Genomic DNA, 205,000 nt, shown 5'->3' with positions numbered 1-205,000 from the left:
GGGCTGTTCGCCCATTAAAGCGGTACGCGAGCTGGGTTCAGAACGTCGTGAGACAGTTCGGTCCCTATCCGTCGTGGGCGTAGGAAATTTGAGAGGAGCTGTCCTTAGTACGAGAGGACCGGGATGGACGCACCGCTGGTGTACCAGTTGTTCTGCCAAGGGCATAGCTGGGTAGCTATGTGCGGAAGGGATAAGTGCTGAAAGCATCTAAGCATGAAGCCCCCCTCAAGATGAGATTTCCCATAGCGTAAGCTAGTAAGATCCCTGAAAGATGATCAGGTTGATAGGTTCGAGGTGGAAGCATGGTGACATGTGGAGCTGACGAATACTAATAGATCGAGGACTTAACCATATAATATGTAGCAATGTTATCTAGTTTTGAGAGAACATAAAAAACTTATTGACTTTTAAAGTAAATGAGTTATAATAATGATTGTCTCAAAAGAATAATGTCTGGTAATGATGGCAGAGAGGTCACACCCGTTCCCATACCGAACACGGAAGTTAAGCTCTCTAGCGCCGATGGTAGTTGGGACCTTGTCCCTGTGAGAGTAGGACGTTGCCAGGCAATATTATTCCGCAGTAGCTCAGCGGTAGAGCTATCGGCTGTTAACCGATCGGTCGTAGGTTCGATTCCTACCTGCGGAGCCATTGGAGAGCTGTCCGAGTTGGCCGAAGGAGCACGATTGGAAATCGTGTATACGTCACAAGCGTATCAAGGGTTCGAATCCCTTGCTCTCCGCCATAGGATTTATAATATTTGGCCCGTTGGTCAAGTGGTTAAGACACCGCCCTTTCACGGCGGTAACACGGGTTCGAATCCCGTACGGGTCACCACTTTGGAGGATTAGCTCAGCTGGGAGAGCACCTGCCTTACAAGCAGGGGGTCGGCGGTTCGATCCCGTCATCCTCCACCATATAAATTTTATATGAATAGTATTATCGCGGGGTGGAGCAGCACGGTAGCTCGTCGGGCTCATAACCCGAAGGTCGCAGGTTCAAATCCTGTCCCCGCAACCAAATGGTCCCGTGGTGTAGTGGTTAACATGCCTGCCTGTCACGCAGGAGATCGCCGGTTCGACCCCGGTCGGGACCGCCATTTTAATAAGGCTCGGTAGCTCAGTCGGTAGAGCAGAGGACTGAAAATCCTCGTGTCGGCGGTTCGATTCCGTCCCGAGCCACCATTTATTTTAATAAAATACGCCGGCTTAGCTCAATTGGTAGAGCAACTGACTTGTAATCAGTAGGTTGGGGGTTCAAGTCCTCTAGCCGGCACCATGTAAGTTTCGGAGGGGTAGCGAAGTGGCTAAACGCGGCGGACTGTAAATCCGCTCCTTCGGGTTCGGCAGTTCGAATCTGCCCCCCTCCACCATTTACATAGGGGCATAGTTTAAAGGTAGAACTGAGGTCTCCAAAACCTCCAGTGTGGGTTCGATTCCTACTGCCCCTGCCAAATATATTTACAAAACATGGCGGTTGTGGCGAAGTGGTTAACGCACCGGATTGTGGCTCCGGCATTCGTGGGTTCGATTCCCATCAGTCGCCCCATTTTTATTTTAAAAATTACAAATAATCTAATGGATACTTACATATAATTAAGTAAGAATTCGATGGGCTATAGCCAAGCGGTAAGGCAACGGACTTTGACTCCGTCATGCGCTGGTTCGAATCCAGCTAGCCCAGCCATTTTTGCGGAAGTAGTTCAGTGGTAGAATACAACCTTGCCAAGGTTGGGGTCGCGGGTTCGAATCCCGTCTTCCGCTCCAATAAAATTTAATATGGCGGCATAGCCAAGTGGTAAGGCAGAGGTCTGCAAAACCTTTATCACCGGTTCAAATCCGGTTGCCGCCTTTTCTTTTGTGCCGATGTGGCGGAATTGGCAGACGCGCACGACTCAAAATCGTGTTCCTTCGGGAGTGTCGGTTCGACCCCGACCATCGGTATCATGAACGGCGTAATAAAAGACTCTACACCAAATGTGTAGAGTCTTTTTATGTTTTCATCACACTATAAAATAAGCAAAAATGGTGTGTTGGTGAAATGGTTATAAATGATTAAGGTAAACTATTCATTTAGTACATGCGATACAGTTGGGGAAAACTACAAAACAATAAAGGGATAAATTTTTATCCCTTTATATAATTTCATTATTTTATAGAGAATTTCTCCAACCTGGTGACATGAAGTTAAATCCGACGCCACCAGTAGATATTAGTACATGATCAGCTGTTAATTTCGTAATTTCTAAGAACTTCTTTTCAAACTCTTCTCTGTTGTATTTGTACATAGTTGAGTGGCATGACCACATGTGCGTTGAAGTACTCAACCAGTCTCCTAATTCCTTTAATTCAGAAAACGACTCAAATCGAATTGGTTCATCTAATTTCATGAATCTCACTTGATAGATAGTTGGGTTTAATTTTTCTCTAATTCCTTTAAAAGCATGTGATTTTTTGTCTTTTGAATGTGTCATAATTCACCCTCCATCTTTTCTTTAAATTTTTTCCTGTTTTTATTATACAACAATAGAAAACAATTATGGGAATAATATGGAAATCGTTATTGGCAATATAAAAAGACTCTAACAGAAATGTTAGAGTCTTTTTGTTAAATTATACTATGTGCTTCTAAAATTCGTAATAAACGTAGGAATTCATGTATAATATAACTTGTCGAAAGAACAAAATGATAGTGATTTATATTATGTCTGTAATATGAATCAAAAATGAACTTTTTATATTTCTTTTAAAAATGTGTTGAACACACAATATATTTCATATTAATATTTTTATGTAGATTTAAAACGGGAAAGAGAGTGGAAAGTATGGGCCGTAAATGGAACAATATTAAAGACAAAAAAGCATCAAAAGATGCAAATACAAGCCGTATATACGCGAAATTTGGGCGTGAAATTTATGTGGCAGCAAAACAAGGCGAGCCAGATCCAGAATCAAACCAAGCACTAAGAGTTGTATTAGAGCGTGCGAAAACATACAATGTTCCAAGAACAATTATTGATCGTGCAGTTGAAAAAGCAAAAGGCGGTTCAGAAGAAAATTATGACGAGCTTCGTTATGAAGGATTCGGACCAAATGGAGCTATGGTTATTGTAGATACACTTACAAATAACGTAAACCGTACTGCAGCAGATGTACGAGCTGCATTTAGCAAAAACAGTGGTAATATGGGTGTGAACGGTTCTGTAGCTTACATGTTTGATGCGACAGCTGTTATCGGCCTTGAAGGTAAAACATCAGATGAAGTTCTTGAAATTTTAATGGAAGCAGATGTAGATGCACGTGACATTCTAGAAGAAGAAGATTCTGTTATCGTGTATGCTGAACCAGATCAATTCCATGCAGTACAATCTGCACTTAAAGGTGCTGGCGTTGAGGAGTTTACAGTTGCAGAATTAACAATGCTTGCACAAAGTGATGTAACACTTCCTGAAGATGCTCAAGCACAATTTGAGAAAATGGTTGATGCATTAGAAGATTTAGAAGATGTTCAACAAGTTTATCACAACGTAGACTTAGGAGAGTAATACGATAGATGACCCTTTTCGCTTAGCGGATAGGGTCTTTTTTATGAAGTTAATTAAGGTGATGAAGTATTAAAGGTATTTTGTTGTAGGTAGGGAATATGATTATAGGGATATATAAAATATTCATTATCTCTAGGAGGCTTAATATGGAACATAAGACACCAAAGCATATCGTTGCTGTAGCAGGTTATTTAACAAATGAAAAAAATGAAGTGTTATTAACAAAAGTGCACTGGCGAGCTGATACGTGGGAGTTGCCAGGAGGACAGGTAGAAGAAGGCGAAGCGCTCGATCAAGCTGTCTGTAGGGAAATAAAAGAGGAAACAGGGTTAACGGTGAAGCCTATCGGAATTACAGGCGTTTATTATAATACTTCTATGCATATTCTAGCTGTTGTTTTTAAAGTAGCATATATAAGTGGTGAAATAAAAATTCAACCTGAAGAAATACAAGAGGCTAAATTTGTTGATTTAAATGAAGAAAACATAGATGAGTATATAACGCGTCCTCATATGAAATCTAGAACGCTTGATGCAATGAGAGCAACACAGTTTATTCCGTATGAAACGTGGGAAGTACAGCCTTATAATTTAATAGGAAGATTGTAAAGAAAAGAGTAGCCGATTTGAGATACATTCGAATCACTACTCTTTTTTTGTATACTGTTTAAGAAAAAGGTCAAAATAATAATAGCACTAGTATTGATTTGTAGAACGCTTGTTCTGTATAATAAATCTATATGTTATATACATTTAGATTACTAGATAGTCAAAAGTATATATATTTGTAGATGATATAATTAAAGTGTAAAGTGAAAATATAATAGTCTTAAGGGTTTCTCTTTTATTGGTTATTCGTGCTTTAACATAACCTATATTCAATATTTCAGATGAATAGTAGATAAAAAAATACTGTGATACAATACTTTTTTATCCCACTATTTGCTGGGCAGTAAGCCTGATTGATGAGGGCTCATTAAAGTTTCACTTTATACCTTACAATGATGTAAGGTACGTGTAAGAGAAATCGATGGGATATTTTTTTACAACAATGTATTCTTAAAGTAAGAGTTATATGCTGTGTGGAAAAGAGGTGTTCAAGATGAAAGAACGAGTATTATCTAGGGTGAACTATCATCAAAAAGTTGCATTAAATCCAATGACTAAACTTTTTTATAAAGCCATTATATTATTATTATTGTTAAGTTGTACGTTATTATTCATTGGAAATGTAATGATTGAGAAAAGTGATATTAGTAAATTACATGTACCGGCTAAGTTAGAGGTGCCAGAATCATTAACACATGCATTTATTGCGACAGAAGATAAAAGATTTTATCATCATAACGGTTTAGATTATATAGCAATTATTAGAGCCTCAGTTGAGAATATAAAGGCTGGTGGTGTCGTGCAAGGAGGAAGCACGATTACACAACAGCTATCTAAAAATGCCTTTTTAACAAATGAACGTACATTTTCTCGTAAGTGGAAAGAGATTTTTTATACGAAAAAAATTGAACGCACATTTACGAAGGATGAAATTTTAAAATTATATGTAAGTAATATTTATTATGGAGAAGGAGCGTGGGGAATTGAAAAAGCAGCAAACCTTTACTTCGGTAAAAAGGTGAACCAATTAACGTTGGCTGAAAGTGCAATGATGGCTGCTGTAGTAAAAGCACCTGCTTATTACTCACCTGCCCAAAACTATGATAAAGCAGTAGAGAGACGAAATGTCGTTTTGAGACTAATGGAGAAAGAAGGCTATATAAGCCATGATGAGTATGTTCAAGCAGTTAGTGAGAAATTAGTAATTCGTCATGATATAAAAATAGAGCAGTCGATGTTAAATAGCGCGCGTAAAAAAGCAGTAAGTTAAGAGAAGTTCCTACAGAGGAGCTTCTTTTTTTTGAATAAATTGTGACAAATTGTGACACAATATCGTCACAATTATTGTGTTTTTGTAATTTATGTGAGCGTGTTCATTGCGTGACGTATATAAGTGTTGATATTATGTGTATTGTGTACAATGCTGTATACAGAATATGAATTTAAAGAGGAATGTATATGAAATCAAATAAACTCATGGCTCTTGGTATAGTTTTTTCTATCGCAGTATTGATTGTAATTGGAACAATTGCGTATAGCATCATAAATGACAAAAAAGATAAAGGGAATGAGATGTTTGCTTATTCTACGCAACAATCTTTAGGGAAAGATGATGCTCCAGTTAAGGTAGTTGAATTTGGAGACTTTAAATGTCCTGCTTGTCGTACTTGGGATGTAACAGTATTACCTCGATTAAAAGAAGAGTATATTGATAAAGGCAAAGTGCAGTTATATTTTATTAACTTCCCATTTATCGGAAAAGACTCGGATTTAGGTGCAGCAGCTGGTGAAGCAATTTATAAACAAGATAAAGATTCATTCTGGATTTTCTATGATGAGATTTATCAAAATCAAAAGAAAGATACGGAAGAATGGATTACAGAAGATTTGCTTCTTAGCATTGTGAAAGAGAAACTTCCAAAAGTTGATGTAGAGCAATTTAAGAAAGATTTACACAGTAAAGACATTAAAGAAAAAGTACGTAAAGATTCAGATCGTGCTCAAAAATTAAAAGTTCAAGGTGCTCCTTCTGTATATATAAACGGAAATCTTGCAAACCCTGATTTCGATAGTATGAAGAAGGCAATTGATAAAGAATTGAAAAAGTGATGAGGTCTCTCATCACTTTTTCGACTTTTTTCGATAAAATTCTTGCCTCTACTTTTTTTACATGCTATACTACTTTACATAAGTTATTCTAATATCTTATATGTAATTCATATTTGCGGGTGTAGTTTAGTGGTAAAACAAGAGCCTTCCAAGCTCTGGTCGAGAGTTCGATTCTCTTCACCCGCTCCAAATTTTATTAAATGTTTTTCTATAAATTGTGATCAACGCAGTGTTTCGTTTCCGAGATAAACGAGGCATTGCGTTTTTTAATGTTTGAAAAACCTAATTACATGCGAAAATAGAAGTAAATAATAGTATTCCAAAAGTGAATTACTAACCAATAGAGTCGTTACATAAGGGATGGATTCATCTGAGGAGGCGATTAAGAGTGGATTTTGAACAATTAAAGCAAGATGTAATTGCGTATAGTAAAACAATTGGTATAGATAAAATAGGCTTTGCGAGTGCTTCTCCTTTTGAGGAATTAAAGCAGCGCTTAATCCAGCAACAACAATTAAATTATCAATCTGGATTTGAAGAGCCTGATATAGAGAAGAGAACGAATCCGCAACTGTTATTACCGGGTGCTAAATCAATTATTGCGATTGCTTTAGCATATCCTTCAAAATTAAAAAATGCACCATTAAGTAAGCGTGGAGAACGCCGTGGGATTTTTTGTCGTGCTTCTTGGGGACAAGATTATCATCTTGTTTTACGAGATCGTTTGCAAAAATTAGAAGCATATTTAATTGAAAAACTTCCGGATATAGAAGTGAAGTCCATGGTTGATACAGGTGAATTAAGTGATCGAGCTGTATCAGAGCGTGCAGGCATTGGATGGAGCGGTAAAAACTGCTCTATTATTACACCTGAATTTGGTTCGTACGTATACTTAGGGGAAATGATTACAAATGTTCCATTCCCGCCAGATAAGCCGATAGAAGATCAATGCGGGGGCTGTACGAAATGTATCGATATTTGTCCTACCGGTGCTTTAATACAGGGGGGACAGTTAGATTCGAAGAAGTGCATTGCGTTTTTAACACAGACGAAAGGATTCCTACCTGAAGAATATCGCGATAAAATAGGAAATCGTATATATGGATGTGATACGTGTCAGACTGTTTGCCCGAAAAACAAAGGAATGGATTTTCATAATCATCCTGAGATGGAGCCGGATCCTGAGCTAGTTAAACCATTATTAACGCCACTTTTAACAATTAGTAATCGTGATTTTAAAGAGAAATATGGGATTATGTCAGGGTCATGGAGAGGGAAAAAGCCACTGCAAAGAAATGCGATTTTAGCATTAGCACATTTTAAAGAAACATCGGCAATTCCTGATTTAATTGGTGTTATGAAAGATGACCCAAGACCAGTACTACGCGGAACGGCAGCATGGGCACTTGGGAAAATTGGCGGAGATGGAGTAGGCGAAGCGATTGAGAAAGCGATGGAACGTGAGAAAGATGAAGAAGTGCTTCATGAAATGAATCGCGGGCTTGAATTGTTAGCACAGAAAAAAGAGTAGATAATATTTCCCTTTTTCATATTGTAATATGGGAGGGAGACAGAATGGTTGTAAAAACGAAGATTGAAAACCAAGTACAACAATTTTTAGCATATATAACGGAGAAAAGAACGAATGTGGATGGTATTGCTGAGGATTTACTACAAATGGCAATGAGAAAGAAACAATTGTTTCAAAGACGTAGTGCACATATAGTGAAAGCAACTGCGGATGTTTCTTTCATTAGACAATTAAATAGTAATGACCATCAAGAAATTGATTATCAAATACATTTTAAATATTTAATTAAGCATAAAGAATTATTTTATATTGAAGAGGAACAATTAAAACGAAGAGTTTGTTTAAATAATAGTCGGATTATAGGCGATTATGCTATTGAAGTGTCAGAAGAAATTAGAATGGGTGAGACATTAGAAAGGGAAATTACGAAAGAGAAGTACGGTTCTTATCAGTATAATCGTTTAGAGGCAGTGAAATATGCAGAGCGTTGGTGGGATGACCGAAATCCTATGTATCGTAATTTCCCTGATAATTGTACGAATTTCATTTCTCAATGTCTTCATACTGGAGAAGTACCTATGAGCGGATATCCTAATATTCGTAAAGGATGGTGGCAAAGGGAGAATCAGTGGAGCTGGAGCTGGGCTGTTGCACATTCTTTTTATTGGTATTTGTCAGGTGCTACAACAGGACTTCGAGCAGAGGCGGTAGAGAGGCCAGAAGAACTTATTCTTGGAGATGTCATTGCTTATGATTTCGAGGATGACGGAAGATGGAATCATACGACGATTGTAGTAGCAAAAGATGCAGATGGTATGCCGCTTGTAAATGCACATTCAGCGAATAGCCGTCGACGTTATTGGAACTATGAAGACTCTAGTAAATATACACCACAAATGAAATATAAATTCTTTCATATTATTAATGGGTAGAGATTTTTCGCTCAAGTGGTATAATACGTAGTAGACAAAAAACAGAGGTGAATATCGCGTGGGAGTACATGTTGTTTTATATCAGCCAGAAATTCCAGCAAATACAGGGAATATTGCTCGTACTTGTGCAGCAACTGGAACAGAATTACATTTGATTAGACCGCTTGGATTTTCAACGGATGATAAAATGTTAAAGCGTGCAGGATTAGATTATTGGCAGCACGTAAAAATTACGTACTATGATTCAATTGAAGAATTTTATGAAAAAAATAAAGACGGTGAATTCTTCTATTTAACAAAGTATGGCGAGAAAGCTCATACAGCGTTTGACTATAGCAAGCGCGAGAAGGATTACTATTTTGTATTTGGAAGAGAAACAAACGGCTTACCAGCTAATGTAATCGAAGAAAACTTTGATCATTGTTTACGTATTCCAATGACAGATAAAGTACGTTCATTAAATTTATCTAATACAGCAGCAATTTTAATTTATGAAGCGTTCCGTCAACAAAATTACCCTGGATTAGATTTAGAAATCGTTTATTAAAAGTCGCCATATGGCGACTTTTTTTTATAAAATAAAAATAATATATAATCATACATTTAAAAGAGGGGACATAATCATATAGAATGGGATATATGATTAAAAATGGATAAGACGGGTTGAGATAAATATGAAGGAAGAATATAGTAATCAAAATACCTTTTTAAGTATGATAGATATGGATTTAATTAGACAAGGATTATTACATGCTATTCAAGATTTAGTATTCATATTGAAAGTTATTGATAATGAAACGTTTCAATATATGTATGTGAATAAAATAGGAATGGATTATGCTAGGTTAAGCGAAGAGTGCTATGGAAAAACCTTTGCAGAAGTATTACCAAAAGATATAGCGGGGATATTGCAAAGGCAATATGCAAAAGTAGTGAGAGAAGCGAAAGCACACACCTTTTGTGATGTAGTCAATTTACCAAAAGGTGAGATACACTATGAATCTTCACTTAATCCTGTCTGCGACGAAGAAGGAATATGTCAATTTGTTATTTGTATTACAAGAGATATTACAGCTCAAATTGAGGAGAAGACAGAGATAGAGGAAAAACAAATGTTATTTAAGTCGTTACTGGAATATAATAATGACTCAATTATATCTATAGATTCTATAGGGAGAGTTACATATGCAAATCCGGCAACGTATGAAATATTTGGATACCGGTATGAGGAATTAAATAATAAATTTATTTTTGAATTCATTAATAAAGAATATGAAAAAGATTTTCAAATTATATTTAAGGGATCGATGCAAGGAAAAGCAAAACAAATTGTTTCAAAGAAATATGTTCATAAAGAAGGGTACGAGCTATATATTTCTTTGAGAACTATCCCGATTATTGTGAACGGTGAAATTGTTGGGATTTATATTGTTACAAGAGATGTTACAAGGCAAGTATTAAACGAAATGCGAACAGAATATTTAGCTTACTATGACCAGTTAACGGGATTAATGAATAGAATTTCATGTACAAATAAGTTAAATACTTTTTTAAATGAGAGTGTAAATTTTGCACTTGTATTTATAGATTTAGATGAGTTTCATCGTATTAATGATACATTTGGTCATAAAGAGGGAGATAAAGTATTACAAAAAGTTACAGAATGTTTAAGCAATCTAAAAATAGAAGATATGCACTTATTTAGAGAACACGATGATCAATTTGTTATGTTGATAGAAAATATAACGAAAGAATATGTAGAGGAAGTTGCAAAAAGCATATTAAAAAACATTAGTGAATATTTTGTAATCGAAGAAGAAGATGTATATTTAAGCGCGTCAATTGGAATTGTAATGGCTCCAGCAGATGGAGAAGATGAAAAAATACTATTTCAGAGAGTCGATGCTGCTTTAGAAAAAGCAAAAGAAAAAGGAAAAGGACATTATCATTTTTATTGTAGTGGATTAGACTGTGAGCGTGAACAAAGGTTTATAATAGAAAATCAATTACATCGTGCTATAGAAAAAAATGAATTTTTCTTATATTATCAGCCACAAATTAATATTGAAACGAAAAAAATAGCTAGTATGGAAGCTTTAATAAGGTGGGAGAATAAGGAATTAGGATTTGTTTCTCCAAACCAATTTATTCCGTTGGCAGAAAGAACAGGATTTATTATTAAGCTGGATGAATGGGTAGTAAATCAAGTGTGTCAGCAATTGCGCGAATGGTTAAATAAAGGGTATGATGTGGTCCCAATTGCAGTTAATATTTCAGCTAGACACTTTCGTTCTATTACATTAATAGAGATGATTACACGGGCTTTAAATAAGTACAATGTACCAACTCATTTATTAGCGATAGAGGTTACAGAAGGAGCTCTTATACATAAAGATATATCGAAGAGAGTGTTACTACAATTAAAAGAGCAAAATTTAAAGATTCATTTAGATGATTTTGGAACGGGCTATTCATCTTTAAGTTATTTAAAAACATATCCAATTGATACTTTAAAAATTGATCGTTCTTTTATGGAAGGTATACATATAGATGAACGTGATACGAATATTACAGCTGCAATTATTCATTTAGCTCATACTTTAGAATTAAATGTAATTGCAGAAGGAGTAGAAAAAAAGGAGCAAATACAGTTTTTGAAAGAAAAGAATGTGAAGCTTGTACAAGGTTATTATTATAGCCGACCACTATCCAAATATGATATGGAAAATATGTATTATAAATAAAAAAAATGATGTGCTAAAAGCACATCATTTTTTATGTGTACCTGGTTTGTCATTGTAACCGGATGTAAAAATAGCTGTAAGAAATGTGAGTGATACACCTAAAATTAATAATAATTTCATACTAATATCCTCCTTACTTTTTTCGGTTCATGAGTTTTATTTATTACCCAAAATGTATGTAAGGTTCTTAGAAGAAAAGAATTTATTTATAATGAATAGCAGTGTAAAAACGTTAATACCTATATTATACAGAATTTTCTTTGAATTTTGGAGAGAATTTTAGTGTGCTATTATATATTTCGTTTTGATTTAAAGAATGTTTAAGGACATCCTAGCATACCTTTTATAATAATCCGATTGAACAAGGAGATGGGGGAGGAGCTATAATGGATATTCTAAAAAAGATTGAACAGCATCGAGCAGCAGAAGAACGTTTACAATGGGAAGGTACGTTTGCGGAGTATTTGGAGCTTGTGAAAGAAAGACCATGGGTGGCTCAAACAGCACACTCTCGCATTTACAATATGATAAAAGATGCTGGAATTGAAGAAGTTGATGGTAGAAGAAAGTATAACTTCTTTAGTAATCAGCTCTTTGGATTAGAGGATGCTCTAGAACGTCTTGTAGAGGAATATTTTCATCCATCTGCAAAACGATTAGATGTTAGAAAAAGAATTTTATTATTAATGGGTCCTGTTAGTGGAGGGAAATCAACGTTAGTTACAATGTTGAAACGAGGATTAGAAACATATTCAAGAACAGATCGCGGAGCAATTTTTGCAATTAAAGGATGCCCAATGCACGAGGATCCACTGCATTTAATTCCACATCATTTACGAGATGATTTCTTTGATGAGTATGGGGTTAGAATTGAAGGGAATTTATCACCACTAAATGTCATGCGTTTAGAGCAAGAATACGGATCAAGAATTGAGGATGTAGTTGTAGAGCGTATTTTCTTCTCTGAAGATCGTCGTACAGGGATTGGTACATTTAGCCCGTCTGATCCAAAATCACAAGATATTGCAGATTTAACAGGTAGTCTGGACTTTTCTACGATTGCAGAATATGGTTCAGAATCAGATCCGCGTGCGTATCGATTTGATGGAGAATTAAATAAGGCAAACCGAGGAATGATGGAGTTCCAAGAGATGTTAAAATGCGATGAGAAGTTTTTATGGCACTTATTATCGCTTACGCAAGAAGGGAATTTCAAAGCGGGAAGATTTGCGCTTATTTCAGCAGATGAATTAATTGTAGCGCATACGAATGAAACAGAGTATCGCTCATTTATAGCAAATAAGAAAAATGAAGCATTGCACTCAAGAATTATTGTAATGCCAGTTCCTTATAATTTACGAGTAAGTGAAGAAGAACATATTTATGAAAAAATGATTCGTGAAAGTGATGTATCGAATGTTCACATTGCACCACACACACTTCGCGTTGCAGCAATGTTCACCATTTTAACTCGTTTAAAAGATCCGAAGCGTCCGGATATTGATTTAATTAAAAAAATGCGTTTGTATGATGGAGAAACGGTAGAAGGTTATAATGCGATTGATGTAGAAGAATTACAACGCGAATATCAAGATGAAGGTATGAAGGGTATTGATCCTCGTTATGTCATTAACCGAATTTCGTCTACAATCATTCGAAAAGAGGTACCATCTATTAACGCGTTAGATGTACTTAGATCTTTAAAAGATGGGCTAGATCAGCATCCATCCATTAGTAATGAAGACCGTGAACGTTACATGAACTTCATCTCATTAGCGAGAAAAGAATACGATGAAATCGCGAAGAAAGAAGTACAAAAAGCGTTTGTTTATTCATATGAAGAATCAGCTAAGACGCTTATGGATAATTACTTAGATAACGTCGAGGCGTACTGCAATAAATCGAAATTACGTGATCCGTTAACAGGAGAAGAAATGAGTCCAGATGAAAAATTAATGCGCTCAATTGAAGAGCAAATTGGAATTTCAGAAAATGCTAAGAAAGCGTTCCGTGAAGAGATTTTAATTCGCATTTCTGCTTATGCCCGTAAAGGAAAACGTTTTGATTATAATTCACATGAACGTCTTCGTGAAGCGATTCAGAAAAAACTATTTGCTGATTTAAAAGATATAGTGAAAATTACAACGTCAACGAAAACGCCGGACGAAAATCAGCTTAAGAAAATCAATGATGTTGTTGCGCGTTTAATTGATGAGCATGGCTATAATTCTTCTTCAGCAAATGAATTACTACGCTATGTAGGTAGCTTGTTAAACAGATAGTTTGATAACAAAACGCTGTCTCTTGTATTTTGCGGGACAGCGTTTTATTATCCGTTCATATGTGTATAAAGTGTCATACCTTGTCCAAATGTAATAAATTAAGATGCAATTTTATGAATTTATTGTCAATTATTTTTACAATATGCATATGATAGAGTAACCAACCATTCATACGAAAAAAGCCAACACAATACAATATGTTGCAAAGTAAAAATATGTGCAACAATGCATTGTGTTTCTTTCTTATCAGTGGCTGAATATTTCTTTCTATTATGTGAGTGGCAAAATTTTGTTTAGGATGCTCGGGGTATTGTATGAAAAACGTTATAAATGTTTATGGGATGATTTTCTGTGGGCAGTTACCTTTCAAACATTCTAGCTTGCACATTACAGAACAAAATTTATAGATTGCTGTTCATACAGGAAGACAATTACAGTAAGGAGGGAAAGGAATGGGCGAAGAAAATCAACCAAATTATACGATTTCACAGGAAAACTGGTCCCTCCATCGCAAAGGATATGACGACCAACAGCGCCATCAAGAAAAAGTACAAGAGGCAATTAAGAATAATTTACCCGATCTTGTAACAGAAGAAAGTATAGTTATGTCTAATGGCAAGGATGTTGTAAAAATACCAATTCGTTCTCTAGATGAATATAAGATTAGATACAATTATGATAAAAATAAACATGTTGGGCAAGGAAACGGTGACAGCAAAGTTGGTGATGTCGTTGCGAGAGATGGATCAGGTGGTCAAAAACAAAAAGGGCCAGGAAAAGGGCAAGGAGCAGGAGATGCAGCTGGGGAAGATTACTATGAAGCTGAAGTCTCTATTTTAGAATTAGAGCAAGCGTTTTTCAGAGAGTTAGAACTGCCTAATTTAAAGAGAAAAGAAATGGATGAAAACCGGATTGAACATGTTGAATTTAATGACATTAGAAAAACAGGATTATGGGGAAATATCGATAAGAAACGAACAATGATATCCGCATATAAACGAAATGCAATGAGTGGTAAAGCATCTTTTCATCCAATTCATCAAGAAGACTTAAAGTTCCGCACTTGGAATGAAGTATTAAAGCCAGATTCAAAAGCTGTTGTATTAGCGATGATGGATACGAGTGGATCGATGGGAATATGGGAGAAATATATGGCACGTAGCTTCTTTTTCTGGATGACAAGATTTTTACGCACAAAGTATGAAACAGTTGATATTGAATTTATTGCTCATCATACAGAAGCGAAAGTCGTTACAGAAGAAGAATTTTTCTCAAAAGGAGAAAGTGGCGGAACAATATGTTCCTCCGTATATAAAAAAGCATTAGAACTTATCGATAATAAATATTCACCAGACCGCTATAATATTTATCCATTCCATTTTTCAGATGGTGATAATTTAACATCAGATAATGCTAGATGTGTAAAGCTTGTTGAAGAGCTAATGAAGAAGTGTAATATGTTTGGGTATGGGGAAGTGAACCAGTATAACCGCCATAGTACACTCATGTCAGCCTATAAAAATATTAAAGATGATAATTTCAGATATTATATTTTAAAGCAAAAAGCAGACGTATTTCATGCGATGAAAAGCTTTTTTAGAGAAGAATCAGGTGAGAAAATGGCATAACCTCTTTTAAAGAGGTTCTTTTTTTGTAAACTTTTTATTTTTTCAGTTGACAATGATAATGAAAATCATTATCATTTATTCGAGAAATGATTACATTTCGAATTATATATTTCGGAGGAGATGTAAAGTTGAAACAAAATAAAAGAAAACGTATAAATGCAATGATTATAGCGGCGGCGTTATCACTTCCGTTTGCTGTGTATTCAACACCTGCTTTAGCGGCAGTAGCAATTGAGGCGAATAAAACTGGACAAGGTTTAGAAGATGGTACATATGACGCTGTTATTAAAGCGTATAAAGATAAAACGAATGAAGAGTCTATGGCAGCTGTTTATATAAAGGATCCGAAATTAACAATTGAGAATGGAAAGAAAATTGTAACAGCAACATTAAGTGATAGTGATTTCTTTCAATACTTGAAAACAGAGGATATTCATACTCCAGGTGTGTTTCATGATGTGAAAGTAATATCAGAAGACAAAAAGAAAAATGGAACGAAAGTGATTCAGTTTGAAGTAGGGGAATTAGGAAAAAGGTATAATATGCGAATGCATATTTATATTCCAACAATGGCCTATGACAATAAGTACCAAGTACAGTTTGAAGTAAATACATTGAATTTAGATAAAGATGTTCCAGAAGCACAAAAGGAAAATAAAGAGGATAAAGTGGATCAACAAGATGCGAATGTAATAGTAGATAAGCAATTACAAAGGCATATTAATAAATATAACTTGAATAGAGAGAATCTAGATACTCCAATAACTAAGGAAGATTTATTAAAAGTTAAATCCTTAATAGTCGTTGAAGCTAAAAGTAAAGGAATAAAAGACGTAAGTGGTCTAGAATATATGACGAACTTAGAAAACTTAACGTTGGAAGAAGTTAAGTTAAAAAATATAAAATTTATCTCGGACTTGAGACAATTGAAATCATTAAGTATAACCTATGGTGAACTTGAAGATATTGGGCCTTTGGCTAAGTTAGAGCATATTGAGTTTTTAACTTTGAGAAACAATAAAATCTCAGATTTAAGCCCATTAAGCCAAATGAAGAAGATTAAAATGCTAGATTTAAATAGTAATTATATAAAAGATATTAAACCATTATTTACAGTGAAATCTTTAAGGACTTTGACTGTAGCAAATAATCAAATTAGTAATGATAACCTTGCTGGAATTGAGCAATTGAAAAATGTAAAAAACTTATCTTTAAGTAACAATGGACTTACGAATATTGAACATATTACATCAATGAAAAAATTAGTAGAGTTAGATCTTGCTAAAAATGAACTAGAAAACATCGAACCTTTATCAAGATTATCTACTGTACAATCACTTAATTTAGAAGAAAACTATATTTCAGATATAACGCCACTTAGTCACTTAACAGACTTATATGATTTAAAGCTAGGTTCAAATGAAATTCGTGATGTTAGACCTGTTCAAGAGCTAGGAAAAAGAATATATATCGATATTCAAAGACAAAAAATCTTTTTAGATAATGTAGAAAAAGATAAGGAAGTTAAAATACCTATCTATAATTTACAAGGAGAGCCAATTGATACTATTCAATTGAAGAGTGAAGATGGGATAGTTAATAATGGTTCTGTTAAATGGGGGACTACTGGTGAAAAAATATACGAATTTAAGTTGGATATAAAGCCAGAAGAGAATCGTATTAAGTTTAATGGAACAGTAATTCAAAATGTTGTTGAAAGATTAGACGAAATCAAGGAAACAATAAAAGAGGATAATGAACAAAAGGAAAATGTAATTCTCGATAAAACTTTACAACAACATATTAATAAAGAGAATTTAGGTAGAGAGAATGTAAACGCTCCTATCACAAAAGAAGATTTATTACAGATTAAAAAACTAGAGATACTTAAAGAAAAAGGAAATGAGATAAAAAATATAACAGGTTTAGAGTACATGACGAACTTAGAAAACCTCACTTTAGAAGGAGTAGGCCTGAGAAATATTGAGTTCATCTCAAACTTGAAACAATTGAATAATGTGAATGTATCTCATAATCAAATTGAAGATATAACACCACTATCTTCATTGGAAAATTTACAGTGGTTAAATCTTGCGGACAATCATATTAAAGATGTAACGGTTATTGGTTCCATGCTAAACTTACTTAGTTTAAAATTAGCTGAAAATGAGATTCGTGATGTAAGGCCATTAATACAATTAGGTCAGTGGATAACAATTGATGTTAGAAGACAAAAGGTCATTTTGGATGATGCAGAAATAAATAAAGAAGTGAAAATTTCTGTATATGATTTAGAGGGAGAGCCAATTGAAAAGATTACACTAAAGAGTGAAGGTGGAACGCTTACTGATGAGGGAATCATTTGGCGTACTTTAGGAGAAAAAATATATGAATTTGATTTAGATGCAGATCATTATGAGACTGGCATATTATATAGTGGCATTGTAATGCAGAATATAGTAGAAAAATTAATACCAAAAGAAGAAGTAAAAGAGCCAACAAAAAAAGTTGAAGAAGAGAAAGAAGAAGTAAAAGAGCCAACAAAAGAAGTTGAAGAAGAGAAAGAAGAAGTAAAAGAGCCAACAAAAGAAGTTGAAGAAGAGAAAGAAGAAGTAAAAGAGCCAACAAAAGAAGTTGAAGAAGAGAAAGAAGAAGTAAAAGAGCCAACAAAAGAAGTTGAAGAAGAGAAAGAAGAAGTAAAAGAGCCAACAAAAGAAGTTGAAGAAGAGAAAGAAGAAGTAAAAGAGCCAACAAAAGAAGTTGAAGAAGAGAAAGAAGAAGTAAAAGAACCAACAAAAGAAGTTAAAGAAGAGAAAGAAGAAGTAAAAGAGCCAACAAAAGAAGTCGAAGAAGAGAAAGAAGAAGTAAAAGAGCCAACAAAAGAAGTTGAAGAAGAGAAAGAAGAAGTAAAAGAGCCAACAACAGGAGTTGAAGAAGAGAAAGAAGAAGTAAAAGAGCCAACAACAGGAGTTGAAGGATCGAAAGCGAAGGTAAAAGAAACAGGAAAAGAAATTGAAGGTTCAAAAGACGCGGTAAATCAATCAGCAGTAGTCCAAGAACAAAACGTGAATAATCAAGTTGTGAAAGAAAATAAACCAGCTGTTAATAAGCAAGAAGAAAATAAGAAAGCATTAGGAGCAACAGGTGGACAAGAGAATACATCAATATTACTTTCAGGCATAGCGTTAGTTCTTTCAGCGATGATTATGCTTGTATTTAGAAAGAGATTATTTAAGAAATAAAAAACGTTTTATCTTATTATAACGTAAGATGATTATATGAGTTTTTGAGAAGACATTATCATGGCGATTTCATTTTGAAATATGCTTATGGTGATGTCTTTTTTAGAAGGAGATAAATGGAAAAGGTGTGAATATATTAGAGAAGGAGGAGAGATTATGTATGTTAGTTCAATTTCAAAAGTTGAAGACGCAGCATCATTTATTGCGAATATGAATAAAGATGCTATTCATCATGTTGGTTATTGCGGAGATGAGAAAAAGGAGGTGTTACATACGATTCTTCATGATTTTTCTGATATAGGCTGGGAGAAATCTTTCGTTGTTACTTATGAGGACAATAAAATAATTGGCGTATTAGGGTTTGATGTGGATGAAGTAAAGAGATGTGCAGAAATTTGGGGGCCGTTTATTAAAGCAGAGAATTGGGAAGAAGTTGCTTTACATATGTGGAAGGAACTTATAGAAAAGGGGCCTTTTCATATTGAAAAATTTTATGGTTTTTATCATGTAGAAAATAATAATTGTGCCCGTTTAATGAAGAATTTATATGCAAAAGAACAAGATCAACATAGTATTTTCAGTTTAAGTCATAATATTGTGGAAGAACGTAGTATATGCAATGTAGAAGAGGCTTTACCAAAAGTATTCGAGCAGTTTATCTCTTTACACAATCATACTTTTCCTAATGCATATTATCAAGGAAATGAAATTATCGAACATTTAAGTGATACGAATAAATTATTTGTAAGTATGAAGAATGGTAAATTAGAGGGTTACGTATATGTTGAAGTAAATCCGGAGTTTCAAGAAGCGAATATCGAATTTATTGCAACCGCTGAAAATAGTAGAAGAAAAGGTGTCGGAGAGCAGTTATTACAAGGGGCAATTCAGTATATTTTCTCCTTCCAAGAGATGAAAGAGATAGAACTATGTTTGAATACGAATAATGATCGTGCGATGGAGTTGTACAAGAAAGTAGGGTTTGAGGAGAAGGCATGTTTACAACACTATATAATAGAGTAAAAACCCATTCGTATGAAGATTATATTTCATACGAATGGGTTTTATTTCATTTACTTTGCCGCCCTCGGTAATAACAGATTCAGGACTAATTTGAGGGCCGAATTCTTCTTGTATAAGAGGTGATAATCGTTACATAACCTTTTTTATTTTTTTCGGGATTTCTTTCGTTTGCGAATTAACATCTTCTTTTTTTAGCTCTTTAAAAAGAGAAGTGACCATAAGAACGACTACAATAGAAAATGGTAGCGCAGCAATTATAGCTGCGATTTGTAGTGCATTTAATCCTCCAGCTTGTAATAAAATAGCGGCAATTATCGCGATTGTTAATCCCCATATAAGTTTTAAACTATTTTTCGGTGATAAGCTTCCGTTACTCGTTTGCATTGAAACAACAAATGTTGCTGAATCGGCAGAAGTAACGAAAAATGTGGCTACTAAAATTAACCCGATAATCGTTAAAAATGTAGAGAATGGTAGATGTGAAATAACAGCAAATAATCCAATCTCTGTACCATTTTTTGCAATTTCATCAGCTATTCCAAGCGATTGGAACATTTCCATATGAATTGCGGTACCACCAAATACTGCAAACCAAAATGTACAGATAAGAGTTGGGACTAATACAACTCCAAAAATAAATTCTTTTATTGTGCGTCCTTTAGAAATACGTGCGATAAATGTGCCGACGAATGGAGACCAAGAGATCCACCACCCCCAATAGAAAATAGTCCAGTTTTCAATCCAAGAAGAAGATTTTTCACTAAATGCTCCTAAATTTAATCCCATACTAGGTAAAGCGCCGATATAAGAACCGAGTGTAGATGTGAAATATTTCATAATAAATACAGTTGGTCCTAAAAGTAAGAAAGAGATGAGTAAAATGCCTGCAAGAGAGAAATTCAAGTTGCTCAAATATTTAATCCCACGATCTAAGCCAGTTTGTGCACTTGTTAAATATAAAACAGCGAATATAGCTATAAGTACGAGCTGAGTAAGTAAAGTGTTATGAATGGAAGGGAATAAATAGCTTAATCCTCCAGCAATTTGTTGAGCACCAATCCCAACAGATGGTACAATGCCAAATACTGTGGCTAAAACAGCTAGAATATCAACTGTTTTTCCAATACGAGAATTTTTCGATCGATTAAATAATGGAGTAACTGTAGCCCCGATAGTGCTACCTTTTTGTTTGCGGAATGTGAAATATGCAATTGTTAAAGCGACCATTGCGTATAGTGACCACGGAAAGAGTCCCCAGTGGAAAAATGAATATTGCATAGCGAGTTTGGCGCTTTCTTCTGTACCTGCTTTTCCTGTTAACGGATCTGTAAAATGTGAAATCGGTTCAGCGATTCCATAAAAGAGGAGTCCAATTCCCATTCCTGCCCCAAACAACATGGATAGCCAAGATGGATAATTATATTTTGGCTTTTCTCCATCTTTACCAAGACGAATAGAACCGTACTTGGAAAATGCTAAATAAGCAGCCAAAATAATCATTGTAGTCATAAGTAGAGAGTAAAACCATCCAAATTTATTGAGGATAAATGAGTTTAAAGAAGATGTAACACTTTGTAAATCGTAGCCTTGTATCCAACTTGCTGGGGTAATTCCCCATATAATGAATAATGTTGTTAGCAAGAAGGAGATATAAAATACACTATTTTCTTTTTTTATCATAGAATCCCACCCTTATTTAATAAAGTTAACAATTATAATAATCATAACAATTAAGTTTTTAATTGTCAAAAAATTCCCTTTTTATAATGTGAAAGGATGCAATTTGTTTTAGAGAGGTAAAGAGCAATGCGTTCACGATATGTACAAATTATAGGAAGAAATAATATGAAATATTGCATTTTATATTGTTACATCCAGATTTTATGTTAAATTCTTGAATGGAATATTAAAATAGGGGGCAAGGATATGAACAAGAAATCAAAGATCAATAAAGTGATGCTTAGCATTAGTACAATGGCTTTATCGTTAGGCGCACTTCAAACTCATGCAGCAGCGGAAGAAAAAGTACCGTATAACGTGTTAAAAACGAAACCGGTTGGAATTGAAAAGTCGGTAGATGAAGTTGGACATATTTCAAAAGTTGATGAAACTTTATCATTTCAAGAACGTTTAAAAGTAGGAGATTTTTCACAGCGACCAGCATCTATTACGAAGAAAACTGCAGTAAAGCAGGTTAAAGAAAGCTATTCAATGGCTGATTTAAACAAAATGAATGACCAAGAATTAGTTGAAACGTTAGGCAGTATTAAATGGCACCAAATTACAGACTTATTCCAGTTTAATGAAGATGCAAAGGCTTTTTATAAAGATAAAGGAAAAATGCAAGTCATTATAGATGAATTAGCTCATAGAGGTAGTACATTTACGAAAGATGATTCAAGAGGAATTCAAACGTTTACTGAAGTGCTGCGTTCAGCTTTTTATCTTGCATTTTATAATAGTGAATTAAGCGACTTAAATGAAAGAAGCTTCCAGGATAAATGTTTACCTGCTTTAAAAGCAATCGCAAAAAATCCAAACTTTAAGCTTGGTACAGTTGAACAAGATACAGTCGTATCTGCGTACGGTAAATTAATTAGTAATGCTTCAAGCGATGTTGAAACGGTTCAATATGCATCGAATATTTTAAAGCAATACAATGATAATTATACTACTTATGTAAATGATCGAATGAAGGGACAAGCAATATACGATATTATGCAAGGTATTGACTATGATATGCAGTCGTACTTAACTGAGGCTCGTAAAGAAGCGAATGAAACGATGTGGTATGGAAAAGTAGATGGGTTTATTAATGAAATAAATCGTATTGCTCTTCTAAATGAAGTAACGCCAGAAAATAAATGGCTCGTTAATAATGGCATTTATTTTGCTAGCCGTTTAGGGAAGTTTCATAGCAATCCAAATAAAGGATTAGAGGTTGTTACACAAGCAATGCATATGTACCCGCGCTTAAGTGAACCGTATTTTGTTGCGGTAGAACAAATTACAACAAATTATAATGGTAAAGATTATAGCGGGAATACAGTAGATTTAGAGAAAATACGTAAAGAAGGAAAAGAGCAATACCTACCAAAAACGTATACATTCGACGATGGATCAATTGTGTTCAAAACAGGAGATAAAGTATCAGAAGAAAAAATTAAGAGACTATATTGGGCTGCGAAGGAAGTAAAGGCACAGTATCACCGTGTAATTGGAAATGACAAAGCGTTAGAGCCAGGAAATGCGGATGATGTATTAACGATCGTAATTTATAATAGTCCAGATGAATATCAGTTAAATAGACAATTGTATGGATATGAAACAAACAACGGTGGAATTTATATTGAAGAGACAGGTACATTCTTTACATATGAGCGTACACCAGAGCAAAGTATTTATAGTTTAGAAGAGTTATTCCGTCATGAATTTACTCATTATCTGCAAGGGAGATATGAAGTTCCTGGTTTATTTGGAAGAGGAGATATGTATCAAAATGAAAGGCTAACTTGGTTCCAAGAAGGAAATGCAGAGTTTTTCGCAGGATCTACTCGTACGAATAACGTTGTACCAAGAAAGAGTATAATTAGCGGATTATCATCTGATCCTGCAAGCCGTTATACAGCAGAGCGTACACTATTTGCTAAATACGGTTCTTGGGATTTCTATAATTACTCGTTCGCATTGCAGTCTTACTTATATACGCATCAGTTTGAAACATTTGATAAAATTCAAGATTTGATTCGTGCGAATGACGTGAAAAATTATGATGCATATCGTGAAAATCTAAGTAAAGATCCTAAGTTAAATAAAGAGTATCAAGAGTATATGCAGCAGTTAATTGATAATCAAGATAAATATAATGTACCGGAAGTAGCAGATGATTATTTAGCTGAACATGCACCGAAATCGTTAACTGAAGTGAAAAAAGAAATTAGTGATACGTTGCCTATGAAAGATACAAAAATGACAAAACATAATTCTCAATTCTTTAATACATTTACATTAGAAGGTACGTATACAGGTAGTGTCACAAAAGGTGAATCAGAAGATTGGAAAGCAATGAGTAAAAGAGTAAATGAATCTTTAGAACAATTGGCGCAAAAAGAATGGAGTGGCTACAAAACTGTTACAGCATACTTCGTCAATTATCGTGTGAATAGCTCAAATGAATTTGAATATGATGTAGTCTTCCATGGAATCGCAAAAGATGATGGAGAAAATAAAGCTCCAACGGTTAATATAAATGGCCCTTATAGTGGTCTTGTAAAAGAGGGAATTCAATTTAAAAGTGATGGCTCAAACGATGAAGATGGAAAAATTGTTTCTTATTTATGGGAATTTGGAGATGGAAGCACAAGTGTAGAAGTGAATCCAGTACATGTATATGAAAGAGAAGGTTCTTATAAAGTATCGTTAAGAGTAAAAGATGATAAAGGCAAAGAGAGTAGAAGCGAAACAACTGTTACGATTAAAGATGGAAGTTTAACAGAATCAGAACCAAATAATCGTCCAGAGGAAGCAAATCGTATCGGGCTAAATAGTACGATAAAAGGTAATCTTATTGGCGGGGACCACACTGATGTTTATACATTTAATGTAGCATCAGCGAAAGATATCGACATTTCTGTTTTAAATGAGTATGGAATTGGGATGACATGGGTACTTCACCATGAATCAGATATGCAAAATTATGCAGCTTACGGTCAAGCCAATGGGAATCATATAGAAGCGAAATTTAATGCAAAACCAGGCAAGTATTACTTGTATGTATATAAATATGATAATGGCGATGGAACGTACTCATTATCAGTAAAGTGAAACTTTAATCATTCATCCTCCAATGATTATTAGCCCACACCAATCGGGGGAAAATAAGCACTTTTCCAATGTATGTTTAACTTTACTTTTTGTGGAAAATAGTATATTATATAGATATATAATATATCGGTTATTTTCTAGGAGGAGCCTGTCACAATAGGTTTCTCCTGTTCTTTTTTAGGGGCCTGTTTTACAGGCTTTTCTTTAAAGAGTAAATAACTGAAAATTAAGAACTATAATCTTTGAAAGAGGTGGGGCATACACATAACAAAAAAGGGATTGTTTAAGAAAGGGGGATAAGAAATGGTCTTGTTTGGTTATCCACTTGAAACAATTTATTTATATGGATTTATTATTGCTACTATACTCACTGTTATTTATATCTTCTTTGGAGATATATTTGAATCGATATTTAGTTTTGGGGGCGGATCTGTATCCGTTGTTACTTTATTACTTAGTTTCTTCGCCATGTTATGTGGGCTTAGTTATATAGGAGAGTACTTATTTTCCTTTAATAGTATTACTATTTTCGGGGCTGCATTTGCTATATCTTTTATCGGTGTTTTCATCATGAAAATACTAATTTTAAAACCGATTGCAGAAGCAGAACAAAATACGATGCAACGTATGGATGAATTTATCGGTTGCAAAGGAGAAGTCATTACGACAATTCCTACAGAAGGATTTGGTGAAGTATTAATTTTATCCCAATTTGGAAGTAATGCAATCCCAGCTAAAACTGTTGGAAAAAAAGATATTTCGCAAGGAACAGAGGTTATTATCGAGGGAGTCCAAGATGGTGTTTTACTTGTACAAAACATCGCTTATTCTTTAAAAAAACCAAAATTATAAGGGGGAATTTACATGACGATTCCATTAATTATCGGTGGAGTTTTACTGGCAATTTTAATTCTACTCATTTTAGTATTCATTACGAAGTATCGTACGGTTGGTCCAGATGAAGCGTTAATTGTTACAGGGAACTGGCTTGGTGGAGGAAAGAATGTTGTTACCACTGATGATGGAAAGAAGATTAAGATTATCCGCGGGGGCGGTACTTTCGTAGTTCCAATTATGCAAAGAGCAGAGCCTTTAAGCCTATTAAACTACAAATTAGAAGTTGGTACACGTGATACGTATACGAAGCAAGGTGTTCCAGTTACAGTAAATGGTGTTTCTATTATTAAAGTAGGTTCTACAATTGAAGAAGTATCTACTGCAGCTGAGCAATATTTAGGAAAAGAAACAGAAGAGTTAAAAGTAGAAGCAAAAGAGGTTTTAGAAGGTCACTTACGTGCAATCTTATCTTCTATGACAGTAGAGGATGCGTATAGTAATAGAGAGCAATTTGCTCAAAAGGTACATGAAGTAGCTTCTACAGATTTAAAGAAGATGGGACTTCGCATTGTTTCTTTCACAATTAAAGAAATAATGGATAAAAACGGATACTTAGATGCGCTTGGTCAGCCGCAAATTGCGACAGTTAAGCGTGATGCAACAATTGCAAATGCAGAGCGTGAAAAAGAAGCACGTATTGAAAAAGCACGTGCTGAAAAAGAGGCAAAAGAAGCAGAATATCAACGTGATGCACAAATCGCTGAAGCTGAAAAACATAAAGAATTAAAAGTACAGTCCTATAAGAGAGAACAAGAGCAAGCGCGTGCAGATGCGGATCTTTCTTACGAATTACAACAAGCGAAAGCGCAACAAGGTGTTACAGAAGAGCAAATGCGCGTTAAAATCATTGAGCGTGAGAAACAAATTGAATTAGAAGAAAAAGAGATTGCGCGTCGTGAAAAGCAATACGATGCAGAAGTAAAGAAAAAAGCAGATGCAGATCGCTATGCTGTTGAGCAATCAGCGGAAGCAGAAAAAGTAAAACAAATTAAAAAGGCAGATGCGGATCAATATAAGATTGAGGCTGAAGCGAGAGCGCGTGCGGAAGAAGTACGTGTGGAAGGTTTAGCGAAGGCGGAAATCGAAAAAGCGCAAGGTCAAGCAAAAGCGGAAGTACAAAAAGCACAAGGTACGGCAGAAGCCGATGTTATTAGGTTAAAAGGTTTAGCAGAAGCAGAAGCGAAACAAAAAATTGCAGAGGCATTTGAGTTATATGGCCAAGCGGCAATTATGGATATGGTACTTAAAATGCTTCCAAGTTATGCGAAGGAAGTTGCAAGTCCGCTTAGTAATATTGATAAAATCACAGTTGTCGATACAGGCGGCGGTGGTAAAAATAGCGGGGCCGGAAAAGTTGCGGGCTATGCGACTGATTTAATGGCAACGATGCAAGAAACGTTAAAGGCTTCTTCTGGAATTGACTTAAAAGAGCTATTAGAAGGATTTGCAGGAAAAGGAGCAGTACAACAATTATCAAGTGATAAACCTGTTGTATCTGTAGTAGAAGATGAGAAAAAAGAAGTAGAAAAAGATAAAGAATAATAAGGTGGAAAGAACCTCTAGTAAGTGAAATACTAGAGGTTCTTCTGTGAATTATAATATTTCGAATAATATACATTTTTATATATTGTTTTAATTATTTAATTTATATAGAATGAAAAAGATATGTATCAATTCTTTATGATGTAGAAAAAGATAGAGAGTCTCATCGATACATTTAAATCGTATTATTTTTATAGAAAGATTAAATGTTAATTAATTACATTTAAAACGGTATGGAGGGGTAGAAGTATGTTTCAAGGGAAATTAAGGAGTAGTAGTTTAAAAACAAAGTTACTTGTATCATTTATTATTATTTTAGTTCTTCCAAGTATTGTAATTGGTTGGACGTCTTATCAACAGGCGAAGACGAATTTTAATGAAACGATTTTAAACTCGGCGAAAGATAATATAAAAATTTTGGATAATGTAATTAATAAAGAATTGGATAGTAAAAAAGTAGATGCAACTTATTTTACGAAATTATTCACACAATCAAGTTACCAAGCAGATCAAATTCAAAACATACAAAATAAACTAGAAGAATACAATAAACTGCATCCAGAAATGGAAGCAATCTATACAGGATCTAGTAATGGACAGTTCATTCAATCACCAGCTATTCAGATGCCAGATGGATATAATCCTACAGAAAGAGATTGGTATAAAGAGGCCGTGAAGAAAAGTGGAGAGGTAATTGTAACTGCTCCATATAAGTCAAAAACGACAGGGAATATTGTTATTACACTAGCAAAACAAAACGAGGATAAAAGTGGAGTTCTTGGGATTGACTTAATCATTAATAATATTGTTACTACTTCCAAGATGGTTAATATCGGTAAGGAAGGATATGTAGCGATATTTGATCAAGATAAAAATGTAGTAGCGCACCCGAAAATGAAGCCAGGAGAGAAATTAGAAGAGAAACTTAGTAAAGAATTGTATAAACAGGAAGCTGGGGATTTTCATTATTCATTAGATGGTGAAGATCGCAATATCACTTTTAAAACGAATAAGAAAACTGGGTGGAAAATAGCAGGAATTATGCCTTCCAAAGAAATTATTGAAGCGGCTGAACCTATTTTCTATAAAACAGTAACTGTTCTTGGAATTTCACTAATAATCGGTGGGATTGTAATTTACTTCATAATTGCGTCTATTATTAAACCGTTAAAACAACTTGTCATATCATCGAAGAAGATTAGTGAAGGTGATTTAACAGAATCAATTACAGTTCATTCTAAAGATGAAATTGGACGGCTAGGAGAAAGTTTTAACGAGATGGCTGCATCGTTACAAAGTGTCATTTCCAATATAAACACTTCAGCAAGTCATGTAGCGGCATCTTCAGAAGAATTAACAGCTAGTATGAAGCAGACAAGCGAAGCGACGGAACAAATTACACAGGCGATAGAGCAAGTATCAAGTGGTGCAGAAATACAAACGAAAGAAGTTGAAGAAGGAGCAACATTGTTAGAAGAAGTTACAGAAGGAATTCAGCGTGTTGCAGATAGTTCTTCATTAGTATCTACAGCCTCTATGTATACGAAGAAAAAAGCTGAAAATGGTGGGAAGTTAGTTGAACAAACTGTGAATCAAATGCAATTAATTCATGAGTCTGTTTCACAGTCAGACAAAATCATTGGTTTGTTAGACGATAAGTCGAAACAAATTGGAGCAATCCTTGAAGTGATTCAACATATTGCAGAACAGACAAATTTATTAGCGTTAAATGCGGCAATTGAGGCTGCGAGAGCTGGAGAGCAAGGAAGAGGATTTGCAATTGTAGCAGATGAAGTGCGAAAGCTAGCAGAACAATCAGGACAGTCTTCTACGGAAATTGGGAAACTAGTGAAAGAGATTCAATTTGATATAAAAGAAACAGTAAGCTCTATGAATCAAGTTGGAGCAGAAGTACAATCAGGACTTGTAGTTGCAAATGAAACGAAGCAAAGCTTTGCCGAAATATTGAAGTCTACAAATGATACAGTTGTACAAATTGATAGCATGGTAGATGTAGCAAAACAAATGACGGTAGATGCAAAACAAGTAAGTGCATCTATTAATGAAATTGCAGCCACAATTGAAGAAAATGCAGCAAGCGTTCAAAATATTGCTGGTTCCTCTGAGGAACAATTAGCTTCAGTAGATGAAATAAATGCAGCAGCAGTCCATTTATCACAAATGGCAGAAGAATTACAAGAGATGATTAGTAAGTTTAAAGTGTAATAACGAATGTTAAGAAACGAGGTAGTAATTTTACTTCGTTTCTTTTTTTATGAAGAGAAAAAGAAAGAAATATAGAGTAACCGTGTTATGATTAAGTATAATTAAAGAGACTGTATATTCTTTAAATTCTATCTTTAATCATGTTAGGGGAATGGTTTTGAAATTAAAAAAATTAAAACTCCAACCGAGAATTACATTAACTATTAGTACACTTATTTTAGTAGTACTTCTGCTAACGAGTTATTTATTTTATTACATATTATCTGAAACGGTAGAAGAGCAAATTGGGAAACGGGCTTTGCATGTTGCGAAAACAGTTGCCGCGATACCAGAAATTCAGGAAGCTTTTCAAAAAGAAAATCCAGCTTCTATTATTCAGCCAATCGCAGAAAAAATTCGAATGGATACAGAGGCTGACTTCATTGTAGTTGGAAACAAAGAGGGGATTCGTTATGCGCATCCTGAGCGAGATAAAATAGGAGAAAAAATGGTTGGCGGAGATAATAAAGGCGTTTTATTAGAAGGAAAATCATATGTTTCGAAAGCAACTGGATCATTAGGCCCTTCATTACGCGGAAAAGTTCCAATCCGTAATCAGGAAAATGAAATCATTGGTGTGGTGTCTGTTGGATTTTCAATGGCTGATATTCATGGAGCGGTAGAAGTGTATGGAAAGCGTGTATTTTGGATTACAATAATAGGGCTATTAATTGGAGTAATCGGCTCTATATATTTAGCGGCAAGTATAAAAAGAATGATGTTCGGGATGGAACCAGAAGAAATTTCATCTTTATATGAAGAGCATAGTACAGTGATTCAATCTGTACGTGAAGGGATTATTGTAATCGATAAAAATGGCATGATTAGTTTAGTCAATCAAGCAGCTTATGATATTCTTTCGCTAGATAAACAACAAAATATTATTGGGGAATTTATTTTAAATGTAATTCCTAATTCAACGATACTAGATGTACTTCAAACTGGTGAAGAACAGTTTGATCGCCAATTAAATATAAAAGGACAGGCTGTTATTGCGAACCGTCTACCTATTAAAGTAAAGAATAAAGTAACTGGCGTTGTATCGAGCTTACGTTTGAAATCTGAAATGGATCAGTTAACAGCAGAATTATCTCAGACGAAGCAATATACAGAGGCATTACGAGCGCAAGCGCACGAATATAACAATTTATTGTATACGCTTTCAGGTCTTATTCAATTAGAATCATACGAAGATGCTTTAGAGCTTATTCATAAGGAAACAGCGGTATATCAAGATTTTGTTCAATTTATTATGAAGCGGATTCAAAATCCATGGCTAGGTGGAATTTTAATTGGATTTTATAATAGAGCACGAGAGTTGAAGATTGATTTTATGCTAGATAGAGAAAGTGGTTTAGAAAAATTAAGTCCACATATTGAGAGTAATTATGTCGTTTCTATTTTAGGAAATTTAATTATGAATGCATTTGAAGCAATTGAAAAAAATGAAGAGAATGATAAGAAAGTAAGGATGTTTGTAACTGATATTGGAGAAGAAATATTAATTGAAGTGGAAGATTCAGGACAAGGGATTCATGATGAAATAATTACTAGCATATTCTATAAAGGCTTTTCGACGAAAGAAGGAGGAGAGCGAGGATATGGATTAGCAAAAGTGAAAGAGTTAGTAGAAGATTTAAATGGAAGTATTGCAATTGAAAAAGGGGATTTAGGTGGTGCGTTATTTATTATTGCACTACCGAAAGAGAGAGGCGAATAGTAATGGGTGAGGAGATTGAAGTATTAATTGTAGAAGATGATATTCGGATTGCTGACATTCATCGTCGTTTTACTGAGAAAATTGAGGGATTTAAAGTAATTGGAACGGCAACGACTGGAGAACAAGCGAAAGAATGGCTAGAGCTTGTGAAGCCACAGCTTGTTTTATTAGATGTGTACTTACCTGATATGCAAGGAACGGAACTTGTCACATATATTAGGCATCATTTGCACGATACAGATATTATTATGATTACAGCGGCATCGGAAACAGATGTAGTGAGGCACGCCCTGCGGGGCGGAGTAACAGATTATATCGTAAAGCCACTAATGTTTGACCGATTTAAAGCAAGTCTGGAAGGCTATCAAAAAAAGATTATACAGTTAAAGAAAAATAATCAATTATCTACGGAGCAAATTGAATATTTATGGTCTCAAAGAGGGGTGAAGGGAGATCAAATAGAATATGCCCCGAAAGGGATAGATCCTTTAACTTTAGCGAAAATAAAAAAGCATATGTTAACAGTTAATGAAGAAGGGATTACAGCAGAGGTGCTAAGTTCAATGGTAGGCGTAAGCCGATCAACTGCAAGGCGTTATTTAGAGTATTTGATATCTGGGAAGAAAGTCCACGCAGAGCTAATATATGGAAGTGTTGGGAGACCGGAGAGACGTTATTTTCTTGTTTCTTCATAATAAAAAACAGTAGAGGATTTTATTCCTTCTACTGTTTTTTTTTGCATCTTATATTGGAATAATCCCAATTACAATTCCGGTAATTAACATAACCATTGTCGTTCCAACGGCCCATAATAAAGTGAAGCGTTGATGTTCACCGAAATCAACTTTTGCCATTCCGACCAATAAATAAGTGGAAGCGACAAGAGGACTTAATAAGTGAACGGGTTGCCCAAGTAAGGAAGCACGCCCCATTTCAGCTGCACTAATTCCGTAAGTCGCAGCAGCTTTCGTCAAAATAGGTAATACCCCGAAGTAAAATGCATCATTAGACATGAAAAATGTGAATGGCATACTGAGAAGTGCTGTAATAATTGGCAATTGTGGTCCAAGTGCATCTGGTATAAGAGTTACTACACTGTTAGCCATTGCATCTACCATTTTTGTTCCAGATAAAATACCAGTGAAAATACCGGCAGCAAATACGAGAGAAACAACTGCTAATACATTCCCAGCATGAGAAGCAATACGTTCTTTCTGTTGCTCTAAGTTTGGATAGTTAATCATAACAGCGATAGCAAAAGCGACTGTAAATAAAACAGGTAACGGCATAACTTCTAGTATGAGACAGACAAGTAATGTAGCGGTTAATAAAAAGTTAATCCATAGAAGTTTAGGACGTTTATGCACTGCGGCTTCGACAGTTGCAGCTTGCTCATCCATTGTTTGCATTTGTTTTAAATACTGTACATCCATAATTCCTAAACGTTTTCTTTCTTTTTTTCCAAGATAGTAGGCAACGAAAACAACCCAAATTGCACCAGCAATCATTCCTGGAATAAGAGGTGTAAATAATTCAGAAGCCTCAAGTCCAAGTGCGCTCATAACACGAGCTGTGGGTCCACCCCAAGGTGTAAGATTTGTTACCCCCGCCCCTAACATAACAATTCCAGCTAATATGAGGGGGTTCATTCCAAGGCGCTTATATAGTGGATACATTGCGGAAACTGTAATCATGTATGTTGTTGTACCGTCACCATCTAGAGAGACGATAATAGTCAATATAGCCGTTCCGACAACGATTTTTAAAGGATCTCCTTTTACAAATTTTAAAATCTTACTAATGACAGGATCGAATAAACCGCTATCAATCATAATCCCAAAATATAAAATAGCGAACATAAGCATAATACCAGTAGGTGCTAACTTTTGAATCCCCTCTAACATCATAGGCCCCATATTGGCATAGAATCCGCCAATTAATGCAAAAACACTCGGAATTAATATTAATGCTACTAGCGCTGACATACGTTTCGTCATAATTAAAAACATAAAGACAAATACCATCGCAAATCCAAGTAGTGCTAACATGTAATTTCCCCCTCAAAAGAATGATTGCGCTTTCAAAATAGAATAAAAATTCAGAAAAAGGTTTTTTATTTATAATAAAAGCATCTATTCAAATGGTAAATAATTTGAAAAATAACATCATTAGAAGCATAATTTTTATTTTGTTCATTTTGTTCACGGTAGTTAATTTGAATTTTTAAAAAGTAAGCTGCTCCTCGTAAGAATGGTAGAATAAGATGAAAATAGTGAAGTGTGAAATAGGGAGTAGATGTTATATGAAAACGAGAATTGAAGAGATTTATAGCTCTTATGAAGGAAAAGTAGAGGAGATTTTTATTAATGAATCTTCTTACGTATATGAATGGGAAAAATTATTGATGATTCGAAAAAATGACGGTGAGCTTAAAAAAATCGCAGTCGGTATTAGTGGAAATATAAGATTGGTAAATGTAGAAGTTGGACAGGAAATTAGTGCGGATACATTATTAGTTAAGTTAGAAGATGATTTATTAATTACAGGTTGCGAGTGATGAGAGATGTGTAGAAATAACTACACATCTTTTTTTGTTTCCTATATTACAAAAAGCACATTGTTTTTTCACAAATCTCACACAACCTTTTGGTATTCTTTTCGTGGAGTATACGGTTTCTAGGGAGGAATATTGATGAAAGTAAAATATGTCGTACTTGCTATATGTTTATGTTTCGTATTTACGGTAGTCGGGTGTGGGAAAAAGGAAACAGCAGCTGTTGCCATTGATGAGAAACATGATAAATGTGATATTTGCCAAATTGGGGTAACAGATAATCAATTTGCAACAGAAATTATTTTAGAAAATGGAAAAGCGTTAAAGTTTGATGATATCGGTTGTATGTATAAATGGATGGAGATCAATTCAGGTGAAAAGACGAAAGAGAAATTTGTCCGAGATTATGATTCGAAAGATTGGATTTCGTTAGAAGAGGCTACTTACGTATATGATAAAACAATAACGACACCGATGGCTTATAATGTCATTTCATTTAAAAATAAAAAAGATGCAGAGAGCTTTGTATCTAACTATAAGGGGAAAGTTCTTTCGTATAAAGAGCTAGCAGAGCATAAATGGGAAATGAATAAAGAGATGATGGGGAAACCGAAGGCAGGAAATCATGGTGGACATCATTAATAATAGAAAAAGACAACTATATAGTTGTCTTTTTCTATTATTACTCAGGTGCAAATATAGAAAAGGTGTAAAATTTTTAGAAGAACGGTTACAATGGAATATAGTAACCTAAAGCAATCATTTATCCCGCATTAACGGGCGGTAAGATCCCCACCTCAAAATTTAGTGAAAGCAAAGAAGTTAGGTGGAGTCGGGCTGCCCGTAAAAGCCCAACTGGTGTGGGCTAATAATTAGTGGTGGATGAACAAAACCCCCACTAATTAAAGTTTCACTTTATGTACTTTTTAGAAATGTATACAAATGCGGTAAAAACGTGCTAAACTAATTGCTTCATAATGTTAATGATGGGGCCATCAGGCGTATCATTTCAATAGGTTGAGAAACATAGTATAAGCTTAAGATAATCCGATTAAAGAAGGAATCTAAAGGGCTTATGGATAAATGTACTCAAGAAGAGTTATTGTATGTGATGGAGGAATGGTTAAGAAAACATTATCTTTCATAGGAGCTGTAGTTGTGAGAAAACAAAAAATTTTATTATGTATTTTATTAGGACTTTTAATGACGGTAGTGGCTTGCGATAAGCAAGAAGAACCAGAATCGAAACCGGTTCATGTGAAAAATGAGAAGAAAAAAGAGAAGCATAAAGAACAGGAAGAATCTAAAGAAGAGAAAAGTATAAATTTAATGGACAAACAGTTGTTACTTTCAGCTACTCTTGGAGACACAGAGACAGCTATGAAGTTGATTCAGGATGGAGCGAATATAAACGTAGAAGGTGACAACGGAGAAACGCCTGTCCTTGCAGCGACGTACCAAAATCATGTAGAGACAGTTAAAGCATTAATTGGTGCAGGTGCTAATATTGAAATTAAAGATGAGAAAAAAAGTAATCCACTTCTTTATGCAAGTAGAGAAGGATATACGGATATTGTAAAAGTATTAATTAATGCAGGAGTTAATACGAAAGAAACGACTAGGTCAGGTGGGACAGCACTTATTTCTGCATCTGAGCGTGGCCATGTAGAGGTTGTTAAAGAATTATTAGAGCATACAGATATTGATGTGAATTATAAAAATGAACGTGGTGGAACAGCGTTATTAGAAGCAATTGTATTAGGAAATGGTAGTGAAAACCATAAGAAAGTAATTCAATTACTTATTGATCACGGTGCAGATGTAAACATGGCTAACAAGGAACATCTGACACCACTGCAATACGCTGAAAAAAGAGGTTTTAAAGATATTGTAAATATGTTGAGGGTAGCTGGAGCGAATGAAGTAGTACAGCCACAACAACCAGTAGAGTAAAAAACGGAAAATAATCCCATTTAGATAGACAGAATGAAGAAATCAGTTAGTATGATGGATTCAGTAATGTGTATTTGAATGGGATTTTTATTTTGAACATGAAAAATAGATTATGAATGGATGGTAAATGGAGTAAATAAGGAGGCAACCTTATTTGGCAATTGTAAAAAATGAAAAAGTAGTTTCTGTTTGTTGCAGTGCCAGAAGTACGCCCGTAGCTGCTGAGGCAAGTGTGGAAACTTTAGCTGAGTTTCAAGGGAACGGATATGGTACTGATGTTGTTACAGCCTAGGCCATATCAATACAAGAGAAAAGGCGCATTCCACTTTATAGTACTGCTTGGGATAACTTTAGTTTGCAAGCAGTGGCAAGCAAACTAAAAATCATTAACTATGGAATGAATTTACATATTGATTGAATTTTAAGTATTGTTTCGTTCTATTTATTTATATTTTAATATCTAGATTAATGTAAATAATGATATGGTGAATATTAACATTTGATTAACACCTAATTAACAATCTATCAAAACTGACTTAATAAATGCGTAATATAGTAAAGGTAACAAAATAACTAGGGTAGAGAACATTTGAGAACACCCACTTACATATAATGTGCCACTTTCTTAGGTGTGCTCTATTCCCTAGAGTTCAAATAAGGAGAAAGGCGTTCTATGTAAGTAGGTGTTTTTAGTTTGGATAAAAATAGAACAGTTAGGTGGAATAAATGTTTAAAGAACCTTATATTACGATGATAAAGGATTGGAAAGGATACAAAGCATACAAAAAATTGCCGAAAACAGTTTTTCTTATGACTGGTTCAATGCTGGAATTACCAGAGCGTGTATATGAATTGCAGAAACATGGACATGATGTATTTCTTCATTGTGATTTTATACAAGGCTTAAATACGAATACAGAGGAAGCGCTTTTGTATATTCAAGATGTTATCGGGGCACAAGGTATTATTTCAACAAAGGGTTCAACAATTCGAAATGCTAATAAAATTGGATTGAAAACAATTCAACGTATTTTTATTGTAGATACTTTATCTCTTACTAAATCAATTGAAAATTGTAAAACGACTAAACCAAATGCAGTAGAGATTATGCCGGGGATTATGCCTTCTATTATTAAGCAACTAGTAGAGGAAATAGAGTTTCCTATTATTGCAGGAGGGCTGATTCAAACGCGAGAAGATGCGGAAATTGCAATTCGTGCAGGAGCAAGTGCGATTTCAACAAGTCATTATGAAGTATGGATACAAGAAGAAAAAAGGAGTGCAACCTTGTGATTGAATTGAAAAATGTTTCAAAGGTATATAAAAATGCAGAAGAGACAGCGGTTAAAGGCGTATCGGTTCATATTAAGAAGGGTGAATTTTTTGTTTTAGTTGGACCTTCGGGATGCGGGAAAAGCACATTATTACGAATGATCGCTGGCTTAGAAGAGATTTCTTCAGGAGATTTAATTATTAATGAACGTGTTGCAAATGATCTAGAGCCGAAAGACCGTAATCTATCAATGGTATTTCAAAATTATGCATTATATCCACACTTATCTGTAGAAGAAAATATTTTATTTGGACTTAAGGTAAGAAAAGTACAAAAAGAAGAGCGACAAAAGCGATTAATGGAAGCTATTGAAATGGTAGGACTGAAAGAGTATGTGAAAATGAAACCAGGCCAATTATCAGGCGGACAAAGACAGCGTGTTGCACTTGCCAGGGCAATTGTGAGTCAAGCGCCAATCTGTTTAATGGATGAACCACTTTCGAATTTGGATGCGAAATTACGTGCGCAAATGAGAATTGAAATTAGAGAAATTCAGCAGCGATTAGGAATTACGATGATTTACGTTACCCACGATCAAATAGAAGCGATGACTATGGGTGATCGTATCATGGTTTTAAATAAAGGAAGTATACAGCAAGTTGGAACACCACTTAACATATATAACGAACCAGCAAACGAATTTGTTGCAAGCTTTATAGGTTCTCCTTCTATGAATATAAATGATGGGGAAGTAAATAAAGAAAAAGGTGTATTACATATAGGACAATTGCAAATTCCATTATCTATTAGACAGTTAAAGCAATTACCAGAAGGAACAATTCGCATAGGCATGCGCCCTGAGCATATTGCACTGTCTGAGGAGGGACAAGAAGTGACGTTGCAATCTGTAGAAGTATTAGGGAATGAATCTATATTGAACTTTGCGGTAAATGGAACAACTTGGAGTGCGAAAGTTATCGGACAGTTACTCCTGAACAAAGGTGACAAAGTAAAATTATTATTCCCGCAAGAAAAGTTATGCTTCTTTAACGAAAACACGAATGAACGCTTAAAAGTGGTAGCTGAAGAAGAGTTGAAAGTGGTGGCGAAATAATGATCGAAGTAAGTAAGTTACCAGTTCAAACAAAGGTGTCAAAAAAGAAAAAATTATGGGAGAGAACGAAAGATTTAAGAATAGGATTATTGTTTTTGGCGCCATCTATTTTGCTATTTTCGATTTTTCTGTTCTATCCATTGTTTAGGACGATTTATTATAGTTTTTATTTAACCGATATACATGGAGAAGCTAATCTTTTCGTTGGCTTAGAAAATTATCAATATTTATTCTCTGATCCAGCCTTCTACAAAAGTATAAAATCAACTTTATTATTTGTTTTATATACAGTTCCTACGAGTATTATATTTGCTTTGTTTCTTGCATTGATTGCAAATGGAAAGGTAAGAGGTATTGGGTTATTCCGAGTTCTGTTTTCTTCGACGATGGGAATATCAGTAGCTGCTAGTGCAGTGATTTGGCTATTTTTATTTCATCCAAGTGTAGGATTATTTAATAATATATTAGCCTCTATGAACCTTCCTGCAATCGCATGGTTAACGAGTCCGGACTGGGCACTATTCTCTGTATCAGTTACAACAGTTTGGGTGAATACAGGTTTTGCATTTTTAGTTATATTAGGTGGTTTACAAAATATTGATACGTCTTTATATGAGAGTGCATCTATAGATGGCGCTAGTTATTTATATAAGCTTCGCCGTGTTACATTACCGATGCTATCACCAACTTTATTCTTTATTGTAACAGTAACATTAATTAGTGCGTTCCAAAGCTTTGGACAAATTGATATTTTAACGCACGGTGGACCAAATGATGCAACGAATTTAATTGTGTACTCGATTTACAAAGAGGCGTTTGTGAATCATCAATTTGGAACAGCAAGTGCACAAGCGATGGTATTATTTGTTTTCATTTTCGTTGCTACATTACTTCAATTTAAGTTTGCTGAGAGAAAGGTGCATTATAAATGATTGTTAAACAGTGGAAACAAAATTTCCTATTATACATGCTACTCATTATTAGTGCAGTGATGGTATTTTTTCCTGTACTGTATGCATTTTTAATAAGCTTTATGACACCAGACGATATTCAAATGAGAAGGTTATTTCCGACCCAGTTTACTTTTGATAATTTCATTAATATTTTTCAAAAAGTACCGCTTTTTACATACTTATATAACAGTTTAATTGTATCGACAGTCGTTATGATTGGACAACTTATCGTATCAAGTTTAGCAGCTTATGCTTTTGTTTTTCTTCAGTTTAAAGGGAGAAACTTAATTTTCTTCCTGTTTGTTTCAACGATGCTTATTCCGTGGGAAGCAACGATGGTGCCTAACTTTTTAACGATTCAAAACTTTGGCTGGATCAATAGTTTCGCCGGGATGACAGTGCCGTTTTTTGCAACAGCTTTCGGTATTTTCTTGTTACGCCAACATTTTATGACACTCCCGAATGAACTGAAAGAAGCTGCTTTTATTGAAGGGATTGGAAATATAAGATTTTTATTCAGCGTTGTAATACCGTATTGTAAAACGAGTTTTATTACGCTTGGAGTATATAGCTTTTTAACAACATGGAATATGTATTTATGGCCACTTTTAGTGACCACTGATGAAAAAGTAAGAACAGTGCAAATCGGTGTAAAGCAGCTTCAGTCTCAAGAAGTTGCAACTGATTGGGGAAGCGTAATGGCCGGTGTTACGGTTATCGTTATTCCAACATTGATTTTACTATTTTTAGGGCAAAAGCAATTACAACAAGGATTAACAAAAGGTGCAATTAAATAACTAAGAGAAGGTGGGATTTAAATGAGTCTAGTTAAAAAAGGTGCTGCTCTATTAATGGTAGCAACAATGGCATTATCTAGTGCAGCTTGTTCAAATAGTAAAACAGAGGGAAAACCTGAAGCACAGGCAAAAGTAGCACCAGTTGAAAAAAATGGTGATAAAACTGTAATTCGCTTCTGGCATGCGATGGGTGGAAAAACACAAGGAGTATTAGATGGTCTTGTTGCAGACTATAATAAGTCGCAAAATAAATATGAGATAAAGGCAGAGTTCCAAGGGACATATGAAGAGTCTTTAACGAAATTTAGAACGATGTCTGCAACGAAAGAAGCGCCAGCTCTTGTTCAATCGAGTGAAATTACAACGAAATATATGATTGATAGTAAAAAAATCACACCAATTGATAGCTGGATAAAAAAAGATAAGTACGATACGTCAAAATTAGAAAAAGCAATTACAAATTATTATTCAGTTGATGGAAAAATGTATTCTATGCCATTTAATTCATCTACACCAGTATTAATTTATAATAAAGATGCTTTCGCAAAGGCGGGCTTAGATCCAGAGAAAGCTCCAAAAACATATGCGGAATTACAAGAAGCAGCGAAAAAGTTAACGATTAAAGAAGGCGGAAATGTAAAACAATATGGATTCTCCATGCTTAACTACGGTTGGTTCTTTGAAGAATTGTTAGCGACACAAGGTGCTTTATATGTAGATAACGAAAACGGCCGTAAAGATGCTGCAAAGAAGGCGGTATTCAACGGTAAAGAAGGACAGAAAGTATTTGGAATGTTAGATGATTTAAATAAAGCTGGCGCCCTTGGAAAGTATGGAGCAAGTTGGGATGATATTCGTGCCGCGTTCCAGTCTGGACAAGTTGCTATGTATTTAGATTCTTCAGCAGGTGTTCGTGATTTAATCGATGCATCTAAGTTTAATGTAGGTGTTTCATATATTCCGTATCCAGAGGATTCGAAACAAAATGGTGTTGTTATTGGTGGAGCATCATTATGGATGACGAATATGGTTTCAGAAGAAACGCAACAAGGTGCTTGGGACTTTATGAAATATTTAACGAAGCCAGACGTACAAGCAAAATGGCATACTGCAACAGGTTATTTCTCAATTAATCCAGATGCATATAATGAGCCATTAGTAAAAGAGCAATATGAAAAATATCCACAGTTGAAAGTAACAGTAGATCAATTGCAAGCGACGAAGCAATCTCCAGCAACACAAGGGGCTTTAATTAGTGTATTCCCAGAATCACGAGATGCAGTTGTAAAAGCATTAGAAGCGATGTATGACGGGAAGAATAGTAAAGAAGCGTTAGATGAAGCTGCCAAAGCAACAGATAGAGCAATTAGCATTTCAGCTCGTACGAGTCAAAAATAAGAGAAAGCCGTATCCTTAAAAGGGATACGGCTTTCTTTATAGGGAGATAAGGGATCAAAGAAATGATGAAGTCTTATCTCTTTTATATGAGTAAAGGGTCTAGAGTGAATGTTGTCCTTTTCATTATTTATTTAACTCCATTGCGACTTGTTTACCATTTACGAAAACCTCTACTACCGCTACTACAACTTCCATTACTTTTTTCATCTCTCATCTCTCCTTATTTTTTGTTTCATTTCTTACTCTCAGTATAAGGAAATACAGTAATTACAACTATCGAATTGGATGACAAGAGACTTACATTGTTGTAAGGATAATAGTTTAGTTTGTAATAAAGTGAAACTGTAATCAGTGGGGGGCTTACTGCCCGTTAATGCGGGATTTCAATTCTGAACTTTCTGTCGTTTTGAACTATAATTAGAAAGAGGGGGGATAATATGAAAAGAATTCTTGTTATTAGTGATATTCATGGAGAGATAGAAAAGTTCGAACAGTTATTGGAAGAAGCTCAATATGATGCGAAACAGGATCAATTAATCTTACTGGGAGATTATGTAGATCGTGGTCCAAATGCGCGTGCTGTAATTGAAAAGGTAAGAGAATTGAAAAAAGAGGGAGCACTCATTTTAAAAGGAAATCATGAAGATATGATGATTAAGGCGTTAACGACAAATGAGGAACGTTCATGGAACCATTGGGTAAAAAGAAATGGTGGAGATAAGACATTATATAGCTATGGATTTGTAGAAGAAGATATTGCGGTTAATGAGAAAGACTTCCAAAAACCGATTTTACACTCTCGTGTATTAGAGGAACATATAAAGTTTATTCAAGAATTAGATCATTACATTGAAACAGAAGAGTATATATTTGTACATGCTGGGGTTGAACCGATGAAACGAGTTTCTGAATCTGAACCATATACATTAATGTGGATCCGTAATGAATTTCATAATGGATATAGCGGTGAAAAGGTTGTTGTATTTGGGCATACGGAAACAAAAACGCTTCATGGTAGTGAGGATTGCGGAGTGTATTTTGGTAGTAATCGTATTATTGGGATTGATGGCGGGGCTGTGTATGGCGGTCAGCTAAATTGTTTAGAGTTGCCGAGTAAAAAGGTATATGTAATAAAAAATTGAAAGAGATAAGAGGAATCTTATTTCTTTCAATTTTTTATTAAGCTAAATTTAAGACAAAGTTTTTATAATAAAACTTCAAAATTTTAGAAGGAAATAGTTAAAAATGAAATTACGTAATGTAACTACATTCTTTTGTTATAAAGAGAAGAAATGTAATAATAAATAGAATTGAACTATTTGATGGAAGGTGAGAGCATGCGTTTACTTGTAGTAGAAGATAATGCTTCGTTATTAGAGTCTATCGTACAAATTTTACGTGATGAATTTGAAGTAGATACGGCAATAAATGGAGAAGATGGATTGTTTTTAGCTCTTCAAAATATATATGATGCAATTTTGCTGGATGTGATGATGCCAGGGATGGACGGATTTGAAGTGATTCAAAAAATACGAGATGAAAAGATTGAAACACCAGTCCTGTTTTTGACAGCGAGAGATTCTTTAGAAGATCGGGTGAAGGGATTGGACTTTGGTGGAGATGACTATATTGTTAAGCCATTTCAGGCCCCTGAATTAAAAGCGAGAATTCGTGCTTTACTACGCAGAAGTGGTAGTTTAACAACGCAGCAAACAATTCGTTATAAAGGGATTGAATTGTTCGGAAAAGATAAAGACGTTCAAGTAGATGGACAAAGTATTAAGTTGACATTGAAACAATATGAGCTACTAGAGTATCTCATTCAAAATAGCGGGAAGATTTTAATGCGTGAACAAATTTTTGATCGTGTTTGGGGATTTGATTCAGATACTACAGTAGCGATTGTAGAAGTATATGTGCATCATTTGCGTAAAAAATTAGAACCATTCGGTTATCAGAAAGATATTCAAACCGTTCGAGGTATTGGATATATATTAAAAGAACAATGAAAAAAGGAAGTATGTTTCAAAAAACACGCATTCGTTTGACTATAGTGAACTCATTAGTATTTATTCTATTAATAGGTATATTAGGTAGTATTATTTATTCATACACATATAAGCGTATTTATAATGAAGTGGATCAATCTATAAAAATGATGGCTCAGTATAGAGAAAAATTAGATGTTAAAATACCACCAAGAAAACGCATGGAGAATATCCAAATTGGAGATCCGCGAGTGACTAGAATAACTTGGAATGGAAAAATAGTGAAAATAGAGGGCGATAACCGTAAATTCCGTTCTATTTTTGAAGAGAATTTGGAAAGTTTTTCTCCCGAAAAATTAGAGGAGTTACAAGATATTGAAATACAAGGACGATATTTTAGAGCATTTTCGCTTCAAAAAGATGGAGAAATAGTTCAAATCGTGCGAGATATAACAGCGGAAGAAGGAATGTTAAATACTTTATTTTTAATTCTCGTTATAGGTTGTAGCATAGGAAGCCTCTGTGCGATAGGTATTGGCTTTTTCCTAGCTGGTAGAGCACTTGTACCTATTCAAAGTTCATGGGAGAAACAGCAACAATTCGTTTCTGATGCATCACATGAACTCAGGACACCACTTGCAGTTATTCAATCAAAAACGGATGTTTTATTCCAGTCACCATCCGCTACGATAGAAGAAAAAGCGATGGATATTTCTACAATTTCAAAAGAATGTAGGCGGTTATCGAAACTCGTTAGTAATTTATTATTGCTAGCACGTTCTGATTCTAATCAAATTGAGATGGATAAGAAAACATTTGAACTTGATAAATTGTTAGAAGAAATAGTAGCTCCATATAAAGAGATTGCTTCTTATCAAGAAAAAGAAATGATGCTAAAAGTAGAACGTGGTGTATCTTTTATGGCTGATAGAGAGCGGATTCATCAAATGATGGTCATACTGTTAGATAATGCGATGAAGTATACAAACGAAGGTGGGCATATTCAAATTGATTGCACGCAAACGAGTAGTTCAATTCGCATACAGGTGAAAGATGACGGGATAGGAGTGAAAGAAGAAGATATTCCGAAATTATTTGATCGTTTTTATCAAGGGGATAAAGCAAGAAGTACGTCAGAAGGAGCTGGATTAGGTCTTTCAATCGCAAATTGGATTGTAGAAAAGCATTACGGAAAAATATCAGTAGAGAGCAAATGGGGAGATGGCACTTGTTTTGAAGTGATTTTCCCTAAAAACCAAAAAATATAAGTAAGAAGACGACCTTGTTTTTACAGGGTCGTCTTTTTTTAAGGTAAAGTTAAGAAACTATTTATATTATGTATGGCATAAAGAAAGTTCGTTACATGAAGAAGAGACTAGGTGTATGTGAGTGGGGGTTATCAATCATAATGTTATCTCAAGCAGCGATGAGATGTATGTATAGTATTAAAAAAACTAGGGGAATGATGGGAAAGAAAGTATAAGAGGGAGGAATTAATTTTGAAAAAGAAAATGATGACGGTATTCACTATTGGAGTAATGAGTTTAAGTATATTAGGGGGTGCCTCTCCTTCTGAAACACAAAAAGGAAAGACAGATTACACGCAGCGCAGTAAAGAACAATTGAACAATGGTAAGATACATGCAGTGCATACAGAAGAAAAAGCAGAGAAACTAGGTATTGAAACGGAAGGAAAAGAACAAATTACACTAGAAAAAGAAATTCATGAAACAGAAGTAGGAAGGGAAGCAGAGCAGTTAGGCATATCGATTGAAGGAAAAGATGTTGGGACGCTGTCAGAAGAAATCTATGAAACAAAAGTAAAGCAAGAAGCGTTAAAGCTAGGTATATCTATAGAGAATACATCAATTGTAGATTTAATTACTCAAATTAATGCGATTAAAATTAAAGATGAAGCAGATAAATTAGGTATTTCGACAGATGGAAAAGAAATCGAAGACATCGCGGAAGAAATCTACGGAAAGAAAGTAAGAGAAGAAGCAGAAAAGCTAGACATTTCTCAAAAAGGAAAAGAAATTGAAGAGTTAGCACAAGAAGTGTACGAACAAAAAGTACAAGAAGAAGCAAAAAAACATCATATTGATTTGTATGGTAAAGATATATATCAAATATTAAGAGAAATTAATGAACAAAAGGTGCTACAAATGGCAGATGAGCTTAATATGGATAAAATGAATATGAATATTCAAGAGTTAGCGGAAAAGATAAAAAAAGATCAGCCTGAAAAAGGAAAAGAACTAAATTTTGTACCGATGGTACGAACGGATGCTGACGCATTTTATTCTTATTTAACGAATTAATAAGGGTGTGAAAGCGATAAGAAAATTGAAGTGGTATATATGTACAGCTTTACTAGGTGCAGCAATATGGAGTGTATATACAAATGGAATTCCAAAGTATGTAGAGAAGTTAACATTCTCAAATATACAAAGAGGAAAAGAAACGGAGTTTAGTAATAACGATGAAAAAGTCATCTTATCAAATGTTCCCTTAATTCAGCAGTTACCAGAATTGGATAGAGGCTGTGAAGTGACGAGTTTAGCGATGATGTTACAATACGCTGGTGTTTCAGTGGATAAGATGACATTAGCAAATGAAATAAAAAAAGTTGATTTTATAGACGATGGTGTGCGCGGGAATCCAAATGAAGGATTTGTAGGTAATATTTATACATTTTCTGAATCGGGATATGGTGTATATCATGGGCCACTTTTTCAGTTAGCGGAAAAATATTTACCTAATAAAGCTGTAGACTTAACAGGGAAGAATATAGAAGAAATTTATAAGAGTATAAAAGCAGGGCAACCTGTAGTCATGATCACAAATGCAACATTTGCACCATTAGATGCAGATGAATTTACTACATGGGAAACAAATAGTGGAGATGTTTCTATTACGTATAATGAACATTGTATTGTACTTATCGGGTATGATCAGGAATCTGTATATATTCGAGATCCACTTGAGGGTAGCTTAGATGTAAAAGTACCGAGAGAAACCTTTGAACAGGCATGGGCGCAAATGGGAAGTCAGGCAATTAGTTATGTAAAGAGCGTCAAATAAATTAGGACGAAGAGTTTTAGTAATATGACTATAAGGCGAAGGATAAAGATTTGAGGATTATAAGAGAAGTTTTATAGAGTATAAGCTGTTAAGAAATAAGAGAACTTTAGCATATATAATGCTAAAGTTCTCTTATTTTTATGATTAAAATACGTATAAGGAGTGAATATGCAAAAATGCATAATTGACGAAAAAATTACATGTTATCATTATATATTGTTTTATATATGTTAATTGTATAAAATGACACAAGTATCCACATTACATAAAGGAGGCTTATTATGCAAAAAATATTTAACTGGGTTAAATGTATGAGTATCAATAAAAAATTAATCATTTCATTTTTTATTATTTTAACTATACCAGGAATTATTATCGGTGGTGTTTCATATCAAACTGCCAAAACAAATTTTGAACATCAAATGACAGCTAAAGCAAAGGAGAATATTTCGATTTTAAATACTGTTATTTCTCAAAATATAGAAGAGAAATTTGTTGATGCGACGTACTTTGCAGACATCTTAACAGAGGATACATATCCAAACGGACAAGAAGAAATAGTAAGAACGAAGTTAGCGCAATATATAAAGCTTCATCCAGAAGTAGAAGGTATTTATATTGGAACAGAGACGGGAAAGTTTATAAGAGAACCATTTATCCAGATGGCTGATGGGTATAATCCAACAGATAGATCTTGGTATAAAGAAGCACATGAAAATAAAGGAAAAGTAATTGTTACTGCACCATATCAGTCAGCATCTACAAAAAATATGGTAGTGACAATTGCAAAAGAAGTAAAAGATGGTAAAGGTGTTATAGGAATTAATTTAAACTTAGATAACATCTTAAAAATTTCCAAAATGATTAACATTGGTGAAAAAGGTTATGCAGTTATTTTAGATCAAAATAAGCAAATTGTTAGTCATCCATCTAGAAAACCAGGTGCAAAAGTTACTGATCCTTGGATTAAACCAATTTATGAAGATAAACAAGGAAATGTGTCTTATACAGAACAAGATGATAAAAAGAATTTAATCTTTGCAACAAATGAGAAAACGGGCTGGAAAGTAGTTGGCGTTATGTTCGATGAAGAAATTACCCAAGCTGCCAGTCCAGTGTTTTATAAGACTTTGATTGTCATTGCTATCGCTATTGCATTTGGTAGTATATTAATTTATTTCATTACAAAGTCTATTACAAGGCCATTACGAAAAATAGCTGAATCGGCATATAAAATTAGTAAGGGAGATTTAACAGAGAAAATTACAATCCATTCCAAGGATGACATAGGGAAATTAGGGAATTCATTTAATAAAATGTCTACGTCTTTACAAGATGTTATTACCCAAATTAGCTTTTCAGCAGAACATGTTGCAGCATCGGCAGAAGAGTTAACAGCGAGCGTACAGCAAGCAAATGATGCGACAGATCAAATTACAATTGCAATGGAACAAGTATCAGGTGGGGCTGAATCACAAAGTCAAGGTGTTGAAGAAGGTGCGGCTACATTGCAACAAGTAAATACAGCAATTCAAGATGTAACTGGAAGCGCAGAGTCAATTTCTATTTCCTCATTACATGCGCGAGAAAGAGCTGAAGAGGGAGAAGATTTAGTTGAACAAACTGCAAAACAAATGCAGTCTATTTCTAGGTCGGTATCCGAGTCAGATGCTATTATTAAACTGCTTGATGAGAAATCAAAGCAAGTAGGAGCTATTTCTGAAGCAATTCAAAACATCGCAACTCAAACAAACTTATTAGCTTTAAATGCGGCTATTGAAGCAGCAAGAGCAGGTGAACAGGGACGAGGATTTGCTATTGTAGCAGATGAGGTTAGAAAATTAGCAGAGCAATCAGGAGAGTCATCTGGAGAGATTGCAAATTTAATTGCAGAAATTAAGGCGGATATTGAACATACTGTTAAGGCGATGGATAATGTGAATGGAGAAGTTCAACAGGGCCTTGATGTTGTAACAAAAACGAAAGTAAGTTTTACGGAAATTTTAAGTTCTACTACACATATTGTTTCTCAAGTTAATCAAATGGTAGAAACAACGAAGAGAATTGCTGGAGATGCAAATGAAGTGACAAATGCTATTGATGAAATTGCAGCTGCTGCAGAAGAAAATACAGCTAGTATGCAAAGTGTTGCAGCTTCAACAGAAGAACAGGTTAATTCCATGGAGGAAATTAGTTCAGCTTCGCAAAACTTAGCTGAGATGGCAGAAGAACTACAAGCGATGACTAGTAAATTTAAAGTATAATAACAGCAGATAAGTAAGGTGAAAATAATATCACCTTACTTATTTTTCTATTCAGCAATTAGGGGAGTCATTAACGGGATGAAAAAAAGAAGAAGACTATGGAATTTATGGAAAACGATTACATTGTTAGTTTGTACAGTTGTAATTTTTTCTTTACTTGTGACAGATATATTAATTAGTCATAATGTAGAACGGACGACGGAAGATAGCCAAGCAGAGAAGGCAAAAACAATTGCACACATTGTGGCGAATGATTCGATTGTAATCGATGGTTTGGTTGGGAAAGCAGATACCTCTGCAATCCAAACGTATACAAATAGAATATTACAAAACACAGGTGTTCAGTTTATTGTAGTTATGGACATGAATGGAATAAGAAAGTCACATCCAAATCCTCAAAAAATAGGGCATCATTTTATTGGGGGAGATGAAGGGCCTGCATTGAAAGGAAAAGAACATGTATCGTTAGCAGAAGGAACTTTAGGTATTTCCATGCGAGTGTTTGTACCAATATTTTCTGAAACAGGTGAACAACTTGGAGCTGTGGCTGTTGGTATTTCAGCAGATAATGTAAAAGAGAGAGTTAAGGAAAGTAGACATATCATTTATATTGGTGTCGGAGTTGGTGTATTAGTCGGAATTATAGGAGCAATATTGCTAGCTAGACATATAAAGAAAAGTTTATTCGGTCTTGAGCCGCACAGGATAGCAAAAATTCTTGAAGAAAGAAATACGATGCTACAATCTGTAAAGGAAGGTATTATTGCTGTAGATAAAGAGGCTAGAGTAACATTAATTAATAATGAAGCGAAACGTCTATTTAAAAAAAGCGGACTTGAAGAAGATTTTATCGGTAAAGATGTTGAGTTGTATATGCCAAATTCACGTATAAAAGAAGTATTGCAAACGGGAGAAGTACAATTAAACGAAGAACAAAATATTTATGGAATTACGATTGTGACGAATCGAGTTCCTTTATATGTAAAAGGAGAAATAGTTGGTGCAATTGCAACATTTCGTGATAAAACAGAGATTAGAAAACTAGCAGAGGAACTAACTGGTATTAGACTATATGCAGAAGCATTACGGGCACAATCTCATGAGTTTATGAATAAGATGCATGTCGTATTAGGGCTTACACATATGAAGCAGTATGAAGAATTACAGAAGTATATAAGCGGCATGGTATCAGAGCATCAATATGAAATTGGTGGAGTTATGAAAAGAATAAAAAGTCCAGTATTTGCTGGTTTTTTACTAGGTAAGCTCAGCTATGCTAGAGAGAAAAATATAAAATTAATTATAAGTGAAGATTCTTATATGCCGGAAATAGATGATGAAAGTATTACTCATGAACTTATTACGATTGTCGGAAATTTAATTGATAATGCATTAGAGGCAGTTACGAATTGTGAAAAGAAGCGAGTTGAAGTTAAGATACAACATGGGGATATACTAACTATTACAGTACAAGATACGGGAAAAGGTATACAAGAAAAAGAAATAGAGGAATTATTTACGAAAGGTTATTCCACAAAGGGAGATAACCGCGGTTATGGTTTGTATCTTGTAAAAGAAAGTATACAGCGAATAAATGGGGAAATTCATATGCATTCATTAGTAGGTAAGGGAACAACGATAACAATTGAAATACCTAAAGGTAGGGATGAGAGGCAAATATGATTAAAGTTTTAATTGTAGAAGATGACCCGATGGTAGCAATGCTAAATACGCATTATTTAGAGCAAGTAGGAGGATTTGAACTTGTTCAAGCAGTTAACTCAGTAAAGTCGGCGATCGAAATATTAGAGAAATCACGAGTAGATTTAGTATTACTTGATATTTTTATGCCTGAAGAGACTGGTTTTGAGCTTTTAATGTATATCCGGAACCAAGAAAAAGAAATCGATATTATAATGATTTCAGCTGTACATGATATGGGAAGTATTAAAAAAGCATTACAATATGGTGTAGTAGATTATTTAATTAAACCATTTACATTTGAACGATTTAAAGAGGCATTAACTATATATCGAGAAAAACTTACTTTTATGAAAGAACAACAAAAAATTAGTCAATCGGAATTAGATTCGTTAATTTTACAAAAAGAAAAAAGGGAGCCTACTGTCACGAAAGAGCTTCCGAAAGGGTTAACGAAGCAAACGTTGCAATTAATTTGGCAGAAGATCGAGTCGTTGAATGGAAGAGTGTTTACAACAGATGAAATGGCACAATTAGTTGGAATTTCAAGAGTTTCTATTCGAAAATATGTAATGTTTTTGACTGACATTGGGGTGTTAGAAAACGAAATGATGTACCAACATGTGGGCAGACCTGTAAGTAAATTAAGATGTGTTGATCAAAAGAAAATAGAGTTTTACGTATAAGCGACTTAATATAAGTCGCTTATACTTTTTTTAATTACAAAATCAATTACAAAACTTACAAAAACTATTTTTACTATTGAAAGCGTTTTAATATTGTTATTAAGAAAACGAGGGGGTGCCATATGGGAATTCAAAAGAATGTGGAAGCGGTATCATTTTCTGAAGGAAATGAAGTACAAAGAGAATCTTTCGCTTCTAAAATTATGAATGTAAAAATCGGTGTTATACCTTTACCGTTATATGTAGTATTGGCTGCTATTATTTATGGGGCATCTGTATATAATAAATTGCCAGCAGATATGATTGGTGGATTTGCAGTTATTATGATCATGGGGATTTTCTTAGGCGATATTGGGATGAGAATTCCAATTTTAAAAAATATCGGCGGTCCAGCAATACTTTCGTTATTTATTCCATCATTACTTGTATTTTTTAACTGGATGAATCCAGCTTCAATGGAAGCTGCGACTATGTTAATGAAAAAATCGAACTTTTTATATTTATATATTTCTTGTTTAGTAGTCGGAAGTATTTTAGGAATGAACCGTAAAGTGTTAGTACAAGGTTTCGTTCGCATGTTTATTCCTTTAGTAGTAGGGACATTAGCTTCTGTAGCAGTAGGATTATTGGTCGGTTCATTATTTGGATTTGAAATGAAGCACACATTCTTCTTTATCATCGTACCAATTGTGAGTGGTGGTATCGGGGAAGGGATTTTACCATTGTCGCTAGCTTATAGTGATATTTTAAATGAATCATCAGCGACGTTTGTATCACAGCTTATTCCAGCAGCTATTATTGGAAATATGTTCGCAATTGTAAGTGCAGGGTATATGAAGCGTTTAGGTGAGAAGAAACCGGAGCTTAGTGGTAACGGTGTATTAGTGAAAACAGACAATCAAGCAGAATTATTAAAAGAACAAAATACAGAGAAGCCAATTGACTTCTCATTAATGGGAGCAGGTTTATTAATTGCGTGTACGTTCTTCATCTTCGGAGGATTTGCTTCTAAGTTCATCGGTATTCCTGGGGCAATCATTATGATTTTTTCAGCAGCACTTGTGAAATACTTTAAATTAATGCCAGCAAAAATGGAGCAAGGAGCATTCCATTTATATAAATTTATTTCGAAGAATTTAACTTGGCCTTTAATGGTTGGATTAGGATTGCTATATATTCCGTTAAAAGACGTAGCAGCAGTTCTTTCAGTAGGATATGTTGTTGTGTGCGCATCGGTTGTTCTTACAATGGTAGCATCAGGTTTTCTTGTAGGGAAAGTGATGAAGATGTATCCAGTTGAATCGGCGATTGTAACTGGATGTCATAGCGGTTTAGGCGGAACTGGAGATGTTGCTATTTTATCGGCTTCAAATCGTATGGAATTAATGCCGTTCGCGCAAATTTCAACTCGTTTAGGCGGGGCGGCAATGGTTGTAACGGCGACAATATTATTAAAAATGTTTTCATGATCAAACAAGCTAGCTATATTCGTATAGCTAGCTTGTCAAATTAAGGGGAGATTATAAGTATGTTAGCAAATCAAATTAATGAAAGATCATTGTTATTGCATAAAGAATTAGTAGGGAAAATTGAAATTACAAGTAAAGTGGAGGTAAATTCAGCGGATGATTTAAGCCTGACGTATACACCAGGTGTAGCGGAGTCGTGTAAAGCGATTGCGGCAGATGAAGAAACAGTGTATGACTATACAGCACGTGGCAATATGGTGGCAGTTGTTTCAGATGGAACAGCGGTACTCGGTTTAGGAAACATTGGACCGAAAGCCGCTATGCCTGTTATGGAAGGAAAAAGTATTTTGTTTAAGAAGTTTGCGAATGTAGATGCTTTCCCATTATGTTTAGGCACAACGGATGTAGATGAAATCGTTACCCTTGTAAAAAATTTAGAGCCTACATTTGCAGGGATTAATTTAGAAGATATTGCAGCACCGCGTTGTTTTGAAATTGAAAAACGATTAAAAGAAGAAACGAATATTCCTGTATTCCATGATGATCAACATGGAACAGCTATTGTCGTTTTAGCAGCTGTTATTAATGCATTAAAAGTTGTTAGCAAACAAATGGATAATGTGAAAATCGTTATTAACGGTGCGGGTTCGGCAGGAATTGCAATTGGAAAATTATTATTAAAGGCTGGTGCAAAGCACATTACGCTAGTTAGCCTAGAAGGTATTGTTTGTGAAGGTGAAACATGGATGAACGAAGCACAAATTGAAGTTTCAAAAAAGACAAATCGTGAACATGTGCGTGGAACGTTAAAAGAAGCAATTCACCAAGCTGATATTTTTATTGGCGTATCTGCTCCTAACGTATTAACGAAAGAACTTGTACAGACGATGAATGAGAAAGCAATTGTGTTTGCAATGGCTAATCCAATTCCAGAAATCTTCCCTGAGGATGCATTAGAGGCTGGGGCAGCTGTAGTAGGAACTGGACGCTCGGATTATGCGAATCAAGTAAATAATGTATTGGCGTTTCCCGGAATATTCCGCGGTGCGTTAGATGTGCGCGCAACTGATATTACAGAAGAGATGAAATTAGCGGCAGCATATGGGATCGCTAACATCATTACTGATGAAGAACGTAATGCGAATTATGTAATTCCGAATCCATTAGATAAAAGAGTTGTTCCAAGTGTTGCAGAAGCAGTAGCGAAAGCAGCTATTGATTCAGGCGTGGCACAAATTACGAAAATACCACGTTATTAATAGCGAAAAGCAGTGCCTAAAAGGCACTGCTTTTTTGAGATGAGAAATCAAAATAATGAAGAAGTGTAGAATTATTTATGTTTCTTCACTATTTATTTAATTCCATTGCAACTTGTTTACCATTCACTAAAACCTCAGTTACTGCTACGATCACTTCTATCATTTTTTTCATCTCTCATCTCTCCTCGTTTCATTTCTTACTTTAAGTATAAGAGAAGAGAGATAATTCAACTATCGAAGTACATGACGTAGAAATTACATTGTTGTAAGAAAGTGGCTTATATTTGTCACTTTACTCAGCGGTGATTACAAACTGATCATAATATTTTTCATTCACATATATATTTAATAACCATAATCCAGATGAAGGTAGTGACATAGTGAGAGGGAGTTCGTTTGTAGTAGAATCGATTGTATTTGAAGTAGTCCAAGTTTGTTTGGAAGTTTCTTTTTGAAAGAGTACTTGTGTCGGAGTTACAGATCCTTGTTTTAGCGCAATAATAGACAATTTTCCAGTCGGTATTTCAGAATCTAGAAAGTGCCACATTATTTCATTTTGTTCATTTGCGATAATAGGACTATCAGCCATTGCGACTTTACCTTCGATGCCTTTTAAAGGCATTTTTCCTTCTACGAAAGAAGGTGTTTCTTCCCAATTTACATCTTTTAAAACACTAAGGTGAAAGAAGGAAGGTGCGTTCACTTGAGTGGATGACGTTGCTATTACGTCTTTTTTTTGTTCTTTTGAATCCGGTTGCGTTTGTGTGCATCCAGTGATGAGGAAGGAGAGAAGTAGCATAGTTCCGATTTTTTTCATGGTGCCACACTCCTAGTTTTTATTGTTAGTGTAATTGTATTTGCTAGAAGGCGGGACAATTCCTTTAAAGTATAAAAAGAGGTCGTAAGTTTTGTACGACCTCTTTTGACATTTTTATCACGTAAAAGCCCGATTGGTGTAGGTTAATAATTAGTGGGAGATAGTCCCCACTAATTAAAGTTTCATTTTATATTTGTTCCGTTGTATAGGTTGGTTCGGTTTCTTTTTGAGGCAGCGTCAAAAAAATAACGGACAGAACGATACATACGCCGCCTAATAATTGATATGTTCCAAAAGATTCATTTAGCCAAGTGATTGAAACGATGGCAGCTACAAGGGGTTCAATGCTAGATAAAATGCTTGTTTCTGTTGCTGCTAAATATTTAAGACTACCGATATATAGAAGGAAAGAAAGGGTACCACTAATAATGATAAGAATAAGCGTAGAAAAAGTTTTTAGTGTAAGGGTTTGTGAAAATTGATTCCACCCGAATGAACGATTATAAATAAGTAGTGCAATTCCTCCGATTAACATCCCCCAACCAATTACTACAGTTGTCCCGCATTCTTTAATGAGAGAAGCCGGATGAAGGGTATAAAATGCAAATCCGATTGCTGTTAATAGTCCAAAAATAATAGCTTCTTTGGATAAAACAATATTTTCAATTGAGCCATTTGTAATAATAAAGTATGTTCCTATTAGCGCGGCTATAATTGCGAATAGTTGCATGGAAGCAGGGAATTTTCTTTGTTCAAATGCAACATACATGGTAATAAGAACAGGACCTAGAAATTGAAATAGCGTTGCTGTGACTGCATTACTAATATGAACCGTTTCGATAAAGGCGTATTGCGCACCGAGCATGCCGAGAATAGAGAAAATAATAAGTTGTATAGAATATCTAGGGTGTTTCCAAATTTGAAATATGTTTTGTTTCTTTATAAGTAAGAAAGACAAAATAAATATTCCTGCAAGCAACAATCGAATTGTTAAAAAATCAATTGAGGATACATTAGTATGTTGAAATAGCCACTGAATCATTGGACCAGATAATCCCCATAATGTAGCCCCTGTAATAATCATAATGAGTCCGATACGTCTACCATTGTTCATTATCATGTTTCTCCTCTCCAGTATTTGATTTTTTATGTGTGACATGATAAAAGGAATTATATATAACTTCTGGTACTGTAAAAAGTATCAGATTTTAGTTTTATTAAGGGGTCAGATGCTATGTTAGAATTAACGCCTAATTTAAATATGAATAGTAAAAAGGCATTATATGTGCAATTGTATGAGTATATAAAAAAAGAGATTAAAGATGGATCAATTGTCCCTTTTACGAAATTACCGGCTAAGCGAAAGTTAGCGATACATTTACAAGTAAGTAAAAATACAGTAGAGGCAGCGTACGAACAATTACTTGCAGAAGGTTATATTGAGTCGATATCGAGAAAAGGTTATTTTGTATGTAAGATTGAGCAAATGGTTCATATAGAGGATAGCGGAGATAGAATAGAAGAAGTACCGTTTCAGGAGAAGAGTTATAAATTTGATTTTACACAAACAGGAATTGATACAAATGCTTTTCCATTCAATATGTATCGGAAAATTGTAAATGAAATATGGCAGCCGCATAATAACGAACTTCTCTTTCTAGGACACCCTCAAGGAGAAGCGAGCTTAAGAGAAGAGATTACGAATTATTTGTATGAATCTAGAGGTGTACGTTGTTCAGCTAGTCAAATTGTATTAGGAGCGGGAACACAAATATTAGTGAAACTATTGTTTCAATTGTTAAAGGGAAGCAATTATGCAGTTGAAAACCCAGGGTATCATAGAAAGATGGTTGTTTTTGAACAGGGAGAAGCAAGAGTCCAAATGTTATCTTTAGATAGAGATGGAATTTGTATTGCAGATTTAGAAAATAGCAATGCGAATGTTGTATTTGTTACACCTTCCCATCAGTTTCCATATGGAATGATTATGCCTATTACGAGAAGGATGCAGCTTTTACAATGGGCAAAGAAAGAAGAGAGCAGGTATATTATTGAAGATGATTACGATAGTGAATTTCGCTATTCTGGAAAGCCTATACCGGCGCTGCAAGGGTTAGATACAGAGGGGAAAGTTATTTATATGGGGACGCTATCTAAAGCATTATTGCCATCGCTACGGATGAGCTATATGGTGTTGCCGAAGAAATTAATTAAAAAGTATCAACAGCAATATTTATTTTATACACAAAGTGTTTCAAGAATGGACCAAGAAGTGATTAGAAGATTTTTAAATGAAGGCTATTGGGAAAAACATATTCATAAAATGCGTGTCGTCTACCGAAAGAAGAGAGATCGACTTGTTTTTGAAATAGAGAAGTATTTCTCTAATCGTGTTGAAGTGATAGGAGAAGATTCGGGATTACACATTTTATTAAAAGTGCATAATGGAATGCGGGAAGAAGAATTAATTCAAGAAGCTGCGAAACATAGTATCAAAATATATCCTGTGTCTACGTACTATAAAGACGGTACGGCGCCTGAGAATGTAGTTTTACTTGGGTTTGCGATATTATCAGAGGGTGAGATTGCGAAAGCGATTCAATTATTACACACGGCATGGTTTACAAGAAAGTAAAAAACATCCTCCAAACATGAGGATGTTTTTTATTATTTATTTTCATCTAAGAATAAGACCATATGCTCTTCGTCCCAATATTGTCCGTTATATTTTAATGAACGTTCTTGTACACCGAATGTTTTAAAACCTAATGATTCATAAAGTTTTTTCGCTCCATCGTTGCCAACAACAACATCAAGCATAACTTGTTCTACTTCTAAAGATTTAGCAAGCTCAAGACATTCTTTAATAAGTGCTTTTCCTGCTCCAAGTCCGCGTGCTTTTGGAGATACATATACAGAACCGATTTTAGCTTTATGTTCTTGTTTTACATATGGTTTCGTTTCCAGTGTTGCAACCCCGATTAATTTTCCATCTTTAAATGCACCTAGCGTATAGTTTTCGTCTTGTGCTAATTTTTGTGCTTTATATTCAATCGCACACTCTTTATTAATAATATCTTCATAAGAAGAGCTGAATGCTTCAGGGTTTTGCTTTAATCCTTCTACGCGAAGTTCTAAGTAAATTTCTGCTTCGTCTTTTGTTAATACATGGATATCCAATTATATCACCCTCCAAATCTTTGCAAATGTACCTTTATTTTATATTGAAATAAGAATAATTTCAAAAGCTTAGCTTATATGAGCTGTTGTTATGAACAAAATAACACCAGTAGTGTTTACTACTACTGGTGTTTTCACACGCATATTATTCAAAAGGTAGCTCAATTATAAAGTTTGTTCCCGCTCCTAATTGGCTTGTTACTAGAATAGAACCGTTATGCAATTCTACAATTTCTTTTGCAACAGCTAGCCCGATGCCTTTTCCGCCTGTAGCTCGTGTTCTGGATTTATCAACACGATAAAAACGGTCAAAAATATGCGGGATATCTTCTTCAGGAATACCTTCACCTTCATCTTGTACACTTATTGTAAAAGAATCTGTTTCCATGAGTACACGTATCGTAATAGATGTGTTTTCTGGCGAATGTTGATAAGCGTTGTGTAATAAATTTAACATAACTTGTTCCATACGTCTTTCGTCTATGCAAACTTCTAAATCATCTTTGCAATATACATGAAGTTGCATTTGCTTATTTGTTAATGTTGTTTTTGTTTTTTCAACCATTCGTTCTAAAAATGGCTGAAGAAGCACTTTTTGTTTTTTTATAACAAATTGGTGTTGTTCTAATTGTACAAGCATAAATAAATCTTGGACGAGATCGGTTACACTATCCGTTTCATCCTCAATAATTTGTAAGTATTCTTCTCGCTCCTCTTTTGTTAAAGAGTCTCTCTTTGCTACCTTCGCATAACCTTTCATATAGGTCAATGGAGTTAATAGTTCATGAGCGACACTAGCGAGAAATTCATTGCGCTCTTTTTTCATATACGTAAGTTCACTCGATAAATCTTCAATTGTTTTTGCTAAACTTCCGAGTTCATCATTTCGTTTAATACCTAATTGAATTGGCTTGTTTAATTTTGACATTTTTTCTGTCGCTCTCTTCATTTTTACAAGTGGTTCTGTAATAACGCGTGAAAAAACAAAGACAGAAATTGTTGTTAAAATAATTGTTAAAACGCTAATGATAAGAAATTGGTTCATGAGTTTAAGTAACATATTTTCTAGGAAAGATGTTTTTAATAACATATATAGCTTTCCTTGAAACTTTGTTGTGTTAAGTGGGCTTACTGTTGTGATGAACTTTGATTTTTTCCAGTTCCTTTCAACGACCAATCCGCCGTCTGGGACAGTTTCTGTTTTACAAGTAAGTTGTTTTTGCATATCTTTTGTTACGGGTTCTGAGGTGGAAATAATTTTGCCGTTATGGTCAGTAATAATGATAGCTATATCGGAGTTAGAAATTGATTCCGATTCAACTAAGTGTGCAGCCTCATTCGTAATATCGAACTCAGGGTACACAGGACGTTTAGGATTTTTATTATGTTCAGCGTGTTTCATTTCTTTATAATATTCATCCCGTCTCTCGCGGCTTTTAATTTTTTTACTATAGCGATTACCTTTCTCTAAAAGAGCATCTGTTTCCTCTACAATACGCATTTTTGAAAGGCTTTTATAAAAAGATACGAAGGCAATTGTTTCAATACATAAAGCTAATATTAAAAAGTATGTCCCAATTTTAAGGGAAAGTTTACTCATTTTTTCACCATACCTTATTCATAATAAAGAGTCAGTGGTATACGATTTCCCACTGACCGAAGTAATTATTCACTTTTCCATTTATATCCGACTTTATAGACCGTTTCTAGGTAATCTTCAATAGGAAATCCTTTTTTGCGTAGTTTATCACGGATATTACGAATGTGTGAATCAATTGTTCTATATTCGATATCTGTTTCATAGCCCCAAATTTTTTCGATTAAATCATCTCGGCTATAAGCACGGTTTGTATTTTGTAAAAATAGTCCGAGTAACGAAAATTCGATAGGAGTTAATGAGATTTTTTCATCATAAACTGTGACAGTATGTTTCGTTTTATCCCACTCAATACCATTGAAACTAACAAAGCCATCTTTTTTTGTACGGCGTAATATAGCCTCGATTCGTGCGACTAATACATGCTCATCAAATGGTTTTGTAATATAATCATCTGCGCCCATCGTGAGGCCTTTCACCATATCGTAGTTTTGGTTGCGAGCTGTTAACATAATGATAGGAACGTTGGAAATTTGACGAATTTGATAGCAAGTATCCCATCCATCCATACTTGGCATCATAACATCTAATAAAATAATATCGAATTCTTTTTGTTCGATTAATTTTAGTGCTTCAAGGCCAGAGGTAGCTTTCATACAAAAATAGCCGCGAGGGCTTAAGAACAGATCTAATAATCGTAACATACGTTCTTCATCGTCTACTAATAAAATTTTTACCATAATCTTGTGCACCCCAAACTGTTCATTCTACTTGTATAGTTTACATGAAAATAATAAAAAACTCTTTTTATGTGATTGAATGGAGGGCTGATTTTTTCGCTCAGAGTAATTGACATAAAAAATGCACTAGTTTTGCACAACTATTTTTTATAATAGAAAACGTAGCGACACAAAATACCCTATGTTGCGACATAACGTCATGTCATTTTATTTATAAAATGACAATTCCATTCTATTGTGTATGTGAGATAGAGAGGGTTTTCGTATTCACCTCGCATCGGATAAGAAAAATTTCCTATCTCACACTTTTTTTAAAAGGAGATCATACACATGAATTCAAAAGAAGAAATTTCAAAAAAAGAAAAGCAAGATCGTAATACGGTTGTCATGTGCGTTGCCGTATCTATGGTTATTATTATAAGTTGCGTAAATAAAATTTTGGGGATTTTATAATATAAAAAAAGCTGATTGCTTCTTAAGAAGCAATCAGCTTTTTTCATTGTTAGGGGGAGTGTTCATATAATAAACCAAGGTAAAATTGCTAATCCAGAAGTTACAATTGCTGTAGTAAATATTAAAAGCATAGCTCGTTTGTTTTGTTTCATGTCACATTCTCCTCTACATATCAAGTACATGCGATCAGCGTGGGATGTAGTTCCTCACTGAGTAAAGTTTCACTTTATATTTTTAGTATAATGAATGGAAAGGTTTGGTACGATCGATAAAGGTGACATGAAGATTACATTGTTGTAATGAAAAAAGCATCTTTCTTAATAAAAAGATGCTTTTGGAAAACTATATTGAAGTATTAATCATTTAAGAACAGAACCATATGTTCCTCGTCCCAATATTGACCGTTATGTTTTAATGAACGCTCTTGTACGCCGTAAGTTTGGAAACCTAATGACTCATATAATTTTTTTGCTGCATCGTTACCAACTACAACATCGAGCATAAGTTGTTCTACATGTAATTTATCGGCATTTTCAATAATTGCTTTAATTAGAGCTCGTCCTGCTCCAAGGCCACGCGCTTTTGGGGAAACAAAAACGGAGCCAATTTTTGCTTTATGTTCTTGTTTAATGAAAGGCTTTGTTTCTAAAGTAGCGATACCAATTAAATCGTTATCTTTGAAGACCCCTAGAGTATACTTATCCGGATTGCTTAATCGTTTTGCCATAGCAGCTACAGGATCCTCATGTTTCAAAACATCTTCATAGGAAGAGCTAAAAGCTTCCGGGTTCTTCGTTAAACCTTCCATACAAACTTTTAAATATATTTCTGCGTCCTCTGTCGTTAATAAGCGAATTTCCATAGTTGTAACCTCCTTGGTCGATTTCAAATAAAATAAATCCATTACTTTTATAAGAGTGTGTATGTGTTTTGTTAGCAGTCTCTTTTAATTTGTAAAAGAATGAAAAGATATATGCTACAATGTTTTGTTTTAATTATGTAATGAAATTATATATTAACTTTATTAACTATTCAAGTGTTTAATATGTTACATTTTTATAACTAAAATAACTCCTCGATTGAGGAGTTATTTTTTAAACATTGGATTGATAGCCATCAATTCGTTTTGGATGTGTGTAAATATTACAAGAGTCATTTCTAATAAACCCTACGACTGTAATGCCTAAATCATGGGCAAGTTGCAATGCTAATTTTGTTGGGGCAGATTTAGATAGAACAATTTCACATCCGATTTTTGAAACTTTGAGTAAAATTTCAGATGAAATACGTCCGCTAAATGCGATAATTTTTCCTTTAACAGATATATCATTGCGTAAACAATGACCGTATATTTTGTCTAATGCATTATGTCTTCCGATATCCATTCTTGATAGAAGGATATTATTTCGATCACATAGCGCGGTATTGTGAACACCACCAGTTTGGCGAAAGGTAGTGGAAGATTGTTGTAAAGTATTCATTAAGTAAAAACATTCTTCAGGAGTAATTTTTACATGTATATCATGTAAGTCTTTTGCTTTTGCCGCATCGTTTACGAAAATAAAACCTTGTCTACCTTTTCCGCAGCAAGAAGTGACGTATCGTTTATTATATAAAGTTTGATAGAGCGGATTCACTTTTGAGGATTTTACATGGACAATTCCGTTATCTTTTTGAACCCATAGTTCTTCAACATCGTTATAGGAAGAAATAATCCCCTCAGAAATTAAAAAACCAATTACCATATCTTCAATATAATTTGGTGTGCATACGACTGTTACATATTCTTCACCATTCAATTTAATAGTAATAGGAGATTCTGTAACAATCTCATCAAGTTGTTTTGAAAATGTACCAGATTGATAACGTACAATTGTATAAGTCTCTTGCGTAGGCCCCATATTTAATTCCCCTTTTATATGTATTTCTCTCCCACATTTATCATAAAACAATGGGAAAAATAAAAACACCTATTAACAAGAAGATCACAGATTATTTTGGTTATTATTGTATATGTACGATATAATAGAACTGTAGAATAGTGATATTTTCAAGCTTTCGTAGTTATACCTTATAACATCTAGAATCCACTTCATAAGAAAGTATTTGGGTAGAGCGTTTCAAAAATATGTACAGTAATGCGATTTTGAAAACGGATTCATGATTGTGTTGTACAGTTGGTTGTAAGGAGAGGGGAAACTATGGCAGAACAGACAGTCCGTGTAACCGTCGATGGTAAAGAATTTTCTGCATCAGGTGAAAAGACGATACTACAATTATTTAACGAGAGTAATTTGGAACATCCTCAAATTTGTCATGTACCAGAAGTAGATCCAATTCAAACTTGTGATACGTGTATTGTAGAAGTAAATGGAAAGTTATTGCGTGCTTGTTCAACGAAATTAGAGAACGGTATGCATATCGAAAGGCAGTCCCAGCGTGCAAAAGAGGCACAGACTGAGGCAATGGATCGAATATTAGAGAATCATCTACTGTATTGTACCGTTTGTGATAACAATAATGGTAACTGTAAAGTCCACAATACAGTACATATGATGGGAATTGAGGAACAGAAATATCCGTATGAGCCAAAAGTAAGTGCGTGTGAAGTGGATATGTCACATCCATTTTATCGATATGATCCAAATCAATGTATTGCTTGTGGGCAGTGTGTAGAAGTATGTCAAAACTTACAAGTGAATGAAACTATATCGATTGATTGGAGCTTAGACCGTCCACGTGTTATATGGGACAATGGTGTAAGTATAAATGACTCATCTTGTGTAAGTTGCGGGCAATGTGTAACAGTATGTCCATGTAATGCGTTAATGGAAAAAACAATGCTGGGTGAAGCCGGATTCATGACTGGATTGAAACCAGATGTGTTAGATCCGATGATTGATTTTGTAAAGGATGTAGAGCCTGGATATAGTAGTATTTTAGCAGTTTCAGAAGTAGAGGCTGCGATGCGTAAGACGAAAGTGAATAAAACAAAAACAGTTTGTACATTTTGTGGTGTAGGTTGTTCATTTGAAGTATGGACGAAAGACCGCCACATTTTGAAAGTACAGCCTGTTTCAGATGCGCCGGTTAACGGTATTTCAACATGTGTAAAAGGCAAATTTGGATGGGATTTTGTAAACAGTGAAGATCGTATTACAAAGCCATTAATTCGCCAAGGAGATATGTTTGTTGAAGCTTCATGGGAAGAGGCTCTTGAAGTTGTTGCATCCAATATGCAGCATATTAAATCAGAATATGGAAGTGATGCATTTGGTTTTATTTCTTCTTCGAAAGTAACGAATGAAGAAAATTATCTTATGCAAAAACTAGCCCGTCAAATATATGGAACGAATAATGTAGACAACTGTTCCCGTTATTGTCAATCTCCAGCAACAGACGGTTTATTTAAAACTGTCGGTATGGGCGGGGACGCTGGAACAGTGAAAGATATTGCGGAAGCAGGCCTTGTCATTATCGTTGGAGCAAATCCGACAGAAGGACATCCTGTACTTGCAACGCGTGTAAAACGTGCTCATAAATTACATGACCAAAAATTAATTGTGGCGGATCTTCGTAAACATGAAATGGCAGAGCGTGCGGATTTATTCATTCATCCGCGCCAAGGAACTGATTACGTATGGCTCGCTGGTATTACGAAATATATTATTGATCAAGATTGGCACGATAAAAAGTTCATAGCTGAAAATGTGAAGAATTTTGATGAATATAGCAAAATGGTAGAAAAGTATACGCTTGATTATACAGAAGAAATTACGGGGATTTCGAAAGAAAATCTGAAAGAAATGGCACGTATGGTATATGAAGCAGATGGTACTTGTGTACTTTGGGGAATGGGTGTAACTCAAAATACTGGAGGAAGTACAACTTCAGCAGCAATTTCAAATCTATTGCTTGTTACAGGTAACTATCGTCGTCCTGGTGCAGGAGCATACCCATTACGCGGACATAATAACGTACAAGGCGCTTGTGATATGGCAACATTACCAAACTGGCTTCCAGGTTACCAAGCGGTTTCAGATGATGCGCTCCGTGCGAAATTTGAAAAAGCATACGGTACTACAATTCCGAAAGCACCAGGCTTAAATAATATTGCAATGTTACTGGCAGCAGATGAAGGAAAACTGCGTGGTATGTATGTTATGGGTGAAGAAATGGCTTTAGTAGATTCGAATGCCAACCATGTACAACATATTTTAGCGAATTTAGATTTCCTTGTTGTTCAAGATATGTTCTTATCGAAAACAGCTCGTTTTGCTGATGTTATTTTACCGGCAGCACCAAGCTTAGAAAAAGAGGGAACATTTACGAATACAGAGCGCCGTATTCAAAGATTATATGAAGTATTGAAGCCGCTTGGTGATTCAAAGCCAGACTGGTGGATTTTACAAAAAGTAGCTCGTGCGCTTGGCGGGGACTGGAATTATGAAAGTCCAAGTGAAATCATGGATGAAATTGCATCGCTTGCACCTTTATATTCTCAGGCAACATACGATCGTTTAGAAGGATGGAATAGTTTATGTTGGGGTAGCCATGATGGTAGCGATACACCGCTATTATATGTGGACGGATTTAACTTCCAGGATAAACTAGCTCGTCTATCATTAGATGAATGGGTACCACCAGTTGTAGCGCCAGATGAGTATGATTTACTTTTAAATAATGGTCGTATGTTAGAACATTTCCACGAAGGGAATATGACGAATAAATCGGCTGGTATTTTATCTAAAGTATCTGAAGTGTTCGTTGAAATCTCGCCTGAACTTGCCCTAGAGCGCAATGTGAAAGATGGTGGCCTTGTAGAATTAGCATCACCATTTGGGAAAATTAAAGTACAGGCACTTGTTACAGATCGTGTAACGGGGAAAGAGCTATATTTACCGATGCATGCAACGGTAAATGAAGAGGCAATCAATATTTTAACTGGAACGGCGACAGATCTTTATACGTGTACACCAGCGTACAAACAAACGATGGTAAAGATGCGTGTATTACGTGAAAAAGGGAATCGTCCGTTACCATCTTCAAACCCGAGAGATAAAAAGCGTAATCCGCAAAACGGTGTTGAAATCGAGCAAAAGTGGCAAAGAAAACAATACGTATCACTTGTGGACTAGGGGGCGGAGATAGTGGCGAAAGAAATTACTGTAATTAAAAAGAAAGTTGTAACAGAGGAAGAACAGAAACAGCAAGTAGCAGATGAACTTCTAAATGAGCTATCTAATAATCGTGAAGCAGTAGAAGAAACGATGCAGCTTTTAGCACAGTTGCAGAAGGCTGGTATATTAGATGCGGCAATTAGTTTACTTGCTGCGAAGGAAGATGTTTCAAAAATCGCTGTGGAGCAACTAAATCGTGAACCAGTTAAAAATGCACTCAACAATATGATGGGGGCAGGAGAAGCGTTATCTTCAGTTGACCCAGAAATAACGAAGCAAATTACGTCAAGTTTAGTTACAGGATTGCAATTTGCAACAGATGAATTAAATAGTGGTAAAAAAACAAAAGTGATGGATTTCTTTAAAGTATTAAAAGATCCAGATATCAATAGAGCTATTACATTCGGTTTTAGCTTCTTGAAAGCATTTGGACAAGGGCTAGAGAAAAAATAGAATAAATGAAAAAGTGATGGGAAGTAGCCATCACTTTTTTCATTATATGTATAAGAGTGTTCATGTTAAGCGGAATATATTATTATTAAAAAGATGGATTAGGACTGGAAATATGGAATCCATCTCAAATACCGTTTTAGAATTTGGAGGAATATATGCAACACCGTAAAAAACTATCTATACCAGGAGTAATGAGACATTCCTTTCAAACAGTTAAATTTGCTTTTTGGAATGTATTAACTTTTCAACTTGCTTATAAATTATTAGCAGCGATTGTGTTTGTTCCACTATTTGGAATTATTTTTAATAAGTTATTGTATTTTGGTGGTTATGCAAATGCGACAAATGATGAATTATTAGCGTTTTTAAAGACGCCTTATGGCATCTTAGCAATCGTAATTTTATCATTGTTAGCACTGTTTCTTATCTTTACAGAATTTGCGGTGCTTATTATTATTTCGTATTTCGCTCATAAAAGACAGAAGGTGAAATTACGTCCGATTTTATATAAAACGGTAACGTATTTACCTACTCTTTTCACATATTGCTTACCAGGATTTATTTTATATGCTGTCGTATTGTTGCCTCTTTTAAATATGGGATATGAAACGGCATTAATCCCGCAAATTCAAATTCCTAACTTTATTACAGGAGAACTGTTTAAGACAACGATGGGACAAGTTGGTTATTACACGTTCTTTGCTGTAGTCGCGTATTTGAATCTTCGATGGATTTTCGTTCTACCTATTGTTGTTTTAGAGCAAAAACCATTTCGCGTGGCAGCACGTAAAAGTGCAACTTTAGTAAAGGAAAGCTTTTTTAAAGTACTATTCTTTTTAGTAGGATTTTTTATCTCAATTGGAATTGTATATGTCGTGTTTTTGGGAATGTATTTATTGTGCCTATGGGGTGTTTATGAATTTACAAACCCGAAAGGAACATTTGCATTATTAGCTGAATCAACGATTTCTGTATTTTTAACGAGTACATTGTATTTATTCAGCTTTATCGTGACGCCATTTTATATTATGGCGATTACGCGATTATACTTACAAAAGGTTCCAGTTGAGGATGTTTTATTAGAAGAAGGATTAGATTATTCGAAAACGAAAGCAGATAAATGTTTCTTCCAAAAACATCGTTGGAAATTCATTGGCGTATACATTGTAGGAATTATTACTGCGGGAATGGTCGTTGCCTTCATTGTAACGTTTATTTCAAATTCGTATAAAGAACCGATTATTATGGCGCACCGCGGGTATATATCAAAAGGCGTAGAAAATACGAAAGAAGCTGTGCAAGGTGCTATTGATGCAAAAGCAGACTACGCTGAAATAGATGTATTACAAACGAAAGACGGTGAACTAGCGGTTATACATGATTTGAAGCTGAAACGTCTCGCAAATGCCAATGTGCATGTGTCAGATTTAACGATGGCGGAGTTAAGGCAGCTTACCCTTAGTCAAGATGGACTTTCAGGACAAATAAGTACACTTGATGAAATCATTAAGCTAGCAAATGGCAAAATCAAACTTAATATAGAAGTGAAGCTTCATGGGGGCGAAAAAGATTTTGTAAACAAAGTCTTAAAAGCGATTAAAGATAATGAATTTGAGAAGCAATGTGTAATTCAAACGTTACACTATCCACTTATTAAAGAGTTTAAGCGTGCAAATCCAGATATAAAAGTAGGGTATATACTGTATGCAAGTAGAGCTAACTTAAAGAATGTGAAGGCTGACTTTTACGTAGCAGAAGAATATATGTTAAATAAGAAATTAGTAAAAGAAGCAAGGAAGTTAAACAAACCAATTTACGTATGGACAGTAAATGATATGGAAAATTTAAAGGCATATTATAAGTTAAACGTAGATGGTATTATAACCGATTACCCTGAAGATGCACGTGAAACAATTAAGATGTTAAAAGAGCAAGAAGCGGAAGAAAGTGATCTGTTTGATAAAATTACTGAAACGACAGATGATTTATTTTCTAAGTTATTTATAAGTTACCCAGCTGCTAGCTAAATGCTAGCAGCTGTTTTTTTGTAAAAAGAATATATCTCTAAAGTATTGAGTAAAGTAATAACTGTATATGTATACGTTATCGCTTAGGTTTCTTACATTGTTACATTATTGTCAAATAATAAATGATTGCTGTTTATTTTGAAGCAGTATAATAAAAATAGAGTGAAAGATAATGGAATGACACGAAACCCCTAATAGAATCAATGTTTTATATATTTACACTATTCTAAATATAAAAACTTTAGGAAAATGATATGTTAGCGTTTTCATAACTTTTAAGTTATGCTAGAATAAGGACATAAGTTATTAATTATTACAAAAAGAAAAAAGAATCTCTTTTTTCTGTTAATTATAAGGGGGCATTTCATTATGCGTATTGGGGTACCAGCAGAAATTAAAAACAACGAAAACCGTGTGGCAATGACACCAGCAGGTGTTGTACATTTAATTCGTAACAATCACGAAGTATTCATTCAAAAGGGTGCAGGTTTAGGGTCTGGTTTCACAGATGCTCAGTATGTTGAAGCGGGAGCAAAAATTGTTGATACAGCTGAAGAAGCTTGGAATATGGAAATGGTTATGAAAGTTAAGGAACCAATTGAAAGCGAATACAAACACTTCAGTGAAGGCTTAATCTTGTTCACATACTTACACTTAGCTCCAGAGCCAGAATTAACAAAAGCTTTAATCGAGAAAAAAGTTGTTTCTATCGCGTATGAAACAGTACAATTAGAAAACCGTTCATTACCATTACTTGCGCCTATGAGTGAAGTAGCTGGTCGTATGGCTGCACAAATTGGTGCACAATTCCTTGAGAAAAACAAAGGCGGTAAAGGTATCTTACTTGCAGGTGTTCCAGGGGTTAAACGTGGTAAAGTAACAATCATCGGTGGTGGACAAGCTGGTACAAATGCTGCTAAAATTGCAGTTGGACTAGGTGCGGATGTAACAATCATCGACTTAAGTGCAGAACGTCTTCGTCAATTAGATGACATTTTCGGAAACCAAGTAAAAACTTTAATGTCTAATCCTTACAATATTGCAGAAGCTGTTAAAGAGTCTGATCTTGTAATCGGTGCAGTATTAATCCCAGGTGCAAAAGCTCCAAAACTTGTAACAGAAGAAATGATTAAATCAATGGAACCAGGTTCTGTTGTTGTAGATATCGCGATTGACCAAGGTGGTATTTTCGAAACAACTGACCGTATTACAACTCATGATAACCCAACTTACGAAAAACACGGCGTTGTTCATTATGCAGTTGCAAACATGCCAGGTGCGGTTCCACGTACATCAACTCTTGCATTAACAAACGTAACAGTACCATATGCAGTACAAATTGCTAACAAAGGCTACAAAGAAGCTTGCCTAGGTAACACTGCATTACTAAAAGGTATTAACACATTAGATGGCTATGTAACATTCGAAGCAGTTGCAGAAGCTCACGGTGTAGAGTACAAAGGTGCTAAAGAATTATTAGAAGCAGAAACAGTATCTTGCTAATAGAAGCATTATACAAAACAAAATCGAACAATATATAAAACAACATGATAAGAGCTAAGAGTGAAGATCTCTTAGCTCTTCTTGGCAAAAGGGGGCATACATCGTGGCCAACCTATTTAAAAAGAAATCCGTTACGCAATTGTTAGGGGAAAGTAAAAGTAAAACTTTGACGAAAACGCTAGGGGCATTTGACCTAACAATGCTAGGGATTGGTGCGATAATTGGTACAGGAGTTCTAGTATTAACTGGATTAGTAGCAGCAAGAGATGCTGGTCCAGCAGTTATTTTTTCATTCATGATTGCAGCCATCGTTTGTGGATTTGCAGCATTATGTTACGCAGAGGTTGCATCTACACTTCCTGTTTCAGGTAGTGTGTACACATACTCATATGCAACAATTGGTGAGTTTGTAGCTCATTTAATGGGATGGACATTACTATCCGTATATGTTGTAACGACTGCCGCAGTAGCTGGCGGATGGACTGGTTACTTCCATAACTTAGTGAGTGGATTAGGGCTTGAAATTCCAAAAGCACTGCTAACGATTCCGTCTCAAGGTGGTATAGTGAATTTACCAGCAGTTATCGTTACATTAGTTATAACTTGGTTATTATCAAGAGGTACGAAAGAAAGTAAACGAGTGAATAACATAATGGTATTAATTAAAATTGGTATCGTTGTTTTATTCATTGCAGTTGGTGTATTCTACGTGAAACCAGAAAACTGGATACCATTTGCACCGTACGGTTTAAGTGGAGTTTTCGCGGGGGGAGCAGCAGTATTCTTTGCTTTCTTAGGATTTGATGCATTAGCAACTTCTGCTGAAGAAGTAAAAAATCCGCAACGTGATCTACCGATTGGTATTATCGCTTCGTTAGTCATTTGTACAATCATTTATGTTGTAGTTTGTCTCGTTATGACGGGTATGGTTTCATATAAAGAGCTAGATGTACCGGAAGCGATGGCGTATGTGTTAGAAGTTGTAGGACAAGATAAAGTAGCTGGTATAATCGCAATTGGAGCTGTAATTGGTATTATGGCAGTAATTTTTGCTTACATTTATGCAACGACACGTGTATTCTTTGCGATGAGCCGTGACGGTTTATTGCCAGAATCTTTCGCGAAAATTAATAAAAAGACAGAAGCGCCAACATTTACAGTTTGGTTAACAGGAATTGGTAGTGCTTTAATTGCTGGATTTATCGATTTAAAAGAATTGTCGAATTTAGCGAATATTGGAGCGTTGTTAACATTTGCGATGGTTGGTGTGTCAGTTATTATTCTTCGTAAAACACATCCAAAATTACAACGTGGATTTATGGTACCACTTGTACCGATCTTACCGATTATTTCGATTGCATGTTGTCTATTCTTAATGGTAAATCTACCATTAAAAACATGGATGTACTTCGGTGCTTGGTTAGCAATTGGAGTAGTTGTATACTTTGTTTATTCGAAAAAACATAGTCATTTAAAAGACGATGGAAGTTCGCAGGATAATTTAGAACAAGCTAATTAAAAGCTTAATTAAAAGGGATATAAGTATAGTAAGCCTTGTGCGTCTAGGGAGCGCGCAAGGCTTTTTCTTTTGTTGAAATAAAGGGAATGTATATTACTTTGTTGAATTTTTATGTCGGAATATGAAAAAAGGGTGGGAGCAAAATGGAAGAAACAAAAGTTGTAGTTGGAGCAGAGGGTTATAATAATAACCCTGGTTGGTTACATACGAATGAAGAAGAATTAAATTTATTACGGAGAGAAACTTGGCTTGATAAATTTCAACCTAATTCTTTATCAGTAATTTTGGCAGAACATGTATGGGAGCATTTATCATATGAAGAAGGAATTGAAGCTGCAAAAATTTGTTATGAGTTTTTAATGGAGAATGGATATATTCGTTGTGCAGTACCAGATGCATTTTTTCCAGATGAAGAATATCAACAAGGGGTACAAGTAGGTGGACCTGGTCCATTAGATCATCCTGCAGCAAGCCATAAAATTGTTCATAACTATAAAACAATCACGTCCATGTTTGAATCAGCAGGTTTTCAAGTGAGGCTCTTAGAATACTGTGATGAGAATGGTAAGTTTCACTATAATGATTGGAATGAGAAAGATGGATTTATTTATCGTTCGAAACGTTTTGACCATAGAAATCGGGATAATCAGTTAGGATTTGTTTCTTTAATTGTGGATGCGGTGAAAATGAAAAGTAAGTAAAAAGGGGTGTGCGAATTGTGCATCCTTTTTTGTATGAGAATATAGAGGGTGCGGAAAATATGTATACGACTTATTAAAATGTGAACGGAATGTTCATAAAAAAAATTCAGATTTCATTGACACATATGAGTAGGCGCTCATATAATAAGAGTATAAGATATATGAATGGTTGTTCATATGTTCAATTAAAGAGGTGAGCTATAATGGCTGGAAATAAAGTAGAAACACCACAAGAGACATGTTCTCAAACGATAATTCATGAAGAAGTTGTAGAGCAAGTAAAACAAACAATTCCAACTGATGAAAGTTTAAGTAAAGTAGCAGAACTATTTAAAGTATTAGGTGACCGTACACGTACGAGAATATTACATGCGCTATTTGAAGCTGAAATGTGCGTTTGTGATTTAGCTTATTTATTAGGAATGACACAATCATCTATTTCGCATCAGCTTCGTGTGTTAAAGCAAGCGAAACTTGTGAAGAATCGTAAAGAAGGAAAGGTTGTTTATTATTCGTTAGCTGACCAGCACGTAATTCATATCTTCGAGCAAGCGTTTGAACACGTAAACGAAGAAGAATAAAAAGAACGCGAGGAGGGAGAACGATGGCTGAAGCGTTAGTGAAAAAGAAACTGATGTTAGAAGGTTTAGATTGTGCGAATTGTGCAATGAAAATTGAAAAAGGTGTTGGGAATATAGAAGGAGTAAATTCTTGCTCTGTAAACTTTGCAACAAAGACAATGATTTTAGAAACGGCACAAAATAAAGAAAACGAAGTTGTTACGGAAGCAAAACAACTCGTTACAAAATTAGAACCGCATATTAAAGTGCAAGAAGAACAAAAAAATAAAATTGCTAAAGAAGTATTTATATTAGAAGGTTTAGATTGCGCGAACTGTGCAATGAAAATTGAAAATAAAGTGAAGGAAATGCCAGCTGTCTCAGAAGCAACTGTTGATTTCGTATCGAAGAAACTACGAGTAGAAGTTGCGAATAAAAGAGAACTAGAAGCGACTGTAGCAAATATAACAAATGTCGTTCAAAAGTTAGAACCAGATGTGAAAGTTGTTCGTGAAGAGAAGAACGGTCATGACCACGGACATAGTCACGATCATGGTGAAGCAAATGTGAAAAAGATGGTAGGGAGATTAGTGGTCGGCGGAATTTTGACAGCAATTGCTGCATTAGCGGGCTTACCACAAATGGTAACAATTCCGTTATTCGTCCTTGCTTATTTATTAATAGGTGGAGATATCGTTTGGAGAGCGGTAAGAAACATAACTCGTGGCCAAGTATTTGATGAAAACTTCTTAATGGCAATTGCAACTGTAGGAGCTTTTGCAATTCAACAATACTCAGAAGCTGTAGCAGTAATGCTATTTTATCAAGTAGGAGAACTATTCCAAAGCATTGCGGTAAACCGCTCTCGAAAATCAATTACTTCATTAATGGATATTCGTCCTGATTATGCGAATGTAAAGGTTGGAAATGAAACGAAACAAGTATCACCAGAAGATGTACAAATTGGCGATTATATTATCGTTAAGCCAGGTGAGAAAGTGCCGTTAGACGGAAAAGTAATTGAAGGAACATCAATGGTAGATACTTCAGCATTAACAGGTGAATCTGTACCACGTGAAGTTGAAGTTGGAAATGATGTATTAAGTGGCTTTGTGAACCAAAACGGTGTGTTGACAATTGAAGTTACAAAAGAATTCGGTGAATCCACTGTATCGAAAATTTTAGATTTAGTTCAAAATGCAAGCAGTAAAAAAGCACCAACGGAAAACTTTATTACGAAGTTTGCACGTTACTACACTCCAGTTGTAGTTATTACAGCGGCGATCATGGCGTTTATTCCACCACTTATTTTAGAAGGAGCTACATTCTCTGAGTGGATTTATAGAGCTTTAGTGTTCTTAGTAATCTCTTGTCCATGTGCGTTAGTTGTATCCATTCCTCTTGGATTCTTTGGAGGTATTGGTGGTGCATCTAAAAGTGGTGTGTTAGTAAAAGGTAGTAACTATTTAGAAGCTTTAAATGATGTAAAATATATTGTTTTTGACAAAACAGGAACATTAACCAAAGGTGTTTTCAAAGTTACAAAAATGGAACCGAGCGAAGGTACTACAAGTGAAGAGTTATTAGAGTATGCGGCATTTGCTGAAGTATATTCTAACCATCCAATTGCCCAATCTATTCGAAAGGCATATGGAAAATCAATTGATGAAAAAATAATCGATGATTATAACGAAATTTCTGGTCACGGTACAGTTGTAAAAGTACAAGGAAAAGAAATTTTTGCAGGTAATGCAAAATTAATGAGAAAAGAAAATATTGAATTTAAGCAACCAGAAACAGTAGGTACATTAGTTCATGTTGCTGTAGATGGAAGATATGCAGGTTATATTGTTATCTCTGATGAGGTAAAAGAGGATTCGAAACAAGCGATTCAAAAATTAAAAGAACTAGGTATTAAAAAGACATTAATGTTAACTGGTGATGCAAAACCAGTTGGTGAAGCTGTCGGTAAAGAATTAGGCTTAGATGAAGTTCATGCGGAATTACTACCGCAACAAAAAGTAGAAGAGATTGAAAAAATTGATGCAGCGAAGCACGGAAAAGAAAAAATTGCCTTCGTTGGTGACGGTATTAACGATACACCAGTATTAGCCCGTGCAGACGTTGGTATTGCGATGGGTGGTTTAGGGTCAGATGCAGCAATTGAAGCGGCAGACATCGTTATTATGACTGATGAGCCTTCAAAAATTGCGACAGCTGTAAAAATTGCAAAACGCACAAGAAGTATAGTGTGGCAAAATATCATCTTTGCTCTAGGTGTAAAAGGGATCGTTTTATTACTTGGTGCCTTTGGTATTGCAACAATGTGGGAGGCTGTTTTCTCAGATGTTGGTGTAACACTACTTGCAGTGTTAAATGCAATGCGTGTATTACGAGTGAAAGATTTATAAAAAAGAGGACGCAACCTGCGTCCCCTTTTTTATTAGTGATTTTGTTGAAATTGATTCAATAAAATAATATCAAATATTATTTTGCTTTTAAATAGTATTATATTAAAATTTACAAATTAAAAACATTCGTCGTATTATTTTAATATATTTTTTACAAATATCCATATAGTATTGAAAAAACCAGAGAAGGAGAAACTTCTCTGGTTACTTTTGTATGTTTTTTTCAACTTGTTCTCGAACAGTTTGAATGTAATTCATTTTATGATCCCAACACTCTTGGCTTAAATCGACAGGGTATTCTTCAGGATTTAAAGTTCGCATATATTCTTCCCAAAATAGAGAGAGACTCTGTTCATTATATTTTTGAATATCTAATATACTTGGTAGTTCATATGTTCTTTCACCGTTAACGAAAATATCTTTATGCAGTTCACGGGCTTCAAAGTTTGTTACGAATTTACTTATATATGTGTGAACTGGATGGAACATTTTTAAGCGCTCTTCTTTTCCAGGTTCTTCAGAATCTAACGCAATATAATCGCCTTCTGCATGATCGTTTACCCGATTGATAATACGATAAATTCGTTTCAGTCCTGGAGTGGTAATTTTTTCAGGGTTAGATGAAATTTTAATCGTATCATTTAATTTTCCGTCAGTATCTTCAATCGCAACTAGTTTGTAAACAGCCCCCAATGCAGGTTGCTCAAAGGACGTAATTAATTTTGTCCCAACGCCCCATACGTCAATTTTTGCTCCTTGAGATTTAAGGTGCATAATTGTGTATTCATCTAAATCGCTAGAAGCGATAATTTTTGTATTTGTAAACCCTGCTTCATCTAATAGTTTTCGTGCTTTTTTCGATAAATAAGCCATATCACCACTATCAAGACGTATGCCATAGAAATCAATACGATCCCCAAATTCTTTTGCAACACGAATCGCATTTGGAACACCAGATTTCAATGTGTCATATGTATCAACGAGAAAGACGCACTTTTTATGAGTTTCAGCGTATTTTTTAAACGCGACGTATTCATCGCGATATGCTTGAACGAAAGAGTGAGCGTGTGTGCCAGCTACAGGAATCCCAAAGCGTTTCCCAGCACGAACGTTGCTTGTAGAGGAGAAACCACCAATAAAGGCAGCACGCGTCCCCCAAAGGGCAGCATCGAACTCATGGGCACGTCTTGTGCCGAACTCTAAAAGCTCATCATTACTTGCAGCATGTTTCATACGTGCTGCTTTTGTGGCAATTAATGTTTGGTAATTCACAATATTTAAGAGGGCAGTCTCAATAATTTGTGCTTCACCAAGTGGTGCATCAACACGTAATAAAGGCTCGTTATTAAATACAACTTCACCTTCTTGCATACTGCGAATCGTCCCAGTGAATTTCATATTTTGTAAATAATGAAGGAATTCTTCTTCAAATTGTAATTCTGCTAAATAAGCGATATCGCTTTCAGTAAAACTGAAATTTTCTATGTACTCTACAATTTTCTCAAGGCCAGCAAAAACAGCGTAGCCGTTCTCAAATGGAAGCTTTCGAAAATATAAATCAAAAACAGAACGGCGATTATGAATACCATCTTTCCAATATGTATAAGCCATGTTGATTTGATATAGGTCTGTATGTAAGGCATAACTATCGTCTTTATAATGAGTCATCGCGAGAACACCTCCATAATTTGGTTATAGTATACCAATTTTTCACCATTCGTAGCAAAGAAGAGATATTGATGTGAAGTCAAGAGAGAAAAAAATGAAATTATGCATATTTTTTAGAAAATTTATATTTATCAATTTATATTTCTCCAGATTTTATGTATTATTAGAGTAATGGGGGTAATGAGAATGGAGGAGGACAATGCAACAAACATTAGAAAAAATAGGCAAACAAGTCTTTTATAAACGGCTCCAGCAAAAAATGACACAAGAAGAATTATGTCAGGGCATTTGTTCTGTCTCATACTTAAGTAAGATCGAAAATGGAAAGATCGAAGCATCAGAAGAAATTCTACAATTGCTCTGCGCAAGACTAGAAATTGCTGTGACGGATTTGAGAGATGTAGAAGAAGATGTGAAGGGGAAGTTGGATGAATGGTTAAATGCACTAGTTCATTTAGACAAGCAACAAGTAGAACGTATATATGAAGAGTTGCAAGGTGAAATGAAGCATGTGTTGGATTTTGAAATTATAAATTATTATAAACTGCTGTATACACGTTATTTAATTATGAAAAGGGATTTTCCTGCTGTCGAAAAAGAGTTAGAGAGCTTAAAGAAGATGTACAAAAAGTATTCACCATTCCAAAAATTATTATATACGTATAGCAAAGGGTTATATTATTTTTTACAACATAGATATAAGAAGGCATTGGAGTATTTGACTCGAACAGAAGTAATGGCAAAGGAACAAGGTTATCATGAGAATGGAATATATTTCAATTTGGCTCTTGTTTATAATGAATTAGAAGTTGAACATATGACTTTACATTTTGCTAATGTAGCAATGGAAGGATTTAAGAATGAATATAAATTCCGTTATGTGATAAATTGCCAGTTACTTATTGCGTTGAGTTATATACAAAAAAAGCAATATAATGAGGCACTATCTATTTATAATAATATTTTGAGGGAAGCAAATTCTTTTGCTGATAAAGAAAGTATAACAGCTATTGCTTTAAATAATTTAGGCTTCTTGTACTATAACTTAAAAGATTATGCAAAAGCAAAAGATTATTATTTACAATGCCTAAAGTACAAAAAGGAAGAGGATTTAAATTATATTGATGCAGTGTATGAGATCGCTTTGCAGTGTATTGAATTAAAAGAATTTGAAGAAGCGAAAGATTGGATTAATAAAGGAATAGATGTTGCCAAGAGGGATGAAAAGTATAAAAGTATGCTATATATACTTTCAATGCTTAAGAATAAATACTTTGAAACGAAAGATGTTTATAAAAGATTTTTAGAAGTTGAGGCAATCCCATTTTTTAGAGGCGAAGAAAATAAAAAGGAATTAAAAATGGTGTATTTAGAACTAGCAGGATATCACGAGGAATTACTAGAATTTAAGGAAAGTAATAACTACTATAAATTAGCAATTAATTTATTAGAAGAAAAGGGAGGAAAATAATATGAAAAAAATAATTATTGGTGCTTTGGCTTTGGTAGCTGTATTAGTGGTATTGGAACCGCAATATGCTTGGACATCGGATATTTATGGTCAAGGCGAAAAAGTAGTAGAATTAATAAATTCTTAACAGAAACCCCTTTCCAATCGGAAAGGGGTTTTTCAATATTTGTTCCTCAAAATTCTACAAAACTTGAGAAAATAATTATTTGAATTTTTAGTATATTAATAGTGGAAACATAATGCTAATATAAAACTACTCTTTTTCAAAAAAATTTTTTATTAGGGGGAAGGTTCATGAAAAAGAAAAGTTTAGCGTTAGTGTTAGCGACAGGAATGGCAGTTACAACATTTGGAGGGACAGGCTCTGCATTTGCGGATTCTAAAAATGTACTCTCTACGAAGAAGTACAATGAGACAGTACAGTCACCTGAGTTTATTTCTGGTGATCTAACTGGAGCGACTGGTAAGAAAGCGGAATCTGTTGTGTTTGATTACTTAAATGCAGCAAAAGGTGATTACAAGCTAGGGGAAAAGAGTGCGCAAGATTCTTTCAAAGTGAAACAAGTGAAGAAAGATGCTGTAACTGATTCAACAGTAGTACGTATGCAACAAGTTTACGAAGGAGTGCCTGTATGGGGTTCTACTCAAGTGGCTCACGTAAGTAAAGACGGTTCTTTAAAAGTATTGTCTGGAACAGTTGCACCTGATTTAGACAAAAAGGAAAAGTTGAAAAATAAAAATAAGATTGAAGGCGCAAAAGCAATTGAAATCGCGCAGCAAGATTTAGGGGTAACACCGAAATATGAGGTAGAACCAAAAGCGGACTTATATGTATATCAAAATGGTGAAGAAACAACATATGCATACGTTGTAAATCTAAACTTCTTAGATCCAAGTCCAGGAAACTACTACTATTTCATTGAAGCAGACAGCGGTAAAGTATTAAATAAATATAATAAATTGGATCATGTAACAAATGAAGATAAATCACCAGTTAAGCAAGAGGCTCCTAAACAGGATGCGAAAGCAGTAGTAAAACCTGTAACAGGAACAAATAAAGTAGGAACTGGTAAAGGTGTATTAGGAGATACAAAATCACTTAATACAACGTTATCTGGTTCATCTTACTACTTACAAGATAATACGCGCGGGGCAACAATTTTCACATATGATGCGAAAAATCGTACTACATTGCCAGGAACTTTATGGGTAGATGCAGATAATGTTTTTAATGCAGCGTATGATGCAGCAGCAGTAGATGCTCATTACTATGCAGGTAGAACATATGATTATTATAAAGCTACATTTAACAGAAACTCTATTAATGATGCAGGAGCTCCGTTAAAATCGACAGTTCATTACGGAAGTAAGTATAATAATGCATTCTGGAATGGCTCACAAATGGTATACGGAGATGGTGATGGTGTAACATTCACTTCATTATCTGGTGGAATTGATGTAATTGGTCACGAATTAACGCATGCTGTTACTGAAAATAGCTCGGACTTAATTTATCAAAATGAATCAGGAGCGCTAAATGAAGCAATTTCTGATATTTTTGGTACTTTAGTAGAATTCTATGATAACCGTAACCCGGATTGGGAGATTGGTGAAGATATTTATACGCCTGGTAAAGCAGGAGATGCGCTTCGCTCTATGAGTGATCCAGCGAAATACGGTGATCCAGACCATTATTCTAAGCGTTACACTGGTACTAGTGATAACGGTGGGGTTCATACAAACAGTGGTATCATTAACAAACAAGCTTATTTATTAGCAAATGGTGGTACGCATTCGGGTGTAACTGTAACGGGCATTGGTAAAGATAAGTTAGGTGCAATTTATTACCGTGCAAACACACAATATTTCACGCAATCTACTACATTTAGCCAAGCTCGTGCTGGTGCAGTACAAGCTGCTGCAGACTTATATGGTGCAAATTCTGCTGAAGTAGCAGCAGTTAAGCAATCATTTAGTGCTGTTGGTGTAAACTAAGGCTTTAAGGAAGAGCTAGTAATAAAATACCTCAAAAATAAAGAAGGAGCATAGGCTCCTTCTTTATTTTTTTCTCCATTTTTTCCACAAATAAAACAATCCAATAACGCCTGCGATTGTTACAACCCACTTCGCTTCATTTGTTCCGTTCATGACTTGGTATGCCGAATATACTTCAATCAATAAGGCCGGTATTTTACCTATTGTACTGGCAATACTGAAGGAGAGTAATGACATTTTCCCTAGAGCTGCAAATAAAGTCACGATACTTGATGGGATGAAAGGTATCAATCGAAACGATAGAACGAGTAGAAAGGCCTCTCTACCTTCTACATAAAGAAGACGCTCTACCTTTGGGTACTTATTTACTTTATCGTGAGTGAACTTTTGAAGGCCCAGGCGGTAAATATAAAACGAGATAATAGCCCCTAAGGCCTCACCTGCGATCGAAATGATTGTGCCATTTGTTACACCGAAGAGCTGTATATTAATGGCGGTTAAAAAGATGCTAGGAATAACACCTAAAAGACTAATGATGATGTTAATTAAGATACTAAGTGGAATTGCGATTGAATAGTATTCTGTTAAGAAATTTTGAATCGTTTCAGCCATTGTTTAAAATCCTTTATCTTTTTTTGCATTACACCATATTTCGATTGTATAGGCAAGGGAAAATTTACATAATGTAGAAAAACGTTGATAAGAAGGGGTCCTGATACCTTATATAGGTATTAGGTATATAAAAATAGGGGTATTTTAAATTGTTTTGAAAAACAGTATAAAACCCTTTTTATAAAAGGGTTTTATAATTATATTATTGGTGATTTTATTTGGGAAATAATTATAAAATATAGGGGGTATATATTATAAAAGGCGAAAAATAGAGGGTTGATGAAATTGCGCAGGTAAATATGGAAAAATAGATGAAAAAAATGAAAACTGATAGATTTTTTCGTTGTGAAATTGACTTTTAGTGAAGTTGCGATAATAATCATGGAAGAGGTGATATGATGAAACGAATAAGTAGTCTTTTCTTCAGTAGTTTATTGGCATTAATGCTGATCTTAAGTGGATGTGCAGGAAAAGAACAAAAAACAGAGAAACAGACAGGTAATCAAGCTACATCGGTAGAAAAAATTAGTGATAATATTTTAGATGAAATGGAAGGACCACCTAAAAATGGTCATACGATTGAAAGACATGTAGGCAAGTCAGAAGAGGATTTGAAGAATCGCTTGAAGACAGATAAAGTGTCAGCCGCAAGTACATACTATGATAAAGAAACAGCGACGAAAGCTGTAAAAGATAGCTTGAAGCAACATGACAAGGAAATTCAAGATTGGTTAAAAAATTCTAAAGAGGCTCGTCTCGTATTAAATACAACTCATTCATTTCCTGTTGGAAAAACGGTAATAAAGAAAAATATGAGTGTAAAAGACAAGTTAGTAAAAACTGTTACTGTTTTAGCAAGAGATAAGTCAGGAGAATTAGGGTTTAAGATTATTACTTCTTATCCATCTGATAAATAAGAAGGGGGAGTACATTATGTATACGACATTACAATACTTTCTTAAATCGTACTGTACGTTAAGTATTCATGAGGATGAAATAGTAAGCGTGATGGAAGAGTTTATTGAACAAGAAGACGAAGAAATTGTTTTGAAATTACGTGATGAATTAATAAATATGAAGAAAAAGAACGCGTGGGAAGAGGCGTGTGTATTAGCTGCGAAGCAAGGAAATCGTATGTGGTCTTTAGAAGAAACGAAAGACCATCTTGAAACTTTTTTACTATTACTGCAAAAGAAAAAGGCGTGATTTAATCACGCCTTTTTCTTTATGCTATTCGGTTGGTATTATCTATTCTTTTGGAGCGCTTTTATATACGCTTTTTGAAATTTGTCCATTTGATATTACTTCCCCGTTTTGTGTTACTTTTTTATACGTAACCGCGGTGATTTTATCACTAGTTCTACTAATTACTTGAGAAGAAACTTCAACATTTTTACCAGTATTTGTACCGAAAATGCGTGTAGTAATACTACCTCCATTTGAAAATGCTTGAATATAAATATGATTGCCTGTATTATTTTTAAATTTTAAATCTGGACCATAATCTGCTACTGCTGCATCTTGCCCAAGTGGTAAATAATTTACTGGCATAGAATGATTGCTTCGAGAAACAATGCCTAAATCTGCCCTTAAAGCTGCACTGTATAATGTACTACTGACTTGGCAAACTCCTCCGCCTGCACTTTGTATTACTTTACCTTGTGAATATACTGCTGCAGATTTATAACCATGTGCAGCATCAGTTACGCCAACGCGACCGTTAAAACTAAATGTTTCATCAGGTGCGACAATAACCCCACTTAAAGTATTAGCTGACTTATTTACGTTAAATGATTGATTTCCGTTACGGCCAGCCATTGGAGTAGAATATTCAGCAATGACTTCTTTAATACCCATTTTCTGTATGTCTTCTGTAGAACGTTCTGGTTTTATGAATGTAACTGGTAATGTAACATCTGATTTACCAGTAGTAATAGCTTCATTTGTTAAACCGCTTAGTTTCCCTTTATCAATTTTTTCTCCGTTTTGGCTTTGACTAATATTTACTGTTGAGCCTTCAATACTTAATTCTGCGTTAACAGGATTTTTTAATGTTTCATTATATTTATCTTTTATAAAGGTTTCATAAGCTGTTGCATTTAATTGTGGTGTTAATTTATAGTCACGTTTTAATTCACCGTTTTCAGCTTGCTTACGCATTTTATAACGATTCATTACGTTTCCTTCTTGTTCTTTGAAGATTTTGTCAATAATATCTTTCTCTTTATAATTTATCCCTAAATCTTTCCATGTATAAGTTTGTTTATCGTTTTGGAATATGTAGGTAAGGGATTTTTGATCTAACTCAGTTACCTTTTGATTAATAATTGCTTGAATATCCTTCTTATTTTTTCCGTCGAGAGAAATACCTTCAAATGTAGTATTTGGTAATGCAGTAGTATCTAATTGATTATTTAATTTGGATACATATTGATATCCCCCAACACCGCCTACACAAAGTAATATGCCCCCAGCAATTGCAGAACCAATCAGTATTTTACTTAGCTTCATTTATTTCCCCCCAGAAATTTATGTATAAATATATGTATTACATTTTTTGTATAAAAATGATGAAAATAACATTATGTACGTACTAGTATACTATTATTTTCATTGTGTGTGTAATGTTTTCATAAAAAATGTTACACCGCTGTAATAATTGTCACTTCTTGTCACAATGTGTATGAAAAATATGTTGAAAAATATAATAAAAAGGCTGTCTAGAAAGATCTAGCAGCCTTTTTATTATAATTTTTTATGTTCATTTTTATTCGTAACACCGAGATGTTTTTGAAGGGTAGTTGAAATAGTATCGACGCTTTTTTCATTTGGAACGTAATAATAAATACCACCTATATATTTATCTGTACCCTCTACTTGCATTTTTTCCATTTTTAAATTTGAATCCATTGAATTTTTTGTAATTGTCATCATATCATCAAAAGTTAAATTGGTTTTTAAATCTTTATCGACAGCGTCTAGTAGGCCACCGATTTTATTAATGGAATTAAGAGATAGTGCCTTTTCAGCAATGGCCTCTAATACAAGCTGTTGACGTTGACCACGCATATAATCACTATCGATGTGACGAGTTCTAGCTAGTGCCAGTGCCTCTTCTCCATTTAAATGTTGACGTCCTTTTTTTAGATGAATTGCATCTGCTTCATCTTTACTATTTTGCTCTGTGAATTCAACTGGAACGTCCACAGTAATGCCACCAAGAGAATCAACAATTTTAATAAAGGATTTAAAATTGAATTTTACATAATAATCAACTGGAACATCTAAAAAGTTCTCTACCGTATCAATTGTGCTGTCTACACCACCGAATACGTGCGCATGTGTGATTTTATCGTATTTATCACGTGATTTAATGTAGACGCGTGAGTCACGTGGAATGCTTACAAGTTTAACGGATTTATCGTTTTTATTAATTGTTGCAAGTAATAACGCATCTGTTCGAGTTGCTTTTCCATAACCTTTTTCCCTAATATCACTTTCATCAACACCCATAATTAGTACGGAAATATTGTCGGTCATAGGTTTAACTGCTTTTTCACGTTTACTGGACTTATCTCCTCGACCTAGTTCAGCATAAGCGTTATTTAAGACGGACTTTGCTTTACTGTATATATGGAAGGAGTAGCCTCCTGCTCCAAGTGCTACAATTAGTAATGGAATAAGAAGGAACCAAAGTAGGCGTTTTTTCTTTGAGCGTCCTTTTTTGGCTCGCGTATTGTTGTTCGTGTCGGATTTCATCATTTTTTCTCCTTTAAAACTATCAAAGTGTATACATTTAGAAGTGTATTCAAACACATAAAAAATATTTTACGCTAAATAAAAGCGATTGTACATGTATAAAAAATAGATGTCTTGATTATTTATAAGACACCTATTCGTTATTGTATACAAAAGATAGGGATAAGAAAATGATAAAATTTTACCTAATTACAACATAATGCTTACGATAATTGCAGATAAAATACTAACGAGAGTAGCTCCATATAGTAATTTAAGGCCAAACCTCGCAACAACGTTTCCTTGTTCTTCGTTTAGTCCTTTTACCGCACCTGAAATAATACCAATGGAAGAAAAATTGGCAAAAGATACAAGGAAAACAGAAATAATACCAACTGTACGGGGAGAAAGGCTATTAGAAATTTTACTAAGGTCCATCATTGCGACAAATTCATTCGTTACAAGCTTCGTTGCCATAATGCTGCCAGCTGCGACAATTTCAGAACTGGGTACACCGATAAGGAATGCGATAGGTGCAAATACATAGCCGATTAATTGTTGGAACGTAATACCGAATATAATGAGGAACAGGTCATTAATACAACTAATTAATGCGACGAATCCGATGAGCATAGCGCCGACAACAATGGCTACACGAAAACCATCAAGAATGTATTCTCCAAGCATTTCAAAAAAGCTTTGTTTTTCACCTTTGATTTCTAAAATATCTTCGTCATCTTTAACGTCGTAAGGGTTAATGATGAGTATGATAATAAAACCGCTAAATAAATTGAGAACGAGTGCAGTTACTACATATTTAGGTTCAATCATTGTCATATAGGCACCTACGATAGACATAGATACGGTTGACATAGCAGAGGCACAAAGTGTATAAAGACGGTGTTTTGGAATTTGAGCTAATTGTTTTTTCACTGTAATAAAAACTTCTGATTGGCCGACAATGGCAGAGGCGATAGCGTTGTAAGATTCTAATTTACCAAGACCATTTATTTTACTAAGAAAGTACCCGATCCAACGAATAAAAAATGGTAATATTTTGAAATGTTGTAATATACCAATTAAAACAGAAATAAAGACGATTGGTAATAATACAGTAAGGAAAAATGGCATTTCACCTTTATTTGCAAGACCACCAAATACGAAATTTATTCCATCAGCAGCATACTCGAGTAGCTTGGTAAACAAACTGGAAATGATTCTAATAAGTATGAGGCCGATTTCTGTATTTAATAGTAAATAGGTTAAAATTAACTGTATAATAAGCATGATAAAAATTGGTTTAAATTTAATATGCTTCTTATTATTGCTAGCAATATAAGCGAGCAAGAAAACAACAATTAGTCCGACGAAAAAAGTAATGAATTTCATGGTAAGCCCCCTAAAAGAGATATTCTGCTATATATGTTTTTCATTTCAAGGGAGAATATGCATCTTTGGTAAAGAAAGGAATAGAGAGAGCATGAATATATGTAGAGTGCATCACGTTGCAATTATTTGTTCGAATTATGAGACGTCAAAGGATTTTTATACTAGAATATTAGGGTTTAAAGAGATAAATGAAGTATATAGAAAGGAACGAGATTCTTATAAATTAGATTTATGTGTAGGAGAAGAGTATCAAATCGAATTATTTTCATTTCCAAATCCGCCTGAGCGCAAAAGTTTTCCAGAAGCAGCCGGTCTTAGACATTTAGCATTTGCTGTTACAAATATAGAAGAAGCTGTGAAGCATTTAAACCAATGTGGTGTTGAGACGGAACCGATCCGTATTGATGAAATAACGGGGAAGAAATTCGTCTTTTTCCAAGACCCTGATGCTTTACCTTTAGAATTGTATGAGGTTTGAAAATTGGTGGATTTTATATAGAGTTGCTGTCCAATAATTGAAGAAACTAAAGTGAAACTTCTTTTTAAAAGGAGGTGTAACTTTAGCTAAGAAAGCTAAAGAGCATATGTGGATATTTTAAAATTATTGATGGTAGTCATTCTTATTGGGTTAACAGCATTTTTTGTGGCTGTTGAATTTGCAATTATTAAGGTACGTAGCAGTCGTATTGATCAACTCGTTAGCGAAAAAAGACGAGGTGCACTGGCAGCTAAAAAGGTAACTTCAAATTTAGATGAATATTTATCGGCCTGTCAGCTAGGTATTACAATTACTGCTTTAGGGCTTGGGTGGTTAGGGGAACCAACCATTAAACATTTACTCGAGCCGTTGTTTTTAAAATTAAAATTCTCACCTGCAATTTCCAGTACAGTTTCATTTATTATTGCCTTTGCAGTAATTACATTTTTACATGTTGTCATTGGGGAACTTGCTCCAAAGACATTTGCTATACAAAAAGCAGAACAAGTTAGCTTATTGTTATCGAAACCACTTATTTATTTTTACCGAGTTATGTATCCGTTTATTTGGGCTTTGAATGGTTCAGCGAGGGTTGTAACTGGTTTATTCGGATTACATCCAGCTTCTGAACATGAAGTAGCTCATTCAGAAGAAGAATTAAGGTTAATCTTATCTGAGAGCTATGAGAGCGGAGAGATTAACCAAAGGGAATTTAAATATGTAAATAATATTTTTGAATTTGATAATAGAGTAGCAAAAGAAATTATGGTACCTCGTACGGAAGTTGTAGGCTTATATGAGGACGAACCATTTGAAACACATATTAAAGTAATCGCGCAAGAAAAGTACACGAGATATCCTGTATTTGGTGAAGATAAAGATGAAATTATTGGGATGGTTAATGTAAAAGATTTATTTATTCGTTATATGGATGGTAATCGGGATGAGGAGTGCTCAATTATGCCATATACAAGGCCAGTTATTGAAGTGCTAGAAAATATTCCAATTCATGATTTACTATTACAAATGCAAAGAAAACACATTCCATTAGCTGTATTGTATGATGAATATGGTGGTACAGCTGGGATTGTTACACTAGAAGATATTTTAGAAGAAATTGTTGGAGAAATTCGAGATGAATACGATGAAGATGAGAATCCTCCTATAGAGCATGTAAGTGAAGGTTATAAAATCGTAGAGGGAAAAGTGCTTATTAGTGAAGTAAATGATTTGCTTGGCATACATTTAATTGCTGATGATGTAGATACAATTGGTGGCTGGATTATGGTACAAAAACAAATCGTTGCTGAAGGAGATATTATTGAGAAACACGGTTTTTATTTTAAAGTCCTTGAAAAGGATATGCATCAAATTAAACGAGTGGAAATAAGGAAAGTAGAAGAATGATTTTCTATAAACTTTAATAAAAAGGATATACAGAAAAATAAATGTTTGCGCTTTCAAAAAAGGTGCTATATAGTGAAGGTGGATACTGAAAAATTCTTCTGAATGATACTCGTGTTTTTAGAGGGCGGATTTTTTGGATAAGGATTTAGAATGAAAAAGTATAGGTGATAAAAATGATAGCAACGAAGTATATACGTATAGAAAAAGATTTTTTAGGTGAAAAAGAAGTACCAAGTGCAGCTTATTATGGTGTACAAACATTACGTGCCGTAGAAAACTTCCCAATTACAGGATATCGCATTCATCCATCACTCATTACAGCAATGGCAATTGTGAAAAAAGCGGCGGCGCTTGCGAATATAGATACTGGTTACTTAGCTAAAGACATTGGGCATGAAATTGCAGAAGCAGCGCAAGAAATTGTTGATGGAAAGTTTCATGATCAATTTATCGTGGATCCTATTCAAGGTGGAGCCGGAACTTCTATTAATATGAATACAAATGAAGTAATTGCGAATAGAGCGTTAGAACGTATGGGATATGAAAAAGGGGCGTATGCGAAAATTAGCCCAAACACCCATGTGAACATGGCCCAATCAACGAACGATGCGTTTCCAACAGGGATTCATATTGCAACTCTTATGATGTTAGAAAAGCTTCTTATTACAATGGAAGAACTTCATTCTGCTTTTCGTAAAAAAGCAAAAGAGTTTGATCATGTTATTAAAATGGGACGCACACATTTACAAGATGCAGTTCCAATTCGCCTTGGACAAGAATTTGAAGCGTATAGCCGAGTGCTTGCGCGTGATATAAAAAGAATTAAACAGTCTCGTCAGCATTTATATGAAGTGAATATGGGGGCGACAGCTGTTGGTACAGGATTAAATGCAAATCCTACGTATATTGAACAAGTGGTAAAACATTTAAGAACGTTTAGTGGATTCCCACTTGTTGGTGCAGAGCATTTAGTTGATGCAACGCAAAATACAGATGCATACACAGAAGTATCTGCAGCACTTAAAGTATGTATGATGAACATGTCTAAAATTGCAAACGATCTTCGTATTATGGCGTCTGGTCCACGTGTTGGGTTAGCTGAAATTCAATTGCCAGCACGTCAGCCAGGTTCATCGATTATGCCAGGAAAAGTAAATCCAGTTATGGCAGAAGTGATTAACCAAGTCGCATTCCAAGTAATCGGAAACGATCATACAATTTGCTTAGCATCAGAAGCAGGACAATTAGAGTTAAACGTAATGGAGCCTGTGCTTGTATTTAATTTAATTCAATCTATTAGTATTATGAATAATGGATTCCGTGTATTCCGTGAATATTGTATTGAAGGAATTACGGCAAATGAAGAATTGCTGAAGCAATATGTTGAGAAAAGTGTTGGAATTATTACAGCAGTTAATCCTCATATTGGTTATGAAGTAGCATCTCGTATTGCACGTGAAGCAATTGAAACAGGGAAATCTGTTAGGGAGTTATGTTTAGAACATGGTGTACTGACAGAAGAGGAATTGGATATTATTTTAGATCCATTCGAAATGACTCACCCTGAAATTGCTGGAGCTTCTTTATTAAAAAATAAACAAATGTAATGTGAAAAACACCGATCCACTTGGATCGGTGTTTTATTTTTAAAAGATATTAAATACAGCGTTTAATTGAAGTAAGCTAATAACAGCTAAGAAGATTAAACTATATTTCATTGCTGTTTTAAATAGGGCAGATTCTTTACCAACTAGTCCAACTGCGGCACAAGCAACTGCTACAGATTGTGGTGAAACCATTTTTGCCATTGTACCACCTACTACGTTTAAGGCAACGAGTGTAGAAGGAACGATGTTTAACTGGTCTGCTGTTACTGCTTGAAGTGGTGCGAATAAAGAACCACTTGAAACTACTGAACCTGTAATGAATACGCCAATCCATCCTAAGATTGGAGAAAGAACTGGGAATGCATTACCAGTAGAAGAGAATGCAAGTCCAAGTGTAGATGACATACCAGAGTAGTTTTCTACGTAAGCTAAAGCGATAACGCTACAAATTGTATATACTGGAGCTTTTAATTCTTTCATTGTTTCAATCATTAATTCTTTAACCATTTTACCTTTTACGCGGTAAACGATAAGTGAAACGATAATTGCTAGTACAATCGCAGTAGTTGTAGAAGAGAATACATCAAATTTGAAAATAGCTGCGAAAGGTGTATCAGCTTTTGTAATTGGTGTAGTTTTCATAACAGCATTATGAAGACCAGGGAACTGAATGTTAAATACTAAGTTTGCTAACGCACCATCTGGAGCAAATAAAGCTTTAATCGGTTTTAAGTTAAAGATTGTTACAAATGCAGTTAAGAATACGAATGGAGACCAAGCGTATAAAATTTGATTGAATGTATGTGATACTTTAGTTTCTTGTTTTTCTTCTTTAGTAGAAGATTTTGGTTGCCAAACACGTAAGAATAATGCAAGAGCAATCATACTTACAACGGCTGCGAAAATATTAGTAAGTTCTGCACCTAAGAAGTAAGTCACAGCGAATTGAGTAATAGCGAAAGAAACACCACTTACAAGAATACCTTGCCAAGTTTCTTTAATACCTTTAATTCCATCGACCATTGAAACAAGTAAGAAAGGTAAAATAATACTAATGAAAGGTAAAATAAGAACAGTTTGACGACCAATAGTTAATGCGTCAAGTTGAGTTAATTGTGCTGGCACTGTAACTGGAATACCCATAGCACCCATAGCACCACCAGCAATATTAGCTACTAAACAAATACCTGCTGCTTTTAATGGATTAAAGCCCATACCTACAAGTAGTGCGGCTGTAATAGCAACTGGAACCCCTAGACCAGCTGCACCTTCTAAGAAAGCACCGAAAGAATAAGCGATTAATAATACTTGTAAACGTTGATCATTTGTAATGCTTGAAATACTATCGCGAATAATATTGAATTGCTCTGTTTTAACAGTTAATTTGTAAAGGAAAATTGCGGCGATAACGATAGTACAAATTGGATAAAATCCAGATAAAACACCGAATCCAGCAGATGCTACAGCTACTGTTGCTGGCATTTTATAAACAAATATTGCAAGGATAATAGCGACAATCACACTATAAAGACCAGCCATGTAACTTTTCATTTTGAATCCCATTAAACAAATGATGAAACAAAAGATTGGAAGTGCTGCGATTAGTGCAGATAACCAAATATTGTTTAATGGGTCATAAATTTGTGTCCAAGTACTCATAATAATGACAACTCCTATCTATTATATGTGAAGAAATTCACATTATTTGTGAAACTATTCACAATCAACTTACATGCTTAGTATATTCTCCTTCAACACTATTGTCAACGTAAAAAAGTATAATTATTCCATAATAGTGTTAAAAGAAAAGCTTTGTTCATAAAGTAGACAAAAAACACACTCAAATGAATTTAAGTGTGCTGTATAAACTATTTGCATATTATTTTGCTTATTCAGATGGCATGTTTCCTATAAGTGTATATTAGATGCCGTCTTTTATATCGAGTATAAAGTTTAATATATGCACCTATCTGTCCTGTTTGATCTAGTGTGAGGGAGGATCGGTGAGTGGATTTAATAGGAAGTTTTGGACAACAGTCCAACCGCTTGCAATACGAATAAAAAATTAGAAACAAATTTTTAATATCACATCATCTCTTTTTACTGAAAATTCCTTTTAGCGTAACAAAGAGGTTAATTATAGTTCAACTACATTACGATAGGTTATCAATTATAGACGGTATTTTACAATACCGTTACTGTGCGTTTCAATGAGGTGAAAATATAACAAAAAGCTTGATAAAACAACGTTTGCAAGCAAAGTATTCGTAGGCCATTATTTTGCTTTTTCGTTATATCATATAGTATAATATTCAAAATCAGCAAGGATTTTTTCCTGAATTTTTGCTGATGAAGATGGAAAAATTTTTCGGCTTTATAGGTTGATAAAGTTATGTCGTAACAGGAAATATAAGAACAGATATATAAATAAATAAAAAGAACATAAAAACGCAAATAAAAACGAAAATGAGGGGAACTTTATGAGCCAAAATCAATTCGAATGTCGTATTTCAGAAGAAGATGTACAAATGTTAAGAGCGTTAGCTCACCCACTTCGTCTACGTCTAGTAATGGAACTTATGCAAAGAGGAACATGTAATGTAACACAACTACAGGAAGTATTAGAAATTCCGCAATCAACGGTTTCACAACATTTAACGAAGTTAAAGCAAAATAAAGTAGTGCGCTTTGAAAGACGAGGATTAGAAGTGTATTACCAAATCCATAATGATAAAGTAAGTGCGGTAGTAAAAACATTATTTTCTTAAAATTTGAATATTATGGAAAAAGACGTGTAGAATATACGTCTTTTTTTATTTGTCAGAAAGGTAGCGAGAGAGTAAATATTAGCATGTGAGGGAGAAATGACTATCAATCAACATGCTGCTTTACGGAATATATTCTAAAAAGAAAAGAAAAAATAGAAAGGAGTGTAGTAAGCAAAAGGAGGGATATTAGTATGGATGTGAAACGTGTGAAACAAATCTTATCTTCTTCAAGTAGAATTGACGTTACATATGAGGGCGTACCAGTATGGATTGAGAGCTGTGATGAGCAGAAGGGGAGTGCTCAAGTGTATGATGTATCTAATCCTGGTGAGAGCGTTCATGTGGACGTGACAGCTTTAGAGGAGAAATAATAAAAAAGACGCTTCTAATTTTAGAAGCGTCTTTTTGTTATTCCATCATATGTGCAATTTTCTTAGAGAACATAAGAAGTACTAATCCCAGTACAATTACGATAATACCGATGCTTGCGAATACTTCTAAATATCCTAAAGATTGAGTGAAAGCGGCTAATTGTCCTGCTAATAAGTTTGCGAAGCCAGTACCAGCTAACCATACACCCATTAATAATGATGCTAATTTAACAGGAGCGATTGCACTTACCATAGATAATCCGATTGGTGATAAGAATAACTCACCGATTGTGTGGAACATGTAAGTGAATACAATGAATAGTAAGTTTGCTTTCATTGTAATGTTACCTTCATCGCTACCAGTTTTTAAAACAGCTAAAGTTAGAACTAAATATCCAATCCCTAGTAAAATCATACCTAATGCCATTTTTGTTGGGATTTTTAAATCACCATTTTTTGTTTTTGAAAGCTTAATCCATAACGCAGAAACAGGTAATGCTAGTAAGATAATGAATAGTGGGTTTACAGATTGGAACCAAGGTGTTGGAATTGTAAATCCACCAATTGTACGATCTACGAACTTATCTGTGTAAAGTGTTAAAGAACTACCAGCTTGTTCAAAGCCTGCCCAGAAGAATACAACGAAACAAGTTAAAATTAAAATTGCAACAGTACGTTTTTTCTCTTGTGGTGTTAAAGGTTTTTTCTCAACAGCTTTTGCATTTTGTTCTTTAGATTTTTTACCCACAACTGTTGTTCCAGCTGATCCTAAGTAACGAGGTGCTAATAAGTTAAATGCAATCTGTCCAATAATCATACCGATACAAGCTGTTAAGAAACCGTATCTATAATCTGCGAAGTATCCGCAAATGAATGGAGCGATAAGAGCTCCTAAGTTAATCCCCATGTAGAAGATAGTGAAGGCGCTATCACGACGAGAATCGTTGTCGCTATATAATTGACCTAATAAAGTCGAAATATTCGGTTTGAAGAATCCGTTACCGATAACTAATAATCCTAATCCTAAAAATAGTCCAGTTTTCGTATTCATTGAAAATAGTACGAAGTTACCAAGCGCCATAATGATACCACCAATAGTAATGGCATGTCGCTTCGTAATGAAATGGTCAGTTAACCAACCACCAATAATAGGTGTGAAATATACAAGCATTGTGAAAATACCGTAAATTTGAACTGCAACTGCTTTATCAAATCCTAAACCGCCGCTTACTAAGCTCGTTGTTAAATAAAGAACTAATAAGCCACGCATTCCGTAATAACTAAATCTTTCCCATGCCTCTGTAAAGAACAACAAGTATAACCCTGGTGGATGTTTTTTTGGTGATTGTTGCTCTCCAGCTTTGTCTAATTTTAAAGCTGCATCCATGTTTGTTTCCCCCTAATCCTGTATAACGGATATTTATGTAATCATTTTAATTTACAAAATATTTAGAAGTCAATAGAATTATATGGAAATAGAAAGAAAATTTCTAAAAAAGTTCTATTTTTCTTCAACCGTTACTGTATTTTGCCCTGAAAACGAGATGATAAGCGTTTTCAAATGTAATAATTGAATTCTAAAAGAAAATAAAATAGTGATTAATCAGAAAATTTAGATTAAAATATTTATTCTGATATAGAGAAAATATATTTTATTTACTTTTATAATATAACATATTGGGAATAAAAATACAAAATGAAATAATGTGACACTTCAGTGAAATGAAAAAACCAGCTCCATCAAAGAGAGAGCTGGTTAGAATGAAATTATTTAACAAAGCGCTTTTCGATATCATCTAGTAATAGGTTAGCAGCCATTACACCGCCAGCTGTATTCCAAATAACATCGTCGACTTTGTATGCTTTACCATTTTTTACGGCATTTAAATTTTTAAATAGAGGATCGTTTATATATTCTTTTTCTAGTTCAGATCCTTTTTTCTCATTTCCTTTATCGAATGTGAAGTAGAATAATACGTCACCATCCATAGCAGAAATACGCTCTTTAGATACGTTACGCTCTGCAAAATCATCTTTGTTTTGATCTCCAGGACGTTTAAATCCAAGTTCTTTTAAAATAACACCAGAGAATGTATCGCCATGATAAATACGAACATCACCAGGCATGAAACGAACCATAGAGATTTCTTGATTTACTTTATCGCCAAGTTTGCCTTTTAAATCTTTTATACGTGATTCGTAATCAGCTACAACTTTTTGACCTTCTTTTTCTTTATTTAATGCTTTTGCATAAAATTTGAAGTTATCTTTCCATTCCCCACGTAATGTTTCTGAGAACACAGTAGGTGCAATTGCTTTTAGTTGTTCGTACACTTTTTCGTGACGCATTTTGTTACCGATAATTAAGTCTGGTTTTAAAGAAGCAATTGTTTCAACGTTAACTTGTCCTTCATCACCAACAACTTTTACATCTTTCATTTTATCCTTAATATGTGGATACCATGGGTCACCAGTCCAAGACTTTACAGCACCAACTGGTTTCACACCTAATTCAAGTAAAGCTTCAGTTCCTTCATTTGTTAAGATAACTACACGTTTTGGATTAGCAGGAACTTCTGTTTTACCCATTGCATGTTCTACAGTAACCACTTCTTTTTTATTATCTTCTTTTGTAGATTCTTCTTTGTTATTTGATTTTCCACAAGCGCTTAAAAGCATTGAAAATGCTAGTAAAAATACAAATACTGTAAACGATTTCTTCCGCATGAAATTCATTATGTACCCCCTACATGTTGAGAATATTTTTCAATAGCAAGCATGATATTAAGCCTTTATCTTTTGATTGTCAATACATATGGGTGAAAATAATTCTCATTTCCGTTGACAATGAGAATTAAGTTGAAATACACTAACAACGTATCATTATACATTGAAGGGGAAACGCTGCATGTTATTAAAAACAAATCGAGCAAAATGGATTGGATTATTTGTTGGAATCATTGCAGTCGTTATTTGTATTTGGGGAAGTATTATTTTCGGATATACAAATACGAGTTGGAAACTAGCATTGGATGCTTTTTTCCATTTTAACGGTTCCAATGAACATATTATTATTCAAAATGTACGTCTGCCTAGGGCGTTAATTGCAGCTAGTGTTGGTGCTAGTTTAGCCATTGCTGGTTGTCTTATGCAAACTTTAACTAAGAATCCACTTGCTTCTCCAGATTTTATTGGATTAAATTCAGGTGCTGCGTTCTTTATAGTTGTAGCAATTGTAATCTTTTCAGTAACATCATTATCAGTTTTCACATGGATTGCCTTTTTAGGAGCGGCGGTTGCAGCTGTACTTGTATTTGCTTCTAGTTCTTTAGGAAAAGAAGGGACTACTCCTCTTAAGTTAACGTTAGCAGGGGTCGCAATTAGTGCATTATTTTCATCATTAACACAAGGATTACTTGTGTTAAATGAAAAAGCACTTGAAGAGGTATTATTTTGGCTTGCTGGATCTGTGCAAGGGAGAAAGTTAGAAATTTTACAATCTGTATTCCCATATTTATTAATAGGATGGATTGCATCTCTTATGATGGCAGGGAAAGTAAATACATTGATGATGGGAGAAGACGTCGCGAAAGGACTTGGACAACGAACAATTTTAATGAAATCATTCGTGTTACTTATTATTGTACTATTGTCTGGTGGTTCAGTTGCGGTTGCTGGCCCAATTGGATTTATTGGAATTATTACTCCGCATTTTGCGAGATTTCTTGTTGGAGTTGACCACAGATGGAGAGTGCCTTATAGCGGATTGTTAGGTGCAATACTACTAATATTGGCTGATATAGCAGCAAGATATGTCATTATGCCACAAGAAGTACCAGTAGGAGTTATGACAGCATTTATTGGAGCTCCATTCTTTATTTATATTGCACGTAAGAGAGGGCTTAGCAAATGAAGAAATATATTCCGTTTCGTATAGGAAAAGGCGAGCTCTCGTTTTTAATGTATAAACGAGCTTGTCTCGTCTTATTCAGTTTACTAGTTGTTTTAATAGGATTATTCTTTGCGAGCGCAGGTATGGGAGACATGAAAATTGCTCCTTATGACGTATGGCAAGCGATTACTGGAAATGGCGATGCAATGTCAAATATGGTTGTAAATAAGTTTCGTATGCCACGTATTTTAATTGCTATCCTCGTAGGAATTGCGCTTGCGGTAGCGGGCTGTATTTTACAAGGGCTCGTTCGAAATCCACTTGCTTCTCCTGATATCATCGGGATTACGGGCGGGGCAAGTGTCGCAGTTGTATTATTTTTAGCGCTATTTAGTGATAAAAATAATGCACTAACGGTAAGTATTCATTATATGCCGCTCGCAGCTTTTGCAGGAGCAACGATTGTAGCGGTTTTTGTATACTTATTTGCATGGAAAAATGATGGATTATCACCAATTAGTCTCGTTTTAATTGGTGTTGGATTTTGGGCATTAACGAAGGCGGCGACAACATTATTTATGTTGCTAGCACCAATTTATCAAGCGAGCCAAGCGAATGTATGGATTACGGGTACCGTTTACGGCTCTTCTTGGCAAAATGTTATGGTACTTGCGCCTTGGGTTCTCATTTTAACAGTAATATCATTTATCGCAGCTAGGCATTTAAATGCACAAGAGCTAGGGGATGATATAGCGGTAGGACTTGGGGTTCCTTTAACAAAGTCGCGTGTATTTATGTTATTACTTAGTACAGCTTTAATTGGTGGTGCGGTAGCTTTTGCCGGAGGGATTGGATTTGTCGGTTTAATGGCACCACATATTTCACGAAGATTAGTTGGTTCTTTATACGGTGCATTGCTCCCAGTTGCAGCTATTGTCGGTGCAATTCTAGTACTTGCTGCAGATTTAATAGGGCGTACAATTTTCACACCACTTGAAATTCCAGCAGGGGTATTTACATCAGCAATTGGTGCACCTTATTTCATTTATTTACTTTATAAAAGTCGGAATTCATAAAGGGAGATGAATATGCAAAAAGCATTGGAGACGAAACGCTTGACGTTGTCTTATGGTGAAACAATTATTATTGATGAGCTGAACTTAGAAATTCCAAAAGGAGAAATTACAATTTTTATTGGTTCTAACGGTTGCGGGAAATCAACTTTATTACGTTCACTAGCCAGATTATTAAAGCCAACAAATGGTGATATTTTGTTAGATAATCAAGCAATTCAAAGTATGCAAACGAAGCAAATTGCTCGTCAAATGGCGATTTTACCGCAAGGACCACAAGCACCAGAAGGACTTACAGTATTACAACTTGTAAAGCAAGGGCGTTATCCATATCAAACATGGCTGAAGCAATGGTCAGAAAAAGACGAGGAAATGGTACAGAAGGCACTTGCAGCAACAGGTATGACAGAATTTGCTGAGCGTGATGTGCATGCCCTTTCAGGTGGACAACGTCAACGTGCTTGGATCGCAATGACACTTGCACAAGATACAGATATTATTTTACTGGATGAGCCTACTACATATTTAGATATGACTCACCAAATTGAAGTGCTAGATTTATTATTCGAATTAAATGAAATAGAACAAAGAACAATTGTTATGGTATTACATGATCTAAATTTAGCATGCCGCTATGCAGATAACATTGTAGCCATTCAAGATAAACAAATATATGCACAAGGTAAACCTGAAGAAGTGGTAGATGAGAAACTAGTACGTGATGTATTCCGAATGGAGTGCCAAATTAGTACGGATCCGTTGTTTGGAACACCACTTTGTATCCCGCATGGAAGAGGAAGACGTGTAGTTAAAGAAGTTGCTCAGGCAATGAGATAAAAAACGATGAGTGATTCATCGTTTTTTTTATTTGGTACAAGAAAATAAGAGGAAGAGAGGAATACGTAAGCGACGTTTATACTCTTCTTCATCTTGAAAATAGGTTGGATTTGGTGTAGCTTCTTTTAATGATGTAATGGTAAATCCGGCTTGCTGTAATAATGTGAAATAATCTTCCGTTGTACGATGATATTTAATAACTTCTTGGTCAATCCATGGTTCAACCCGTTTGCCTAGTTTAAAGTAATCATCGACGAGCCAACTCGTTCTTTTACCACTCGTTTGTAAGCTTTCAAATGAAGAAGTAATAACGGGATGTTGAACGCTAAAGGTAAAGGTGCCATTTGTTTTTAAAGTTTGAAATACATTTTGAAAAATGGTATCAAGATGTTCAATATAATGTAAGGCGAGTCTAGATGTTACTAAATCAAAAGTGGAAGAGGGGTAGGTATAATCTTTGAGGTTTAAAAAATGAACAGATCCATTTTTATTTTCTAGTTGTTTTTTAGCTTTTTCATACATAAGTTCGGAGCCTTCAATGCCGGTGTAAGAGTAGCAATCCTTTTCTAATAATTCCGCGCCAAACCTAGCATCACCACAGCCTAAATCGAGAATTTGTTTTCCTCGTACATGACCAATGAGCTGAAAGAATACTGGTTTTTCAATGGATTCATTTGGGCTATTTTCTCGATATCTTCGTTTCATATATTGTTCGAAAAATGCTGTGTTATTGTATACATCAGATTCTGTAAATGCCATGTTTGAAACCTCCCGAAATATTTTTTTAATTCTATCAAATATGAAAAGTAAATGATAGATTTATTGTAATGAATCATATATAATCTAAAATTGTAAGCGGTTACTTTAAACTATTTTTCTATAATAAATTCTGAAAACGTGTTAAGCTAGTAGAGGGATTATTAGAACTATTAAGACAATAATCCGCTTACATGAACGATGGGAGGCTTCACGATGTCTAGTAAAACACTTGCGAAATTTTTAGAAGAAAATTTAGAGGATTTAAAATCAAAGGGGCTTTATAACGTAATTGATCCGCTTGAGAGTTCAAATGGACCAATCATTACAATTGGCGGAAAAGAATATATTAACTTATCTTCAAACAACTATCTTGGATTAGCAACAGATAGCCGTTTGCAAGAAGCAGCAATTGGTGCTATTCATAAGTACGGTGTTGGAGCAGGGGCTGTTCGTACAATTAACGGTACTTTAGATTTGCATATTAAGTTAGAAGAAACAATTGCAAAGTTTAAACATACAGAAGCAGCAATTGCTTATCAATCAGGATTTAACTGTAATATGGCAGCGATTTCAGCTGTTATGGATAAAAATGATGCGATTCTTTCAGACGAATTAAATCATGCATCTATTATTGACGGTAGTCGTTTATCAAAAGCAAAAATTATTGTTTATAAACATTCTGATATGGAAGATTTACGCCAAAAAGCAATCGCGGCGAAAGAATCAGGTCTTTACAATAAATTAATGGTAATTACAGATGGTGTCTTTTCGATGGATGGAGATGTTGCAAAACTACCAGAAATTGTTGAGATTGCAGAAGAGTTAGATTTAATGACATACGTAGATGATGCGCACGGTTCAGGTGTACTTGGAAAAGGTGCAGGAACTGTAAAGCACTTCGGTCTTTCTGATAAAGTTGATTTCCAAATTGGTACATTATCAAAAGCAATTGGGGTAATTGGTGGGTATGTAGCAGGGAAACAAAACTTAATTGACTGGTTAAAAGTTCGTTCACGCCCATTCTTATTCTCTACAGCATTAACACCAGCTGATGCAGCAGCTTGTATGAGATCAATTGAAATCTTAATGGAAAGCACAGAGTTACACGATCGTTTATGGGAAAATGGACGCTACTTGAAACAAGGATTAAAAGAACTTGGCTTTAACATTGGGGAAAGTGAAACGCCAATTACACCTTGTATCATTGGGGACGAAGTATTAACACAAGAATTTAGTAAACGTCTAAATGAAGAAGGTGTATACGCGAAATCTATCGTGTTCCCAACTGTAGCAAAAGGGACAGGGCGCGTTCGTAATATGCCTACAGCAGCTCATACGAAAGAAATGTTAGATGAAGCAATTCTTAAGTATGAAAAAGTAGGAAAAGAAATGGGCATCATTTAAGTAACGACATCTTTTGAATAGCTTGCAAATGAGGAGTGGGGAAAATGAAAAAAATTCTAGTAACCGGTTCTTTAGGGCAAATTGGTTCTGAACTAGTAATGAAACTTCGTGATGTATACGGCGCATCAAATGTTATTGCAACAGATATTCGTGAAACAGACAGTGAAGTAGTAACGTCTGGTCCATTTGAAACGTTAGATGTAACAGATGGACAAAAACTACATGATATCGCAAAGCGTAATGAAGTAGATACAATTATTCATTTAGCAGCTTTACTTTCAGCAACAGCAGAAAAAAATCCGTTATTTGCATGGAATTTAAATATGGGTGGACTTGTAAATGCTCTAGAAGCAGCTCGTGAATTAAACTGTAAGTTCTTCACGCCAAGTTCTATCGGTGCATTCGGTCCATCAACGCCAAAAGATAATACACCGCAAGATACAATTCAGCGTCCTACTACGATGTATGGGGTAAACAAAGTAGCAGGAGAATTACTGTGTGATTATTATCATCAAAAGTTTGGTGTAGATACGCGCGGTGTCCGTTTCCCAGGTTTAATTTCTTACGTAGCGCCTCCAGGAGGCGGAACGACTGATTATGCAGTTGAAATTTATTATGAGGCGATTAAAAAAGGTGCATACACCTCATACATTGCTGAAGGAACGTACATGGACATGATGTATATGCCTGATGCTTTACAAGCGATCATTTCATTAATGGAAGCTGATCCAAGTAAGCTAGTGCATAGAAATGCATTTAACATTACAGCAATGAGCTTCGAGCCAGAGCAAATTGCAGCGTCAATTCGTAAACACATTCCGACGTTTACAATGGATTATGCAGTAGATCCAGCTCGTCAAACAATCGCTGATAGCTGGCCAAACTCTATTGACGCAACAGCAGCAATGAAAGAGTGGGGCTTCAAAGCAGAATACGATTTAGATAAAATGACAACTGACATGCTGGCTAAGTTAAAAAAAAAGCTTGCAGCTGAGTTAGTGATGAATTAATAGGAAGAGTCGATTCTTAGGAATCGGCTCTTCATTATTTTTGGGAGGAGAGAAGTCTTATGCAAAGAGTTGATGTCGTATACGCACTAATACATGACGAAGAAACAGATAAAATATTAATGGTACATAATGTAGAACAAAACGTTTGGTCATTGCCAGGTGGGGCTGTGGAAAAAGGTGAAATATTAGAGGAAGCACTAATAAGAGAAGTGAAAGAAGAGACAGGTTTAACCGCCTTGGCTGGGGGGCTTGTTGCGATCAATGAAAAATTCTTTGAAGAATCAGGGAATCATGCACTATTTTTTACATTCCGAGCGAATGTAGTAAAAGGGGAACTTATTGCGGAAGATGAAGGTGAAATTTCTGCAATAGAGTGGGTAGATCGAACAATTGCGAATGAGCGTTTCCCATACTATGACGGAGGATTTGAATCTTTATTAGAAGTAGCCATTCCATACAAGTTTCAACCAGAAACAAAGTAATTGAACGAAAAAACAGGAGCCACAAGGCTCCTATTTTCTATTCAATCGTCTTCAGTAATAGTTTTTTCAGCAATGGTTTAATCTTCAATCGTAAATCTTCAGCATGATTTGCAACTAAGAAGTGATGGTTATAAATGTTTTTCATCAATTGATAAGTTGCTTCTTTCGCTTCGCCTTCTTCGATGAAGATACCGATTACTTCCATACCACTTTTACGCGCGAGTTTAACAGCTTCATGCGTATCTAAAATTCCGTCTTGTTGATAGTCTAGCGCAGAAGGCTCACCGTCTGTGAAGACTAGTAAGAATTTATGTTTCTCAGGTCTTTTGGCAAGTTTTTCAGAAACGATACGAATAATATATCCGTCGCGGTTATCTTCTTCTTCACGAAGTTGCATAATTTCTGGACCAACGTTTGGCAACGTTGAGTTTTTATAATTTACAACTTCATGGATAACGTTCGGCTTATCTTCAGGTTTAGCGCTAGAGGCATCTTCCCAAAATCCGCTAATAGCGTGCGGGATTTTTAAAGACTTTAAAGCTTCATGGAATAGTACAACACTCTTCTTCGTTTCTTCCATTTTGTTATACATAGAACCAGAACAGTCAACTAATAGTTGGAATGCAACATCGAGTTCTTGTGACTCTTGTCCTTTTTTATAAAACATACGCGGTTGTTTTTCGGTATAAATACGAAGGAATTTCTTACGAAGTCTTCCGTAATATTTATCACTATTCGCATTCGTTTTATTTTCAATTGTTTTTTTGATAATTTTCTTTAATTCTTTTACATCTTTATTGACGACTGATTTGATAGCTTGGTAATCTTTTTTCTCATCTGAGTTTGGTTTGCGAGCTTCTTTAAATGTATGAGAAGCACCTACATTATACTTACCGTATGCACCGTCGTGCTGGCTAGAAGCGTGTGAAGCCCTTGCTACTTCTGTATCAGCGCCATCAAAGTTGGATTGTGTACTTTTTTGTGAAGTACCTTGTACAGAACCAAGTGCTTGGTCGCCATCTTCTGATTCACGGGCAGTATCACCCATCATATTAGTTTTTGTTCCGCTTTCTAATTCAAAGCGTAAAAAGTTCTCGTTTTCGTTATTTTTATTTTCACGATGCCATGTGGAGAAACTTTCATCCATTTTGTTTTTATTTTCATCGTCATCTATAAGCTGCGTATCATCATTTGCTAAATCTTCGACGCGACAGTTCTTTTCGTCTGCAAGGACAGATAAGTAAAGTGGAGCATGTCCGAAATAGTTGTTAAGCATATCGCTTTCAAGAAGCGCCTCTAAGCGATAGCGAATTTTCTCAACGATATACATAATATCTTCTGTATTACGTGCTTGGAATGTTTCATGTAAAATCGCTTCAATTTGCTCAAAATATTCATTATTAAACATTTCGTATTTATCGCTAGTTAATGAAAGATAGCATAGGCAAAATAGACGATCACCGTGATAATTACGAACACGGTTTATTTCATTTTGAGAGCCGAAATAATTGCGGTACATTTCTTTTCGACGTTTAAAAACATGCTTCGTGCCAGGACGTAAGTTCTTTACGATTTCCTCAACGCGTAAATCTTCTAATAGAACAAATAATTGTGTTAAAAACTTTTTTAGGGGCGATTCTTGCAATTCAATCGCATAAGAACGAATTAAAGTCATGTCCGAGTAATGTTTATTACCAAGTGCTTTTAAGAACACTTCGCTTTTTAATCCGATTACTGTATCTTCTTCTTTTCGATCATCCCAAAAGTGACTAATGACAACTTTCTTTTCAATTTCGTCGTAGTATGCTTTATAGCCATATTCAAGATAGGCATCGTCTTCTTTTAGAAGGGCATACATTAAGTTTTCCATTTGTAGAAACAGCGACGCATCAATTTTTTTGTCACTAAAAATTTGTCTCATAAATTATCCCTCAAAGAAATAACTTTCTGCTAATTCACGGACAGTCATTTGTTCTGTTTCATCATTAAGTTTTGCAATTATGCTTCGTTCAATCGCTCGCATAACAGGAATATATACACCTAAATCACATGCGTCGATAATACCACGAATACTTGCTGCTTCTTCACTTACACGTCCATCGCGAGCTAAAGGCATAAGGTCGCTTGCAAATGCAACAAACTTTTCAATTGTTGCAACATCATTTAATTTTGATTCTGCTAATAATAGTTCTTTTAATGTATCACCTTGAATGTAAGGAACTTCAATAATAACGAAACGGTTTTTTAACGCTTCATTTAGTTCACTTGTTCCAACGTAACCTTCGTTAATCGCAGCAATTACACGGTATTCGTCATCACCGTATACAACCTCTTGTGTAAATGGGTTTGTAATCATTTTACGGTAATCTAATGCGCCGTGAAGAAGTGGTAACGTTTCAGGTTTTGCCATATTGATTTCGTCAATATATAGGAAGTGACCGTTCTTCATTGCTTTCATAAGAGGACCGTTAACGAATGAAACTTCAGATGCACCATCTTTCGTTTGTAGTGTGTTGTATCCTAAAATACCCTCTACATCTAAGTCGACAGAGCAGTTAATGCTATGCATTGGTTTTTGGAATAAAGAAGAAAGAGTTTCCGCTAGTACTGTTTTACCACTACCAGTCGGTCCTTTTAATAGAATGTTCTTGCCAAGAAGAAGTGCTGTAATCGCATCTTCAATAATGCTATTATCAGACGCTTTATATATTTTCGTTCCGATTAAATGTGCATTTTCACCAGCTTCTTGTTTATTCTTTTCATGAATCGTAGAAAGCTGTTGTTTTAAATCAGCATGTATATGAAATTGTTCTAACATGTATTTCCCACCTAACATTATTTTCATAAAGTAATACATCTTATGATAACTTGTTTTAATATGGTATGCAAAGAAAAGGAAGGAGGATAAAGGGAAAAGAAAAAGCAATCAAGATGAAGTTGATTGCCTACAGTAAAGGAGAAATGAGCCTCATGAAAGACTCCAATATGCGTTTTTTTATACTTCTTTTTTGGAAAGAGTTCCATTTAATTTCAGTTGAATGTTTAAAATCTTCTTCAAAATCACGTTTAATGTCGTGAACTGTTTTTGATTCATAAAGCACGCTAATAATTTCGTAATTCAATTCAAAGCTACGTACATCCATGTTCGCTGTTCCAATAGTTGCAATTGTATCATCAACGAGTACAATTTTTGCATGCATAAAACCATCTTTATAACTGTAAATAGAAGCACCAGCTTTTAAAAGCGGAGTGAAATAGGATTGAGATGCTTGATCACTAATGATGCTATCACTTTTACCTGGATATAAAATCCGTACATCTATTCCGGCAATTGCACTTAAGCGTAATAATGTTAAAGTTTCTTGATCTGGAATAAAGTAGGGTGTAGCGATCCAAATGGATTTTTTTGCAGAGCCCATAACAGCTAATAATGTATTACGAATACTTTTATCATCGGAGCTTGGTCCGCTTGCTACGATTTGAACAGCACCTTCTGCATTTGAAATCTCTTTACCTGGGAAGTATTGTCTATTCATGAATTGATCCCAGGAATAAGTATTTAAACCACTAGAGGCATAGAGCCAGTCTTCTAGAAAGATTGCTTGTAATTTATATAATGCTTTTCCTTCTATTTTTAAATGACTATCACGCCAAACAGGAAATTTCTTGGAACGGCCAAGATATTCATCACCGACATTGAGTCCTCCGGTAAAACCAATTTTTCCATCTACAATAACAATTTTTCGATGGTTACGATAATTGACAGTTTCAAGTAACCAAGCTGAAAAAATAGGGTCAAATTCTACAATTTCAATCCCAGCTTCTTTCATAGGTTGCAAAAATCGTCGTCGTAACGTATTACTTCCAAGGCCATCATAAAGGAAGCGTACAATAACACCATCTTTTGCTTTTTGTATTAAAGCATCTCGAAATTTTGTACCAATTTCATCAGATTTATAAATGTAGTATTGAATATGTATATGATGCTTTGCCTGCTCTATAGCTCGCAAAATTTCTGAAAATGTTTGATCTCCGTTTGTTAAAAGTTTTGTAGTTGTTTTATCTGCGGCAGGACCACCTCCAAATTTTTGTATGACTTCTGTTAAATGTATGGAACGTTCATTTAGTGGGACTGTGAGTAATAACTCTAGTCTTCTTCCTTCTAATATTTCACGGAATAATTTTCTTTGTTCTTCTGAACGATGGAGATGTTTTTTTCTTCTCCAGCGGCTGCGTCCGAAAATAGCGTATAAAAGCACACCTATAATAGGAAGAAGTGCTAATACTAAAAACCATGCTAACGTACTTTGTGGAGATCTATTTTCTATAAAAATAACGAATGAAATTCCGACAATTGTGATGGACCATAGAGCACCGACAAATGTATATAACGAAATATACGATGTATTTAATAGGAACAGAACGATAGATACAATTGTAAATATTAATAGTAATTGAACGATAGGCTTCTTCATTTCTATATAATTCCCCTAATCTTTTTTCAATATAGACTTCTTAAATAGAAGATGTAATATGACATCTTTATTATAAGGTGTTTTGCTTTTTTTACAAAATATAGACATTTCACCTATACTTTCCGCATTTGTCCTACATACAGTGTACTATCCCATTTTTTATCCCACTCTTAACGTATATGAAAATGAAAAAATCGAAAAGGAGCGGAGAAACATGAATTATATAGAAAATAATGGATTGTATTATCGAAATCATCATGGTGGGCACAATCATAACGGTGGACATCATCACCATGGAGGACACAATCACTATGATCACCATCATCATCACGGAGGCGGATGGGGCTGGGGTGGTGGTAGTTCATGGGGAGGCGGATTTTTCCCTGGAAGCTTTGCAGGAGGAGTGTTAGGCGGACTGACAGCTGGTGCATTAACAGGTGCAACAAGTGGAGGGTATTATCCCGCTCCATATCCAGTAGCTTATCCATCACCATACCCTGTAACGTATCCAATGCCATACCCAGGTTATCAGCAAATACCATATTCGTATTAAACTAAAAAAGAGGCTATCCTCTTTTTTAGTTTAATACGGTATTTATTTATAAAATACTTCCAAAATTAAGGTGAAAATATGTTAATATTTTGTTATTGTAATTCAAAAACATACACATTAATGTAGATTTTCATATTATTATTCGTGAATAGTTATGTAGTATGATCTAATTTCTATTTCGTTATTAAAAACAAAGAGATCAGATATGAGTGGTATTAGTTGGAAACAAGGCTTGCATAGAGCTACTTAAAAGGATTGCGGTATAATAAGGCGCGAAGTAATTAGAGATATGGGAAGCTACCAGTTATAATTGAAACGGTATAATATTGCTTTTTATTACAAATAATATTATGTTATTTTAATCGGTTTATTTAAAAAGATAATTTATGTAAAGGGCTAGTATTAGAAAATGAAATATCTCTATTTCTATGAAGAGAAACAGGTTGTGTTTTAGTCAGATAGAAGCAAGGAGAGATGCGCATGCTAGAACAGAGAGGTCATGCATTATATGACTCTTCGTTGCGAGATTTAAAGTTAGCATTAGATGAGTCTTCAATTGTTGCAATTACAGATCGAAAAGGTCTTATTACATATGTAAATGATAAATTTTGTGAAATCTCTAAATACAAAAGAGAAGAATTAATTGGAAAAGATCACCGTATTTTAAATTCAGGTCATCATCCGAAAACCTTTTTTCAAAACTTATGGAAACGTATTTTGAATGGGAAAGTATGGACAGGTGAGATTCGGAATCGAGCAAAAGATGGTACATATTATTGGGTCAAAACAACAATTGTTCCATTTTTAAATGAAAAAGGAGAGCCTTACCAGTTTATCGCAATACGAAATGATATTAGTAGTAGAAAAGAAGCGGAACAGAGGTTGCGGCTAAGTGAAAGTCGTTATAGGGAACTTGCCTATCATGATGCTTTAACGAGTTTGCCGAACCGTTTGCAATTAATAACGACCGTTAATAAATTGATTGCAGATAAAAAAGAATTTGGTATGATTTACTTTGATTTGGACCGTTTTAAATTAGTAAATGATACGTTAGGTCATATGATAGGGGACTTACTTTTAAGCGAAGTCGCTTCAAGGTTGCATTATGTACTAGGAGAGAAAGATGTTCTGGCTAGGCTAGGTGGCGACGAATTTGTGCTGTTAACAAAAAATCATAGACAAGATGATATGAGGCAGTTAGCGACATCTGTGTTGTCATGTTTCCAGGCACCATTTATTCTTGAAGGCCATGAAGTATATATTTCAGCTAGTCTAGGACTTTGTTCTTATCCACAAGACGGACAAGACGTGGAAACATTATTGAAAAACTCCGACTTAGCTATGTATAGTGCAAAAGAACAGGGGAGAAATGCTGCATGTTTCTTTACAGATGAGCTACGCGCGAAAATAAATCGTAGAATGAAAGTTGAGTTTGCTTTGCAAAAGGCAATTCGTGATGAAGAGTTAGATGTAGTATTGCAGCCTATTATTGATTTGAAAACGAAGAGATATTCTGGTATAGAAGCTCTAGTACGCTGTATGACAGAAGACGGACCTATTTCACCAAACGAATTTATCCCGGTAGCTGAAGAGTCTGGACTTATTATAAAGCTAGGAGACTGGGTATTAGAAAAATCGTGCCGATTGTTTAAAACATTGCCCAATTATCAAGAAGGACTAAAGTTATCAGTGAATTTATCTATACAACAATTAATGCAGAAACGTTTTATTTTCTCTGTACGTAGCATTTTAAAGAGAACTGGTTTTCCTCCGAACCGTTTAATATTAGAAATAACGGAAAGCATAGCAGTCCGCCATTTTGATTATATTATTGCTACATTACAAGAATTAAGAAATATGGGTGTTTTAATTGCTTTGGATGATTTCGGAACTGGCTATTCTTCCTTATATTATTTAAAACAACTACCACTGGATATTGTAAAAATTGATCGTAATTTTATTCGTGAATTTCATTATGATCACGCACAACCAGAACGAACGATTGTAAAATCCGTTATTGAAATTGCTCATAGTTTAAATTTAGCAGTAGTTGCTGAAGGAGTAGAAACAGTAGAGCAAGAGAGTTTGTTACAATCAATGAGCTGTGATTATGTACAGGGATTTTATTATGCGAAACCTTTATCTGTAGGAGAGCTAAAAGAAAAGTTAATTACAGATTTTTAATAAAAAAGAGAAGCCAGCAGCTTCTCTTTATTTAATCCGTTTTTTGTGAGTCTTTCATTAGTACTGGATAAAGAACAAGACCTAATACGAACAATCCAATTCCTAAGAAGAATGTTTTTAAATCAGCAGTTCCCGTTTTGATAACCCAAATAGAGTATACCAACGCTAATGTCGTAATGATTCCATCTTTTACTCGAGATCCGGGCAGTATATCATACGTTTCTCCTGTAATAACTAATTTTAATTGGTACAAGGTAGAAACAAGGTATGGAATTAAATAGGCTAATGTTGCTACGACGATAGCGAAACTATACGCTTCTGAAACAGTACCAGAAATCGTTGAAAATAAGAAAATTTGCGTCATTACATTTGTAATCAATAGTGATTTTGAAGGACTACCTTTTTTATTTGTTTTCCCGAAAAACTTAGGGAAAAGTCCATTTTTTGCTGCCTGGTAAGGTACTTCTGAACTAACAACAATCCAGCCAACTGTAGATCCAAATAAAGATATAAGAGCGAGTAAGGCCATTATATATGCACCTTTATTTCCAATTGCTAAATTTAATGCATCTACTAACGGTTTTTGAGACTCCTTTAAAGCATCTTGCGGAAGAGCTCCCATTGTAAGTAAAGTAATTGACATGTAAATAAGAAGAGCGATAATTAATCCGAAAATCGTAGCTTTTTTTACATCGCGCTGTGATTTTGCACGGTTAGAAAGCATAACCGCTGATTCAATACCGATAAATGCCCAGAGTGTTGCAATAGCAGCTGAATTGATTTGGCCACCTAACGAGATAGATTGTCCTGCTTCATTCATAAAGGTTTGACCGTCTCCGAAATTAGAAGCATTGAAAATGAATAATGTAATTACAATAAACATTGTAAATCCGATAATTTTTGCAATAGTAGCAAGTAGATTCATATTTCCAGCTCGATCAATATTTTGAGAAAGAATATATTGAATTCCCCATAGCATAAGGCTACATACAAGGAAAGTTAACCCTTTTCCGAGTTCTAGTGAAAATCCGTTTATTGAAAAAAGAATTTGCTTACTTTGTAAAACTGGAAAGAATGTTGATAAATATCCAGCAAAGGAAATAATAACAGATGCTGTTGCAGCCCAGTTAGCAGCCCAATATCCCCATGCCATACTATATCCTGCAACTTTACCAGCTTTTTTTGAAGGAAACATCGCTTGAGCATAGCTTTGTGGTCCAGCTTTTAATTCTGGTTTACGAATCGCTAAATTTCCAAATACAAGTGCAATCATAAATACGCCAAGGCCTGTAATACTCCATGCGAGTGTAGAACCCATTGGACCTGATACTTGTGCTAAATTTGCTGGAAGCATAAATACGCCACCGCCAACCATATTCCCGATAACAAATGCTGTTAAAACCCATAATCCCCATTTTTTCGTTTCCATTTTTGTTAACTCCTTTGTAGTAAGTTTTGCTTAAACATCATTTTTTACTAGCCTTTTGACAATAAAAAAAGAGCCATGTAGATAAAAAAATACCTACATGGCTCTTTTGCCAAAGCGTAGGTACAACGGGAATAACCCTTGTACCTACGCGTAATTTTTCCGCTAGGTTTCAAGGGTTACGTATGATGATGATGTTTTTGTGCAAATGTAACTACAGTTGTTGTATAAGTAAGCATAGTTCTTTGCTCCCTTTCTCCTCTGATTTTGAAGTTAGTATACTACATGTTTTTTTGAATGAAAAGAAAAATATAAAAATTTTTATAAAAATACGTTTTAAAGATTAAATATTTACCTATATTTTTCTTGTACTGGAAAATAAGTGAGAGATTGGCAGAAGAGTGAAGCATGTTATAATACATATAGAATTAGAAGGTGACAAGGGGCTATTGTAGATGATGAGTAAGTATGAACAAATTTATACAGAAATCAGTAAATCTATTGATAATAAACAATTAAAAGAGGGATGCAAAATCCCATCAGAAACAGAATTAATGAAGCAGTATGAGGCAAGCCGAGGCACGGTGAGAAAAGCTGTAGATTTACTGCAAGAGCGTGGATATGTGCAAAAAATTCATGGAAAAGGTGTTTTTGTTTTAAAGCGAAAAAATATTGAATTTAATTTTGGTGGTATTGTAAGTTTCCAAGAAGAAAATGAACGTTTAGGACGTCATTGTATTACAGATGTCGTAGAAATGGAGAAAATTGAAGCGACGAAAGACGTAGCAAAGTTATTAAACGTGAAAGAAAAAACAGTGATTGACCATATTAAACGTGTACGAAATATTGATGGAGAAAAAGTAATTTTAGATATAAATCATTTTGTATCTGAGTTTGTTCCAGGATTAACGAAAGAAATTGCAACTGCATCGATTTATAAATACATCGAGAAAGAGCTTGGGCTACATATTAGTTATTCGCAGAGGGTAATTGAAGTACAGCCATGTACAGAGGATGACAGAAAGTATTTAGATTTAAATGGAACAGACTATGTTGTCGTTGTGAAAAACTTTACACATTTGTATGATGGAAGTCAGTTTGAATATACAGAATCACGCCACCGTTTAGATATTTTTCACTTTTCGGATGTGGCACGCAGGAAGTAAAGAGGTGGAACAAAATATTGTTTCATCTCTTTTTTTTATAAAAAAAACACAAACTCGTATATACGAGTGTTGACTAACTTATATATACGAGTTAATATGTAATTGTAAACGGTATCAAAAAAAGAAAAGAGGGACGGGAATATGGGGAAAGACTATCGTAAAACAGCAGAGGAAGTGTTGCAGTATATTGGTGGGAAAGACAATATTGAACAAGCTGCACATTGTGTGACGAGGCTCCGTATCGCTTTAAAAGATGAAAGTAAAATAGATAATGATAAATTACAGTCTGTTTCATTAGTGAAAGGAGCGTTTCATAACGCTGGTATATTTCAAGTTGTAATTGGTCCAGGAGATGTAGATCGTGTTTACGCTGAATTGATAACGCTTGCGGGTATGAAAGAATCGACTGTAGCTGACGTAAAAGACTCTGGAAATCAGAAGTTAAATCCAGCTCAAAAGTTTGTGAAAATATTTTCAGATGTATTTATGCCGATATTACCAGCGATCGTAACGGCTGGTTTACTAATGGGTATTAACAATCTATTAGGCGCAAAGGACTTATTTTTTGATGGGAAAAATTTATTAGATGTTTATCCAAACTTAGGCGGGCTTTGGGATTTAATTAATATGATGGCCAATACAGCATTCGTATTCTTACCAGCACTTGTCGGGTGGTCAGCAACGAAGCGTTTTGGTGGTAGTCCAATACTAGGGATTGTTATGGGATTAATGCTTGTGCACCCGGCCTTATTAAACGCTTGGGACTATGGAAAAGCAGCGACTGGTTTAGACGGACAAAAGATTGAGTACTTCGATATTTTAGGACTGTTCCAAATTGAAAAGGTAGGGTATCAAGGTCAAATCTTGCCGGTTTTAGTAGCTGCATTTGTGTTAAGTAAAGTAGAAATTTTCTTAAAGAAACATGTACCAAATGCAATTCAATTATTAGTTGTACCAATTACAACAATCGTTGTGACAGGTGTGTTAGCATTAGGAATTATTGGTCCGGTTACACGTCATATTGGAGATTTATTAACAGTAGGATTAGTAGGTGTATATGAAACAGTACCAGTAGTTGGAGCAGTATTATTTGGAGCGTTATATGCACCACTTGTAATTACAGGTATGCATCATATGTTTATTGCAATTGATTTACAATTGATTGCACAACATGGCGGTACATTTATTTGGCCGATGATTGCTCTTTCTAACATTGCGCAAGGTAGTGCGGCACTTGCGATGTTCTGGATTTCTAAAAATCAAAATGATAAAAGTATGGCATCAACATCAGCCATTTCAGCATACTTCGGTATTACAGAACCAGCGATGTTTGGTGTGAATTTACGAAATAAGTTCCCGTTTTATGCAGCGATTATAGGGTCTGCTGTGGCAGCGATATTCATTACATTAAATGGTGTATTAGCACCTGCTATCGGAATTGGGGGATTGCCAGCATTTATTTCTATCATTCCGAAATCGATTCCAATGTTTATTGTCGGAATGATTATTGCAGTTGTAATCCCATTTACTTTAACATGGTTATTTGCAAAAAGAGTGAAACAGAAGTAGGAGGAAGTTAAACATGAAGGATTGGCATAAAAGTGTAGTCTATCAAATTTATCCGAAGAGCTTTAATAGTTATTACAATAGAGAAACCGGTGATATAAAAGGGGTTACAGAGAAACTAGATTATTTAAAAGAACTCGGAGTGGATTATATTTGGTTAACACCGATATACCAATCACCACAAAATGATAATGGATATGATGTAAGTGATTATTACAGCATTGATCCATCTTACGGAACGATGGAAGAGTTTGAAGAACTTTTAGCAGAAGCGAAAGTACGTAACATTGAAATTATGCTTGATATTGTTGTAAATCATAGTTCGACTGAACATAAGTGGTTTAAAGAAGCGAAGGAAGATAAAAATAGTCCATATCGTAATTACTATATTTGGCGTGATGAAAAAAATAATTGGCAGTCTAAGTTTGGTGGATCTGCTTGGAAATATGATGAGAAGACGGAGCAATATTATTTACATCTATTTGATGAAACACAAGCTGATTTAAATTGGGAAAATGAAAAACTGCGTGAAGAAGTATATGATATGATGCGCTTTTGGCTGGATAAAGGGGTAACGGGATTCCGATTAGATGTCATTAATTTAATTTCAAAAGACCAATGCTTTTTAAACGATAAAGGTAGTACTGCGACAAGTGATGGACGCAAGTATTATACAGATGGCCCGCGTGTTCATGAATATTTACAAGAGATGAACCGAAATGTTTTTGCAGGAAAAGATGTCATTACAGTTGGAGAAATGTCATCTACGACAATTGATAATTGTATTAAATATTCTAATCCTGAGCGTAATGAATTAAGCATGACGTTTAGTTTCCATCATTTAAAAGTAGATTATCCGAATGGTGATAAGTGGACGAAAGCAGAGTTTGATTTTATTAAATTAAAAGAGATTATGTCTAACTGGCAAATTGAAATGCAAAAGGGCGGAGGATGGAATGCATTATTTTGGTGTAATCATGACCAGCCTCGCATCGTGTCACGCTTTGGTGATGATGGAAAGTACCGAAACGAATCTGCAAAAATGTTAGCGACAGCCATGCACATGCTGCAAGGAACGCCTTATATTTATCAAGGGGAAGAAATCGGTATGACGAATCCTAAATTTGAGTCCATCGAGCAATATCGTGATGTAGAATCGTTAAATATATACGATATAAAGCTAAAAGAAGGGCTATCAAAAGAAGAGATTATAGGGATTTTAAAGCAAAAATCTCGTGACAACTCTCGCACTCCGATGCAGTGGAATGAAGAGATGAACAGTGGTTTTACAACAAGTACACCTTGGATTTCAGCGGCTGAAAATTTTAAAGAAATAAACGTAGAGAAGGCATTAGAAGATAAAGAGTCCGTATTTTATCATTATAAAAAGTTAATAGAGCTTAGAAAAACGTATGATGTAATTACAGAAGGAGAATATGCTATTTTGGATAAAAATGATCCTAAAATTTGGGCATATACTCGTACTACAGAAAGTGAAGTACTACTTGTTATAAATAACTTCTATGGAGAAGAAATAACGTACTCTGTACCGGCGCACGTTCAATTAGATGGAATGAAACAAGAAGTACTACTGTCGAATTATAAAGATTCCAGCAAGGATATTACAAAACTTAACTTAAGACCATATGAATCAATTGTGTATCGATATACGAAATAAAAAGGTTGTATGCCCGAGCGGCATACAACCTTTTTATTTTAAGACACCACTATACAAAATGCTTACTTCTACTTCAGGTTTGAATTTTACTTTTGCATAATCTTTATTCCAATTTTTTTTCTTCCATAAGTTAGGATGATAAGCGATAAGATGTCTTCCAATACCGAAAGCATCACAATTTGCTTTTTGTAGTTTTCGTGTTATTTTTTTCGCTTCTTTCGTGAGTTGTTTAGAAAGTTCTTTATTTAGTTTTTCTCTATCGTCCATTGTATACATATTATCTCTCGGAGATTCAAGTGCTATAACTTTTAATTGGAGCTTAATGTGAGCATAAACATTTCCTTTTTTATCTGTTGTTATTTTTAAGTCGCGTTTTAATTTTCGATTACTAATTTCCATTGTTAAATAATCAGATGTCTTCTCAGATTCATCACTAGTCAGTTTTTGGGTTATACGGGCACTTGTTCCCATTTTTCCGGTTAATAATACGAATAAAACAGATTGTTGCAAAGGTAAATGCCCAGTTAATTTATCATTGTTAAATAAAGCTAACCCGTTTGTAACTACTTCTTTTCCTTTTATTTTTATAGAAGGAAGGGTAAAGTCTTTACCGGGATCTAACATTTTTGTAGCAGCTGTTTCTAAAGTTTCTTTTGGAAATACACTCATATCTTCTAAGCTTTTCACTTTTTTCTTTAGAAAATCTCCAATTAGTAAATTTCCTATTTTCTTTTTTTCGAGTATCTCCGATGATTCACCATCTACTGCAATAAGTTTTACTAAAGCAGTTGGGTTTGTTGGATCTCGAAAGCTGACATCTAAATAGGGGAGTATACCCTTTTTTAGAATTTTGGTTCCGAGTAATTGAACACCATATTTAAAATAGCGAATATTCCCAGTCACATTTTTTTTTAGGGCATCGCCTGTATCCATTATGTTATGCCCGGTTGCTGAATATATTTCATTCTCAAATGAAGATTGCTCTCCGCTTGAACTTTTTACGAGCTCGATTGTTTGCTGGAGTTTATTCTCTTCCGTAATATCAGCTCCAACGCTATAAGCTAAACTTGCCTCCCTTAATGGTTCTTGATCCCAACAGCCAGAAAGGAGGGAACTAGCACATAATATTAAAAGTAATTTAACTCTTTTTGGGAACATACTGTTCTCCTTTCTTCTTTCTTATTATTGAATAAAGTAGAAATAAAAGAGGGAGAACAACGATGAAAATATAGGTGAACTTATCAGTGAAAGTTGAAATTACTTTTAATTCTTCAGGTGTATCTATAAATAAGGCTACACTAAAAGCAATAATACCAACGATTGGAACAGCCTTTTTATGATTAGCAAGGTTGAATATATGTCCAATTCCGATTGAAGCAGCGCAGTAATAACTAGCAATAGAAGCGACAACTGTTATCATCCAAATTGGGATGAAGATTAGGTCCGTTCGATCTATAATTCCAATATGCAAGGAGCGTAATAAGTAAGCAACTGGCTCTGGAATAAGCTCAATTTGCTTTGGACTAAATACGATAAAGCAAATCCAAACGGTAAAAGTATAAAAAAGAGTTACAAATCCATTGGCGATAGAAATGGCCTTCAGTTTTGCAATAGAACTCCCATTTACTTTTGGAAAAGCGATAAGAATAATTTCAAAACCATACATGGCTGTAATTGTTTCCTTGGATGCTTGAATTATATTCCACCATCCGGCTTCTGTAATAGGAAAAATATAAGAGAAATCAGCTCGTGAAAGCCCTAGGGCAATTAAAAGGGCCATTGGAATAATGAGAATAGAGGCCATGACATAAAATCGTACGATGACTTTAAATGTGTTATAAGCTACATAACAACAAGCTACTGTACATAATATGAGAATTGCAGACCACGGAGTTGCGTGTAAAACCCATACTTTAATGACGTTACAAGCATTCAACATAACCGTCATACCGATAAGGGTAAAATAAAAAACATAAGAAAAGCCCAATAGTTTTCCTAACTTATTACCAAATAGCATACAAACACTTTTATACATATCTGCATCAGGAAATCGTTTTAAGAAAAGCCACATAAGTAAAATAATAAGTTGAATGGCAAGCCCCGCAATGAGCGCAGAAATCCAACCACCACTTTTTGCTATCGGATGAAGCCGGTTAGGTAGAGATAGTATACCGACCCCAATTTGGCATTGAATAACGAAAAAGGTAAATTGAACAAGTGAAATTTTACTTTGCGTGTTTGTCACCGTCCTCATCCTCTCTCGTTACATGTTGGCGCTGCATTTTTTTCGGTTTTGGATCATGTGGTCTTTCCCAAAATGACCAAATTGGTAGTCTTATGAAAGAATCTTTCATATCTTTAATCCGCATCGGGGCAACAGGAGAAAGATATGGTGTATGAAATGAATGAAGCTGACATAAGTGAACGAAAGTTATAATGAGACCGAATGATATTCCTACATATCCGAATATGGCAGCAAGGAGCATTAATGGAAAACGAAGAATCCGAACTGCTGAACTCATATCGTTTGATGGAACGAGAAAAGATGAGATTGCAGTTAAAGCTACAACGATGATCATTGTGTAAGAAACGAGTCCAGCTTTTACAATTGCATCCCCAATTACTAAACCACCTACAATACCGATTGTTTGTCCAACGCGGCTCGGCAAGCGAATACCAGCTTCTCGTAATAACTCGAAAATTAACTCCATTAAGAGAGCTTCAAAAATAGGAGGAAGCGGTACTTTCTCTAATGAAGCTTTAATCGTATACACAAGTTCGAGCGGTAACACATCAGGATGAAAAGCAACAGTTGCAATATATAAAGCTGGTAAGAGAAAGGCAATTAAAAAACTTACTAAGCGAATCATTCGGACGAAAGAACCGACAATCCAACGGTTATTATAATCATCTGGTGATTGATAGAAAGCAAATAACGTAACAGGAACGATGAGCGCTGTTGGATCTCCATCAGATAAAATAGCAACACGCCCTTCCATTAAATTAGCAACAGTTCTATCTGGACGCTCTGTATTTAATTGCTGTGGAAATGGGGAGAAAGACGTATCCTCTATAAATTCTTGTATGTATCCTGGTGGCATAAGTGCATCCGTTTTAATGGTTTCCAATCTTCTTTTCACTTCTATAACTAAATCGTCATTCGCTATATTTTGCATATAAGTAATTGCCACTTTCGTGTGCATTTCTTCACCGAGTGTAAAATACTTAACAACTAAATTTGGACTCTTAATGAGTTTACGAATAGAGGTTAAATTAGTTGCTAGATCCTCTACAAAACCAGTATGTGGACCGCGCACAACTCCTTCATTATCAGGCTCTGCTATATCTCTCTTTAAAGATAAGGTTGTTTCGAAAATACAAAAACTGTCGACGTGTTCATGAAAATATAAGGATTTACCTTGTAATAAAAGTTGTATCCCATAATTTAAATTCGTTTCTTTTTTCATATTTAACGTAGAAAAAGCTTTATCTAAAGATAAATCTGATCGCGTTAATAATGGCTCAAGGACTAACTGATGAATTAGATTTGGATCTGCTAAAGATTCGATATATAAGATTGCTCCTTTTCCGTTTTGAAAAGGGAGATCTAATTTTTTTATATCATCAGAATGAGAAAGTTTATTTTCAATGTAATTAATGTTCTCCGGAAGTGATGGAAACATATGCTTTTGTTTTTTACTCTCTTGTTGTTCTTTTCGCTCTGTCATAATTTCCACCTCTCTTAAAGTGCAATTGTTTCTGTTAATTTTTGTCGTTTGTGAGAAATTTATGCTTGAATTATTTTAAAAAAAGAGGATTGAAGGTTACGTTACATTGTCTTTTGTGCATTATTCAATTTCATAGCAGTACTTCTAACATTTGTGTCGAATTAAGAAGATATATAGGAGGGATATATATGGAAATAGCTGTAGAACGTGTTTTTACGAAAGAGATTTTAAAAAGAGCAGCGAATTTGTTTCATGTAACAGTGGAAGAAAAGCCACTTGGAGATTTTGAGAATTATATTTTTAAGGCGAAGGGTGATAATGATGAAGATTACGTATTACGTTTAACACATTCTTCTCATCGTTCTAAACAAGAGGTAGAGGCTGAACTAGATTTTTTACGATATGTTGCGGAGAATGGGGCAAAGGTAGCAGGACCTCTTTATTCAACGTCTCGAAATCTCGTAGAAGAAATCGTAGCAGAGGATGGAACGTTCTTTTCCGCTTCTTTATTTACATATGCAAAAGGTGAGCAAGTAAAAGGAGAGGAATCGCCTTATTGGGGCGAGCCTCTCTTTGAAGCATGGGGAAAAGCGATTGGGCAACTGCATCGCCTTACAATGGAATATCCTAAAACAGACTACCGTGATACGTGGGAAGAAGACGAAAGTGGAATTGTTAATGAATTAGAAGATGGTCAAGTGAAAAAGATTGCAGCGGTACTAATGGATGAAATTAAGGCCCTTCCAGTTGAAAGAGAAACGTTCGGTCTTATGCACGGTGATATCCATCAAGGTAATTTTCATTATGATGGTAAAGAGCTAACAATCTTTGATTTTGATGATGCGGCTTATAATTACTTTATACATGATTTAGCGATGGTTCTATACTACTCTGTTCTATTTACAACGTGGACAGCAGAAGAGAAGACAGATTTTGCTCGTAAACAGTTACAAGTGTTACGAAAAGGATATGAGTATGAGCACAGGCTGGCGGATAGTTGGTATGAATCGTTGCCACTATTTTTACGTTTACGTGATATAGGTTTATATGGAACGCTTCAGAAGAAGTTTAAAGGGAAAGATATGCCTGATAACTTCTTGAAATTATCAGAAGAGCTATACGAAAGAATTATTAAAAGAGAAGCAATTGTGAATATATAATACATTTAGTTCAAAACAAAGTATATAAAACAAATATATACTTTGTTTTTTTATACAAAAATATGTTTACTTTATTAAAATAATATTGTCCTAGATTCGGTATGCACTTATAATTTTATATATATTCTGAATATTCTTTATAAAGAAGGAGGGGGAATGTTGGAAACTTTCGTAAATTGGTTAAATAATATTGTTTGGAGTCCAGCACTTGTTTATTTATGTTTAGGAGTAGGTTTATATTTTTCTATTCGAACGAAGTTTTTACAAGTAAGGCACGTAGGAGAAATGGTGAAGCTGACATTTCAAGGAGAAAAATCAGAGGCTGGTGTTTCTTCATTCCAAGCGTTAGCACTTTCGTTATCAGGACGTGTTGGGACAGGGAATATCGCTGGGGTAGCAACAGCGGTTGCATTCGGTGGACCAGGAGCTGTATTTTGGATGTGGGCAGTAGCCTTTTTAGGGGCAGGATCAGCTTATGTAGAATCAACACTCGCGCAAATATATAAGACGAAACATCAAGGGCAGTTTCGTGGTGGACCTGCTTATTACATCGAAAAAGGTCTAGGAGTTAAATGGTATGCTTTAGTATTCGTTGCAGCGACAATTCTTGCAACAGGACTTTTACTACCAGGCGTACAAGCAAATAGTATTGCTGTAAGTTTAGAAACGGCTTTTGGTATTAATACTACCGCATCAGGGGCTATATTAGTTGTTGTATTAGCTCTTATCATTTTCGGTGGAGTAAAGCGAATTGTTAACGTAGCGCAAGTTGTCGTACCTTTTATGGCAATAGGCTATATTTTAGTAGCTTGCGTCATTGTTGCTATGAATATTGAAAAATTGCCAGAAGCATTTATGTTAATTATAAGAAGTGCATTTGCATTAGAAGCTGCTTTCGGTGGTATTATCGGTTTAGCAATCTCTTGGGGGGTAAAACGTGGTATTTATTCCAATGAAGCAGGACAAGGGACTGGACCACACGCAGCAGCAGCAGCCGAAGTATCACATCCAGCTAAGCAAGGTTTAGTGCAAGCATTTTCCGTTTACATTGATACATTATTTGTTTGTTCAGCAACAGCATTTATGATGATTATTACAGGCATGTATAACGTATTTGATGCAAGCGGAAAAAACTTTATCGTTAATAAACTAAATGGTGCTCAGCCAGGACCAGGATATACACAGGCGGCGGTAGAATCTGTTTTCCCTGGATTTGGAAACGGTTTCGTTGCAATCTCGTTATTATTCTTCGCGTTTACAACAATTATGGCGTATTACTACATTGCAGAAACGAATATTGCGTACTTAAATCGTGATAAAGACCGTCCTTGGATGTCTATGGTACTAAAGTTTGTATTTTTAGGAGCTGTATTCTATGGATGTATAAAAACAGCAGCAACGGCTTGGGCTTTAGGCGACATTGGGGTAGGAATTATGGCATGGGTAAATATCATTGCGATTTTACTATTACAAAAACCTGCATTAGTCGCATTAAAGGATTATGAAAAACAGAAAAAAGAAGGAAAAGATCCAGTATTCGATCCAGGGCCATTAGGAATTAAAAATGCTGATTTTTGGGAGCATGAATACGGGAAAGATAAGAAAGAAGAAGTATCTTAACAGAATAGAAATGAAGAAGCAAAGGGGAAACTCTTTGCTTTTTTTTATGGACAAATTGAAGCTAAAAGTTATTTTTGGGACTATTTTTGAATATAAAAAGAATGTACATGCATTGTTAGGGGAAGGGGGAGTATGTTGATAGAATTTCGTAATGTAAATAAATATTATGGTAACTTTCAAGTTTTGAAAAATATTAATGTGCAAGTTAAAAAAGGCGAAGTGGTAGTAGTTGTTGGGCCTTCAGGATCAGGAAAAAGTACATTGCTTCGATGTATAAATCAATTAGAGGCAATTACAGATGGAGAATTAATTGTACAAAATACAGAGGTACACAATAAAAAAACGGACATGAATGAATTGCGGCGAAATATTGGGATGGTCTTTCAACATTTTTATTTATATCCACATAAAACGGTTCTTCAAAATATTACATTAGCACCGATTAAAGTAAATAAAGTTTCCAAAGAAGAAGCAGAGAAAACAGCAATGCTTTATTTAGAGAAAGTAGGAATCCCAGAGAAGGCTAACGTATATCCACATCAATTATCAGGAGGACAACAGCAACGGGTGGCAATTGCTAGAGGACTTGCAATGCAGCCGGAAATTATGCTATTCGATGAGCCTACGTCTGCTCTTGATCCAGAGATGATTGGAGAGGTACTTGATGTTATGAAAGCACTGGCTAAAGAAGGGATGACAATGGTCGTTGTCACGCATGAAATGGGATTTGCTAGAGAGGTAGCAGATAGGATCTTATTTATGGATGATGGTCAAATTATTGAAGATACAACACCGGCGCACTTTTTTGCAAACCCTGAACAAGAAAGAGCTCGTTTATTTTTAAGTCGGGTGCTAAATCATTAGAGGAGGAATTTTATGCTTAAAATGAAAAAATTATTTACTTTAATCGTATTTTCATGTTTATTCGTGCTTGTTGTTGCTGGTTGCGGAAGTAAGAAAGATGAGGCAAAGGAAACAAATACGAAGCAAGGCGGGGCTGTTGAACAAATTAAGAAACGAGGGAAATTAGTAGTCGGGGTAAAGAATGATACGAATTTATTTGGATTGAAAAATCCTTCAACAGGGCAGGTAGAAGGATTCGATGTTGATGTCGCGAAGGCACTTGCGAAAAAGATTCTTGGAGATGAAAAGAAGCTAGAGCTGAAAGAAGTAACGTCTAAAACACGTATTCCAATGCTGAAAAATGGTGATATTGATGCAATTATTGCAACAATGACAATTACGGAAGAACGCAAAAAAGAAGTGGATTTTTCAGATGTATATTTTAAAGCAGGACAATCGTTACTTGTGAAAAAAGGAAGCAATATTAAGAGTGTCGATGATATAAAACAAGGCGTTAAAGTATTAGCTGTAAAAGGGTCAACATCTACAAATAACATTCGTCAAAAGTCACCAGAAGCGACTGTATTAGAGTTTGAAAATTATAGTGAGGCATTTACAGCGTTAAAGGCAGGTAAAGGTGATGTGTTAACGACAGATAATGCGATCCTTTACGGAATGGCAAAACAAGATTCTAATTATGAAGTAGTAGGAAAAATTTTCACAGATGAACCGTATGGAATTGCAGTGCAAAAAGGGGCAGATGATTTAACGAAAGAGATTAATACTTTAATTAAAGACATGAAAGCAAGCGGAGAGTATGACAAATTATATGAGAAATGGATTGGACAAAAACCAGAAAAGTAGATAGTAAAAGTGAGAGGATGAGAGTACTCATCCTCTTCTTGTAAAGAAAGAGGGGAGAATATGTGCCTGATTTTTCTATATTAACGAATAACATTGATATGTATTTAGAAGGATTTAAATATACAGTTATGTCTAGTGTAATTGCATTGATAGGTAGTTTTATTTTAGGAGTAATTTTGGCAGTAATGCGTATTGCACCTATTCGTATTTTAAATTGGATAGGATCAGCTTTTGTGGAGTTTGTAAGAAATATTCCACTCGTATTAATTGCATTTATATTCTATTTTGCTTTACCTGTAATAGGAATTACTTTAAATGGTTTTGTAGCAGGAACAGTTACGCTTACGGTATATACGGCAGCTTTTATTGCAGAAGTAATTCGCGCTGGTATTTTATCAGTTGCGAAAGGGCAAATGGAAGCTGCTCGCTCTTCAGGGCTAACGTATGTGCAGGCGATGTATTATGTTGTCTTACCACAAGCTGTGAAAATTGTAATTCCCCCTTTAGGAAACCAGTTTCTCAATTTAGTTAAAAACTCCTCAATACTTGGAATCATTGCTGGTGCTGATTTAATGTATCAAGGAGATTTAATTTCAACGAAGACGTTTGTTACGTTTGATGTTTATATATTTGTCGGGATGTTTTATTTAATATTAACAATTCCGCTCAGTATGCTAGTGCGTTATTTAGAAAAACGCTTAGCAAAGGAGGCGGTGTAAATGGATTTCAAGGGAGCAATTACAGGAGATCATATTCTATTTTTATTAAAAGGATTACTTATAACATTAGAGGTAGCGCTCATAGCAATTGTACTTAGTTTTATTATTGGAAGTGTAATCGGTATATTGCGCTACACGAAAATACCTGTCGTCTCACAAATATTAGGAGTTATAGTTGAAGTGATTCGAAACTTACCACTACTGTTAATTATATTTTTCACGTATTTTGCACTTCCAGAAGCAGGCTTGAAATTAGAAATTATAACAGCTGCAATTGTTGCTTTAACAATATTTGAGGCAGCAATGATATCTGAAATTGTTAGAAGTGGTTTATTGTCTATTGAAAAAGGGCAGGTTGAAGCCGCAAGATCTTCGGGATTAACTTATGTGCAAGCGCTGTGGCATATTATTTTGCCACAAGCATTAAGGAGAATGGTTCCGCCGCTTGTCAGTCAATTTATTTCATTGCTGAAGGATACGTCGCTAGCGGTTGTTATATCACTCCCTGAGCTTATGCATAATGCTCAAATTATTAGCGGACAAAATGTGAATTACATGATTCCAACATTTATATTAGTAGCTTGTATGTACTTTATCGTAAATTATAGTTTATCAATTTTATCGAGAAGATTAGAACTTCGTTGACTCTTACAATATATGTAAGAGTTTTTTTCCTTGTTTCTCCTTATTTTCCTCTAAATAGAATCTAAATCTTGCAATAATTCGATTTTTATATTATTTTATCAGAAAAGTTTTAATTTTATATAGAAAATGTAATCGCTTTCGTGTATATTTTTATTATCAGAAAATTTTAACAAGATATAGGGGTATTGGTAGGGGGAGGATTTAGATGCAGCAACCAACGAATGAGAAATTACATCGCACGATGAAGAGTAGACATTTATTTATGATCGCACTTGGTGGTGTAATCGGAACTGGTTTTTTCTTAGGTTCAGGTTACACTATTAATCAGGCTGGACCAGGGGGAGCCATCCTTTCATATTTAGTAGGCGGATTTATTATGTATTTAACAATGCTTTGTCTTGGAGAGTTAACGGTAGCGATGCCGGTTTCAGGATCTTTCCAAAAGTATGCAACGAAGTTTATTGGACCAGGAACGGGCTTTATGATTGGCTGGTTATACTGGCTTGGCTGGGCAGTAACAGTGGGGCTAGAATTAACGTCAATCGGTTTAATGATGAAAAGATGGTTTCCAAATGTTGATGTTTGGGTATGGTGCTTTGTATTCGGTGTTATTTTATATGCTTCAAACGCAATTTCGGCAAAAAGTTATGCTGAATTAGAATTTTGGTTTTCTAGTATTAAAGTAATTACAATCCTTGCATTTGTTGTTCTTGGTGGTAGTGCATTATTAGGATTTATATCATATGACGGAAAAGAAGCAGCACCTCTTTTCTCTAACTTTGTAAGCGATGGTGGACTTTTCCCGAATGGACTAGCTGCCGTACTACTTACAATGATTACAGTTAACTTCTCATTTCAAGGAACAGAGTTAATCGGAATTGCAGCGGGAGAAAGTGAAAATCCAGAAAAAACAATTCCACGTGCGATCCGTAATACAGTATGGCGCATTATGTTATTCTTCATTTTAACAATGACAATTTTAGTAGGATTAATTTCTTGGAAAGAAGCAGGTGTAATTGAAAGTCCATTCGTAGTCGTATTTGATAAAATTGGTATTCCATACGCAGCTGATATTATGAACTTCGTTATTATTACTGCGTTATTATCTGTAGCGAACTCTGGATTATATGCAGCGACGCGTATACTATGGTCACTTGCAAATGAGGGAATGGCACCAACTTCCTTCCAGAAAGTAAATAAGCGTGGTATTCCAATTACAGCGCTAGTCGTAACGATTGCGGTAGCTGGATTATCTCTATTCACAAGTTTCCTTGCAGAAGATACAGTATACATGTATTTATTATCGATAGCTGGTTTATCGGCTGTTTCAAGTTGGATCATTATTGCTCTATCGCAACTTCGCTTTAGAAGTCAGTATATAAAAGGCGGAGGAAAGTTAGAGGACTTAAAGTATAGAACACCACTATACCCGATTGTTCCAATTTTAGCTTTAATTACAAATAGCATTGTTGTTATTAGTTTAGCGTTTATTCCTGAACAAAGAATGGCGTTATACTGTGGTATTCCATTTATCATTTTCTGCTATATATATTATTATATTAGTAAGAAACGGCAGAAACCGATGAAAGTGGAGATGGAAAAAACAAATGAAACTAACAATCAAACACGATGATATAGAAGCAGATTTATCGTATGGTCAATTAGCGATTGGAAAAGAAAACGGTTATTCACCGTTACAATTACTCGTTTCTTCTATCGCAGGGTGTAGTGCAATTGTCTTTCGAACGATTTTAGAAAAGAAACGTATTCCATACGATACGTTTACAATCGAAACTGAAGTTGGTAGAAGTGAAGCTTTATCGAAGCCAGTTGAAAGTGTTCATTTGCACTATAAAATTAAAGCACAAAATGTTACAGAAGAGCAGCTGGACAAGGCGCTGCAACTTGCAGTGAAAAATTGTACGATTGTTCAATCTGTAAAAGATAGTATAAAGGTTACGGAAACAATTGAACTAATAAAATGAAACATAAAAACGTGAGAATACGGCTCTCACGTTTTTATGTTTTTAATAAAGGGGGAAATATGATGGAATGTTTAGGGTGTAAATTAGCAGGCGGAGAGGAAATTATATATAAAATATATGAAGATGATTATGTAACTTGCTTTTTAGATCATGCGCCTTTCTACCCAGGACATACTTTAATTGTGCCAAAGCAACATGTTGTAGAAGTAGACGAATTAGATGATGTTGTAGCAAAATCCGTTATGGATGCTTCTAAGCTTATTGCAAAAGCGATTAAGATAGTATATAAACCTGACGGAGTTACAGTTTGTCAAAATGGTGGAGTATTTAACGAGTTAACACATTATCATATGCATGTCGTACCAAGATATAAAGAGCGTTCATTTGCTGAGTTTTATATGATACAACCAGGAGAAAAGCAGAATCATAACTTGGAAGAGACACAGAATTTGTTAAAAGAAGCGATAGAGCATATGCTGCTTACTGAAAAGGCGTAGAGGTCAGGAAAATTCTAATATTAAAAAGCCCAATTTCTCAGTTACAATAGAGAAATTGGGCTTTTGTTTATTCTATTATTAAATTTTATACATAAAAAGATTTTGCAGTGTCACAAAGTATAGCGCTTATTCGTTATATAGAGTGAGAGGAGGAATTATATGAAAGTTACAAACAACGATTATGAAAAGATGGAAGAGCTATATGAGTTGTATGAACAAAAGATTTATTATGTAGCGTATTCTATTTTAAATAATATTCAACAGGCTGAAGATGCGGTTCAAGAGACGTTTATTACTCTTTATAAGAACTTGGAAAAGCTCCATAGCTTGGCTACTCAAGAGCTTAAACGCTACATTTTGAGGGTCGCGAAAAACAAGGCGATTGATAGTTACCGGAAAAATAAACGACATGAAACATTTTTAGAAGAATATGAAAGAGAATCTGTAGAAGCAGTAGATGAAAATATTGAAGAGTGGGAAAAACGTAAAATGTCTGAGGTTCAAATTGATGCATTGCTAAAAGAGTTAAACGAATCTAATAGACAGGTGTTTAAGTACAAAGTCTTCTATAACTTAACGTATCAAGAAATTTCAAGTGTCATGGGGATAACCGAGGCAAATGTCCGCAAGCAGTTTGAACGCGCTCGAAAACGAGTCCAAAATATGATAGGAGGTATACAACATGACGAATTCAAAGAACTCCAAAGAAATATATGAACTTGCTGAAAAAATTGCTTTAGATGATTTTGATAAACTTGAAGAACAACATGAATTTTCACATACATATACGCGCAAAAAGAAATTGTTTATGGAGGAAATGAAGCCGCAAAATGGACAACCGCTGAAAAAGCGTAAAAGACATCGTATGTTAATCGCTGCTGCTTGCTTATTGATCGGCATGCCGACAACCGTTTTTGGAGCAGTAAAGGTCTATAATATGATCGTTCAAAAACAAAATTATGAAGTAAATGTTTCAGTAACAAATAAGGACTCGAAAAAGGCTGATAAGTGGTATAAGCTGAAAATCGATAAATTACCAGAAAATATGGAAGCAATTGATGACTCTGCTATGAAATATTCCTTTAAAGATAATGATGCAAAGGGGGGATTTTCATTCGTTCTTTGGAGAGTAGGAGGGAATTCAGATTTTCCAACCCTGTACTCGAAAAATTATGAAGAAAAAGAGATAAATGGTAAGAAGGCAGTAATTGTCCATAGAGAAAATGGTAATAAAGATTTAATGTTTAATAGAGTAATTTTTCTCTATTTTGAGGAAGAAGGAATTATGTTACAAAGTTATATTGGAAATGATATAAACGAAGAACAAATGATAGATGTGCTAGGGAGCATTTCACTTGAGCCCACGTCAAAAGAAAAGTCATCATATATAAGCGATTATGATAAAAAGTATTTTAGCCAAGAAAGTAAAACAACTAAGGTTATTCCTTTGAAAAAAGATAGTAAACGACTATTTCATATAGGACAAAAGGTTCCAGTAACGATATCTATGGATAACAGCCAAATTGAATATGTGATAGAAAAAGTTGAAGTTTTTGATTCAATCAAAGATTTTAAACAAGAGAACTTTAATGAACTTGGCCTAGAGATATTAAGCAAGAATAAGGTTTTAGATCAGACGGGAAAATTACTATCATACAGACGAGATGAATATAAATTAGGGAATGGTAAAGATTCAATTGATACATTAGTAGATTCGAAATTAGTTAATGTTAAATTTGTCTACTTAACAACAACAGTGAAAAATATTGGCAAAAAGTCGACAGAAGAAATCTATATGCATCCATCCATAAAACAGCTTAAATTTGAAGGGAATGCATGGAAATACGCTAAAGAAGAGGGAATGGACGCAACGCGTATTATGACAGGTGAAGTTGATTATTTAGAACCTCACGGAGATGGAAAAAGTTTTTACAATATTGGCAGTATCACACCAGGACAAACGATGAAAGTTAACTTAGGTTATTTTGTAGATGAGGATAAACTAGATTCAATCTTCCTTGATGCTTTCAATTACAGAGGGATTGGTGACACTGAAAATATGAATTCGAAAAATCGTTGGTGGTTTGATATTCGTCAATAATAAAAAAATAGGAACAACAGGACAAAGAAGCTGCTTATATTTAGCAGCTTCTTAGTCTTCATACATATGTAAAACTTCTTTTGCACGCATACGTAAACCATCTATCAATTCTATCGGTTCTAAAACTTTTGCATCTTTTCCGAGTCTATAAAATAAAGGAGTAATAAAATTGATTTCTCCTTTATCAATTGTTGAATGTATATATCCTGTCCCGTTTTCGTTTGTTACAACGAATTCTTCAAGGTAAGGCACGCTTTTACATTGGCGTACGCCTTCTGTTGACAGTAAAACATGTAACTGAGTAGGATTATGTACTACGTGAGAGTTAGAGGCAAACCACTCTTCTAAATTCATGAATGTATCTTCATTTTCTTCCGTTGATAATATAGAAAGAATACGATCGACGCGATACAGTAATGTTTTTTCTACATTAAAATCATAAGCAGGTAAATACCATAAACCATCATGCGCATATACACCGATAGGATGAACGTGTTTTGTTTTGATCCTTGATTTAGATTCGTATTGAAAGTGTAAATTTTTATTTTCAATAGCCGCTGTTAACACTTCGTTTAAAAGTGGTGTCTCAATTGTTCTTTTCGGATTCCAAAAGGCGATATAAGAACGTATTTTGTCAACTTTAGCTTTCGCATCATGTTGTAGGGAGCTATATAGTTTATGTGTAACGGAATTTATTTCTGTGTTAAAAGGCAAGTCTCTGTAGTAGCTTAAAGATTGAAAGGCAAAAAAGATAGAGACTGCTTCTTCTTCGGTAAATAAAATAGGTGGAATTACTCTATTCGTTAATACTTTATATCCTCCGTTGCGACCTTGTTCAGCGTAAATGGGTAATCCCATATCACTTAAATCTAAAATGTATCTATGGACAGTACGAACAGAAATATTAAATTCATCGGCTATTTCTTGAGCTGTAAATGCTTTTTTCGCAGAAGCAAATATAAGAATATCTAATAAGCGTTTAGCTTTTGACAAATGTATCACCTTTTTTCTTTTTAAACATGACATAAATTGTCGTGTTTTATTGTTAGTATATTGTTTACATCATAATGTTATCAAGATGAGGTATAAGGAGGAAAAAATATGTCACGTGAAATAGTTTTATTTATTGCGGCGAGCTTAGATGGATATATTGCGAAAGAAGATGATGATTTACAGTGGTTAATGGAAACCGAAGGAGAGGGAGATAACGGTTATACAGAAATGTACGAAACTATTGATACAATAATTATGGGAAAAAGAACGTATGATTATGTAGTAGAGCATATAGAACCATTCCCGTATTTAGATAAAAAATGTTATGTTTTTTCTAACTCAGAAAAAGGTTCAAACGAACACGTGGAGTTTGTAAATGAAGATGTAGTGGAGTTTACAAAAAGGTTAAAAGCACAAGAAGGATCTAAAATATGGATGGTCGGTGGAGGGAGTCTCTTAAGAGAGTTCTTTAAGAATAATCTAATTGATGAATATGTTGTTACGATTACACCTCACATATTAGGTTCTGGAGTTCCGTTATTTCAAGACAAGAACCCGGAAAGTAATTTAACTTTAACGGATACGAAACGTTTTGGGCAATTTGTAAATTTATATTATAAAGTAAAGTGATAAAAAACACGACTATTGATGATAGTCGTGTTTCTTTATGGATGGTAATGAAATTATAAAGCAAGACCCATAATCGACTTCGCTCGTTACAGTAATATTTCCGCCGTGTAGTTCTACAATTTCTTTTACGATAGATAGTCCTAAACCAGTTCCGCCTGTAGCTCGTGTTCTCGCTTTATCAACTCGATAAAAACGATAGAAAATGTGAGGGAGGTCTTCAGGCGGAATACCTTCGCCTTCATCTTCAATTGTAATGAAAATACGTCTATGTTCTTCTGTAACAGAAATGTTTATATGAGAATGTTCTTTTGAATGCCTATAAGCGTTATTTAAAATGTTTATTATAACTTGTTCAAATCGCTGTTCATCTAAGTTTACTACCAGTGTAGGAGGACAAGAGAAAGAAACTTTAATGTACCTTTCTTTATACATAGCGTTAACTTTTTTGGCTATGCGAGTAAGGAAGGTGTGTAAATGTACTTCCTTTACTTGAATAGAAAAGTTATGTTGTTCCATTTGTGCAAGTGAAAATAAATCTTGAACTAAGTTTGTAATGTAATCAGACTCATCTTTTATAATAGATAAATATCGCAAACGTTGCTCAGGAGATGTGGTCTCTTTTAAAGCAATGTCAGCGTAACCTCTTACGTATGTTAATGGTGTTCGTAATTCGTGAGCAACACTTGCTAGAAATTCACTTCGCTCTGTTTTCATATAATGTAAATCATTTGCGAGCGTTTGAATAGATGATGCTAGTTCACCAATTTCATCATTTCGAGTAGTCGTTAATGAAACGGACAAATCGCCTTTACTCATTTTTTCAGTTGCATGTTTCATGTGTAACAATGGTTTTGTTAATAAACGTGATAATAGGAAAATTGTGATGACTGTGAGTAGAAACGTGATGGCGCCAGCAATAATGAATTGTTTCGTTAATCCATTTACCAACTTTTCAATGGATTTTGTTCCAAGAAACATATACACATACCCTTCATGTTTTCCAGCTACTATGATAGGACTAACTGTACATATATAATTAGATGTTTTCCAATGATTTTCTATAATCGCTCCGTTATGGTCTGTTCGAGTCTGCATGCTACTAATGTGATTTTTTATAGTCGTGTTTATTTCGTTAGATTTAGCTAGCACTTCTTTATTTGTATTTGTAATAACGACAGTTGTTTCAGCTTCAGATTCCATTAATGCTACGTGAGAGATGGTTTGCTCATCGTAATATTTTTCAAGTACATCTCGATGACTATTTCCTCGCTTTAATAAAGCTGTCATTTCTTCATTTACTCTAGTGTTTACGAGACTATAATAGAGCAAAATAAAGAGAACACTTTCAATTAAAAGTGTAACAATTAAAAAATAAAATCCGAATTGAATTGAAATTCGTTTCATCGTTTTGCCCCTTACTGTTCAGTATCAACCCATCGATAACCTACTCCATACACGGTTTTTAAATGATGATCAATAGGGAAATTTGCTTTTCGCAATTTATCACGTAAATTACGAATATGCGAATCGACTGTGCGATCTTCTGTATTTGTGTTTAATCCCCAAATTCGTTCGATGAGCTGATCACGGTTTAATACGTAGTTCACATGGCGTAAAAATAATCCGAGTAAAGAAAATTCAATTGGTGTGAGAAGGAGTTCTTCACTATGGACAGAAACGAAGTGTTTTGTTTCATCCCATACAATACCGTGATATTGGATTTGTTTATGTTCATTTGTACGTCTTAAAACGGCTTCAATTCTTGCGAAAAGTTCTTCTTCATGGAAAGGTTTCGTTACGTAATCATCGGCTCCAAGTTTTAATCCTTGAACGACATCTACTGTTTGATCACGAGCTGTAACCATAATAATAGGAATGTTACTAAAAGATCGGATTTTTTTGCACGTTTCCCATCCGTCCATCTTTGGCATCATAATATCGAGTAAAACAAATTTAAAGTTTCGATTTTCTATATGTAAAATAGCTTCTTCTCCTGAAGTCGCACATACGCAGTTATATCCAATTGGGGTAAGATAAAGCGTTAATAATTCAAGCATTCTCGGTTCATCGTCTACGAGCAGTATATCAATCATAGAGAGCCCTCCATATTTATAATCGTTACTTAAAGTGTAATGCAAAATCATGAAGAAATGGTGCAGATTATGATGCGTCTGCATAATTTCTTCAGAATTGCTTGTTATTGTGGAGTTGAAATTACATTTTAGGTAATCATATTGGCTCAAAAATGATTAATACGGAGGCGGTATAGTGAAAAAAATGACCCGAATTTTTGGGATAACAATAATTACAGCAGTTGGTCTTGCTGCATGCGGACAAACGAATACAGACCATAAAAACCATGAATCTACAAAAGAGAAGAAAACAGAGCAAAAGGAAATGAAAATGAATCAGGAGGTAACGGCGCCAAAAGAAATGAACGAAGGTGCATCTAATGATTTATTAACGACAAGTCTAAAAAATGTGACGAGGTTAAATACAAATGACCCCCTAAAAATGGCAGTATTAACTTCGCAAACGATATGGCCAGCAACTCATAAGGAGAACCAGCCAGGTGCTGTTATTTTAGTACCAGCAAGCGAGTGGCAATTAGGTATTGCGAGTGCAGACCTTATTCATCATCCGAATAACGGGCCGATTTTATTTATAGAAAAAGAAAAGATACCGGAAATGACGTTAAAAGAAATAAAACGATTAAATCCAATCGGAACGAAAGACGGAACACAAATTATGGTGATGGGAGATGTAGGTACTAGCGCGCTTGAACAATTAAAAGGTTATAAAGTAAAACAAATAAAAGAAACGGACCCAGCTATATTTGCGAAGGATGTTGATAAGGAGTATGCCGATATAACAGGAAGCTACCCAAATAGTGTTATTATTGGTTCGTCTGCAGAAGAAGGCCGTTTATATACAACACCCGCTGTAAATTGGATTTCTCATATGCCGGAACCACTACTCTATACAGAAAAGAATAAAGTGCCAGAAGCGACAATAGAGGCATTAAAAATGAGAAAAGACAAAGCAAATATATATGTATTAGGGCCAGAAAAAATTGTTTCAAAAGAAGTGGAAAAAGAGCTGAGCAAATACGGGAAAGTAACGCGTATTAGTGGAGAGACTCCAACAGAAAATTCGGTTGCGTTTGCGAAATTTAAAGATGAAAAAACAAAATTTGGCTGGGGATTCACAAAACCTGGTCACGGTTTATCATTTGTTTCAAGCAAAACACCAGATTTAGCAGTTGCTGGGGCACCTTTTTCACATATGGGTAAACACGCACCTGTTGTCTTGTTAGAAGAAGGGAAAGCTTCACAACCAGTGTATGACTTCCTTGCTACTATTCAGCCGAAGTTTAAAGATGATCCAACACTTGGACCATATAATCACGGTTTCTTATTAGGAAGTACGAGTGATATTTCATTTGAAACACAAGGAATACTAGATGAGAGGTTAGAAATTGTTCAGGAAAGTGGTCAAGGACACGGTGGACATTAATGAAATGAGCAAAGACGCTACTGATATAGCGTCTTTTTCTTTAGGAAACTTTTACATAGTAAAAAATCTTCTACTCGTTATATAATAGCTTTCGTGCAGTCGGTTGATTTTCTTATGGAGAAAATCAAATGATAAAGGAGTAGAGGAGTGGTATTTTGTTTCAAACGATAAAAAATGATTGGTTTTCTAATGTGAGAGGGGACGTGTTATCAGGAATTGTCGTTGCTTTAGCATTAATTCCTGAAGCGATAGCCTTCTCTGTTATCGCTGGTGTGGATCCGACCGTTGGGTTATACGCAGCCTTTTGTATTGCAGTTACCATTTCATTTGTTGGCGGAAGAACTGGGATGATTTCAGCTGCAACAGGTGCAATGGCATTATTAATGGTGACGCTCGTTAAAGATCATGGTTTGCAATATTTATTTGCTACAACAATATTAACAGGTATTGTCCAAATTATTTTTGGCGTGTTCAAACTGAGTTCATTTATGAAGTTTGTCCCTAAGTCAGTTATGAGTGGTTTTTTAAATGCCCTTGGAATTTTAGTTTTTACAGCGCAATTACCGCATTTTAAAAATGCAAATTGGCAAATGTATGCACTTGTCGCATTAGGTCTTGTAATTATATATGTATTTCCACGTGTTACGACGGCTGTCCCGTCTACACTGATTTCCATTATTATTGTGACGAGTATTGCACTTATGAGCGGATTACAGTTGAAAACAGTAGGGGATATGGGAAGCTTGCCGAAAGAATTACCATTCTTTAGCATTCCTGACGTGCCTTTTACAGTTGAGACATTAGGGATTATTTTACCGTATGCAGTTATGCTTGCAATTATCGGTTTACTAGAATCATTATTAACAGCTTCAGTTTTAGATGATATGACGCATACGGAAAGTAATAAGCATAAAGAGGCACGCGGTCAAGGAATCGCAAACATTGTTGCTGGTTTCTTCGGAGGAATGGCAGGTTGTGCAATGATCGGTCAATCTGTTATTAATATTAAATCAGGTGGACGAGGTCGCCTATCAACATTTGTAGCGGGCGGATTTTTAATCGTATTACTATTTGTTTTAGGAGATTATGTCGTTCATATTCCGATGGCAGCTTTAGTTGCAGTTATGATTATGGTTTCAATCGGAACGTTTGATTGGAACTCTGTAACAACAATTCATAAAGTACCAAAAGGAAACGCATTTGTTATGATCGTAACAGTTGTGATTGTCTTAATTACACATAATTTAGCATTAGGTGTAATTATCGGAACAGTAATTAGTGCGGTTTTATTTGCATTCAATATGGCAAAGATTCACGTGAAACATTTATATATTGAAAATAAGAAAATATATGAAATTCACGGTCAACTTTTTTTTGCATCTACAGCCGACTTTATAAATAATTTTTCATTTAATGAAGATGTAAAAGAAATCGAAATGAACTTTACTCATGCGCACGTATGGGATGATTCGGCAGTGGCATCAATTGATAAAGTTATCATGAAGTATGAACAAAGTGGTGTGAAAGTAACTATAACAGGATTAAATGAACGTAGTTCAAAACTTGTTGCAAATTTAGCTACTTATAATAAAAGAATTGCTAGTTAAAAGCCTCCTTTTTAGGGGGCTTTATTATATAATACGAATAGGATAACGAAAAGGGGATTCAGCATATGTACAAACAAATTATATTAGCATGTGACGGTTCTGAACATGCACTTCGAGCAGCGGAGCATGCAACCTATATTGCGAAATGTAGCGAAGAAACAAATGTTGAAGTTGTGTACGTAGTAGATAATAGAACGGCAAAATCAGATATTATACAAGGTCAAACAGATTTAGAAACAATATCGGCTAGTCGAAAAGATAAATTAAAAGAGATTGAAGGTTTATTAAAGAAAGAGAACATTTCTTATACAATTACGATATTACATGGTGATCCTGGAGATACAATTGTTCAATATGTAAATACAGGAGATATAGATCTTGTCATTGCTGGAAGTAGAGGGCTCAATACACTGCAAGAAATGGTGCTTGGAAGTGTAAGTCATAAAATAGCAAAACGAGTGAAATGTCCGGTGATGATTGTAAAATGAAATAGAATGTAACGAAGACCTTAGTATAACTGAGGTCTTTTTTTATGTATAAATGACTCTTATTTGTGGAAATACTAGATATATAAGTTGAAAAGATGTTAACTTACAAATTTGTAAGTTAGTTGTTAGAGAAATCGATGTTATGAGATTTTTCCCATTGGTAAAATAAAAGTATCAAAGGGGAGATAGGGAGGATGGAAGTAATGAAATCATTTCAAAATTTGTCATATAGTCAAGGGGTAAGCTTAATTTGTCTAGGGGGATTTGCTGCATCTGTTACGTTAGCTGTTTTAATAAAGGTGTTTCATCAAATCTTTTAATTTTATAGTAGGGAAGGAATTGGTTGTTATCATTAGTAGGAACAGCAATGAAAATAAAAAATAGCTCTTAGCATGTATGTAAATGCTAAGAGCTATTTTTATGCTTGTTATATGTTATTTAAGCTTGCTTTTGTTTTACTGACCCTGTATTTAAAGTAAGAGCAAGGAAGAACATTGCAAGTACGCAAGATGCAAGTAATAAGATGAATCCGCCATCCCATCCGAATGCATCTACGATAAAGCCCATAGCTGCACTAGCGAAAGCAGCTCCGCCTAAGTAACCGAAGAATCCAGTTAAGCCTGCTGCAGTTCCAGCAGCTTTCTTTGGTGCTAAATCTAGAGCGTGTAGACCAATTAACATAACCGGTCCGTAAATTAAAAATCCAATTGCGACAAGTGCGATACTATCAACCATTGGATTACCAGGAGGGTTTAACCAGTAAACAAGAACTGCGATAAATACACCAACCATAAATAAAATACCAGCAGGTGCACGACGGCCTTTAAATAGTTTATCACTCATCCATCCGCAAAGAAGTGTACCTGGAATACCAGCCCATTCATATAGAGCGTAAGCAGTACGTGAGCTACTATGAGTAAAGCTTTTTTCTTCTACTAAATAAGTAGGAGCCCAGTCTACAACGCCGTAACGTACGAAATATACGAAAACGTTCGCAATAGCGATGTACCATAAAAACTTATTGTTTAATACGTATTTAAATAAAATTTCCTTTACTGAAAGCTCGCGTTCGCGGTCTTTTACTTTTTCATCTGGTGGATATTCTCCAGTATGTTCTTCAATAGAAGGTAGTCCACAAGATTGAGGCGTATCTTTCATCGTAATTAATACATAAATACCAACTAAAATTGAAAGAATACCTGGGAAGTAAAAAATACTTTTCCAGTCATCTGCGAAGAAGTATAAGCCTAATGTTACAAGTGAAGGCATAAGCGCTCCGCCAACATTATGAGCGACGTTCCAAATAGACATTTTTGTACCACGTTCGCTAATAGAGAACCAGTGAACCATCGTACGACCACAAGGAGGCCATCCCATACCTTGTACCCATCCATTTAAAAACTGAAGTACAAACATAAGTATAATGCTCGTTGTAATGAAAGAAAATGAGCCGAAAATAATATTAATGATACCTGATAAAAATAGCCCAGCTGCTAAAAAGTAGCGAGGATTACAACGATCGGATACGATACCCATAAGAAATTTACTTAATCCGTAAGCGATAGAAACTGCTGAAAGGATAACCCCAAGTTCCCCTTTACTAAAGCCTTGCTCGATTAAGTATGGCATTGCTAGTGAAAAGTTTTTTCGAACAAAATAGTAACCTGCATAACCGATGAAGATACCTAAGAATACTTGTAAACGTAATTTACGGTATTCGCTATCAACGCGATCAGCTGGTAAGCGTTCCGCGTGGGGCGCAGGTTTAAATAATTGTGTGAAAAACATAAAATGAAAATCCTCCCCTAATTAATTCGAAGCGTTTTAAGACAGAGAACATAAAAAGGCCATGAAATATAAAAAAGTTTCCTTTTTTATGATTCATAGCCGTGTACTCCGTTTCTCCGTGACTGTCAATATTAACTTCGTCGAAAATTATACAACTTTGTGACAAAAATGTAAACGTTTTTATGAATAAAAGTATTGACGGATTTTGTTCGTGGGATTAATATTTAAATACATTAAATATTTTATTGTTTAAATAAGAGGTGGATAACATGCCAAATGATATGACGCATATCGATAAAATTCAAGCTCTTGCCTTTTCGATTGGAAAGAAAATGCAGACGGAGTTATTAGAACAAATGCAAGCGACAGGACTTACACCACCGCAGTTTTATATTTTAAAGATTTTAGATCATTATGGGGCTTCAAGAGCGACAACATTAGCGAAAAAGATGTATGTGAAGCCTAGCGCGATTACAGTGATGATTGATCGTCTAATCGATCAAGAACTTGTAGAACGCTATCACGACAAAGATGACCGTCGCGTTGTCATCATCGAGTTAACAAAAAAGGGGAAAGCTAGAGTAGAAGAGGCAATGACAGCTCGTAACGAGCATATTGCAAAATACTTTTCACATTTAGAGTTGCAAGAAAGAGAAGATTTATTACGTCTCTTTGAGAAGTTAGAAACCATTATTTGCGGGACACAAGAGAAAAAAGAGAATAACTAAGAGGAATTGAGGAGATTACATGGAGCAACAAGAAAATCAAAATAGAAAGTTGTTGTTAATCGGTTTAGTAATCGCGATGCTATTTGCTGCATTAGATGGAACAATTGTTGGTACAGCAATGCCACGTATCGTCGGTGACCTAGGCGGATTAAGTTTAATGACATGGTTAACGACAGCTTATATGTTAACATCAACGACAGTTGTACCAATTGCAGGTAAATTAGCGGATTTACTTGGTCGTCGTAACGTATATATAACAGGGCTAGTTATTTTCATGATTGGTTCGGCGTTATGTGGTATGGCGAATGGTATGACAGAATTAATTATTTTCCGTGGTATTCAAGGTCTTGGTGGCGGTATTATGATGCCAATGGCTATGATTATTATTGGAGATATGTTCACGGGAAAAGAACGTGCGAAATGGCAAGGTATTTTTGGTGCGTTATACGGTCTTGCTTCTGTAATTGGACCGCAAGTTGGTGGTTGGATTGTAGATGCAGTGAACTGGAGATGGGTATTCTACATTAACTTACCGGTTGGTATTTTAGCAACAATCTTTATTGCAATGGGATTAAAATCACATAAACAAACAGGACCAATTAAAATTGATATCGCTGGAATCTTTACAATGATTCTAGGTGTTGTAAGTTTATTACTTGCGCTAACGTTTGGCGGAAAAGATTATGCATGGGATTCTTGGCAAATTATCGGTTTATTCGCACTAGCTGTAATTGGTATCGTTAGCTTTGTTATTGTTGAAACGAAAGCTGAAGAGCCGATTTTACCAATGCATTTCTTTAAAAATCGCACATTTACAATACTGAATGCGATTGGATTCTTTATGAGTATTGGAATGTTCGGCGCGATTATGTTCGTACCATTCTTCATGCAAGGTATTGTAGGAGTAAGTGCTGCTGAATCAGGAACAATTATGACTCCAATGATGATTACAATGATTGTAATGAGTATTATCGGTGGGCAACTTGTATTAAAAGTTGGTGTAAAACCACAAATTATCGCAGGTATGCTTATTATGGCCGGTGGTTTCTGGTTATTAACAACGATGGATATGCACACAACGAAGCTTACAGCTACTTCTTATATGATGGTTATCGGTTTAGGAATGGGTCTTGTAATGCCGACATTAACATTAGCGTTACAAGAAAGCTTCCCGAAAAAAGACCTTGGTGTCGTAACGTCATCAAGTCAGTTCTTCCGTCAAATTGGTGGAACATTTGGTATTACAATTTTAGGATCAATTATGAATAACACTTCAGGTACAACGTTAACAAATAAATTAGTACCTGTATTAGATACATTCCCGAAAGAAGCGGGACAAATGGTAACGAAATTTAAAGATATGATTCACACAGATCCACAAGGTTTATATTCGATGCTATTTAGCCCAGAGGCATTAAAACAAATGCCAGAAGCGTTTGCTAACAGCATTGTACCTATTTTGAAAAACTCTTTAGTAGACTCGCTTCATACTGTATTCTTAACAGGATTAGTATTTATCGTAGTAGGTGCCATCTTTACGATTTTCTTACAAAAAATTAAACTATCAGATCGTAAAAAAGATGCTGAAGAGCCTGCTGTAGAAGAAAAAGAAAAAACTGTATCATACTCGTAATGAAGAAGCATCGCCTTATGGCGGTGCTTTTTTGAGTATAACCTTAAAAGCTTTTTAGTGAGAAATGATTGACGTATTTTTAGAAATACGTTATATTATTTTCTGTAAACGGTTACATGAAATGAGGAGAAAAGAGAATGAGTACGATTAAAGACGTTGCGAAATTAGCGGGAGTATCTGTTGCGACCGTTTCCAGAGTTTTAAATAAAAATGGATATGTTCACGAAGATACATTAAAAAAGGTAGAGCGTGCAATTGAGATGTTAGATTATAAGCCTAGTACAGTAGCGCGTTCACTGTATAATAAAAAGTCTCGTTTAATTGGCTTAGTTGTTCCAAATATCGTGAATCCGTTCTTTCCAGAAGTTGCACGTGCCGTAGAAGATGTAGCACATAAACAAGGTTACACAGTTGTCCTTTGTAACTCTGATGAAAGTTTAGAAAAAGAGAAACAATACATTGATGTACTTAGACAAAATAATGTAGATGGATTTATTGTAGCAACGAATCCACAAAATAGTGTTAATTACATGAATTTATCTGTCCCGGTTGTTGCGATTGACCGTATGTTTAATGAGCGTATTCCTACTGTATATGCAGATAACTATACAGGAAGTCAGGCTGCGACAAAGTTGTTACTAGATAAAGGATGTAAACATATTGCACATATTCGCGGTCCACGTGATGTGAGTACTGCAAATGAACGTTTTGAAGGTTTTGTAGACGTTATTACGCAAAATAACCTTTCGTATATGATTGCGGAGAGTACGTTTGAGCCAGCAAATAGTGAGCGTGTAGCGATGGAATTATTAGAAGAATACCCGCATATTGATGGTATTGTCGCTGGGAATGATTTAATTGCGATCGGTATTGTAAAGGCGGCACTTCAAAAGGGGATTGCCATTCCAGATGATTTACAAATTATCGGATTTGATGGCATTTCTTTAACGGAAATGATGTATCCATCTATTACGACAGTTGCACAACCGATATATGAAATGGGGAAAATTGCAACAGAGTTGTTGTTAGAGCAAATGGAAGGAAATACATTAGAAGAGAAACATTATCGTTTGCCGATTGAAATTATAGAACGAAATACAACGAAGTAAGGAGATGAAACAGATGCCAAATATTGCAGTAGTAGGAAGCATTTCAATGGACTTAGTGGCTGTTTCAAAAAAACGCCCGAAAGCAGGAGAAACAGTAATTGGTGAAGCGTTTCATACAATCCCAGGAGGGAAAGGGGCAAACCAAGCAGTTGCTGCAGCTAGGTTAGGAGCAAATGTAGCAATGGTTGGAGCGGTAGGAAATGATGATTATGGAACAGTAGTTAGAAAAAATCTAGAGAACGAACGCATTTTTATCGATTATGTGGTACCGGTTACAGATGGAACGACAGGAATTGCTCATATCGTTTTAGCAGAAGAAGATAACAGTATTGTTGTCGTACAAGGGGCAAATGCTCTTGTAAATAAGTCAGTTGTAGATCGCTCCAAAGACCTTCTTGTAAAAGCGGATATGGTTGTTCTTCAACTAGAAATTCCACTTGAAACAGTAAAATATGTATTGGCTATTTGTGAGGAACATAATATTCCTGTTATGTTAAATCCAGCGCCAGCACAAGTTTTATCAGAAGACATTTTAGAAAAGGCAACTTATATTACGCCAAATGAACATGAGTGCCGCATCGTATTAGATGATTTTACATCACCAATTGAAGATTTATTGGCGAAGTATCCCAATAAATTATTGATGACAGAAGGTTCTAACGGTGTTCGTTTCCATAATGGCACGGAGATTGTACATGTTCCTAGCATTGCTGTTGATGTAGTGGATACAACTGGAGCTGGTGATACATTTAATGGTGCGTTAGCAGTTGCACTTTCTGAAGGAGAGACACTTCAAAAAGCAATTCGTTTCGCGAATATTGCCGGTGGTCTTTCTGTAACGAAACTTGGAGCACAGGGCGGTATGCCAACGAGAGATCGAGTACGTGAAGTGCAGGTGATTGTTGGATGAAAAAGCATGGTGTATTAAATAGTGAAATCGCAGCAGTCCTTGCTTCACTTGGGCATACAGATACGATTGTAATTGCTGATTGCGGGTTACCGATTCCGGATGGAGTAAAACGAATTGATTTAGCTGTTGAGATTGGAAAACCTAGCTTTTTAGATGTATTGCAAGTGGTAGCTGATGATATGGCAATCGAAAAAGTGACGTTAGCAGAAGAAGTCATTATAAATAATGCGGCAGTAAATAAAGAGATCGAACAGAAATTAATAGAGCCAGCATTTGAGTATGTATCTCATGAACAATTTAAAGAGCATACAAAGAAAGCGAAGGCGATTATTCGTACAGGCGAGGCTACGCCTTATGCAAATGTAATTTTACATGCAGGCGTGATTTTTTAATAAAGGGAAGTGATGGGAATGCATATTGAAATGAAAAACATTTCAAAGGCGTTCAATGGCAATCCTGTTTTGAAGAATGCACAGTTTATGATTGAAACAGGAGAAGTCCATGCATTGATGGGGGAAAATGGAGCGGGTAAATCAACGCTCATGAAGATTTTAACAGGTGTATACAAAAAAGATGGTGGGACAATCACAATTGATGGGCAAGAGCGCACCTTTAAAAATGCGAAAGAAGCTGAAGAGTACGGCATCGCATTTATACATCAAGAACTAAACATATTGCCGAATTTAACAGTAGCTGAAAATATGTTTCTCGGTAAAGAGTTAATGTATGGGAAAACAGGTATTTTACGCACTCGACAAATGAACGCGATTGCGCAGCAGCAACTAGCGGAGTTAGGGTTGCATGTAAGAGGCGCTATGTTAGCAGAGGAATTATCGGTTGGACAACAGCAAATTATCGAAATTGCGAAAGCATTAATGACAAACGCGAGCGTTATTATTATGGATGAACCTACTGCGGCACTGACGGATCGTGAAATCGAAACGCTCTTTACAGTAATCAATAAGTTACGTAAAGAAGGTGTTTCATTCGTGTACATTTCGCATCGTATGGAAGAGATTTTCTCAATATGTGATGCTATTACGATTTTGCGTGATGGAGAATACGTGGGAAAGAGATTAATTCCAGAAACATCATTTGATGAAGTAGTGAGTATGATGGTGGGGCGCAGCATTGGTGAACGTTACCCAGAGCGAAATAGTCAAATTGGTGATGTCATTTTTGAAATGCGTAACGGAACGAAGAAAGGGAAATTTGAAAATGTTTCGTTTCAAGTGAGGAAAGGTGAAATCCTTGGTGTAGCTGGTTTGATGGGGGCTGGTCGCACTGATATTATGAAAGCGATATTTGGTTATGAACCTTTAGACTCTGGACAAATTTTTATAAATGGACAAGAAGTAAAGATTGATAGTCCAATAGATGCAATTAGACAAAGAATTGCTTTCATTACAGAAGATAGAAAGTCTGAAGGATTAGTGTTAGATTTTTCAATTCGAGAAAATTTAGCTTTACCGAATTTAGAAAGTCTTTCAAAGGGAAGTGTTCTAAGCAACGAGCTAGAACAACAGTTTACAGAGGATATGATGAAGCTTCTTAATGTGAAAGCATCTAGCGGAGAGCAGGCAGTGAAATCTCTTTCTGGTGGAAATCAGCAAAAGATTGTAATCGCAAAATGGCTAGGCATTCATCCGCAATTACTCATTTTAGATGAGCCAACAAGGGGTGTTGATGTTGGAGCGAAAAAAGAAATTTACTCTATTATGAATAAGCTTACAGAGCAAGGCGATGCCGTTATTATGGTATCATCTGAGCTTCCGGAAGTTTTAGGGATGAGTGATCGAGTTCTTGTTATTCATGAAGGAAAAGTCGGCGGAATTTTAGGGGAAAATGAGGCATCACAAGAGTCTATTATGGCACTAGCTACAGGGGGAGAGTAAGGATGGCTAAGAAGGGGAATGTATTACAACAACTCGGTTCTTTAATCGGTTTAGTATTAATTATCGTCGTAATTACAGCTTTAAATCCAGCGTTTATTGAAATTCCAAATTTATTTAATATACTGCGTCAAGTATCGATTAATGCGCTTATTGCATTCGGAATGACCTTCGTAATTTTAACAGGGGGTATTGACTTATCGGTAGGTTCTATTTTAGCATTATCAAGTGCACTTGTTGCTGGAATGATGGCAAGTAGCATAGATCCGTTCCTTGCAATGGCGGTTGGACTATTAGCAGGTCTTTTAATGGGAATTGTAAACGGTATCATCATTGCGAAAGGAAAAGTAGCTCCATTTATTGCAACTTTAGCAACAATGACTATTTTTCGTGGGTTGACGCTTGTTTATATGGACGGACGTCCGATCACTGGTCTTGGTGATCATTTAATGTTCCAAATGTTTGGCCGTGGTTATTTTCTTGGTATTCCGGTACCCGCTGTTACAATGATGATCGCTTTCGCAGTACTGTACTTCATTTTGAAGAAAACGACATTTGGTCGCCGTACATTTGCAATTGGTGGAAATGAAGAAGCAGCAGCACTATCAGGTATTAATGTTACGAGAATTAAAGTAATGATTTACGGTCTTTCCGGAATTTTGGCAGCGCTTGCAGGTATTGTCTTAACATCACGATTAGATTCTGCACAGCCGACTGCAGGTACTTCTTACGAATTAGATGCAATTGCAGCAGTTGTATTAGGTGGAACAAGTCTTTCTGGGGGAAGAGGATGGATTGTTGGTACATTCATCGGTGTACTTATTATTGGTGTACTAAATAACGGTTTAAATTTATTAGGTGTATCTTCTTTCTTCCAACAAGTTGTAAAAGGACTTGTAATCTTACTAGCTGTATTAATTGATCGCAGAAAAGAAGCGTAATGGAGGGACAGTTCATGAAGAAATGGTTACTTATACTCGTTGCATGTATTATGGTCGTTACTGCTGGTTGTTCAATGGAACCACCAGAATGGGCAAAGGATTCTAGCGATAAAGGTCGAAATAAAACTATTAAAGTTGGATTCTCTGTTTCAACTTTAAATAATCCCTTCTTTGTAACTTTGAAAAAGGGTGCAGAAAAGAAGGCGAAAGAAAGCGGCATTGAATTGATTGCTGTTGATGCACAAAATGATGCAGCAAAGCAAACGAACGATGTTGAAGATTTAATTCAAAAAGGTGTCGATGTAGTTGTTATTAACCCGACCGATTCAGATGCTGTTGCTTCAGCGGTAAGTGCTGCAAATGCAGCGAACGTTCCTGTTATTACAGTAGACCGCGTTGCAAATTCAGGTAAGGTTGTTTCTCACATTGCCTCTAATAATATTGAAGGTGGTCAAATGGCTAGTGATTACATTCGTGAATTAGTCGGCGAAGGAGCAAACGTTGCTGAGTTAGAAGGAATCCCTGGATCCTCTGCCGCTCGTGAACGTGGGAAAGGATTCCATAACGTAGCCGATAAGTCTTTAAAAGTAGTTGCAAAACAAGCGGCTGATTTTGATAGGGCGAAAGGATTATCTGTTATGGAAAACATTTTGCAAGCAAATAGCGATATTAAAGCCGTGTTTGCTCATAACGACGAGATGGCATTAGGTGCACTTGAAGCGTTGAAGTCTGCTGGAAAAACAGATGTAGTAGTTGTTGGATTTGATGCAACAGAAGATGCTGTGAAAGCGGTTAACGATGGGCGTATGGCTGCAACAGTCGCTCAAAAACCGGAATTAATCGGAGAGAAGGCGATGCAAACAGCAAAAGAGATAACACAAGGTAAAAAAGTGGACAAATCTATTCCGATTGAATTAGAGCTTATTAAGAAAAAAAAATAAATATAAAATGAAAATTAGGAAGGAAGAATAACAAATGAAATTCTTTATTGATACAGCAAACATTAACGAAATTAAAGAGGCAAATGCATTAGGCGTATTAGCTGGAGTAACGACAAATCCATCACTTGTAGCAAAAGAAGGCGTAGATTTTCACGAGCGCATTCGTGAAATTTGCAACGTTGTAGAAGGTCCTGTAAGTGCAGAAGTAATTAGCTTAGAAGCTGATAAAATGATCGAAGAAGGAAAAGAATTAGCGAAAATTGCTCCAAACGTTGTTGTAAAAGTTCCAATGACAACAGAAGGTTTAAAAGCAGTAAAAGCATTCTCTGACTTAGGAATTCGTACAAACGTTACATTAGTATTCTCAGCAGTTCAAGCGTTACTTGCAGCTCGTGCTGGTGCAACATACGTTTCACCATTCTTAGGTCGCTTAGACGATATCGGTCATAACGGTATGGACTTAATTCGTCAAATCGCAGAAATCTTTGCGATTCATGGCATCGAAACAGAAATCATTGCAGCATCTGTACGTCACAGTGTTCACGTAACTGACGCAGCATTAAACGGTGCACATATTGCAACAATCCCAGCAAACGTAATTGCTTCATTAGTGAAGCACCCATTAACAGATCAAGGAATTGAGAAATTCTTAGCTGATTGGGAAAAAACACAAGAGAAATAATAGAAAAGCAAGAATCCTAGTTTAATTGACTAGGATTCTTTTTTATTTAAAAGAATTTTCATGCAATTTTGCATATTGTCTTTTAAATTTGTTATATAAGATATTTAATATATATCACATAACTCTTTATTTTTCATATTTCGATATAAAGTGAAACTTTAATCAGTGGGGACTTTGTTCATCCCCACACTGATTATTAATTGAACCAAGGGATAAAAAGATAGAGGGTCTGACCAGAAAACTGGAGGGCATGATTCTATAACAGAAAGCTTAACGTTTATAGAATTATGCCTTTTTATATAGGGAGGGTAGTAAACGGGGATTTCGACAAAAATGTACTTATTTATCTGAATTTTAAGTTTTATAAAAGGAGAGAAATGGAATGAGAAGAAAAGCGCCATTTAAAGTGTTATCGTCATTAGCAATTGCGGCAATTATCGGATGCACATCTGTAATGAGTGCTCCATTAACATACGCAGAAACGCCAGCAAAAGAGAAAGATAATGTATCTACAACACCAATTGATTACAATTTAATTCAAGAAGATCGTTTAGCGGAAGCACTGAAAGAAAGAGGAACAATTAATCCAGCATCTTCTAAAGAAGAGACGAAAAAAGCTGTCGAGCAATATATTGAAAAGAAACAAGGAGATCAGGCGAATAAAGAAATTCTTCCAGATGCTCACTCACAAGAAACGTCTGATTTCACAAAAAAAGTAAAAGAGAAAAAGATGGAAGAAAAGGAAAATGTAAAAAAGGCTGAAAAAAATGTTAGCCTTGAGCAAAAGCCAGAACCAAATAAAAAGCAATTGAATGGGCAAGTTCCAACTTCAAAAGCAAAGCAAGCTCCATATAAGGGATCTGTTCGATCGGATAAAGTATTAGTGTTACTCGTTGAATTTAGTGATTATAAACATAATAATATTGATCAAACACCAGGTTATATGTATTCGAAAGACTTTAGTAGAGAACATTATCAAAAGATGTTGTTCGGTAATGAGCCGTATACTTTATTTGATGGTTCAAAAGTAAAAACGTTTAAACAATACTATGAAGAGCAGTCTGGTGGTAGTTATACGACAGATGGATATGTAACGGAGTGGCTAACTGTTCCAGGAAAAGCATCTGATTATGGAGCTGATGGTAGCAGTGGTCACGATAATAAAGGTCCAAAGGGTGCACGTGATTTAGTGAAAGAAGCTTTGCATGCAGCTGCTGAGAAAGGACTAGATTTATCCCAGTTTGATCAATTTGATAGATATGATACAAACGGGGACGGGAATCAAAATGAACCTGATGGTGTAATTGATCATTTAATGGTAATCCATGCTGGTGTTGGTCAAGAAGCTGGTGGCGGTAAATTAGGTGATGATGCGATCTGGTCACATCGTTCAAAATTAGCAGTAGATCCAGTAGCGATTGAAGGTACGAAATCAAAGGTAGATTACTTTGGTGGTAAAGTAGCAGCACATGATTACACAATTGAACCAGAAGATGGAGCTGTAGGTGTGTTTGCACATGAATTTGGACATGATCTTGGATTACCAGATGAATATGACACGAAATATACTGGAAATGGTTCACCAGTCGAAGCTTGGTCATTAATGAGTGGAGGTAGTTGGACAGGGAAAATCGCAGGAACAGAGCCGACTAGTTTTTCACCACAAAATAAAGATTTCTTACAAAAGAATATGGGTGGCAACTGGGCAAAAATATTAGAAGTAGATTACGATAAAATTAAGAGTGGTGTGGGAGTTCCTACCTATATTGATCAAAGTGTTACGAAATCAAATCGTCCAGGAGTTGTACGTGTTAACTTACCAGGTAAAAGTGTTGAAACGATTAAACCGGAGTTTGGAAAGCATGCATATTATAGTACAAGAGGCGATGATATGCATACAACGTTAGAGACACCATTCTTTGATTTAACGAAAGGAACAAATGCAAAATTCGATTATAAAGCAAATTATGAGTTAGAAGCAGAGTGCGATTTCGTCGAAGTACATGCAGTAACAGAAGATGGAACGAAAACATTAATTGATAGACTTGGGGAAAAAGTAGTCCAAGGAGATAAAGATACAACAGATGGGAAATGGATTGATAAATCATATGATTTAAGTCAATTTAAAGGCAAAAAAGTGAAACTACAATTCGACTATATTACAGATCCGGCTGTAACATATAAAGGTTTTGCGATGGATAATGTAAATGTAACTGTTGATGGACAAGTTGTATTTTCTGATGATGTAGAAGGACAGTCTAAAATGAATTTAAATGGTTTTGTTGTTTCTGATGGGACAGAGAAGAAAGCTCATTATTACTACTTAGAGTGGAGAAACTATGCGGGATCAGATAATGGTTTAAAAGCAGGAAAAGGTCCAGTGTATAATACAGGCCTTGTCGTTTGGTATGCAGATGATAGTTTCAAAGATAACTGGGTTGGGATGCATCCAGGTGAAGGATTCCTGGGTGTTGTAGATTCTCATCCAGAAGCGCTAGTTGGTAATTTAAACGGAAAACCAGCATACGGTAATACGGGCATGCAAATTGCAGATGCTGCATTTTCATTTGATAAAACACCAGCATGGAGTGTAAATTCATTAACACGTGGTCAGTTTAACTATTCTGGATTACAAGGTGTTACAACTTTTGATGATTCAAAAGTATATAGTAACAAGCAAATTGCAGACGCAGGAAGAAAAGTTCCAAACCTTGGACTTAAATTCCAAGTTGTTGGACAGGCAGAAGATAAATCGGCAGGCGCTGTTTGGATTAAACGTTAATAACATAAAAGCACATTCTTCATATGAAGAGTGTGCTCTTTGATTTGTACAGTAAGTTATTATTTTAGTTTATCCCGCATTAACGGTCAGTAAGATCCCCACCTCAAAATTCAGTGGAAGTAAAGAAGTTAGTTGGGAGATCAACTGCCCGTAAAATCCCGATTGGTTCAACTAATAATCAGTGGGGAGGAATAAAACCCCCACTGATTAAATTTTCACTTTATGTAATACAAGTGTTTATTCATGTGTACTGTATCAAATTATGTGGGGAAAGGAAATATTTCCGAGGAAATTGTCGAAGTATCGTCAGTATTTATAAACTTTCTGTTTAAAAGAAGAGATGTATTATTGCCTCTACGGCTCAATTTATTTACATTGTTATTTGGTTATACACAAAAGTAATATATTGGGCAAAAAGAGTTCTATTCGATAGGGCTCTTTGGTTTTGTATTTGATATACAAATATTAACCTCAATTGTTTGGAAATGTATCTTCTTGTTTAGCGTCATTTGGACTTTAACTACAGTTTTTGTTTTTCGTTTATATGAAGAAGGAGATGAGCGGTTACCTTTTATATTTAAATTAATTGGCATTATTCCAACGCTTCCATTATATTACGAGTTATATCAATATGCATTTAAAAAAAGACAACGATGGATTATCCCATCATTGTCTTTTTTACTTTGCTTCTTACATAAATCATCCCAGCAAATGTTAATAAAAATGCTGTCCCGATAATGAAGCTGACGCTAGGTGATGCTCCGATTGCGCCGACTGTAAAGGAGCCAGCAACAACTCCTAATGAGAAGAAGGCATAAAATAATCCGAATGCCTTTCCGCGATTATCGTCTGTAGTATTTTCAACGAGTAAAGCGTTAATAGATGGAAAGAGGATTGCGAATCCAATTCCATAAATCATCATTACGATAAAGAGCATACCTTTTGTAGCAAATAATCCGAGTAAAGATAATGCGAATGCCATAACTGCAATTCCGATTAGCATTAGTTTCGAACGATTAAATCGATCATAAATACGATTTGTTGGAAGTAAGAAGAAGAGGATAGCAGTTATACCAAATACACTTAACATCATGCCTGTTGTGGATGCTTTAAGCGCTAATGCCTCAACTTTTACTGGTAACATGTAAGTGACAATTCCTTGTGAAAACATTAATGTGAAAGCACCAATATATGCTTGTAATAACGGTTCTGATTTTAAAAGTTCAACCATATCTTCTTTGTTCATCATTTGTGTTCTTGATGTATCTTTTCTTGATACGTTATTTGGTAAGAAGAATAGAGATACAATCGTACCAAGAGCCATTAAAATAGAAATAGTAATGAAGACCCATTCTACGCCAGCTGTTGCTTTCATAATACCGCTGAAAGCAGGTCCTACGATTGCCGCTGTTCCAACAGCAGCACCAGATAGAGCCATTGTTTTTCCTTGTCTTTTTGCATTTGTTTGTTTTGATAAAAATGTAAAGGCAGCAGGAATTAAAAAGCCATCACTAAATCCATGCATAAAGCGAACAACTAATAGTTGTTCACCACTTTGAACAACGGTGTATAACAAGACTATGAAACTCGTAATTCCCATGCTTATATAAAGGATTTTTTTTGCACCAAATTTATCGACAGCGGCTCCAGCAATAATATTACCGATCATATTAGCGAATGAGTACATACCGACAACTAGCCCGATAATAAGAGGGGTTCCTCCAAGGCTTTGAGCGAAAGTACTCATAATAGGTAATTGTGAAAATGTATCTAAAAATGCCACGATAACGATAAAGTAAATAAAATATTTCAAGCGATATTCACCTCTCCTATGCTATTATGGCATAATGCTAATTTCACCTGCAATGAAATTGAATTAACAGATGTGGAAAAAAGTACAAAGTGACAAAATATTGAACGTTATTTGTAAAAAATTAGTAGTAATGTGATTGTTTTTTTGAAATATATGGATAGAAGTATTATAATAGAATTGTAAACTTCACCAGGTTAAGTATATACATAGAGAGGGATGTATAAAATGAAAGCACTACTTTGGCATAATCAACGTGATGTACGAGTAGAAGAAGTACCAGAACCAACAGTAAAACCAGGAACAGTGAAAATCAAAGTTAAATGGTGTGGTATTTGTGGGACAGACTTGCATGAATATTTAGCAGGGCCTATTTTTATTCCAACAGAAGAACATCCATTAACACATGTGAAAGCACCTGTTATTTTAGGTCATGAGTTTAGTGGTGAGGTAATAGAGATTGGTGAAGGAGTTACATCTCATAAAGTGGGAGACCGCGTTGTTGTAGAGCCAATTTATTCTTGTGGTAAATGTGAAGCTTGTAAACATGGACATTACAATGTTTGTGAACAACTTGTTTTCCACGGTCTTGGCGGAGAAGGCGGCGGTTTCTCTGAATATACAGTAGTACCAGAAGATATGGTTCATCACATTCCAGATGAAATGACGTATGAACAAGGTGCGCTTGTAGAACCAGCAGCAGTAGCAGTTCATGCAGTACGTCAAAGTAAATTAAAAGAAGGGGAAGCTGTAGCGGTATTTGGTTGCGGTCCAATTGGACTTCTTGTTATCCAAGCAGCTAAAGCAGCAGGAGCAACTCCTGTTATTGCAGTTGAACTTTCTAAAGAACGTCAAGAGTTAGCGAAATTAGCAGGTGCGGATTATGTATTAAATCCAGCAACTCAAGATGTGTTAGCTGAAATTCGTAACTTAACAAATGGTTTAGGGGTAAATGTTAGCTTTGAAGTAACAGGTGTTGAAGTTGTACTACGTCAAGCGATTGAAAGTACAAGCTTTGAAGGACAAACTGTAATTGTTAGTGTATGGGAAAAAGACGCAACAATTACTCCAAATAATTTAGTATTAAAAGAAAAAGAAGTTATTGGTATTTTAGGATACCGTCACATCTTCCCAGCCGTTATTAAATTAATTAGCTCTGGTCAAATTCAAGCAGAGAAATTAATTACGAAAAAAATTACAGTCGATCAAGTTGTTGAAGAAGGATTTGAAGCACTGGTAAAAGATAAAACACAAGTGAAAATTCTTGTTTCACCTAAATAAGATAGAATCGAATAAAGTAGCCCTTTTCTAGAAATAGAAGAGGGCTACTTTTTTTCTATACTGAAAGGTGATAGACTTTCCTTTGACTCAATGTATTTTTGTTTGGAAGGGAGAATCTAATGCTTTCATTTTTGTTAACTTTAAAGCGAATGTTAAGAGCCTGTTTACGAGCGTGGAAAGATAAAGAATTTCAAGTATTATTTGTATTAACAATTCTGACTTTAATATCGGGTACGATTTTTTATAGTACAGTTGAAGGATTACGTCCTATTGACGCTTTATATTTTAGTGTGGTCACGTTGACGACTGTCGGTGATGGGAATTTTAGTCCGCAAACTGATTTCGGAAAGATATTTACAATCTTATACATATTTATTGGGATTGGACTAGTGTTTGGATTTATTCATAAGTTAGCAGTTAATGTACAATTGCCAAGTATATTATCGAATAGAAAAAAAGAGTAAAGCATTCAGATGCTTTACTTTTTTTTTACATTAGTTTAGACAAGCCTTAATAATAGTTTATTAAAATGAAAGTGTATTCATTCATTATATTCACTGTGTATAAAGTTATAATGATATGAACATTTGCATATTTTAATTTAGTGATAGAAATTTCGTGAAAGGTGGGATATTCTAGTCATAGGTTAACCGGACGACATCATAGGATCCTAACAAAATGTTTACAATAATTCAATTATAAAATGGAGGATTTTATATGAAAAAGAAAGTACTTGCTTTAGCAGCAGCTATTACATTAGTTGCTCCATTACAAAGTGTTGCATTTGCTCATGAAAATGATGGGGCACAGAGATTTGGAGTTATTCCGCGCTGGTCTGCTGAAGATAAACATAAAGAAGGCGTGAATTCTCATTTATGGATTGTAAACCGTGCAATTGATATTATGTCTCGTAATACAACACTTGTAAAACAAGATCGAGTTGCACTATTAAATGAATGGCGTACGGAGTTAGAGAACGGTATTTATGCTGCTGACTATGAAAATCCTTATTATGATAATAGCACATTTGCTTCACATTTCTATGACCCTGACAATGGGAAAACTTATATTCCGTATGCAAAGCAAGCAAAGGAAACAGGAGCTAAATATTTTAAATTAGCTGGTGAGTCTTATAAAAATAAAGATATGAAACAAGCGTTCTTCTATTTAGGATTATCTCTTCATTATTTAGGGGATGTAAACCAACCGATGCATGCGGCAAACTTTACGAATCTATCGTATCCACAAGGATTCCATTCTAAATATGAAAACTTTGTAGATACGATAAAAGATAATTATAAAGTAACGGATGGAAATGGATATTGGAACTGGAAAGGTACGAATCCAGAAGATTGGATTCATGGAGCAGCAGTAGTTGCGAAACAAGATTACGCTGGCATTGTAAATGATAATACGAAAGATTGGTTCGTGAGAGCTGCTGTATCACAAGAATATGCAGATAAATGGCGCGCTGAAGTTACACCAATGACAGGTAAGCGTTTAATGGATGCACAACGTGTTACTGCTGGATATATTCAGCTTTGGTTTGATACGTACGGAAATCGTTAAGTATTTAAAAAAGGTCAAATCTCAGAATAGAGTATTTGGCCTTTTTATCACTATACAATACATGGGGGTATGAAACGTGAAATGTAAATTGCTAAAAGGTGTACTTAGCTTAGGTGTTGGTTTAGGAGCTTTATATAGCGGAACGTCAGCTCAAGCAGAAGTGTCTACAAATCAAAATGATACATTAAAAGTGATGACGCATAATGTATATATGCTATCAACAAACTTATATCCGAACTGGGGACAAACTGAGCGTGCTGATTTAATCGGGGCGGCAGATTATATAAAGAATCAAGATGTAGTTATATTAAATGAAGTGTTTGATAATAGCGCTTCAGATCGTTTATTAGGGAATTTGAAGAAAGAATATCCAAATCAAACAGCAGTATTAGGTCGTAGTAGTGGAAGTGAATGGGATAAAACGTTAGGAAACTATTCATCTTCAACTCCTGAAGATGGTGGCGTTGCGATTGTGAGCAAATGGCCAATCGCTGAAAAGATTCAATATGTATTTGCAAAAGGATGCGGGCCAGATAATTTATCGAATAAAGGATTTGTATACACGAAAATTAAGAAAAATGATCGCTTCGTTCACGTGATTGGTACACATTTGCAAGCGGAAGATAGTATGTGCGGAAAAACTTCACCTGCATCTGTACGTACAGACCAATTAAAAGAAATTCAAGACTTTATTAAAAATAAAAATATACCAAATAATGAGTATGTGTTAATTGGCGGTGATATGAACGTAAATAAAATTAATGCAGAGAACAAGAATGATTCAGAGTATGCATCTATGTTTAAAACATTGAACGCTTCTGTACCATCTTATACTGGACATACAGCGACTTGGGACGCAACGACAAACAGTATTGCAAAATATAATTTCCCTGATAGTCCTGCTGAGTATTTAGATTATATTATTGCAAGTAAAGACCATGCGAACCCATCATATATAGAGAATAAGGTGTTACAGCCGAAATCTCCACAATGGACTGTTACATCGTGGTTCCAAAAATATACGTATAATGATTACTCTGATCATTATCCAGTAGAGGCGACTATTTCTATGAAGTAGTTTCAAAAAGTTTCTTCGTAAAGAAGAAACTTTTTTTATTTGCAAACAGGAAAATCACACTTTCTTTCCAATATGTATAAGACATATTGAGAAGAGGAGAGAAAAATGTGGATCGAGGAATTTTTAAAGAAGTTCCATTACCGTGTGCATTTTTGGATGAAATGGCTTTAGATAGAAATATTCAATCGATTATAGAGTTAAGTGGAAATAAGAAGATTCGTATAGCGAGTAAATCGTTACGCTCTGTTCCGATTATGCAAAAGATTTTAGCTGCAAATGATCGATTTCAAGGTATTATGTGCTTTTCACCTAGAGAGATTTTATTTTTAATAGAACAAGGATTTAATGATTTATTGCTTGGATATCCTGCTTACGATGAAAGAGCTCTGTATGAAATTAGTTTGTTAACAAAGAAAGGTTTCATTATAACTTGTATGGTGGATTGTGAAGAGCATATTGTGTATTTAGAAAGCATTGCTGAGAAATCTAAAGGATGTTTTCGTGTTTGTTTGGATATTGATATGAGTAGTCGTTTCTTTCAATTTCATTTTGGTGTACAAAGGTCCCCAGTAAAAAATGTGCAGGATGCGTTGAAAGTAGTAGAAAAGGTGAGAAGGTCATCATATTTAATGTTAGATGGTGTAATGGGTTATGAAGCTCAAATTGCTGGGGTGGGAGATCATATACCGAATCAATGGTTGAAAAGTAAAATAATTTCATATTTAAAGCAGAAATCAGTGCTAGAAGTGAAAGAAAGAAGAGAACATATTGTAAAAGCAATACAAAACCTTGGTATTGAGCTAAGGTTTGTAAATGGAGGCGGAACAGGAAGTATAAAAACAACCGAGAAAGATAATTCAGTTTCAGAGATTACAATAGGTTCTGCTTTTTATTCTCCGAAGCTGTTTGATTATTATAAAGAGGTGAAATTTTATCCAGCGGTCGGATTTGCCTTACCAGTTGTGCGTAAACCAGTCCCGTTTATTTACACTTGCCTAGGTGGTGGATATATTGCTTCAGGAGTAGTTGGAAAAGATAAAGAGCCTGAAGTTTGGAGACCGAAGGGTGCAAAACTATTAGCTTTAGAAGGTGCTGGCGAGGTACAAACGCCAATTTTTTATAAAGGTGAGGAACGAGTGGATATAGGAGAGTCCATTTTGTTTCGCCATAGTAAAGCTGGTGAGTTATGTGAGCGTTTTCCCTTTTTGTATCGTGTTAAAAAAGGAGAGATTGTTGGGGAGTATTCAACATATCGGGGGGATGGCCAATGCTTTCTATAAAGGGACAAAAGTGGAGAAATTGGACAGGGAATGTAGAAGGAACGCCGCATTATACGATGTATCCAGAAAGTATACAAGATGTAGTAGAAGTTGTGGGACTTGCGCGAAAAAAGGGGAAGAAAATTCGTGTTGTCGGTTCAGGACATTCGTTTACACCCCTTGTGCAAACGGAAGAAGTTTTAGTTTCTTTAGATGAATTGAAGGGTATTGTGAATATTGATGCAGAGAAGATGGTTGCTGAAGTATGGGCAGGAACAAAGTTATATGATTTAGGGAAGTTACTTGAGGAAAAAGGGTATGCGCAAGAAAATTTAGGGGATATTGATTCGCAATCTATTGCAGGAGCGATTAGTACGGGGACTCATGGAACGGGTATTACCTTTGGGAGCTTATCAACACAAGTTATAGAGATTACGGCAGTTCTATCTAATGGTGAGAGTATAGTTTGTTCGGAAGCTGAGAACGTAGAATATTGGAGAGCGTTTCAGTTGTCACTTGGAATGTTAGGTATCATTGTAAAGATAAAATTGAAGGTTATTCCAGCGTATTCACTCGTTTATGAAAGTGAAAAACAGTCATTATCCACTGTAATGAACAAACTAGAAGAATATAAGAAGCATCGTCATTTTGAATTTTTCGTTTTTCCTTATTCTGATGAAGTACAAGTAAAACTTACGAACGAAACAACGAATCAAGGCAGTGATTTGAAATGGCATAAACTAAAGGTGGAGTTACTTGAAAATAGGATGTTCTCTTTACTATCTAAAGGGTGTAAATGGTTTCCTTCTATAAGTAAAGGAGTGAGTCGATTATCAGCTAAAGCTGTACCAAACACAAAAATAATTGGCCCGAGCTATGAAGTATTTGCTACATCACGTACGGTACCATTTTATGAAATGGAGTATAGCATTCCTTCAAAGTATATGAGGACGGTTGTAGAAGAAATCTCAAATCTTATTGAAAAGAAAAAGTATAAGGTGCACTTTCCGATCGAATGCCGCTATGTAAAAGGGGATGATATATGGCTTAGTCCAGCCTATGGAAGAGATTCAGCGTATATCGCTGTTCATATGTATAAAGGTATGAAATATGCTGCTTACTTTGGCGAAGTGGAAAAAATTTTTCTGAAGTATGAAGGGCGTCCGCATTGGGGGAAAATGCATACATTATCATATGAGCAATTACAAGATATATATCCAGAGTTTCATTCGTTTTTACAGGTGAGGAAATCTCTAGATGAACTTGGAATGTTTTTTAATCCTTATGCAGAAAAGTTATTTATCCCGCTATTTGCCGGGCAGTAAGACCCCCACTGATTAAAGTTTCATATTATGTATATAAAAAAGCTGACAAATAATTATTTGTCAGCTTTTTTTAGTGTAATTGCATTTCTTGTATGACTAATATGTTCATAAAATAGTAGTTTATCACGGCTAAATACATGCAGTAAAATATGAATAATGAATAGGCCGTTAATGATAAATAGGAATAACAATGTAACGAGTAATACTAAAGGCTCTGTGTGATTTAAAATAGAGCTACTAGAAAGAATATAATTGATTCCGCCTAGCGCAAAATAAAATATACCGTAGCGAATAAATAGTTCTTTTAATGTAATACGATTTGATTTTCCTTTCACGTGAATGCGAAGCAATGCTTTCCCAATTGTTTTTCCATTCGTAAAGTATGGAATAATAATAAAGTAAATAAGGATTGAACACGTAATGAAAATGAGTTCATACATATTGGTGTAAGATTGCATATTAGAAACGAAGAAAGAATTTCCTTTGTTTTTAACGACAGGTACGACGATAGATAAGAAAATCCAATCAATTTGCATTGCGATAAGGCGACGAATGAATCCGACTGGTTTCGTTTCCAAATTAATATGACTATCTAACTCGTTTGTCTTCGGAAGGAAGTACGTAAATATTGGTGCAATGATAAAACCAATTACGCCACCTAATGTATTTAAAAACAAATCATCGATATCAAATAATCGGTATGCACAATTGTATATACCGTATAATCCAGTCACTTGTGTTAGCTCAAAAAATAGTGAAAGGAAAAAGGAAATGCAAATTGTTTGTAAGAAACTACGTTGGAAATAATAACGTAAGTAAATGCCGAATGGAACAGTTAATAGAACATTAAAGGCAACTTGTAAAAACGCAGTCTCTTTTAATAAGTAGAAATAAGTAGTTGGTTTCGTTAAAACTGCCGATGTATGACTACTAATCTCTTGTATGAAATAAAATGGTGAGAGTTGCATGTGTTGTGTATTAGCCGGTTGTAGGCTACAAGTATCAAACGTTTGTGGCAACGGCAAAATAACAAGAAAATAGGCATTTAATAAGTAAAGTAATAATGAGTATAAAATAAATGAGCGCCATTTATTTAAATAACCGTATTTTCGATAATTAAATATTAAAAAAGGAATTAAAAGAAACATTGCTAAAAAGGGAAATAAAATAAATGCTGTTTTCACTGGAAATAAATATGCAGTCAAAGTAAAACTCCTTTCAATAAAAATTCGTTTATCATTATAGCGCTAAAAATATTTAAATACAAAGTTAAAATCTTTCGAAATAGAAATAATTACTAATTTTATAGGAATTAAGTTATAATAAATTTAATATAAGGATATTATGATTATATAAGTTGAGAGAGGGTACAAGAGATGCGATATGAACTTTTTTCTGTAAGTGGGGATCATATTACGACTTTTGAAAGTGCATGGCGTTTTCAGGAGGGAGAACAGATTTTTGTTCATGATGATCAAACAAAACGAAACTTTATTATTATTCGGCTGACGCATGATGTATTTCAACAAAATAAACATGTTATTCGTTTGTATTGTCAAGAGAAGAAAGTGTATGCATAAGAGAAGCCCTCTTACAGTATGAAAAGTAAGAGGGTCCTTACCTCGTTATTTGTGAACAGCCCAATTGATGAGGGCTGATTAAAGTTTCGCTTTATCATTTTATCCCTCGTAAGGAATAAAAAGAGAAGGGTTAATGCACATAGGTAGCATTTGATTTGGAAGAAAGGATATAGCCTTGTATTTTTTGCTTCAAAGTTTCATTGCCTTCTTTTTGAGAAAGCCATGTATGGTAATCTTGTTGTGTTTTCCATAACATACGAATCATATATTCTGCCTTATCATTTGTACGATGAACATGTGAAAACTCTATGTTAATACAACCGTTCGTTCCAGGGGAAGGATAATATTGTTTAAGCCCATAAAATAGCTCATTTTCATATCCGTACTTAATGTGAATGAGTTTAGTAACTATAAACATATAAACACCTCTTTTACGATAATAGTAGGAAAGATAAAATTACTGTAATAGTGAACTTAAGTAATATTATACTATTCAGAAAATTCTAAGTAAATAATAGGTTTTAACTTAATAGAGGTATAAAAAAGCGAGTCATTCTATTACACTAGATGACTCGCTTTCAATTTGTAAGTTTTACTTTATAAGAAAATAAGAGTAAGTACACCTACGATAATACAATAGAAAGAGAAATATTTTAAATTTCCTTTTGCCATAATGTTCATAAACCATTTTAGTGAAATATACGTCATGATAAATGTTGCGATGAATGCAACGACATATGGTACGAATAATGTGTCTAGATTTGGATCATTTGCAATGTCTGTAATGCTTAACAATAAGCCACCTAAGCTAACAGGAATGTATAGTAAGAATGAGAAGCGAAGAGCTGTTTCTTGCTTCATACCAAGTAACATTGCTGCTACGATTGTGGCACCAGATCGGCTTATTCCGGGAATCAGTGCGCAAGCTTGTGCTAATCCGACGATGATTGCATCTTTTATAGAAAGGTCGCCATCATTTTTACGACCGCGTAAATTTCTAATAATCCAAAGGCCGACAGCAGTAATAAGAAGGGAAACCCCAACCATCTTCACACCTTTTAAGTACTGATCGATGTAATCTTTAAATAAAACACCAATAACACCTGCTGGAATGGTTGCAATAACAAGATAAATAATAAAGAAGAAATCTGATTTTGCGTCTTCTGCTCTTGTAAATATATAAGAGAGACCATTCTTTGTTAGACGAATTAAATCATTTCTATAAATAAGTAATACAGCTAATAATGAAGCTGAATTAACAAGTAGTTCGAAGCTAAACCCTTCTATTTTTAGTCCTAGCAAATGTTGTGCTAAAACGAGATGACCACTTGAAGAAATCGGAATTGGTTCTGTTAGTCCTTGGAACAGACCGAGAATTAAATATTTTAAAACGTAGTAAAATTGTTCCATAATAACCTCCTTGTTTATTAGTTGAAAGAAACAACTTTTCCATTATAACAAAGATATGGATGAATATTGAAAAGAAATAAATATTCAAAATAAAATAAAAATCCCTTATAGAAGTATAAGGGATTTTTATTTTTAATTAAGAAGTTACTGTTTCTTGAAGACTTTTAGACAATTGAACATCGACTTTTTCAGCATCATGAATATGATTCATAATAGTAGTATTTAATTTTTGGAACATTTGTTGTGTGTTAGCGAATTCTCGTAATATGTCATCATTACAAGACTTTTGGTTTTCAATAGCTTTAATAACATTTGTAGCACCATTTTGTAACGTTTGAATCATAACTAAAATATTTTCAATTCTAGCGTTTGTATCGGCGCTCATTTCTACACCTTCATCGACTAAATGTAAATTATCTTTTGTGTTATCGTATGCTTTTTCAATTTCTTCTTGAATTTTTTTCGTTAAGTTGCCTATGTTTTTTGTACTTTCTGCTGTACTTTCTGCTAGTTTTCTTACTTCATTGGCAACGACAGCGAATCCTTTACCGTGTTCTCCAGCACGTGCGGCTTCAATACTCGCATTTAAAGCAAGTAAATTTGTTTGTGCTGCAATGTTTTGAATGACTTCTACAATTTGCTCGATTTCCTTTGAGCGTTCGCTTAGATGATTCATACTATTAGACGTGCGTTGAGATTGTTCACCTAATTTATTAATTACAATAAGTAAGCGGTGAACGGATTCTTTTCCTTCATTAGAGCAGTCAATAATTTCTGCAATAGACTGAATTAAGCTTTGTTCCTTTTGTAACATTTCATTATTTAACTCATTGGAATGTGTCGTACGTGTTGAAACATTTTCGAAACATGAACTTAATTGTTGAACTAAATTTTGAAGTGTATTATGTTGGTTATTTACAAGTTGATGCTCTTGGATAACGCTTTGTACACGATCGTGGATAGTAGAAATAGTCTCTTGCTTTTCGATATCTTTTTGTTTTAATTCTGCTTCTAATTCTTGTATACGCTCTTGTAATTGAGCAATTGTATGTTGGAGTGATTTTTTTTGAGTAAACATGTATTTATTTCAACCGCCTTCGAAAGTTATATTTTCTCTATATTTGGATTTTAGCATCTTTTGTATTTTTTAAATATAGGAATTGTTAAATATTTAAGAATCTATTACATTTTATTCATAATTCTCTTTTTTTCGTCACGAAAAATAAACTGTATTTAATCGTTTTGTAAACAAACTGTAAAATAAATCATGTATAACTGTATAAGAAGGGAGTCGGATTATGAACTATTTTAAGCGAATCAGCTGTCTAGTATTAGCAGGAATTATCGGTCTTTCTAGTACAGTCGCTGTTAAAGCAGAGTCAAACGACGAGAAACTTAACAACATGCAACAGCAATTGCAACAAAACGATGCAGAAATGCAAAAGAAAGAGCAAGAGAAGCAAGCTGTTAGTAAAGAAATTAAAGGTATCGAAAACGAACTACATAATTTAAATAATACAATTGCAAAAAATAAAGAGGATCAAGCTGCTATTCAACGTAAAATCGATGAAACACATAAGCAGATTGAGCAAAAAAAGCAAGAAATTGTCGTTTTGGAGGATAAAGTCCTTGCTCGTAAAGATATTATGAGAAAACGTATGGTTTCTGTTCAAAACAGTTCAAATACAAGTTTAGTAGTAGAAGTTGTAGTAGAATCAAAAAACTTTGCAGACTTCTTACAACGTATGAACGCAGTTTCTACTATTCTAGAAGCTGATAAAGAAATTTTACGTCTACAAGAACAAGATCTTCGTCAAATTGAAGAAGATAAGAAAACAATTGACGAAAAAGAAGCATCTTTAGTAGTAGACAAACAAAAATTAGCAAAAGCGCAAGCTGAACTGCAAGATAACTTGAAAAAGCGTCAAGATAACTTACAAACAGTTCAAGCTAAATATAATGAAGTTGCAAGTCAACTTAATTTAGCAGCGGAAGAAAAAGCTAAAATTGAATCAAATATGAAGACAGTACAAGAAACGATTGCTCGTGAGCAAGAAGCAGCAAGAATCGCAGCGGAAGAGCGTGCAAAAGCAGAAGCGGCTGCAAAAGCAGAGCAAGAAGCTTTAGCGAAAGCACAAGCAGAAATTGCTGAAAAGCAAAAGCAGGAAAAAGCTAGTAAACCAGCTGAACCAGTTGCTAATAATAATTCGAAGGTACAACCTACCAAACCTGCACAACCTGAACCACCTTCTAAGCCAACTGCTGGTGGGAAAGAAATTTATGTAGAAGCTACAGCTTATACAGCTGATCCAGCGGAAAATGGTTATGCACCAGGTCAACAAGTATTTTCTGCATGGGGACACTATAACTTAACTGCAAACCCAGGAATGAAATTAATTGCTGTAGATCCAAATGTTATTCCATTAGGTAAGACTGTAAATGTTGAAGGTTATGGAGTAGCAATTGCAGCCGATACTGGTGGAGCTATTAAGGGGCATAGAATTGATGTTTTAATGCCAGATAAAGGTTCATCAAGTAGTTGGGGCAGAAGAACAGTTAAAGTTACAATTTTAAACTAAAGCGAAATCCAACTTTACAATATGTAAAGTTGGATTTTTTTATAATAATAATGTTAAGTTGAGTTTACATTTTGTTAAGGATAGCATACAATAATGGTGAGAGGTGGTAAATTTGACCATTTTAAACAGAGTAAAAGAATTAAGAGCTCGTTTTAACTTTACGCAAAGCGTATTAGCAGAAAAGGTTGGAGTAACGAGACAAACAATTGCAGCAATTGAAAAAGGGGATTACGTTCCTTCGTTGTTATTAGCACTTACGATTTGTGATGTGTTTCAGTTAAAGATGGAAGATGTGTTTGTTTTAAATAAGGAGGGGGAAGAGGATGAATAGAATTGTTTTTTCTTATATCATAAACGTGCTTTATACTGCTTTAGCATGCTGGACATTTGTTGAATTTTATAGTGTCATTACAGAGTTAGCAGATATAATTAAAAACGAGAAATTCCCATTTGAAGTATGGTTTAATGGAGTACCATTCATTTTATTATTTATTGGAGCAATTATAGTTACAATTTTTTATAGAATTCAAAAGAAAAAATATAAGAATTTATCTTTTTGGATGTATCCATTATTATTTCCACTAGAAGATGAACGTGAAAAAGCGATTACGGATAAAGCTTGCCGAACAACATTTGTATCGTTATGGTTTGTGTTACCTTGTGCAGTTGGATTTTTAACTTTTTCGCCTATTATTAATGAATATCTTCCTGGATACCCATTATATATTATATTTTCGATTTTCTTTATTCAAATGACAGTATTTCACGTATCACTATACAGAAATAAATTAGCATAAAAAGAAACCTTCTTGCACCGGCAAGAAGGTTTCTTTTCAGCTAATACTTGTACATATGGCGATATTATTTTATCATTTTATATAGAGTAAGATTTTGTAAGGGAAAGGAATTGTATATGAATAAGCAAAGAATTTATAGTATAGTAGCAATCCTTCTATTTGTTGTAGGTGGCGTGTTAATTGGAAAGCCATTTTATGATGGATATCAGGCTGAAAAGAAACAGACTGAAAATGTGCAGGCTGTTCAAAAGATGGATTATGAAAAGCATGAGACGGAATTTGTAGATGCTTCCAAAATTAATCAACCAGACTTGGCGGAAGTAGCGAATGCATCATTAGATAAGAAACAAGTAATCGGTCGTATTTCGATTCCAAGTGTTTCAGTAGAACTGCCTGTTTTGAAAGCTTCTACTGAAAAAAACTTATTATCAGGTGCAGCGACAGTAAAAGAGAATCAAGTTATGGGAAAAGGAAATTACGCACTAGCAGGACATAACATGTCTAAAAAAGGTGTTTTATTTAGTGATATAGCTTCTTTGAAAAAAGGCGATAAAATTTATTTGTATGACAATGAAAATGAATATGAGTATACGGTTACTGGTGTATCTGAAGTAACTCCTGATAAGTGGGAAGTTGTAGAGGATCATGGGAAAGATGAGATAACGCTTATTACATGTGTATCTGTAAAGGATAATTCTAAGCGTTATGTTGTTGCTGGTGATTTAGTAGGAACGAAGGCGAAGAAGTAAAAAAAGAAGGTGAACTCTTTAAAGAGTTCACCTTCTTTTTTTACTAATGTTGAGAAATAATAGAATATTTTGGTTTGTATTTAAACATTCTTCTATTTATGTATAATAAAGTTAGAATTCTATTTTGGGGAGGAACAAGAGTGAGACAACAGGTGAAGAAACTTCTTTTCACAACGAGTATAGCGTTATTGGTAACTCCAATTTCAGCTTATGCGCATCCAGGGCGTACAGATGCTAATGGAGGACATACGTGTCGTACAAATTGTGAGAAATGGGGATTACAGTACGGGGAATATCATTATCACAATAAACCAGCTTCTAGTAGTGGTGCAACGAGCCCAGCTCCTAGCCAGAATAATAATAGTGCTGTAGAAGCTGAGAGACAAGCAGAAGCACAGCGCAATACTGAGGCTGAAAAACAACGTGCTGCAGAAGCACAGCGTAAAGCTGAAGAAGAGAGACAACGTGTAGCCGAGGAACAAAGAAAAGCTGAAGAGGCACGTAAGCAAGAGGAAGCGCAGCGCCAAGCTGATATGGAAAAAGGTCAACTTGAAGGTCAAAAGAATGGAGAAACTGATTTTAAAGCAGGAAAAAATGATGCAGAAGTACATGTAGCTGGAAAATCTGATGCATATAAACAAGCGTTTAAAACGACTTATGCAGCCGCATGGTCTTTAGAAGAGCAGAAGAAAACGCATTTTGAAACAGGAAAAGAACAAGGTTTAGCACAAGAGACGATGGACGATAGTCAGGTTGCTCCAGAGTTTAAGGTAAACTTTGCAGACGGGTTCAAAGTAGGGAATAAAGAAAGAACAGAAAAAATTGAAAAAGAGCAAGCTGAGTTAGGGGAAAAGACAGGGAAAGAACTAGCTGAAAAGAATCCTGGAAATAGAGAGAAAGAAGTATACGTGAAGGCATATGAAACAGCGTATGAAAAAGGCTATAAGTCTACAAAAAAGGCAGTAGAAAAGGCTGGCTATAAGTATGCATTTGAAAACTATGATTTAAAAGTTCCTGCTAAGTATGAAAGAAATGAATTGTTAAAGAAATGGTTTACTGAAGGATTTAAATCGAATAAAAAAGCAGCGGAAATTCGAGAAGAAGGGTATAAAAAGGGAGACAGCTGGTTCTCATTCTTCTATAAGAGTTTCGTACCAAGTGAATATAAAGAACATAAAGAGCTGTACGAACAAGCAATTGAAAAAGGTAAAACAGCATAAAAAAAGATGAGGAGAAATTCCTCATCTTTTTTAATCCATCCATTTCACTAATTTTTTAGAAATTAATAATAAAACACAGCCTAGTACAATTGCCACAGCGCCAATAACTGTGAATACTTCAGCGTATCCAAGTGAAGTTGTGAAGCTTGCAAGTTGTCCGCCTAAAATGTTGGCGATACCTGAACTTGCTAGCCATACACCCATTAGTAAAGATGCTAATTTTACCGGAGCAAGCGCACTAACCATTGATAGTCCGACAGGTGATAAGAATAGCTCACCTAACGTATGGAAAAGATACGTAAAGACGATAAACAGTAAGTTTGCTTTTTCTGTAATGTTATGTTCATCACTACCTGTTTTTAATGTAGCGATAACGAGAATGATATAACCAATACCGAGCAAGATCATACCAAGTCCCATTTTAGTTGGGATTTTTAAATCACCCTGCTTGCGAGTTGCAAGTTTTGCCCATAATGCAGAAATGACTGGAGCAAGTAAAATAATAAATAATGGATTGACCGATTGGAACCAAGATGTTGGAACTTCCCATCCGAACACAGAGCGGTCTACAAATTTGTTTGTATATAATGTTAATGAGCTACCAGCTTGTTCAAATCCAGCCCAGAAGAAGACAACGAAGCATGTTAAAATGACGATAACTGCGGTACGTTGTTTTTCTTTTTTTGTTAATGGTGTATCTCCTACTGATGGTTGTCCAGCAGCTGTTTGTAAATCGCGAGTTGGTTTTTTACCGATATTACCAAGGAAGCGATTTGATAGTGTTGTAAATAAAATTTGTCCAATGATCATTCCGATTGAAGCGGCTAAGAAACCGTAACGGAATCCGTAATGTACAACGCCATCAACTGTTGTTTTGAATAAATTTTCTGATAAAAATCCGCAAACGAGTGGAGCTAAAAATGAACCGACGTTAATACCCATATAGAAAATGGTAAATGCACTATCACGTTTTGGATCGTTCTCTTCGTATAATTCTCCAACCAGTGTAGAGATGTTCGGTTTGAAGAATCCGTTACCGATAATAATAAGCGCTAATCCGAGGTATAGGCCTAATTGGTTTTGCAAGGCAAATAGTGTAAGGTTACCGATTGCCATTGTTATACCACCAATTGTGATTGCTTTTCGTCTACCTAGAAAACGGTCTGTTAAGTATCCACCAATCATTGGTGTGAAATAACAGGCTCCAGTGTAAAATCCGTAAATAGAGAGTGCCCATGCGGGACTAAACCCAAGACCACCGCTTACTAAAGCTGTCGTTAAATATAATGTTAATAATCCTCGTAATCCATAGTAACTAAATCTTTCCCACATTTCTGTAAAGAAGAGTAAGTATAAACCTGGAGGATGTTTCTTTTTTCTTTGTTGTTCTCTTTCTAGTTGTATCGCTGATTCCATGTTATTTTCCTCCTGACACAAACAAAAACAAAGTTAATAATTTTGTACATTTAATATTTTACCTTATTAACTATTATAAGTCAATAAAGGTTGATTTTTCAGAAGAAATTGGAAAAGAGGAATAGCTATAGAATGGGTGTTTCTTTTGTGATAGACTATGGACTATGTTTTCTTTGTAAGGAAGCGGGTTATTGTACTTTTTTATATGTGAAATTGATTTCATAAAAGATGAAATTAAAGAAGGAGAAAGAAATGAAATTGTTACAGAAAAAAGAAATTTTACTTATTAGCCTTATGTTATTCTCTATGTTCTTTGGAGCAGGGAATCTTATATTTCCACCTTTCCTTGGGTATGAAGCAGGAGAACATGTTTGGATTTCATTAGTAGGGTTTATTATATCAGCAACAGGTCTTCCTATATTAGGTGTTATCTCTATTGCAAAAGCAGGAAGTTTTCAAACGTTAGCGGGTAGGGTTCATTCTTCATTTGCAATTATTTTTCCATGTATCGTGTATGTATTTATTGGACCTGGGCTTGGTATACCACGTGCGGGAAGTTTAGCTTTTGAAATGGGGCCAGGTCAGTTATTCCCTGAAACAGGAAACGGATTATTATTGTTTTACACAGTTATTTTCTTTAGTATTGTTTACTGGTTAAGTTTATCCCCATCTAAATTAATGGGGTTGTTTGGAAAAGTATTGACGCCGTTATTATTATGTATGATTGCACTCATTTTTATAAAGAGTATGTTTACAACGGTAGGAGATATGAAAGAACCAATAGGGAACTATGGACAAGCTCCTATGTTTCAAGGGTTTTTAGATGGATATTTAACAATGGATGCGTTAGCTGCTTTAATCTTTGGAATTGTTATTGCAAATGCATTACGTGCAAAGGGTATTGAAGATGATAAAGGTTTAGCGAAATATATGAGTATTGCTGGAATTGGGGCAGGACTATTATTATCTATTATTTATGTCATCCTTGGATATGTGGGGGCAATTAGTGGCTCATTAGGAACATTTGATAACGGTGCGAAAGTGTTAGCACAAGTTATGATTACATTATTTGGACAGGGCGGAGTCGTTTTATTAGGTCTTATTTTTACTATCGCGTGTTTATGTGTTTCAATTGGACTTGTTACGTCTTGTAGTCAATTTTTTGCGAGTGCATTTCCGAAAGTATCTTATAAAGTGTGGGCATTTATAGTAAGCGTTGTTAGTATGATCTTAGCTAATTTAGGATTAACGCAAATTTTAAAAGTATCAGTACCAATTCTTGGATTTATTTATCCAATTGCATTAACGCTTATTATTCTAGGGTTATTCCATAAGTATATTGGGAAGTATGCATACGTATATGCAGTAACTGTTTGGATTGTAGCAATATTTAGTGCAATTGATATTTTAAATAAAAATGTAATGATGAATCAGTGGACGTCAGTATTAAAATACATTCCGTTTTATACAGAAGGTGTTGGGTGGATTGTTCCAGCTATTATAGGCATGTGTCTTGGTTTCATCGTTAGTATTGCTTTAAATAAGAATAAATGAGTAAAAAGGTGTTTTCCTATTTTGGGAAGACACCTTTCTTTTTTTGGAAAAATACTATTGAAAATGAATAGACTAAGAGTATGATAAAGATAATTGGTAATATATAGGTTTAATGAGAGTTACGAATAAGGGGGTAGCATATGAAGAAGGATTTGGATAAGAAAATAGAAGCACTCGAAACGGCAATTGAAACGATTCAAGAAGCACTTGCTGAATTAAAGGTGAAGCAAAGGGAAATAGAAGTAGAAAACGCTCAGCAACATGTTAGTAAGGAAAAGAAGGAATATATTGAAACGGTAATGGAGGAAAAGCCAAAAGAAGAAATAGTTACGATAAAAGAGTCTGTGCAAGAACGTGAGGTAAAACAAGTAGATATATCTGCTTTTAAACCAGAGCCATTTAATATTATTAAGTTTTGTCAAACGTGGTTACCTCGTGTATTTGTCGGTATTATGTTGCTTGGAGTGATCTGGTTATTTAAAGCAGGGGTAGATGCTGGTTTATTAACACCAGCGATACGAATTGTGTTTGGTATCGCATTATCTATCGGGTTGTATTATATAGGAGATATTCAAATTAAAAGAGAGCGGCAAGCGTTAGGATTAGTATTAGCTGGAGGAAGTATTACCGGGATTGTTCTAACGACGTTTGCAGCACATTATTTGTATGCATTTATTCCGGCAAGCGTCGCGTTTCTCTGTAATATTGCATGGGTTATTTTAGGTATTTATTTAGCGAAAAGATATCAATCGGAATATCTCACTATTTTCGTAGCGGTCGGTGCGTTCTTCGTACCATTCTTGTTAAATAGTACGACTCCGAATCCTTATATTTTCTTTGGATATGAGACAGTATTAACACTTAGTTTATTATGGTATGCGTTGAAAAATCGTTATAAATACTTATATATGATTTCTTACGCTGTTGCTGCCATTGTCCTTTTCGTTTTCTTTGCTGTTATGTCAATGTTAGTAGAGAACTTGCAAATACAGTTAACGATTGTATATGGTTTGATTCATTTACTATTATTTTGGCATATGTTTACGGAGAGAAGTTTTATACTAGAGCCACGTTTGGCGATATTTAGTGCGAATGCAGTGTTCTTTATACTAGCTATTTCAAAAATACCTGATTTTACAACATGGGGATTAATTATTAGTGCAATCGTGCATGCCGCTATGTTCGTATTTGAATATAGGAAAAATAGACATTCTACATTTACAAATCTCTTATTTGGTTTCGCAATGGGAGCATTTAGTTTAGCAATTTTATATGAGTATAGTTTAGTGAATGCAGCGATTGTACTATTATTACAAGGTTTCCTCGGCATGGTCACTTCTATTAAAGTAAAACAACAGATAAAATTGTATGTTAGTGCGACGGTTTACGCAATTGGAATGATACAGACTATTTTTAGCCCGTTTGATCAATTTATTTCGGCAGGCTTTGTTGCTCATCTTATTTTAATAGGAACGTTCTATTATTGCATGAGAGAAGTGAAAGAAGTATTAGCGAGCTTCGGCAAATATATGTATTCTATAGTGCTCTATTGGTTTATGATAATTGTATTTATTACAATTACGAGAATCGGTGAAGTTTTATCTACAGATGGAAGCGTAATTAGTGTATCAGTATCGTTATTATGGATGGTATATGCATTATTTGCGGTTTGGTTTGGAAGAAATAGAAATATGAATGAAATATTATATGCTGGTTTAGTCGTTTTAGTCGTAACGGTAGGGAAGTTATTCTTACTTGACTTACCAGAGGTATCGATGATGATTAGGGCAGTGTTATTCCTAATCGTCGGTAGTATAGGTATCGTTATTTCAAGAATGTTTTTCTCGAAGGAAGAGAAGTGAGAAGAAGGCAATCCATGTATGGATTGCCTTTTTTATTATTTCTTATTAATCGTTACAGTTTCATTATATTTCGTTGTTGTATTTTGGCGTAGACGAAGCGTTGCTTGTCCAGTTGTATTTGAATCAATCTGTACATTTACAACTTTCTCAGCAGAGCCTAAGCTGTTTGTTGTGAAAGAAAATGCACTACTATATCCGAAAGTAGATGGCCAAGTGCCGTTTGCATTTTGTACTTTAGCCACTTGTGTTCCACCAGTAGTGAAGATACCTAAAGAATAGTTGTTATAAGTTGTATTAGGTAGTAAGTTGTTTACTTGAATCTTCATTTGGAAAATTTCATTGTTTGGTAGAATGCTAGGGTGTGTAACGACGTAGTCGCTTGTTGTTACCGCACCGTTATAACCGTATGAACCTGGTTTAAAAGTATTTGTATTAAACCATTGATAACCTGCATTTGGTGCGCTCCAAGGTTCAGGTTGTGGTTCTGTTGATAAGCTTGGCTGTTCAAATGTTTGTAGAGCTGTAGGTGAATCAAGTTGTAAACCATTTACTTGATCTAAACTTGTAAATGTCTCTTTATTTGATAACCAATTTACGATGTTTTCTAATAAGATAGCATCGTTTTCTTCTTTATAACCATCGTAAGTTTTCTTTGTTTGGCCAGAATCTTCACGAACGTACTTTGGCGTAGCATCTTCAACAGGAGAAGAGTCACCAATAAAGGCAGCTTTTCCAAGTCCTACTTTTGCAATTGCAGCATATGGGCCTTCTGCAATACCACCGCCATTATAAACGCCGCTATCAACAGCGTTATTCCATTTTGATGGATTTTCTGGAAGGTAAACAAGTCCTTTTGCTAGTTTTGGATTTGTAATTGCCAGAGTAGAACCAGCATGCATTGCTACAGACGAAACACCTTTTGTAATTCCGAAAGATTGTTCAGGCGATACAATTGTTTTCGCTGAAACATCACCAAGTGCATTGTAGCGGAAGCGAATACCGAAGTTGTCAGAGAGCCAATCAGAGCTTTCTACTCCTTGCATAGCTTGTGAATTTGTTTCTTCATTAGACATTCCTTTTGCTGGATTATCCCAAGCACCGCGTCTATATCCATTAAATACTTCAGAAGAGTCCCAGCGATTTTTATTACGATCTGCATTGTAATGATCAGCAATAAAGAAGATACTACCACCATTTTTTACATATTGTAACATAGCGTCCTGCTCAGATTTTTTGTAAGGAATATTAGCTTCTGGAACGATAAATACATTGTAATCTTTTAAATCTTCGTACGTAATAGGTGTTGATTTACGAAGTTCCTTTACGTGATATCCGTTTTTTGCAATGCCGTTTCCGAAGTCAGAAAAGCCGCCGTCAATAACCCAGTCAGCTGTCCCAGCAGTTTGACCGTGTGTATTATCAAATAATACTTTCTTCCCATTGTTTTGATTTACAACTTTTGCAGCAATTTCAGGAGCTGGGTCTACAGAGCTTTCGGCATAAGTAGACGGTATGAACGAGGTCCCTATACTTAGTGTAATTGCTGTTGCTAAAGAAAATGTAATCCATTTTTTATTCTTCATAGAAGAATCCCCCTAATAATAAATATATGTGCTTTAATAATGTAATTTATTTTTCTGTAAAAATAAAGACGGAAAACATAAAAAATATTAAAAGATTGTAAAAATACCGTGAATTATGTTGAGAAATATTTATATAGATATAAAAACATCCCTTCCAAGTAATAAGGAAGGGATGTTTTGCTTAACTAATTTTTGAGTTAGGTGTTTCATCAATCTTATGAAACCCTTTCATGTAATATACGATTGCTAAGCCGATAAGCCAAATTGGGCCAACAATCAATGCAATTCGTGTATCTTCTGAATACGCCATTATACCTAATACTAATATAAGGAAAACGAGTGAGAAATATGAGCTTAATGGGTATAAAGGCATTTTATACGATAACCTTTGTTTATTTTGAGTAGGCAAGCTTTTACGGAATTTAATTTGAGCAACTAATATAATGCCCCAAGTCCAAATTGCGCCGAAAGTTGAAATGCTAGTAAGCCATGTAAATACCTTTGCAGGTACGAGATAGTTTAATATAACACCAATTAGTAAAACGATAGCAGTTGCTACAATTCCTTGGCTTGGAATGCCATTTTTATTTAAACGACCAAATCTTTCAGGAGCTTTTTTCTGCTGAGCTAATGTATATAGCATACGGCCTGTACTAAATAAACCACCGTTACAAGAAGAAAGAGCTGCTGTTAATACGACAAAGTTAATAATACCTGCTGCTTTTGCGATACCAATTTGCTGGAATGTTAATACAAATGGACTGCCTTTCTCACCAAGTTCGTTCCATGGATAAATTGCCATCATAACGAATAATGCCCCAACGTAAAAGAGTAGAATTCTCCAAAATACGTTATCAATTGCCTTTGCGAGTGTTTTCTTCGGATTTTGAGCCTCACCAGCTGTAACACCGATTAATTCAACGCCTAAGTAAGCGAATAGTACCATCTGCATGGAGAGTAGTAACCCAGAAAATCCATTTGGGAACCAGCCACCATGTGACCAAAGATTTGAAATACCAGTAGCGATACCACCGTTTCCGAATCCGAATAAAATAATACCAGCTCCGACTACTATCATACAGATAATTGTGACAATTTTAATGAGAGCAAACCAAAACTCAAGTTCTCCAAATACTTTTACCGATAAGAAGTTAAAAGCGCTCATTAATAATAGAGCAAGTAATGCCCAAGTCCAGCGCGGGATATCAGGGAACCAGTACTGCATGTAAATGCCAGCTGCTGTAATTTCAGCCATACAAGTAACAACCCATAAGAACCAGTAATTCCAACCAGTAATATAACCAGCGAGTGGTCCAATATAATCATATGCATATTTACTAAAAGAACCAGCAACAGGTTGTTCAATTGCCATTTCCCCAAGCGCTCGCATAATAAAAAAAATAACGAGACCGGCAATCATATAGCCTAGCAAAATAGAAGGACCTGCTAGTTTAATGGCGGAAGCGGATCCTAAAAATAGCCCAACGCCAATAGCTGAGCCCAGTGACATTAAAGTAATATGTCGTTCTTTTAAACCACGATTTAAAGTTCCAGATTTGTTTGTGTGCTGCATAAGAAGAATCCCCCTTGTAGAGTGAACGATATTTGAATGCGTTTACTAAATATTTAACTATTTCAAATTATAAAACATTTCTATCTGTTATGCTACAAAAATAATCATAATGAACTGTACTACATCTGTACTTGTCAGACTTAAACTTAAAATTCGAACTATTAGGGAATATATTGACTCTTCTTTTTATTGATTGTTAAGATTAAGTATTATATTTTCTCACATACTAGTAAGAAAAAGAATGTGTGATAATAATTCAGGTGTAGGAAGGGTACATAAGCATGTTTCAATTACAAAAATATAACACTTCTGTGAAGCAAGAGTTTTTAGCTGGCATCACAACTTTTTTTACATTTGCGTATATTCTTGTCATCAATCCAAAAATATTATCTGATGCAGGTGTACCATTTGACCAAGCGTTTACAGCAACAATTATTGCAACCGTTGTTGGAACAGTAGGTATGGCGATTTTCGCGAATTACCCGATTGTTATTGCTCCAGCTATGGGAATGAATGCATATTTTGCTTATTCTGTTGTACAGAAGGCAGAAGGGATTACATATGTAGTTGCCTTTTCAGCTGTATTTGTAACGGGGATTATTTTTCTTTTATTATCTTTTACTTCGTTTAGGCAAAAGTTAATTTTAGCAATTCCTGATAGTTTAAAGCATGCAATTGCAGGTGGAATTGGACTATTTATTGCTTTTATTGGATTGCGCCTTTCTGGAATTATCGTGGATCATCCGTCTAATTTAGTTACGATTGGTGATTTTCATTCTCCAGCTGTTATTTTAACTTTAATTGGTTTAATATTAGCGGCGGTATTAATGACATTGCGTGTGAGCGGTGCATTATTTATTAGTATGATTGTGACAGGAATTATTGCCTTCTTTACAGGGCAATTGAAGTTTGCTGATAAAATTGTGGCGATGCCTCATTTACCAGAGGGTATCATCGTTTCAAACCCAATCAATGCCTTTTCAGATGTAATTGAATACGGATTATACGGCGTTGTATTTTCATTTTTACTTGTACTTTTATTCGATACAACAGGTGCATTACTTGGTTTAATTAAACAAGCAGGTTTAATTACAGACAATACAGAGAAGCGTTTTGGTAAAGCGTTTATTGCAGATGCAATTGGCGGGACTACAGGTTCTATCTTTGGAACAAGCCCAACAGCAGCGACGATTGAATCGTCAGCAGGTATTGCTGCAGGTGGTAAAACTGGGTTAACAGGGATTGTAGTTGTTGGTCTAACAATTATAACGGCATTTTTTAGTCCTGTTATTGCTTCTTTATCAAGTGTAGCCGCTATTACAGCTCCTTCATTAATTATAGTAGGTAGTTTAATGGCACAAAGCATTCGAGATATTAATTGGAATGAATTTGAAGATGCGTTACCAGCATTTTTAATTTTTATAGGTATTCCGTTAACATCTAGTATTGCAAATGGAATCGCAATTGGATTTTTAGTATATCCAGTCTTGAAAATTGTGAAGGGTAAAGGGATGGAAGTACATCCATTACTATACTTATTTACAATTTTATTTGGATGTCATTTATTCTTATAATATAGGAGAGGGGGCTTCTTATGAGGGGCTCCTTTTTTGTGTATAATAAAGTGAAACTTAAATTAGTAATGTAAAATATAAATTACTTATTGGAATATATATTATAATAAGGGTGGAGGAGAAAGAAACAGTAAACAAAAACATAGACAAAAGTAGGCATATATAGTGAAAAGTAATTATGAAACAATATAAACCGAAAGAATTTTCAGAAATGCTTAATGTCTCTGTTAAGACATTGCAAAGGTGGGACAATCAAGGTGTTTTACCTGCTTACCGGAACCCAAAAGGAAGAAGATATTATACAGAAGAACAGTATAAGAAATATATGGGTATTCAAGAAGAACTTGTTCAGGATTTAATATCTATCATTCATGTATTTAGCTGTAGAATATATGGGTTGAGAAAATACGAAAAGAAAATGTCGGAGGATGAAGACTTATGAAAAGAGCATATTTAATAGAAATCAAACCGACAACTGAACAAATTAGTAAAATCCGTCAAACTATTGGGGTGTGTCGATATGTATATAACCTGTATATCTCTAAAAATAAAGAGGTATATGAGTCGGAGGGGAAATTTCTTAGTGGTTATGACTTTTCCAAATGGTTAAACAACATTCATACAAAAGAGTGTGACCAGTGGATTAAAGAAGTGTCGAGCAAAGCGGTAAAACAAGCGATTATGAATGGAGATAAAGCTTTTAAGCGGTTTTTTAAAGGTTTATCTAAGTTTCCACGATATAAAAAAAAGAAGAAGCAAGATGTGAAGTGCTACTTTCCGAAAAACAACAAAACAGATTGGATAGTAGAAAGACATAGAGTAAAAGTCCCTACAATTGGTTGGATAAGGTTAAAAGAGTATGGATATATTTCAAAAAATACAACTGTAAAAAGTGGTACAGTATATCAAAGAGCAGGAAGATACTATGTGTCTATACTCTGTGAAGTGAAAGAGGTAAAACCAAATGCAACTCTCAATACAGTAGGTCTAGGAATTGATTTGGGAATTAAAGACTTCGCTGTACGTAGCGATGGAAAAACTCACAAAAATATAAATAAAACAGTACAAGTAAAAAAGATAGAAAAACGGTTAAAACGTGAACAACGCTCTTTATCACGCAAATTTGAAAATATAAGAAAGAGAGGTGAACAACCTGTTACTAATAAAAGAGCGAATATAAACAAAAATATTCTTAGGGTGCAACAACTACATGCTAGGCTAGCAAATATTCGATTAGCGTATGTAAAGTCTATTGTAAATGATGTGGTGAAAACCAAGCCAACGTTTATTGTAGTAGAAGATTTGAATGTGAAAGGTATGATGAAGAACAAACATCTATCTAAAGCTGTAGCGCAACAATGTTTTTATGCTTTTACAACATGGTTATTAACGAAATGTAGGGAATATGGAATTGAACTACGGCAAGTGGACAGATTCTATCCATCTTCTAAAATGTGTTCATGTTGCGGTCAAAAAAAGTCGGATTTAAAGCTGTCTGACCGAGTATATACATGTGAATGTGGCAATGTAATAGATAGAGATTTAAATGCGTCAATCAACCTTTTACAAGCAAAAAAATATACAATACTAACGTAAATAGATTGTATATATGTACGGTGGGCTACATCGGAATTTACGCCTGTGAAGTGTCACAGCAAACTGTAGTAGCAAGTGATTAGCGAGGCAGGGCACGTAGAAGCAGGAATACTCTAAGAATATACATTTGTCTATATTTTTAGTAGCAGGAACATGAATGGCTGTAAGTAAAATAAAAGTCGCGCGTGTTCAGTTAGATTTAACACAGCAACAATTAGCAGAAAAAGTAGGCGTTACAAGGCAAACGATTAGTTTAATTGAGAAGGGGAAATACAATCCATCTTTAGATTTATGTTTAAAAATTTGTTATGCAGTAGATAAAACGTTGAATGATTTGTTTTGGGAGGAAAAGGAGTGGTAGGATGAAAATCGTGAAAGATGAACGTTTAATGATTGAAGGGTTAAAACATATTAGATTAGCTTTCATCTTACAAAATATCGTCATACTAGCTATCGTCTTTTACCGCTATGTCTTGCAAGGGGCAGGATATGAAAGTGTTTCGGATTTATTAATGGTATTTATGGGCGGGATAATAATTATTAACTTTTTAAATCTGAAAAATTCAGTGGAAGTGTATGAGCATACGGGCGGAGTGTCGCGTCGTTATTTTATGAAGCTATTATTCATTCCGGTGGGTATTATTATTGGGATTTTAGCTATTTGTATCGTTGTAACACCAGATATTTCGATAAAGGAAATTAGTATGACAGGACTTATTATGTTTGCTTGTTTTTTAGTTCCAAGTTTGTTTATATACATATATATGAAAAAAATAAAAAGAGAAGATTGAAATATAAGAAAGGCTTTCCTGTATTGAGGAAAGCTTTTCTTATATCTTTTTATACAAAACTTTATGAAGGCCAATTGGTTCAATTTCAAAAATTTCACCATGCTCCTGAAAGCCTAATCGTTTGTAATAGTCAGTTACAGTAATTCGGCCATTACACCATAACATATTTGCTTGACGCTCTTGTAAGATTTGTTCTGCATTCTGAATTAAGGAGCTTCCAGCGTGGTTGTTTCGAAACTCAGGTAATGTGGCCATTCCTCGTAGACGATAATGAATCCCGGCTGGTAGGTCAGGATATATTTCTTTTGAGAAGGAAGCGATACTAATTAGTTCATCGTTTATAAATGCGCCTAAGTGGAAGGTGTCTGTTTCATAATCGGAAGGATATTTACAATCTGCTAATGTTTGATTGGGGCGTAAAATTTTTTGACGTAATACGTAAGTTTCGGATCCCTCAATATTTTTCACGATAATCATATTAACATCCTTTCTTATAACGCTTTTTCTGTTAATTGTATAAAGAAATAAGCAGGTGCGGCGAGAAGTCCGAGTATGCTAGCAGTTCCGAGAAGGAGTGAAAGTAGGAGACAAGAATATTTTATTCCATTCGATTTTTTCCATCCGTAACTACAAATCTCAATACTAACACCGATGAGAATAATGGCAACGAGTATTTCGGCTAATAATAAGAGAGCTAAAGTTATAATAGACATAATGTAATCCATCCCCATAATATGTGATAGTAACATTTTACCATATGAAATGGAAAAAAATGCCCCTCAATTATGTGAGGGGCATTTTTTTATTCTAATATGTTTTTTAGTGTATCGATATGTTCTTTTGAGCCTGTTACAAGTAATGTATCACCGTGTTGTAGTCTTGTATCCCCATGTGGGATTAATGCTTTATTTCCACGATAAATTTGAATGACTAGTACATCACCTAAAAACGGAAGGCGACGAAGTGCAACGCCGTTATATTTATTGCTCCGTAGTTCAACTTCACGGACTGTTTCGTTTGCTGTTGTAATTAAGCGAACGAGACTAGGTTTATCAATAAGCGCACGTAATAAAATACGTGTAGAGTTAATTGTTGAGAATACAGCGATATGTTCTTGCGTTGCTTTTTCTTGTAGAAGTGGATCTTCTACACTTGCAATAACATGTTCAACACCTAGCTCTTTTGCATGTTCTGCCAATAATAAGTTTTGTTCATCATCACTTGTTGCAACAACGACGCGATCTGCATCAAATGCTGTTTGTTCAGTTAATGATGCGATTGTGATGTCATCCAATTTCACGATAGGGAAGTCGTGCGATTTCGCTTCTTCATCATTTATTTTGTTTTGACGCATCATATATAGCGTTACGTCATAATCTTCTCGTTTTAAATCTAGTGATAACGGAAGGGTAATTCTGCTCGCGCCAATAATAGCTACTTTTGGTTTTGGTGTTTCTACTTTTGGGAACATTTTTTTAAACAATATAGGTGCAAAAATACAAGTAATAACTGCGCTTAAAATAAGAGAGGCAGATAAACTTGGACTGATGATCTCCAGTTTTTCACCAATTTGTGCAGCCGCAATAACTAAAGAAAGTGTCGATGTTAATAAAATTGCACTTCCAAGTACGATATTACGTGGATACCATTTTCTTAAGACTAGTGATGGTAAGAGTTTTGAAATAAAGAGTCCTACAATTAAGATTGGGATCATTAGCATGCTAGAAGGTTCTTTGAAAATAGACCACACCTCTAGATTTACACCAACCATTACGAAGAAAATAGGGATGAAGAAACCGTAGCCGATAGAATCAAGTTTTTCCACCATATCTTCATTTGGTGATAATAACGATACAAGTACACCTGCTAAGAAGGCGCCTAAAATATTTTCTGCTCCAACAGATTCCGATAACCCAACTAAGATTAAAATGAGTGCAAAAACAGCTCGTGTATCAATTTGTACACTACCAGCTTTTAAACTATCTAAGTATGGAATGTTTTTAAAACGTTTTGCAACGAAGTAAATAACAATACCAGCGCCGAATAGAAGAAGAAGAAGCCACATGCTTTGGCCGCTTTCGGAATTTAATCCGACGAATACAGCGAGTAAAATCATTGTAACTAAATCCGCAATAACAGCGACTAATAAAATGATTTGCCCAATTGCTGTTTTTCCTAAGTTATTCTCTTTTAATGTTGGTACAACAACACCTAAAGAAATAGTTGAAATAATTAAAGTCATGAACATTGCATTATCTACGAATCCTAGCCATACGAATAGTAATGATAGGGCATAAGACAAGATGAAAATAAATAAGAAGATAATGCTTGCTGCTTGAAATGTATTTGGCTCGTTTGTCGTATTTTTTTTCCCTTTTTGTTTAAAGATAGAAAAATCAATTTCTAAACCGCTTAAGAACATAAGGAAGATAAATCCTAATGTTGATAAAACTTGAAGCCATATATCTGGCTCAATAATATTAAACCCACTTTTACCTACAAAGATTCCTGCAATAATTTCTGCAACGACCACAGGAAGTGCTTTTAATTTAAAGCGTTGTAACAAAAGGGGAACGAAAAACGCGATTGCAACGACAACCATAAGTGATAGAACAGAAGTATGATGTTCCATTGCGTTCTCTCCCTTCAAATAAATATAGTACCTATTTAGCCATATAATAGGTAGAAAAGCAACGCATATGGATTCGATTTCATAAAGAAAGACTTTTCTTAACATTTGTCATAATAAGTATATTTTTCATGATTATGCTGTTAATTCCGTAATGTGGATGTAATAGGGGGGATAAAAAAAGACTGCTGAGATTCCTCAGCAGTCTTTTCATATACATTACATTGAGAAGAAGATCCATACAGTTAAACCAACTGTTGCAGTTGCAACGAAGAAACTGTATATCATTGTAAGAATTTGAACTCTTCCTTCTCCTTCTTTTAAATGCATGAACATAATTAATTGTAACAACGCTTGCGCAACAGCCATTATGATAATCGTTGTTAGGACTGTTGAAAGTGGCAATGTTGTGTAAAGTGCCACGTATAACGCTAGAAACGTTAATGCAAGCGATAAAATAAATCCGAAAACGTGTGACCAAGGGAATCCGCTATGCGCATGTCCGTTTGCTTGGTTGTTATTTTGACCCATTTACGCCACCATCCCGTTCAAGTAAACTAGTGTGTAAATAAAGACCCAAACAAGATCGAGGAAATGCCAGTATAAGCTGATAATGAATACTTTACGAGCTGTAACTGGTGTTAAACCTCGTTTTAAAATTTGGATAATAACACAAATTGCCCAAATGATACCGCCTGTTACGTGGGCTCCATGCGTTCCAAGAAGAACGAAGAATCCAGATAAGAAGGCACTTGTTTGAATTGTTGCACCTTCACCAATATACATAATGAATTCTTCAATCTCGAAGAATAGGAAACCTGCACCTAAAAGTAATGTAAGGACGAACCATCCAAGCATCGCTTTTTGGTTGTGCTTACGCATTTCGTGAATTACGATACCACATGTGAAACTACTTGTTAAAAGTAGTAATGTTTGAATTAAAAGCGTTTTAAGTTCAAACAGTTGCGCTGGTGTTGGGCCATCTGCCGTACGACCAGCAAGGACTAGATAAGAGGCGAAAAGTGTTGCGAACAGCATAATTTCAGCCCCAAGAAAAATCCAGAATCCTAGGATATTCAATCTGCTTTGTTCGGATTGATATTCCAAAGGTAAGCTTTTATCTAAAGCCGCCATGTCATTTCACCTCTCATGCTATATGTTCTGTTTTTTTAATTTCATCAACACTGATATAGTAACCTTCATCATAATCGAATGAACGATAGATTAAGCAAGCTAAAATACCAACTCCACCGATTGCTGCAAGCCAGAACCAGCTAAATACTAATGCGAAACCTGCAAGACCGAAGAATCCAGACGCAATAATAGGCACACCAGAGTTACTTGGCATGTGAATTGGTTTGATATCTTCTGCTGCTGGTGTAACTGTTTCTCCACGTTTTTTCATGTACCAGAAAGCATCAGCTTCTTTAATTTCAGGAAGCTTCGCGAAGTTGTAATGTTGTACAGGAGAGTGAGTTGCCCATTCAAGTGTACGACCATCCCATGGATCTCCAGTTGTGTCACGTTCACCGTGACGTGCACTCCAAATTACGTTGTAGCAAAGAAGTAGGAAGCCGATACCCATCATTACCGCACCAACAGATGCGATTTGGTTTAGCCATCCCCATCCAAGACTTTCAGAGTAAGTGTACATACGACGAGTCATACCGTCTAAACCTAAGAAGTACATTGGGAAGAAACAGATGTTGAATCCGCTCATAAAGATCCAGAATGTCCATTTACCTAGGCGTTCATTTAACATATGACCAGTCATTTTTGGATACCAGAATGTGAATCCAGCAAGCATAGCGAATACTGTACCTGCGATTAATACGTAGTGGAAGTGAGCGATTAGGAAGTAGCTGTTATGGTATTGATAATCAGCTGCTGCCATTCCAAGCATAACCCCTGTAACCCCACCGACTACGAAGTTTGGAATAAATGCCAATGACCAAAGCATTGGAACTGTAAAACGAATACGTCCTTTATACAGTGTAAACAACCAGTTAAAGATTTTAACCCCGGTTGGAATCGAAATCGCCATTGTCGAAATCGAGAAGAATGAGTTAACCGCTGGACCTGCACCCATCGTGAAGAAGTGGTGAAGCCATACGACGAAACTTAGTAAAGAAATTGCAACCATTGAGTATACCATCGCACTGTAACCGAATAGACGCTTACGTGAGAATGTACTAATGATTTCAGAGAAAATACCGAATGCCGGTAAAATAACGATATATACTTCAGGGTGACCCCATACCCAGAACAGGTTGGCCCATAACATTGGCATACCGCCGCTCGCCATCGTAAAGAAGTGAGCATCGAATAGACGGTCAAATGTCATTAATGCAAGAGCAACTGTTAATACTGGGAAAGCGAAAATAATGATAATTGTTGTAATTAAGATTGACCAAGTAAACATTGGCATTCTCATTAAAGTCATACCAGGTGTACGCATTTTTAAGATAGTAACAAGGAAGTTAATACCGGTCATTAGCGTACCGAGACCTGAAATCTGTAATGCAATTGCGTAGTAGTTATTTCCTACGCCCGAAGTAAACTCTGTACCTGCCATTGGGAAGTAAGAAGTCCACCCAGCGTCTGGAGAACCACCAATTACGAAAGCGATGTTGAATAACATTGCTCCGACAAAGAATAACCAGAAACTTAAAGCATTTAAGAACGGATATGCAACGTCACGAGCACCAATTTGTAATGGTACTACAAGGTTCATTAATCCCATAACGAATGGCATTGCCATGAAAAGAATCATTACTGTACCATGCGTTGTAAAGATCCCGTTATAGTGTTCAGCGTTTAAATAAGTTGTTTCTGGGAATGTTAATTGTGCACGGATCATTAAACCATCCATACCACCACGGAATAACATGATAACCGCAGAAATAATATACATAGCTCCGATTTTTTTATGGTCAACAGTTGTTAACCATTCGTCCCAAAGCCATTTCCATTTTTTATACTTTGTTAGTACGAAAATGATTGCTAATGTCACAAGAACGATAGAAGCGTCTGCACCGTAAATAATCGGGTCACCTGTGACAAAGAATTCATCAAGCTTCACTGTGTTCACTCCAATCTGTTGGAATAATAGCTATTATTTTTTGTTTTTGTAGTAGTTGTAATCACAATATTCAAGTGATTTTGGATCTACATAACTTAAGTGGTGACTAGAGAATGTCATACGACCAACTACACCAGGTTTAACAATTTCGTTGTACTTAGCTTCTGTTAGTTTAGGAGCAGTTTCTTGTACTTCTTTAACCCACTTGTCATATTTCTCTTTAGTTTTTGCTTCAACTTCGAACTCCATGTGTGTGAATCCTTCACCAGAGAAGTTCGCACTACGGCCTAGGTAAGAACCTGGCTTATCAGCTTGTAAATAAAGATCCATAATCATGCCATCCATTGTGTACTTCATACCACCAAGTTCTGGTACCCAGAAAGCATTCATTGGGCCGACAGAAGTCAGTTTGAATTGAATTGGTACACCAGCTGGGATGTTTAAATAGTTAACGGTTTCAATTTTTTCCTCTGGGTAACTGAATAACCATTTCCAGTTTGCAGATGTAACATAAATTTCAACTGGTTTAATATGTTTGGACTCTTTCGGAACCTCTTCCGAAGCATAAGTTGCTTTTACTGTTGGAATCGATAATGCGATAACGATAATAACAGGAACAAGCGTCCAAATAATTTCTAGTAATGTGTTACCGTGTTGTTCAGGTGGCTCATAGTCCATATTCTCTGGTTTTTCACGATAACGAATCAAGATGACTGTAAACAGAATGAATACAATTGCGATAATTAATGACATAAGCAAGAATGACCAAACAATTAAATCATACTGTGCTTTTGCAACAGGTCCTTGCGGATTTAATACTGCGAGTTTTTTATCACAGCCACCGAGGAACAGAAGTAATGATAACGGAAGAAGCGAAGCCAACTTCCAAAACGCTTTCTTTAGTTGCACGATTGAAAATCTCCTTTCTCCTTGGATTGAAACTATGCCAATAAAACAATATAAACCTATTAATTTATAGAAGGCAATAGTTTTTGATATATTGTTAAAAAATAGACACAAATGCACACTTTTTAAGGTGAATATCATTTGTAACTTGATTACATTGTAAACTATTTTCCAGAGAAAAACGTGATTGTGAAAATTTTAAGATAAATAAAGTTATACCAGGATATCCAAGAAATAGAAAAAAGCTATCTTATGATAAGAAAGATAGCTGAATATTTTGTATATTTAGTTTATTTCTTGTGTGACAGTTCGTGGCTGTTCAAGTGTGACAATTTTTTTATATTTGACTTGGTATAAAATGTAACAAATCATCATAAATGGAATACCGCAATAAAGAGCAATTCTTTGATCTGGAATGAAAGCCAAACTAACAAATGTAATGAAATTGAGCGAGAACGCTACGATTGGAACGAGTGGATAGAGCGGTGTACGATATTTTAAATCATTTATGTTGCCACCGTTTTTCACGAAATTTCTACGGAAGAAAAACTGTGAAGCGGCGATTGACATCCAAACGACAACGGCAGCCATTGCTGCAATAGATGTTAAAACTAGAAAGACAGTATCTGCCGCAAATACACTTGTTAGTAAGGACAGGCTAGCGAAAATTAGGCTGAAAATTAATGCATTTAGCGGTACACCTTTTTTAGTTAATTTCGTAAATGCTGGACTTGCCATTCCTTGTTTTGCCATCGCCCACAGCATACGAGAATTTGCGTATAGACCAGAGTTAGCAACGGATAATACAGCTGTAATAATAACAAAGTTCATAATGTCTGCTGCATATGGGACACCGGCTACATCAAATACAAGTACAAAGGGACTTTCGACTAGATTAGCCTCTTGCCATGGGAGTAAACCTACAACAACTGATATCGCTAAGACGAAGAAGAAGAGAGTTCGCCAAATTGTGTTTTTAATTGCTTTTGGAATTGTTTTTTCAGGATTTTCACTTTCGCCTGAAGCGATTCCGATTAATTCTGTTCCTTGGAAGGAGTAATTTACTGTAATCATCGTAAGAAGAACAGCTAATGCACCATTTGGAAATAGCCCGCCATTTTCAGTGAAATTATGAAGCATTGGAGCTGGCTTTCCATTAAAGTCTAGTAGACCGAACATAACAGCGCCGCCAAGTACGATGAAAATAACAATTGTTGCGACTTTTACACTTGCGAACCAAAACTCTGCTTCTGCATATGCTTTTGCTGATAAAGCGTTTACGAGGAAGAGTGCTGCTGCAAATGTAACGCACCAAATCCAGGAAGAAACGTCTGGAAACCAGCGTTTCATTAAAATACTTACAGTTGTTAACTCTACGCCAACTGTAACAGCCCAATTTAACCAATACATCCAACCGACAACAAATCCAAAACCAGGTGAAATGAATTTGCTTGCATAACTTTGGAATGAACCTGCTTCTGGCATAGCGACGGATAATTCACCAAGACATAACATCGTTAAATACATAACAAATCCACCGACTAAAAATGCGAGAATAGCACCACCAGGTCCGGCATTATGGACAATTTGACCAGATCCCATAAATAACCCGGTTCCGATAACACCGCCGAGTGCAATCATAAATAGGTGTCTACTTTTCATTGTTCGTTTTAAATCTGTTTGTTCAATTTGTTGATTCATATGCCCCTCACCCCGTATTTTCTTGAATGTGTGAACTTCGTTTTATTCTGAGTTTTTAATCATTAGTGGGGGATGCAACACACACTCGGTTTATTTGCTATGAAATGAATGGAGTATGTAAAAAAACGAACTATGACTAAATACTCTAAGAATGTTTGTTAACATGGTGATATCTTCACTATGTTAACAATTTTGATTTTAGCAAAATATTCTGTAAATGTATATTTATTTTTCTTTTTATTAAAAATAATTAGAATTTTTATAATTAATTCTATGAGCGATAATTCACATGATCTTTCTAGCAAACTAGTAAGAAGAAGGGTACAATGATAAGAGGTGTATCTGTAAAATAATAATTAATGGAGTTTTGTTTATAATGAAAAAGTTAAAATATCTTTTTGTTTTTGGGATTATACTTGCTGCTGCATTTTTTATAGGAAAAGATAAAATCATGCAAAAGGCGCAAGTTCTACGCTTAGAGTTTCTATCTGAAATGAAAGAAGCAGCTATGATTGAAGATGTTCCGTTTATTAAACAATTACCAGAATTGCCTAGAGGGTGTGAAGTGACAAGTTTAGCTATGTTGCTGCAATATAAAGGTGTACAAGTAGATAAGATGCAACTTGCTAGCGAAATTCATCGTGTTCCATTTGAACAAAATGGTTTGCGTGGAAATCCTTACGAGGGATTTGTGGGAAATATTTATACAAAGGCAGAGCCTGGATATGGTGTATACAATAAACCAATCTTTGATTTAGCAGAAAAATATGTTCCTGAAAAAGTAATTAATTTAACAGGTAGAGACATGCAAGATATATATAAAGTAATTAGTTCTGGCTCTCCGGTATGGGTCATTATTAATACGACGTTTAAGCCGCTAGCTGAAAGTAGTTTTGAAACATGGAATACGAGTTCAGGCGAAGTGAAAATTACATATTATGAGCATAGTGCAGTAGTAATTGGATATGATCAAAACTTTGTATATGTAAATGATCCTCTTAAAAATAATCCACGTTTGGCTGTTCCGCGAACAGAATTTGAGAAAGCTTGGGAGCAAATGGGAAAACAAGCAATTACTATTTTATAATAATGAAAAAGTCATCTTTGGGATGGCTTTTTCTTTTTGGTTTATCAACACTGAAAATTCAGAAGATTCTTTTAAAAGTTAACGATTCACGTTATAATAACATTTAACTTGGTGAAGAAGGGGAGAAGAGAAATGGATGTTGCAAAGGAACTTGTTTTGTCAAAAAATCAGTTAGTTGAGTGGAGAAGGCATTTTCATAAGTATCCAGAGTTATCTTTTCAAGAAGAGAAAACATCGCAGTTTGTGTTCGATATACTTCGGAAATTCCCATATTTAGAAGTGTCACGGCCGACTAAATATAGTGTGATGGCAAAGCTAGTAGGTAAACATCCGGGCAAAACAGTTGCGATTCGAGCCGATATGGATGCTCTTCCTATTCATGAAGAAAATGAGTTTGATTTTATTTCTACATATAAAGGTGTAATGCATGCATGTGGTCATGATGGACATATAGCGATATTACTTGGGGTTGTACATAAGTTGGTAGAAGAAAGAGAGAAGATTAAAGGGGAGATTCGTTTTCTATTCCAACATGCTGAAGAGAATTTTCCTGGTGGTGCAGAGGAGATGGTTGCTGCAGGTGTAATGGAAGGTGTGGATTATATTATTGGTGCTCACCTTTGGGCGTCGTTAGAGGTTGGGAAAATAGGTGTTATTTATGGTCCTGCAATGGCTGCACCGGATGTTTTTAAAATTAAGATAGAGGGAAAAGGTGGACATGCTGGAATCCCTCATGAAACGGTGGATAGTATTGCAATCGGAACACAAGTCGTTTCGCAACTTCAGCAAATTGTATCTCGCCTCACGAATCCATTAGATTCTCTCGTAATATCTGTTACGCAATTTCATGCTGGGACAACTCATAATGTAATACCAGAGCAAGCTGAGATTGAAGGGACAGTAAGAAGTTTAAGACATGAATTACGAGGTGAAACAGAGAAGAAGATTGAGCGGATTGTGAAGCATATTACGGAATCTTACGGAGCGAAATATACATTTTCATATGAATATGGATATCGACCAGTTGTAAATGATTATGAAGCTACAGAGCTTATTGAACAAACGGCATTACAACTTTATGGAAGGGATAGAGTTGTTCGTTTACAGCCGACGATGGCTGGAGAAGATTTTTCAGCGTTTTTACAAAAGGCACCGGGGACATTCTTTTTTATCGGAGCGGGAAATAAAGAGAAAGGTATTATATATCCTCACCATCACCCTCGTTTTACGATTGACGAAGATGCATTACCGATTGGAGTGGAAGTCTTTGTATCAGCCATTATGAACTTTATAAGTAAAGGAGAATGAGATGAAGAAAATACACATTCTAGCGCTTATCCCAGTTCTTTGTTTAGTAGTTGGGCCAATATTTGCGAATTCAGTTACTCCTTACGTATTAGGGATGCCATTTTTATTATTTTGGGTATTATTATCAGTGTTTATTACATCTTTTTGTATGGGGCTTGTGTACGTGTTTGATCCTGCTAATAAGGAGGATGTAAAATGACTGCATTACTTATCATTATTTTATTTTTGTTTCTCGCACTATTTTTAGGGATTCGGGCACAACATGGAAAAGATATGAATTTAGAACAATGGTCAGTTGGAGGAAGAGGATTTGGCACTATTTTTGTTTTTCTCCTTATGGCAGGTGAAATTTATACGACGTTTACATTTTTAGGGGGAAGCGGCTGGGCGTATAGTAAAGGAGCACCTACCTTTTATATTTTGGGATATGGTGCTTTAGCTTATCTTTTATCGTATTTTTTATTGCCACCCATTTGGAAGTATGCGAAAGAGCATAACCTTGTTTCACAGTCAGATTTTTTTGCGAAGAAATATAGAAGTAAAGCGCTTGGACTTATTGTTTCGATTGTTGGTGTTGTTTCCATCATCCCATATCTTGTTTTACAGTTAAAAGGACTGGGAATTATCGTTTCAGAAGCTTCTTACGGAAGGGTGTCACCTGTTGTTGCAGTATGGATCGGTGCTATTGTTATAACTATATATGTAATGGTTTCAGGTATACATGGTTCGGCTTGGACGGCTGCTTTGAAGGATATTATGATACTGTTTATCGTTATGTTTTTAGGTATATATTTGCCGTATCATTATTATGGAGGATTTCAGCCGATGTTTGAGGCTGTAGAGGCAGCGAAACCGGGATTTTTATCTTTACCTGAAGAAGGAATGAGTATTTCTTGGTTTGTTTCTACTATTATATTAACGGCCCTCGGTTTTTATATGTGGCCTCATACATTTGCTTCTGCTTTTTCTGCAAAAAATGAAAAAGTATTTCGTAAAAATGCAGCAATTATGCCATTGTATTCTTTAGTTTTACTTTTCGTATTTTTTGCAGGATTTGCTGCTATATTGCAAGTTCCTGGGTTAAAGGGAGCGGATGTAGATCTTTCGTTATTCCGTCTTGCTTTACAAACTTTTGATCCTTGGTTTATTGGAATTATTGGTAGTGCGGGAGTATTAACGGCATTGGTTCCAGGGTCTATGCTTGTTATGGCGGCTTCTACACTGTTAGCAAAAAATATTTACCGAACGATAGTCCCGTCTGCTTCAGATAGACAGGTTGCTAAGATGGCAAAATTATTTGTGCCTGTAGTAACGCTCGTGGCAGTTTTATTTACATTTAAAGGAGGAGAAACAATAGGAGCACTTCTATTAATGGGATACAGTATCGTTACACAACTTTTCCCTGCACTTGTATGTAGCTTGTTTCCACGTCAAATTATTACGAAGCAAGGGGCGATTGCAGGAATGGGAGTTGGGCTATTAGTGGTCGCATATATTACCTTATCTGGTTCAACTATAGCCACGATGTTTCCGAGTTTCCCGCAGTATATAAAAGATTTGAATGTAGGTATAGTCGCATTGTTAATTAATATAATTGTGATGTTTGTAGTTAGTGGATTTACAAAAGGTGTATTTATAAAGAAAAACACTATAATAGTAGAAAAGTAATTCGTTTATCCTGCATTAACGGGCAGTAAGACCCCCACCTCAAAATTCAGCGGAAGCAAAGAAGTTAGGTGGGGATTAAACTGTCCGTAAAAGCCCGATTGGTGAGGGTTGATTAAAGTTTTACTTTATTAGAGCTATCTTTGAAAAGAGATAGCTCTTTTTTTGTATATATTTCCTTCTATTAGCGGAATCTAACTAAAAACTTGTTGAAAAGGAAGCTAGGTGGGGAAATTGTTAGAGCTTGAAGGTAACTTATTTGAAGTTATGAAAGAAATTAGGGATGAGTTAGGTTCACCTAATGATTTAACAATTAGAGAAGTTGCTCTTGCTGGGAGTTTTACACGTTGTGCGGTTGTGTTTTTATGTGGATTGACAGATAAGGATAATGTTTATAAATATGTCATTCGCACACTGCAATACGAAGAAATTATAAATGAGGAAGCTGTTGTTCAAACGTTATTGGATCGTTTTATTTCTATCGCAGAAGTGGGCGTAAAGACGAAGTTTCCAGATATTATGAATGCGATATTAGCGGGAGATACAGTTATATTAATTGATAATATTCAAACCGCTATCGTCATTAATAGTAGGGCCTGGGAGAAGCGAAGTTTAGAACCACCAGTGACAGAAGATTTAATACGCGGACCGAGAGTTGGATTAAATGAAGATATTAATGTGAATAAAATGTTAATCCGACGCAGTTTACGCGATCCAAAGTTGAGGTTCCAATCTTATATTATGGGGAAGCGATCGCAGAAAGAAGTAACCCTAGTATATATAGAAGATATTATTAATCCTCACATTGTAAAAGAGCTAGATCGCCGTCTTCAATCAATAGTGACAGATGTCGTTTTGGAAACAGGTACGATTGAACAATTAATTCAGGATAATAATTTATCCCCATTTCCACAGTTTTTGAATACAGAGAGGCCTGATAATATTATAGCCTCATTAGCGAAAGGGAAGGCGGCAATTTTAGTAGACGGATCCCCGTTTGCTCTTATTGCACCACTTGTGTTTGTTGATATTTTTCAATCTGTAGAAGATCATTACGAGCGCTGGGTGATTGGAACGTTATTAAGATTTTTACGTATGGGTTCAGGCATAATTGCGGTTTTGTTACCAGCTATGTATGTAGCGCTTGTATCTTATCATCAAGGACTTATTCCTTCTAAACTGGCTTATTCAATTGCAGGTGCGAGGGAAGGTGTTCCGTTTCCTGCATATATTGAAACGTTAATGATGGCCTTGACTATGGAATTAATACGAGAAGCTGGAATCCGATTGCCGAAACCGATGGGACAAACGATAGGGATTGTAGGAGGTCTTGTAATTGGAGAAGCTGCGGTAAATGCAGGGATTGTAAATCCGTTTTTAGTTATTATTATTGCAGTTACTGCGATTGCTACGTTTTCGCTTCCTGTATATAGTATTACGATTACGTTCCGAATTTTACTTTTCGTCTTTGTATTAGCTGCAACGGCTTTTGGGCTGTATGGAATCATTCTAGCTCTGATCGCACTTGCTATTCATATTACAAATTTAACAAGTGTTGGTATACCGTATACAACTCCAATTGCTCCTGCATTTTATAAAGATTGGAAAGAAGAATTTATTCGCATGCCAAAATCGATGTTGAAAGATAGACCAGAGTACTTACAAACAAAAGATTCTACAATACGTCCAAAGGAGCGAAAATAAGTGAAACCATTTGAGTATGGCGATGAAGAGATTGGATCTCGTGAAATTGGGTTTGCGGTATCATCGACCATTATTGGTATAGGGGCATTGTCTATGCCAAGAGATATCGCTAACCAAACTTTATTTTCGGACGGTTGGATTATCTTGCTTTTGGGTGGATTGATCTGCGCAGTTTTAGGTTGGTTTGTGACGAGGGTGGCTATCTTATTTCCAAAACAAAATTTTGTTCAATATACGAGTGCGCATTTGACGAAGCCTGTTGCATACACAATTAGTAGCATTTTAGTATTAACGTTTGCTGCTTTGACAGCATATGAATCGCGAATGATTTCAGTTATTTCTCAAACGTATTTATTTAGTGATACACCGATACAACTACTGTCTTTCTTCTTCTTATTAGTTGTTATTTATGGCATAGCAGGATCAAGAGCAGCCTTATTAAGGTTAAATGTTATATTCTTACCTATTGTTTTAATTGCGATAGTGCTTCTTTCTTTATTAAATATAAATTTAGTGGAAATCAATAATTTACTACCAGCTTTTCAAACGAAAGTAAGTCAATACGCTGTTGGAGTTAAAAATTCTATTTTTACGTTTATTGGATTTGAAGTAGCTCTGTTTTATGCGGTGTTACTGAATGATAAGACAGCGAAAAAAGCGCCGATGGCAGTTGCGAAGGCGGTGATGGTAAACGTGTTGTCATACATTTTAATTTATGTAACTTGTATTAGTGTTTTTACGTATATGACAACACGTGGATTGACATATCCAACAATTGAATTAGGGAAAGAAATTGAAATTGGTGGAGGGTTTTTAGAAAGGTTTGATGCGATTTTTTTTACGACTTGGATTATTACAATTTATAACACTACAGCAATGTATTATGACGTCGCATCTTTATTATTTTGTGCTATGTTTCCGAAAGTGAAGAAACATATTTTTATTTTCGTAAGTGCCCCAATTATTTTTATGGTGAATATGATACCTAGTAGTTTGAATACTTTATCAAGTTATGGAACTTATTTAGCTTGGATAGATATGGGGTTTGTCGTGTTAGCACCTTTATTGGTTTTTATTGTATATAAAATAAAAAGAAGGAATGGTAGAAATGAAACACCTTCTTAAAATTATAATAGTTATGTTTTTTGTTGGACCTATTAGTGGGTGTTCTGAGTTACAAGAAATAGAAGAAAGAGGATTTGTAGTAGGTGCAGCCTACGATATTGTGAAGGAAAAGAAAGTGAATCCAATTATGAAAGGGACTTATCAGATGGTACTCCCCAGTAAATTGTCTCAACAGGGTGGACAAGGGAGCGGAGATAGTGAAAATTATATTAACGTAAGTGCGAAAGCAGATAGCGTCTTTGAGCAAATAAGAATAATTGCTAAGAAAATTAGTCGAACATTATTTTTTCCGCATATACAAGTTATTATTTTTTCGGATGAATTACTAGCGAATCCGTATGTTTTGCAAAATACGTTAGACGTATATTTTCGTGATCATGAAATGAGAAGAAATATTCGTTTGTTCGTTTCGAAGAAAAATGCAGAATCTATTTTAAAACAAAGTGCAAAACCTGAAAACTTACCGGCGCAGTATATTGATATGTTAGCTGAACATCCTCCGAAAAACGCTCAAATGATTGAGGCGGCGAGAATTGGTGAAGTACAAGGGAAAATGATTGCAGATCGAAGTTTTGCACTACCTCTCTTAGGGTTAACTAAACAAGGTGTACAAATGGAAGGAGCGGCATTGATCCGTGGAAAGGATAATAAGTGCGTTGGAACTTTGAGTGGAGAACAAACATTAGGAATGAACTATATAATAGGTAAAAAAATTGAAGGTTTCTTTACTGTTCGTAAAAAAAATCAGCTTATTACATATGAAGTTCATAAATTGCGTCGGAAGATTAAGGTGTCTACGGAACATGCTACAAAACCGAAGTTTGATATTCACGTGTTTACAGAAGGGACATTAGCTGAGCTGCATTTTAATGAACCAAAACAAGTGATGAATGAAAAGGTTTTAAAGAAAGAGCTTTCAAAGGAAATGAAGAAGCGTATTGAAAAGTCCATACAGCTTGTTCAAAAAAAATATAAGGTAGACGTATTAGAACTAGGAGAGGTATATAAGAGGCATAATTATAAAGAGTGGAGAAAAATCAGTAAGAATTGGGATCAAGGCCAGAATTATTTTAGTAATGCTGAAATTACTGTTTACGTTCATCCGACGATTGAACATTCAGGTTCAGCTTTACCGAAGAAAGTGAAGTAAGGTGATATAAATTGTTTACTGAATTGGGAATTAGTTGCACAATATTAATGGCGGTGCTTCCCGGAGCTATATATTTCATTCATAAAAAACTCACAACGTATGGAGCGCAGCCGTGGAATACTGATGTACAAAAAAAGAAACCTGAATGATTTTCAGGTTTCTTTCGGACAAAGCATATGTGAAGGGGGATGCCTTCTATGTATGCTTTGTTTTATACAAGCCCTAACCAATGTACCAATTGTGTAGAGAGGAATGTAACAACAATGGCGATAACGGTAGGGATTGCAAACGATAAGAATGTCCATTTTGCACTTTTTGTTTCTTTGTATATGTTAACCAGTGTTGTTCCGCACGGGAAATGAAGAAGTGAGAACAACATTGTGTTTAACGCTGTTAACCAAGTCCAACCATTTTCTAGGAATAGATTTTTAATTTGATTAAAATCATCTATTTCAGTTAAAGCCCCAGTTGATAAGTAAGACATTAATAAAATTGGGATTACAATTTCATTAGCAGGTAGTCCAAGAATGAATGCAGCTAGAATAAACCCGTCAAGTCCTAACATTTTAGCAAATGGATCTAGGAAATTTACAAAATACATAAGTAAGCTTGTGTCACCGATAAAAATGTTAGCAAGTAACCAAGTTAATGCAGCTGCAGGGGCAGCAACAACTATAGCTCGTTTTAAAACGTAGATTGATTTATCGAGTGTTGCGCGAACAATTGTATTCCAAACTTTTGGCTTGCGGTACGGAGGTAACTCAAGTGTGTAGTGAGTTGGAACCCCTTTTAAGGCTGTTTTTGATAGTACCCAAGAAACAGTTAATGTCATAATAACACCAAGTACAACCATTCCAACTACAACGCCAGCAGTAACCAATGTTTGCATACTGCCTGTATAACCAGCAGCCATAAATAGTGAAGCCATTAAAATTAACATAGGCCAGCGACCGTTACAAGGAACGAAGTTGTTCGTTAAAATTGCTAGCATACGTTCACGTGGTGATTCAATGATACGTGTTGACATAATGGCTGCTGCATTACAACCAAATCCCATTGCCATTGTTAAAGATTGTTTCCCGTGTGCGCCGGATCGTTTGAATAAGCGGTCCATATTAAACGCGACACGTGGTAAGTATCCGTAATTTTCTAATAGCGCGAACATAGGGAAAAAGATTGCCATAGGTGGTAACATAACGCTAATAACAGCACCGATACCACGGAACAAACCAAGTATTAAAATGCCATGTAACCATTCAGGTGCATGCGCTGCTTGGAACCAAGATGTTAAATATCCTTCGGCCCATCCGAAGAATTCGGCAATCATATCAGATGGTACGTTAGCGCCTGCAATTGTAAGATAAAAAATAATAGATAAAATACCGAGCATAATTGGGAATCCCCAGATTGGAGATGTGAAAATTTTATCTAGTTTTTCGGAACGATATAATTTATCAGTATTTGTATATTGGACAGATTCTTTACATATGCTTGCAGATGTTCGGTAAATATCTCCGACTATATCATCTCGTATATCTTCTTTTGAAAGTGTTTGTGCATGTTGAATAATATAGTCTAATGGAAGAGCTTTACTGGCTGAGTGAGATTCCATTAATTACGACCTCCCTTACAAGTGGTTCATTATGGTGTTTTTGAAGTGTAGTTAAGAAATTTTTATCTCCATCTAATATACGTAACGCAATCCAACGTGCTGGATACGTATCACCGAACACTTTATAAATTTGTGGTTCTAATTCCTGAATCATATTTTCGATTTTTTCGCTGTAAGTAATTTTAATTGGTGTTGGAATTAGTTTTTTATTTGCTACTTTTGCAATAACATTTAGCAAATGACCAATACCTACTCGGTTACGTGCTGAAATTTTAACGACAGGTACACCAAGTGATTTTGCTAATTTCTTTTCATCGATAACAATCCCTTTTTTCTCGGCTTCATCAATTAAGTTAATGCAAATGACTACATTGTTTGTCATCTCCATCACTTGAAGTGCTAAATTTAAATTTCTTTCCATAGCAGTTGCGTCTATAACAACTACAGTTACTTCTGGTTTTTCAAATATAATATAATCCCTCGCTACTTCTTCGTCTGCGGAATTTGAGTATAGTGAGTAGGTTCCAGGTAAATCTATTAATGTATAATTACTTCCGTTATGTTCATATTCTCCTTCAGCTTTTAAAACAGTTTTTCCCGTCCAGTTTCCAGTATGTTGTTTTAAGCCTGTTAAAGTATTAAATAATGTACTTTTCCCTGTATTCGGGTTACCAGCTAAAGCGATACGATGTTTGCTCATCTGAAATCATCTCCTATTAATACCCCGAAAATAAGGGAGCTTTCTTCTTTACGCAGTGCAATAGTTGTGTTACTCACTTGATAAGCGACCGGATCTCCAAGTGGACTGCGTTGCAATACTTTAATCGTCGCCCCCGGGATAAATCCCAAATCTAATAAGCGTCGTTTCATAGTTCCTTCTAATTGTATCTTCTCAATTTGTACAAACTCTCCTATTTTAAATTCGGAAAGTGGTTTTATATTAGCCGATACCATAAAAGTTACCTCATCTCTATATTTTTAGTTTGAGTTTAAAAAGTTTCCTAAGGTAAACTTTTTGTTAGTAATATAGTAGACTACATTGGATTATGTTGTCAATTAGTACTTTAAAAATATTCATTTATTTTTAGAATTGTTCCAATTTATTTAGTTGTACTAAAAAATATTACTGAAATTATTTTTAATGTGCATAAATTAGGTGTGTAAAAATTACAAAATACAGCGGAATTGTAAATGTAACTTTAACGAAAAGGGAAAAAGAGAGAAAAACATTTACATTGAATTTACATTGTTAAGAATATATTTACATTGCAGTGTAGTTAGTGTGGTTTTTGTTTGGTTATTTAACTATAAATGTTGGGATTTCTAGCTTTTAAGGATTATTATCGTCATTTACTTAAAATTAAAAATTGCTTAACACTCACATAATATTGTTGTCCTACAATGAATTTGTGTTCGAAAGAAAATGAATTCGAAAAGTGATAATCCAAATGGGGGTACAAGACATGGTTATGAAAAAAGGTATTAAATTTTCTTTAGCAGCTTTAGTGGTAGCAGGAGCATTAGTTGGTTGTGGGAAAGCAGAAGATACAACTAGTAAAGACACTGCTAAAGGAAGCGATAATACAAAACAAGAATTATCAGGTACGATTGCAGCGGCTGGTTCTACAGCTCTTCTACCTCTTGCGGAGGAAGCTGGAAAGAAATTCATGGAGAAAAATTCAAAAGTTTCTATTCAAGTTCAAGGTGGCGGTAGTGGAACTGGGATTAACCAAGTGGCATCTGGTGCAGTACAAATTGGTAATTCAGATGTTCCGTCCGGAGATAAAATAAAAGATGCTGAAAAGGCGAAAGAATTAGTAGATAACAAGGTAGCGGGTATTGCATTCGCTCTTGTCGTAAATAAAGATGTAAAAGTTGATAACTTAACAATGCAACAAGTACAAGATATCTTCACTGGAAAAGTAACAAACTGGAAAGAAGTAGGCGGAAAAGATGAAAAAATCAATGTAATTAATCGTCCGGCTTCATCTGGTACACGTGCTACATTTGAAAAAACGATTATGAAAGACGCGAAAATTAATGATGGAACTGGTACAACACAAGATTCTAACGGTGCAGTAGAGCAAGCGATTAACTCTACTCCTGGTTCGGTGAGTTATTTAGCAATGTCTTACATGGTGGGCGAGAAAAAAGGCGCACTACAAACAGTGAAAATTGATGGTGCTGAACCGAAAGTTGAAAACATCGCGTCTGGTAAATATCCATTCTGGTCTTACGAATATATGGTAACAAAAGGTGAAGCGAAGGAAGCGACGAAAGCTTATATCGATTATGTAAAAGGTAAAGATTTTGAAAAGCAAGTAGAAGATATGGGCTACATTCCAATGTCTAAATTAAATAAGTAATAAAATTTTATGGGGCTGGCTGCAAGGCCAGTCCTGTTCATTTCAATCTGTGAAGTGGGGTCTGTCCTGTGATGAAGGGGAAAAAGCAAATTAATTACGTGAAAAGTGAATATATAGGAAGATCACTTGTTACGTTTTGTGGTATTTTTATTGTTTTAATTACATTAGCTATTATTGCGTTTATTTGTGGTAAAGGTATTCAATCTTTTACACAAAGTGGTATCTCATTTACTGAGATGTTAACATCGACAAAATGGAATCCAAATGCTGATCAAGGATCCTTCGGGGCTTTAATTTTCATTGTAGGTTCAACGGTGGTTTCGTTAGGTGCGGTTATTATTAGTGCACCAATTGCTATAGCTCTTGCTATATTCATGAATTTAATTTCGCCAAAGTTTGGAAATAAAGTATTGAAGCCTGTTCTAGAATTGTTAGTTGGTATTCCTTCGGTTGTATACGGATTATTAGGTGTTACGATTTTAGTACCACTATTACGTGATTCGTTTGGGGGAGTAGGCTTTAGTTTAATTGCAGGTATTGTTGTATTAAGTATTATGATTTTACCTACTATTGCTAGTATCGCTTCTGATGCAATACGTTCTGTTCCATTTGATTATTTAGAAGCTTCTTATGGTCTAGGATCAACGAAATGGCAAGCGATTAGCCGAGTGATTGTTCCTGCTGCGAAAAAAGGGATTTTAACAGGTGTTGTTTTAGGCTTAGCGCGTGCTTTCGGTGAAGCGTTAGCGGTTCAAATGGTAATCGGGAATACGATTAAATTACCAGAAGGAATATATAGTCCGACAGCGACGTTAACTGGTATTTTAACAATGGACATGACGAATACATTGAACGGAACTGCTTGGAACAATGCGCTATGGACTTTAGCGATGATTTTACTTGTTATTTCATTCCTGTTTATTTTAGTAATTCGAGCGATTGGGCAAAGAGGTGAGCGATAATAATGAATGCAAGAACGGTAAATAAAGTTTGGACGGGTATCTTTTATGCGGTTGCGGCTTTAGTTGTAGCTTTGCTAGTGTTCTTAGTATTTGAGATTTTACAAAAGGGATGGGGATTTTGGGATCCTAATTTCTTGTTTGGAGAACCAAGCAATACAAGAGCTGGTGGTGGGATTGGTCCGCAGTTATTCAATTCCTTCTACATGCTTGTTATAACGCTTATTATATCTATTCCTCTTGGATTAGGTGCTGGAATATATTTAGCGGAGTACGCAAAACAAGGACGTTTTTTAAATTTTGTTCGTCTATGTATCGAGACGATGGCGTCTTTACCTTCTATTGTTGTTGGTTTATTTGGTTTGTTAGTGTTCGTTACAATGACAGGTTGGGGATACACAGTAATGGGTGGTGCTCTTGCTTTAACTATTTTAAATTTACCAGGTTTAACGCGTGTTTGTGAAAATGCGATTTCAGAAGTTCCTCAGAATGTAAAAGAGGCAAGTCTTGGATTAGGTGCAACGAAGTGGCAAACAATCGCTCGTATTATTATCCCATCGTCATTACCACAAATTATTACAGGGATTATTTTAGCGGCGGGTCGTATATTTGGGGAAGCGGCAGCATTAATTTACACAGCGGGTTTAACATCCCCGATTTTAAATTCAGCAGCGGATTTCTCAAGTCCTGCGCATCCTTTAAATCCGTTTAGACCAGCTGAAACATTAGCGGTTCACATTTGGAAATTAAATTCTGAAGGAGTTATTCCAGATGCGAAGTTGATTGCGACAAAATCTGCAGCTGTATTAATTATTATGGTATTACTATTCAATGTTATTTCACGCTTGATAGCATCTATATTACACAAGCGCTTTACAGGAACGAAAAGAAAAAGTAAAACAACGAAAAAGGTAAAAGCGGCATAAATTATAAAGAAGAACTCTCTATTTATAGGTAGGGGGTTCTTTTGTATTTTAATATAGAAGGAATGGATGTAATGATTGTTGAATTTGTGATTAATTATAAAGAAGAACAGATGTAATTTAGAGAGGAGCTTTAATTTGTTTTTTCTGCAAATGTCAGGTTTTCCTGGGTCAGGAAAATCGACAGTTTCTAAGTATATAGCGAAATTAACAGGTGCTGTAATTATAGATCATGATGTTTTGAAATCCGTGTTGTTAAAATCATTAAAAGTAAAAGGAATTGAATCAACGATTGTTGGTGGGTTTGCGTATGATGCCGAATGGGTATTGATTGATTCTTATTTAGAACAAGGGCATAGTGTTATATTGGATAGTCCGTGTTTATATGAGGGAATGGTTGAAAAAGGGATTGAACTATCAAATAAACATGGTGTGAAATATAAATATATTGAGTGTTATCTTAATGATATGGAAGAGATTAATAGGAGACTGCAAACACGTAAGCGTATGATCAGTCAAATTGAAAAGGTGGAGTCGGAAGTAGGTTTTAAAAAGTGGTTAAATGGTAGTAAAAGACCTTCAAATAATGAATACCTTATTGTGGATTCTAGTAAACCTATAGAGCAATATGTGGAAAAAATGATGGATTATATGACTAAATAGAGAAAAGGCGTTATCTTCATTTGTGAAGATAACGCCTTTTGTTTTTAAATATCAGGTGTTTCTGTAGAAGTGCTTATTTTCCTACGGGAGCGTCTTTTTCTCCCGATTTTATCTAATAGTTCATACATAACTGGAACGACTACTAATGTAAGAGCAGTTGAGACTGCCAAACCGCCGATGACAACGACGGCTAAACTTTTTGATACCATACTTCCTGCTTGGGATTGGCCAAATAGGAGTGGGAGCATAGCAACGATTGTTGTAATAGCTGTCATAATAATTGGGCGTAGTCTAGTAGAACCTGCTTCAAGTAAGGCTTCTCTAGTTTCCATTCCATGTTCCCGATTTTGTTGGACTCTTTCTATTAATACAATAGCGTTTGTAACAACAATCCCGATTAACATTAATGCGCCGATCAAGGAATTTACATCAACAGGTGTTCGTGAAATGATTAATCCTAAAATACCACCGACAGCAGCTAATGGTAAGGAGAATAGGATTGCAAAAGGAGCACGTGCTTGCCCGAAGGTGATAACCATAATTAAATATACAATCCCGATTGCAATCCCCATAATTTTGAATAAATCTGTAAAATTCTCTTGCATAGATTCAGTAGCTCCTGCGATATTTACTTTTGCACCACCAGGTAAATCTAAGTCAGTCATCGCTTTATTTACTGCTGTGTTTACTTTACTCAAATCTTCATTTGAAGCTTCGGCTGTAATTTGGATTGTTTCTTTTCCGTCTTTATGGAAAATTTCTGTTTGTGTTTGTTTTTCTGAAATAGTTGCGATGTCTTTTAAAGGTATTGGTCCATTAATAGGTGATAGTATGTTTGTATTTAAAATATCTTCTTGTTTATTAATGTTTTCTTTTTTGTGTTCTATCATAATAGTAGCTTTTTCATTATTAATTGTAATTTCGCCAATAGGTGATTTCTTCATAAGGAATGCTACTTGTTGCGCAGCTATTTCTGGTGTTAAACCTAGTTGTTCAGCCTTTGTTTGATCAATATGAATTTGCCATTCTTTCTTAGAGTCTTCTAAATTTGTTTTTACTTTAGAAAGATCATCCATGCTTTTTAGTTTTGTTTCAACGATAGTAGCCGCTTCTTTTAAATCCGCTTCGTTAGTAGCTGTTACGTTAAATTGTAAGTTATTGCCGCCGCCAGAGCTTGAATAACTTGTTTTTATATAATCAAGTTCAGCAGGCTCAAAAGTTTTATTTTCCTTTTTTAACTCTTTAATATATTGATCAATATCAGAACCTTTTTTAAAGACCACGAATATACTAGCGAGGTTATTTTTAGTTGTTTGCCCCCATTGTGCATCTTCTGCGCTAGATCCCATTCGTAAAATAACGTCTGTTATATCCGAATTAGAAAGTAATTTCTTTTCAAAATCAAATGCTTTTTGTTTTTGAGATTCAGCATTATAATGGGCTGGAAATGTCATGTTAATAGATAACATTGTGTCGTCTTCAGATTTTATGTTTGCTTTCGGTAGTAATATATAAGCTGCAATTGATCCTACAAATAATAAAAATGCAGTAAGTAGAATAATGAATTTATGAGAAAGAGCCCACTTTAATGTAGCGACATATCGTGATGAAGAACTTGGCTTTCGATGCTTTGTTTTTTTGAGTAGTAAAAAAGCCATAAGTGGAACAACTGTTAGTGCAACGATTAAGGATGATAGTATAGAATATACAACTGCTAATACCATAGGTAACATTAATTTTCCGATTGCTCCTGATACGAGGCCGATAGGTAAAAAAACAGCGACCGTTGTTAAAGTAGAAGAAGTAATTGCGACTGCGACTTCTTTCGTTGCATCGAGAATGATATCTTTAGAGAAAGAATCTTTTTGTAAACGGCGGAAAATATTCTCGATGACAACGATACTATCATCGACGAGACGTCCAACCGCAACAGCTAAACCACCGAGGGTTAAAATGTTAAGCGTAATGTTAGATTGATGTAGTAAAAAGAGTGTTAATAAAATAGATAATGGAATACTGACAACAGCGATGAGTGTTGTTCGGAAGTTACGTAAAAAGATTAAGATAATTAGAGTTGCAGCGATTGCTCCAAGTATTACTTCTTTTCCCATGCTAGTAACAGCATTTTCAACTTGTTCATGGGTTGAAGCCAAAAGTTTAATAGAAAATTGATCTTTATATTCCTTATCTATCTCTTTAACTTTTTTATCAATCTCTTTTCCAATGGCAACTGCATTTTTACTCGGTTCTTTCATGATGATTAATCCTGTGCCTTCTTCTCCGTTTATATGTGAAATTGTATCGTAGTGTTGTTTAATTTCAATTTGAGCAATGTCTTGCAATTTCACTTGGGGTGCCACAGTGATGTTTTTAATGTCATTTACATTTTTTATGTCCCCAATGACGCGGAGGTTGTATTCTTCCTGATTAACAGTAATTGCCCCAGCTGGAGTAGAAGTTTCTTTTCCTTGTAAAACAGTTAGTACCTGCTGTGATGTTACGTTTTTGTTTTTTAATTGGTTCGGATCAAGTACGATAGATAATTCAGAGGTGGATTTTCCGAAAAACATAACGTTGGCAACACCATCAATGTTTTCAAGTTGTGGTACGATTTCTTTTTCAATTTGTTTTTCATCTGCTTTTGAAAAACCGTTTTGTTTCTGGATAGTAATTTGAGCGAGTGGAATCATAGAAGTGTTTAATTGACTAACTACGGGCTTGGTTACATCTTTAGGTAATTTAATTGTATTGACGGCTTTTTCGACTTCGCGTGCTGCATCTTTCATGTTTGCTTTTGATGTATACGCAATGTCGATACGTGATAATCCCTCGTATGTAGAAGAAGTAATGGTGTCGACGTGTTCTAAATTGCGAAATTGTTTTTCGAGAGGATCAGTTACATCCTTTGTCATCGTTTCAGCGTCGAGTCCTTGAGATAAGGTTGTGACGGTAATTGCTGGATTGTCGATACTCGGTAAAAATTCCATAGGTAATTTAGAGCCGGAATAAACACCGAGTATGGAAATGAGAAAAATCATGATGATAATGGCAGCTCGGTTTTTTAATGAAAACTTTGTTAACCTATCCATAAAATAATTCCTCCATTGGTTTATTTATAGTTGAGTGCGTCCTTTCTTACTATATAACAAAAAATGGATATTTTTCATTAATTAAATGTAAAAAAATTCTAACAATATCCTTAAGTTTGTATTAGGATTGGAATGTTGTTAATTTGTAGGGGGTAAATTTTTGAATGAGAAGGAAGGGGATAATGCGCGCGAGTGGCTGTTTAATGTAGACGGGATTTTTTCTTAAGGCTAATTTGTATAGTTATTTTATAGAAGGATAATGATTATAAGCTTTAATATAGAAGAGAATGAAAATTTGGGAAGGCATTGTGAAATACAATTTGGTTGAACGGAGTGTATTAGCATACAATTAGAATAATTATTTTCAGTAGTAAGGATAATAGTTATTTCTATAGAAGAAAGTAGGGTAGATAATTTTTTTATATTTTTATAAAAAAACACTTGTTATTTAAAAAGTGTGATGGTATATTAATAAACGTCGCTGATGCGGAAACGCAGAAAACGACAAAAAAGAAATTTTAAAACTTAGTTGACATCGAAAAATTAAGATGTTAATATGATGAAGTCGCTTCTGAAGCGGCGGACAAGTTCTTTGAAAACTGAACGAAACAAACAACGTGAAACGTCAATTTTTATTTTAGATGCTAGACAAACTAACTTTATTGGAGAGTTTGATCCTGGCTCAGGATGAACGCTGGCGGCGTGCCTAATACATGCAAGTCGAGCGAATGGATTAAGAGCTTGCTCTTATGAAGTTAGCGGCGGACGGGTGAGTAACACGTGGGTAACCTGCCCATAAGACTGGGATAACTCCGGGAAACCGGGGCTAATACCGGATAACATTTTGAACCGCATGGTTCGAAATTGAAAGGCGGCTTCGGCTGTCACTTATGGATGGACCCGCGTCGCATTAGCTAGTTGGTGAGGTAACGGCTCACCAAGGCAACGATGCGTAGCCGACCTGAGAGGGTGATCGGCCACACTGGGACTGAGACACGGCCCAGACTCCTACGGGAGGCAGCAGTAGGGAATCTTCCGCAATGGACGAAAGTCTGACGGAGCAACGCCGCGTGAGTGATGAAGGCTTTC

The 205,000-nt window shown here is 35.1% G+C and carries 173 protein-coding genes, 16 tRNA genes, 3 rRNA genes and 5 pseudogenes (2 of these 197 running past the window's edge); 147 read left to right on the top strand and 50 right to left on the bottom strand.

Annotated features, from left to right (window positions below; genetic code table 11):
* The 17 genes from MKY38_RS19615 to MKY38_RS19535 all read left to right on the top strand — a co-directional run.
* A 23S ribosomal RNA gene (locus tag MKY38_RS19615) occupies window positions 1–352 on the top strand; it begins 2,570 nt to the left of the window's first position.
* Between the two features lie 100 nt (window positions 353–452).
* Window positions 453–568 (top strand): 5S ribosomal RNA (gene rrf / locus MKY38_RS19610).
* 8 nt (window positions 569–576) lie between these two features.
* Window positions 577–651: transfer RNA gene (locus MKY38_RS19605), tRNA-Asn, on the top strand.
* 2 nt (window positions 652–653) lie between these two features.
* Window positions 654–745, top strand: a tRNA-Ser gene (locus MKY38_RS19600).
* A gap of 17 nt (window positions 746–762) precedes the next feature.
* Window positions 763–837 (top strand) — tRNA-Glu (locus MKY38_RS19595).
* A 4-nt stretch (window positions 838–841) separates the two neighbouring features.
* Window positions 842–917, top strand: a tRNA-Val gene (locus tag MKY38_RS19590).
* A gap of 26 nt (window positions 918–943) precedes the next feature.
* Window positions 944–1,020 (top strand) — tRNA-Met (locus MKY38_RS19585).
* Between the two features lie 3 nt (window positions 1,021–1,023).
* A tRNA-Asp gene (locus tag MKY38_RS19580) sits at window positions 1,024–1,099 on the top strand.
* A 9-nt stretch (window positions 1,100–1,108) separates the two neighbouring features.
* A tRNA-Phe gene (locus tag MKY38_RS19575) sits at window positions 1,109–1,184 on the top strand.
* 18 nt (window positions 1,185–1,202) lie between these two features.
* Window positions 1,203–1,278 (top strand) — tRNA-Thr (locus MKY38_RS19570).
* Window positions 1,279–1,288: 10 nt separating this feature from the next.
* Window positions 1,289–1,372, top strand: a tRNA-Tyr gene (locus MKY38_RS19565).
* A gap of 7 nt (window positions 1,373–1,379) precedes the next feature.
* Window positions 1,380–1,453, top strand: a tRNA-Trp gene (locus MKY38_RS19560).
* A 19-nt stretch (window positions 1,454–1,472) separates the two neighbouring features.
* Window positions 1,473–1,548, top strand: a tRNA-His gene (locus tag MKY38_RS19555).
* A gap of 63 nt (window positions 1,549–1,611) precedes the next feature.
* Window positions 1,612–1,686, top strand: a tRNA-Gln gene (locus MKY38_RS19550).
* A 5-nt stretch (window positions 1,687–1,691) separates the two neighbouring features.
* A tRNA-Gly gene (locus MKY38_RS19545) sits at window positions 1,692–1,766 on the top strand.
* 14 nt (window positions 1,767–1,780) lie between these two features.
* Window positions 1,781–1,851, top strand: a tRNA-Cys gene (locus tag MKY38_RS19540).
* Between the two features lie 10 nt (window positions 1,852–1,861).
* Window positions 1,862–1,943 (top strand) — tRNA-Leu (locus MKY38_RS19535).
* A 209-nt stretch (window positions 1,944–2,152) separates the two neighbouring features.
* On the opposite strand, the gene MKY38_RS19530 is transcribed toward MKY38_RS19535, so the two are convergent.
* Window positions 2,153–2,473 (bottom strand): DUF3884 family protein, encoded by a 321-nt coding sequence (locus tag MKY38_RS19530; RefSeq protein WP_000149746.1) that lies wholly within the window; start codon window positions 2,471–2,473, stop codon window positions 2,153–2,155.
* Window positions 2,474–2,824: 351 nt separating this feature from the next.
* On the opposite strand from MKY38_RS19530, the gene MKY38_RS19525 reads away from it, so the two are divergent.
* The 13 genes from MKY38_RS19525 (at window position 2,825) to MKY38_RS19465 (ending at window position 19,643) form a co-directional block, all read left to right on the top strand.
* Complete coding sequence (locus MKY38_RS19525) at window positions 2,825–3,544, top strand: YebC/PmpR family DNA-binding transcriptional regulator (RefSeq protein ID WP_000532952.1); 720 nt, start codon at window positions 2,825–2,827, stop codon at window positions 3,542–3,544.
* A 146-nt stretch (window positions 3,545–3,690) separates the two neighbouring features.
* The gene (locus MKY38_RS19520) at window positions 3,691–4,152 is read left to right on the top strand and encodes an NUDIX hydrolase (protein ID WP_341049496.1); all 462 of its coding nucleotides are present in this window, start codon (window positions 3,691–3,693) and stop codon (window positions 4,150–4,152) included.
* A 493-nt stretch (window positions 4,153–4,645) separates the two neighbouring features.
* Window positions 4,646–5,422 (top strand): transglycosylase domain-containing protein, encoded by a 777-nt coding sequence (locus tag MKY38_RS19515; protein ID WP_000664715.1) that lies wholly within the window; start codon window positions 4,646–4,648, stop codon window positions 5,420–5,422.
* Between the two features lie 188 nt (window positions 5,423–5,610).
* A complete protein-coding gene (locus tag MKY38_RS19510) occupies window positions 5,611–6,261 on the top strand; it encodes a DsbA family protein (RefSeq protein WP_341049492.1) in 651 nt (216 codons plus the stop codon).
* A gap of 115 nt (window positions 6,262–6,376) precedes the next feature.
* A tRNA-Gly gene (locus MKY38_RS19505) sits at window positions 6,377–6,450 on the top strand.
* 199 nt (window positions 6,451–6,649) lie between these two features.
* The gene (gene queG, locus MKY38_RS19500; protein WP_000345216.1) at window positions 6,650–7,792 is read left to right on the top strand and encodes a tRNA epoxyqueuosine(34) reductase QueG; all 1,143 of its coding nucleotides are present in this window, start codon (window positions 6,650–6,652) and stop codon (window positions 7,790–7,792) included.
* Between the two features lie 44 nt (window positions 7,793–7,836).
* Window positions 7,837–8,724 carry an amidase domain-containing protein gene (locus MKY38_RS19495; RefSeq protein ID WP_000260594.1) on the top strand — a complete coding sequence of 296 codons (888 nt, stop codon included), beginning with the start codon at window positions 7,837–7,839 and terminating at the stop codon, window positions 8,722–8,724.
* A gap of 58 nt (window positions 8,725–8,782) precedes the next feature.
* Window positions 8,783–9,271 carry a tRNA (uridine(34)/cytosine(34)/5-carboxymethylaminomethyluridine(34)-2'-O)-methyltransferase TrmL gene (gene trmL, locus MKY38_RS19490; protein WP_000538147.1) on the top strand — a complete coding sequence of 163 codons (489 nt, stop codon included), beginning with the start codon at window positions 8,783–8,785 and terminating at the stop codon, window positions 9,269–9,271.
* A 127-nt stretch (window positions 9,272–9,398) separates the two neighbouring features.
* Window positions 9,399–11,468, top strand: a complete 2,070-nt coding sequence (locus tag MKY38_RS19485; protein ID WP_044307500.1) for a sensor domain-containing protein — start codon at window positions 9,399–9,401, stop codon at window positions 11,466–11,468.
* 386 nt (window positions 11,469–11,854) lie between these two features.
* Window positions 11,855–13,750 carry a PrkA family serine protein kinase gene (locus tag MKY38_RS19480; RefSeq protein ID WP_000353273.1) on the top strand — a complete coding sequence of 632 codons (1,896 nt, stop codon included), beginning with the start codon at window positions 11,855–11,857 and terminating at the stop codon, window positions 13,748–13,750.
* 452 nt (window positions 13,751–14,202) lie between these two features.
* Window positions 14,203–15,378: a sporulation protein YhbH gene (gene yhbH, locus MKY38_RS19475; protein ID WP_000503519.1), complete on the top strand. Its 1,176-nt coding sequence runs from the start codon at window positions 14,203–14,205 to the stop codon at window positions 15,376–15,378.
* Between the two features lie 128 nt (window positions 15,379–15,506).
* Window positions 15,507–18,620, top strand: coding sequence for a leucine-rich repeat domain-containing protein (locus MKY38_RS19470; RefSeq protein WP_341049489.1), 3,114 nt, complete (start codon window positions 15,507–15,509; stop codon window positions 18,618–18,620).
* A 156-nt stretch (window positions 18,621–18,776) separates the two neighbouring features.
* Entirely contained in the window at window positions 18,777–19,643 is an 867-nt protein-coding gene (locus MKY38_RS19465) for a GNAT family N-acetyltransferase (protein WP_048558560.1), read from the top strand.
* Window positions 19,644–19,772: 129 nt separating this feature from the next.
* On the opposite strand, the gene opuD is transcribed toward MKY38_RS19465, so the two are convergent.
* Entirely contained in the window at window positions 19,773–21,323 is a 1,551-nt protein-coding gene (gene opuD, locus MKY38_RS19460) for a glycine betaine transporter OpuD (RefSeq protein ID WP_000591573.1), read from the bottom strand.
* A 246-nt stretch (window positions 21,324–21,569) separates the two neighbouring features.
* On the opposite strand from opuD, the gene colA reads away from it, so the two are divergent.
* The 7 genes and pseudogenes from colA (at window position 21,570) to MKY38_RS19430 (ending at window position 31,586) form a co-directional block, all read left to right on the top strand.
* Entirely contained in the window at window positions 21,570–24,467 is a 2,898-nt protein-coding gene (colA, locus tag MKY38_RS19455) for a collagenase ColA (protein ID WP_001036421.1), read from the top strand.
* 303 nt (window positions 24,468–24,770) lie between these two features.
* Entirely contained in the window at window positions 24,771–25,319 is a 549-nt protein-coding gene (locus MKY38_RS19450) for an NfeD family protein (protein ID WP_000242444.1), read from the top strand.
* Window positions 25,320–25,331: 12 nt separating this feature from the next.
* Window positions 25,332–26,906: a flotillin family protein gene (locus MKY38_RS19445; RefSeq protein WP_000155019.1), complete on the top strand. Its 1,575-nt coding sequence runs from the start codon at window positions 25,332–25,334 to the stop codon at window positions 26,904–26,906.
* Window positions 26,907–27,155: 249 nt separating this feature from the next.
* Window positions 27,156–28,190 (top strand): annotated as a pseudogene (locus MKY38_RS29365) (HAMP domain-containing protein); the annotation flags it as partial.
* On the top strand, window positions 28,185–29,132 hold the full coding sequence (locus tag MKY38_RS29360) for a methyl-accepting chemotaxis protein (protein WP_370445030.1): 948 nt from the start codon (window positions 28,185–28,187) through the stop codon (window positions 29,130–29,132). The pseudogene MKY38_RS29365 and the gene MKY38_RS29360, both read left to right, overlap by 6 nt.
* 151 nt (window positions 29,133–29,283) lie before the next feature.
* Complete coding sequence (locus tag MKY38_RS19435; protein ID WP_002023216.1) at window positions 29,284–30,891, top strand: ATP-binding protein; 1,608 nt, start codon at window positions 29,284–29,286, stop codon at window positions 30,889–30,891.
* A gap of 2 nt (window positions 30,892–30,893) precedes the next feature.
* On the top strand, window positions 30,894–31,586 hold the full coding sequence (locus MKY38_RS19430) for a response regulator (protein ID WP_000503461.1): 693 nt from the start codon (window positions 30,894–30,896) through the stop codon (window positions 31,584–31,586).
* 48 nt (window positions 31,587–31,634) lie between these two features.
* Here the strand turns inward: MKY38_RS19430 and MKY38_RS19425 are convergent, their stop codons facing one another.
* The gene (locus MKY38_RS19425) at window positions 31,635–32,939 is read right to left on the bottom strand and encodes a CitMHS family transporter (RefSeq protein ID WP_000880468.1); all 1,305 of its coding nucleotides are present in this window, start codon (window positions 32,937–32,939) and stop codon (window positions 31,635–31,637) included.
* Between the two features lie 254 nt (window positions 32,940–33,193).
* On the opposite strand from MKY38_RS19425, the gene MKY38_RS19420 reads away from it, so the two are divergent.
* The 20 genes and pseudogenes from MKY38_RS19420 to MKY38_RS19330 all read left to right on the top strand — a co-directional run bounded on the left by MKY38_RS19420 (window position 33,194) and on the right by MKY38_RS19330 (window position 53,384).
* Window positions 33,194–33,448, top strand: coding sequence for a hypothetical protein (locus tag MKY38_RS19420; protein WP_000857376.1), 255 nt, complete (start codon window positions 33,194–33,196; stop codon window positions 33,446–33,448).
* A 135-nt stretch (window positions 33,449–33,583) separates the two neighbouring features.
* Window positions 33,584–34,087 (top strand): nitrous oxide reductase accessory protein NosL, encoded by a 504-nt coding sequence (locus tag MKY38_RS19415; protein ID WP_000865667.1) that lies wholly within the window; start codon window positions 33,584–33,586, stop codon window positions 34,085–34,087.
* Window positions 34,088–34,528: 441 nt separating this feature from the next.
* Window positions 34,529–35,398, top strand: a complete 870-nt coding sequence (locus MKY38_RS19410) for an ankyrin repeat domain-containing protein (RefSeq protein WP_000287336.1) — start codon at window positions 34,529–34,531, stop codon at window positions 35,396–35,398.
* Between the two features lie 142 nt (window positions 35,399–35,540).
* A pseudogene (locus MKY38_RS19405) lies at window positions 35,541–35,816 on the top strand (GNAT family N-acetyltransferase); the annotation flags it as partial.
* 308 nt (window positions 35,817–36,124) lie between these two features.
* Entirely contained in the window at window positions 36,125–36,691 is a 567-nt protein-coding gene (locus MKY38_RS19400; protein ID WP_048535601.1) for a glycerol-3-phosphate responsive antiterminator, read from the top strand.
* Window positions 36,688–37,785, top strand: coding sequence for an ABC transporter ATP-binding protein (locus MKY38_RS19395; RefSeq protein ID WP_000571389.1), 1,098 nt, complete (start codon window positions 36,688–36,690; stop codon window positions 37,783–37,785). Before MKY38_RS19400 ends, MKY38_RS19395 begins: the two co-directional genes overlap by 4 nt.
* Entirely contained in the window at window positions 37,785–38,717 is a 933-nt protein-coding gene (locus MKY38_RS19390; protein WP_000573797.1) for a carbohydrate ABC transporter permease, read from the top strand. The genes MKY38_RS19395 and MKY38_RS19390 overlap by 1 nt, the downstream gene beginning before the upstream one ends.
* The gene (locus tag MKY38_RS19385; RefSeq protein WP_000635949.1) at window positions 38,714–39,535 is read left to right on the top strand and encodes a carbohydrate ABC transporter permease; all 822 of its coding nucleotides are present in this window, start codon (window positions 38,714–38,716) and stop codon (window positions 39,533–39,535) included. Before MKY38_RS19390 ends, MKY38_RS19385 begins: the two co-directional genes overlap by 4 nt.
* A gap of 21 nt (window positions 39,536–39,556) precedes the next feature.
* The gene (locus MKY38_RS19380) at window positions 39,557–40,933 is read left to right on the top strand and encodes an ABC transporter substrate-binding protein (protein ID WP_000060602.1); all 1,377 of its coding nucleotides are present in this window, start codon (window positions 39,557–39,559) and stop codon (window positions 40,931–40,933) included.
* A 437-nt stretch (window positions 40,934–41,370) separates the two neighbouring features.
* Entirely contained in the window at window positions 41,371–42,075 is a 705-nt protein-coding gene (locus MKY38_RS19375; RefSeq protein ID WP_000821975.1) for a metallophosphoesterase family protein, read from the top strand.
* A gap of 195 nt (window positions 42,076–42,270) precedes the next feature.
* A complete protein-coding gene (locus MKY38_RS19370; RefSeq protein WP_001238623.1) occupies window positions 42,271–42,942 on the top strand; it encodes a response regulator transcription factor in 672 nt (223 codons plus the stop codon).
* Window positions 42,939–44,189, top strand: coding sequence for a sensor histidine kinase (locus MKY38_RS19365; RefSeq protein WP_000715832.1), 1,251 nt, complete (start codon window positions 42,939–42,941; stop codon window positions 44,187–44,189). Before MKY38_RS19370 ends, MKY38_RS19365 begins: the two co-directional genes overlap by 4 nt.
* A 231-nt stretch (window positions 44,190–44,420) precedes the next feature.
* Window positions 44,421–45,242, top strand: a complete 822-nt coding sequence (locus MKY38_RS19360) for a hypothetical protein (RefSeq protein WP_000728587.1) — start codon at window positions 44,421–44,423, stop codon at window positions 45,240–45,242.
* A 7-nt stretch (window positions 45,243–45,249) separates the two neighbouring features.
* Window positions 45,250–46,005: a C39 family peptidase gene (locus MKY38_RS19355; RefSeq protein WP_002023225.1), complete on the top strand. Its 756-nt coding sequence runs from the start codon at window positions 45,250–45,252 to the stop codon at window positions 46,003–46,005.
* Window positions 46,006–46,286: 281 nt separating this feature from the next.
* Window positions 46,287–47,330: pseudogene (locus tag MKY38_RS29355) on the top strand (cache domain-containing protein); the annotation flags it as partial.
* Complete coding sequence (locus MKY38_RS29350) at window positions 47,322–48,269, top strand: methyl-accepting chemotaxis protein (protein ID WP_433846465.1); 948 nt, start codon at window positions 47,322–47,324, stop codon at window positions 48,267–48,269. The pseudogene MKY38_RS29355 and the gene MKY38_RS29350, both read left to right, overlap by 9 nt.
* Window positions 48,270–48,347: 78 nt before the next feature.
* Window positions 48,348–49,952, top strand: a complete 1,605-nt coding sequence (locus MKY38_RS19345) for a sensor histidine kinase (protein ID WP_000747345.1) — start codon at window positions 48,348–48,350, stop codon at window positions 49,950–49,952.
* Window positions 49,949–50,656, top strand: coding sequence for a response regulator (locus MKY38_RS19340; protein WP_000598666.1), 708 nt, complete (start codon window positions 49,949–49,951; stop codon window positions 50,654–50,656). The genes MKY38_RS19345 and MKY38_RS19340 overlap by 4 nt, the downstream gene beginning before the upstream one ends.
* Before the next feature lie 122 nt (window positions 50,657–50,778).
* Window positions 50,779–52,125 (top strand): 2-hydroxycarboxylate transporter family protein, encoded by a 1,347-nt coding sequence (locus tag MKY38_RS19335; protein ID WP_000512722.1) that lies wholly within the window; start codon window positions 50,779–50,781, stop codon window positions 52,123–52,125.
* A 59-nt stretch (window positions 52,126–52,184) separates the two neighbouring features.
* The gene (locus MKY38_RS19330; protein WP_000880780.1) at window positions 52,185–53,384 is read left to right on the top strand and encodes an NAD(P)-dependent malic enzyme; all 1,200 of its coding nucleotides are present in this window, start codon (window positions 52,185–52,187) and stop codon (window positions 53,382–53,384) included.
* A 292-nt stretch (window positions 53,385–53,676) separates the two neighbouring features.
* Here the strand turns inward: MKY38_RS19330 and MKY38_RS19325 are convergent, their stop codons facing one another.
* Window positions 53,677–54,201, bottom strand: a complete 525-nt coding sequence (locus MKY38_RS19325; RefSeq protein WP_000719692.1) for a DUF4871 domain-containing protein — start codon at window positions 54,199–54,201, stop codon at window positions 53,677–53,679.
* Window positions 54,202–54,388: 187 nt separating this feature from the next.
* The gene (locus MKY38_RS19320) at window positions 54,389–55,315 is read right to left on the bottom strand and encodes a DMT family transporter (protein ID WP_065223317.1); all 927 of its coding nucleotides are present in this window, start codon (window positions 55,313–55,315) and stop codon (window positions 54,389–54,391) included.
* A gap of 120 nt (window positions 55,316–55,435) precedes the next feature.
* Between MKY38_RS19320 and pdxR the strand changes: the two genes are divergently transcribed.
* Entirely contained in the window at window positions 55,436–56,836 is a 1,401-nt protein-coding gene (pdxR, locus tag MKY38_RS19315) for a MocR-like pyridoxine biosynthesis transcription factor PdxR (RefSeq protein ID WP_065223316.1), read from the top strand.
* A 32-nt stretch (window positions 56,837–56,868) separates the two neighbouring features.
* Here the strand turns inward: pdxR and MKY38_RS19310 are convergent, their stop codons facing one another.
* The 3 genes from MKY38_RS19310 to MKY38_RS19300 all read right to left on the bottom strand — a co-directional run bounded on the left by MKY38_RS19310 (window position 56,869) and on the right by MKY38_RS19300 (window position 59,718).
* Window positions 56,869–57,381: a GNAT family N-acetyltransferase gene (locus MKY38_RS19310; protein WP_000351212.1), complete on the bottom strand. Its 513-nt coding sequence runs from the start codon at window positions 57,379–57,381 to the stop codon at window positions 56,869–56,871.
* Window positions 57,382–57,526: 145 nt separating this feature from the next.
* Complete coding sequence (locus MKY38_RS19305; RefSeq protein WP_000041024.1) at window positions 57,527–58,981, bottom strand: HAMP domain-containing sensor histidine kinase; 1,455 nt, start codon at window positions 58,979–58,981, stop codon at window positions 57,527–57,529.
* A 65-nt stretch (window positions 58,982–59,046) separates the two neighbouring features.
* A complete protein-coding gene (locus MKY38_RS19300; protein ID WP_000238957.1) occupies window positions 59,047–59,718 on the bottom strand; it encodes a response regulator transcription factor in 672 nt (223 codons plus the stop codon).
* A 330-nt stretch (window positions 59,719–60,048) separates the two neighbouring features.
* Between MKY38_RS19300 and MKY38_RS19295 the strand changes: the two genes are divergently transcribed.
* A complete protein-coding gene (locus MKY38_RS19295) occupies window positions 60,049–60,171 on the top strand; it encodes a hypothetical protein (protein WP_001085006.1) in 123 nt (40 codons plus the stop codon).
* A 355-nt stretch (window positions 60,172–60,526) separates the two neighbouring features.
* Here MKY38_RS19295 and MKY38_RS19290 read toward each other — a convergent pair whose 3' ends face one another.
* The gene (locus MKY38_RS19290; protein ID WP_000405875.1) at window positions 60,527–61,033 is read right to left on the bottom strand and encodes a GNAT family N-acetyltransferase; all 507 of its coding nucleotides are present in this window, start codon (window positions 61,031–61,033) and stop codon (window positions 60,527–60,529) included.
* 232 nt (window positions 61,034–61,265) lie between these two features.
* Window positions 61,266–62,072 carry a formate dehydrogenase accessory sulfurtransferase FdhD gene (gene fdhD / locus MKY38_RS19285; RefSeq protein WP_000529241.1) on the bottom strand — a complete coding sequence of 269 codons (807 nt, stop codon included), beginning with the start codon at window positions 62,070–62,072 and terminating at the stop codon, window positions 61,266–61,268.
* 300 nt (window positions 62,073–62,372) lie between these two features.
* On the opposite strand from fdhD, the gene fdhF reads away from it, so the two are divergent.
* The 8 genes from fdhF (at window position 62,373) to MKY38_RS19245 (ending at window position 74,525) form a co-directional block, all read left to right on the top strand.
* A complete protein-coding gene (gene fdhF / locus MKY38_RS19280) occupies window positions 62,373–65,309 on the top strand; it encodes a formate dehydrogenase subunit alpha (protein WP_065223315.1) in 2,937 nt (978 codons plus the stop codon).
* Between the two features lie 12 nt (window positions 65,310–65,321).
* On the top strand, window positions 65,322–65,804 hold the full coding sequence (locus MKY38_RS19275; protein WP_001040540.1) for a DUF1641 domain-containing protein: 483 nt from the start codon (window positions 65,322–65,324) through the stop codon (window positions 65,802–65,804).
* Window positions 65,805–65,959: 155 nt separating this feature from the next.
* The gene (locus tag MKY38_RS19270; RefSeq protein WP_065223314.1) at window positions 65,960–67,831 is read left to right on the top strand and encodes a glycerophosphodiester phosphodiesterase; all 1,872 of its coding nucleotides are present in this window, start codon (window positions 65,960–65,962) and stop codon (window positions 67,829–67,831) included.
* A gap of 369 nt (window positions 67,832–68,200) precedes the next feature.
* The gene (gene ald, locus MKY38_RS19265) at window positions 68,201–69,334 is read left to right on the top strand and encodes an alanine dehydrogenase (protein ID WP_001219744.1); all 1,134 of its coding nucleotides are present in this window, start codon (window positions 68,201–68,203) and stop codon (window positions 69,332–69,334) included.
* A 103-nt stretch (window positions 69,335–69,437) separates the two neighbouring features.
* Window positions 69,438–70,853: an amino acid permease gene (locus tag MKY38_RS19260; RefSeq protein ID WP_001284887.1), complete on the top strand. Its 1,416-nt coding sequence runs from the start codon at window positions 69,438–69,440 to the stop codon at window positions 70,851–70,853.
* A 143-nt stretch (window positions 70,854–70,996) separates the two neighbouring features.
* The gene (locus MKY38_RS19255) at window positions 70,997–71,554 is read left to right on the top strand and encodes a class I SAM-dependent methyltransferase (RefSeq protein ID WP_000393177.1); all 558 of its coding nucleotides are present in this window, start codon (window positions 70,997–70,999) and stop codon (window positions 71,552–71,554) included.
* A 203-nt stretch (window positions 71,555–71,757) separates the two neighbouring features.
* Entirely contained in the window at window positions 71,758–72,135 is a 378-nt protein-coding gene (locus MKY38_RS19250; RefSeq protein ID WP_000918378.1) for an ArsR/SmtB family transcription factor, read from the top strand.
* Between the two features lie 23 nt (window positions 72,136–72,158).
* Window positions 72,159–74,525: a heavy metal translocating P-type ATPase gene (locus tag MKY38_RS19245; RefSeq protein WP_097862259.1), complete on the top strand. Its 2,367-nt coding sequence runs from the start codon at window positions 72,159–72,161 to the stop codon at window positions 74,523–74,525.
* Between the two features lie 204 nt (window positions 74,526–74,729).
* On the opposite strand, the gene MKY38_RS19240 is transcribed toward MKY38_RS19245, so the two are convergent.
* Complete coding sequence (locus tag MKY38_RS19240; protein ID WP_000150184.1) at window positions 74,730–76,193, bottom strand: nicotinate phosphoribosyltransferase; 1,464 nt, start codon at window positions 76,191–76,193, stop codon at window positions 74,730–74,732.
* Between the two features lie 199 nt (window positions 76,194–76,392).
* Between MKY38_RS19240 and MKY38_RS19235 the strand changes: the two genes are divergently transcribed.
* The 3 genes from MKY38_RS19235 to MKY38_RS19225 all read left to right on the top strand — a co-directional run bounded on the left by MKY38_RS19235 (window position 76,393) and on the right by MKY38_RS19225 (window position 79,659).
* The gene (locus tag MKY38_RS19235) at window positions 76,393–77,664 is read left to right on the top strand and encodes a helix-turn-helix domain-containing protein (protein WP_001187937.1); all 1,272 of its coding nucleotides are present in this window, start codon (window positions 76,393–76,395) and stop codon (window positions 77,662–77,664) included.
* Between the two features lies 1 nt (window position 77,665).
* Window positions 77,666–77,791, top strand: a complete 126-nt coding sequence (locus tag MKY38_RS19230; protein ID WP_000720172.1) for an NprX family peptide pheromone — start codon at window positions 77,666–77,668, stop codon at window positions 77,789–77,791.
* Between the two features lie 167 nt (window positions 77,792–77,958).
* On the top strand, window positions 77,959–79,659 hold the full coding sequence (locus MKY38_RS19225) for a M4 family metallopeptidase (protein WP_097862258.1): 1,701 nt from the start codon (window positions 77,959–77,961) through the stop codon (window positions 79,657–79,659).
* Window positions 79,660–79,722: 63 nt separating this feature from the next.
* Here the strand turns inward: MKY38_RS19225 and MKY38_RS19220 are convergent, their stop codons facing one another.
* Entirely contained in the window at window positions 79,723–80,271 is a 549-nt protein-coding gene (locus MKY38_RS19220) for a TVP38/TMEM64 family protein (RefSeq protein ID WP_000852232.1), read from the bottom strand.
* 398 nt (window positions 80,272–80,669) lie between these two features.
* Here MKY38_RS19220 and MKY38_RS19215 point away from each other — a divergent pair, with 398 nt between their 5' ends.
* Complete coding sequence (locus tag MKY38_RS19215) at window positions 80,670–81,188, top strand: RNase A-like domain-containing lipoprotein (RefSeq protein ID WP_000822694.1); 519 nt, start codon at window positions 80,670–80,672, stop codon at window positions 81,186–81,188.
* Window positions 81,189–81,204: 16 nt separating this feature from the next.
* On the top strand, window positions 81,205–81,477 hold the full coding sequence (locus tag MKY38_RS19210; protein WP_000288803.1) for a hypothetical protein: 273 nt from the start codon (window positions 81,205–81,207) through the stop codon (window positions 81,475–81,477).
* Window positions 81,478–81,519: 42 nt separating this feature from the next.
* On the opposite strand, the gene MKY38_RS19205 is transcribed toward MKY38_RS19210, so the two are convergent.
* The 3 genes from MKY38_RS19205 to MKY38_RS19195 all read right to left on the bottom strand — a co-directional run bounded on the left by MKY38_RS19205 (window position 81,520) and on the right by MKY38_RS19195 (window position 85,398).
* Entirely contained in the window at window positions 81,520–82,782 is a 1,263-nt protein-coding gene (locus MKY38_RS19205) for a VanW family protein (protein WP_000777355.1), read from the bottom strand.
* Between the two features lie 234 nt (window positions 82,783–83,016).
* Window positions 83,017–84,033: an LCP family protein gene (locus MKY38_RS19200; protein ID WP_002163841.1), complete on the bottom strand. Its 1,017-nt coding sequence runs from the start codon at window positions 84,031–84,033 to the stop codon at window positions 83,017–83,019.
* Window positions 84,034–84,219: 186 nt separating this feature from the next.
* Window positions 84,220–85,398, bottom strand: a complete 1,179-nt coding sequence (locus tag MKY38_RS19195; RefSeq protein WP_000668866.1) for a NupC/NupG family nucleoside CNT transporter — start codon at window positions 85,396–85,398, stop codon at window positions 84,220–84,222.
* Between the two features lie 91 nt (window positions 85,399–85,489).
* Between MKY38_RS19195 and gloA2 the strand changes: the two genes are divergently transcribed.
* From gloA2 to aspA, 3 genes are all read left to right on the top strand, one after another.
* Window positions 85,490–85,876 (top strand): SMU1112c/YaeR family gloxylase I-like metalloprotein, encoded by a 387-nt coding sequence (gene gloA2 / locus MKY38_RS19190; RefSeq protein WP_001017674.1) that lies wholly within the window; start codon window positions 85,490–85,492, stop codon window positions 85,874–85,876.
* A 108-nt stretch (window positions 85,877–85,984) separates the two neighbouring features.
* Complete coding sequence (locus MKY38_RS19185) at window positions 85,985–87,283, top strand: hemolysin family protein (protein WP_000353314.1); 1,299 nt, start codon at window positions 85,985–85,987, stop codon at window positions 87,281–87,283.
* Between the two features lie 173 nt (window positions 87,284–87,456).
* A complete protein-coding gene (aspA, locus tag MKY38_RS19180; RefSeq protein WP_309305222.1) occupies window positions 87,457–88,890 on the top strand; it encodes an aspartate ammonia-lyase in 1,434 nt (477 codons plus the stop codon).
* Window positions 88,891–88,929: 39 nt separating this feature from the next.
* Here aspA and MKY38_RS19175 read toward each other — a convergent pair whose 3' ends face one another.
* Window positions 88,930–90,549 (bottom strand): L-lactate permease, encoded by a 1,620-nt coding sequence (locus MKY38_RS19175; RefSeq protein ID WP_341049460.1) that lies wholly within the window; start codon window positions 90,547–90,549, stop codon window positions 88,930–88,932.
* An 821-nt stretch (window positions 90,550–91,370) separates the two neighbouring features.
* Here MKY38_RS19175 and MKY38_RS19170 point away from each other — a divergent pair.
* Both MKY38_RS19170 and MKY38_RS19165 read left to right on the top strand, forming a co-directional pair.
* Window positions 91,371–91,658, top strand: coding sequence for an ArsR/SmtB family transcription factor (locus tag MKY38_RS19170; RefSeq protein WP_000081428.1), 288 nt, complete (start codon window positions 91,371–91,373; stop codon window positions 91,656–91,658).
* A gap of 191 nt (window positions 91,659–91,849) precedes the next feature.
* On the top strand, window positions 91,850–92,029 hold the full coding sequence (locus MKY38_RS19165; protein WP_000382679.1) for an acid-soluble spore protein H: 180 nt from the start codon (window positions 91,850–91,852) through the stop codon (window positions 92,027–92,029).
* A gap of 37 nt (window positions 92,030–92,066) precedes the next feature.
* Here the strand turns inward: MKY38_RS19165 and MKY38_RS19160 are convergent, their stop codons facing one another.
* Window positions 92,067–93,416 carry a peptide MFS transporter gene (locus MKY38_RS19160; RefSeq protein ID WP_000338315.1) on the bottom strand — a complete coding sequence of 450 codons (1,350 nt, stop codon included), beginning with the start codon at window positions 93,414–93,416 and terminating at the stop codon, window positions 92,067–92,069.
* A gap of 380 nt (window positions 93,417–93,796) precedes the next feature.
* Complete coding sequence (locus MKY38_RS19155) at window positions 93,797–94,765, bottom strand: ABC transporter substrate-binding protein (protein WP_001010274.1); 969 nt, start codon at window positions 94,763–94,765, stop codon at window positions 93,797–93,799.
* A 172-nt stretch (window positions 94,766–94,937) separates the two neighbouring features.
* Here MKY38_RS19155 and MKY38_RS19150 point away from each other — a divergent pair, with 172 nt between their 5' ends.
* From MKY38_RS19150 to MKY38_RS19140, 3 genes are read left to right on the top strand one after another with little or no spacing between them, the layout of a single operon-like run.
* A complete protein-coding gene (locus MKY38_RS19150) occupies window positions 94,938–95,942 on the top strand; it encodes a FecCD family ABC transporter permease (RefSeq protein WP_025710095.1) in 1,005 nt (334 codons plus the stop codon).
* Window positions 95,939–96,997, top strand: a complete 1,059-nt coding sequence (locus tag MKY38_RS19145) for a FecCD family ABC transporter permease (protein WP_025710094.1) — start codon at window positions 95,939–95,941, stop codon at window positions 96,995–96,997. The genes MKY38_RS19150 and MKY38_RS19145 overlap by 4 nt, the downstream gene beginning before the upstream one ends.
* A 12-nt stretch (window positions 96,998–97,009) precedes the next feature.
* A complete protein-coding gene (locus MKY38_RS19140) occupies window positions 97,010–97,831 on the top strand; it encodes an ABC transporter ATP-binding protein (RefSeq protein ID WP_033695236.1) in 822 nt (273 codons plus the stop codon).
* 27 nt (window positions 97,832–97,858) lie between these two features.
* Here the strand turns inward: MKY38_RS19140 and MKY38_RS19135 are convergent, their stop codons facing one another.
* Complete coding sequence (locus tag MKY38_RS19135; RefSeq protein ID WP_309305224.1) at window positions 97,859–98,590, bottom strand: class I SAM-dependent DNA methyltransferase; 732 nt, start codon at window positions 98,588–98,590, stop codon at window positions 97,859–97,861.
* A gap of 213 nt (window positions 98,591–98,803) precedes the next feature.
* On the opposite strand from MKY38_RS19135, the gene MKY38_RS19130 reads away from it, so the two are divergent.
* Genes MKY38_RS19130 through MKY38_RS19120 form a run of 3 tightly spaced genes read left to right on the top strand, consistent with a single transcriptional unit; the run spans window position 98,804 to window position 101,486 of the window.
* Window positions 98,804–99,994, top strand: coding sequence for a glycine C-acetyltransferase (locus MKY38_RS19130; RefSeq protein WP_000095905.1), 1,191 nt, complete (start codon window positions 98,804–98,806; stop codon window positions 99,992–99,994).
* Between the two features lie 44 nt (window positions 99,995–100,038).
* A complete protein-coding gene (locus MKY38_RS19125; protein ID WP_000723124.1) occupies window positions 100,039–101,004 on the top strand; it encodes an L-threonine 3-dehydrogenase in 966 nt (321 codons plus the stop codon).
* A 59-nt stretch (window positions 101,005–101,063) separates the two neighbouring features.
* Window positions 101,064–101,486: an NUDIX hydrolase gene (locus MKY38_RS19120; protein ID WP_001189940.1), complete on the top strand. Its 423-nt coding sequence runs from the start codon at window positions 101,064–101,066 to the stop codon at window positions 101,484–101,486.
* 37 nt (window positions 101,487–101,523) lie between these two features.
* Here the strand turns inward: MKY38_RS19120 and MKY38_RS19115 are convergent, their stop codons facing one another.
* The 3 genes from MKY38_RS19115 to MKY38_RS19105 all read right to left on the bottom strand — a co-directional run bounded on the left by MKY38_RS19115 (window position 101,524) and on the right by MKY38_RS19105 (window position 105,961).
* Window positions 101,524–103,407, bottom strand: a complete 1,884-nt coding sequence (locus MKY38_RS19115) for a vWA domain-containing protein (protein WP_341049447.1) — start codon at window positions 103,405–103,407, stop codon at window positions 101,524–101,526.
* Window positions 103,408–103,410: 3 nt separating this feature from the next.
* Window positions 103,411–104,304 carry an ATP-binding protein gene (locus MKY38_RS19110; RefSeq protein WP_000892973.1) on the bottom strand — a complete coding sequence of 298 codons (894 nt, stop codon included), beginning with the start codon at window positions 104,302–104,304 and terminating at the stop codon, window positions 103,411–103,413.
* A gap of 127 nt (window positions 104,305–104,431) precedes the next feature.
* Window positions 104,432–105,961, bottom strand: a complete 1,530-nt coding sequence (locus MKY38_RS19105) for a cardiolipin synthase (RefSeq protein WP_341049444.1) — start codon at window positions 105,959–105,961, stop codon at window positions 104,432–104,434.
* A gap of 214 nt (window positions 105,962–106,175) precedes the next feature.
* Here MKY38_RS19105 and MKY38_RS19100 point away from each other — a divergent pair, with 214 nt between their 5' ends.
* Together MKY38_RS19100 and MKY38_RS19095 are read left to right on the top strand one after the other, a co-directional pair.
* Complete coding sequence (locus tag MKY38_RS19100) at window positions 106,176–106,514, top strand: hypothetical protein (protein WP_001106382.1); 339 nt, start codon at window positions 106,176–106,178, stop codon at window positions 106,512–106,514.
* Between the two features lie 480 nt (window positions 106,515–106,994).
* A complete protein-coding gene (locus MKY38_RS19095) occupies window positions 106,995–108,698 on the top strand; it encodes a putative bifunctional diguanylate cyclase/phosphodiesterase (RefSeq protein WP_000893350.1) in 1,704 nt (567 codons plus the stop codon).
* Between the two features lie 31 nt (window positions 108,699–108,729).
* On the opposite strand, the gene MKY38_RS19090 is transcribed toward MKY38_RS19095, so the two are convergent.
* On the bottom strand, window positions 108,730–110,127 hold the full coding sequence (locus tag MKY38_RS19090) for an amino acid permease (protein ID WP_000448450.1): 1,398 nt from the start codon (window positions 110,125–110,127) through the stop codon (window positions 108,730–108,732).
* Between the two features lie 452 nt (window positions 110,128–110,579).
* Between MKY38_RS19090 and treR the strand changes: the two genes are divergently transcribed.
* From treR to treC, 3 genes are all read left to right on the top strand, one after another.
* A complete protein-coding gene (gene treR, locus MKY38_RS19085; RefSeq protein WP_000987235.1) occupies window positions 110,580–111,290 on the top strand; it encodes a trehalose operon repressor in 711 nt (236 codons plus the stop codon).
* A 141-nt stretch (window positions 111,291–111,431) separates the two neighbouring features.
* Window positions 111,432–112,859 (top strand): PTS system trehalose-specific EIIBC component, encoded by a 1,428-nt coding sequence (treP, locus tag MKY38_RS19080; protein ID WP_000513940.1) that lies wholly within the window; start codon window positions 111,432–111,434, stop codon window positions 112,857–112,859.
* A gap of 13 nt (window positions 112,860–112,872) precedes the next feature.
* Entirely contained in the window at window positions 112,873–114,534 is a 1,662-nt protein-coding gene (gene treC / locus MKY38_RS19075) for an alpha,alpha-phosphotrehalase (RefSeq protein ID WP_000656148.1), read from the top strand.
* Window positions 114,535–114,567: 33 nt separating this feature from the next.
* Here the strand turns inward: treC and MKY38_RS19070 are convergent, their stop codons facing one another.
* The 3 genes from MKY38_RS19070 to gerKA are packed head-to-tail and all read right to left on the bottom strand — an operon-like array spanning window position 114,568 to window position 118,262.
* Entirely contained in the window at window positions 114,568–115,692 is a 1,125-nt protein-coding gene (locus tag MKY38_RS19070; RefSeq protein WP_000484124.1) for a Ger(x)C family spore germination protein, read from the bottom strand.
* Window positions 115,673–116,779: a GerAB/ArcD/ProY family transporter gene (locus MKY38_RS19065; RefSeq protein ID WP_341049440.1), complete on the bottom strand. Its 1,107-nt coding sequence runs from the start codon at window positions 116,777–116,779 to the stop codon at window positions 115,673–115,675. The genes MKY38_RS19070 and MKY38_RS19065 overlap by 20 nt, the downstream gene beginning before the upstream one ends.
* Window positions 116,760–118,262, bottom strand: coding sequence for a spore germination protein GerKA (gene gerKA, locus MKY38_RS19060; RefSeq protein WP_000140076.1), 1,503 nt, complete (start codon window positions 118,260–118,262; stop codon window positions 116,760–116,762). The genes MKY38_RS19065 and gerKA overlap by 20 nt, the downstream gene beginning before the upstream one ends.
* 188 nt (window positions 118,263–118,450) lie before the next feature.
* Here gerKA and MKY38_RS19055 point away from each other — a divergent pair, with 188 nt between their 5' ends.
* From MKY38_RS19055 to MKY38_RS19005, 11 genes are all read left to right on the top strand, one after another.
* The gene (locus MKY38_RS19055; RefSeq protein WP_000401648.1) at window positions 118,451–119,422 is read left to right on the top strand and encodes a phosphotransferase enzyme family protein; all 972 of its coding nucleotides are present in this window, start codon (window positions 118,451–118,453) and stop codon (window positions 119,420–119,422) included.
* A gap of 159 nt (window positions 119,423–119,581) precedes the next feature.
* A complete protein-coding gene (locus tag MKY38_RS19050; RefSeq protein WP_000447396.1) occupies window positions 119,582–121,042 on the top strand; it encodes an alanine/glycine:cation symporter family protein in 1,461 nt (486 codons plus the stop codon).
* 132 nt (window positions 121,043–121,174) lie between these two features.
* Window positions 121,175–121,906, top strand: a complete 732-nt coding sequence (locus MKY38_RS19045) for an amino acid ABC transporter ATP-binding protein (RefSeq protein ID WP_044584131.1) — start codon at window positions 121,175–121,177, stop codon at window positions 121,904–121,906.
* Window positions 121,907–121,918: 12 nt separating this feature from the next.
* Window positions 121,919–122,749, top strand: a complete 831-nt coding sequence (glnH, locus tag MKY38_RS19040) for a glutamine ABC transporter substrate-binding protein GlnH (RefSeq protein WP_000916491.1) — start codon at window positions 121,919–121,921, stop codon at window positions 122,747–122,749.
* Window positions 122,750–122,811: 62 nt separating this feature from the next.
* Window positions 122,812–123,468, top strand: coding sequence for an amino acid ABC transporter permease (locus MKY38_RS19035; protein WP_001112667.1), 657 nt, complete (start codon window positions 122,812–122,814; stop codon window positions 123,466–123,468).
* Window positions 123,469–124,113, top strand: a complete 645-nt coding sequence (locus MKY38_RS19030) for an amino acid ABC transporter permease (RefSeq protein ID WP_000345955.1) — start codon at window positions 123,469–123,471, stop codon at window positions 124,111–124,113.
* A 205-nt stretch (window positions 124,114–124,318) separates the two neighbouring features.
* On the top strand, window positions 124,319–125,746 hold the full coding sequence (locus MKY38_RS19025) for an amino acid permease (protein ID WP_001187085.1): 1,428 nt from the start codon (window positions 124,319–124,321) through the stop codon (window positions 125,744–125,746).
* Complete coding sequence (locus MKY38_RS19020) at window positions 125,721–126,098, top strand: OsmC family protein (RefSeq protein ID WP_000778836.1); 378 nt, start codon at window positions 125,721–125,723, stop codon at window positions 126,096–126,098. Before MKY38_RS19025 ends, MKY38_RS19020 begins: the two co-directional genes overlap by 26 nt.
* 62 nt (window positions 126,099–126,160) lie before the next feature.
* A complete protein-coding gene (locus MKY38_RS19015; protein WP_000388957.1) occupies window positions 126,161–126,595 on the top strand; it encodes an HIT family protein in 435 nt (144 codons plus the stop codon).
* 159 nt (window positions 126,596–126,754) lie between these two features.
* Window positions 126,755–127,312, top strand: coding sequence for an RNA polymerase sigma factor (locus MKY38_RS19010; RefSeq protein WP_000869272.1), 558 nt, complete (start codon window positions 126,755–126,757; stop codon window positions 127,310–127,312).
* Window positions 127,278–128,696 (top strand): hypothetical protein, encoded by a 1,419-nt coding sequence (locus MKY38_RS19005; protein ID WP_000185115.1) that lies wholly within the window; start codon window positions 127,278–127,280, stop codon window positions 128,694–128,696. The genes MKY38_RS19010 and MKY38_RS19005 overlap by 35 nt, the downstream gene beginning before the upstream one ends.
* Window positions 128,697–128,747: 51 nt before the next feature.
* Here the strand turns inward: MKY38_RS19005 and MKY38_RS19000 are convergent, their stop codons facing one another.
* On the bottom strand, window positions 128,748–129,722 hold the full coding sequence (locus MKY38_RS19000) for a helix-turn-helix transcriptional regulator (protein ID WP_113710808.1): 975 nt from the start codon (window positions 129,720–129,722) through the stop codon (window positions 128,748–128,750).
* Between the two features lie 75 nt (window positions 129,723–129,797).
* Here MKY38_RS19000 and MKY38_RS18995 point away from each other — a divergent pair, with 75 nt between their 5' ends.
* Window positions 129,798–130,319 (top strand): dihydrofolate reductase family protein, encoded by a 522-nt coding sequence (locus tag MKY38_RS18995; RefSeq protein WP_341049433.1) that lies wholly within the window; start codon window positions 129,798–129,800, stop codon window positions 130,317–130,319.
* A gap of 12 nt (window positions 130,320–130,331) precedes the next feature.
* Here the strand turns inward: MKY38_RS18995 and MKY38_RS18990 are convergent, their stop codons facing one another.
* Both MKY38_RS18990 and MKY38_RS18985 read right to left on the bottom strand, forming a co-directional pair.
* On the bottom strand, window positions 130,332–131,723 hold the full coding sequence (locus MKY38_RS18990; RefSeq protein WP_074625081.1) for a sensor histidine kinase: 1,392 nt from the start codon (window positions 131,721–131,723) through the stop codon (window positions 130,332–130,334).
* 11 nt (window positions 131,724–131,734) lie between these two features.
* Window positions 131,735–132,412, bottom strand: coding sequence for a response regulator transcription factor (locus MKY38_RS18985; protein ID WP_000565484.1), 678 nt, complete (start codon window positions 132,410–132,412; stop codon window positions 131,735–131,737).
* A gap of 175 nt (window positions 132,413–132,587) precedes the next feature.
* Between MKY38_RS18985 and MKY38_RS18980 the strand changes: the two genes are divergently transcribed.
* From MKY38_RS18980 to MKY38_RS18965, 4 genes are all read left to right on the top strand, one after another.
* Complete coding sequence (locus MKY38_RS18980) at window positions 132,588–133,835, top strand: ArsR family transcriptional regulator (RefSeq protein WP_098293922.1); 1,248 nt, start codon at window positions 132,588–132,590, stop codon at window positions 133,833–133,835.
* 155 nt (window positions 133,836–133,990) lie between these two features.
* Window positions 133,991–135,442 carry a SulP family inorganic anion transporter gene (locus MKY38_RS18975; protein WP_025966741.1) on the top strand — a complete coding sequence of 484 codons (1,452 nt, stop codon included), beginning with the start codon at window positions 133,991–133,993 and terminating at the stop codon, window positions 135,440–135,442.
* 65 nt (window positions 135,443–135,507) lie between these two features.
* Window positions 135,508–135,930 carry a universal stress protein gene (locus tag MKY38_RS18970; RefSeq protein WP_000277999.1) on the top strand — a complete coding sequence of 141 codons (423 nt, stop codon included), beginning with the start codon at window positions 135,508–135,510 and terminating at the stop codon, window positions 135,928–135,930.
* Window positions 135,931–136,133: 203 nt separating this feature from the next.
* The gene (locus tag MKY38_RS18965; protein WP_000834733.1) at window positions 136,134–136,250 is read left to right on the top strand and encodes a DUF4027 family protein; all 117 of its coding nucleotides are present in this window, start codon (window positions 136,134–136,136) and stop codon (window positions 136,248–136,250) included.
* 118 nt (window positions 136,251–136,368) lie between these two features.
* Here MKY38_RS18965 and glpT read toward each other — a convergent pair whose 3' ends face one another.
* A complete protein-coding gene (gene glpT, locus MKY38_RS18960) occupies window positions 136,369–137,718 on the bottom strand; it encodes a glycerol-3-phosphate transporter (RefSeq protein ID WP_000466384.1) in 1,350 nt (449 codons plus the stop codon).
* Between the two features lie 269 nt (window positions 137,719–137,987).
* Between glpT and MKY38_RS18955 the strand changes: the two genes are divergently transcribed.
* The 11 genes and pseudogenes from MKY38_RS18955 to MKY38_RS18905 form a co-directional block, all read left to right on the top strand.
* Entirely contained in the window at window positions 137,988–138,446 is a 459-nt protein-coding gene (locus MKY38_RS18955; protein ID WP_001132365.1) for a MarR family winged helix-turn-helix transcriptional regulator, read from the top strand.
* Window positions 138,447–138,465: 19 nt separating this feature from the next.
* Window positions 138,466–140,079, top strand: a complete 1,614-nt coding sequence (locus MKY38_RS18950) for an MDR family MFS transporter (protein WP_000437647.1) — start codon at window positions 138,466–138,468, stop codon at window positions 140,077–140,079.
* A gap of 137 nt (window positions 140,080–140,216) precedes the next feature.
* Entirely contained in the window at window positions 140,217–141,188 is a 972-nt protein-coding gene (rbsR, locus tag MKY38_RS18945) for a ribose operon transcriptional repressor RbsR (protein ID WP_000104054.1), read from the top strand.
* A 13-nt stretch (window positions 141,189–141,201) separates the two neighbouring features.
* The gene (rbsK, locus tag MKY38_RS18940) at window positions 141,202–142,098 is read left to right on the top strand and encodes a ribokinase (protein ID WP_001132860.1); all 897 of its coding nucleotides are present in this window, start codon (window positions 141,202–141,204) and stop codon (window positions 142,096–142,098) included.
* Window positions 142,095–142,490 (top strand): D-ribose pyranase, encoded by a 396-nt coding sequence (gene rbsD / locus MKY38_RS18935; RefSeq protein ID WP_065223123.1) that lies wholly within the window; start codon window positions 142,095–142,097, stop codon window positions 142,488–142,490. Before rbsK ends, rbsD begins: the two co-directional genes overlap by 4 nt.
* Window positions 142,491–142,508: 18 nt before the next feature.
* Entirely contained in the window at window positions 142,509–143,993 is a 1,485-nt protein-coding gene (gene rbsA / locus MKY38_RS18930) for a ribose ABC transporter ATP-binding protein RbsA (RefSeq protein WP_242321046.1), read from the top strand.
* A 2-nt stretch (window positions 143,994–143,995) separates the two neighbouring features.
* Entirely contained in the window at window positions 143,996–144,931 is a 936-nt protein-coding gene (locus MKY38_RS18925; protein WP_242321048.1) for an ABC transporter permease subunit, read from the top strand.
* Window positions 144,932–144,945: 14 nt separating this feature from the next.
* Entirely contained in the window at window positions 144,946–145,872 is a 927-nt protein-coding gene (gene rbsB / locus MKY38_RS18920) for a ribose ABC transporter substrate-binding protein RbsB (RefSeq protein ID WP_000758998.1), read from the top strand.
* A gap of 34 nt (window positions 145,873–145,906) precedes the next feature.
* Entirely contained in the window at window positions 145,907–146,554 is a 648-nt protein-coding gene (fsa, locus tag MKY38_RS18915) for a fructose-6-phosphate aldolase (RefSeq protein ID WP_000667661.1), read from the top strand.
* Window positions 146,555–146,936: 382 nt separating this feature from the next.
* Entirely contained in the window at window positions 146,937–149,336 is a 2,400-nt protein-coding gene (inhA2, locus tag MKY38_RS18910; RefSeq protein ID WP_001252990.1) for a M6 family metalloprotease immune inhibitor InhA2, read from the top strand.
* Window positions 149,337–149,765: 429 nt separating this feature from the next.
* Window positions 149,766–149,975: pseudogene (locus MKY38_RS18905) on the top strand (hypothetical protein); the annotation flags it as partial.
* A gap of 19 nt (window positions 149,976–149,994) precedes the next feature.
* Here the strand turns inward: MKY38_RS18905 and MKY38_RS18900 are convergent.
* Window positions 149,995–151,149 (bottom strand): MFS transporter, encoded by a 1,155-nt coding sequence (locus MKY38_RS18900; protein ID WP_048558573.1) that lies wholly within the window; start codon window positions 151,147–151,149, stop codon window positions 149,995–149,997.
* A gap of 225 nt (window positions 151,150–151,374) precedes the next feature.
* Here MKY38_RS18900 and bdhA point away from each other — a divergent pair, with 225 nt between their 5' ends.
* From bdhA to MKY38_RS18870, 6 genes are all read left to right on the top strand, one after another.
* Complete coding sequence (gene bdhA / locus MKY38_RS18895; RefSeq protein WP_000645827.1) at window positions 151,375–152,427, top strand: (R,R)-butanediol dehydrogenase; 1,053 nt, start codon at window positions 151,375–151,377, stop codon at window positions 152,425–152,427.
* A gap of 119 nt (window positions 152,428–152,546) precedes the next feature.
* Window positions 152,547–152,891 (top strand): potassium channel family protein, encoded by a 345-nt coding sequence (locus tag MKY38_RS18890; RefSeq protein WP_000948210.1) that lies wholly within the window; start codon window positions 152,547–152,549, stop codon window positions 152,889–152,891.
* Between the two features lie 253 nt (window positions 152,892–153,144).
* On the top strand, window positions 153,145–153,996 hold the full coding sequence (cerA, locus tag MKY38_RS18885; RefSeq protein WP_000730995.1) for a phospholipase CerA: 852 nt from the start codon (window positions 153,145–153,147) through the stop codon (window positions 153,994–153,996).
* A gap of 76 nt (window positions 153,997–154,072) precedes the next feature.
* Window positions 154,073–155,074: a sphingomyelinase C gene (sph, locus tag MKY38_RS18880; protein WP_000649835.1), complete on the top strand. Its 1,002-nt coding sequence runs from the start codon at window positions 154,073–154,075 to the stop codon at window positions 155,072–155,074.
* 107 nt (window positions 155,075–155,181) lie between these two features.
* Complete coding sequence (locus tag MKY38_RS18875; RefSeq protein ID WP_114555729.1) at window positions 155,182–156,354, top strand: amino acid deaminase/aldolase; 1,173 nt, start codon at window positions 155,182–155,184, stop codon at window positions 156,352–156,354.
* Entirely contained in the window at window positions 156,342–157,658 is a 1,317-nt protein-coding gene (locus MKY38_RS18870; RefSeq protein ID WP_025710080.1) for a D-arabinono-1,4-lactone oxidase, read from the top strand. Before MKY38_RS18875 ends, MKY38_RS18870 begins: the two co-directional genes overlap by 13 nt.
* A gap of 53 nt (window positions 157,659–157,711) precedes the next feature.
* Here the strand turns inward: MKY38_RS18870 and MKY38_RS18865 are convergent, their stop codons facing one another.
* Complete coding sequence (locus MKY38_RS18865) at window positions 157,712–158,863, bottom strand: VanZ family protein (protein ID WP_341049419.1); 1,152 nt, start codon at window positions 158,861–158,863, stop codon at window positions 157,712–157,714.
* A gap of 171 nt (window positions 158,864–159,034) precedes the next feature.
* Between MKY38_RS18865 and MKY38_RS18860 the strand changes: the two genes are divergently transcribed.
* A complete protein-coding gene (locus tag MKY38_RS18860) occupies window positions 159,035–159,238 on the top strand; it encodes a hypothetical protein (RefSeq protein WP_001268332.1) in 204 nt (67 codons plus the stop codon).
* A 130-nt stretch (window positions 159,239–159,368) separates the two neighbouring features.
* Here the strand turns inward: MKY38_RS18860 and MKY38_RS18855 are convergent, their stop codons facing one another.
* The 3 genes and pseudogenes from MKY38_RS18855 to MKY38_RS29345 form a co-directional block, all read right to left on the bottom strand.
* Window positions 159,369–159,656 (bottom strand): hypothetical protein, encoded by a 288-nt coding sequence (locus MKY38_RS18855; RefSeq protein ID WP_025710079.1) that lies wholly within the window; start codon window positions 159,654–159,656, stop codon window positions 159,369–159,371.
* 179 nt (window positions 159,657–159,835) lie between these two features.
* Window positions 159,836–160,648, bottom strand: coding sequence for an undecaprenyl-diphosphate phosphatase (locus tag MKY38_RS18850; protein ID WP_065223121.1), 813 nt, complete (start codon window positions 160,646–160,648; stop codon window positions 159,836–159,838).
* A 136-nt stretch (window positions 160,649–160,784) separates the two neighbouring features.
* Window positions 160,785–161,285, bottom strand: a pseudogene (locus tag MKY38_RS29345) (methyl-accepting chemotaxis protein); the annotation flags it as partial.
* Between the two features lie 661 nt (window positions 161,286–161,946).
* Between MKY38_RS29345 and MKY38_RS18840 the strand changes: the two are divergent.
* From MKY38_RS18840 to MKY38_RS18820, 5 genes are all read left to right on the top strand, one after another.
* Window positions 161,947–163,227: a 3D domain-containing protein gene (locus MKY38_RS18840; RefSeq protein ID WP_001105790.1), complete on the top strand. Its 1,281-nt coding sequence runs from the start codon at window positions 161,947–161,949 to the stop codon at window positions 163,225–163,227.
* Between the two features lie 112 nt (window positions 163,228–163,339).
* Entirely contained in the window at window positions 163,340–163,558 is a 219-nt protein-coding gene (locus tag MKY38_RS18835; RefSeq protein WP_000154019.1) for a helix-turn-helix transcriptional regulator, read from the top strand.
* Window positions 163,551–164,024, top strand: a complete 474-nt coding sequence (locus MKY38_RS18830) for a hypothetical protein (protein ID WP_001080041.1) — start codon at window positions 163,551–163,553, stop codon at window positions 164,022–164,024. Before MKY38_RS18835 ends, MKY38_RS18830 begins: the two co-directional genes overlap by 8 nt.
* A gap of 116 nt (window positions 164,025–164,140) precedes the next feature.
* On the top strand, window positions 164,141–164,773 hold the full coding sequence (locus tag MKY38_RS18825) for a class A sortase (protein ID WP_001041727.1): 633 nt from the start codon (window positions 164,141–164,143) through the stop codon (window positions 164,771–164,773).
* 140 nt (window positions 164,774–164,913) lie between these two features.
* Complete coding sequence (locus tag MKY38_RS18820; RefSeq protein ID WP_341049412.1) at window positions 164,914–165,993, top strand: YHYH domain-containing protein; 1,080 nt, start codon at window positions 164,914–164,916, stop codon at window positions 165,991–165,993.
* Window positions 165,994–166,023: 30 nt separating this feature from the next.
* Here MKY38_RS18820 and MKY38_RS18815 read toward each other — a convergent pair whose 3' ends face one another.
* Window positions 166,024–167,409, bottom strand: coding sequence for a peptide MFS transporter (locus tag MKY38_RS18815; protein WP_000443143.1), 1,386 nt, complete (start codon window positions 167,407–167,409; stop codon window positions 166,024–166,026).
* A 252-nt stretch (window positions 167,410–167,661) separates the two neighbouring features.
* On the opposite strand from MKY38_RS18815, the gene brnQ1 reads away from it, so the two are divergent.
* Together brnQ1 and MKY38_RS18805 are read left to right on the top strand one after the other, a co-directional pair.
* Window positions 167,662–168,963, top strand: coding sequence for a branched-chain amino acid transport system II carrier protein BrnQ1 (gene brnQ1, locus MKY38_RS18810; RefSeq protein WP_065223118.1), 1,302 nt, complete (start codon window positions 167,662–167,664; stop codon window positions 168,961–168,963).
* Between the two features lie 140 nt (window positions 168,964–169,103).
* The gene (locus tag MKY38_RS18805; protein WP_065223117.1) at window positions 169,104–170,825 is read left to right on the top strand and encodes a DUF2339 domain-containing protein; all 1,722 of its coding nucleotides are present in this window, start codon (window positions 169,104–169,106) and stop codon (window positions 170,823–170,825) included.
* A gap of 35 nt (window positions 170,826–170,860) precedes the next feature.
* Here the strand turns inward: MKY38_RS18805 and MKY38_RS18800 are convergent, their stop codons facing one another.
* Together MKY38_RS18800 and MKY38_RS18795 are read right to left on the bottom strand one after the other, a co-directional pair.
* On the bottom strand, window positions 170,861–172,408 hold the full coding sequence (locus tag MKY38_RS18800) for a DNA-binding protein (RefSeq protein WP_065223116.1): 1,548 nt from the start codon (window positions 172,406–172,408) through the stop codon (window positions 170,861–170,863).
* 181 nt (window positions 172,409–172,589) lie between these two features.
* Window positions 172,590–173,981 (bottom strand): amino acid permease, encoded by a 1,392-nt coding sequence (locus MKY38_RS18795; protein ID WP_001164898.1) that lies wholly within the window; start codon window positions 173,979–173,981, stop codon window positions 172,590–172,592.
* Between the two features lie 281 nt (window positions 173,982–174,262).
* On the opposite strand from MKY38_RS18795, the gene MKY38_RS18790 reads away from it, so the two are divergent.
* From MKY38_RS18790 to MKY38_RS18770, 5 genes are all read left to right on the top strand, one after another.
* Complete coding sequence (locus tag MKY38_RS18790) at window positions 174,263–175,555, top strand: NCS2 family permease (protein WP_000487192.1); 1,293 nt, start codon at window positions 174,263–174,265, stop codon at window positions 175,553–175,555.
* A 178-nt stretch (window positions 175,556–175,733) separates the two neighbouring features.
* Window positions 175,734–175,997 carry a MerR family transcriptional regulator gene (locus MKY38_RS18785; protein WP_025710075.1) on the top strand — a complete coding sequence of 88 codons (264 nt, stop codon included), beginning with the start codon at window positions 175,734–175,736 and terminating at the stop codon, window positions 175,995–175,997.
* Window positions 175,994–177,151, top strand: a complete 1,158-nt coding sequence (locus tag MKY38_RS18780) for an RNA-guided endonuclease InsQ/TnpB family protein (RefSeq protein ID WP_078385511.1) — start codon at window positions 175,994–175,996, stop codon at window positions 177,149–177,151. The genes MKY38_RS18785 and MKY38_RS18780 overlap by 4 nt, the downstream gene beginning before the upstream one ends.
* A 157-nt stretch (window positions 177,152–177,308) precedes the next feature.
* Window positions 177,309–177,512 (top strand): helix-turn-helix transcriptional regulator, encoded by a 204-nt coding sequence (locus MKY38_RS18775; protein WP_000301183.1) that lies wholly within the window; start codon window positions 177,309–177,311, stop codon window positions 177,510–177,512.
* 1 nt (window position 177,513) lies between these two features.
* A complete protein-coding gene (locus tag MKY38_RS18770) occupies window positions 177,514–177,942 on the top strand; it encodes a hypothetical protein (RefSeq protein ID WP_000706629.1) in 429 nt (142 codons plus the stop codon).
* A gap of 39 nt (window positions 177,943–177,981) precedes the next feature.
* Here the strand turns inward: MKY38_RS18770 and MKY38_RS18765 are convergent, their stop codons facing one another.
* From MKY38_RS18765 to MKY38_RS18730, 8 genes are all read right to left on the bottom strand, one after another.
* On the bottom strand, window positions 177,982–178,419 hold the full coding sequence (locus MKY38_RS18765) for a GNAT family N-acetyltransferase (protein WP_000587680.1): 438 nt from the start codon (window positions 178,417–178,419) through the stop codon (window positions 177,982–177,984).
* A 14-nt stretch (window positions 178,420–178,433) separates the two neighbouring features.
* Complete coding sequence (locus tag MKY38_RS18760; RefSeq protein ID WP_000926991.1) at window positions 178,434–178,691, bottom strand: DUF4022 family protein; 258 nt, start codon at window positions 178,689–178,691, stop codon at window positions 178,434–178,436.
* A 53-nt stretch (window positions 178,692–178,744) separates the two neighbouring features.
* A complete protein-coding gene (locus tag MKY38_RS18755) occupies window positions 178,745–180,574 on the bottom strand; it encodes a monovalent cation:proton antiporter family protein (RefSeq protein ID WP_000399965.1) in 1,830 nt (609 codons plus the stop codon).
* A 216-nt stretch (window positions 180,575–180,790) separates the two neighbouring features.
* The gene (gene qoxD, locus MKY38_RS18750) at window positions 180,791–181,102 is read right to left on the bottom strand and encodes a cytochrome aa3 quinol oxidase subunit IV (RefSeq protein WP_000531386.1); all 312 of its coding nucleotides are present in this window, start codon (window positions 181,100–181,102) and stop codon (window positions 180,791–180,793) included.
* A complete protein-coding gene (gene qoxC / locus MKY38_RS18745) occupies window positions 181,103–181,705 on the bottom strand; it encodes a cytochrome aa3 quinol oxidase subunit III (RefSeq protein ID WP_000729317.1) in 603 nt (200 codons plus the stop codon).
* 13 nt (window positions 181,706–181,718) lie between these two features.
* Window positions 181,719–183,653, bottom strand: a complete 1,935-nt coding sequence (qoxB, locus tag MKY38_RS18740) for a cytochrome aa3 quinol oxidase subunit I (protein WP_000762367.1) — start codon at window positions 183,651–183,653, stop codon at window positions 181,719–181,721.
* A gap of 33 nt (window positions 183,654–183,686) precedes the next feature.
* Window positions 183,687–184,562: a cytochrome aa3 quinol oxidase subunit II gene (locus MKY38_RS18735; RefSeq protein ID WP_001176165.1), complete on the bottom strand. Its 876-nt coding sequence runs from the start codon at window positions 184,560–184,562 to the stop codon at window positions 183,687–183,689.
* Window positions 184,563–184,844: 282 nt separating this feature from the next.
* A complete protein-coding gene (locus MKY38_RS18730) occupies window positions 184,845–186,260 on the bottom strand; it encodes an amino acid permease (protein WP_065223114.1) in 1,416 nt (471 codons plus the stop codon).
* A gap of 376 nt (window positions 186,261–186,636) precedes the next feature.
* Here MKY38_RS18730 and MKY38_RS18725 point away from each other — a divergent pair, with 376 nt between their 5' ends.
* The 8 genes from MKY38_RS18725 to MKY38_RS18690 all read left to right on the top strand — a co-directional run bounded on the left by MKY38_RS18725 (window position 186,637) and on the right by MKY38_RS18690 (window position 194,448).
* The gene (locus MKY38_RS18725; protein WP_000734490.1) at window positions 186,637–187,347 is read left to right on the top strand and encodes a C39 family peptidase; all 711 of its coding nucleotides are present in this window, start codon (window positions 186,637–186,639) and stop codon (window positions 187,345–187,347) included.
* Between the two features lie 132 nt (window positions 187,348–187,479).
* Window positions 187,480–188,655, top strand: coding sequence for an amidohydrolase (locus MKY38_RS18720; RefSeq protein ID WP_000382128.1), 1,176 nt, complete (start codon window positions 187,480–187,482; stop codon window positions 188,653–188,655).
* Between the two features lies 1 nt (window position 188,656).
* Window positions 188,657–188,854, top strand: coding sequence for a DUF3311 domain-containing protein (locus MKY38_RS18715; RefSeq protein WP_000719833.1), 198 nt, complete (start codon window positions 188,657–188,659; stop codon window positions 188,852–188,854).
* Window positions 188,851–190,323, top strand: coding sequence for a sodium:solute symporter family protein (locus MKY38_RS18710; protein ID WP_000125937.1), 1,473 nt, complete (start codon window positions 188,851–188,853; stop codon window positions 190,321–190,323). The genes MKY38_RS18715 and MKY38_RS18710 overlap by 4 nt, the downstream gene beginning before the upstream one ends.
* Before the next feature lie 222 nt (window positions 190,324–190,545).
* Window positions 190,546–192,024, top strand: coding sequence for a spore germination protein GerLA (gene gerLA / locus MKY38_RS18705; RefSeq protein WP_002023287.1), 1,479 nt, complete (start codon window positions 190,546–190,548; stop codon window positions 192,022–192,024).
* Entirely contained in the window at window positions 192,025–193,149 is a 1,125-nt protein-coding gene (gene gerLB, locus MKY38_RS18700) for a spore germination protein GerLB (RefSeq protein WP_000802003.1), read from the top strand.
* The gene (locus MKY38_RS18695) at window positions 193,133–194,299 is read left to right on the top strand and encodes a Ger(x)C family spore germination protein (RefSeq protein ID WP_000681619.1); all 1,167 of its coding nucleotides are present in this window, start codon (window positions 193,133–193,135) and stop codon (window positions 194,297–194,299) included. Before gerLB ends, MKY38_RS18695 begins: the two co-directional genes overlap by 17 nt.
* 11 nt (window positions 194,300–194,310) lie before the next feature.
* Complete coding sequence (locus tag MKY38_RS18690) at window positions 194,311–194,448, top strand: hypothetical protein (protein ID WP_000493725.1); 138 nt, start codon at window positions 194,311–194,313, stop codon at window positions 194,446–194,448.
* A 62-nt stretch (window positions 194,449–194,510) separates the two neighbouring features.
* On the opposite strand, the gene MKY38_RS18685 is transcribed toward MKY38_RS18690, so the two are convergent.
* The 3 genes from MKY38_RS18685 to MKY38_RS18675 are packed head-to-tail and all read right to left on the bottom strand — an operon-like array spanning window position 194,511 to window position 196,865.
* Complete coding sequence (locus tag MKY38_RS18685) at window positions 194,511–195,911, bottom strand: nucleoside recognition domain-containing protein (protein WP_000443605.1); 1,401 nt, start codon at window positions 195,909–195,911, stop codon at window positions 194,511–194,513.
* Window positions 195,889–196,611, bottom strand: coding sequence for a FeoB small GTPase domain-containing protein (locus MKY38_RS18680; RefSeq protein WP_000033865.1), 723 nt, complete (start codon window positions 196,609–196,611; stop codon window positions 195,889–195,891). The genes MKY38_RS18685 and MKY38_RS18680 overlap by 23 nt, the downstream gene beginning before the upstream one ends.
* Window positions 196,608–196,865: a FeoA family protein gene (locus MKY38_RS18675; RefSeq protein ID WP_000252982.1), complete on the bottom strand. Its 258-nt coding sequence runs from the start codon at window positions 196,863–196,865 to the stop codon at window positions 196,608–196,610. The genes MKY38_RS18680 and MKY38_RS18675 overlap by 4 nt, the downstream gene beginning before the upstream one ends.
* Before the next feature lie 509 nt (window positions 196,866–197,374).
* Here MKY38_RS18675 and MKY38_RS18670 point away from each other — a divergent pair.
* The 4 genes from MKY38_RS18670 (at window position 197,375) to MKY38_RS18655 (ending at window position 200,822) form a co-directional block, all read left to right on the top strand.
* The gene (locus MKY38_RS18670; protein WP_000245108.1) at window positions 197,375–198,277 is read left to right on the top strand and encodes a phosphate ABC transporter substrate-binding protein PstS family protein; all 903 of its coding nucleotides are present in this window, start codon (window positions 197,375–197,377) and stop codon (window positions 198,275–198,277) included.
* Window positions 198,278–198,348: 71 nt separating this feature from the next.
* A complete protein-coding gene (gene pstC / locus MKY38_RS18665; RefSeq protein WP_000676676.1) occupies window positions 198,349–199,239 on the top strand; it encodes a phosphate ABC transporter permease subunit PstC in 891 nt (296 codons plus the stop codon).
* A 2-nt stretch (window positions 199,240–199,241) separates the two neighbouring features.
* Window positions 199,242–200,162 carry a phosphate ABC transporter permease PstA gene (gene pstA / locus MKY38_RS18660; protein ID WP_000994141.1) on the top strand — a complete coding sequence of 307 codons (921 nt, stop codon included), beginning with the start codon at window positions 199,242–199,244 and terminating at the stop codon, window positions 200,160–200,162.
* Between the two features lie 135 nt (window positions 200,163–200,297).
* Window positions 200,298–200,822: an AAA family ATPase gene (locus MKY38_RS18655; RefSeq protein ID WP_065223110.1), complete on the top strand. Its 525-nt coding sequence runs from the start codon at window positions 200,298–200,300 to the stop codon at window positions 200,820–200,822.
* Between the two features lie 44 nt (window positions 200,823–200,866).
* Here MKY38_RS18655 and MKY38_RS18650 read toward each other — a convergent pair whose 3' ends face one another.
* A complete protein-coding gene (locus tag MKY38_RS18650) occupies window positions 200,867–203,911 on the bottom strand; it encodes an efflux RND transporter permease subunit (protein WP_114556152.1) in 3,045 nt (1,014 codons plus the stop codon).
* 659 nt (window positions 203,912–204,570) lie between these two features.
* Here MKY38_RS18650 and MKY38_RS18645 point away from each other — a divergent pair.
* Window positions 204,571–205,000, top strand: a 16S ribosomal RNA gene (locus MKY38_RS18645) (it continues 1,122 nt past the right edge of the window).

The sequence above is a fragment of the Bacillus sp. FSL R5-0585 genome, from assembly GCF_038004545.1.
GTDB classification, from domain to species: Bacteria; Bacillota; Bacilli; order Bacillales; family Bacillaceae_G; genus Bacillus_A; species Bacillus_A cereus.
This window is presented reverse-complemented; position numbering and strand designations above follow the sequence as displayed.

What these genes read in the sequence shown, in the direction of transcription:
- glnH (WP_000916491.1), top strand. Translation starts at nt 121,919, where the DNA reads ATGCTTAAAATGAAAAAATTATTTACTTTAATCGTATTTTCATGTTTA.
- rbsR (WP_000104054.1), top strand. Translation starts at nt 140,217, where the DNA reads ATGAGTACGATTAAAGACGTTGCGAAATTAGCGGGAGTATCTGTTGCG.
- yhbH (WP_000503519.1), top strand. Translation starts at nt 14,203, where the DNA reads ATGGGCGAAGAAAATCAACCAAATTATACGATTTCACAGGAAAACTGG.
- MKY38_RS18650 (WP_114556152.1), bottom strand. Translation starts at nt 203,911, where the DNA reads ATGGATAGGTTAACAAAGTTTTCATTAAAAAACCGAGCTGCCATTATC.
- MKY38_RS19450 (WP_000242444.1), top strand. Translation starts at nt 24,771, where the DNA reads ATGGTCTTGTTTGGTTATCCACTTGAAACAATTTATTTATATGGATTT.
- MKY38_RS19345 (WP_000747345.1), top strand. Translation starts at nt 48,348, where the DNA reads ATGAAAAAAAGAAGAAGACTATGGAATTTATGGAAAACGATTACATTG.
- MKY38_RS18825 (WP_001041727.1), top strand. Translation starts at nt 164,141, where the DNA reads ATGAATAAGCAAAGAATTTATAGTATAGTAGCAATCCTTCTATTTGTT.
- fdhD (WP_000529241.1), bottom strand. Translation starts at nt 62,072, where the DNA reads ATGGGGCCTACGCAAGAGACTTATACAATTGTACGTTATCAATCTGGT.
- MKY38_RS19430 (WP_000503461.1), top strand. Translation starts at nt 30,894, where the DNA reads ATGGGTGAGGAGATTGAAGTATTAATTGTAGAAGATGATATTCGGATT.
- MKY38_RS19340 (WP_000598666.1), top strand. Translation starts at nt 49,949, where the DNA reads ATGATTAAAGTTTTAATTGTAGAAGATGACCCGATGGTAGCAATGCTA.
- MKY38_RS19015 (WP_000388957.1), top strand. Translation starts at nt 126,161, where the DNA reads ATGGAATGTTTAGGGTGTAAATTAGCAGGCGGAGAGGAAATTATATAT.
- MKY38_RS19070 (WP_000484124.1), bottom strand. Translation starts at nt 115,692, where the DNA reads ATGTTCCCAAAAAGAGTTAAATTACTTTTAATATTATGTGCTAGTTCC.
- gerKA (WP_000140076.1), bottom strand. Translation starts at nt 118,262, where the DNA reads ATGACAGAGCGAAAAGAACAACAAGAGAGTAAAAAACAAAAGCATATG.
- MKY38_RS19300 (WP_000238957.1), bottom strand. Translation starts at nt 59,718, where the DNA reads ATGGTAAAAATTTTATTAGTAGACGATGAAGAACGTATGTTACGATTA.
- MKY38_RS19330 (WP_000880780.1), top strand. Translation starts at nt 52,185, where the DNA reads ATGTTAGCAAATCAAATTAATGAAAGATCATTGTTATTGCATAAAGAA.
- MKY38_RS19195 (WP_000668866.1), bottom strand. Translation starts at nt 85,398, where the DNA reads ATGAAATTCATTACTTTTTTCGTCGGACTAATTGTTGTTTTCTTGCTC.
- MKY38_RS19520 (WP_341049496.1), top strand. Translation starts at nt 3,691, where the DNA reads ATGGAACATAAGACACCAAAGCATATCGTTGCTGTAGCAGGTTATTTA.
- MKY38_RS18795 (WP_001164898.1), bottom strand. Translation starts at nt 173,981, where the DNA reads ATGCAGCACACAAACAAATCTGGAACTTTAAATCGTGGTTTAAAAGAA.
- MKY38_RS19225 (WP_097862258.1), top strand. Translation starts at nt 77,959, where the DNA reads ATGAAAAAGAAAAGTTTAGCGTTAGTGTTAGCGACAGGAATGGCAGTT.
- MKY38_RS18995 (WP_341049433.1), top strand. Translation starts at nt 129,798, where the DNA reads ATGTCACGTGAAATAGTTTTATTTATTGCGGCGAGCTTAGATGGATAT.
- MKY38_RS18755 (WP_000399965.1), bottom strand. Translation starts at nt 180,574, where the DNA reads ATGGAACATCATACTTCTGTTCTATCACTTATGGTTGTCGTTGCAATC.
- MKY38_RS19530 (WP_000149746.1), bottom strand. Translation starts at nt 2,473, where the DNA reads ATGACACATTCAAAAGACAAAAAATCACATGCTTTTAAAGGAATTAGA.
- MKY38_RS18965 (WP_000834733.1), top strand. Translation starts at nt 136,134, where the DNA reads ATGAAATCATTTCAAAATTTGTCATATAGTCAAGGGGTAAGCTTAATT.
- MKY38_RS18725 (WP_000734490.1), top strand. Translation starts at nt 186,637, where the DNA reads ATGAAAAAGTTAAAATATCTTTTTGTTTTTGGGATTATACTTGCTGCT.
- MKY38_RS19200 (WP_002163841.1), bottom strand. Translation starts at nt 84,033, where the DNA reads ATGATGAAATCCGACACGAACAACAATACGCGAGCCAAAAAAGGACGC.
- MKY38_RS18860 (WP_001268332.1), top strand. Translation starts at nt 159,035, where the DNA reads ATGCGATATGAACTTTTTTCTGTAAGTGGGGATCATATTACGACTTTT.
- MKY38_RS19135 (WP_309305224.1), bottom strand. Translation starts at nt 98,590, where the DNA reads ATGGCATTTACAGAATCTGATGTATACAATAACACAGCATTTTTCGAA.
- MKY38_RS18855 (WP_025710079.1), bottom strand. Translation starts at nt 159,656, where the DNA reads ATGTTTATAGTTACTAAACTCATTCACATTAAGTACGGATATGAAAAT.
- MKY38_RS19045 (WP_044584131.1), top strand. Translation starts at nt 121,175, where the DNA reads ATGTTGATAGAATTTCGTAATGTAAATAAATATTATGGTAACTTTCAA.
- MKY38_RS18710 (WP_000125937.1), top strand. Translation starts at nt 188,851, where the DNA reads ATGACTGCATTACTTATCATTATTTTATTTTTGTTTCTCGCACTATTT.
- MKY38_RS19090 (WP_000448450.1), bottom strand. Translation starts at nt 110,127, where the DNA reads ATGGAAACGAAAAAATGGGGATTATGGGTTTTAACAGCATTTGTTATC.
- MKY38_RS19120 (WP_001189940.1), top strand. Translation starts at nt 101,064, where the DNA reads ATGCAAAGAGTTGATGTCGTATACGCACTAATACATGACGAAGAAACA.
- MKY38_RS18990 (WP_074625081.1), bottom strand. Translation starts at nt 131,723, where the DNA reads ATGAAACGAATTTCAATTCAATTCGGATTTTATTTTTTAATTGTTACA.
- inhA2 (WP_001252990.1), top strand. Translation starts at nt 146,937, where the DNA reads ATGAGAAGAAAAGCGCCATTTAAAGTGTTATCGTCATTAGCAATTGCG.
- MKY38_RS18720 (WP_000382128.1), top strand. Translation starts at nt 187,480, where the DNA reads ATGGATGTTGCAAAGGAACTTGTTTTGTCAAAAAATCAGTTAGTTGAG.
- MKY38_RS19020 (WP_000778836.1), top strand. Translation starts at nt 125,721, where the DNA reads ATGAAACTAACAATCAAACACGATGATATAGAAGCAGATTTATCGTAT.
- MKY38_RS19205 (WP_000777355.1), bottom strand. Translation starts at nt 82,782, where the DNA reads ATGAAGCTAAGTAAAATACTGATTGGTTCTGCAATTGCTGGGGGCATA.
- MKY38_RS19240 (WP_000150184.1), bottom strand. Translation starts at nt 76,193, where the DNA reads ATGACTCATTATAAAGACGATAGTTATGCCTTACATACAGACCTATAT.
- MKY38_RS19125 (WP_000723124.1), top strand. Translation starts at nt 100,039, where the DNA reads ATGAAAAAAATTCTAGTAACCGGTTCTTTAGGGCAAATTGGTTCTGAA.
- MKY38_RS18670 (WP_000245108.1), top strand. Translation starts at nt 197,375, where the DNA reads ATGGTTATGAAAAAAGGTATTAAATTTTCTTTAGCAGCTTTAGTGGTA.
- MKY38_RS19290 (WP_000405875.1), bottom strand. Translation starts at nt 61,033, where the DNA reads ATGGAAATTCGCTTATTAACGACAGAGGACGCAGAAATATATTTAAAA.
- MKY38_RS19230 (WP_000720172.1), top strand. Translation starts at nt 77,666, where the DNA reads ATGAAAAAAATAATTATTGGTGCTTTGGCTTTGGTAGCTGTATTAGTG.
- MKY38_RS18870 (WP_025710080.1), top strand. Translation starts at nt 156,342, where the DNA reads ATGCTTTCTATAAAGGGACAAAAGTGGAGAAATTGGACAGGGAATGTA.
- MKY38_RS19415 (WP_000865667.1), top strand. Translation starts at nt 33,584, where the DNA reads ATGAAAGTAAAATATGTCGTACTTGCTATATGTTTATGTTTCGTATTT.
- MKY38_RS19335 (WP_000512722.1), top strand. Translation starts at nt 50,779, where the DNA reads ATGGGAATTCAAAAGAATGTGGAAGCGGTATCATTTTCTGAAGGAAAT.
- gloA2 (WP_001017674.1), top strand. Translation starts at nt 85,490, where the DNA reads ATGAATATATGTAGAGTGCATCACGTTGCAATTATTTGTTCGAATTAT.
- MKY38_RS18970 (WP_000277999.1), top strand. Translation starts at nt 135,508, where the DNA reads ATGTACAAACAAATTATATTAGCATGTGACGGTTCTGAACATGCACTT.
- MKY38_RS18770 (WP_000706629.1), top strand. Translation starts at nt 177,514, where the DNA reads ATGAAAATCGTGAAAGATGAACGTTTAATGATTGAAGGGTTAAAACAT.
- qoxD (WP_000531386.1), bottom strand. Translation starts at nt 181,102, where the DNA reads ATGGGTCAAAATAACAACCAAGCAAACGGACATGCGCATAGCGGATTC.
- MKY38_RS19005 (WP_000185115.1), top strand. Translation starts at nt 127,278, where the DNA reads ATGACGAATTCAAAGAACTCCAAAGAAATATATGAACTTGCTGAAAAA.
- treR (WP_000987235.1), top strand. Translation starts at nt 110,580, where the DNA reads ATGATGAGTAAGTATGAACAAATTTATACAGAAATCAGTAAATCTATT.
- MKY38_RS19220 (WP_000852232.1), bottom strand. Translation starts at nt 80,271, where the DNA reads ATGGCTGAAACGATTCAAAATTTCTTAACAGAATACTATTCAATCGCA.
- MKY38_RS19325 (WP_000719692.1), bottom strand. Translation starts at nt 54,201, where the DNA reads ATGAAAAAAATCGGAACTATGCTACTTCTCTCCTTCCTCATCACTGGA.
- MKY38_RS18715 (WP_000719833.1), top strand. Translation starts at nt 188,657, where the DNA reads ATGAAGAAAATACACATTCTAGCGCTTATCCCAGTTCTTTGTTTAGTA.
- rbsA (WP_242321046.1), top strand. Translation starts at nt 142,509, where the DNA reads ATGCATATTGAAATGAAAAACATTTCAAAGGCGTTCAATGGCAATCCT.
- MKY38_RS19525 (WP_000532952.1), top strand. Translation starts at nt 2,825, where the DNA reads ATGGGCCGTAAATGGAACAATATTAAAGACAAAAAAGCATCAAAAGAT.
- MKY38_RS19210 (WP_000288803.1), top strand. Translation starts at nt 81,205, where the DNA reads ATGTATACGACATTACAATACTTTCTTAAATCGTACTGTACGTTAAGT.
- MKY38_RS18805 (WP_065223117.1), top strand. Translation starts at nt 169,104, where the DNA reads ATGAAGAAGGATTTGGATAAGAAAATAGAAGCACTCGAAACGGCAATT.
- MKY38_RS19250 (WP_000918378.1), top strand. Translation starts at nt 71,758, where the DNA reads ATGGCTGGAAATAAAGTAGAAACACCACAAGAGACATGTTCTCAAACG.
- MKY38_RS19480 (WP_000353273.1), top strand. Translation starts at nt 11,855, where the DNA reads ATGGATATTCTAAAAAAGATTGAACAGCATCGAGCAGCAGAAGAACGT.
- MKY38_RS18765 (WP_000587680.1), bottom strand. Translation starts at nt 178,419, where the DNA reads ATGATTATCGTGAAAAATATTGAGGGATCCGAAACTTACGTATTACGT.
- MKY38_RS19160 (WP_000338315.1), bottom strand. Translation starts at nt 93,416, where the DNA reads ATGGATGCAGCTTTAAAATTAGACAAAGCTGGAGAGCAACAATCACCA.
- colA (WP_001036421.1), top strand. Translation starts at nt 21,570, where the DNA reads ATGAACAAGAAATCAAAGATCAATAAAGTGATGCTTAGCATTAGTACA.
- MKY38_RS19245 (WP_097862259.1), top strand. Translation starts at nt 72,159, where the DNA reads ATGGCTGAAGCGTTAGTGAAAAAGAAACTGATGTTAGAAGGTTTAGAT.
- fdhF (WP_065223315.1), top strand. Translation starts at nt 62,373, where the DNA reads ATGGCAGAACAGACAGTCCGTGTAACCGTCGATGGTAAAGAATTTTCT.
- MKY38_RS19155 (WP_001010274.1), bottom strand. Translation starts at nt 94,765, where the DNA reads ATGAATTTCATGCGGAAGAAATCGTTTACAGTATTTGTATTTTTACTA.
- MKY38_RS18785 (WP_025710075.1), top strand. Translation starts at nt 175,734, where the DNA reads ATGAAACAATATAAACCGAAAGAATTTTCAGAAATGCTTAATGTCTCT.
- MKY38_RS19105 (WP_341049444.1), bottom strand. Translation starts at nt 105,961, where the DNA reads ATGAAGAAGCCTATCGTTCAATTACTATTAATATTTACAATTGTATCT.
- rbsB (WP_000758998.1), top strand. Translation starts at nt 144,946, where the DNA reads ATGAAGAAATGGTTACTTATACTCGTTGCATGTATTATGGTCGTTACT.
- MKY38_RS19485 (WP_044307500.1), top strand. Translation starts at nt 9,399, where the DNA reads ATGAAGGAAGAATATAGTAATCAAAATACCTTTTTAAGTATGATAGAT.
- rbsK (WP_001132860.1), top strand. Translation starts at nt 141,202, where the DNA reads ATGCCAAATATTGCAGTAGTAGGAAGCATTTCAATGGACTTAGTGGCT.
- MKY38_RS19235 (WP_001187937.1), top strand. Translation starts at nt 76,393, where the DNA reads ATGCAACAAACATTAGAAAAAATAGGCAAACAAGTCTTTTATAAACGG.
- MKY38_RS19385 (WP_000635949.1), top strand. Translation starts at nt 38,714, where the DNA reads ATGATTGTTAAACAGTGGAAACAAAATTTCCTATTATACATGCTACTC.
- MKY38_RS19165 (WP_000382679.1), top strand. Translation starts at nt 91,850, where the DNA reads ATGGATGTGAAACGTGTGAAACAAATCTTATCTTCTTCAAGTAGAATT.
- opuD (WP_000591573.1), bottom strand. Translation starts at nt 21,323, where the DNA reads ATGATAAAAAAAGAAAATAGTGTATTTTATATCTCCTTCTTGCTAACA.
- MKY38_RS19175 (WP_341049460.1), bottom strand. Translation starts at nt 90,549, where the DNA reads ATGAGTACTTGGACACAAATTTATGACCCATTAAACAATATTTGGTTA.
- MKY38_RS18680 (WP_000033865.1), bottom strand. Translation starts at nt 196,611, where the DNA reads ATGAGCAAACATCGTATCGCTTTAGCTGGTAACCCGAATACAGGGAAA.
- MKY38_RS18675 (WP_000252982.1), bottom strand. Translation starts at nt 196,865, where the DNA reads ATGGTATCGGCTAATATAAAACCACTTTCCGAATTTAAAATAGGAGAG.
- MKY38_RS19215 (WP_000822694.1), top strand. Translation starts at nt 80,670, where the DNA reads ATGAAACGAATAAGTAGTCTTTTCTTCAGTAGTTTATTGGCATTAATG.
- MKY38_RS19400 (WP_048535601.1), top strand. Translation starts at nt 36,125, where the DNA reads ATGTTTAAAGAACCTTATATTACGATGATAAAGGATTGGAAAGGATAC.
- MKY38_RS19465 (WP_048558560.1), top strand. Translation starts at nt 18,777, where the DNA reads ATGTATGTTAGTTCAATTTCAAAAGTTGAAGACGCAGCATCATTTATT.
- MKY38_RS18775 (WP_000301183.1), top strand. Translation starts at nt 177,309, where the DNA reads ATGGCTGTAAGTAAAATAAAAGTCGCGCGTGTTCAGTTAGATTTAACA.
- bdhA (WP_000645827.1), top strand. Translation starts at nt 151,375, where the DNA reads ATGAAAGCACTACTTTGGCATAATCAACGTGATGTACGAGTAGAAGAA.
- treC (WP_000656148.1), top strand. Translation starts at nt 112,873, where the DNA reads ATGAAGGATTGGCATAAAAGTGTAGTCTATCAAATTTATCCGAAGAGC.
- MKY38_RS18780 (WP_078385511.1), top strand. Translation starts at nt 175,994, where the DNA reads ATGAAAAGAGCATATTTAATAGAAATCAAACCGACAACTGAACAAATT.
- MKY38_RS18985 (WP_000565484.1), bottom strand. Translation starts at nt 132,412, where the DNA reads ATGATTGATATACTGCTCGTAGACGATGAACCGAGAATGCTTGAATTA.
- MKY38_RS18925 (WP_242321048.1), top strand. Translation starts at nt 143,996, where the DNA reads ATGGCTAAGAAGGGGAATGTATTACAACAACTCGGTTCTTTAATCGGT.
- MKY38_RS19145 (WP_025710094.1), top strand. Translation starts at nt 95,939, where the DNA reads ATGAAGAAATATATTCCGTTTCGTATAGGAAAAGGCGAGCTCTCGTTT.
- MKY38_RS19255 (WP_000393177.1), top strand. Translation starts at nt 70,997, where the DNA reads ATGGAAGAAACAAAAGTTGTAGTTGGAGCAGAGGGTTATAATAATAAC.
- treP (WP_000513940.1), top strand. Translation starts at nt 111,432, where the DNA reads ATGGGGAAAGACTATCGTAAAACAGCAGAGGAAGTGTTGCAGTATATT.
- cerA (WP_000730995.1), top strand. Translation starts at nt 153,145, where the DNA reads ATGAAAAAGAAAGTACTTGCTTTAGCAGCAGCTATTACATTAGTTGCT.
- MKY38_RS19170 (WP_000081428.1), top strand. Translation starts at nt 91,371, where the DNA reads ATGAGCCAAAATCAATTCGAATGTCGTATTTCAGAAGAAGATGTACAA.
- MKY38_RS19510 (WP_341049492.1), top strand. Translation starts at nt 5,611, where the DNA reads ATGAAATCAAATAAACTCATGGCTCTTGGTATAGTTTTTTCTATCGCA.
- MKY38_RS19515 (WP_000664715.1), top strand. Translation starts at nt 4,646, where the DNA reads ATGAAAGAACGAGTATTATCTAGGGTGAACTATCATCAAAAAGTTGCA.
- MKY38_RS19000 (WP_113710808.1), bottom strand. Translation starts at nt 129,722, where the DNA reads ATGTCATGTTTAAAAAGAAAAAAGGTGATACATTTGTCAAAAGCTAAA.
- MKY38_RS19130 (WP_000095905.1), top strand. Translation starts at nt 98,804, where the DNA reads ATGTCTAGTAAAACACTTGCGAAATTTTTAGAAGAAAATTTAGAGGAT.
- MKY38_RS19100 (WP_001106382.1), top strand. Translation starts at nt 106,176, where the DNA reads ATGAATTATATAGAAAATAATGGATTGTATTATCGAAATCATCATGGT.
- MKY38_RS18695 (WP_000681619.1), top strand. Translation starts at nt 193,133, where the DNA reads ATGAAACACCTTCTTAAAATTATAATAGTTATGTTTTTTGTTGGACCT.
- MKY38_RS29350 (WP_433846465.1), top strand. Translation starts at nt 47,322, where the DNA reads ATGTCTACGTCTTTACAAGATGTTATTACCCAAATTAGCTTTTCAGCA.
- pstA (WP_000994141.1), top strand. Translation starts at nt 199,242, where the DNA reads ATGAATGCAAGAACGGTAAATAAAGTTTGGACGGGTATCTTTTATGCG.
- MKY38_RS19010 (WP_000869272.1), top strand. Translation starts at nt 126,755, where the DNA reads ATGAAAGTTACAAACAACGATTATGAAAAGATGGAAGAGCTATATGAG.
- MKY38_RS18840 (WP_001105790.1), top strand. Translation starts at nt 161,947, where the DNA reads ATGAACTATTTTAAGCGAATCAGCTGTCTAGTATTAGCAGGAATTATC.
- MKY38_RS19375 (WP_000821975.1), top strand. Translation starts at nt 41,371, where the DNA reads ATGAAAAGAATTCTTGTTATTAGTGATATTCATGGAGAGATAGAAAAG.
- qoxC (WP_000729317.1), bottom strand. Translation starts at nt 181,705, where the DNA reads ATGGCGGCTTTAGATAAAAGCTTACCTTTGGAATATCAATCCGAACAA.
- MKY38_RS18800 (WP_065223116.1), bottom strand. Translation starts at nt 172,408, where the DNA reads ATGAAGAATAAAAAATGGATTACATTTTCTTTAGCAACAGCAATTACA.
- MKY38_RS19150 (WP_025710095.1), top strand. Translation starts at nt 94,938, where the DNA reads ATGTTATTAAAAACAAATCGAGCAAAATGGATTGGATTATTTGTTGGA.
- MKY38_RS18685 (WP_000443605.1), bottom strand. Translation starts at nt 195,911, where the DNA reads ATGGAATCTCACTCAGCCAGTAAAGCTCTTCCATTAGACTATATTATT.
- MKY38_RS18955 (WP_001132365.1), top strand. Translation starts at nt 137,988, where the DNA reads ATGCCAAATGATATGACGCATATCGATAAAATTCAAGCTCTTGCCTTT.
- MKY38_RS19025 (WP_001187085.1), top strand. Translation starts at nt 124,319, where the DNA reads ATGCAGCAACCAACGAATGAGAAATTACATCGCACGATGAAGAGTAGA.
- rbsD (WP_065223123.1), top strand. Translation starts at nt 142,095, where the DNA reads ATGAAAAAGCATGGTGTATTAAATAGTGAAATCGCAGCAGTCCTTGCT.
- pdxR (WP_065223316.1), top strand. Translation starts at nt 55,436, where the DNA reads ATGTTAGAATTAACGCCTAATTTAAATATGAATAGTAAAAAGGCATTA.
- MKY38_RS19435 (WP_002023216.1), top strand. Translation starts at nt 29,284, where the DNA reads ATGGTTTTGAAATTAAAAAAATTAAAACTCCAACCGAGAATTACATTA.
- MKY38_RS18730 (WP_065223114.1), bottom strand. Translation starts at nt 186,260, where the DNA reads ATGAATCAACAAATTGAACAAACAGATTTAAAACGAACAATGAAAAGT.
- MKY38_RS19110 (WP_000892973.1), bottom strand. Translation starts at nt 104,304, where the DNA reads ATGTTAGAACAATTTCATATACATGCTGATTTAAAACAACAGCTTTCT.
- aspA (WP_309305222.1), top strand. Translation starts at nt 87,457, where the DNA reads ATGATAGCAACGAAGTATATACGTATAGAAAAAGATTTTTTAGGTGAA.
- MKY38_RS18850 (WP_065223121.1), bottom strand. Translation starts at nt 160,648, where the DNA reads ATGGAACAATTTTACTACGTTTTAAAATATTTAATTCTCGGTCTGTTC.
- ald (WP_001219744.1), top strand. Translation starts at nt 68,201, where the DNA reads ATGCGTATTGGGGTACCAGCAGAAATTAAAAACAACGAAAACCGTGTG.
- MKY38_RS18790 (WP_000487192.1), top strand. Translation starts at nt 174,263, where the DNA reads ATGTTTCAATTACAAAAATATAACACTTCTGTGAAGCAAGAGTTTTTA.
- brnQ1 (WP_065223118.1), top strand. Translation starts at nt 167,662, where the DNA reads ATGAAATTGTTACAGAAAAAAGAAATTTTACTTATTAGCCTTATGTTA.
- MKY38_RS29360 (WP_370445030.1), top strand. Translation starts at nt 28,185, where the DNA reads ATGGCTGCATCGTTACAAAGTGTCATTTCCAATATAAACACTTCAGCA.
- MKY38_RS18760 (WP_000926991.1), bottom strand. Translation starts at nt 178,691, where the DNA reads ATGTTACTATCACATATTATGGGGATGGATTACATTATGTCTATTATA.
- MKY38_RS19410 (WP_000287336.1), top strand. Translation starts at nt 34,529, where the DNA reads ATGTACTCAAGAAGAGTTATTGTATGTGATGGAGGAATGGTTAAGAAA.
- MKY38_RS19320 (WP_065223317.1), bottom strand. Translation starts at nt 55,315, where the DNA reads ATGAACAATGGTAGACGTATCGGACTCATTATGATTATTACAGGGGCT.
- MKY38_RS19420 (WP_000857376.1), top strand. Translation starts at nt 33,194, where the DNA reads ATGAAAACGAGAATTGAAGAGATTTATAGCTCTTATGAAGGAAAAGTA.
- MKY38_RS19305 (WP_000041024.1), bottom strand. Translation starts at nt 58,981, where the DNA reads ATGAGTAAACTTTCCCTTAAAATTGGGACATACTTTTTAATATTAGCT.
- MKY38_RS19495 (WP_000260594.1), top strand. Translation starts at nt 7,837, where the DNA reads ATGGTTGTAAAAACGAAGATTGAAAACCAAGTACAACAATTTTTAGCA.
- MKY38_RS18890 (WP_000948210.1), top strand. Translation starts at nt 152,547, where the DNA reads ATGCTTTCATTTTTGTTAACTTTAAAGCGAATGTTAAGAGCCTGTTTA.
- MKY38_RS19445 (WP_000155019.1), top strand. Translation starts at nt 25,332, where the DNA reads ATGACGATTCCATTAATTATCGGTGGAGTTTTACTGGCAATTTTAATT.
- MKY38_RS18830 (WP_001080041.1), top strand. Translation starts at nt 163,551, where the DNA reads ATGAATAGAATTGTTTTTTCTTATATCATAAACGTGCTTTATACTGCT.
- pstC (WP_000676676.1), top strand. Translation starts at nt 198,349, where the DNA reads ATGAAGGGGAAAAAGCAAATTAATTACGTGAAAAGTGAATATATAGGA.
- MKY38_RS19140 (WP_033695236.1), top strand. Translation starts at nt 97,010, where the DNA reads ATGCAAAAAGCATTGGAGACGAAACGCTTGACGTTGTCTTATGGTGAA.
- fsa (WP_000667661.1), top strand. Translation starts at nt 145,907, where the DNA reads ATGAAATTCTTTATTGATACAGCAAACATTAACGAAATTAAAGAGGCA.
- MKY38_RS19380 (WP_000060602.1), top strand. Translation starts at nt 39,557, where the DNA reads ATGAGTCTAGTTAAAAAAGGTGCTGCTCTATTAATGGTAGCAACAATG.
- MKY38_RS19030 (WP_000345955.1), top strand. Translation starts at nt 123,469, where the DNA reads ATGGATTTCAAGGGAGCAATTACAGGAGATCATATTCTATTTTTATTA.
- glpT (WP_000466384.1), bottom strand. Translation starts at nt 137,718, where the DNA reads ATGTTTTTCACACAATTATTTAAACCTGCGCCCCACGCGGAACGCTTA.
- MKY38_RS19095 (WP_000893350.1), top strand. Translation starts at nt 106,995, where the DNA reads ATGCTAGAACAGAGAGGTCATGCATTATATGACTCTTCGTTGCGAGAT.
- MKY38_RS19055 (WP_000401648.1), top strand. Translation starts at nt 118,451, where the DNA reads ATGGAAATAGCTGTAGAACGTGTTTTTACGAAAGAGATTTTAAAAAGA.
- MKY38_RS18815 (WP_000443143.1), bottom strand. Translation starts at nt 167,409, where the DNA reads ATGGAATCAGCGATACAACTAGAAAGAGAACAACAAAGAAAAAAGAAA.
- MKY38_RS19370 (WP_001238623.1), top strand. Translation starts at nt 42,271, where the DNA reads ATGCGTTTACTTGTAGTAGAAGATAATGCTTCGTTATTAGAGTCTATC.
- MKY38_RS19390 (WP_000573797.1), top strand. Translation starts at nt 37,785, where the DNA reads ATGATCGAAGTAAGTAAGTTACCAGTTCAAACAAAGGTGTCAAAAAAG.
- MKY38_RS19425 (WP_000880468.1), bottom strand. Translation starts at nt 32,939, where the DNA reads ATGTTAGCACTACTTGGATTTGCGATGGTATTTGTCTTTATGTTTTTA.
- MKY38_RS19295 (WP_001085006.1), top strand. Translation starts at nt 60,049, where the DNA reads ATGAATTCAAAAGAAGAAATTTCAAAAAAAGAAAAGCAAGATCGTAAT.
- MKY38_RS19270 (WP_065223314.1), top strand. Translation starts at nt 65,960, where the DNA reads ATGCAACACCGTAAAAAACTATCTATACCAGGAGTAATGAGACATTCC.
- MKY38_RS19365 (WP_000715832.1), top strand. Translation starts at nt 42,939, where the DNA reads ATGAAAAAAGGAAGTATGTTTCAAAAAACACGCATTCGTTTGACTATA.
- MKY38_RS19115 (WP_341049447.1), bottom strand. Translation starts at nt 103,407, where the DNA reads ATGAGACAAATTTTTAGTGACAAAAAAATTGATGCGTCGCTGTTTCTA.
- MKY38_RS18950 (WP_000437647.1), top strand. Translation starts at nt 138,466, where the DNA reads ATGGAGCAACAAGAAAATCAAAATAGAAAGTTGTTGTTAATCGGTTTA.